203 protein-coding genes, 1 other RNA gene, 5 pseudogenes and 1 riboswitch (1 of these 210 only partly in view) are annotated in these 227031 nt (G+C 61.5%); of the genes and pseudogenes, 89 read left to right on the forward strand and 120 right to left on the reverse strand.

The annotated features are described in order from the left end of the window. Window positions 1-130 (reverse strand): annotated as a pseudogene (locus tag TMS3_RS25100) (multidrug ABC transporter ATP-binding protein); the annotation flags it as partial. A gap of 251 nt (window positions 131-381) precedes the next feature. Here TMS3_RS25100 and TMS3_RS17925 point away from each other — a divergent pair. From TMS3_RS17925 to TMS3_RS17935, 3 genes are all read left to right on the forward strand, one after another. Further along, window positions 382-4971: a DEAD/DEAH box helicase gene (locus TMS3_RS17925; RefSeq protein WP_200929707.1), complete on the forward strand. Its 4590-nt coding sequence runs from the start codon at window positions 382-384 to the stop codon at window positions 4969-4971. Between the two features lie 607 nt (window positions 4972-5578). Beyond that, window positions 5579-6922: a short-chain fatty acid transporter gene (locus TMS3_RS17930; RefSeq protein ID WP_025166670.1), complete on the forward strand. Its 1344-nt coding sequence runs from the start codon at window positions 5579-5581 to the stop codon at window positions 6920-6922. 242 nt (window positions 6923-7164) lie between these two features. Continuing rightward, a complete protein-coding gene (locus TMS3_RS17935) occupies window positions 7165-7518 on the forward strand; it encodes a DUF1428 domain-containing protein (RefSeq protein WP_025166671.1) in 354 nt (117 codons plus the stop codon). 143 nt (window positions 7519-7661) lie between these two features. On the opposite strand, the gene TMS3_RS17940 is transcribed toward TMS3_RS17935, so the two are convergent. Continuing rightward, window positions 7662-8321, reverse strand: a complete 660-nt coding sequence (locus TMS3_RS17940) for a hypothetical protein (RefSeq protein ID WP_025166672.1) — start codon at window positions 8319-8321, stop codon at window positions 7662-7664. A 171-nt stretch (window positions 8322-8492) separates the two neighbouring features. Between TMS3_RS17940 and TMS3_RS17945 the strand changes: the two genes are divergently transcribed. The 3 genes from TMS3_RS17945 (at window position 8493) to TMS3_RS17955 (ending at window position 11472) form a co-directional block, all read left to right on the forward strand. Next, window positions 8493-9404, forward strand: coding sequence for an EamA family transporter (locus TMS3_RS17945; protein WP_025166673.1), 912 nt, complete (start codon window positions 8493-8495; stop codon window positions 9402-9404). Window positions 9405-9548: 144 nt separating this feature from the next. Then, the gene (locus TMS3_RS17950) at window positions 9549-9857 is read left to right on the forward strand and encodes an I78 family peptidase inhibitor (RefSeq protein ID WP_025166674.1); all 309 of its coding nucleotides are present in this window, start codon (window positions 9549-9551) and stop codon (window positions 9855-9857) included. A 76-nt stretch (window positions 9858-9933) separates the two neighbouring features. Further along, window positions 9934-11472 (forward strand): sigma-54-dependent transcriptional regulator, encoded by a 1539-nt coding sequence (locus tag TMS3_RS17955; protein ID WP_025166675.1) that lies wholly within the window; start codon window positions 9934-9936, stop codon window positions 11470-11472. A 4-nt stretch (window positions 11473-11476) separates the two neighbouring features. Here the strand turns inward: TMS3_RS17955 and TMS3_RS17960 are convergent, their stop codons facing one another. The 6 genes from TMS3_RS17960 to TMS3_RS17985 form a co-directional block, all read right to left on the reverse strand. Beyond that, window positions 11477-12247 (reverse strand): crotonase/enoyl-CoA hydratase family protein, encoded by a 771-nt coding sequence (locus tag TMS3_RS17960; protein ID WP_025166676.1) that lies wholly within the window; start codon window positions 12245-12247, stop codon window positions 11477-11479. A 363-nt stretch (window positions 12248-12610) separates the two neighbouring features. Beyond that, window positions 12611-13522 (reverse strand): SDR family oxidoreductase, encoded by a 912-nt coding sequence (locus tag TMS3_RS17965; protein ID WP_025166677.1) that lies wholly within the window; start codon window positions 13520-13522, stop codon window positions 12611-12613. A gap of 135 nt (window positions 13523-13657) precedes the next feature. Next, on the reverse strand, window positions 13658-14539 hold the full coding sequence (locus tag TMS3_RS17970; protein ID WP_025166678.1) for an alpha/beta fold hydrolase: 882 nt from the start codon (window positions 14537-14539) through the stop codon (window positions 13658-13660). Beyond that, window positions 14536-15318, reverse strand: a complete 783-nt coding sequence (locus TMS3_RS17975; RefSeq protein ID WP_025166679.1) for a class II aldolase/adducin family protein — start codon at window positions 15316-15318, stop codon at window positions 14536-14538. The genes TMS3_RS17970 and TMS3_RS17975 overlap by 4 nt, the downstream gene beginning before the upstream one ends. A gap of 159 nt (window positions 15319-15477) precedes the next feature. Further along, window positions 15478-15945, reverse strand: a complete 468-nt coding sequence (locus tag TMS3_RS17980; RefSeq protein WP_025166680.1) for a cupin domain-containing protein — start codon at window positions 15943-15945, stop codon at window positions 15478-15480. Next, on the reverse strand, window positions 15945-16397 hold the full coding sequence (locus TMS3_RS17985; RefSeq protein ID WP_025166681.1) for a flavodoxin: 453 nt from the start codon (window positions 16395-16397) through the stop codon (window positions 15945-15947). Before TMS3_RS17985 ends, TMS3_RS17980 begins: the two co-directional genes overlap by 1 nt. Window positions 16398-16499: 102 nt before the next feature. Between TMS3_RS17985 and TMS3_RS17990 the strand changes: the two genes are divergently transcribed. Together TMS3_RS17990 and TMS3_RS17995 are read left to right on the forward strand one after the other, a co-directional pair. Beyond that, window positions 16500-16949: a PAS sensor domain-containing protein gene (locus tag TMS3_RS17990; protein ID WP_025166682.1), complete on the forward strand. Its 450-nt coding sequence runs from the start codon at window positions 16500-16502 to the stop codon at window positions 16947-16949. Window positions 16950-17015: 66 nt separating this feature from the next. Next, window positions 17016-17624, forward strand: coding sequence for a hypothetical protein (locus tag TMS3_RS17995; protein WP_025166683.1), 609 nt, complete (start codon window positions 17016-17018; stop codon window positions 17622-17624). 49 nt (window positions 17625-17673) lie between these two features. Here the strand turns inward: TMS3_RS17995 and TMS3_RS18000 are convergent, their stop codons facing one another. Further along, window positions 17674-18627 carry a MerR family transcriptional regulator gene (locus tag TMS3_RS18000; RefSeq protein ID WP_025166684.1) on the reverse strand — a complete coding sequence of 318 codons (954 nt, stop codon included), beginning with the start codon at window positions 18625-18627 and terminating at the stop codon, window positions 17674-17676. A 436-nt stretch (window positions 18628-19063) separates the two neighbouring features. On the opposite strand from TMS3_RS18000, the gene folM reads away from it, so the two are divergent. The 5 genes from folM (at window position 19064) to TMS3_RS18025 (ending at window position 21486) form a co-directional block, all read left to right on the forward strand. After that, the gene (gene folM, locus TMS3_RS18005; protein ID WP_025166685.1) at window positions 19064-19774 is read left to right on the forward strand and encodes a dihydromonapterin reductase; all 711 of its coding nucleotides are present in this window, start codon (window positions 19064-19066) and stop codon (window positions 19772-19774) included. 22 nt (window positions 19775-19796) lie between these two features. Next, the gene (gene folE, locus TMS3_RS18010; RefSeq protein ID WP_025166686.1) at window positions 19797-20357 is read left to right on the forward strand and encodes a GTP cyclohydrolase I FolE; all 561 of its coding nucleotides are present in this window, start codon (window positions 19797-19799) and stop codon (window positions 20355-20357) included. 2 nt (window positions 20358-20359) lie between these two features. After that, window positions 20360-20731 (forward strand): dihydroneopterin triphosphate 2'-epimerase, encoded by a 372-nt coding sequence (gene folX, locus TMS3_RS18015; RefSeq protein WP_025166687.1) that lies wholly within the window; start codon window positions 20360-20362, stop codon window positions 20729-20731. A gap of 111 nt (window positions 20732-20842) precedes the next feature. Then, window positions 20843-21148, forward strand: a complete 306-nt coding sequence (locus TMS3_RS18020; protein ID WP_025166688.1) for a DUF1244 domain-containing protein — start codon at window positions 20843-20845, stop codon at window positions 21146-21148. Then, window positions 21145-21486: a HopJ type III effector protein gene (locus TMS3_RS18025; RefSeq protein ID WP_025166689.1), complete on the forward strand. Its 342-nt coding sequence runs from the start codon at window positions 21145-21147 to the stop codon at window positions 21484-21486. Before TMS3_RS18020 ends, TMS3_RS18025 begins: the two co-directional genes overlap by 4 nt. Window positions 21487-21556: 70 nt before the next feature. Here the strand turns inward: TMS3_RS18025 and trxB are convergent, their stop codons facing one another. Both trxB and TMS3_RS18035 read right to left on the reverse strand, forming a co-directional pair. Continuing rightward, a complete protein-coding gene (trxB, locus tag TMS3_RS18030) occupies window positions 21557-22504 on the reverse strand; it encodes a thioredoxin-disulfide reductase (protein WP_025166690.1) in 948 nt (315 codons plus the stop codon). 121 nt (window positions 22505-22625) lie between these two features. Further along, a complete protein-coding gene (locus TMS3_RS18035; RefSeq protein WP_025166691.1) occupies window positions 22626-23225 on the reverse strand; it encodes a peroxiredoxin in 600 nt (199 codons plus the stop codon). A gap of 206 nt (window positions 23226-23431) precedes the next feature. Here TMS3_RS18035 and cysZ point away from each other — a divergent pair, with 206 nt between their 5' ends. From cysZ to TMS3_RS18075, 8 genes are all read left to right on the forward strand, one after another. Continuing rightward, a complete protein-coding gene (cysZ, locus tag TMS3_RS18040; protein WP_025166692.1) occupies window positions 23432-24199 on the forward strand; it encodes a sulfate transporter CysZ in 768 nt (255 codons plus the stop codon). Between the two features lie 471 nt (window positions 24200-24670). Further along, complete coding sequence (locus tag TMS3_RS18045; RefSeq protein WP_025166693.1) at window positions 24671-25441, forward strand: HpcH/HpaI aldolase family protein; 771 nt, start codon at window positions 24671-24673, stop codon at window positions 25439-25441. 18 nt (window positions 25442-25459) lie between these two features. Then, the gene (locus TMS3_RS18050; RefSeq protein WP_025166694.1) at window positions 25460-27541 is read left to right on the forward strand and encodes a TonB-dependent receptor family protein; all 2082 of its coding nucleotides are present in this window, start codon (window positions 25460-25462) and stop codon (window positions 27539-27541) included. 93 nt (window positions 27542-27634) lie between these two features. Continuing rightward, window positions 27635-28852, forward strand: coding sequence for an ATP-grasp domain-containing protein (locus TMS3_RS18055; RefSeq protein ID WP_043301953.1), 1218 nt, complete (start codon window positions 27635-27637; stop codon window positions 28850-28852). Then, the gene (locus TMS3_RS18060) at window positions 28849-30633 is read left to right on the forward strand and encodes an IucA/IucC family protein (protein WP_025166696.1); all 1785 of its coding nucleotides are present in this window, start codon (window positions 28849-28851) and stop codon (window positions 30631-30633) included. The genes TMS3_RS18055 and TMS3_RS18060 overlap by 4 nt, the downstream gene beginning before the upstream one ends. Beyond that, entirely contained in the window at window positions 30618-31772 is a 1155-nt protein-coding gene (locus tag TMS3_RS18065) for an MFS transporter (RefSeq protein WP_025166697.1), read from the forward strand. Before TMS3_RS18060 ends, TMS3_RS18065 begins: the two co-directional genes overlap by 16 nt. Next, complete coding sequence (locus tag TMS3_RS18070; protein WP_025166698.1) at window positions 31769-33571, forward strand: IucA/IucC family protein; 1803 nt, start codon at window positions 31769-31771, stop codon at window positions 33569-33571. Before TMS3_RS18065 ends, TMS3_RS18070 begins: the two co-directional genes overlap by 4 nt. Next, window positions 33568-34755: a type III PLP-dependent enzyme gene (locus tag TMS3_RS18075; RefSeq protein WP_025166699.1), complete on the forward strand. Its 1188-nt coding sequence runs from the start codon at window positions 33568-33570 to the stop codon at window positions 34753-34755. Before TMS3_RS18070 ends, TMS3_RS18075 begins: the two co-directional genes overlap by 4 nt. A 97-nt stretch (window positions 34756-34852) precedes the next feature. On the opposite strand, the gene TMS3_RS18080 is transcribed toward TMS3_RS18075, so the two are convergent. From TMS3_RS18080 to TMS3_RS18095, 4 genes are all read right to left on the reverse strand, one after another. Further along, a complete protein-coding gene (locus TMS3_RS18080; protein ID WP_025166700.1) occupies window positions 34853-35962 on the reverse strand; it encodes an NADH:flavin oxidoreductase in 1110 nt (369 codons plus the stop codon). A gap of 55 nt (window positions 35963-36017) precedes the next feature. Continuing rightward, window positions 36018-36611: a TetR/AcrR family transcriptional regulator gene (locus TMS3_RS18085; RefSeq protein WP_025166701.1), complete on the reverse strand. Its 594-nt coding sequence runs from the start codon at window positions 36609-36611 to the stop codon at window positions 36018-36020. A gap of 145 nt (window positions 36612-36756) precedes the next feature. Then, window positions 36757-37239: a glutathione peroxidase gene (locus tag TMS3_RS18090; protein ID WP_025166702.1), complete on the reverse strand. Its 483-nt coding sequence runs from the start codon at window positions 37237-37239 to the stop codon at window positions 36757-36759. Window positions 37240-37386: 147 nt separating this feature from the next. Next, window positions 37387-37872 carry an FKBP-type peptidyl-prolyl cis-trans isomerase gene (locus TMS3_RS18095; RefSeq protein ID WP_025166703.1) on the reverse strand — a complete coding sequence of 162 codons (486 nt, stop codon included), beginning with the start codon at window positions 37870-37872 and terminating at the stop codon, window positions 37387-37389. Between TMS3_RS18095 and TMS3_RS18100 the strand changes: the two genes are divergently transcribed. The 4 genes from TMS3_RS18100 to TMS3_RS18115 all read left to right on the forward strand — a co-directional run bounded on the left by TMS3_RS18100 (window position 37841) and on the right by TMS3_RS18115 (window position 42716). After that, window positions 37841-38191, forward strand: a complete 351-nt coding sequence (locus TMS3_RS18100; RefSeq protein ID WP_029866492.1) for a DUF3565 domain-containing protein — start codon at window positions 37841-37843, stop codon at window positions 38189-38191. The genes TMS3_RS18095 and TMS3_RS18100 overlap by 32 nt on opposite strands. Then, window positions 38192-39376, forward strand: coding sequence for an acetate kinase (locus TMS3_RS18105; RefSeq protein WP_025166705.1), 1185 nt, complete (start codon window positions 38192-38194; stop codon window positions 39374-39376). It abuts the gene before it with no gap. An 86-nt stretch (window positions 39377-39462) separates the two neighbouring features. Continuing rightward, complete coding sequence (pta, locus tag TMS3_RS18110; RefSeq protein WP_025166706.1) at window positions 39463-41556, forward strand: phosphate acetyltransferase; 2094 nt, start codon at window positions 39463-39465, stop codon at window positions 41554-41556. Window positions 41557-41807: 251 nt separating this feature from the next. After that, window positions 41808-42716 (forward strand): acyltransferase, encoded by a 909-nt coding sequence (locus tag TMS3_RS18115; protein ID WP_025166707.1) that lies wholly within the window; start codon window positions 41808-41810, stop codon window positions 42714-42716. A gap of 17 nt (window positions 42717-42733) precedes the next feature. On the opposite strand, the gene TMS3_RS18120 is transcribed toward TMS3_RS18115, so the two are convergent. From TMS3_RS18120 to TMS3_RS18155, 8 genes are all read right to left on the reverse strand, one after another. After that, window positions 42734-44887 (reverse strand): putative bifunctional diguanylate cyclase/phosphodiesterase, encoded by a 2154-nt coding sequence (locus tag TMS3_RS18120; RefSeq protein WP_025166708.1) that lies wholly within the window; start codon window positions 44885-44887, stop codon window positions 42734-42736. 50 nt (window positions 44888-44937) lie between these two features. Continuing rightward, complete coding sequence (locus TMS3_RS18125) at window positions 44938-48708, reverse strand: CHASE domain-containing protein (protein WP_025166709.1); 3771 nt, start codon at window positions 48706-48708, stop codon at window positions 44938-44940. A gap of 175 nt (window positions 48709-48883) precedes the next feature. Beyond that, entirely contained in the window at window positions 48884-49540 is a 657-nt protein-coding gene (locus tag TMS3_RS18130) for an OmpA family protein (protein WP_025166710.1), read from the reverse strand. Between the two features lie 114 nt (window positions 49541-49654). Continuing rightward, window positions 49655-50302 carry an MBL fold metallo-hydrolase gene (locus TMS3_RS18135; RefSeq protein ID WP_025166711.1) on the reverse strand — a complete coding sequence of 216 codons (648 nt, stop codon included), beginning with the start codon at window positions 50300-50302 and terminating at the stop codon, window positions 49655-49657. A 317-nt stretch (window positions 50303-50619) separates the two neighbouring features. Continuing rightward, the gene (locus tag TMS3_RS18140; RefSeq protein ID WP_025166712.1) at window positions 50620-53361 is read right to left on the reverse strand and encodes a LuxR C-terminal-related transcriptional regulator; all 2742 of its coding nucleotides are present in this window, start codon (window positions 53359-53361) and stop codon (window positions 50620-50622) included. 233 nt (window positions 53362-53594) lie between these two features. Beyond that, window positions 53595-54962 (reverse strand): DUF1329 domain-containing protein, encoded by a 1368-nt coding sequence (locus TMS3_RS18145; protein WP_025166713.1) that lies wholly within the window; start codon window positions 54960-54962, stop codon window positions 53595-53597. Between the two features lie 31 nt (window positions 54963-54993). Then, complete coding sequence (locus TMS3_RS18150) at window positions 54994-56886, reverse strand: DUF1302 domain-containing protein (RefSeq protein ID WP_025166714.1); 1893 nt, start codon at window positions 56884-56886, stop codon at window positions 54994-54996. A 230-nt stretch (window positions 56887-57116) separates the two neighbouring features. Beyond that, window positions 57117-58799 (reverse strand): fatty acid--CoA ligase, encoded by a 1683-nt coding sequence (locus TMS3_RS18155; RefSeq protein ID WP_025166715.1) that lies wholly within the window; start codon window positions 58797-58799, stop codon window positions 57117-57119. Between the two features lie 194 nt (window positions 58800-58993). Between TMS3_RS18155 and TMS3_RS18160 the strand changes: the two genes are divergently transcribed. Further along, the gene (locus TMS3_RS18160; RefSeq protein WP_025166716.1) at window positions 58994-60169 is read left to right on the forward strand and encodes an acetyl-CoA C-acyltransferase; all 1176 of its coding nucleotides are present in this window, start codon (window positions 58994-58996) and stop codon (window positions 60167-60169) included. A 58-nt stretch (window positions 60170-60227) separates the two neighbouring features. Here TMS3_RS18160 and TMS3_RS18165 read toward each other — a convergent pair whose 3' ends face one another. Next, entirely contained in the window at window positions 60228-60857 is a 630-nt protein-coding gene (locus TMS3_RS18165; RefSeq protein ID WP_025166717.1) for a LysE family translocator, read from the reverse strand. A 79-nt stretch (window positions 60858-60936) separates the two neighbouring features. On the opposite strand from TMS3_RS18165, the gene TMS3_RS18170 reads away from it, so the two are divergent. From TMS3_RS18170 to TMS3_RS18185, 4 genes are all read left to right on the forward strand, one after another. Next, the gene (locus TMS3_RS18170; protein WP_025166718.1) at window positions 60937-61902 is read left to right on the forward strand and encodes a 2-hydroxyacid dehydrogenase; all 966 of its coding nucleotides are present in this window, start codon (window positions 60937-60939) and stop codon (window positions 61900-61902) included. A gap of 27 nt (window positions 61903-61929) precedes the next feature. Further along, a complete protein-coding gene (locus tag TMS3_RS18175; RefSeq protein ID WP_025166719.1) occupies window positions 61930-62928 on the forward strand; it encodes a class I SAM-dependent methyltransferase in 999 nt (332 codons plus the stop codon). Between the two features lie 37 nt (window positions 62929-62965). Then, window positions 62966-63132: riboswitch (yybP-ykoY riboswitch) on the forward strand. A gap of 97 nt (window positions 63133-63229) precedes the next feature. After that, entirely contained in the window at window positions 63230-63811 is a 582-nt protein-coding gene (locus tag TMS3_RS18180) for a TMEM165/GDT1 family protein (protein WP_200929718.1), read from the forward strand. A 111-nt stretch (window positions 63812-63922) separates the two neighbouring features. Beyond that, complete coding sequence (locus TMS3_RS18185; RefSeq protein WP_025166721.1) at window positions 63923-64366, forward strand: ketosteroid isomerase-related protein; 444 nt, start codon at window positions 63923-63925, stop codon at window positions 64364-64366. A gap of 15 nt (window positions 64367-64381) precedes the next feature. Here the strand turns inward: TMS3_RS18185 and TMS3_RS18190 are convergent, their stop codons facing one another. Further along, entirely contained in the window at window positions 64382-65371 is a 990-nt protein-coding gene (locus TMS3_RS18190) for an NAD-dependent epimerase/dehydratase family protein (RefSeq protein WP_025166722.1), read from the reverse strand. Between the two features lie 82 nt (window positions 65372-65453). After that, on the reverse strand, window positions 65454-66275 hold the full coding sequence (locus tag TMS3_RS18195) for a M48 family metallopeptidase (RefSeq protein ID WP_025166723.1): 822 nt from the start codon (window positions 66273-66275) through the stop codon (window positions 65454-65456). 1260 nt (window positions 66276-67535) lie between these two features. Between TMS3_RS18195 and TMS3_RS26055 the strand changes: the two are divergent. Both TMS3_RS26055 and TMS3_RS26060 read left to right on the forward strand, forming a co-directional pair. Next, window positions 67536-67739, forward strand: a pseudogene (locus tag TMS3_RS26055) (HAMP domain-containing protein); the annotation flags it as partial. 111 nt (window positions 67740-67850) lie between these two features. Beyond that, window positions 67851-68594, forward strand: a complete 744-nt coding sequence (locus TMS3_RS26060; protein ID WP_407691628.1) for a methyl-accepting chemotaxis protein — start codon at window positions 67851-67853, stop codon at window positions 68592-68594. Window positions 68595-68616: 22 nt separating this feature from the next. On the opposite strand, the gene TMS3_RS18205 is transcribed toward TMS3_RS26060, so the two are convergent. From TMS3_RS18205 to TMS3_RS18215, 3 genes are read right to left on the reverse strand one after another with little or no spacing between them, the layout of a single operon-like run. Continuing rightward, window positions 68617-69234: an SOS response-associated peptidase gene (locus TMS3_RS18205; RefSeq protein ID WP_025166725.1), complete on the reverse strand. Its 618-nt coding sequence runs from the start codon at window positions 69232-69234 to the stop codon at window positions 68617-68619. 36 nt (window positions 69235-69270) lie between these two features. After that, window positions 69271-69531: a putative signal transducing protein gene (locus TMS3_RS18210; RefSeq protein WP_025166726.1), complete on the reverse strand. Its 261-nt coding sequence runs from the start codon at window positions 69529-69531 to the stop codon at window positions 69271-69273. After that, the gene (locus TMS3_RS18215; protein ID WP_025166727.1) at window positions 69531-69713 is read right to left on the reverse strand and encodes a CPXCG motif-containing cysteine-rich protein; all 183 of its coding nucleotides are present in this window, start codon (window positions 69711-69713) and stop codon (window positions 69531-69533) included. Before TMS3_RS18215 ends, TMS3_RS18210 begins: the two co-directional genes overlap by 1 nt. Before the next feature lie 100 nt (window positions 69714-69813). Between TMS3_RS18215 and TMS3_RS18220 the strand changes: the two genes are divergently transcribed. Then, entirely contained in the window at window positions 69814-70980 is a 1167-nt protein-coding gene (locus TMS3_RS18220) for a 1-acyl-sn-glycerol-3-phosphate acyltransferase (protein WP_043301954.1), read from the forward strand. 65 nt (window positions 70981-71045) lie between these two features. Here the strand turns inward: TMS3_RS18220 and TMS3_RS18225 are convergent, their stop codons facing one another. Continuing rightward, window positions 71046-71333, reverse strand: coding sequence for a hypothetical protein (locus TMS3_RS18225; protein WP_025166729.1), 288 nt, complete (start codon window positions 71331-71333; stop codon window positions 71046-71048). A 244-nt stretch (window positions 71334-71577) separates the two neighbouring features. Here TMS3_RS18225 and TMS3_RS18230 point away from each other — a divergent pair, with 244 nt between their 5' ends. After that, on the forward strand, window positions 71578-71784 hold the full coding sequence (locus TMS3_RS18230) for a hypothetical protein (protein ID WP_025166730.1): 207 nt from the start codon (window positions 71578-71580) through the stop codon (window positions 71782-71784). Window positions 71785-71838: 54 nt separating this feature from the next. On the opposite strand, the gene TMS3_RS18235 is transcribed toward TMS3_RS18230, so the two are convergent. Continuing rightward, entirely contained in the window at window positions 71839-72423 is a 585-nt protein-coding gene (locus tag TMS3_RS18235; protein ID WP_025166731.1) for a YajG family lipoprotein, read from the reverse strand. A gap of 1026 nt (window positions 72424-73449) precedes the next feature. On the opposite strand from TMS3_RS18235, the gene mqo reads away from it, so the two are divergent. Then, on the forward strand, window positions 73450-74958 hold the full coding sequence (gene mqo, locus TMS3_RS18240; protein WP_025166732.1) for a malate dehydrogenase (quinone): 1509 nt from the start codon (window positions 73450-73452) through the stop codon (window positions 74956-74958). A gap of 64 nt (window positions 74959-75022) precedes the next feature. On the opposite strand, the gene TMS3_RS18245 is transcribed toward mqo, so the two are convergent. The 3 genes from TMS3_RS18245 to TMS3_RS18255 all read right to left on the reverse strand — a co-directional run bounded on the left by TMS3_RS18245 (window position 75023) and on the right by TMS3_RS18255 (window position 76312). Continuing rightward, window positions 75023-75379, reverse strand: a complete 357-nt coding sequence (locus tag TMS3_RS18245) for a PilZ domain-containing protein (protein WP_025166733.1) — start codon at window positions 75377-75379, stop codon at window positions 75023-75025. 60 nt (window positions 75380-75439) lie between these two features. Further along, window positions 75440-75865: a DUF4124 domain-containing protein gene (locus TMS3_RS18250; RefSeq protein WP_025166734.1), complete on the reverse strand. Its 426-nt coding sequence runs from the start codon at window positions 75863-75865 to the stop codon at window positions 75440-75442. Window positions 75866-75937: 72 nt separating this feature from the next. Next, window positions 75938-76312: a tetratricopeptide repeat protein gene (locus tag TMS3_RS18255; RefSeq protein ID WP_025166735.1), complete on the reverse strand. Its 375-nt coding sequence runs from the start codon at window positions 76310-76312 to the stop codon at window positions 75938-75940. 357 nt (window positions 76313-76669) lie between these two features. Here TMS3_RS18255 and pyk point away from each other — a divergent pair, with 357 nt between their 5' ends. Continuing rightward, window positions 76670-78121: a pyruvate kinase gene (gene pyk, locus TMS3_RS18260; RefSeq protein WP_025166736.1), complete on the forward strand. Its 1452-nt coding sequence runs from the start codon at window positions 76670-76672 to the stop codon at window positions 78119-78121. A 264-nt stretch (window positions 78122-78385) separates the two neighbouring features. Here pyk and TMS3_RS18265 read toward each other — a convergent pair whose 3' ends face one another. Genes TMS3_RS18265 through TMS3_RS18275 form a run of 3 tightly spaced genes read right to left on the reverse strand, consistent with a single transcriptional unit; the run spans window position 78386 to window position 81257 of the window. Further along, window positions 78386-79159: an enoyl-CoA hydratase gene (locus tag TMS3_RS18265; RefSeq protein ID WP_025166737.1), complete on the reverse strand. Its 774-nt coding sequence runs from the start codon at window positions 79157-79159 to the stop codon at window positions 78386-78388. 39 nt (window positions 79160-79198) lie between these two features. Further along, on the reverse strand, window positions 79199-80137 hold the full coding sequence (locus tag TMS3_RS18270) for an iron-sulfur-binding ferredoxin reductase (RefSeq protein WP_025166738.1): 939 nt from the start codon (window positions 80135-80137) through the stop codon (window positions 79199-79201). Then, a complete protein-coding gene (locus tag TMS3_RS18275; RefSeq protein WP_025166739.1) occupies window positions 80130-81257 on the reverse strand; it encodes a GGDEF domain-containing protein in 1128 nt (375 codons plus the stop codon). Before TMS3_RS18275 ends, TMS3_RS18270 begins: the two co-directional genes overlap by 8 nt. A gap of 486 nt (window positions 81258-81743) precedes the next feature. On the opposite strand from TMS3_RS18275, the gene TMS3_RS18280 reads away from it, so the two are divergent. The 3 genes from TMS3_RS18280 (at window position 81744) to TMS3_RS18290 (ending at window position 85951) form a co-directional block, all read left to right on the forward strand. After that, the gene (locus TMS3_RS18280; RefSeq protein WP_025166740.1) at window positions 81744-83267 is read left to right on the forward strand and encodes a fumarate hydratase; all 1524 of its coding nucleotides are present in this window, start codon (window positions 81744-81746) and stop codon (window positions 83265-83267) included. A 322-nt stretch (window positions 83268-83589) separates the two neighbouring features. Then, window positions 83590-84987: a cardiolipin synthase gene (gene cls / locus TMS3_RS18285; RefSeq protein WP_025166741.1), complete on the forward strand. Its 1398-nt coding sequence runs from the start codon at window positions 83590-83592 to the stop codon at window positions 84985-84987. 34 nt (window positions 84988-85021) lie between these two features. Then, entirely contained in the window at window positions 85022-85951 is a 930-nt protein-coding gene (locus tag TMS3_RS18290; RefSeq protein ID WP_025166742.1) for a hypothetical protein, read from the forward strand. Between the two features lie 205 nt (window positions 85952-86156). Here TMS3_RS18290 and TMS3_RS18295 read toward each other — a convergent pair whose 3' ends face one another. From TMS3_RS18295 to TMS3_RS18305, 3 genes are all read right to left on the reverse strand, one after another. Then, window positions 86157-86405, reverse strand: coding sequence for a hypothetical protein (locus tag TMS3_RS18295; RefSeq protein WP_025166743.1), 249 nt, complete (start codon window positions 86403-86405; stop codon window positions 86157-86159). A 209-nt stretch (window positions 86406-86614) separates the two neighbouring features. After that, window positions 86615-87508: a carbon-nitrogen hydrolase family protein gene (locus tag TMS3_RS18300; protein WP_025166744.1), complete on the reverse strand. Its 894-nt coding sequence runs from the start codon at window positions 87506-87508 to the stop codon at window positions 86615-86617. Further along, window positions 87505-88095, reverse strand: a complete 591-nt coding sequence (locus tag TMS3_RS18305) for a GNAT family N-acetyltransferase (RefSeq protein ID WP_025166745.1) — start codon at window positions 88093-88095, stop codon at window positions 87505-87507. Before TMS3_RS18305 ends, TMS3_RS18300 begins: the two co-directional genes overlap by 4 nt. Before the next feature lie 114 nt (window positions 88096-88209). Here TMS3_RS18305 and TMS3_RS18310 point away from each other — a divergent pair, with 114 nt between their 5' ends. From TMS3_RS18310 to TMS3_RS18335, 6 genes are all read left to right on the forward strand, one after another. After that, a complete protein-coding gene (locus TMS3_RS18310; RefSeq protein ID WP_025166746.1) occupies window positions 88210-88608 on the forward strand; it encodes a nuclear transport factor 2 family protein in 399 nt (132 codons plus the stop codon). Window positions 88609-88838: 230 nt separating this feature from the next. After that, a complete protein-coding gene (locus tag TMS3_RS18315; RefSeq protein ID WP_025166747.1) occupies window positions 88839-89528 on the forward strand; it encodes a thermostable hemolysin in 690 nt (229 codons plus the stop codon). Then, window positions 89512-90984, forward strand: coding sequence for an AMP-binding protein (locus TMS3_RS18320; RefSeq protein WP_025166748.1), 1473 nt, complete (start codon window positions 89512-89514; stop codon window positions 90982-90984). The genes TMS3_RS18315 and TMS3_RS18320 overlap by 17 nt, the downstream gene beginning before the upstream one ends. Further along, complete coding sequence (locus TMS3_RS18325) at window positions 90984-91652, forward strand: TenA family transcriptional regulator (protein ID WP_025166749.1); 669 nt, start codon at window positions 90984-90986, stop codon at window positions 91650-91652. Before TMS3_RS18320 ends, TMS3_RS18325 begins: the two co-directional genes overlap by 1 nt. Next, complete coding sequence (locus TMS3_RS18330; RefSeq protein ID WP_025166750.1) at window positions 91649-92443, forward strand: SDR family oxidoreductase; 795 nt, start codon at window positions 91649-91651, stop codon at window positions 92441-92443. The genes TMS3_RS18325 and TMS3_RS18330 overlap by 4 nt, the downstream gene beginning before the upstream one ends. 10 nt (window positions 92444-92453) lie before the next feature. Beyond that, complete coding sequence (locus TMS3_RS18335) at window positions 92454-93125, forward strand: tetratricopeptide repeat protein (RefSeq protein WP_025166751.1); 672 nt, start codon at window positions 92454-92456, stop codon at window positions 93123-93125. A 181-nt stretch (window positions 93126-93306) separates the two neighbouring features. Here the strand turns inward: TMS3_RS18335 and TMS3_RS18340 are convergent, their stop codons facing one another. Continuing rightward, window positions 93307-94941, reverse strand: a complete 1635-nt coding sequence (locus tag TMS3_RS18340; protein ID WP_025166752.1) for a methyl-accepting chemotaxis protein — start codon at window positions 94939-94941, stop codon at window positions 93307-93309. Window positions 94942-95315: 374 nt separating this feature from the next. On the opposite strand from TMS3_RS18340, the gene TMS3_RS18345 reads away from it, so the two are divergent. Together TMS3_RS18345 and TMS3_RS18350 are read left to right on the forward strand one after the other, a co-directional pair. Continuing rightward, a complete protein-coding gene (locus tag TMS3_RS18345; RefSeq protein WP_025166753.1) occupies window positions 95316-95975 on the forward strand; it encodes a response regulator in 660 nt (219 codons plus the stop codon). Continuing rightward, complete coding sequence (locus tag TMS3_RS18350) at window positions 95975-97468, forward strand: sensor histidine kinase (RefSeq protein ID WP_025166754.1); 1494 nt, start codon at window positions 95975-95977, stop codon at window positions 97466-97468. Before TMS3_RS18345 ends, TMS3_RS18350 begins: the two co-directional genes overlap by 1 nt. 270 nt (window positions 97469-97738) lie before the next feature. Here TMS3_RS18350 and TMS3_RS18355 read toward each other — a convergent pair whose 3' ends face one another. The 6 genes from TMS3_RS18355 to TMS3_RS18380 all read right to left on the reverse strand — a co-directional run bounded on the left by TMS3_RS18355 (window position 97739) and on the right by TMS3_RS18380 (window position 105320). After that, window positions 97739-98698: a GGDEF domain-containing protein gene (locus tag TMS3_RS18355; protein ID WP_200929709.1), complete on the reverse strand. Its 960-nt coding sequence runs from the start codon at window positions 98696-98698 to the stop codon at window positions 97739-97741. A 768-nt stretch (window positions 98699-99466) separates the two neighbouring features. After that, complete coding sequence (locus tag TMS3_RS18360) at window positions 99467-100117, reverse strand: GntR family transcriptional regulator (protein WP_025166756.1); 651 nt, start codon at window positions 100115-100117, stop codon at window positions 99467-99469. Beyond that, the gene (locus TMS3_RS18365) at window positions 100102-101241 is read right to left on the reverse strand and encodes a mandelate racemase/muconate lactonizing enzyme family protein (protein WP_025166757.1); all 1140 of its coding nucleotides are present in this window, start codon (window positions 101239-101241) and stop codon (window positions 100102-100104) included. Before TMS3_RS18365 ends, TMS3_RS18360 begins: the two co-directional genes overlap by 16 nt. After that, window positions 101238-102374, reverse strand: a complete 1137-nt coding sequence (locus tag TMS3_RS18370) for a mandelate racemase/muconate lactonizing enzyme family protein (RefSeq protein ID WP_025166758.1) — start codon at window positions 102372-102374, stop codon at window positions 101238-101240. Before TMS3_RS18370 ends, TMS3_RS18365 begins: the two co-directional genes overlap by 4 nt. A gap of 1 nt (window position 102375) precedes the next feature. Further along, a complete protein-coding gene (locus TMS3_RS18375) occupies window positions 102376-103935 on the reverse strand; it encodes a BCCT family transporter (protein ID WP_025166759.1) in 1560 nt (519 codons plus the stop codon). Between the two features lie 53 nt (window positions 103936-103988). Then, a complete protein-coding gene (locus tag TMS3_RS18380) occupies window positions 103989-105320 on the reverse strand; it encodes an FAD-dependent oxidoreductase (protein ID WP_025166760.1) in 1332 nt (443 codons plus the stop codon). Between the two features lie 377 nt (window positions 105321-105697). On the opposite strand from TMS3_RS18380, the pseudogene TMS3_RS25490 reads away from it, so the two are divergent. Next, window positions 105698-105826, forward strand: a pseudogene (locus TMS3_RS25490) (IS5/IS1182 family transposase); the annotation flags it as partial. Window positions 105827-106347: 521 nt separating this feature from the next. Here the strand turns inward: TMS3_RS25490 and TMS3_RS18385 are convergent. Together TMS3_RS18385 and TMS3_RS18390 are read right to left on the reverse strand one after the other, a co-directional pair. After that, window positions 106348-107820 (reverse strand): MFS transporter, encoded by a 1473-nt coding sequence (locus TMS3_RS18385; protein WP_200929710.1) that lies wholly within the window; start codon window positions 107818-107820, stop codon window positions 106348-106350. Beyond that, window positions 107817-108359, reverse strand: coding sequence for a cupin domain-containing protein (locus TMS3_RS18390; protein WP_029866475.1), 543 nt, complete (start codon window positions 108357-108359; stop codon window positions 107817-107819). Before TMS3_RS18390 ends, TMS3_RS18385 begins: the two co-directional genes overlap by 4 nt. A 141-nt stretch (window positions 108360-108500) precedes the next feature. Between TMS3_RS18390 and TMS3_RS18395 the strand changes: the two genes are divergently transcribed. Next, the gene (locus TMS3_RS18395; RefSeq protein WP_025166762.1) at window positions 108501-109397 is read left to right on the forward strand and encodes a LysR family transcriptional regulator; all 897 of its coding nucleotides are present in this window, start codon (window positions 108501-108503) and stop codon (window positions 109395-109397) included. 38 nt (window positions 109398-109435) lie between these two features. Here the strand turns inward: TMS3_RS18395 and TMS3_RS26065 are convergent. The 6 genes and pseudogenes from TMS3_RS26065 to TMS3_RS18420 all read right to left on the reverse strand — a co-directional run. Beyond that, window positions 109436-109593, reverse strand: a pseudogene (locus TMS3_RS26065) (integrase); the annotation flags it as partial. Between the two features lie 122 nt (window positions 109594-109715). Continuing rightward, on the reverse strand, window positions 109716-110414 hold the full coding sequence (locus tag TMS3_RS18400; protein ID WP_025166763.1) for a haloacid dehalogenase type II: 699 nt from the start codon (window positions 110412-110414) through the stop codon (window positions 109716-109718). A 308-nt stretch (window positions 110415-110722) separates the two neighbouring features. After that, entirely contained in the window at window positions 110723-111598 is an 876-nt protein-coding gene (yghU, locus tag TMS3_RS18405) for a glutathione-dependent disulfide-bond oxidoreductase (RefSeq protein ID WP_025166764.1), read from the reverse strand. 131 nt (window positions 111599-111729) lie between these two features. Next, window positions 111730-112383: a DsbA family oxidoreductase gene (locus tag TMS3_RS18410; RefSeq protein WP_025166765.1), complete on the reverse strand. Its 654-nt coding sequence runs from the start codon at window positions 112381-112383 to the stop codon at window positions 111730-111732. A gap of 58 nt (window positions 112384-112441) precedes the next feature. Next, window positions 112442-112648 (reverse strand): hypothetical protein, encoded by a 207-nt coding sequence (locus tag TMS3_RS18415; protein WP_025166766.1) that lies wholly within the window; start codon window positions 112646-112648, stop codon window positions 112442-112444. A gap of 94 nt (window positions 112649-112742) precedes the next feature. Then, complete coding sequence (locus TMS3_RS18420) at window positions 112743-113294, reverse strand: carboxymuconolactone decarboxylase family protein (RefSeq protein ID WP_025166767.1); 552 nt, start codon at window positions 113292-113294, stop codon at window positions 112743-112745. A gap of 140 nt (window positions 113295-113434) precedes the next feature. Here TMS3_RS18420 and TMS3_RS18425 point away from each other — a divergent pair, with 140 nt between their 5' ends. Beyond that, window positions 113435-114037, forward strand: a complete 603-nt coding sequence (locus tag TMS3_RS18425) for a TetR/AcrR family transcriptional regulator (protein WP_025166768.1) — start codon at window positions 113435-113437, stop codon at window positions 114035-114037. Between the two features lie 148 nt (window positions 114038-114185). Here TMS3_RS18425 and TMS3_RS18430 read toward each other — a convergent pair whose 3' ends face one another. From TMS3_RS18430 to TMS3_RS18455, 6 genes are all read right to left on the reverse strand, one after another. Beyond that, a complete protein-coding gene (locus tag TMS3_RS18430) occupies window positions 114186-114494 on the reverse strand; it encodes a ribbon-helix-helix domain-containing protein (protein ID WP_025166769.1) in 309 nt (102 codons plus the stop codon). Window positions 114495-114607: 113 nt separating this feature from the next. Further along, window positions 114608-115189: a DJ-1/PfpI family protein gene (locus TMS3_RS18435; RefSeq protein WP_025166770.1), complete on the reverse strand. Its 582-nt coding sequence runs from the start codon at window positions 115187-115189 to the stop codon at window positions 114608-114610. 181 nt (window positions 115190-115370) lie between these two features. Further along, on the reverse strand, window positions 115371-116528 hold the full coding sequence (locus tag TMS3_RS18440) for a phospholipase D-like domain-containing protein (RefSeq protein WP_025166771.1): 1158 nt from the start codon (window positions 116526-116528) through the stop codon (window positions 115371-115373). A gap of 248 nt (window positions 116529-116776) precedes the next feature. Beyond that, complete coding sequence (locus tag TMS3_RS18445) at window positions 116777-117115, reverse strand: hypothetical protein (RefSeq protein WP_025166772.1); 339 nt, start codon at window positions 117113-117115, stop codon at window positions 116777-116779. Continuing rightward, the gene (locus TMS3_RS18450; protein ID WP_025166773.1) at window positions 117112-118230 is read right to left on the reverse strand and encodes a serine hydrolase domain-containing protein; all 1119 of its coding nucleotides are present in this window, start codon (window positions 118228-118230) and stop codon (window positions 117112-117114) included. Before TMS3_RS18450 ends, TMS3_RS18445 begins: the two co-directional genes overlap by 4 nt. 179 nt (window positions 118231-118409) lie before the next feature. Then, window positions 118410-119300 carry an acyl-CoA dehydrogenase middle domain-containing protein gene (locus tag TMS3_RS18455; protein ID WP_025166774.1) on the reverse strand — a complete coding sequence of 297 codons (891 nt, stop codon included), beginning with the start codon at window positions 119298-119300 and terminating at the stop codon, window positions 118410-118412. Window positions 119301-119450: 150 nt separating this feature from the next. On the opposite strand from TMS3_RS18455, the gene olsB reads away from it, so the two are divergent. The 3 genes from olsB (at window position 119451) to TMS3_RS18470 (ending at window position 124088) form a co-directional block, all read left to right on the forward strand. After that, the gene (olsB, locus tag TMS3_RS18460) at window positions 119451-120209 is read left to right on the forward strand and encodes an L-ornithine N(alpha)-acyltransferase (protein WP_025166775.1); all 759 of its coding nucleotides are present in this window, start codon (window positions 119451-119453) and stop codon (window positions 120207-120209) included. Window positions 120210-120281: 72 nt separating this feature from the next. Further along, complete coding sequence (locus TMS3_RS18465; protein ID WP_025166776.1) at window positions 120282-121052, forward strand: lysophospholipid acyltransferase family protein; 771 nt, start codon at window positions 120282-120284, stop codon at window positions 121050-121052. A 312-nt stretch (window positions 121053-121364) separates the two neighbouring features. Then, window positions 121365-124088, forward strand: a complete 2724-nt coding sequence (locus tag TMS3_RS18470) for a cation-transporting P-type ATPase (protein ID WP_025166777.1) — start codon at window positions 121365-121367, stop codon at window positions 124086-124088. Window positions 124089-124120: 32 nt separating this feature from the next. On the opposite strand, the gene TMS3_RS18475 is transcribed toward TMS3_RS18470, so the two are convergent. After that, window positions 124121-124702, reverse strand: a complete 582-nt coding sequence (locus TMS3_RS18475) for an acyl carrier protein phosphodiesterase (RefSeq protein WP_025166778.1) — start codon at window positions 124700-124702, stop codon at window positions 124121-124123. Between the two features lie 157 nt (window positions 124703-124859). On the opposite strand from TMS3_RS18475, the gene TMS3_RS18480 reads away from it, so the two are divergent. Together TMS3_RS18480 and TMS3_RS18485 are read left to right on the forward strand one after the other, a co-directional pair. After that, a complete protein-coding gene (locus TMS3_RS18480; RefSeq protein WP_025166779.1) occupies window positions 124860-125162 on the forward strand; it encodes an ArsR/SmtB family transcription factor in 303 nt (100 codons plus the stop codon). 75 nt (window positions 125163-125237) lie between these two features. Beyond that, complete coding sequence (locus TMS3_RS18485) at window positions 125238-126287, forward strand: alkene reductase (protein ID WP_025166780.1); 1050 nt, start codon at window positions 125238-125240, stop codon at window positions 126285-126287. Between the two features lie 60 nt (window positions 126288-126347). Here the strand turns inward: TMS3_RS18485 and TMS3_RS18490 are convergent. Together TMS3_RS18490 and TMS3_RS18500 are read right to left on the reverse strand one after the other, a co-directional pair. Further along, a protein-coding gene (locus TMS3_RS18490) for an IS3 family transposase (RefSeq protein WP_200929712.1) occupies window positions 126348-127570 on the reverse strand; the annotation gives its coding sequence in 2 pieces (ribosomal slippage) (window positions 126348-127219 and window positions 127219-127570; 1224 coding nt in all). 107 nt (window positions 127571-127677) lie between these two features. Beyond that, entirely contained in the window at window positions 127678-128529 is an 852-nt protein-coding gene (locus TMS3_RS18500) for an ATPase (protein ID WP_025166782.1), read from the reverse strand. A 236-nt stretch (window positions 128530-128765) separates the two neighbouring features. Here TMS3_RS18500 and TMS3_RS18505 point away from each other — a divergent pair, with 236 nt between their 5' ends. Beyond that, window positions 128766-129080, forward strand: coding sequence for a hypothetical protein (locus tag TMS3_RS18505; RefSeq protein ID WP_025166783.1), 315 nt, complete (start codon window positions 128766-128768; stop codon window positions 129078-129080). Between the two features lie 6 nt (window positions 129081-129086). Here the strand turns inward: TMS3_RS18505 and TMS3_RS18510 are convergent, their stop codons facing one another. Continuing rightward, window positions 129087-130079: an NAD-dependent epimerase/dehydratase family protein gene (locus tag TMS3_RS18510; protein ID WP_025166784.1), complete on the reverse strand. Its 993-nt coding sequence runs from the start codon at window positions 130077-130079 to the stop codon at window positions 129087-129089. 331 nt (window positions 130080-130410) lie between these two features. On the opposite strand from TMS3_RS18510, the gene TMS3_RS18515 reads away from it, so the two are divergent. Next, window positions 130411-131469 carry a saccharopine dehydrogenase family protein gene (locus tag TMS3_RS18515; RefSeq protein WP_025166785.1) on the forward strand — a complete coding sequence of 353 codons (1059 nt, stop codon included), beginning with the start codon at window positions 130411-130413 and terminating at the stop codon, window positions 131467-131469. A gap of 414 nt (window positions 131470-131883) precedes the next feature. Then, the gene (locus TMS3_RS18520; RefSeq protein ID WP_025166786.1) at window positions 131884-133842 is read left to right on the forward strand and encodes a methyl-accepting chemotaxis protein; all 1959 of its coding nucleotides are present in this window, start codon (window positions 131884-131886) and stop codon (window positions 133840-133842) included. Here TMS3_RS18520 and TMS3_RS18525 read toward each other — a convergent pair. Continuing rightward, window positions 133839-134735 (reverse strand): LysR family transcriptional regulator ArgP, encoded by an 897-nt coding sequence (locus TMS3_RS18525; protein ID WP_025166787.1) that lies wholly within the window; start codon window positions 134733-134735, stop codon window positions 133839-133841. The two genes, TMS3_RS18520 and TMS3_RS18525, sit on opposite strands and share 4 nt — an antisense overlap. A gap of 95 nt (window positions 134736-134830) precedes the next feature. Here TMS3_RS18525 and TMS3_RS18530 point away from each other — a divergent pair, with 95 nt between their 5' ends. The 4 genes from TMS3_RS18530 (at window position 134831) to TMS3_RS18545 (ending at window position 139213) form a co-directional block, all read left to right on the forward strand. Further along, window positions 134831-135232: an ACT domain-containing protein gene (locus TMS3_RS18530; RefSeq protein ID WP_025166788.1), complete on the forward strand. Its 402-nt coding sequence runs from the start codon at window positions 134831-134833 to the stop codon at window positions 135230-135232. 5 nt (window positions 135233-135237) lie between these two features. Next, window positions 135238-135849, forward strand: a complete 612-nt coding sequence (locus tag TMS3_RS18535) for a LysE/ArgO family amino acid transporter (protein ID WP_025166789.1) — start codon at window positions 135238-135240, stop codon at window positions 135847-135849. A gap of 189 nt (window positions 135850-136038) precedes the next feature. After that, window positions 136039-136620 (forward strand): superoxide dismutase [Fe], encoded by a 582-nt coding sequence (gene sodB, locus TMS3_RS18540; protein ID WP_025166790.1) that lies wholly within the window; start codon window positions 136039-136041, stop codon window positions 136618-136620. Between the two features lie 529 nt (window positions 136621-137149). Continuing rightward, window positions 137150-139213: a putative bifunctional diguanylate cyclase/phosphodiesterase gene (locus TMS3_RS18545; RefSeq protein ID WP_025166791.1), complete on the forward strand. Its 2064-nt coding sequence runs from the start codon at window positions 137150-137152 to the stop codon at window positions 139211-139213. 112 nt (window positions 139214-139325) lie between these two features. Here the strand turns inward: TMS3_RS18545 and TMS3_RS18550 are convergent, their stop codons facing one another. Both TMS3_RS18550 and TMS3_RS18555 read right to left on the reverse strand, forming a co-directional pair. Next, the gene (locus TMS3_RS18550; protein WP_051394270.1) at window positions 139326-140162 is read right to left on the reverse strand and encodes a GIDE domain-containing protein; all 837 of its coding nucleotides are present in this window, start codon (window positions 140160-140162) and stop codon (window positions 139326-139328) included. Between the two features lie 51 nt (window positions 140163-140213). Continuing rightward, complete coding sequence (locus TMS3_RS18555; RefSeq protein WP_025166792.1) at window positions 140214-140786, reverse strand: LemA family protein; 573 nt, start codon at window positions 140784-140786, stop codon at window positions 140214-140216. A gap of 199 nt (window positions 140787-140985) precedes the next feature. Here TMS3_RS18555 and TMS3_RS18560 point away from each other — a divergent pair, with 199 nt between their 5' ends. The 7 genes from TMS3_RS18560 (at window position 140986) to TMS3_RS18590 (ending at window position 152411) form a co-directional block, all read left to right on the forward strand. After that, on the forward strand, window positions 140986-142320 hold the full coding sequence (locus tag TMS3_RS18560) for an imelysin family protein (RefSeq protein WP_025166793.1): 1335 nt from the start codon (window positions 140986-140988) through the stop codon (window positions 142318-142320). 152 nt (window positions 142321-142472) lie between these two features. Continuing rightward, on the forward strand, window positions 142473-143885 hold the full coding sequence (locus TMS3_RS18565; protein WP_025166794.1) for a di-heme oxidoreductase family protein: 1413 nt from the start codon (window positions 142473-142475) through the stop codon (window positions 143883-143885). 10 nt (window positions 143886-143895) lie between these two features. Continuing rightward, window positions 143896-144957 carry an imelysin family protein gene (locus TMS3_RS18570; protein ID WP_025166795.1) on the forward strand — a complete coding sequence of 354 codons (1062 nt, stop codon included), beginning with the start codon at window positions 143896-143898 and terminating at the stop codon, window positions 144955-144957. A 9-nt stretch (window positions 144958-144966) separates the two neighbouring features. After that, window positions 144967-146061: a DUF1513 domain-containing protein gene (locus TMS3_RS18575; protein ID WP_025166796.1), complete on the forward strand. Its 1095-nt coding sequence runs from the start codon at window positions 144967-144969 to the stop codon at window positions 146059-146061. 179 nt (window positions 146062-146240) lie between these two features. Next, entirely contained in the window at window positions 146241-147869 is a 1629-nt protein-coding gene (locus tag TMS3_RS18580) for a methyl-accepting chemotaxis protein (protein WP_025166797.1), read from the forward strand. A 296-nt stretch (window positions 147870-148165) separates the two neighbouring features. Then, window positions 148166-149329, forward strand: coding sequence for an efflux RND transporter periplasmic adaptor subunit (locus TMS3_RS18585; RefSeq protein WP_025166798.1), 1164 nt, complete (start codon window positions 148166-148168; stop codon window positions 149327-149329). Window positions 149330-149357: 28 nt separating this feature from the next. Beyond that, window positions 149358-152411, forward strand: coding sequence for a multidrug efflux RND transporter permease subunit (locus tag TMS3_RS18590; protein WP_025166799.1), 3054 nt, complete (start codon window positions 149358-149360; stop codon window positions 152409-152411). 60 nt (window positions 152412-152471) lie between these two features. On the opposite strand, the gene TMS3_RS18595 is transcribed toward TMS3_RS18590, so the two are convergent. The 5 genes from TMS3_RS18595 to TMS3_RS18615 all read right to left on the reverse strand — a co-directional run bounded on the left by TMS3_RS18595 (window position 152472) and on the right by TMS3_RS18615 (window position 156826). Beyond that, on the reverse strand, window positions 152472-152696 hold the full coding sequence (locus TMS3_RS18595) for a hypothetical protein (protein WP_025166800.1): 225 nt from the start codon (window positions 152694-152696) through the stop codon (window positions 152472-152474). 600 nt (window positions 152697-153296) lie between these two features. After that, window positions 153297-154943: a chaperonin GroEL gene (gene groL / locus TMS3_RS18600; protein ID WP_025166801.1), complete on the reverse strand. Its 1647-nt coding sequence runs from the start codon at window positions 154941-154943 to the stop codon at window positions 153297-153299. 47 nt (window positions 154944-154990) lie between these two features. Next, window positions 154991-155284 (reverse strand): co-chaperone GroES, encoded by a 294-nt coding sequence (locus TMS3_RS18605; protein WP_010486228.1) that lies wholly within the window; start codon window positions 155282-155284, stop codon window positions 154991-154993. A gap of 297 nt (window positions 155285-155581) precedes the next feature. Then, window positions 155582-156031, reverse strand: coding sequence for an FxsA family protein (locus TMS3_RS18610; protein WP_025166802.1), 450 nt, complete (start codon window positions 156029-156031; stop codon window positions 155582-155584). A gap of 63 nt (window positions 156032-156094) precedes the next feature. Further along, complete coding sequence (locus tag TMS3_RS18615; protein WP_025166803.1) at window positions 156095-156826, reverse strand: HugZ family pyridoxamine 5'-phosphate oxidase; 732 nt, start codon at window positions 156824-156826, stop codon at window positions 156095-156097. A gap of 103 nt (window positions 156827-156929) precedes the next feature. Between TMS3_RS18615 and TMS3_RS18620 the strand changes: the two genes are divergently transcribed. Further along, on the forward strand, window positions 156930-157688 hold the full coding sequence (locus TMS3_RS18620) for an SDR family oxidoreductase (protein WP_025166804.1): 759 nt from the start codon (window positions 156930-156932) through the stop codon (window positions 157686-157688). Between the two features lie 66 nt (window positions 157689-157754). On the opposite strand, the gene TMS3_RS18625 is transcribed toward TMS3_RS18620, so the two are convergent. Beyond that, on the reverse strand, window positions 157755-158759 hold the full coding sequence (locus tag TMS3_RS18625) for a DUF481 domain-containing protein (RefSeq protein ID WP_025166805.1): 1005 nt from the start codon (window positions 158757-158759) through the stop codon (window positions 157755-157757). Window positions 158760-159184: 425 nt separating this feature from the next. Here TMS3_RS18625 and TMS3_RS18630 point away from each other — a divergent pair, with 425 nt between their 5' ends. From TMS3_RS18630 to TMS3_RS18640, 3 genes are all read left to right on the forward strand, one after another. After that, window positions 159185-159562 carry an MGMT family protein gene (locus TMS3_RS18630; protein ID WP_029866478.1) on the forward strand — a complete coding sequence of 126 codons (378 nt, stop codon included), beginning with the start codon at window positions 159185-159187 and terminating at the stop codon, window positions 159560-159562. A gap of 43 nt (window positions 159563-159605) precedes the next feature. After that, complete coding sequence (locus TMS3_RS18635) at window positions 159606-161150, forward strand: AmpG family muropeptide MFS transporter (protein WP_025166807.1); 1545 nt, start codon at window positions 159606-159608, stop codon at window positions 161148-161150. Window positions 161151-161506: 356 nt separating this feature from the next. Beyond that, window positions 161507-162235: a lipopolysaccharide kinase InaA family protein gene (locus TMS3_RS18640; protein WP_025166808.1), complete on the forward strand. Its 729-nt coding sequence runs from the start codon at window positions 161507-161509 to the stop codon at window positions 162233-162235. A gap of 82 nt (window positions 162236-162317) precedes the next feature. Here the strand turns inward: TMS3_RS18640 and TMS3_RS18645 are convergent, their stop codons facing one another. Both TMS3_RS18645 and TMS3_RS18650 read right to left on the reverse strand, forming a co-directional pair. After that, a complete protein-coding gene (locus TMS3_RS18645; RefSeq protein WP_025166809.1) occupies window positions 162318-163145 on the reverse strand; it encodes a mechanosensitive ion channel family protein in 828 nt (275 codons plus the stop codon). 142 nt (window positions 163146-163287) lie between these two features. Further along, entirely contained in the window at window positions 163288-163767 is a 480-nt protein-coding gene (locus TMS3_RS18650; RefSeq protein ID WP_025166810.1) for a YajQ family cyclic di-GMP-binding protein, read from the reverse strand. 91 nt (window positions 163768-163858) lie between these two features. Between TMS3_RS18650 and TMS3_RS18655 the strand changes: the two are divergent. The 4 genes and pseudogenes from TMS3_RS18655 to TMS3_RS18670 all read left to right on the forward strand — a co-directional run. Continuing rightward, a pseudogene (locus TMS3_RS18655) lies at window positions 163859-164885 on the forward strand (response regulator); the annotation flags it as partial. 45 nt (window positions 164886-164930) lie between these two features. Further along, entirely contained in the window at window positions 164931-165842 is a 912-nt protein-coding gene (locus TMS3_RS18660; protein WP_025166812.1) for a putative 2-dehydropantoate 2-reductase, read from the forward strand. A gap of 48 nt (window positions 165843-165890) precedes the next feature. Beyond that, complete coding sequence (locus TMS3_RS18665; RefSeq protein WP_025166813.1) at window positions 165891-167909, forward strand: sensor histidine kinase; 2019 nt, start codon at window positions 165891-165893, stop codon at window positions 167907-167909. Between the two features lie 2 nt (window positions 167910-167911). Next, window positions 167912-168493 (forward strand): cob(I)yrinic acid a,c-diamide adenosyltransferase, encoded by a 582-nt coding sequence (locus tag TMS3_RS18670; RefSeq protein WP_025166814.1) that lies wholly within the window; start codon window positions 167912-167914, stop codon window positions 168491-168493. An 85-nt stretch (window positions 168494-168578) separates the two neighbouring features. Here the strand turns inward: TMS3_RS18670 and TMS3_RS18675 are convergent, their stop codons facing one another. From TMS3_RS18675 to TMS3_RS18700, 6 genes are all read right to left on the reverse strand, one after another. Further along, window positions 168579-169472 (reverse strand): RluA family pseudouridine synthase, encoded by an 894-nt coding sequence (locus TMS3_RS18675; protein WP_025166815.1) that lies wholly within the window; start codon window positions 169470-169472, stop codon window positions 168579-168581. 87 nt (window positions 169473-169559) lie between these two features. Then, window positions 169560-169955 (reverse strand): diacylglycerol kinase, encoded by a 396-nt coding sequence (locus TMS3_RS18680; RefSeq protein ID WP_051394271.1) that lies wholly within the window; start codon window positions 169953-169955, stop codon window positions 169560-169562. Continuing rightward, window positions 169945-170670, reverse strand: a complete 726-nt coding sequence (locus tag TMS3_RS18685; protein WP_025166817.1) for a lipopolysaccharide kinase InaA family protein — start codon at window positions 170668-170670, stop codon at window positions 169945-169947. The genes TMS3_RS18680 and TMS3_RS18685 overlap by 11 nt, the downstream gene beginning before the upstream one ends. 2 nt (window positions 170671-170672) lie before the next feature. Continuing rightward, window positions 170673-171362: a class I SAM-dependent methyltransferase gene (locus TMS3_RS18690; protein WP_025166818.1), complete on the reverse strand. Its 690-nt coding sequence runs from the start codon at window positions 171360-171362 to the stop codon at window positions 170673-170675. Between the two features lie 90 nt (window positions 171363-171452). Further along, the gene (locus tag TMS3_RS18695; protein WP_025166819.1) at window positions 171453-172721 is read right to left on the reverse strand and encodes a sensor histidine kinase; all 1269 of its coding nucleotides are present in this window, start codon (window positions 172719-172721) and stop codon (window positions 171453-171455) included. Next, on the reverse strand, window positions 172711-173394 hold the full coding sequence (locus TMS3_RS18700) for a response regulator transcription factor (RefSeq protein WP_025166820.1): 684 nt from the start codon (window positions 173392-173394) through the stop codon (window positions 172711-172713). The genes TMS3_RS18695 and TMS3_RS18700 overlap by 11 nt, the downstream gene beginning before the upstream one ends. Window positions 173395-173516: 122 nt before the next feature. Here TMS3_RS18700 and TMS3_RS18705 point away from each other — a divergent pair, with 122 nt between their 5' ends. Together TMS3_RS18705 and TMS3_RS18710 are read left to right on the forward strand one after the other, a co-directional pair. Continuing rightward, window positions 173517-175478, forward strand: coding sequence for an LTA synthase family protein (locus TMS3_RS18705; RefSeq protein ID WP_025166821.1), 1962 nt, complete (start codon window positions 173517-173519; stop codon window positions 175476-175478). Window positions 175479-175525: 47 nt separating this feature from the next. Beyond that, window positions 175526-176275: a phosphatase PAP2 family protein gene (locus tag TMS3_RS18710; RefSeq protein WP_025166822.1), complete on the forward strand. Its 750-nt coding sequence runs from the start codon at window positions 175526-175528 to the stop codon at window positions 176273-176275. A gap of 26 nt (window positions 176276-176301) precedes the next feature. On the opposite strand, the gene TMS3_RS18715 is transcribed toward TMS3_RS18710, so the two are convergent. The 6 genes from TMS3_RS18715 to TMS3_RS18740 form a co-directional block, all read right to left on the reverse strand. Then, window positions 176302-177375, reverse strand: a complete 1074-nt coding sequence (locus TMS3_RS18715; protein WP_083491795.1) for an HPP family protein — start codon at window positions 177373-177375, stop codon at window positions 176302-176304. Window positions 177376-177502: 127 nt separating this feature from the next. Further along, window positions 177503-178444 carry a Nudix family hydrolase gene (locus TMS3_RS18720; RefSeq protein ID WP_025166824.1) on the reverse strand — a complete coding sequence of 314 codons (942 nt, stop codon included), beginning with the start codon at window positions 178442-178444 and terminating at the stop codon, window positions 177503-177505. Then, window positions 178441-179073 (reverse strand): glutathione S-transferase family protein, encoded by a 633-nt coding sequence (locus TMS3_RS18725; protein ID WP_025166825.1) that lies wholly within the window; start codon window positions 179071-179073, stop codon window positions 178441-178443. Before TMS3_RS18725 ends, TMS3_RS18720 begins: the two co-directional genes overlap by 4 nt. Window positions 179074-179209: 136 nt before the next feature. Beyond that, entirely contained in the window at window positions 179210-180427 is a 1218-nt protein-coding gene (gene argJ / locus TMS3_RS18730; protein ID WP_025166826.1) for a bifunctional glutamate N-acetyltransferase/amino-acid acetyltransferase ArgJ, read from the reverse strand. 167 nt (window positions 180428-180594) lie between these two features. Continuing rightward, on the reverse strand, window positions 180595-183330 hold the full coding sequence (secA, locus tag TMS3_RS18735; protein ID WP_025166827.1) for a preprotein translocase subunit SecA: 2736 nt from the start codon (window positions 183328-183330) through the stop codon (window positions 180595-180597). A 119-nt stretch (window positions 183331-183449) separates the two neighbouring features. Continuing rightward, window positions 183450-184376 carry a M23 family metallopeptidase gene (locus tag TMS3_RS18740; protein ID WP_025166828.1) on the reverse strand — a complete coding sequence of 309 codons (927 nt, stop codon included), beginning with the start codon at window positions 184374-184376 and terminating at the stop codon, window positions 183450-183452. Between the two features lie 81 nt (window positions 184377-184457). Between TMS3_RS18740 and TMS3_RS18745 the strand changes: the two genes are divergently transcribed. Continuing rightward, window positions 184458-184913, forward strand: a complete 456-nt coding sequence (locus tag TMS3_RS18745) for a DUF721 domain-containing protein (protein ID WP_025166829.1) — start codon at window positions 184458-184460, stop codon at window positions 184911-184913. 93 nt (window positions 184914-185006) lie between these two features. Here TMS3_RS18745 and lpxC read toward each other — a convergent pair whose 3' ends face one another. The 18 genes from lpxC to rsmI form a co-directional block, all read right to left on the reverse strand. Further along, a complete protein-coding gene (gene lpxC / locus TMS3_RS18750) occupies window positions 185007-185918 on the reverse strand; it encodes a UDP-3-O-acyl-N-acetylglucosamine deacetylase (RefSeq protein ID WP_025166830.1) in 912 nt (303 codons plus the stop codon). A 111-nt stretch (window positions 185919-186029) separates the two neighbouring features. After that, entirely contained in the window at window positions 186030-187223 is a 1194-nt protein-coding gene (gene ftsZ / locus TMS3_RS18755) for a cell division protein FtsZ (protein WP_025166831.1), read from the reverse strand. 53 nt (window positions 187224-187276) lie between these two features. Beyond that, the gene (gene ftsA, locus TMS3_RS18760; RefSeq protein ID WP_025166832.1) at window positions 187277-188524 is read right to left on the reverse strand and encodes a cell division protein FtsA; all 1248 of its coding nucleotides are present in this window, start codon (window positions 188522-188524) and stop codon (window positions 187277-187279) included. A 20-nt stretch (window positions 188525-188544) separates the two neighbouring features. Further along, a complete protein-coding gene (locus tag TMS3_RS18765) occupies window positions 188545-189402 on the reverse strand; it encodes a cell division protein FtsQ/DivIB (RefSeq protein ID WP_025166833.1) in 858 nt (285 codons plus the stop codon). A gap of 3 nt (window positions 189403-189405) precedes the next feature. Further along, complete coding sequence (locus tag TMS3_RS18770) at window positions 189406-190356, reverse strand: D-alanine--D-alanine ligase (protein ID WP_025166834.1); 951 nt, start codon at window positions 190354-190356, stop codon at window positions 189406-189408. Next, window positions 190353-191762 carry a UDP-N-acetylmuramate--L-alanine ligase gene (gene murC / locus TMS3_RS18775; RefSeq protein ID WP_235576668.1) on the reverse strand — a complete coding sequence of 470 codons (1410 nt, stop codon included), beginning with the start codon at window positions 191760-191762 and terminating at the stop codon, window positions 190353-190355. Before murC ends, TMS3_RS18770 begins: the two co-directional genes overlap by 4 nt. Window positions 191763-191790: 28 nt before the next feature. Further along, entirely contained in the window at window positions 191791-192861 is a 1071-nt protein-coding gene (murG, locus tag TMS3_RS18780; RefSeq protein ID WP_025166836.1) for an undecaprenyldiphospho-muramoylpentapeptide beta-N-acetylglucosaminyltransferase, read from the reverse strand. Beyond that, on the reverse strand, window positions 192851-194077 hold the full coding sequence (gene ftsW, locus TMS3_RS18785) for a putative lipid II flippase FtsW (RefSeq protein WP_025166837.1): 1227 nt from the start codon (window positions 194075-194077) through the stop codon (window positions 192851-192853). The genes murG and ftsW overlap by 11 nt, the downstream gene beginning before the upstream one ends. After that, the gene (gene murD / locus TMS3_RS18790) at window positions 194077-195423 is read right to left on the reverse strand and encodes a UDP-N-acetylmuramoyl-L-alanine--D-glutamate ligase (protein WP_025166838.1); all 1347 of its coding nucleotides are present in this window, start codon (window positions 195421-195423) and stop codon (window positions 194077-194079) included. The genes ftsW and murD overlap by 1 nt, the downstream gene beginning before the upstream one ends. Window positions 195424-195430: 7 nt before the next feature. Beyond that, window positions 195431-196513: a phospho-N-acetylmuramoyl-pentapeptide-transferase gene (gene mraY, locus TMS3_RS18795; protein ID WP_025166839.1), complete on the reverse strand. Its 1083-nt coding sequence runs from the start codon at window positions 196511-196513 to the stop codon at window positions 195431-195433. Continuing rightward, complete coding sequence (locus tag TMS3_RS18800) at window positions 196514-197893, reverse strand: UDP-N-acetylmuramoyl-tripeptide--D-alanyl-D-alanine ligase (RefSeq protein WP_025166840.1); 1380 nt, start codon at window positions 197891-197893, stop codon at window positions 196514-196516. Then, the gene (locus TMS3_RS18805) at window positions 197886-199349 is read right to left on the reverse strand and encodes a UDP-N-acetylmuramoyl-L-alanyl-D-glutamate--2,6-diaminopimelate ligase (RefSeq protein ID WP_025166841.1); all 1464 of its coding nucleotides are present in this window, start codon (window positions 199347-199349) and stop codon (window positions 197886-197888) included. Before TMS3_RS18805 ends, TMS3_RS18800 begins: the two co-directional genes overlap by 8 nt. Continuing rightward, entirely contained in the window at window positions 199349-201079 is a 1731-nt protein-coding gene (locus TMS3_RS18810) for a peptidoglycan D,D-transpeptidase FtsI family protein (protein WP_025166842.1), read from the reverse strand. Before TMS3_RS18810 ends, TMS3_RS18805 begins: the two co-directional genes overlap by 1 nt. Beyond that, window positions 201079-201372: a cell division protein FtsL gene (gene ftsL, locus TMS3_RS18815; protein WP_025166843.1), complete on the reverse strand. Its 294-nt coding sequence runs from the start codon at window positions 201370-201372 to the stop codon at window positions 201079-201081. Before ftsL ends, TMS3_RS18810 begins: the two co-directional genes overlap by 1 nt. Next, window positions 201369-202310 (reverse strand): 16S rRNA (cytosine(1402)-N(4))-methyltransferase RsmH, encoded by a 942-nt coding sequence (gene rsmH, locus TMS3_RS18820; protein WP_200929714.1) that lies wholly within the window; start codon window positions 202308-202310, stop codon window positions 201369-201371. Before rsmH ends, ftsL begins: the two co-directional genes overlap by 4 nt. 2 nt (window positions 202311-202312) lie before the next feature. Continuing rightward, window positions 202313-202768 (reverse strand): division/cell wall cluster transcriptional repressor MraZ, encoded by a 456-nt coding sequence (gene mraZ, locus TMS3_RS18825; protein ID WP_025166845.1) that lies wholly within the window; start codon window positions 202766-202768, stop codon window positions 202313-202315. A gap of 309 nt (window positions 202769-203077) precedes the next feature. Then, window positions 203078-203436, reverse strand: an RNA gene (rnpB, locus tag TMS3_RS19470) — RNase P RNA component class A. Window positions 203437-203476: 40 nt separating this feature from the next. Further along, window positions 203477-204382, reverse strand: a complete 906-nt coding sequence (gene rsmI / locus TMS3_RS18830; protein WP_029866481.1) for a 16S rRNA (cytidine(1402)-2'-O)-methyltransferase — start codon at window positions 204380-204382, stop codon at window positions 203477-203479. A gap of 90 nt (window positions 204383-204472) precedes the next feature. Between rsmI and TMS3_RS18835 the strand changes: the two genes are divergently transcribed. From TMS3_RS18835 to TMS3_RS18850, 4 genes are read left to right on the forward strand one after another with little or no spacing between them, the layout of a single operon-like run. Further along, window positions 204473-206284, forward strand: coding sequence for a penicillin-binding protein activator (locus tag TMS3_RS18835; protein WP_025166847.1), 1812 nt, complete (start codon window positions 204473-204475; stop codon window positions 206282-206284). After that, window positions 206284-206655: a YraN family protein gene (locus TMS3_RS18840; protein ID WP_200929720.1), complete on the forward strand. Its 372-nt coding sequence runs from the start codon at window positions 206284-206286 to the stop codon at window positions 206653-206655. The genes TMS3_RS18835 and TMS3_RS18840 overlap by 1 nt, the downstream gene beginning before the upstream one ends. A gap of 30 nt (window positions 206656-206685) precedes the next feature. Next, complete coding sequence (locus tag TMS3_RS18845) at window positions 206686-207279, forward strand: phosphoheptose isomerase (protein ID WP_025166849.1); 594 nt, start codon at window positions 206686-206688, stop codon at window positions 207277-207279. After that, window positions 207276-207809, forward strand: a complete 534-nt coding sequence (locus tag TMS3_RS18850; RefSeq protein WP_025166850.1) for a BON domain-containing protein — start codon at window positions 207276-207278, stop codon at window positions 207807-207809. Before TMS3_RS18845 ends, TMS3_RS18850 begins: the two co-directional genes overlap by 4 nt. A 51-nt stretch (window positions 207810-207860) precedes the next feature. Here the strand turns inward: TMS3_RS18850 and TMS3_RS18855 are convergent, their stop codons facing one another. The 7 genes from TMS3_RS18855 to rplM form a co-directional block, all read right to left on the reverse strand. After that, a complete protein-coding gene (locus TMS3_RS18855) occupies window positions 207861-208274 on the reverse strand; it encodes a ClpXP protease specificity-enhancing factor (protein ID WP_025166851.1) in 414 nt (137 codons plus the stop codon). Window positions 208275-208291: 17 nt separating this feature from the next. Continuing rightward, on the reverse strand, window positions 208292-208909 hold the full coding sequence (locus tag TMS3_RS18860; protein WP_025166852.1) for a glutathione S-transferase N-terminal domain-containing protein: 618 nt from the start codon (window positions 208907-208909) through the stop codon (window positions 208292-208294). 90 nt (window positions 208910-208999) lie between these two features. Beyond that, on the reverse strand, window positions 209000-209779 hold the full coding sequence (locus tag TMS3_RS18865; RefSeq protein WP_025166853.1) for a cytochrome c1: 780 nt from the start codon (window positions 209777-209779) through the stop codon (window positions 209000-209002). After that, window positions 209779-210990: a cytochrome b gene (locus tag TMS3_RS18870; protein WP_025166854.1), complete on the reverse strand. Its 1212-nt coding sequence runs from the start codon at window positions 210988-210990 to the stop codon at window positions 209779-209781. The genes TMS3_RS18865 and TMS3_RS18870 overlap by 1 nt, the downstream gene beginning before the upstream one ends. Beyond that, window positions 210990-211583 carry a ubiquinol-cytochrome c reductase iron-sulfur subunit gene (gene petA, locus TMS3_RS18875; RefSeq protein ID WP_025166855.1) on the reverse strand — a complete coding sequence of 198 codons (594 nt, stop codon included), beginning with the start codon at window positions 211581-211583 and terminating at the stop codon, window positions 210990-210992. The genes TMS3_RS18870 and petA overlap by 1 nt, the downstream gene beginning before the upstream one ends. 254 nt (window positions 211584-211837) lie before the next feature. After that, window positions 211838-212230: a 30S ribosomal protein S9 gene (gene rpsI / locus TMS3_RS18880; protein ID WP_025166856.1), complete on the reverse strand. Its 393-nt coding sequence runs from the start codon at window positions 212228-212230 to the stop codon at window positions 211838-211840. A gap of 14 nt (window positions 212231-212244) precedes the next feature. Further along, window positions 212245-212673 carry a 50S ribosomal protein L13 gene (gene rplM, locus TMS3_RS18885; protein WP_025166857.1) on the reverse strand — a complete coding sequence of 143 codons (429 nt, stop codon included), beginning with the start codon at window positions 212671-212673 and terminating at the stop codon, window positions 212245-212247. A 247-nt stretch (window positions 212674-212920) separates the two neighbouring features. Between rplM and TMS3_RS18890 the strand changes: the two genes are divergently transcribed. After that, window positions 212921-213958 carry an NADP(H)-dependent aldo-keto reductase gene (locus tag TMS3_RS18890; protein WP_025166858.1) on the forward strand — a complete coding sequence of 346 codons (1038 nt, stop codon included), beginning with the start codon at window positions 212921-212923 and terminating at the stop codon, window positions 213956-213958. 84 nt (window positions 213959-214042) lie between these two features. Here TMS3_RS18890 and TMS3_RS18895 read toward each other — a convergent pair whose 3' ends face one another. Then, window positions 214043-215179 carry an acyl-CoA dehydrogenase family protein gene (locus TMS3_RS18895; protein ID WP_025166859.1) on the reverse strand — a complete coding sequence of 379 codons (1137 nt, stop codon included), beginning with the start codon at window positions 215177-215179 and terminating at the stop codon, window positions 214043-214045. 295 nt (window positions 215180-215474) lie between these two features. Between TMS3_RS18895 and TMS3_RS18900 the strand changes: the two genes are divergently transcribed. Then, window positions 215475-216380: a GlxA family transcriptional regulator gene (locus TMS3_RS18900; RefSeq protein ID WP_200929721.1), complete on the forward strand. Its 906-nt coding sequence runs from the start codon at window positions 215475-215477 to the stop codon at window positions 216378-216380. Between the two features lie 52 nt (window positions 216381-216432). Here the strand turns inward: TMS3_RS18900 and zapE are convergent, their stop codons facing one another. The 3 genes from zapE to TMS3_RS18915 all read right to left on the reverse strand — a co-directional run bounded on the left by zapE (window position 216433) and on the right by TMS3_RS18915 (window position 219698). Next, window positions 216433-217527, reverse strand: coding sequence for a cell division protein ZapE (gene zapE / locus TMS3_RS18905; protein WP_025166861.1), 1095 nt, complete (start codon window positions 217525-217527; stop codon window positions 216433-216435). A 128-nt stretch (window positions 217528-217655) separates the two neighbouring features. Then, entirely contained in the window at window positions 217656-219023 is a 1368-nt protein-coding gene (locus TMS3_RS18910) for a tryptophan--tRNA ligase (RefSeq protein WP_025166862.1), read from the reverse strand. A 45-nt stretch (window positions 219024-219068) separates the two neighbouring features. Then, entirely contained in the window at window positions 219069-219698 is a 630-nt protein-coding gene (locus TMS3_RS18915) for an alpha/beta hydrolase (protein ID WP_025166863.1), read from the reverse strand. Window positions 219699-219838: 140 nt separating this feature from the next. Here TMS3_RS18915 and TMS3_RS18920 point away from each other — a divergent pair, with 140 nt between their 5' ends. Beyond that, window positions 219839-220279 carry a YhcB family protein gene (locus TMS3_RS18920; protein ID WP_025166864.1) on the forward strand — a complete coding sequence of 147 codons (441 nt, stop codon included), beginning with the start codon at window positions 219839-219841 and terminating at the stop codon, window positions 220277-220279. Window positions 220280-220599: 320 nt separating this feature from the next. Here TMS3_RS18920 and cysN read toward each other — a convergent pair whose 3' ends face one another. The 3 genes from cysN to TMS3_RS18935 all read right to left on the reverse strand — a co-directional run bounded on the left by cysN (window position 220600) and on the right by TMS3_RS18935 (window position 224374). Continuing rightward, window positions 220600-222501: a sulfate adenylyltransferase subunit CysN gene (cysN, locus tag TMS3_RS18925; protein WP_025166865.1), complete on the reverse strand. Its 1902-nt coding sequence runs from the start codon at window positions 222499-222501 to the stop codon at window positions 220600-220602. A gap of 1 nt (window position 222502) precedes the next feature. Further along, window positions 222503-223420: a sulfate adenylyltransferase subunit CysD gene (gene cysD / locus TMS3_RS18930; RefSeq protein ID WP_025166866.1), complete on the reverse strand. Its 918-nt coding sequence runs from the start codon at window positions 223418-223420 to the stop codon at window positions 222503-222505. Window positions 223421-223615: 195 nt separating this feature from the next. Then, window positions 223616-224374 carry a Nif3-like dinuclear metal center hexameric protein gene (locus TMS3_RS18935; RefSeq protein ID WP_025166867.1) on the reverse strand — a complete coding sequence of 253 codons (759 nt, stop codon included), beginning with the start codon at window positions 224372-224374 and terminating at the stop codon, window positions 223616-223618. 109 nt (window positions 224375-224483) lie between these two features. On the opposite strand from TMS3_RS18935, the gene algW reads away from it, so the two are divergent. Continuing rightward, window positions 224484-225626, forward strand: a complete 1143-nt coding sequence (gene algW / locus TMS3_RS18940) for a Do family serine endopeptidase AlgW (RefSeq protein ID WP_025166868.1) — start codon at window positions 224484-224486, stop codon at window positions 225624-225626. A 42-nt stretch (window positions 225627-225668) separates the two neighbouring features. After that, window positions 225669-227031, forward strand: partial view of a TonB-dependent siderophore receptor gene (locus TMS3_RS18945; protein WP_083491791.1) — the 5' portion only. 764 nt of this gene lie beyond the right edge of the window; only the first 1363 of its 2127 coding nucleotides appear in the window; the start codon lies at window positions 225669-225671; the stop codon falls past the right edge of the window.

Genomic DNA, 227031 nt, shown 5'->3' on the forward strand with positions numbered 1-227031 from the left:
TGCCGGCGCCGTTGGGGCCGAGCAAGGCGAATATCTCACCCTTGCGGATATCCAGGTTGATGGTTTTCAGTGCCGGGTGGCCGGATGCGTAGGTCTTGCTCAGTTGCTGGATCGAGATCACCGGTTGCACGGGATGGCCTTGCCTGAAAAAGAGAAAGGCAGAGTGTATGTAACTTGGGGTGGGGTGAGGCAAGCGCGGCGGCGATTGATTGCATCGGCTGGCGGGCCGAAATGGAAACGGGGCAGTCAGGCTACCTGGGTGTTTGCTGGGTTTCGCTGCGCTCTACGCCAGCCTACGGCGCGTTATTGGCGGCTGGCCGACCATCCGCAACTGCGCCCTGAGCCTTTATTTAGCGACTGCAGGCTAGCATGATGGACGCCATGAAGCCGACGTCCCTTTCAGCCCAGCCCGAGGCCGTGTTGCAGGCGTTCCATCCGGCGGTCGCGGCCTGGTTTCGCAGCGTGTTCGAGGTGCCGACGGCGGCTCAGGTCGGCGCCTGGCCGGCGATTCGGGCTGGCCGCTCGACCCTGGTGGCCGCGCCCACCGGCTCGGGCAAGACCCTCACGGCCTTCCTCGCCGCCATCGACGAGCTGGTGCGTGAAGGCCTGAGCCAGGGCGGCACGCTGCCTGAGCGCTGCAGCGTGGTGTACGTCTCGCCGCTCAAGGCGCTGTCCAACGACATCCGCCTCAACCTCGAGGAACCGCTGGCCGGGATTCGCGCCGAACTGCAGCGCCAGGGCCTGGCCGACGTGCAGATTCGCACGGCGGTGCGCACCGGCGACACCAGCCCGAGCGAGCGCGCGGCGATGCGCAAATGCCCGCCGCACATCCTCGTTACCACCCCGGAATCGCTCTACGTACTGCTCGGTTCAGACTCCGGCCGGGCGATGCTGGCCGGCTGTCGCAGCCTGATCGTCGACGAGATCCATGCCATCGCCGGGAGCAAACGCGGCAGCCACCTGATGCTCAGCCTCGAACGGCTGGAGGCCTTGTGCCGCCGGCCGCTGCTGCGCATCGGCCTGTCCGCCACGCAGAAGCCGCTGCAGGCGGTGGCCCGCTTCCTGCTCGGCAGTCAGGCGCCGCTGCCGCCGGACGACCCCGAGGTCGTACAAACGGAGCTGACGCTGTTGCCCGAGCCCGCAGCCGAGCCACCAAGGCCGCCCAGTGACTGCGTGATCGTCGACATCGGCTACAGCCGCGCCCGCGACCTGGCCATCGAGGTGCCGCCCGTGCAGTTGGAAGCGGTGATGAGCCACGAGGTGTGGGAAAAAGTCTACGACCGCTTGGCCGAACTGGCCGGGCAGCACCGCACCACCCTGCTGTTCGTCAACACCCGGCGCCTGGCCGAGCGCGCCTGCCGCCACCTGGCCGAGCGCCTGGGCAACCATGCGGTCGCCGCCCACCACGGCAGCCTGGCCAAGGAGCTGCGCCTGGACGCCGAGCAGAGCCTCAAGCGCGGCGAACTGCGGGTGCTGGTGGCCACCGCCTCGCTGGAGCTGGGCATCGACATCGGCGAGGTCGAGCTGGTCTGCCAGATCGGTTCGCCGCGCAGCATTGCCGCCCTGCTGCAACGGGTCGGCCGCTCCGGCCACAGCGTCGGTGGCACGCCCAAGGGCCGCTTGTTTCCGCAGTCGCGCGACGAGCTGATCGAGTGCACCGCGCTGCTCGACTGCGTACACCGCGGCGAACTGGATGCCCTGGTCATTCCCCAGGCGCCGCTGGACGTGCTGGCCCAGCAGATAGTCGCCGAGGTGGCCTGCCGCGAGTGGCGCGAGGATGACCTCTATCAACTGCTGACCCGCGCCGCACCCTATGTCGGCCTGCCACGCGCCACTTTTGACGCCCTGCTGAAGATGCTCGCCGAGGGTTACAGCGGCCGCCGTGGCGTGCGCGCCGCCTACCTGCATCGCGACGCGGTCAATCGTCGCCTGCGCGGTCGCCGCGCCGCCCGCCTGACCGCCCTCACCAGCGGCGGCACCATTCCCGACACGGGGGATTACAGCGTGCTGCTGGAACCCCAGGGCCTGCAGATCGGCACGCTGAACGAGGACTTCGCCATCGAGAGCATGGCCGGCGATATCTTCCAGCTCGGCAACCAGTCCTACCGTATCCTGCGGGTCGAGCCAGGCAAGGTGCGGGTCGAGGATGCCCAGGGCCTGCCGCCGAGCATTCCGTTCTGGCTGGGCGAGGCGCCGGGGCGCAGCGACGAGCTATCGGCCAGCGTGGCGCGGCTGCGCGAAGCGGTGGAGCGGCTGTTGGCGGGTGAGCGGCCAGATGATCCTGAGCCGGCCAGTGCGGCAATCGCGGCCAAGGCCGCTCCCACAGGAGAGAGGAGCGCCGCGGCTTGTGGAAGCGGCCTTGGCCGCGAAGAGGCTACCGGCAAGAGCGGGGAGGACCGCCTGCATGCCGCCACGACCTGGCTGATGCAGTCCATCGGCCTGGGCGAGTCGGCGGCGCAGCAGATAGTCGAGTACCTGGCGCGGGCGCGGCAGTCTCTGGGCGGTCTGCCGACCCAGCGGCGACTGGTGATGGAACGCTTCTTCGACGAATCCGGCGGTATGCAGTTGATCATCCACTCGCCGTTCGGCAGCCGCCTCAACCGCGCCTGGGGCCTGGCGTTGCGCAAGCGCTTCTGCCGTAGCTTCAACTTCGAGCTGCAGGCCGCCGCCACCGAGGACGCGCTGATCCTCTCGCTGTCCACCAGCCACAGCTTTCCGCTGGACGAGGTGTGGCGCTACCTGCACAGCAACAGCGCCGAGCACCTGCTGATCCAGGCGGTGCTGGATGCGCCGTTGTTCGCCGTGCGCTGGCGCTGGAACGCTGGCGTCGCCCTGGCCCTGCCGCGCTTTGCCGGCGGGCGCAAGGTGGCACCGCAGCTGCAACGCATGCGCAGCGAAGACCTGCTGGCCACGGTGTTCCCCGACCAAGTGGCGTGCCAGGAGAACCTGGTCGGCGAGCGCGAGATTCCCGACCACCCACTGGTGGCGCAGACCCTCGACGACTGTCTGCACCAGGCCATGGACTGCGAGGCCTGGCTGACCCTGCTGCGGCGCATGGAGGCCGGCGACGTCGAGCTGATCGCCCGCGACCTGCCGGCGCCCTCGGCGCTTGCAGCGGAAATCCTCAGCGCCCGGCCCTACAGTTTCCTCGACGACGCGCCGCTGGAGGAGCGCCGCACCCAGGCGGTGCAGAATCGCCGCTGGAGCGACCCGGAGTCGGCCGACGACCTCGGCGCGCTGGATCTCGACGCCATCCCGGCGGTGGCCGCAGAGGCCTGGGCCGCAGTGCGCGATGCCGATGAGATGCACGAAGCCTTGCTGAGCCTGGGCTGCATCACCCAGGCCGAGGCGCAGGCCAATGCCGGCTGGCCGGCCTGGTTGGCACAACTGGGCAAAGCCAGGCGCGCGAGCTGCCTGCAACTGGCGGGGCAACCTGCGCTGTGGCTGGCGGCCGAGCGCCTGACGCAACTGTTGCCGCTCTACCCTCAGGCCGAGCTGAAGCCGCCGATCCAGGCGCTGCAGGGCTTCGACCAGGTCTGGAACGAGGAGGCCGCCCGGGTCGAGTTGCTACGGGCGCGGCTCAGCGGCTTCGGCCCATTACCAGTGCCGCGTATCGCCGCCGCGCTGCAGCAGGACGAGGCGGCGGTGAGCCTCGCCCTGCTCAGCCTGGAGCAGGAGGGCTATGTGCTGCGCGGACGCTTTACCCCAGGGGGATCGGAGCAGGCGGGCAGTAGGCAAGAGGAATGGTGCGAACGCCACCTGCTGGCGCGCATCCACCGCTACACGGTGGGGCGCCTGCGCCGCGAGATCGAGCCGGTGGCATGCGCCGACTTCATGCGTTTTCTGTTCGACTGGCAACGCGTGGCGCCGGCCAACCGGGTGCGCGGCGCCGAAGCCCTGGCCGGCGTGCTCGGCCAGCTGGAAGGTTTTCAGGCCGCGGCCGCGGCCTGGGAGAGCGAACTGCTGCCGAGCCGGGTGGCCGACTACGGGATCAACTGGCTGGACGATCTGTGTCGCTCCGGGCGCCTGGTCTGGTGCCGCCTGGCCGGGCGCAGCCGCTCGGCCGGCGGCCCGCTGCGCAGCACGCCAATCGTCCTGCTGCCGCGCAAGAGCCTGGGCCTGTGGCGCGCCTGCCTGGTCGATACGCCGCCCGCCGAGTTGTCCGCCAAAGCCGAGCGCCTGCGCCAGGTCCTGACCAGCCAGGGCGCGTTGTTCTTCGACGAGTTGCAGGACGAGGCGCACCTGCTGCGCAGCGAGCTGGAAGACAGCCTGGGCGAGCTGGTCAGCCTCGGCCTGGCCAACGCCGACAGCTTCGCCGGGCTGCGCTCGCTGTTGCTGCCGGCGGCCAAGCGCAGCCAACAGCAGCGGCGCTCGCGGCGGGCGCTTGCCAACATGCAGGACGCCGGACGCTGGGCGCTGCTGCGGGCGCCCAGCGAGGCACAGACTACCGGGAACAGCATCAGTGCCGAAGCCCTGGAGCATGTGGCGCGTACCCTGCTGCGGCGCTACGGCGTGGTCTGCTGGCGCCTGCTGGCACGCGAGGCCGACTGGCTACCGCCGTGGCGCGAGCTGTTGCGGGTCTATCACCGCCTCGAGGCGCGTGGCGAAATCCGTGGCGGACGCTTCGTCGCCGGGGTAGCCGGCGAACAGTTCGCCCTGCCGGAAGCGCTCGGCCTGTTGCGCGAGGTGCGCAAGCGTCCAGCCGACGGCAGCCTGGTCAGCCTGTCCGGTTGCGACCCGCTGAACCTGATCGGTACCCTGCTGCCCGGTAACAAGGTGCCTGCGCTGAGCGGCAATCGCCTGCTGTACCGCGACGGCGTGCCGGTGGCGACCCTGGTCGCGGGCAAAACCACCCTGCTGCAAGAGGTCGATGCCTTCACCGCGGGCGAATGGCAGGCTGCGCTGATCCGCCAGACGGGCCTGCCGGCAGTACCGGGCCATGGCCCGCATCGCGTCGGAACGCAGCCCTGAGCCTGTTCGGGTGTCCCGCTAGTGCGCTATCGCTATCGTGGATGGCGTGAGGCAGGCAAGCGCAGCAGCCTTGTAGATACCGTCTTGCCCCTCAGCGGGCAAGACGGTATCTATGACTCCGATGGATAGTTCAAATAGGTCACGCTAGCTGCCCGCTCGAGCGAGGCAACGAGCATGACCAGACGCCCCACTCATTGCTGAACTGCAGGCCAGCCGGCGCGAACGGGGCCGAGAGCGGGTTGACTCGTCACAGGATGGGAAGGCTGGAGGCGAAAGGCGAGGCACCTCCCTTCACCCATGGCTGAGTACCGGCGACATGGACGTGTTGAGGTTAGACCTTAGTCAAATGGTCACGCGCAGGCCCATCTGTTATGTACGTGCAATAAACGCCAATTTATTTGCTTTGCAAATTAATACCGCAAGAAAACAAACTAAAAATATCAACTAGCCCACGCGACACTTCGGTGCTGCGTTTGCCCGGCCTGACGCTGGCCGCTTGCACTGCGCAGCACATACCTCCTGGGAATAACCAATTGTCAGCGTTCGGATGCGCGCTTCACCGAACGCGTAATGCCCACAAGGCCCATAACAATAACCGGAGTTATCGATGTTCAATAAAGTGATAGGCCTCAGCGTGGCCCTGGTGCAACGCTACCTCCCCTCGCCCTTCGTCTTTTCCGCCATCTTGACCCTGATTGTGCTGGTGGCGGGGATGACCTCCACCCAACAAACATTGCCGGCCATGGTGCAACACTGGAGCAGCGGTTTCTGGTCGTTGCTGGCCTTCGCCATGCAGATGAGCCTGATCTTCGTGACCGGCCATGCGCTGGCCAGCGCCCCCATCGTCAACCGCCAGCTGGATCGCCTGGCTGGCCTGGCGCGCACGCCGGGGCAGGCCGTGGTGCTGGTGACCCTGGTCGCGCTGCTGGGCTGTTGGATCAACTGGGGTTTCGGCCTGGTGATCGGTGCGGTGTTTGCCCGCGCCCTGGCGCGCAAGGTCGCGGGGGTGGACTACCCACTGCTGGTGGCCTCGGCGTATTCCGGTTTTCTCATCTGGCACGGCGGCCTGTCGGGTTCGATTCCTTTGTCGATGGCAACCGGTGGCCCCGATCTGGCCCGCATCACGGCCGGGGTCCTGACTGAACCCGTGGGTGTCGCGCAAACTCTGCTCACGCCGCTGAATCTGGTGATCATCGGCTTGCTGGTAATCGGCTTGCCGCTGCTCAACTGGGCCATGCACCCGCGCAGCAATGCCAAGGTGGCCGATCCGGCTCGCCTGGTCGAGACCGACGCGGAATTGCCGCAACGCACGACCCCCGCCCAACGCCTGGATGACAGCCGCATCCTCGGCCTTGCCCTGGTGGCAATCGCCGGCGTTTACCTGTTCAGCCACTTCAGCAGCAAAGGCTTTGTCCTGGGCCTGGATGTGGTCATCGCCATGTTCCTGTTCTGCGGCCTGCTGCTGCATGGCACGCCAGAGCGCTACATGCGCTCCGTGGAAACCAGCGTGCGCGGGATCGGCGGGATCGTGCTGCTGTTCCCCTTCTACGCCGGCATCATGGGCATGATGATGGGCGTCAACGCCGACGGGGTATCGCTCGGCCGGCAGATCACCGAGCAGTTCATTGCCTGGGCGTCGGCCGACACCCTGCCGGTGCTGGCCTTCCTCAGCGCCGGCGTGGTCAACGTCTTCGTGCCCTCGGGTGGCGGCCAATGGGCCGTGCAAGGCCCCATCATGCTGCCCGCCGCCCAGGCGCTGGGCGTCTCGCCAGCGGTGACGGCCATGGCCATTGCCTGGGGGGATGCCTGGACCAACATGATCCAGCCCTTCTGGGCGCTGCCCCTGCTCGGCATCGTCGGCCTGGGCGCGCGGGACATCATGGGCTACTGCCTGATCACCCTGCTGTATTCCGGCGTGGTGATCTCGGGCGCCTTCTACCTGCTGGCCTGACCCCAGGTCGCGTTTGCGGCCTCAGCCAAGCAAAGCCCCGGACCTGGTCCGGGGCTTTTTGTTTTGGGGGTGAGTGTCGGCGACGCGGGAACTACCACTGGTCGACACGGACCTCGCGTGTCGTTGGGCGTGTCGATCTGCTGCCGGGTGGGTCGACTACTAGGTAGATCGGCATGCCCCGCTGGCGCACCGATCCCGCGCACGTGACTGCGCCCTCCCTCAATCCGAGCAGGAGATCGAACATGACCTATGTTGATGGCTTCGTCGTCGCCGTCCCCACTGCCAACCGCGAACTCTACCGGCGGCATGCGCAATCGGCCGCGGCGGTGTTCAAAGAGTACGGTGCGCTGAGCGTCGTCGAGTGCTGGGGCGATGACGTGCCCGAAGGCAAAGTCACCTCATTCCCGATGGCGGTGCAGCGCAAGGACGACGAGACGGTGGTGTTTTCCTGGGTGACCTGGCCGTCCCGACAGACGCGCGACGCGGGCATGCAGAAGGTCATGGCCGACCCTCGCCTGCAGCCGGACAGCAACCCCATGCCGTTCGATGGTCAACGCCTGATTTACGGCGGCTTTGAGGTGATAGTGGACGCCTGAGCTCCGCCGCGGCCGCAGTCATTCATGGGCCGTATCCCTTCACTGACCGCCAGCAGGCGGCTGAGGTCGTTCGTCTGCGACCGCCAGCAAAAAGCTGGCGGAGCGGACTGACGCCCTCAGCCGTCGCTTCGCCGCTGGCCGCGTCAATCCGCGGCAAAACAGTACAGCAGCCCCGCGCCGCCCGTGCCGGCCAGCGCCTCGCCACTGCACCCCCCCGAGGGATGCGAGGAGTTCCATGAGCGTGACGGCGCATCATCGCGCAGGCCCATGCGGTCGTGGTGACCGACCTGCGCCGCGCCCTCGCCGCTGCTGGTCCAGTTGCTGCACGTAAGGTCGGTACCCGCGGCGAACGCCGTGCCGTCCGCCTTGGAGCCGGTGAGGATGTCGTGCATATTCGGCGAGTCGCCACGTCCCTTGATCGGGTTGCCGCGCTCATCCAGTGCCGTGGCCTTGGTCAGCTGGTTGTCGCCGTGCAACTGCGCGACCGTCTGGGCAATGACCTCGCCCTTGGCGTTTTGCCAAGGTCCTGGACCGATGCGATCACCGGCGTTGACCGCCTTCTCTCCTTCAGTGGCGGTGGTGCTGAGGTAAGCACGCCAGGTGTGTTGACCAGCGCCGGCGGCAGCGGCCAACGCCTGGCAGTACTGGTCGGCACCGGCTAGCCCGCCCAGATCGGCGCCCTTGCCCATACTTTGGCTGGTGACGAAGAAGGTCATATCGGCTTGCTCGGCCTGGCTGGCGAAACTGCAGGCTACTGCCAACAAGGCCGCCGATAGGGCAAGTGTGCGAGTCATCCTGTGCATGTACGTGTCTCCTGCGCAGTCGGCTCCCCCGAACCGACAAGTGGTTAACAGGCTGAAGCCTAGATGAGCTCAATTGACGATGCCCACAAAGCGCGCCACCATCCGTCGCCCCATGCTGGCGGCCTATGCCCCTGCAGAGGGTCAATTCTGCCCAGGAAGTGCCCGCGTTTTATGTCCGCCCCTACGCCGTTTCCCCGTCCCATCGCCGTATTGATGCTGGCCGCTCTCGCCTGCATCCTCGCCGGCAACCATATCGCCGCGCGTATCGCCTTCGACAACGATTCAGGCGTGCTGCTGGCGGTACTCTGCCGTTCCGGGGTGACCCTGCTGGCGCTCGTGGCCTTGGTTCTGTGGCAACGGCAAGCCCTGCGCCTGCCACCCGGAACCTGGCGCTGGCAGTTGCTGCTGGGGTTGTTACTGGCCGTGCAAAGCCTCTGCCTGTATTCGGCGGTGGCGCGAATTCCAGTGGCCCTGGCGTTGCTGGTGGCGAATATCTTCCCGATTCTGCTGGCCCTGCTCACCTGGGCGCTCGGCGGCTCACCGCCGACCAGACGTACGGCTCTGCTGATGGCCCTGATCCTCTTCGGCCTGTTGTTCGCCCTCGACGTGCCGGCACGCCTCAGCGGCCGCGAACATATCGGCAGCGGCTGGCTACTGGGTATCGGCCTGGCATTTACGGCAGCCTGTGCTTTCGCCAGTGCGCTGTGGGTGACCGAACACAAGCTGTCCAGCCTGCGCGGTTCGCTGCGCAGCATGCTGACCATGCTGGTGGTTTTCGCCGCGACGCTGGCGGCAGGCAGCGCCGAGCTGATCCCGGGCGGGTTCCAATCGCCCTCGAACGCCACCGGCTGGATCGCCCTGGGCGTGCTAGCCCTGCTGTACTGCACCGGTTTCTCTCTGCTGTTCATCTGTATGCCGCGACTGGACATGGGGCGAAATACGCCAGTGATGAATATCGAGCCCGTGGCGACCCTGCTGCTGGGCTGGCTGATCCTAGGACAAATGCTCAACCAGACGCAGATCATTGGCGGCGCCATAGTGGTCAGCGGTATTGTGCTGCTGACGTACCGTCGACATGCTTGAGCTGCACGGGCTTAAGCGTCCCTTGAACCTGTACGTCTAATAGTCACTGGAGGCGGAACACCCGCCCGGCACTGCAGTCGGATAGACACCCCAAATCACCCCGCGCGCCTGCCAGCCCAGGCGCATCGACTCGAGGATCACTCCATGCGTTGCACAATCATTTCCAGCAGCCTCGTCTTGCTCGCCATCCTGGCCGGCTGCAGTTCGGTCGACAGCCCCGATACCGCCGCCAATCCTGTCAACCCGAGCGGCAAGTGCAACGCCGATGCGGTGCAAAGCTACCTCGGACAGACCGCCACCCCCGGCCTGGTCAAGCAGATCCGCCAACAGGCCGGAGCGCGGACCGCTCGCGTACTGAGACCCAGCGATGCCATGACCCTGGACTACAACTCTCGCCGCCTGAACATCGATACCGACGAGGCCGAGGTCATCGATCGCATTACCTGTGGCTGAACACTCGCCCTCGGTTAACTAAGCCACGCAGACCGGGCATACTGCAGCCCCCAGCTAACCACCGCCAGTTGCCCGCATGCGCATCCATGTCACCTTTATCGACCGCGTTGGTATCACCCAGGAAGTGCTGGCCCTGCTCGGCGGGCGCAATCTCAACCTGGATGCGGTGGAAATGCTGCCGCCTAACGTCTACATCGACGCGCCGACCCTGAGCACTGCGGTGCTCGACGAGCTGCGCGAAGCCCTGTTCAAGGTGCGCGGTGTGCAGGCGGTGACCATCGTCGACATCCTCCCCGGCCAGCGCCGCCGCTTGCAGCTCGATGCCCTGCTGGCGGCGATGGCCGACCCGGTGCTGGCGGTGGATGCTGCGGGGCGCGTGCTACTGGCCAATCCGGCGCTGGTGGCCCTGTGTGAGCAGGAGCCGGATGGCCAATCGCTCGGCGAGCTATTCGCCAACCCGGAGCTGCAAAACGCCCTGCTGGAACAGCATTTCCGTCTGCCGCTGCGCGAAGTCACCTTGAATGGCCAGGCCCTGCTGCTGGAAGCCACGCCGATCAGTGAAACCGTCGACAGCGGCCAGCGCCGCCTCGCCGGCGCCTTGCTGACCCTGTATGAGCCGAGCCGTATCGGCGCTCGGCTGGCGGCCCTGCACCACGACCATGCCGAGGGCTTCGATTCGCTGCTCGGTGACTCGGCGCCGATCCGTACCCTCAAGACCCGCGCGCTGCGTGTCGCCTCCCTCGATGCACCACTGTTGATTCGCGGCGAGACCGGCACCGGCAAGGAGCTGGTGGCACGTGGCTGTCACGCCATCAGCGCCCGTAGCAATGCCTCGTTTCTGGCGCTGAACTGCGCGGCACTGCCGGAGAACCTCGCCGAAAGCGAACTGTTCGGTTATGCCCCGGGGGCCTTCACCGGCGCCCAGCGGGGTGGCAAGCCGGGGCTACTGGAGCTGGCCAACCATGGCACGGTGTTTCTCGATGAAATCGGCGAGATGTCACCGTATCTGCAGGCCAAGCTGCTGCGCTTTCTCAACGACGGCAGCTTCCGCCGGGTCGGCGGCGAGCGTGAGGTGAAAGTCGATGTGCGTATCCTCAGCGCCACCCACCGCGACCTGGAGCAGATGGTCAGCACCGGCGAGTTTCGCGAAGACCTGTTCTACCGCCTGAATGTGCTCAACCTGGAAGTGCCGCCGTTGCGCGAACGCGGCCAGGACATCCTGCTGCTGGCCCGACACTTCATGCAGCATGCCTGCAAGCAGATTCAACGCCTGCCCTGCCGCTTGACGCCGGACACCTACCCGGCGCTGCTCGGCAACCGCTGGCCGGGCAACGTGCGTCAACTGCAAAACGTGATCTTTCGCGCTGCGGCGATCTGCGAGAGCAACCTGGTGCAGATCGACGATCTGGATATCGCCGGCACAGCCATGGCGCCTGCTCAGCTCGAAGGTGACATCGGCAGCCTGGAAACGGCAGTGGCCGACTTCGAGAAGGCCTTGTTGGAGAAGCTCTATCCCAGCCACCCGTCCAGCCGGCAACTGGCCGCGCGGCTGCATGCCTCGCACAGCGCGATCGCCATGCGTCTGCGCAAGTACGGCATTCCCAGAAAAATCTGAAGCGTTACTGGAACCTGCCGTGGCGACCCGCGCCGGCCTTGAAGCGCTGCGCACCAGAGCGGGTTTCGCCGCTCTCGATCACCGCCAGACCGCCGCGAAACTCGCTGGCGATCGCCTCGGCAAACGGCAAATCCCACTGCGCATAGGCGCTGGCCCGATCGGCCAGCATGCAACGCTGCGGAAAGCCGGCAATCTCCCGGGCCAACTGTTGCGCGGCGGCCAGCGTCGAACCGGCCGCCACCACTCGATTGACCAGGCCCATGGCCAGCGCTTCGGCGGCCAACACCGGGCGGCCGGTGAGGATCAGGTCCAGCGCCCGGCCCTGGCCGATAATCCGCGGCAAGCGCACCGTACCGCCGTCGATCAGTGGCACGCCGAAGCGCCGGCAAAACACCCCGAGTACCGCGTCATCGGCCATCACCCGCAGATCGGCGAGCAACGCCAGCTCCAGACCACCGGCCACCGCATGGCCTTCGATGGCGGCGATCAGCGGCTTGCTCAATTGCATGCGACTCGGCCCCATTGGCCCATCACCGTCGAGCTCCAGGCGATTGACGCGCGCGCTCCCTTCGGCCACCGCGCCGAGGTCGGCACCGGCGCAAAAAGTACCGCCGGCGCCGGTCAGTACCGCCACCAGCGCCTGCTCGTCGACCTCGAACGCACGCAACGCAGCGGTCAGGGCATCGGCGGTCGGTCGGTCCACAGCATTGCGCTGCTGCGGCCGACCGATGGTCAGGGTGGTAATCGGACCGTTTTTCTCGACGAGAACACTCATGACGCACGCTCCATTAATAGACGACGAAACGGCTGACGCTCGAGCGTCGCCCGGCTCTAACCCGGTGACTGGCGGATCCGGCCGCCGGCAGATGCTCTGGACTTTATCCAGATAACAACACTGAGATAACAACTTTTCGCGGCCAAGGCCGCGCCCACAACAGCCCAGTTCAATACCGTAGCCCGGATGCAATCCGGAAACGGAGAGTCTGGCCCCAGCAAATGCCCCGGATTTCATCCGGGCTACGCCTTCGTTTAGCACGGCCCTGAAGCGCCAAAGGCCGGCAATGAGCCGGCCTTTACCTTAATTGCCTATCGCGAGGAAATCAGCGCGCTGGCCGATTTCCCCGTCAGGCTGGCGGGTTTACAGGGCGAATTTCTGCAGATTGGCCATCATCTCTTTCAGCGCCTCGACGTTATCCGCCGGGTGTGCCGCGCCGTCGAAGTCGCAGATCTGCTGCCAGTGGGCCGCCACATCTTCCGGGCTGAAACCGGCACGCGGGTCGAAACCGGCGCCCAGGCTGCGCTCCCAGCGCACCTTGCCGATCCAGCCGCCACCGACTTCGAACAAGCCGGAGGTGTCCTCACAGGCCTGACTGGCCAGATAGACTACCAGCGGGCTGACCAGCTCGGGCTTGAGCTGCTCGAACACCTGCGGCGGAATCAGCCCTTCGGTCATCCGCGTGCCGCCAGTGGGGGCGATGGCATTGACCAGGATGTTGTTCTTGCGCCCTTCGATGGCCAGGGTACGGGTCAGGCCATACAGGCCGAGCTTGGCCATGCCGTAGTTGGACTGGCCGAAGTTGCCGTAGATGCCCGAAGTCGACGCAGTGAAGATCACCCGGCCATAGCCCTGCTCGCGCATGTGCGGCCAGGCGGCGCGGGTGACCTTGTAAGCGCCCTCGACGTGCACCTTGTAGACCAGATCCCAGTCGGCGTCTTCCATCTTATGGAAGGTCTTGTCGCGCAAGATGCCGGCGTTATTCACCACCACGTCGATGCGACCGAAGGTATCCAGGGCGTGCTGGACGATCTTCTCGCCATCGGTCACCGAATCATGGTTGGCCACCGCGGTGCCGCCGGCGGCGCGGATTTCTTCGACCACCTTGTCCGCCGCCGAGCTATTGGCGCCTTCGCCATGAGTGCTGCCGCCGAGGTCGTTGACCACCACCTTGGCACCGTGTTTGGCGAACAGCAGCGCGTGGGTGCGCCCCAAGCCGCCACCGGCCCCCGTAACGATCACGACCTGGTCTTGAAAACGGATGGTTTCACTCATGGGATCGACTCCTCGGCAGATGGACAATACACCGAGTGTCCTGCAGACCAGCGCCGGTCACAATCAACACGCCCGCCGCTGAATGGTGCTCGATAAGACAGCAGGATGACGACGTCCAACTATCATCGGCGCTGCTTATAAGGCTTGGCGAAACGCCAGGTAATGTTCCAGCACCAATTCAGGCGCCTCGGTCTGCGGGTAGTGGCCGATGCCGTCCAGCAGCACGCTGTCCGGCTGAGGGATCAGCTCACGGTAGCGCGCCAGCATGTGCGCGCCGGAGATCGGATCGACCGCGCCATCGATCAATCGCAACGGCACCCCGCCACGCTGCATGGCCTTGACCCAGCGCTCACGCTGCACGCGGCGCTCCGGCATATAACGGATCAGCAGGTGCATGACCCCCGGCCCATCGTTGTGCGCGATCAGGCTCCAGAAGTCATCCAGCTCCGCGGCACAGGGCTGGGTCTGCGGGCCGAATATCCGGGCGAAATTGGCCGCCAGCGTCTTGCGCGAGAACAGTCGGCCGAGCAACGCACCGACTGGGCTGAGCAGGAGCTTCTGCACCAGCACCGGGTGATGGGTTTCCGGGAACAGGCCGCCATTGAGAAACACGCAACTGGCGAGCTGCAACCGGCCTTCATGGTGCCGCGCCAGCAGTTCCTGGGCCACGCTGTCGCCGTAATCGTGGGCCAGCAGATGCACCGGTCCCTCGATGCCCAGGCGCTGCAGCAGCGCCTGCTGCAGGTCGGCCTGTTCCAACAGGCTGTAGGCGTGCCCGCGCGGCTTGGCCGAGTCGCCGAAACCGAGCATGTCGCAGGCGATCAGCCGGTAGCGCTGGCTCAGCGGCCGCCACAGGTAATGCCAGTCCCAGCTGGCGGTGGGGAATCCGTGGATCAGCAGCAAAGGCTCGGCGCTGGCCTCGCCCGCCGTCCAATAGCGCATGGCATGGCCGCGAAACTCGAAGGGCAGGCCTTCGCCGCGCCAATCCGCCAGGGCAATGCCGGGCAGTGCAGTCATTGGGCATAGCCCGGCATCTGCTGGTCGAGCTTGCGCAGCAGCGCCGGCCAGGGCAGCGCGCCGCCCATGCCCTGCGGGCTTTTCATCACCCCTGCGACCATCGCCTTGGCGCCATCGAGAATCTGCTGAGGAATATGGATCAACTCGGCGCCGCCACTCTGCGCCATCACCTGGATTTCGCAGGCGCGCTGCAAGGTGAACATCATCAGGAAGGCATCGGCGATGCTGCCGGCCGCGGTCAGCAGGCCGTGGTTGGGCAGAATCATAAAGTTCTTGTCGCCCAGATCCTGCTGCAAGCGGCCCTTCTCGTCATGGTTCAGCGCCACCCCCTCGTAGCCGTGATAGGCCAGGCTGGCGAGGACGAACAGCGACTGCTGCGACAACGGCAGCAGGCCCTGTTTCTGTGCCGACACGGCAATGCCGGCGGCGGTGTGGATATGCAGCACGCAGGCGACATCGTGGCGCACCTCATGCACCGCGCTGTGGATGGTGTAACCAGCCGGATTGATCTCGAAGGGGCTGTCCATCAGCTTGTTGCCGGCCAGGTCGATCTTCACCAGGCTGGAGGCGGTGATCTCATGGAACATCAGGCCGAAAGGGTTGATCAGAAACTCTTCGCTGCCCGGCACCTTGGCCGAGATGTGGGTGAAGATCAGGTCATCCCAACCGTACAGCGCGATCAGCCGGTAACAGGCGGCCAGGTCGACACGGGTCTGCCATTCGGCGGCGGACACCTGCTCCTTGAGGTTAACGGTGGGCAGAACGTGGGCGGCAGTCATGGCGTACACCTCGGCAGTGAGTGTGAAGAACATGCCTAGGAGTCTAGCGAGGGCCGCGATAAAGGTGAGTTGCCCTGGCAGCCAGCTTAGTGACTGTGCGAGTCAAACGCAGCTTCAGCCCTGACTCCCCGGGTTACGCCCCGGCCTGCGCAGCGATAATCAAAACAGCTCGGGATACTGCTCGCGCAGCTGTGGCCAATCGCGCTGGGCCTCGAGGTCTTCGCTGAGCATGCGAAAACCGGCGAAATCGAAGCCCGGGGCCACTGTGCAGCCGACCAGGGTGAAATCGCCCAGGCTACGCGCCGCCTGCCAGGCATGAGCCGGCACCGCGCGTTGCGGCAACTGCTCGGCATCGACCGGGCCGAGTCGTTGCGCGCGCAGCGTCGTGGGAGATTCGGCGATCAACAACTGCAGCGGCGCACCTTCATGGAAATGCCACAACTCATCGGCATCCACCCGGTGCCAGCGACTGACCACGCCGGCCGGCAACAGAAACAGAATGGCCGTGGAGCACAGTCGCCCGCTGGGCAAGCGCTGCGCCGACTCGAACACCCGGCGGTAATAGCCGCCCTCGGGGTGCGGCTGCAGCTGCAGCAGCTCGATCAGTTGCTTGGCGCGCGGATGCATCAGACGTTCAGCTCCGCCATGAACTCGGCCAGCCAGGGTTCTGCATCGGTTTCCGGAGTGACGCTCTCGCTGGCGTCCAGGCGCAGCATCGCCAGCACCTCGTGCACGCCCAGTTCGGCGTACAGTTCGCGCACCAGCTCGCCGCCGCCGCAATAGGTGTCACCATAACTGGCATCGCCCAAAGCAATCACTCCACCCGGCAAACCGTTCCAGGCCGGCAAGTGGTCTCGAATGGCAAAATACAGCGGCTGCAGGTTGTCCGGCAGCTCGCCCATGCCGGTGGTCGCGGTGACCACAAGAAAGGCCTGGGGGGCGAAGGCCTGCACATCCGCCAACGTGGCACGCGGGTTGTGCCAGGCCTCGAAACCGGCGTCCTTCAACAGATGCTCGGCATGCCGGGCGACTTCTTCGGCAGTGCCGTAAACCGAGCCAGAGAGGATGGCGACTTTCATAAACAACTCCGCAACAGATAGAAATCGCCGGGCATTATGCCGCAAGTACGCAGGCGTACCGGATGTTTTAGAATGCGCCAACCTGGACTGGGAAATCGCCTCATGATCAATGCCAAACTGCTGCAACTGGTGATCGACGCCTCGAACGACGGCATAGTGGTGGCCGAACAGGAAGGCGATGACAACATCCTGATCTACGCCAACGCTGCCTTCGAGGAGCTCACCGGCTACACCCGTGACGAGATTCTCTACCAGGACTGCCGTTTCCTGCAGGCAGATGATCACGACCAGCCCGGGCTGGCTGTTATTCGCCAGGCGGTGAAGAATCATCAGCCGTGCCGCCAGATCATCCGCAACTACCGCAAGGATGGCAGCGCATTCTGGAATGAGCTGTCGATCACCCCGGTGTTCAACGAGGGCGATCAACTGACCTATTTCATTGGCATCCAGAAAGACGTCACCGAGCAGGTGCAGGCTCAGGAGCGGGTCCGACAGCTGGAGACCGAGCTGGCGACCCTGCAGGCGGAACTGGCCGCGTTAAAAAGCCTGTAAGCGCTGCAACAAATACCACATTTCGCAGTCTTAAGAGTTCAAGCCGCCTTTGTGTAGAACTCGACCATGCAAGACCAGCCATTACTCACCCAGGCGGAACTGGATTTTATCCAGCGCCTACAGGATCAGCCTGTAGCCAAGACACGCAAGGCCAAGTCCAGCCTACAAGTCGATGCGAGCGGGCAACTCAAGGCGTTGCTCGCCCTCTGCGCATCCCATGAACAGCTGACCATCGAGGCGCACTTCGCCAACCAGCGCATGACCTTCACCCCGCAGTTGATCGAAGACGAGGATCACCAGCAACATCTGGATCTCGGCACGCCGCAGATTTTCGATGAGGGCCCGATTAGCCGCCCCTGGCGGTTGCCGCTGACCCCACCCGTGGTCCTGCGCCAACGCAACACCAAACCGAGTGACCTGTGGGTGCATGAGCTATCGATGAGCGGGCTGCTGATCGAACTTCGCGCGAAACGTACGCCACCCGAGCACTTCAGCTTGATTCTGCCGTTAGCCGAACAGAAGCCGATCGCCATTCAGGGCAGTTTCGTGCGCAAGACCATTCGGGGTTTGCTGGTGTACCGACTCGACCCACTCGACCAACGTGGCAGCGCACGTTTACGTCAGTTCATCTATCAACAGCACCGCAGCCTCTACCCTGAGGCGCATCCGGCTTAACCAGCCACGACCAAGACCTCGATCGTGTCGTGGCGTGGCACTGCGTGATTCAGGTATCCAGATGACCCGCCAGAAACTGCCGCAAGCGACGCTGCATCAAACGGCCCTCATTGCCCAGGCTGGCTATCGGCGAGCCGCTCAAACTGTCTTCGGCCAACTCGGCGCCCTTCCCCGCCAGCGCCAGCGGGCAATCCAGGGCCAAAGCCAAACGCGCCAATACGCGCGGTAAGTCGTCACTCGGCGGTTGATTAGAAAACAACACCAACGCCTGCGGCTGCATCCTCTCGCAGATCAGCGACAACTCCTGCAGCGGTTGGCCCAGGCCCAATACGCCGATGACGATATCCACACTACTCAGCAGCAACCCTGCGACCAGCAACTCCAGCTCGCGGCAATGGCCAGGTAAGGCGACCAGCAACACCTGCTCCTCGCTCTGATTACGCAGGTTCTGCAAACGCTGTAAGGCACGTGCACGCAAGAAGGTATCGAAGAACAGCCATTCACTGATCTGGCCAAACTCGCCTTGGCGCAGCAACAGTTCCTGCCAGAGCGGCATCAGGATCTCTTGAAACACCACCGGCAACGGATAGCTGGAAAACACCTGCCCGTATAATCGCTCCAGTTGCAAGGCGTCAAAGCCGCTGACCGCCCGGCGCAATTGCGCCTGCCACTCAAGCCACTCATCGCCGGCAGCCGCTTGATAGAGCTGTGTATTAGCGTCCTCGCCAGCGACGCTCTTTGCGAGAATTTTGGCAACCTTGCTGACCGCCACACCGCGCTCGATCCACCCCTGGATACTGCGCACCGACTCGATGTCGGCCTGCGAATACAATCGATGGCCACTCTCGGTCCGGGTTGGCTGAATCAACCCGTAACGCCGCTCCCAGGCCCGCAACGTCACTGGATTGACACCGGTCACACGGCAAACCTCGCGTATGGGAAACAACTCCTCCTGTTTCAGGGCACTCGAAACCGGGGACGCAGCACCTACCAGATCGGACATGGGAAGAGGTATCACAATGAACAGGTTGCCGGCATTGTAACCCAGCCATTGGCGGCAAACGTTGGACGCAATCTGTACACAGGCGGAGTTGCCGTGGCGACGCAACGATGGAGCGTCATCGCTCGTAGACTGCCAACGCACCAAGACACGGAAACAGGCTCAGGCGAAGAGCCGCTCAAATACCGATACAACACAACACAGAATGCACAATTTACTATCAGTTTAATCATGATTTTCGCTTCACTAGAAAGCCCATACAGCTCAATGAAATAGATCGAATTGCGCCTGCGACTGCAATACCCCTGCGGCGCTCATGGTTGTACAACAGCAGTGGCTGATATAACTTTGCAACAGGCTCAGTCGGCGCAATGTCTTACTGGTCAGGTATCCCGGCATTGCGTCGCTGAGCCTCCCTTTTAATCGGTCTGAGTCGAGCATGAGCGCTAGTGCAGCCCCTATTTTGATCACTGGTGCCAGTCAACGCGTGGGCCTGTACTGCGCCGAACGCCTGCTCGACGACGGTCACGCGCTGATCGTGACCTACCGCCGCGAGCGCCCTGGCCTGTCACGCCTGCGCGAACGCGGCGTACTGACCTTGCCGGCCGACTTTTCCAGTGAAGCCAGCATCCTCGCCTTTATCGAGCGGCTGAAAAGCCACACCGACAGCCTGCGCGCGATCATCCACAACGCCTCCGACTGGCTGAGTGAAACGCCCGGCCAGGAGGCCGCCGCCTTTGCCCAGCTGTTCAACGTGCACATGCTCGCGCCGTACCTGATCAACCTGCACTGCGCCGAGTTGCTGCGCCAGTCGACGCCCGCCGATATCATCCATATCAGCGATGATGTGGCCCGCAAAGGCAGCGCCAATCGCCCGGCCTACTGCGCCAGCAAGGCCGGCCTGGACAGCCTGACCCTGTCATTCGCCGCCAAGCTGGCGCCGCAGATCAAAGTCAACGGCATCGCCCCGGCGCTGCTCATGTTCAACCCCGAGGATGACGCTGCCTACCGCGCCAAGGCCCTGAAAAAATCCGTACTGGGCATAGAGCCGGGCCCGCAGGTGATCTACCAGAGCCTGCGCTATCTGCTGGATAACCCTTACGTCACCGGCACCACCCTTACCGTCAACGGCGGCCGCCACCTCAAGTGAGGGGTGCGGCGAGGACCCATCGATGAACCACCTTCTGTCCAATCACTACCGTGAGATCCTCATCGGTGTAGGTGAAGACCCCGAGCGTGAAGGCCTGCTGGACACGCCCAAGCGTGCAGCCAAGGCCATGCAGTACCTGTGTCATGGATACCAGAGCAGCCTGGAAGAAGTAGTCAACGGCGCGCTGTTCGCCTCCGATAACGACGAGATGGTGATGGTCAAGGACGTCGAGTTGTACTCGCTGTGCGAGCACCACCTGCTGCCCTTCATCGGCAAGGCGCATGTCGCCTACATCCCCACCGGCAAGGTGCTGGGCCTGTCGAAGATCGCACGGATCGTCGACATGTATGCCCGGCGCCTGCAGATTCAGGAGAACCTGACCCGGCAGATCGCCGATGCCATTCAGCAGGTAACCAGCGCCGCCGGCGTGGCTGTGGTGATCGAGGCCCAACACATGTGCATGATGATGCGCGGGGTGGAGAAGCAGAACTCGCTGATGAGCACCTCGGTGATGCTCGGGGCGTTTCGCGAGTCGAGCAACACCCGCCAAGAATTTCTGCAACTGATCGGACGGAGTAAGTAACTATGCCGCGACTGGAACCTGGCATGGCGCGCATTCGCGTCAAGGATCTGCGCTTGCGCACCTATATCGGCATCAAGGAAGAAGAGATCAACAACAAGCAGGACGTGCTGATCAACCTGACCATTCTCTACCCGGCGGTCGAGGCGGTGCGCGATAACGACATCGACCACGCCCTGAATTACCGCACCATCACCAAGGCGATCATCCAGCATGTCGAAGGCAACCGTTTCGCCCTGCTCGAACGCCTGACCCAGGAAATTCTCGACCTGGTGATGACCCATGCGACCGTGCGTTACGCCGAAGTGGAAGTCGACAAGCCGCACGCGCTGCGCTTTGCCGAATCGGTATCCATCACCCTCGCGGGACACCGCTAGGCGATAGCCGCAGCTCGGCCCAGTGCGCGCCGACACCGGGCCATTGCCCTCAGGCAAGCAGGCTCTTATCATCGCCGGCATCCCTGCCCTGCCGCCCTAGAGAGCATCGCCATGACCGAGCAAGAACGTCTCGAACTCGAAGCTGCCGCCTTCCGCAGCCTGGTCCAACACCTGCGCAGTCGTCCCGACGTGCAGAACATCGACATGATGAACCTCGCCGGTTTCTGTCGGAACTGCCTGTCCAAGTGGTACAAGGCGGCCGCCGACGACGCCGGCCTCGAGGTAACGCCCGACCAGGCCCGCGAAGAGGTTTACGGCATGCCCTACAGCGAGTGGAAGAAAAAATACCAGCAAGAAGCCAGTGCCGAGCAGCAGGCTGCTTTCAACAAGCAAAACGCCGACGGCAAGAAGGCATGAGTGCCCTCAGCGACTTTCGCGCGCGCTTGCACAGCGAACAGTTCATCTTTGCCGAGACCCTGGCATTTATTGCCGAGCACTATGACTACCAGCCCAGCGCCTTCAGCAATGGCGCGGTGGACAACGCCTCCGGACAAAACGAGGGCTCTTGCAAGACCCTGAGCCTGGCGCTGCTCGAAGGCCTGAGCCTGGAAGAGACCCTGCAATGCTTCGGCGAACACTACCGCAGCGTGCTGGCCACCCCGGACGGCAGTGACCACGGCAATATCCGCGCCCTGATGGCCACCGGCCTGGCAGGCGTGCGCTTCGAGCAACCCGCACTGAAGCGTAAAGCCTGAAGTAGCTGCTTAAGCTGCACACAAATAGCCCCGCACAAAGCGGGGCTTTTTGTTGTTGCTGCCTCAGCGCTTACTGACCGTCGAGGTAGCGCTCGACATCCAGCGCCGCCATGCAGCCGGCGCCGGCCGAAGTGATCGCCTGACGGTACACGTGGTCGGCCACATCGCCCGCGGCAAACACGCCCGCAACGCTGGTGGCGGTGGCATTGCCGTCGCGGCTGCCACTGACCTGCATATAGCCATCTTTCAAGGCCAGCTGGCCCTCGAACAGCGAAGTGTTCGGCGTATGGCCGATGGCGACGAACAGGCCATCGACTTTCAGCTCATCGCTGCTGCCGTCGTTGTTCTTGACCCGCACCCCGGTCACGCCCATGTTGTCGCCCAGCACCTCATCGACCTCGGCATTCAGCTTGAGTACGATCTTGCCTTCGGCGACGCGCGCCTGCAGTTTGTCCTGCAGGATTTTCTCGGCGCGAAAGGTCTCGCGGCGATGCACCAGGGTCACCTTGCTGGCGATGTTGGCCAGGTACAGCGCCTCTTCCACGGCCGTGTTGCCACCGCCGACTACCGCCACTTCGCGATTGCGGTAGAAGAAACCGTCGCAGGTGGCGCAGGCCGATACGCCTTTACCCATGAACGCCTCTTCGCTCGGCAGACCGAGATAACGGGCGCTGGCGCCCGTGGCGATGATCAACGCATCGCAGCTGTAGGTCGCGCTGTCACCCACCAGGGTGAAGGGCTTGCCAGCCAGGTCCACGGCATTGATGTGATCGAAGACGATCTCGGTCTCGAAGCGTTCCGCGTGCTCCTGCATGCGCTGCATCAGTGCCGGGCCGGTCAGGCCATGCACGTCGCCGGGCCAGTTGTCGACCTCGGTGGTGGTGGTCAACTGGCCACCGGCCTGCATGCCGGTGATCAACAGCGGCTTCAAGTTGGCGCGCGCCGCGTAGACCGCCGCGCTGTAACCGGCCGGGCCGGAACCGAGGATGATCACGCGGGCATGACGTGTTGCTGACATAACTGACTCCTACCGGCCGGTTCACCGGCGCGAATAAAAAGGGGCAATCCAAGCACTATGGGGAAGGCTTTGTATGCGGAGGCCCCGAAAGCGGTTGAACGAACTCGAACGGTGGCTGTTTTTACAGGGTTTTGGCGTTCTCGGCCAGGTACGCAGCAACGCCATCGGCAGTTGCCTGCATACCTTTCTGGCCCTTGCGCCAGCCGGCCGGACAGACTTCACCGTGTTCTTCGGTGAACTGCAGGGCTTCGACCAGGCGGATGACCTCATCCACTTCACGGCCCAACGGCAGGTTGTTGACCACCTGATGCTGGACCACGCCGCTCTTGTCGATCAGGAAGGTGGCACGCAACGCCACGCCATCTTCGTGTTCGATGCCATAGGCACGGGTGATCTCATGCTTGACGTCGGCGACCATGGTGAACTCGACTTCGCCGATGCCACCCTGCTCTACCGGGGTGTTGCGCCAGGCGTAATGGGTGAACTGCGAATCGATGGAGACGCCGACCACTTCCACACCCAGCTCGCGGAATTTGTCCATACGATTGCTGTGCGCGATGATTTCCGAGGGGCAGACGAAGGTGAAGTCCAACGGCCAGAAGAACAGCACCACGTACTTGCCACGCAGTTCGGCGAGGTTGAAGTCGTCGACGATGGAACCGTCAGCCAATACCGCGGCCGAGGTGAAGTCCGGGGCCTGTTTGTTGACCAATACGCTCATAAAAACTCCTGATAGGACTGTCAGTGACAAGGTGAGGAAAGTGCTGCGAAGGCTACTCAGGCTGCGTCGATTAAGGAAATATCAATTGCTAATTCAATGAATAGACAACACCTATAGCTGCACAGCAGCACTGAAACATCACGGACTTTCCCCTGCCCGACAAAGTCGGTAAGGTCGGCGCGACTTTATATCTGGCGGAGACCTCCATGCCTGCTCCCGTACTGTCCGGCCCGCAATACCTCAGCGAAGGCCTGAAACTGGTGCTGAGCCCCGGTTTACGGCTGTTCGTGCTGTTGCCCCTGACGATCAACCTGATCCTCTTCGTCGCCCTGGTCGGTTTCGCCGTGCAGCAGTTCGGCGGCTGGGTCGACACCTTCATGCCCAGCCTGCCGAATTGGTTGAGCTTTCTCGAATACGTCCTCTGGCCACTGTTCGTGGTGCTGGTGCTGCTGATGGTGTTCTTCACCTTCACCATGCTGGCCAATATCATCGCCGCACCATTCAACGGCTTTCTCGCCGAGAAGGTCGAGGTGGTGGTGCGTGGCGAAGACAACTTCCCGGCATTCAGCTGGGCCGAACTGCTGGCCATGGTGCCGCGCACCCTGGGCCGCGAAGCACGCAAGCTGCTGTACTTCCTGCCGCGCGCCATCGGCCTGCTGATTCTCACCTTCATCCCGGTGGTCAACCTGATCGCCGCGCCGCTGTGGTTGCTGTTCGGCGTGTGGATGATGGCCATCCAGTACATCGACTACCCGGCGGACAACAACAAGATGAGCTGGCAGGACATGCTCGCCTGGCTGCGCGAGAAGCGCTGGCAGAGCCTGGGCTTCGGCGGCATCACCTACGCCGCCCTGCTGGTACCGGGGCTGAACATCCTGATGATGCCGGCGGCGGTGGCCGGTGCCACCCTGTTCTGGGTGCGAGAGCGCGGCGAACAAGCCATCGCCCGACAGCCTGGACAAGCCGTCCGTTAACACCGCATCAAGCGCTTTGCTCAGCCAACTGATACATAAAGCGGGTACACAAGGCGCTTATTGCACAGCCCTTAGGGCATAACGCTTCGAGAGTCACGCAGCCTGCCACCCGAACGAAGCACGGCGCTCCCGTGACTATCGCTTGCAGCCGAGTCGCGTATGGCCTGCCTGCCGGCAAGCTCTGATGCCGTTTGCCGGCCCTGCTACTTCTCCCCATCAACGGTGCACCTTTCGCTGTTCTAGGCAGCCCCTCTGTGGCGAGAGCATCGCCCGCATACCGGGGGGAGCCTGAAGACTGACTGCCCCGAATTAACCTCTTTCACCTCCATTACCCGTCACCCATTTCCCCGTCTTAACCTGTCGCCCCCTCAAGTCCAAGGCCTACCGCCCCAGTGGTTGGGATAAACACGTTTACATAATCAAACGATAACCATTATCATTAGCAAACTCACTCAGATTACGGACCCACTCATGCTCCGCCTCTCCCCCGTCTTCGCCCGCCTGGAACGTGATGAAGAGGTCTATGGCTTGCTCAACTCCCTACCCTCGCCGCTGCTCTGCGAGATGATCGGGTTTGCCGGCTATCACTTCGTGATTCTGGATATGGAGCACCTGCTGCGCGGCGGCGATGAGCTGATGCATTGCCTGCGCGCCTGCGAAACTGCCGGTGTCTCGCCCTGGGTACGAGTGCCGGAAGTCGACGAGAAACTGATCGGCCGGCTGCTCGATGCCGGCGCCGAAGCCATCGTCTTGCCGCGCGTGGAAAGCGCCGCCGAGGTCGCCCGGGCGATTGCCGCGGCGCAATTCCCACCGCTGGGCCGGCGCGGCATCAGCGGCGGTCGCAGCACCGGCTTCGGCACGTTGTCCCTGCCCCAGTACATCGAACTGAGCAATCGCCAGCCGCGCATCGTGCCGATGATCGAAAGTGCCGCCGGACTCGAGGCGCTGCCGGAGATTCTCGCCCTGCCAGGGGTCGCCATGCTCCTCGAAGGCGCCCTGGATCTCGCCCTCGACCTGCAGCTCGGCCCCGATCCGCTGCACCCGCACGTCTGGCAAGCCCTGCAACACATGGCCGCCAGCTGCGCGCGCAGTCAGGTGCCCTTCTGTGCCAACCCACGTACTCCGGAGCAGCACAGCTACTGGCGCAGCCAAGGCATCCGCAGCTTTCTCGCCGGTGAAGACCGCGGCCTGCTGCACAACGCCCTGAAAACGCGCCTGCAAACCCTACAAACCCATACCTGAGACCTGAAGAAGTCCCCTATGACCACTAACCGCTTACTGACGCTACCCCTCAGCCTGTTGACGCTGGCCATCGCCCACTCCGCCATTGCCGAAGAACGCGCGCAGCAAACCACCCTTGCGCCCATGGTGATCAAGGGCGACGTGCTGGGCACGGCCAGCGACGCCGAAGTGCGCAGCTATCCCGGCAGTCGCAGCGTGGTCAGCGCAGAGGACCTGAACAAAGCCAGCGTACGCGGCCTCGACGATGCCCTGCAGCGGGTACCGGGGGTCAAGGTGTTCGATGAAACCGGCACCGGCGCCCTGCCGCAGATATCCGTGCGTGGCCTTTATGAGAGCCGCAGCGGCCGGGTCCAGCCGCTCTCCGATGGCATTCCCTTGTCCCTCGCGCCTTATGGCCAGACCAGCCTGTCGCTGTTTCCGCAAACCCTGGCCACGGTCGAGCGCATCGACATAGTGCGTGGCGGCGCCGCGGTGCAGTACGGGCCGAACAACGTCGGTGGGGTGATCAACTTCATCAGCAAGCCAATTCCGCAGCAGTGGCAAACCACCCTGCAGGAACGCGCGACTTTCGCCCCGGGTGGCCGCAGCCTGTGGGACAGCTATATCGGCACCGGCGGCTACCTGACCGACAACTTCGGCCTGCAACTGGACCTCAACACCGTGACCGGCGAATACGGTCGCGAACACTCCGACAGCGAGGTGCAGAACTATCGCCTGCGCGGTCAATGGGACATCGACGACGAACGCAGCCTGAGCTTCGGCGTACAACGCTACAAGGCCGACCTGGATCTGGCCGGCGCCCTCAGCGTGGCCGACTACAAGGACGACCCGCGTCAGTCGACCCGCGACCTCGACCGTTTCGAGGGTGACACCGACCGGGTCTGGGGCACCTACAATCAGTACCTCGGCGCCATCGGCCCGTTCGACGCAGTGGAGTTCAGCTGGACCAACTTTGCCCATAACAGCTACCGCAATTTCATCATCGGCCTGCCCTTCACCCCGGACGCCACCCCGGACACTCTGCAAGACGCACCGCGTGACTTCCGCGTGTGGGGCAGCGAACCACGCCTGAGCATGAGCATCGATGGCGACAGCGTCAGCCAGACCTGGCTGCTCGGTGCCCGCCTGGTCAAGGAAGACGTCGACTTCAAGGTCAACCGGCAGAACCTGGCCACGGGCGCGCACAGCGTGATTCGCGACTGGACCTTCGACGACGAGGCCAAGGCCGCCTACCTAAGCAACGAACTCAAGCTGCTCGACGGCCGCCTGACCATCACCCCCGGGGTGCGTTACGAGCATGCACGCATGGAGTACACCGACGGCGTCAGCGGAATCGAACGCGAAACGATCGCCGAGGAGTGGTTGCCCGGCCTGAGCCTGGGCTATCAGCTCACAGATACCTGGTTCGCCTATGCCAACGCGCAGAAATCCCTGCGTGCGCCGCAGATCACCTCGATCGTCAAAGACGGCGACGTCGCCGCCGAGCTGGCCTGGAACTACGAGACGGGCGTGCGCTACACCCCCTGGCAGGGCCTGCGCGTCGACCTCGGCCTGTACCGCATCGATTTCGAGGATCAGATCGAATACAACCGCAGCAACGACCGTTTTGAAAACCTCGGCAGCACCCGTCACCAGGGCATCGAGAGCGAAATCTTCTGGACCCCGGCGGCGCTGCCCGAGCTCGACCTGCACGCCAGCTACGCCTACCTCGACAGTGAGCAACGCGCCGGCGCCTTCAAGGGCAATGAAGTGCCCTTCGCCTCCAGTCACCAGGTCGGTGTCGATGGTCGCTACCGCTTCGCCGATGCCTGGACCTACACCCTGGACGGCCTCTACGTCAGCAGCGCCTACACCGACGCCGCCAACACCCACGCGGAGAACGCCACCGCCTCGATCGGCGAGCTGCCTGCCTATTGGGTGTGGAACACCGCTCTGGAGCGCGAGTTCAAGCTCGACGACGGCAGCCTGCTGACCGCCTCCGCCGGGGTCAGCAACCTGTTCGATCGCCAGTACTACTTCCGCGGCATCGACACTAGCCCCTGGGGTCGTCAGGCCGCGCCCGGTCGCACCCTGACCCTAGGCGTCAACTACAGCTTCTGATCCGCACCACCCGCACCTAACCCACTGCCCTCTCCCGCTCCCGGTCGCTATTCACGACTCGGGCGGGAGGCGGCTGCCTCCTGGAGACTCGCCATGCAGCACAACAGCGCTCAACAACGGCCCATCGTGATCCTCAGCCATATCGTCCACCCGGCCATCACCGAGGGCTTCCTGCCCGCCGCGCTTAAGCGCGGGCAGCCCCTGCTGCTGATCACCGATCATGCCCAGGAACACCGCCGCCAGCTCGCCGCCGACGACTTCCCGGCTGCCGGTCTGGAGATCCTCGAGTGCGACGTGTTCAACCCGCTGGCGGTGATCGAGCTGGTCAACGCCCAGGGCCTGCGCCCGGCCGCGGTGTTCTGCAACAGCGATCATTTGCAGACCGCCACCGCTCTGGTGGCGGAGGCCTTCGGCTGTCCCGGCAAGGACTGGCAGCTGTGCTACGCGGCGAAGAACAAGGCGCTGATGCGCGAACGTCTGCAGCGCCTCGGCCTGCCCGGCCCCTGGTATCAGGTGCTGACGCCCGGCGCCGCGCTGCCGGCAGATGCGCCGTTCCCGCTGGTGGCCAAGCCCCGCGAAGGGGTCGCCAGCCTGGACGTACGCCTGTGTCACAACGCCAGCGAGCTGGCCGAGTTCTGCGCGCAGTTCTGGCAGCAACAGCCTAATCGCGCCTTGCTGCTGGAGGGCTACCTCGAAGGGCCGCTGTTCACCCTGGAAACCCTCGGCGACGGTCACAGCCTGCAGGCCCTCGGCGGTTTCGACGTCAGCCTGTCGCCACCACCGCACTTCATCGAACTGGCGGCGCGCTGGAATGGCCCGCTGAGCCAGGCCAACCGCGCCGCTGCTCTGGCCCAGGTCGCCGCCTTCGGCATCAACTTCGGCATCTGCCACAGCGAATTCATCCTCACCGCCGAAGGCCCGGTACTGGTCGAGATCAACTACCGCAGCATCGGCGATGGTCGTGAGTTTCTCCTCGAGCGCCTGCTGCCCCAGGGCTGGTTCGAGCGCATCCTCGCCGTGCACCTGGGCGAGCCGTTGCCCGCTCTCAACGTCGGCAGCGCTACGGCCCTGGTGCACTACCTGCTCGCCCGCGAGTCGGGCCGTCTGCAACGCGCCCCGACCAGCTTCCAGCACGAGCAACCCGGCTACTGGTGCGACTACCGCGCGCTGCGCCAGGCCGGCGAGGATATCCGCCTGAGCCACTCGAACAAGGACTACCTGGGCATCCTGCGCCTGATCGCCCCGGACGCCGCCAGTCTGGATGCACGCTTGCGCGACACCCTCGGCGAACTGAACGGGGAGCTGGCATGAGCCCGCACAGCGCCGCGGCCGTGATCGGCCAACGGATCATCGACTGCTGCCTGCGCGAGGACATTCGCGGCCTGGTCAACCGCGGCCTGGTGCACGCGCTGCCGACCGAGTTGGCCGCTCACTGGCCAGCACCCGCGAGCGCGCACTGGCTGCGCATCGAACACCTGGGTGGCGGCGAGCTGTGGCTGCCGGTGCGCCACGGCGCCCCCTTGCAACGCTGGAGCGCCCTCGGCGATACCTGGCTGCGGGTGGATCAGGGCCAGATCATGCTGGAGCAGGGTTACCCCGCCTGGCTGGCGCACCTGAGCAACGACCTCGACCCGGAAAGCCTGACGCTGTTCGCCGCTTACCGCGCCGAAGCCGACTGTGCGGTGGAGCATCGCACGCTCTGCCGTGCGGCCTACCGGCAACACGCCGGCGCACTCGCGGGTGTGCTCGACGAGCCCGACTGGGGCCGGCGCCTGCTCGGCATTGATCGCCTGGCCAGCTACCTCGATCACCCCTTCTACCCGACCGCCCGCGCCAAGAGCGGCTTCGATGCCGCCGCATTGCAGGCTTACGCGCCTGAGTTCGCCCCACGCTTGCGCCTCAACTGGCTCGCCGTGCCGCAGTCGGCGCTGAGCCTGACCAGCCCGCCGCCAGCGCTGTGGCCGAGCTTCATCGAGGTCGGCCTGGACGACGCGCTGGCGGCCAGCCACGCGCTGCTGCCGGTGCACCCGCTGACCTGGGCCGAGCTGGACCTGCACGGCCTGCCAGACGGCGCGCTCAAGGCGCCGCTAAGCGCCCTGGAAGTGCAGCCGACCCTCTCGGTGCGCACCCTGGCGTGCGTCGAGCAGCCGCAGTTGCATATCAAACTACCGCTGTTGGTCTGCACCCTGGGCGCGCGCAACCTGCGCCTGATCAAGCCCAGCACCCTGTACGACGGTCACTGGTTCCAAACCTGCCTGCTGGCCCTCGCCGCGCGCGACCCACAACTCGGCCTGCGCTACGTGCATGTGGACGAACAGCATGGTGGGCATGCCGCAGAGCAGCGCCATCTGGCGTATATCGTGCGACGTTATCCAGGCGAACTGGAGCAGACCACCCTGGTGCCGGTGGCCGCCCTGGCCAGCCCGCAGGCGGACGGTCGGCTGTTTATCCAGCAGTTGCTCGAGCGCTTCTACGGCGGCGACCTGCAGCGCTGGCTGGAGGATTATCTGGAGCTGCTGCTGCAGGTGCACCTGCGTCTGTGGCTGGGCTACGGCATCGCCCTGGAAGCCAACCAGCAGAACGCCATACTGATCTTCGAGGCAGGTCAGCCGCTGCGCCTGCTGATGAAGGACAACGACGCCGCGCGGCTGTGGCCCGAGCGCTTCGCCGCGGCTTGCCCGGACCTGGCCCAGAGTCCCGCGGCGTTGCGCGATGCGCGCATCCGCGTCGACGGCTTCCGCGCGCTGGCGGAGATGTTCTGCACCATCACCCTGCAACTGAATATCGTCGCGCCCCTGGAAGCCATCGCCAACGCCGGCCTTGGCCAACGCGCGCGGCTGTACGCCAGCCTGCGCGAGAGCCTGCACGATTGCCTCGAGCAGTTGCAACGAGAAGGCCTGCCTGTAGACGAAGCCCGGCGCTTTCTGCTGGACAGCCCCAACCTGCCGGTGAAATACCTGCTGAGCGCCGGCAGCCTGTTCAGCAAGGAACATTTGAGCCAGGAGCAGTCCGCCGTCCAGGACATCAACAAGTTCTACGGCTACAGCGCGGCGAACTTCCTCCTGGAGGGCGCGCCATGCAGCGTCGACTGATTGCCAGCGTGCTGCTCGGCCACTACCTGTCGGCCTTCACCGCCCTGGGCATTCCGCTGTTCCTGCCGCGCATCCTCGCCGACCTGGCGCCGGACGCGCCGGGCTGGAGCATCGGCGTGCTGTTTATCCTGCCGACCCTGTGCACCGCCCTGGCGGCGCCCGTCTGGGGCTATCTGGCGGACCGCCACGGCTGTCGCCTGTCGTTGCTGCGCGCCCATGCCGGGCTGTTCGGCGGCTTCTTGCTGGCCGGGTTCAGCAACGACCTGACGCTGTTCGTGCTGGCGCTGATCATCCAGGGCACCTTCGGTGGCGCCATGGCCGCGTCCAATGCCTACCTGGCGACCCAACTGCAGGATGCCAGCCTGTCGCGCGCGCTGAACTGGACCCAGTACTCAGCGCGCCTGGCAATGATCAGCGGACCGATCCTGCTGGGTCTGCTCACCGCCCAAGGCTTGGGTCTTGAGCTGTACCACTACCTGGCCTGGCTGCCCTTACTGGCCTTCGCCCTGATCCTGCCGTTGCCGGCCGACCCAGCGCGTGCCAAGCCGAGTGCTGCCAGCACTGCCAGCCCAGCCGCGCGCCTCGGCCAGCTGCCGCCAGACCTGTTGCGCCTGCTCGCGGTGCAGTTCCTGTTTTGCTTCGCCATGGTGGTGACCTTTCCCTACTTCGTGCCCTACGGCGAGGCGCTGGGGATCGGCAACGACGCCTTGATCGGCCTGCTCTACAGCCTGCCGCACCTGGTCTACCTGTTCGCCTTGCCCTGGGCCCAGCGTCAGGCCAACAACCCGTTGCTGCTCGGCCTGTTGTTGCTGGCCCTGAGCAACGCCCTGCAGTTTTTCATCGGCCAGCCCGAACCGCTGTTCGCCCTGCGCCTGCTCAGTGGCGCCGGCATGTTGCTCGGTTTCGTCGGCCTGCACCGCTGCCTTAGCCAGCGCAGCCGTCAGGGCGGCGCCGGACGGCTGTTCGGCTGGTACGACGCCAGCGGTAAATGGGCCGGCAGCGCCGCCGGCCTCACGGCCGGTCTGGTCAGCCAGTGGTGTGGCATCGCTTCCCCCTTCCTCGTCGCCTGTGTGGCCGCATTCGCGGCGCTGCTGTTGGCGCGTTCCTTAGTCGCTTGTCCACAGGAGCTTCCAGCATGACCCTCGCCCTAACCCCCTTGTCGCTACGTGACCTGGCGCTGGACGGCGACGCCCAGCGTCACGCCATCGAGAACCTGCTCAACTGTTATCTGCGCGAATACGCCCTGCCGCGCGGCGAAGCCGACCTCGATTGCCAGGGTCTCGACCTGCCCATGAGCCTGCGCCAACACGGCGCCCGACGCATCGGCATCCGTCTGGCCCAGGGCGCGCGCTTGCTGCTGCTGGCCGACCGTACCAGCGTGCTCGGTCGCTGCCGTTTCATCAGCGCGCCGTACCTGAAACGTCCGGGCCAGGGCTGGCATCCCTTGCACCTGGCCGAGCTGGCGCGTCTGCTGCTCGCCCCACTGAACGGCCCGGAGCTCCATGGCGAACTGCTGCAGCAGATCGACAACAGCCTGCAGATCACCCGCACCTTCCTGCGCCACGCCCATGCCGCCAACCAGCTACCGACCGCAAACCGGGCGCAAACCGACAGCCATGAGCGAACTGATAGCCTGCTGGCCTCCGAACAGCACCAGATCTGGGGGCATGCCCTGCATCCGACGCCAAAGAGCCGCGACGGCGTCTCGCCGCAAGACCTGCTGGCTTGTTCGCCGGAAGTCGGCGCGCTGTTCCCGCTGCACTGGTTTCGTGTCGATCCGGCACTGATCCGCTACCAGGGCGAGGACCCGCGCGCGACACTGCGCCAGCTCTGCGGGCGCGACGACCTCTACCCCTGTCACCCCTGGGAAGTGCAACGGGTACTGGCCGACCCCCTGGTACGCCGCGCCCAGCAGCTGGGCTTGCTGGAGCATCTGGGCACGCAAGGACTGGCGCTGTATCCCACCTCCTCGGTGCGCACCCTCTATCACCCCGAACTGGCGCATTTCCTCAAGTTCTCGGTGCATGTGCGCCTGACCAACTGCGTGCGCAAGAACGCCTGGTTCGAGCTGGACAGCGCGGTGGCCCTGACGCGCCTGCTGACGCCGCTGATCAGCGAACTGGCCCAGGTGCAGCCGGGCTTCGAACTGATGCCGGAGCCGGCCGCCAGCACCCTTGACCTGAGTGCGCTGGGCAGCCTGGAACAGGCCCGCGAAGTCACCGAGTGCTTCGGTATTCTCTATCGGCAGAACCTCGATGCGAGCTGCCGCCAACGCTATCAGCCGCGGGTGGCGATGGCCCTGTTCACCTGGGACCTGCACGGCCAGAGCGTCTGTCAGGCCCTGGTCGAGCAGTGCGCAACGCGGCTCGAGCTCGACTACGCCACGGCAGCCCTGCGCTGGCTCGACGGCTATGCCGAACAACTGCTCGGCGGCGTGCTGTATTGCCTGTTCCGTAAAGGCGTGGTGTTGGAGCCACATCTGCAGAACACCCTGCTCGGTTTCGACGAGCACGGCCTGCCCTGCCGGGTATGGATCCGCGATCTGGAGGGCACCAAGCTGGTGCCCCAGCACTGGCCTGCGGCGCAACTCGAACACCTTGCCGAGCGCACCCGCGCGTCGCTCTATTACGCCCCCGAGCAAGCCTGGAAGCGGGTGGCCTACTGCACCCTGGTGAACAACCTGGGCGAGGCGATCTTTCACCTTGCCGCCGGCGAGAGTGGATTGGAGCAGCGCCTGTGGCGGCAGATCGGTGAACTACTGGAAAGCCAACGTCAGTGCCTCGACGACCCACCCTTCCTGCGCGAGCTGTGCGCCGGCGCGCCGCTGCCGAGCAAGGAGAACTTCATGACCCGCCTGCTGATGCGCGCCGACCGCGAGGCCGGCTACACCGCCCTGCCCAACCCGCTCACCTATCAGCGCGCGGAGGTGCGCCCATGAGCCTGCCAGCGCGAGTCAAGCGGGCCATCGATGAACTGCGAACACAGCGGCAGGAACCGCTGTGCGCCTACCTCTATGACCTCGAAGCCCTGGGCCAGCATGTGCGGCAGATGCGTGCGCTGCTGCCGGGCAACTGCGAGCTGTTCTACGCCGCCAAGGCCAACCCGGAAGCAGCGATTCTGCAGACCCTGGCACCGCTGGTGGACGGCTTCGAGGCGGCTTCGGGCGGCGAGCTGCGCTGGCTGTACCAACAGTGCCCGCAGCAGCCACTGATCTTCGGCGGCCCCGGCAAGCTCGACAGCGAACTGGCGGCGGCCATGGACTGCCGGGTCGCGGCCTTTCATGTCGAGAGCCTCAACGAACTGCGCCGCCTGGCACGCATCGCCGAGTCCAGCGGGCGGCCGGCCCCGGTGCTGTTGCGCTTGAACCTGAAGCTGGCCGAGGCACCCGACAGCCGCCTGGTAATGGGCGGCAAGCCTACGCCGTTCGGCCTCGACGAAGAGGCTCTGGAACAGGCCTTGCTCCTGCTGCGCGACGAGCCCTGGCTGCAGTTGCAGGGCCTGCACTTCCACCTGCTGTCCCACCAACTGGACGTGGCTGCACACCTGAAGCTGATGCGCGGCTACTTCCGCACCTTCCACCGACTCTGCGCCGAACACCAGCTCGAGCTACCGCTGCTGAATGTCGGCGGCGGCATGGGCATCGACTACCGCAACCCGCAGCACTCGTTCGACTGGCCGCGCTTCTGCCAGGGTTTGCACAGGCTGATCGTCGAAGAAGGCATGGGTGATATACGCATCCGCTTCGAGATCGGCCGCTTCATCAGCGCCGCCTGCGGCTACTACCTGATGGAGGTGCTGGACATCAAACGCAACCACGGTGAGTACTTCGCCATCGGCCGTGGCGGCACCCATCACTTCCGCACGCCCGCGGCCCAGGGGCATGACCATCCGTTCGTGATAGTGCGCACAGAGCAGCCGGCAGAAGTGCACGATCAACCCGTCACCCTGGTCGGCCAGCTCTGCACACCCAAGGACGTGCTGGCCCGCCAGCAGCCGGTGGCGGCCCTGGCGGTCGGCGACCTGCTGGTGTTCCCCCTGGCAGGCGCCTACGCCTGGAATATCTCGCACCGGGACTTTCTCATGCACGAACCGCCGCAGATGCTGTTCCTCTCACCTGAGTAGCGCGGCTGCCGGCGCTTTTCTCCAGGCGAAAAAAAGCCCCGATGTGCCGGGGCTCGAGGAAAGGTGCGCGGTTGTGCCGCGCACCGGGGAAGCTGGGTCAGGCCAGACTCATCAGTGCCTGACGGCTGAACGGCAGGATGTCGCCTTCGCGGCCTTCGCGCACCTTGAGAGCCCAATCCGGGTCGACCAGCAAGGCGCGGCCCACGGCCACCAGGTCGAACTCCTGCTTGTTCAGGCGCTCCAGCAGATTCTCCAGGCTGGCCGGCTCGGCGACCTTGTCGGTGTTGACCATGAACTGCAGGAACTCGCCGTCCAGGCCGACGCTGCCGACGGTGATGGTCGGCTTGCCGGTCAGTTTGCGCGTCCAGCCGGCCAGGTTCAGTTCGGAGCCGTCGAATTCCGGCTCCCAGAAGCGTCGGGTCGAGCAATGGAAGATGTCCACGCCAGCATCGCTCAGCGGCTTGAGGAAGGCCTCGAGGGCTTCCGGGGTTTCCACCAGGCGTGCGCTGTAATCCTGCTGCTTCCACTGCGAGAAGCGGAAGATGATCGGGAAGTCCGGGCCGACCGCGGCGCGCACCGCCTGAATCAGCTCGATGGCGAAACGCGAGCGCTGGGCCAGGTCACCGCCGTACTCGTCGGTGCGCTGGTTGCTACCGGCCCAGAAGAACTGGTCGACCAGGTAGCCATGGGCGCCGTGAATCTCCACCCCGTCCATGCCGATGCGCTGGGCATCCTTGGCGGCCTGGGCGAAGGCGGCGATGACTTCCCGAATGTCGTCCTGGGTCATGCCGTGGACCACGACCTTGCCGTCCTTGAGCTTCTGGCTCGGGCCATAGCCAGGTACCTCGGCCTCCGGCTCGGTGCCGAGCTTGCGTACGTTGCCCACGTGCCACAGTTGCGGAACAATCTTGCCGCCTTCGGCGTGCACCGCCTCGACCACTTTCTGCCAGCCGGCCAAAGCGTCTTCACCGTAGAAACGCGGCACGTTGGGATAACCATTGGAGGCCTTGTGGCCGACCGTGGTGCCTTCACTGACGATCAGGCCGACACCGGCCGCAGCGCGGCGACGGTAGTACTCGATGACCTTGCTGTTGGGCACGCCACCGGGCGAGAAGGAACGGGTCATCGGCGCCATCACCACGCGGGTCGGCAGCTCCAGCGAACCAAGGTTGAACGGTTGAAACAAGGCTTGTACCGGGGCGTTCATCTTCTCTCCTCTAGCCGCTCGGGGAGCGGCTCTTTGGTTGATTGGCTCTCAGAAATCAGGCGCGCAACAACAGCTGCAAGCGCTGCAGGAAGTCATCCAGTACGCGGGTATTACTCGACACCTTCAGGCGGGTCAGCGCGCCTTGCCAAGCGCTGGCGATGAAGCTCGCCAGGTTGTTGCAGTCCTCTTCGGCAGACAACTCGCCGGCGGCCTGCGCCTGCTCCAGGCAGTGCTGAAGGATGTCCGCCGAGCGCTGCAGGATGGCATCGACCTGAGCACCGATGAGCGGTGACAGCTCAGCCATCTCGAAACTCAGGCTGCCGATAAAGCAGTGATATTCGCGTTTTTCCTGACGGGCGAAATGCTCCACCAGCTCCGCGTAATAACCGAGAATGCGCTCGCGCGGCGTCAACGCCGGGTTACTGAGCGCCTCGGCATAGCGCTGCAAGCGTGGTCCATAGACCGCTTGCAAGGCCTGCTGGGCAAAGTCTTCCTTGCTGGCGAAGTAGTGGTAGAAGGAGCCCTTGGGCACGCCGGCGGCCTGAACGATTTCCTGCACCCCGGCGCCGTGATAACCGCGTCGGGTCATCACCTCGGCGCCTTTGGCGAGGATCAGTTCACGCTTGTCGAGTCGTAGGCGGCTATTCATGCCGGCAAGAATATGACCGGTCGTCTAGCCCAGCCCAGCACTATTGATCGAGGTGATTAAGGCTCAGAAGGCTGGCGCTATGCGGGTAAGCCTGAAAAAAGCGCAGCCGGGGGCGCTGCATGCCCCCAACTTCAAGTGGAGGGGATCAACTCAAGGCTTTTTCGATGGCCTGAATCAGGGCCGGATCATCCGGTGCGGTGCGGGGCGAAAAGCGCGCCAGCACCCGGCCGTCCTGACCGACCAGAAATTTCTCGAAGTTCCAGGTGATGTCGCCTGGGAACTCCGCCCCTTCGCCGGCCAGCAGGCGATACAACGGATGACGTTCAGGGCCGTTGACTTCCAGCTTGCTGCCCAAGGGAAAGCTCACGCCGTAGTTCAGACTGCAAAACTCGCGGATGGCCTCCTCGCTGTCCGGTTCCTGGCCGGCAAACTGGTTGCACGGCAAGCCCAGCACGCTGAAACCTTGTGCCCGGTATTGCTGGTAGAGTTTTTCCAGCCCGGCATATTGCGGCGTCAAACCACACTGTGAGGCGACGTTGACCACCAACAGCACCTGCCCCTTGAAAGGCGCCAGCGGCAGCTCTTGGCCATCCAACCCACGCAGATTCAGGTCGTGAAAGGCACTCATGACTAACTCCTTGAGAATGCAGCAAATTTCACCCAGAGGACAAAAAAGGCGCCTGCCAAGGCGCCTTTCTCTTAACTCAGCTTAGCAGCCGGCAGAACAGTTGAGACGACCATAAGTCGTTTTCGACGCCGACCGGCAGGCTGGTTATCAGTGCTGATGGCCACCTTCGCCATGCACGTGACCATGCGCGACTTCTTCGTCGCTGGCATCACGCACTTCGACGACCTTGACCTTGAAGTTCAGGCGCTGACCGGCCAGCGGATGGTTACCGTCGACGATCACATCGTCGCCTTCCAGCTCGCGGATAGTGACGATCTGCATGCTGCCGTCCGGGCCGGAGGCGTGGAACTGCATGCCCACTTCCAGCTCGTCGACGCCTTCGAACATCGAACGATTGAGGGTCGCGACCAGCTCGGCGCTGTACTCGCCATAGGCATCGGCAGGCTCGACGGAGACGTCCAGCTCATCGCCAGCCTGCTTGCCAACCAGGGCGCTTTCCAGGCCGCCGATGATGTTGCCGGCGCCGTGCAGGTATACCAGCGGGGCGCCGCCAGCAGAACTGTCGATCACCTCACCGGCATCGTTGGTCAGGGTATAGTCGATGGAGACGGCCTTATTGGCGGCGATCAGCATGGGGCGAGACCTTTTGCAAAAGAAAGAAGAACGAGCAAGTCTAACCAAGGCAACGCCCGAAAGCGACCCGAGCGCAGACAGACGGCTGAATAGCACCTGCGTGCGCCTGCTTGATCTTCGTCAGGACGAAGACGGTCATTGGGTGGCAGTCTTGTCCTGTGGTCATACGCAACACCTGCGTCACCAGCCGCCCTGGCAGAGTCGTGCCTGGGTGCTTGACCCACAGCAACGCAGTCAACACCTGGGCCAGCCCTTTAGCTGTGGCTGGTGTAGCGCCGAGGCTGTGGCGTCCCTGAGCGAAACAGACAAGGAAGGGTAAATGCCGTCACGCAATATCCTGGTAATCAACTGCGGCAGTTCGTCGATCAAATTTGCCCTGGTCAACGAAGACCAGGCGCAATTCACCCTCAGCGGGCTGGCCGAACGCCTAGGCAGCCACGATGCGGTGCTGCACTGGCAACGTGGCGGCGAGCAGGACAGCCTGATAATCCCCTATGGCCTTCACCGCGCCGCGCTCGCCCAGTTGCTGCCGCTGGCGCAAGATGCGGCGGGGGGCAAGCTGCACGGTATCGGTCACCGAGTGGTGCATGGCGGCGAGCGTTTCACCAATGCCAGCCGCCTGGACGAAGCCGCCCTACAGGCCATTCGCGCCACTGTCCCTTTGGCGCCGCTGCACAACCCGGCCAACCTGCTGGGCATAGAGGCGGCGACGAACCTGTTTCCCAACGCCCCCCATGTTGCGGTGTTCGATACGGCCTTCCATCAGACCCTACCCGCGCATGCGTTCCGCTATGCACTACCGGAGTCGCTGTATCAGGAGCATGGCGTGCGCCGCTATGGCTTCCACGGCACCAGCCATCGTTTCGTCAGCCAACGCGCCGCAGAAATGGCCGAGCTTCCGATAGATAACAGCAGCTGGCTGGTGGCCCACCTCGGCAACGGCTGCTCGACCTGCGCCATCGTCAACGGCCAGAGTCGTGACACCAGCATGGGCCTGACGCCGCTGGAAGGCCTGGTGATGGGCACCCGCAGTGGCGACGTCGACCCCAACCTGCACGGTCACCTGACTCGCACCCTGGGCTGGAGCCTGGAGCAGATCGACCACATGCTCAATCAGGACAGTGGCCTGCTCGGTTTGTCCGGGCTGTCCAACGACATGCGCAGCCTGGAGCAAGCCCGCGATCAGGGCCATGCCGGCGCATCCCTGGCCATTGAGGTGTTCTGCTACCGCCTGGCAAAATCGCTCGCGGCCATGAGCTGCGCACTGCCGCAGCTGGACGGGCTGATTTTCACCGGCGGTATCGGCGAGAATTCAGCGCTGATTCGCAGCAAGACCGTGGCGCACCTCAAGCTGCTCAACCTGGAGCTGGACAAACAGGCCAACGCGCGCACAATTCGCGGAGCCAGCGGACCCATTCAGGCTCACGACCACCCTCGGGTACTGGTGGTGCCGACCAACGAGGAACGGCAGATCGCTCTGGATACCCTGGCGCTGCTTAACTGATTCAAGCGCCAAAGCCCATCCGCATCAGTCCGGCAGAATAACTGCCACCCCACTCGCCATACTGTCGCCCTCAGCTAGGAAGTCGCATGCATACGTTCTTTATCGCCCCCACCGGATTCGGCGTCGGCCTGACCTCTACCAGCCTGGGCTTGGTCGGCGCTTTGGAGCGGGCCGGACTCAAGGTCGGTTTTTTCAAGCCCATCGCCCAACCCCATCCGGGCGACGAAGGTCCGGAACGCTCCAGCGAATTGATCGCCCGTACCCATGGCCTGGACTCACCCAAACCGCTGAGCCTGGTACATGTCGAACAGATGCTCGGCGATGGCCAACTGGATGACCTGCTCGAAGAAATCATCAGCCTGTATCAACAGGCTGCAGCCGATAAGGATGTGGTCATAGTCGAAGGCATGGTGCCGACCCGGCACACCAGTTATGCGGCGCGGGTCAACCTGCACCTGGCCAAGAGTCTGGACGCCGAAGTGATTCTGGTCTCGGCCCCCGAGCAGGAAAGCCTCAACGAACTGTCCGACCGGGTAGAGATCCTGGCCCAGCTGTTTGGCGGGCCGAAGGACCCGAAACTACTGGGTGTGATCCTCAACAAGGTGCGCAACGAAGGGGGACTTGAGGCCTTCGCCAAGCGCCTGCACGAATTGTCACCGTTGCTCAAGACCGACGACTTCCGCCTGCTCGGCTGCATCCCCTGGCAGGAGGAGTTGAACGCCCCGCGCACCCGCGATATCGCCGACCTGCTCGATGCCCGGGTACTCAACGCCGGCGACTACGAGCAACGTCGGGTGCTGAAAATCGTGCTTTGTGCGCGCGCCGTGGCCAATACCGTGCAATTGCTCAAGCCCGGTACGCTGGTGGTGACACCGGGCGATCGTGACGACATCATCCTCGCCGTGAGCCTGGCCGCAATGAACGGCATGCCCCTGGCAGGCCTGCTGCTGTGCAGCGACTTCGCCCCCGATCCACGAATCATGGAGCTGTGCCGTGGCGCACTGCACAGCGGCCTGCCGGTGCTGACCGTGAGCACTGGCTCCTACGACACCGCAACCAATCTCAGCCAGCTGAACAAGGAGATTCCACTGGATGACAAGGAGCGTGCGGAAAAGGTCGCCGACTTCGTCGCCAGCCATATCGACCACGACTGGTTGCGCGCACGCTGCGGTACCCCAAACGAACCGCACCTGTCCCCGGCGGCGTTCCGCTACCAACTGGTGCAACGGGCCAAGGCCGCAAACAAACGTATCGTCCTCCCGGAAGGCAGCGAGCCGCGCACCGTGCAGGCTGCTGCCCTCTGCCAGGCGCGTGGTATTGCCCGCTGCGTGTTACTGGCCAAGCCGGAAGACGTGCAGGCGGTGGCCCAGGCTCACGGCATCGAACTGCCGGCGGGACTGGAGATTCTCGATCCCGACTTGATCCGCGAGCGCTATGTCGAACCGATGGTGCAACTGCGCAAAGGCAAGGGTCTGAATGCGCCGATGGCCGCCGCGCAACTGGACGACACGGTAGTCCTGGGCACCATGATGCTGGCCCTGGACGAGGTCGACGGCCTGGTCTCCGGCGCCATCCACACCACCGCTAACACGATTCGCCCGGCCCTGCAGCTGATCAAGACCGCACCCGGCTACAAACTGGTGTCATCGGTGTTCTTCATGCTGCTACCGGATCAGGTGGTGGTCTACGGCGATTGCGCAGTCAACCCGGACCCGAATGCCGAGGAGCTGGCAGAAATTGCCGTGCAAAGCGCGGCCTCGGCCAGCGCCTTCGGCATCCCTCCACGGGTGGCGATGCTCAGTTACTCCACCGGCGACTCGAGCAGCGGCGACGACGTGGACAAAGTTCGCGAGGCCACTCGTTTGGCCAAGCAAAGCCACCCGGATCTATTGCTCGACGGCCCCTTGCAATACGACGCTGCGGCGATCACCAGCGTCGCGCGCCAGAAAGCCCCGAACAGCTCGGTAGCCGGCCAGGCCACGGTCTTCATATTTCCCGATCTGAATACTGGCAACACCACCTATAAAGCGGTGCAACGCAGTGCCGACTGCGTCAGCGTCGGCCCTATGCTGCAGGGGCTGCGCAAACCGGTGAACGACCTCTCGCGGGGTGCCTTGGTCGATGACATCGTCTATACGATCGCCCTGACGGCGATTCAGGCGGCGAATTTAGCTGAATAATCCCGCTGATTACCCGCCGAGCATGTTGTGACAGCCAGACTGACAAAAGACTAGAGACACCTTAGCCGCATGGGTTCCAGCAACGGCAAAGGCGCTATTGTGGCTCATGCCGTGTTTCTTCAGCGGGCTTTGCAGTTCTGTTGGCAATCGTTAACATCGGCCCCTACCCAGCCCGCTGCCAAGCAAAAATGCGGGTATTTCCTCCGATCCGAGGCGATCTTGTCGTCTCTTTGCCGAAGGCGTCCGCCCCAATGCTGTCCTTCCTACCTGGCCCTGTACGGGGCACCCTTGCGGCCCTGTTGCTCTTCGCAAATACCCTGATCTGGTGCTGGTTTCTGTTTATCGCCGCACTGGTCAAGCTGTGCTTACCGTTCAAGCCGGTGCGCAAAGTCTGTAACCAGGTACTCAACTGGGTGGCGGAAGCCTGGATCACCTGCAACAGTGGCTGGATGTGGCTGACGCAAAAAACCCAATGGGACCTGCGCGGACGCGAGCAACTCAAGTATGACGGCTGGTACCTGGTGACCAGCAATCATCAGAGCTGGGTCGACATCCTCGCGTTGCAGCACACGCTGAACCGGCGCATGCCGTTTTTCAAGTTCTTCCTCAAGCAGGAGTTAATCTGGGTACCGGTGATTGGCCTGTGCTGGTGGGCGCTGGATTTCCCTTTCATGAAGCGTTACTCAAAAGCCTATCTGGCCAAACATCCAGAGAAGAAGGGACAGGACACTTTGACCACTCGCAAGGCCTGCGAAAAATTCCGCGATGTGCCGGTAGCCGTGTTCAACTTCCTCGAAGGCACTCGATTCACCCAGGCCAAGCATGATCAGCAGAACTCGCCTTTTCGCTACCTGCTCAAGCCCAAAGCCGGCGGCATTGCCTTCGTCCTGGATGCCATGGGCAGCCAGCTCAAGTCCATGGTTAACATCACCATCCACTATCCAGCAGGCAGCCCGAGCTTTTGGGCCTTTCTCTGCGGTGATGTACCCAAGGTGGTGATCCGTTATCAGCTCCAGGACATCCCCCAGGATTTCCTCGGCAAGGATTACCACAACGACGAGGCATACCGCCTGGCGTTCCAGCAATGGATCAATCAGCTCTGGCAAGAAAAGGACGCCACCCTGGCGGAGTTGCATCGGCAATATTCCGCGCGCCCGTAGCTCAACCAGCCCTCCGCTTATGCCTCGGGTGGCTGGCTGAACGGCAGCGGCAACGCTGACCAATCCAATAGTTCGGGAAATTGCTGCGCTTGCGCGGCCGGCAAACCCGGCGCGACCAGGAAGCCCTGCATGATCGCGCACTGGTGGGCAACCAGCCAATCGCGCTGGGCCATGGTCTCGACCCCTTCGGCGATCACCTCCAGCCCCAGATTCCGGCCCAGGTCGATGATGGTGCTGACTACGGCCGCATCACGCGGAGAGTCGAGCATATTGGCAATAAACAAGCGGTCGATCTTCAGCGTGTCCAGCTCGAAATGACGCAGGTAGGCCAAGGATGAATAGCCGGTGCCGAAGTCGTCGATGGCGACCTTCACACCCAGCATGCGCAACTGTCGCAGCTGCTCTTGAGTGGCCTCGACATCCTGCATCAGCGCGCTTTCGGTGACCTCGACCTCCAGTTGCGCCGGGTCCAGGTGAAGTTCCTGTAACACCCTACGCAAGTCATCGACCAACTGCGGCATGCCGAACTGCACGGGGCTGACATTCAGACTGAGCACCAGGTCATCGGCAAAGTGCGAGGTCATGCTGCTGCGTTGCTGGATCCCCTGACGGAAGATCCAACCACCCAGACGGTTGATCAGGCGGGTTTCCTCCAGCAACGGAATGAACACGCTGGGCCCAACCGTACCGGCGACCGGATGTTCCCAGCGTAGCAATCCCTCGAAGCCGCGCAACCGTCCGCTGTCGAGATACACCTGCGGCTGATACACCAAGCGAAAATCATCGTGCTCGATCGCCGTGCGCAAGCCCTCCTCGAGCATCAGCCGGGAACGCGCCCGTCCATTCATTGCCGGTAGAAAAAACCGGTATTGTTGGCGTCCCGCACGTTTGGCCTCATACATGGCCATGTCCGCGGCCCGCAATAATCCGTCGACTGTCTGCCCACACTCGGGAAAGCAGGCGATACCAACACTGGCACCGAGAGTGAAGTCGATCCCGTCCAGGCTATGCCGCACCGAAACCTGTTCGATCAACTTCTCCGCTACTCGCGCCGCGTCTTCGGGGTGCCCCAGCCCGTCGATTAACACGGTAAATTCATCGCCGCCCATGCGCGCCAGCGTGTCGTAGGGCCGCAGGCTGAGTTTCAATTGCTCACCGACCCGGCGCAGCACTTGATCGCCCGCGTCATGACCGAGCGAGTCGTTGATGCGCTTGAAACCGTCCAGATCGAGGTAGAGCACCGCCATGCAGCGACCACTGCGTTTGCTACGTGAGAGTGCCGACTCCATGGCCAGGTAAAAGCCACGCCGGTTGATCAACCCGGTCAAGGCATCGGTGACCGCCAATGATTCCAGTTGGTTATGCAGGTTGCGCACGACCGACATGTCCAGAGCGATGATCACCATGGCCTTCTGCAGTCGTGGTAAAGGTGAGCAGGACAAGGCTACCGGCACACTGTCCCCAGTGCGTGGGCGGAGGCTGGCGTCGTGCAAGCGATAGGTTTCCTGACGTCGCCAGGCCTGGTAGAACTCCGACTCGCCCCAGGCACAAGCGACCTCTGGAGTCAGTAGCCAGGACAACATGGCAGTACCTTCCAGGTCGCTCACAGAGCAATTCAGCATCTGCGCCATCGCAGGGTTGGCAAAACTGATCAGGCCCGTTTCGCCGACCACTACGATGCCCTCAGCGGCATTATCCAGTACCGAGGCATTGAAGGCCCGCGCGCCATCCAACTGCTGGGTCAACTGCAAAAGATCGCTGCGATGACGCTCATGGTCGAGCAGGGAGTAAATCTTCTGACGCAAAACCTGTGGCTCGAAGGGCTTCAGCATGAAGTCCACCGCGCCGGTAGCATAGCCCTCGAGCACAGCATCCTGGGTCTGAGAGATGGCCGACACAAAGATTATCGGCGTGAAACGAGTGCGTGGGTTACCCCGCATCAACCGCGCTACCTCGAAGCCATCCATGTGCGGCATCTGCACATCCAGGAGCACCAATCCAACATTTTCCTCCAGCAAGCATTGCAAGGCGGCCTCACCGGAGCTGACACAACGCAACTGCCAATCTCCCTCGTCAAGCAACGCCTCCATCGCCACGAGATTTTCCTGACGATCATCCACAACGAGCAGAACCTGAGAACTTCGGACCGCTTTAATCTGCGCCTGAGCCATGTACAACTCCTTTGCTCATGAATAACCTTTGCCTACATGAACTCAGCCAGTCAGGGCCGTTCCTCAAGTATTGCAGTGGCGCCGGACGCGCTAAACGGCATCTCGCTGCTACTTAGCCAGCGCAGCAGCGTGCCAAGCAACTCATCACGACTGATCGGCTTGGCCAGATAATCATCGGCGCCGGCAGCGATACATTTGTCGCGATCACCCTTCATCGCATGGGCCGTCAGGGCGATGATCGGGATGTTGCAGTGATGTTCCTGCTTAAGCAGCCGAGTCGCTGTATAGCCGTCCATATTAGGCATGGCCATGTCCATCAAAATCAGGTCGAAAGGCTCTTGCGGGTAACGCTCGATGGCTTCCAGCCCATCCTTGGCCGCAGTGCTCTTGACCCCCATTTCATCGAGCAATGCCGTCAGAGCATAGACATTGCGCACATCGTCATCTACCAACAACACTCGCAGGCCCGTCAGTGGTTGGCTAAGCGGCTGCGTCAATATGTTCCGCTCGGGATCGCTCACGCTGTCGAGGAAGCCCTGCACGGCGAGGTCCAGCTCCTGCATATCCTCACCATGTTTGCGCACCACTACGGCGGAGTATCGTCTGAGCCGCTGCAGAGCCTGTTGGGTCACATCCACACCGGTATTGATCACCACCCGAGTACCATTCAGCGGACGCTGGCGGTCAAGGCTATCCAGCAGTTCGAAGCCATCCTGATCAGGCAGATCGAGATCGATTACCAGAGCCGAGAACTGCCCGGCAGCATAAGCTTTACGCGCCCCCTCGCCGGTGCTGCTGATGGTCACGGCAAACCCTAATTGCTGCAGATGCTCACGGTAATGCTCACGCTCGACCTCGACGTCCTCCACCAGCAGCAGAGTCTGGGCCACAGGCTGGTTGCTGCCCTGCAGTTCGACGAAGACCTGCTCAAGGTCGCTACGGTCGATGGGTTTAACCAGATAATGAGTACCGTCATCATTCCAGCCGACCGGTTGTGGCACACAGGAAATGATGTGCACCGGAGTACTGCGGTGACTGGCCTGGCCACGCAAACGGCGAAACAGCTGCCAGCCACTGATATCAGGAAGCAGGATATCCAGGATCACTGCGCTGAAAGATTCCTCTTCCAGCAGTTTGAGCGCTTGCAAACCCGTGCGGCAGTGCACGCTGGTGAGGCCATGGGCATGCGCCGCCTCGATGATCACCGTTGCAAAGTTGCGGTCATCTTCGACGATTAACACCGCTGGCCCCACGCCGCTTCGTTGCGGCGGCTCAGCATTTTCAGCACCCGCGACCAGAGGCTCTACTCGCACCGGCAGACGCAAGGTGAAGCAGGAGCCTTGCCCAGGCGCGCTTTGCAGACTGACCTCACCGCCCATGGCCAGCACCAACTGCCGGGTGATCGCCAAGCCCAGCCCGGTGCCACCAAAACGCCGGCTGGTGGAGCCGTCGATCTGCTGAAACGCCTGGAATATCTGTTCATGCTGCTCGGCGGCGATGCCGATACCGGTATCGCTCACGCTGAAGAGCAGTTGCACGCACGAGTCATCACCACCGTTTGGCTCGCACGCGACCATCAGGTTCACTTCGCCCTGCTCGGTGAACTTAAACGCATTGGACAACAGGTTACGCAGGATCTGCTGCAGTCTTGCACGGTCTGTATGCACCACCCGCGGCACCTCGACCTGCAGCTCGGAATGCAGGCGCAATCCCTTGAGTTCCGCCATAGGCCGCATACTGGCATCCAGTTCTACCAGCAGTTCCTGAAGACTCAGCGGTTCCTGCTTGAGTTCGATGCGCCCGGACTCGACTTTGGCCAAATCGAGGATGCTGTTGATCAACTGCAGCAGGTCGCTGCCAGCACGATGGACAATATCTGCGTGCTTGACCTGCTTCTCCGTGAGGGTGGCGCCGCTGTTCAGACGCAGCTGATCGCTGAGGATCAGGATGCTGTTGAGCGGGGTGCGCAGTTCATGGGACATGTTGGCCAGAAACTCGGACTTGTAACGGTTGGCCAGGGTCAACTGCTCAGCCTGGTCGCGCAGGCGTTGCTCTGCCGCCTTGCGTTCGCTGATGTCGATAATCACCGCCTGTACCAGCGCTTGCTCGCCACTGCGGATTGGCGAAAGCCCAACCTCCAGGGGAATCCGGTGGCCATCACGGTGCTGGCCGAACAGATCGCGGTTGCTGCCCATGCGCCGCGGTTCGGGGTTCTCCTGATAGCCGCGGCGCAACCCCATATGAACCTCACTCAACTCCTCAGGCAACAGCTTTTCCACCGATTGGCCCAGAAGCTCCTGGCGCGTGAAGCCAAACATCTGCTCAGTCTGCTGGTTGACCATGGCAATCTGCCCAGCCTGGTCAATCAAGACAATCGAGTGGGGTGAGGCCTCGACCACTAGGCGGAAACGCTCTTCGGCACTTTTTCGTGCTCTCAAATCAATCAGGTTGAGTACGTAATTGGCCCCCCTCGAATCGGCCAGTAGGCTCAGACTCAACGTCACTGGCACACTGACTCCACTGTCACTGCGCGCCTCATAATCATTGTCCATCAGCAGGCTATCGCCCTCCTTGGCCAGCTCGCCGAGGTTATCCAGCTTTGGTAGGAAGCGCCGTACTCGCTCACCCACCAGGGCTTCGGCTGGGCACTCAAGCAACTCTGCGGCGCTGCGGTTGGCCATCTCGATGCGTCCATCGGCATTGCATAGCAAAGTCGCAACCGGCAGTTGCTCGATCAGCAGGCGGAAACGTTCTTCGCGTTCGCGCAACTGACGGGTGGCCAACCGACTGGTATCCAGCTCGCGCTCGCGCAGGTAAAGGTAACCGCCGATCAATAGCGCCAACAAACCGCTGGCAATCAGCCCCATCCACAAACTGAAGGTTCTGTTTCGGCTGCCCAAGGTAGATTCGTAAACGGCGGTGCTGCCCACCTCCAGCACCCAGGTTCGTCCGAATAGTGGCAACTCCAGGGTCTGCCGCAGACGCGGTGGCAACGCGGCGGCCGGCCGATCGGCGCTCAGTAGTACGGTGTCCGGGGCGGACAGGTCCTTGATCGCGATATCGAACAGACGGCTCTGCGGCCCCAGGATCCCCGCCATCAAGTCATGGCTGCGAAACGCCCCATAGACGAAGCCAAGCAATGCCTCACGCCGCTCGTCTGCGCTGTTCAACGGCAGACCCGACTGGAACACCGGCAGGTACAACATCACCCCGCCCTGCACATCCGCGTCGGTTTCCTGCTTGAGGGTGAGCGGTGCAGTCAAGGCCGCGGCACCACTACTCAAGGCTTGTTCAATCGCTGTCCGGCGCACGGACTCGCTGAACATGTCATAGCCCAGGGCGCGCCGATTGCGCCAGTCGAGCGGACTGATGTAATCAATCAGCACGTACTCATCACGCGGCCCCGAAGGGAACACACTGTAGTCGCTACGTTGGGCAGACTGGACGCCAGCCAGAAAATCGGCAAGCTGCTCCTGTTTCAGGTAGCGCGACCACCCCAGCGCCTGCATGCCAGGATAGCGATCATGCAACTGCAGCTGATCGACCGCCCGATTCCACTCTTGATACGAGACACTCTCGCTGCCGAGCAGTAGACCGGACATTCCCCGCAACACCATTTCATAGGCACGCATGCGGGTAATCACCCGCTGTCCGACATCTTGCGCCTCGAGCTGAAATCGTTGCTGAACATCCTCTTGATTGCGGGTTTCGAAGCTCTGCCACAGCCAGACGCTGAGTGCGCCGAACCCCAACAATAGCGTCAGGGTGACCCCGAGAGGCAGCCAATTTTTCTGGGAAATAGCGCTAGATCTGTCGTCCATGGGCTTTCCAAGTCATCCATAACGGGCAGCCACATAGCTGCCTCTCCCGAAGGCAAACACAGCCCTCGAAAGCATAATAGTCAGGAATTGGATGACCGGCCTAGTGCCAGCACAGATTTCACAGCTAGCGACCCAACAAACCACAGCGCAACAGGCTTGTTGGGTCGAAAATGGCTTACTGCGGCCGCAAGTTGATCTCGACGCGGCGATTTTGCGCGCGGCCAGCCTCGCTGGCGTTGCTGGCGATCGGCTGGCTCGGGCCTGCACCGTAGGACGAAATCCGCTGCGCCGGTACGCCGTTGCTGGTCAGGTACGACGCGACGCTTTGTGCACGACGGTTCGACAGATTTTGATTGAGCTCCATTGAGCCAGTGCTGTCGGTGTGGCCAACAATGTCGATACCGTTCTTGTCGAACTCCTTGAACACTGTGACCAGGGAGTTCAGGGTCGGATAGAAACCACTGGAGATATCGGACGAGTTACTGGCGAAGGTGATGTTACCCGGCATGATCAGCTTCAGATCATCGCCATTGCGCTGCACCTGTACGCCAGTACCTTGCAAGGTCTGGCGCAGCTTGGCCTCCTGGGTATCGACGTAGTAGCCATACCCACCGCCCGCAGCGCCACCCACTGCCGCACCAATCAGCGCACCTTTGGCGCGATCCTTCTTGCTTGAGGTAGCTGCACCGATAACGGCCCCCGTCACCGCACCAACTCCGCCGTAGATCCCCGCTTTGCCCGCTTCACGCTCGCCGGTGTAGGGATTGTTGGTGCAACCCGCTAGAAGAGTAAGACCGGCCGCTGCAAAAGCCAAATTACGCAATTTATTCATGAATACTTCCCTTGTTTTCTTCGTATTGAGACAGATTTCCGCCAAGGCCTTCGAGCGTTAAGTCTGGGCTTAAGTTCCCCTGTAGTCAGGCCACAAGCTGCGAAATAGGCATGCTCAGGCTCGCACGAAAGGGTTTTCGCGCATTTCCTCACCCAGACTGGTATCCGCCCCATGCCCAGTGACCACCGTGGCATCCTCATCCAGGCAGTACAAGCGTTGCTTGATCGAGCGTTCGATAGTGGCTTGATCACCACCCCACAAATCGGTCCGCCCGATTCCGCGACGAAACAAGGTGTCACCGGCGATCAGCAGCTTAGCCTGAGGAAACCAGAAGCTCATCGAACCAGGCGTGTGCCCCGGCGTATGCAGCGCCACGCCGCAGCCACAATCCAACGCCTGATCGTCGGCCAACCATTGATCAGGAGCCGGCACCGGAGTGTAGGGCACGCCAAACATGCGGCACTGCATTTCCAGGTTGTCCCAGAGGAATTGATCCTCCTTGTGCAGATGTAGAGTCGCGCCGGTCAACTCCTTCATCTGCCCGGAGGCAAGAAAGTGGTCGAGATGGGCATGCGTATGAATGATGCTGACGACGCGCAAGCCGAGGGCCTCAAGGCGCGCCATGATCACCTCGGGATTTCCACCTGGGTCGACCACCATGGCCTTTTTAGTCACGGGGTCGCCGATGATCGTGCAGTTGCACTGCAAAGGCCCGACGGGGAAGGTTTCGCGGATCAGCTCAGGTGAAGCGGCGGTGCTCATCGGTTATTCCTCGGTGCGATAATCGCTGGTTAGCTTACCTGTCCACTTCGTCAGTGCGCGATCTCATTCAAGGGGGATGAGTGGCCGTAATGTGAGGAAACACAGCGCCAAGCGGAGTCAGCAACTTCCTGAATTGCTCGTACCGTTAAGTGGCGAGGCGTGTGCATTGTCTGGTTGGTATCGCCCAAATCAGCCTGGAGGCCGAGAAGGCTGAATTACTCCCCCGTGCAGGCGTGATTCAATGCGATGTGGTGCCTAGCAGGTACTGCCTAAAGCCAGAGTCAAGGCCGGGATTTCCCTGGCCAACGACGGTCGATTCAACTCAGCAACCCCAAGTCCTTGGCTCGCGCTACCGCTTGCGTGCGGCGCCCGACACCCAGCTTACTGTTGATATGCCGAGCGTGGGTTTTCACTGTATGCAGGGAGATAAACAAGTGGTCGCTGACTTCCTGGTTAGAACACCCCTGGGCGATCAACTGCAACACCGCCATCTCCCGCGAACTCAACGCCTCGACCGGGGCACTATGGCTCAGGCTCGGCGACTCGCTCACAGGCCCAGGCAGCACCGCGAGCAAGGCTTCGCGCAGCGGACACTCGGGCCGCAGCAACAGTTGCTCGCGCACCCAGTCAGGCTGATGTTCGAGTAACTCTTCGAATGGCAGCAAACCACCGCCAGCGGCTGCTTGCAGGCTGCTGCCCAACTGCTGCTGCGCCTCACGTTCGCGTCCATTCACCCGTAGCAACAAGGTCAACTGAACCTGGGCAACCACTCCCAACAACTGCCCGCCAGTGGTTTGTGCACGCAGGCTGAGCGCGCGCAAACGACGCTCGGCTTCCGGCAGTTGCCCCTGAATGCGCTCCAATGCAGCGCGTTGCAACTCGATATGCAGCGGTAATTGCGGATGAAATTCCGGCGCCGCAGCAGCCTGCTCGCCGTTGTAAGTCTCGGCCAGGCGTGCCAGCCAGGCGTCTGCCAGTTCGACTTGCCCCTGCATCAGCCACAAGTCGCATTTAACCAGGGTGATGATCGCCAAATAGTAGACCGGCGGCACATCCCAGATATGCATCAGCCGTTCGGCTTCGGCCAGCTGGGCGAAAGCCTCGGCGACTCGCCCACTGCGCCCCTCCAGGCTGGCCAAGACCCCGTAGCCAATCAGCAGGCTGATATCGCGACAAGCACGTGCCTCGGCGATCCCGGCGCGCAAACACACGCGGGCATTCTCAGGCTGCAGGCGCAGCGTCAGCAGAACCCCCTCATACAGGGTCAAGCGCGCCCGCATCGCGTAGTATCGTTGCGGTGGCAACCCACGCAGTCGATCCAGTCCCTGGCGGACCTCATCAAGGGCACGCAAGACCTCACCACGTGCCTGCAACGTACGCGCACGGTCGTAATGCGCCAAGGCCTCAAACAACGGATTCCCAACCCGCTGTGCCAACTCCAAGGCCTCTCGATTGAGGCCCCGCGCGCGCCAGAGGTCACCCTGCACGATGGCCAGGTTCGCCAGGGTCGACAGGCACATCAAGCGTTGGCCATAACGCTCCAGCGGCAGCCCAGCCAACGCTTCAGCACAGTATTGCTGCGCACGCTGGCTCTCCCCGCGACCACGGGCAATCACTCCGCTCACGGCCAACCACTGGGCCAAGAGGGATTGCTGCTGGAGAGCCGAGGGCGCAGGCAGGAAACGGCCCAACTGAGCAGCCAACTCCTCCGCCGCATCCAACTGACAAGCCAACGCCAACGCCCAGCTATACAGCACCACCAGTCGCGGCGTGCTGGCCAGCAGACTGTCCGGCAAGTCCATCTTCCAGCGCAGCAACATGGCGACATTCTGTTCAGCCAGCAACTGTTCCTCGGACAAATTCTGCACCAGATTAGCGGCTACATCCGGCTGACCGGCCAGCAGTGCTTGTTCGATGGCTTCATCCAGCAAGCCTTGGGCGTTGAACCAGCGGCAGGCCCTGAGGTGCAAACTGGCGGACGGTAACTCCAGGCCCGGTGCGGATCGCGCACGCAGCAAATCGGAAAACAAGTGATGGTAGCGGAACCATTGTCCCTGTTCATCGAGCGGGACCAGAAACACCTGGTGCGCCTGCAAGTGAGCGAGAATCGCCGCACTGTCGTGAGCCTCACGTAGCGCATCGCATAGCTCGGCACAAAAGCGCTCCTGGCAGGCGGTCTCATAGAGGAACGCCTGCACCTCTGCCGGCTGACACTCGATCACTTCCTCCAGCAGGTAGTCGCGGATCAGGCCTTCGGCGCCATGCGGTGCATGCGCAAAGCCTTCGGCCCCTCCCGTCTCGGCGGCCGTCAGTAACCACAAACGCAGGCCGGCCACCCAGCCCTCACTGCGTTGCAGCAGGCTGGTCAAGATTTCCGAGGACAACTGCGTGCCCTGGCTCAGCAACAGCTCGCGGGTTTCCTCTGTAGTCAGCCGCAGGTCTTGCTCATGCAGCTCCAACAACTGTCGCGACAGTCGCAGACGTGCCAGGTGCCAGTCTGGACGCTGACGACTGGTCACCAGTAACAGCAAACCGTCTGGCAAGTGATTGAGAAAAAACTGTAAGCAGCGATCCAGTACCGCACCCTGAGCCAGGTGGTAATCGTCGAGCACCAACAACACGGGTTTAGCGGGATCGAGTCGCAGCGCCAGCTCATCGAGCAGACCATCCAGCCACTCTTCGAAAGCGAAAGGCTGATGTCGTTGACGCAACTTCAGCAGGCCAAATGCTTCGGCGCCCAGCCCCGGAAAACACCGCCGCAAACCATTCAACAAGCGCTCCAGAAAACGCCCTGGATCATTGTCGCGAACGCTCAACCCAAGCCACAGGCTCCGCCACTCGTCCGGCAAGCTTTCACAGAACTCGATCGCCAAGGAGCTCTTGCCAAAACCTGCCGGCGCACTCAGCAGCAGCAAACGCCCAGACAAACCAACCGCCAGCTGCTCGCATAAACGCGGTCGTCGCACGTAACCGCTCGGTAGTGGCGGACGAAAAAAGCGCACATCGGTCAGCGGCGCTGTAGGAGCAGAAAAACCATGTAGAAGGGACAGTTCAGTCATCACCCGGATTCTTGGAAGAGTTAGCCAGCAGGGTGTACGAATGAACCGCAGCCTAGCCCCTTAGGCTCGGCATTTGAAGCCCCCGAGGCAGCGCCTTAACAATTCGTTGCAATCACCAAGGACACACTTGCTGCTCTGCCAGAGTTGCTGTGCACGCATAGCCCCACCACCACTCAAATCGCAGACAATAAAAAGCCGGCCCGAAGGCCGGCTTGTATGCACTGAGTGCGAAGTTAGCGCACGCCAGCCTGACGCAGAGCCGCCGGAGTGTAGTCCGAAGAAGCGGCCTTATAGGTGAAATCGTAGGCTTGCTTCTCTTCGTTCTTCATACCCAGTGCCAGATAACGACCGGACAACAGGTCATACAGCGTTTCCACGGTATACCAAGGTACTTTCTTGTCGTAGTAGTACTGAGCATGCGCTTCAGCCACGCGCCACAGCGTACCGCGACCATCGTAGTGATCGACCTCGGCAGCTTGCCAAGTATCCTCATCGAGGTAGAAGTCACGCTTGGCATAGATGTGACGCTCGCCGGACTTCAGGGTTCCGGTCACGTGCCATACCCGGTGCAGCTCGTAACGGGTCAGGTCCTGGTTGATATGGCCGGCCTTGATCACCTCGTCATACTTCAGCTTCGGCGAGTCCAGCTTGTAGGCGTTGTAAGGGATGTAGATCTCCTTCTTGCCATTGAGCTTCCACTCGTAGCGGTCCGGCGAGCCGTTGTACAGGTCGAAGTTGTCAGAGGTACGTAGACCATCGGCCGCAGTACCCGGACCGTCATAGGACACCTGCGGGGCACGGCGCACACGGCGCTGACCGGCGTTGTACAGCCAGGCCAGGCGTGGCTCCTTCACCTGGTTCAGGGTTTCATGCACCAGCAATACGTTACCGGCCAGACGCGACGGCGCGGTGACGCGTTGCTTGAAGTAGAACAGTACGTTGCTTTCCTTGCCCGGCTCGAAGTCGGTCAGGTTGGCGCGGAAGGTGAACTCGTCCTGGAAGTACACCATGCTGTAAGAGCCATTGGCCTGCGGAGTGGCCTGGGTCACCAGGCGCCGTACGCTGCCGCCGCGATAGCGGGTAATGTGGTTCCAGATCGCTTCCAGACCATCCTTAGGAATCGGGAACGGGTTGGCTTGGTCGAAGTTCTGCAGACCGTTGCCACCCTCTACCAGCTTGGTGTTGACCGCGTTGTTCTTGGTCGCGGCCAGGACATTATCCGGCAGAGTGGCCGAACGATGGGTTGGATATACCGGGATCTTGTAGCTGTCCGGATAGCGCTTGAACATCGCCTGCTGACCGGGGGTCAACTTGTCCTTGTACTGATCCATGTTCTGCGCGGTGATGGTGAACAGTGGCTGCTCATTGGCGAACGGGTCCGCCAGGAACCCCGCGCCATCGACGGCGCCTGCGTTGGTCGGCAGGCCGCCGGTCCAGGCCGGGATAGAGCCATCGGCATTACCCGCCATCTCGGCGCCGACTGGCGTCAGGGTAGTTCCCAGCTTGGCAGCTTCATCTGGCGATACTGCCGCCATGACACTGCAAGCCAGCAGTGACAGGGTCAGGGCGCCGGTTTGCAACAGACTCTTTGTTGTTTTCATGGACATAGTCTTCCTCAAAATTCCTGGCCGCTTAGAAGTTCATACCGAAGCTGAGTGCAACGAAGTCGCGGTCGATCGACGTGTTGTACTTGCCACCGAAGAAATCGGTGTAGGACAGGCCAGCGGTGTAGGTGTTCTGGTATTCGGCATCAAGGCCGAGGCTGACAGCTTTGGCGCCTTCATTGAACAAGCCGTTCGGGCCATAGCCATCAACGTCATGCGACCAGGAAACACTAGGACGCAGGTTGATACCGGCAATGGCGCTGTTGTAGTCCCAGATGGCACGGGCACGGTAGCCCCAGGAAGTGCTGGTGACGAAGCCGTCATCTTCGCAGTACTTCGATTGGTTCTCTCTGCTGGCAGTGCCTAGAGTAGAGCCGTTGAGCGTACTGCAAGTATTGATAAAGGCGTTTGGACCAACTTGGGTAGCAGGCAACGGACCAGGACCATATACCGGGTCACGGCCATAACGCAGGTCACGCGAGTTCTCCAAGCCGCCCACATGAACAACCCCAACCTCACCAACCAGAGTCAGGCGGTCAGCCCCCATGACACGGTCAAAGAAGTGGGTAAAGGTGGTCTGGAACTGGGTGATTTCTTTACGGCGATAACCGTTAACTTCGTCACCGGGCTGAGCATCAATTAAGGAAGCATTACCGAACAGACCACCCAGCGGCCCCACACCGGCAAACAGGATATCGGTGGTATTCAACAGCACCGGAGCGTTGGGACGGTAGCTGACCTCACCACTCCACGCGGTGCCAGTAGGCAATGTGGTGGAGAAACTCAACCCGTACAGGCGGATATCTTCAGGGTACTCAAGGAAGTAGCTCGAGTTGCCTGCAACAACCAGCGGCGCGGCGGCGCCCAACGCTCCGGCAACGCCATAAACATCAGCGGCTGGCCCTGCAGCACTGAACGCAGGGGTACGGCTGTGATAGTTCATGAAGTAAGCGCCGAACTCAGTATCCAACTCCTCCGAGAAGTAACGGAACGCCGAGCCCCACTGACCGCTGTCACGCGCATCTCGATCACCCGTACGACGAACCAAGACACCTTCACTATTCTGATCAATCACTAAGTCTGGGCGACCAAACAAACCGACAAGAGCAGCATTAGTGCCTGCCCCGGCAGCCGGATTATTGCTCAAGACCCGCAGATTGTCGGTGCAACCATCGGCGATGATGTCCGGCTGAGCAAAGAAGGTGCCGCAGTTGTCGACAACGGTCTGATCCCACTCCAGCTGATAGAAAAACTCAGCCGACAAATTATCGGTCAGGCTCTGCGACACATAGAACATATTGACCGGGATCAGGCCTTCCTTGATCTCCGCGCCAGGACGACGGAATGCCGAAACATCGACCGGGTTGATTTCATTGATGCTGTTACGGATGAAGGTACTCTCACCCCAGCTCACCACCTGCTTGCCTAGGCGCACGGAACCTGGCTGACCGGCGATGTCATAGTTGTGATAGACGAAGGCATCGAGCAGTTGTGCACCTGAAGCTTGTGCGCCCTCTTTGCGATTGTGATCGTCGATATCCTTGAACAGACGGCTCTCGTCTTTCAGTTCGAAGTCATACCAGTACTTGCCGCGCACGAACACACCGGTATCACCGTACTTCAGTTCGAGGTCATGAATACCCTTGAAAATCTTCGAGAAGGTCTCGCCCTTCTTGAAGTTCTGGCGACTGTCATCGGTGGTCTGCGACAGGCCATCGCCGCCGTTATTGCTACCGATCAGGTCTGGATCCGCCCCGCGCACTGACCAGCTAGCCCCTACGGACAGCGATGAGTCGAACTGACCTTCGATCTCGCCGATATTGAAGGTCACGCCGAACGCCGGAGCGGCGAGAGTGGATGCGAGGCTGACGGCCAGTGGCAGTTTCGCCAGGCGCCAGAACGATTGGTTTCTTGTAGTCATCGACGCTACTCCATGTGCTTTTTTGTTATGTGATGGTGCGGACTATAACCAGCGGGTGGTACTGCTTGATCCCTCGAAAGTGTGATTTGCAGCCCCAGGCACTCTGGCTCACCGGTTTCGGCGGACTAGTCCGATCCGTGACAAGCCAAGAATGGCTGGAAAGCAGCAATTAGCAAGCCAAACGCTTGTTTGACTGAGTAGTCACTTTCGTGAGGTGCTACTGCCGGGGTCTACAGCGTAGATAGAAACGCACTGCCAGCCGCTTGCCACTGGGCGATATCCACGCGAATACGTTTCTTATCCAGCTTGCCGACACTGGTCTTGGGAATTTCCGTAACAAGGGCGATCTGCGTGGGGATGGCCCACTTATTGATGTGACCCTGTTCGACGTAAGGTTTGAGATGCTCCTTGAGCCCCTTGGCATCCAACGTCTGATCAGCATGTAGAACCAACAAAGCAAATGGCCGCTCACCCCACTGCGGATCAACCACGCCCACCACAGCCACTTCGCGCACGGCCGGATGCCGGCTGATCAAGTCCTCGAGCTCCAGCGACGAAATCCACTCGCCGCCGGTCTTGATCACGTCCTTGATGCGGTCGCGAATGTCGATAAATCCCATGCCATCGATGGTGGCCACGTCGCCGGTATGCATCCAGCCATGCGCCCAGAGCTCTTGGCCTTTTTCCGGTTCGCGGAAATAGCCCTGCGTCAGCCAGGGCGCTCGTAACACCAGCTCGCCTTGCGCCTCGCCATTCGCCGGAAGAATCTTGCCGTCGGCATCCATGATCGCCGCCTCGACCAGCGGCACCGGCACACCGGCCTTGATGCGGTAGGTGATGCGTTCATCCTCGCTACCGGCAAGCAGTTCCTCGTTGATGTAGGCACAGGAAATCAGTGGACAGGTTTCCGACATGCCGTAAGCCGCGGTCAGCTGAATGCCGCGCGCTTTGGCGGTGTCGTATAGCGTGCGATTCAGCGCACTGCCGCCGATGATCATCTTCATGCCGCCGAAATCACGACCTTGCGCACTTGGTGTATTCATCAGCATTTGCAGAATGGTCGGCACACAGTGGGAGAACGTGACCTTTTCCTGCTCGATAAGCTGCACCAACAGCTCCGGTTCGTAACGCCCCGGGTACACCTGCTTGATCCCCAACAGGGTCGCGACATAAGGCACACCCCAGGCATGCACGTGGAACATGGGGGTGATCGGCATATACACGTCGTCGCTGCCGAGCAGGCGGATGCTATCCAGGCTCCCCATAGTGGTGGCCATGGACAGGGTGTGCAGCACCAGTTGCCGATGGGTGAAGTAGACACCCTTGGGGTTACCCGTGGTGCCTGTGGTGTAGAAGGTGGTAGCCACCGAATTCTCATCGAAGTCGGCAAAGTCATAGTGTGGGCTAGCCGCTGCCAGCAGTTGCTCATACTCACCAACCAACGCGGGCAAATCCGCGCCCTTCTTCTCCTCATCGGTCAGCAGCAGGGTTTTCTCGACCGTGGTCAGTTGGCTGGCGATGCCGTTATACAGCGGCACGAACTCGCTGTTGACCAGCACGAACTTATCTTCGGCATGGTTCATGGTGTAGAGAATCTGCTCGGGTGACAGGCGGATATTGATGGTGTGCAACACCGCGCCGAGCATGGGAATGGCGAACATGCATTCGAGGTAACGGTGACTGTCCCAGTCCATCACCGCCACGGTGTCGCCCGCCTTGACGCCCGCAGCAGAGAGTACGTTGGCCAATCGCGCCACCCGCTCATTGAAGGTCGCATAGCTGTAGCGCACACGGTCGCGGTAGACGATTTCACGGGTTTTTTCGTAGCGCCCGCCAGACAGCAGCAAGCTCTTGATCAGCAAGGGATATGGGTGGGCGCTGGCCGTGGGCGGGATAATTCGAGTTGGCAACATAAGGGCACCTGTCTGCTGAAATATTGTTTTCCGATGACAACGACTCTAGAGCGCCTGACTGGTCTACAAATCAGTCAAAAGAATGATTTCCAGCGTGACTCTTTAGCCACCTTAAGTCACACGGTAGAATCTGGTGGGTCAGCTGGTCGTGATCAACCATAGATTGAGTCAGAACACTTATAGAGGTAACTGCAATGTCCGATATCGTCATCGTCAGTGGCGCCCGCACCCCGATGGGTGGTTTTCAAGGCAGCCTGGCCAGCGTACCGGCTGTCGAACTGGGCGCTGCCGCCATCCGCGAAGCAGTCAGCCGCGCAGGTATTCAAGGCGCCGAAGTACAGGAAGTCATCATGGGCTGTGTACTGCCTGCCGGCCTCAAGCAAGGCCCGGCGCGCCAGGCGGCATTGAACGCCGGCCTGCCCAGCGCGACCGGCTGCACCACGATCAACAAGCTCTGTGGTTCGGGGATGAAGGCGGTAATGCTGGCTCACGATCTGCTCAAGGCCGGGACTAACTCGATAATGGTCGCCGGCGGCATGGAAAGCATGTCCAACGCCCCCTACATCATCGAAAAAGCCCGCACGGGCCTGCGCATGGGGCACGGCGAAATCAAAGACCACATGTTCCTCGACGGCCTTGAGGATGCCCGTAGCGGCCGTCTGATGGGCTCATTCGCCCAGGACACCGCGGACCACTATGGCATCACCCGCGAAGCCATGGATGCCTATGCCATCGAGTCGCTGAAGCGAGCCCAAGCGGCCATCGCCGCTGGGTCGCTGGCTGCCGAGATCGTTCCGCTCACTATCACCACCCGCAAAGGCGAGGTGCTGGTAAAGGACGACGAGCAGCCGCTGAACGCGAATCTGGAGAAGATCCCCAGTCTGAAACCGGCGTTCCGCAAAGACGGCAGCATCACCGCCGCCAATGCCAGTTCGATCTCCGATGGTGCCTCCGCACTGGTTCTGATGACTGCCGAAGAGGCCAGCAAGCGCGGCCTCAAAGCACTGGCCAAGGTCGTCGGCCATGCCACTCAGAGCCAGGACCCGAGCGAGTTCACCCTCGCCCCGGTTGGCGCCATCAGCAACCTGCTGCAGAAAACCGGCTGGAACAAAAATCAGGTCGACCTGTTCGAAATCAACGAGGCCTTTGCCATGGTCACCATGCTGGCCATGCGCGAACACAACCTCGACCATGCCAAGGTCAACATCTATGGCGGCGCCTGCGCCCAGGGCCACCCCGTCGGCTCGACCGGCTCACGGATCATCCTCACCCTGATCAACGCCCTGCAGAACACCGGGGGCAAACGCGGCATTGCTGCGTTGTGCATCGGCGGCGGAGAAGCCACCGCAGTGGCTATCGAGCTGCTTTAACACTCAGCAAGACTAAAAACCCCCGCCAAGTGCGGGGGTTTTCATTAACGGCGCATGCTCAGCGCAATTCGCTGAATGCCAGCTTGATACCCAGCGCGACCAGCACCCCGCCCATCAGTCGGTCGAACCAGTGGCCGAGCCGGGCAAAGCCGGCGCGCACCCGCTGCTGACTGAACAACAATGCCACCAGACAAAACCACAGCGCCGTAGCCAACGCCAGATACACCCCGTAACCGGCCTGCACCATCAAAGGGGTGTGTGGATCGATCACCACAGTGAACAGTGACAGGAAAAACAGGGTCGCCTTGGGATTCAAACCATTGGTGACAAAGCCGGTGACAAAGGCGGCGCGCGGCGAGCGTGTCCCCTTCGCCAGGCTCAGCTCGGCGCTCGCAGGATCAGCCGGTTTGGCACGCAATGCGCGGATACCGATATACAACAGGTAAGCGGCGGCCAGCCACTTCAGCGCATTGAACAGCACGATAGATTGCGACACGATCAGCCCAATACCGAGCAGCGAATACGCCACATGCACGAAGATGCCGACGCCAACGCCCAGCGCGGTAAACATGCCGGCACGCCGGCCGAAGCCCACACTTTCGCGCACCACGATGGCGAAATCCGGACCGGGGCTGGCCACTGCTAGCAAATGAATCAACGCAACAGTAAAAAACTCTGTCCAGTACACGGGGCCTCCGTGGCATAAAGTGGGTCTGGTAGGCTCGCAACCATACGCCCTCCCCACCCGGCAATGAAAGGTACAGCTGATGAGCAATAGTAGCCTTGCGGTATTTCTCGACCACAGCTCACTCGATCTGGGCGACCTCGACCTGACGCCGCTCAAGCAGTGCTTTGCCGAACTGCGCCTGCATGGACAAAGCACTCCCGGGCAGGTCATAGAACGCCTGCAGGGCGCCCATGTTGCGATCAGCAACAAGGTGCCACTAGATGCCGAGACCTTTGCCGCCTGCCCGGAGCTGAAACTGGTCCTGGTTGCCGCCACCGGTACCAATAATATCGACCTCGCCGGCGCCCGCGAACATGGCGTGACTGTCTGCAATTGCCAGGGCTACGGCACCCCGTCGGTGGCGCAGCACACCCTGATGCTGCTGCTCGCCCTGGCTACCCGCCTGCCCGACTATCAGACTGCCGTGCGCGCCGGGCGCTGGCAGCAGGCGCAACAATTCTGCCTGCTGGACTTCCCCATCGTCGAACTGGAAGGCAAGACCCTCGGCCTGCTGGGTCATGGCGAGCTGGGTGGCGCGGTGGCCACCCTGGCCGAGGCTTTCGGCATGCGCGTGCTACTCGGTCAGTTGCCGGGACGCCAGCCGCGCCCGGACCGCGTGCCACTGGACGAGCTGTTACCGCAGGTCGATGCCCTGACTCTGCATTGCCCGTTGAACGACGCCACCCGGGATCTGATTGGCGAGGATGAGCTGAACCTGATGAAACCCGGCGCCTTCCTGATCAACACCGCACGCGGTGGTCTGGTCAACGAACAGGCCCTGGCCGCCGCGCTGCGCCGTGGCCATTTGGGCGGCGCAGCCACCGACGTGCTGACCCAGGAACCGCCGAAAAGCGGTAATCCCTTGCTGGCCAACGATATCCCACGACTGATTGTCACCCCGCACAGCGCCTGGGGCAGCCGCGAGGCGCGGCAACGGATCGTCGGCCAACTGCTGGAGAACGCCCAGGCGTTCTTCAGCGGTGCACCGCGCCGTGTAGTCGGCTAAGCTGCGCGCCTTTTTCGAGGAGCATTCATGGACCCGCGAAGCGAAGTACTGCTGCGCCAGGCCGAACTGTTCGCTGGCCCGCTGTTGCTGGCCGGTCTACCGGCCGACGATCTGCTCGGGCACCTGCCTAACGCCCATGGCTGGAGCTGGCACGCCGGCGATCAGGTCGCGCTGGCCAGTCGTTTTTCCGGGCGCAGTCACTTTGGCGTCACTCCGCCCAACGTGGAGTTCGACGCGGCGGTGCTGTTCCTGCCGAAATCCCGGGAGCTTACCGATTACCTGCTGAGCGCCCTGGCCGCACAACTGGACGGCCGCGAGCTGTTTCTGGTCGGCGAAAAACGTGCCGGTATCGAGCGCGCGGCCAAGCAACTGTCCGCGTTCGGCCGCACAGGCAAACTCGATAGTGCGAGGCACTGCCAGCTTTGGCAGGCACGGGTGGAACAGGCGCCGCCAACACCTGACCTAGAGGCTCTGGCCCAGCGCTACTCGCTGGAGCTGGGCGATGGCCCACTGACCATCGTCAGCCTGCCAGGTGTCTTCAGCCATGGTCGTCTGGATAGCGGCAGCGCCCTGCTCCTGGAGCACCTGGATAACTTGCCAAGCGGGCACCTGTTGGATTTTGGCTGCGGTGCCGGAGTGCTCGGCGCGGTGCTCAAGCGTCGCTACCCGGATAGCCAGGTCACCCTTCTGGATGTCGATGCCTTCGCCGCGGCCAGCAGTCGCCTGACCCTGGCCGCCAATGACTTGCGAGCCGAGGTGATCAGTGGCGACGGGATTGCCGCCGCCCCCACGGAGCTGAGCGCCATTCTGAGTAACCCGCCGTTCCACCAGGGCGTGCACACCCACTATCAGGCCACGGAAAACCTGTTGCGCCAGGCGACCGAGCACCTGCAGCGCAACGGCCAATTACGCTTGGTCGCCAACAGTTTCCTGAAATACCCGCCGCTGATCGAACAGCACCTCGGCCCCTGCCAGACCCTGGCCGAAGCCAAGGGTTTCCGCATCTACCAGGCGAACAAAGGCTAAGCGCAGGCTTGCTCAAGCCAGTGCGCTTGGGCAGAATGCGCCCGTCCTAGGGGAGTAGTCTCCCGCGAGCGCCAGTCGCTCGCCCGGCACGCGTCAACATACTTGATCAACCGATCATGGCGCGTGCGACCCAAGGCCCGCTTAGCCGGGCTGCAGATGTGCTGCCAACGCCAGCCGTGGTTAGCAATAATCTGCACAGGGTTTGACCAGACCTATGACACGCACACCTCACCCGGGGCGGGAAGGTCGTACGTGTCATCTGTCATGGCCATATCGACCCGCCCCGTTAGGAAGCCTGATGCTGGAATCCCTGTTCGTCCCCACCCTGATCGTTGCGCTGGCCGAAATCGGCGACAAGACCCAACTGCTTGCCCTGCTGCTGGCCGCGCGCTTTCGTAGGCCCTGGCCGATCATCGGCGGCATTGTGGTGGCCACCCTGGCCAACCACTTCGTCGCCGCAGCTGCCGGTAACTGGGTGGCCAGCTTATTTTCTCCCGCCACGCTCAGCTGGATGCTCACCGCCAGTTTCGTCGCGGTGGCGCTGTGGACCCTGATTCCCGACCAGTTGGACGACGATGAAAACACCAGGCTCAAGCGCTATGGTCCATTCCTCACCACCCTGGTCGCCTTCTTCATTGCCGAGATGGGCGACAAGACCCAGGTCGCCACAGTGGTGTTGGCCGCGCAGTACCCACACCTGCTCTGGGTAGTGATCGGTACCACACTGGGCATGCTGATCGCCAACGTACCGGTGGTGTTGGCGGGAAATTTCGCCGCCGAGCGCCTACCCCTGACCCTGATTCGTCGCCTGGCGGCCAGCGCTTTCGCCGCCTTGGCGCTGTATGCGGGCTACCAGGCCTTGAAATTAAGCGGGCTTGCTTGACGACCAAAGCGACCACATAGATCGACTCTTAGACCCATGTGATAAGAGCGAAACTGCTGATAAAGTGCGCAAGCTTTTGCTCATTTTTCAGCAGTCATGGAAAGAACCTTTATGTCATTGGATGATCGCAAAAAACTGGTGCGCCAGCACATTGACCTGTCATGGAACAAGGGTCGTTTGGCGTTGGTGGAACAACTGCACAGCAAGGACTTTCTCTACAAGAGCTCATTTATCGGTCGACCGCTGAACAGCGCTGCCTTCGCCCTGATGGTGCAGGACATCCGCGACGCCATGCCGGACCTCGAGGTGGTGATCGAGGATTGCATCGCCGAAGGCAACAAAGTGGTCACCTGGAGCACCCTGATCGGCACCATCGAGAAGCCCGCCCTGGGTTATCCGCCAAGCGACAAGGTGATGAGCATTTCGGCGATGGCCTTCTGGACGCTGACCCCGCGCAACGAGATTCAGGAGCTCTGCACCATGTTCGACATGGAAAGCTTTCGCGCCCAGCTTGGCCTGGAGACCCGTCGGTTCGCGGAAATAGCCCTTCCGTAGGCGGGCAACGAACTTCTACCTGCCGATATAGCCATTCTCGCGAAACCACTGGATCGTCCGCGCCAATGTGACATCCAGTGATTGCTCGGCCACAAACCCCAACTCCTGGCGCGCTTTGCTGCCGTCGAGGAACTGCCCACCAGCCATCACCGCAATCGCCGTGTCGTCCAGCAGCGGCAAGCGTCCGCTCAAGCGATAACGCAAGCGCCCCACTAGCGCCGCGCCCTTGGCCAGACTCAAGGGTATAGGCTTAGGTGCACCAACACCCAACTGCGCGGCGATTCGCGCGGTCAACTCGGCCAACTGGATATTTTCGCCGGTGAGCAGATAACGCTCGCCAGCGCGGCCCTTCAGCAACGCCAGCAGCAATCCGCGCCCCGCTTCTGCGGCGTCTATCCAGTTACGCGGCCCCGGCACATAACGGCGCATCGCACCGCTGGCGATAGCAGTAACCAGCCGTCCTGTGCTGGGGCCGACATCGAACTCGCCCAGGGTCATCCCAGGAATCCCAATCACCACCGGTAGGCCATTGCGGGCCTGCTCCCGCGCCTGCTCATCCAGCGCCCATTTGCACAACAGGTAAGGATTGCGCCAGCGCGGCATGCCCTCGTAGAACAAGCCTTCGTGTCCCGGCAAGCCCTGCGGATGACGCGGTAAAGCGATCGCCGCACCGACATAGAGAATGCGCGGCACCTCGGCGGCCAGACAGGCGGCATAGAAGTGATTGGTCTGATCCAGCGCACTGGCTACCTCTTCCTGCCAACGCCGTGGCCGGGTCGGGTAATGGCCTGCGCAGAAAATCACCCCATCGATGCCCCGTAACGCTCGGCTGAGTCCGGCTTGGTCGAACAACCCTGTGGCGTGGCTCTCGGCGTCGAGATAGCCGAGCCGTTCGATACGCGAGGAGGGTCGATGGATCAACAGCAACTGGTGGCCCGCCGCCTTGATAGCGCGGGCCGCATGGTGGCCAAGCAAGCCGGTAGCACCGAGCACGGCAATCTTCACAGCGACTCCTTGCGCGAAAAAAGCAAAACGCCCAACCCTCGGCTGCAAACTCGAGCGCTGGGCGGTTCGTGAAGCGGCGCTATCAGCGCGAGGCTTTAGCCTGTTCGTAAAGCGGCATGACTTTCGGGATAGTCGCCTGCAAGGAAGCGATCCGACTGCTCGACGAAGGGTGCGTGCTCATGAACTCCGGCGGAGCGCCCTCACTGGCCTGGGCCATCTTCTGCCACAGGCTGACTGCCGCATTCGGGTTGTAGCCGGCGCGAGCGGCCAGTTCCAGGCCAATCACATCGGCCTCGTTCTCGTTGCCACGGCTGTTCGGCAGGGTCATGCCGTACTCTACGGCGGCATCGGCCAGCCCCAGAGTATCCTCACCCAGTCCCAGCAAGGCGCCGGCACCCTGTTTAGCCAGACCGACACCGTAGGCCTTGGACATCGCTTCGCGGCTATGCTCGCGCAGCGCGTGGGCGATTTCATGGCCCATCACCGCGGCGATCTCATCATCGCTCAGTTTCAGTTTCTCGATCAGGCCACTGTAGAAAATGATCTTGCCGCCTGGGCCGCAGTTGGCGTTCAACTCGGGGCTATCGATCAGGTTGACCTCCCACTGCCACTGCGCGGCGTCGGGACGAAACAGCGGCGCTTGCTTGATCAGGCGATCGGCAATGTTGCGTAGACGCTTGGCATTGGTGCTGGTCTTATCCAGCTTGCCCTTGCTCGAGGCCTCACCCAGCGTCTGCTGGTAGGACTGCGCGTACATCTGATTGACTTCCTGGGTCGACAGCATGCTGAACATATACTGCTTGCGCTCCACGCCCACAGTACCGCCGCTGGTGGTGTTCACGGCCTGACAGCCGGCCAGCAGCAGGGCCGCAGTCAGTCCACATAGGTATAAAGGCTTGGCCATGATGCTTCTCCACAGATTAGAGCCCGCTATGCTACGGCCGCGCGGGAATGACCGGCAACCGCGTCGCATCTAGACAGACACCGGGCGCACGCATTTCGCACAATACTTTCAGTTTTTTTCTGCGCTGCCGACTTGGGACAAGCGCTTCCCCGTGAGCTTGGAGTCTCCATGAAATTCAGATCCATTCAGTTTTCTGTGGCAGCACTGGCTGGTGCCAGCGTACTAGCCGTAGTCGCGGCACTGGTACTCTATGCCCTGTTTGCCGGAGCCCGCACCCAGGAACTGGTTCAACAGCGCACCCAGGCGCAGCTCGAACAGGTCATCGAGCAACGCCTGACGGCCTTGGCCGATGCCCAGGTGCTGCAGATACAGCGTGAGCTGGAACTACCCTTGCAGGTGACCGCCGACTTGGCGCGGGTCAACGCCCTGGTTGGCATGCAAGCTGCCGACGGCGGGCGCCTGCTGTCGCTGAGCCGCGAAGAGCTGTTCAATCTGGTCCGCGAAACCACCGCGCAGAATCCCAAGCTGCTCGGCAGTTACCTGGGTTGGGAACCCAACGCCTTCGATGGCAACGACCGTTTCTATACCAGCGACCTGGCCGGCGGCAACGACTCGACCGGGCGCTTCACGCCCTGGTGGTTCCGCAACGCCGATGGCAGCCTGGCGCTGGACGTCATCGGCTTCATGGAGAGCGACAAGCTGCTGCCCACCGGCGTGCGCGAAGGCGAGTACTACCTGTGCCCGAAGGAACGCAAGCGTCCCTGCGCCATCGATCCGGCGCCCTACGACGTCGGCGGCAAGATGGTCATGCTGGCCTCCTTCACCACGCCCATTCTGGTCGACGGTCAGTTCCGCGGGATCGCCGGCGCCGACCTGTCGGTAAACTTCATTCAGGATCTGCTGCTCGCCGCCGACCAAAAGCTCTATGACGGTGCTGGCGAACTGACGCTGATTGCCCACAACGGTCGCCTGGTGGCCTCGACCCAGGCACCGGACAAGCTCGGTGAACCGGCCAGCGAGCTGTTCGATGCCGACGCCATGGCCAAGCTGCAAGGCCTGCAGCCGGGCCAGAGCCGTTATGACGTGCAGCTCATGGATGATCCCGCCGCCAGCCACATTCAGCTGCTACAGAGCTTCGCCATCGGCAACACCGATGCGCGCTGGACCCTGATGCTGCGACTGCCGCTGAACACGGTGATGGCCGAGCTGCATGCGATGCAGAACGACCTGGGCCAGCAACGCGACACCGACACCCTCGGCATGGCCCTCGTCGGGTTGCTGATTGCCGGCATCGGCCTGCTGGTGGTGTGGTTCGTCGGTCACGGCATTGCACGGCCGCTCAAGCAGATGGTCAGCATGCTCGACGATATCGCCCAGGGCGAAGGCGACCTGACCCGCCGACTCAACAGCGATCGCAGCGATGAACTCGGCGCTATCGCCACCGGTTTCAATACCTTTCTCAGCAAACTGCAGGCGATGATCAGCCAGGTTGTTATCTCGGTGCAGCAGGTCAGTGACTCATCCGGGCACACCGCCGACATTGCCATCCGCACCAATCAGGGCGTACAGAAGCAGATGGCGGAAATCGACCAGGTGGCCACCGCCGTGCACGAGATGACCGCCACGGCCCAGGATGTTGCGCGCAACGCCACCCACGCTGCCGAAGCCGCCAACCATGCCGACCAGGCAGCCAATCAGGGCAAGACCATTGTCAACAACAGCGCTCACTCCATTACCGCCCTTGCCGGCGAAATTGGCCGAGCGGTGAGCGTGGTGCAGACCCTGGCCAAGGACAGCGAGAACATCAACGCCATCCTGGTGGCTATCCGCGGCATCGCCGAACAGACCAACCTACTTGCGCTCAACGCGGCCATCGAGGCGGCACGGGCTGGGGAACAGGGCCGCGGATTTGCCGTGGTGGCCGATGAGGTGCGCAATCTGGCGCAAAAAACCCAGCAGGCCACAGAAGAAATTCAGAGCATGATCCAGCAATTGCAACACGGCACCCGTGAAGTAGTGAAGGTCATGGAAGAGAGCCAGAGCAAGACCGATGACAGCGTCAAGCAGGCCGCCCAAGCCGCCCAGGCGCTAGAGGAAATCACCCAGGCCGTTTCGGTGATCAATGATATGAACACCCAAATCGCCAGTGCCGCCGAAGAGCAAAGCGCAGTGGCCGAGGACATCAATCGCAACGTCACCAACATCGGCCAGGTGGCCAACGAGGTGGCCGGTGGCGCCGACGAAGCCAGTCGAGCCAGTGCCGAACTGACCCAGCTCGCCGAGCAGCAGCGGCGGCTGATCAACCAGTTCAAAGTCTAGACGCGGCGGCAGGCGCCCGTCATCAGGCAGGCGTCAGGCACTCCGGGCCATCCAGTGCGGGGTCGTTGACCAGGTTGGCCAGCACCCGCTCACGTAAGACCGGTTGCGGTCTGGCCAACAACGCCCGCAGCTCGTCCAACGGCGTATCCGCTGCCAACCAGGCGTCCTGCCCGGCGCCATCGAGAATCAACGGGCGCCGCTGGTTAGCCGCGGCCTGAGTCACCACCGCCGCGCTGAGGTACACCTGCCCGCCCACGGGATAGGCTTCCCACAGCGCGGCAAAATACAGCGGAGAAGCCTCGGTCGTCAGCCAATAGGGGCGTTTGCGCGTCGTGCCGCGCCACTCGTAGAAGCCGTTGGCCGGCAATAGGCCGCGGCGCAGGCGAAAGGCTTCGCGGAACATCGGTTGCTCGGCCAGGGTTTCCGCCCGAGCCTGGGCCGGGGTCTTCGACAGATCGGTCAGCCACGCCGGGGTCAGGCCCCAGCGCACGCGCGCGAGCTGACGCTCGCCGTCGAGATTACGCTGCAGCAGCACCTGGGCATGCGGTGCGATGCTCCAGTGCGGTTGCTGGTCCGCAGGAAAACCGGGCAGCGCCGCGAATGCGGGTGTCCAACGGAACAGGGCATAACGTCCACACATGACAAACTCGATAGCAGGTTGGCGGTACACCGCGGATCAACAGATAAGTACGCCTTGGGTATCTTCGGGCTCGTCACTGGGCAGCGGCTGTGCGGCATTGTACGCGGCGATCAACTGCTGCGCGCGCTCGGCCTGAAGATCATCGACCATCACCCCAAGCAAGCCGCAGATCGGCAGCTCACCGATGCCGCCCACCAGATGTCGGCCACTCAAATGGGCCTCGATGCCCTCGCTGGCCAGCATCGTCAGCAACAACTCGCCTTCCATCAAGTCCTGCGGCTCATAGATACGCTGCATCAGTCGTTCTCCCCGCGCACATCCAGCGTCCACTCGACCCCATCGGTGCGCAAATCGAAGATGATCGGCCGGCAGCACACCGGGCAATCCTCGATGTACTGCTGGTCTCCTGCAGACAGGTCGAGTAGCGCCTCGACCGGTTCGCCGCAGTAGGGACATTGATATGCCTGAGTTTCCAGCATCGCGGCCTCCATGTGACTTGCGCGTATAATCGCCGGTCTATTGCTGGCCCCGCACGCGGGGCGCGCACTTTTATCTGCAGCCAACCACCAACAAGAGAACATGATGGGCGAATTCGATGCCATCCGACCTTATGCCGACGCCGAAGTCCCCGCCGTTCTGAATCGCCTGCTGACAGACGACGCGTTTCTCGACATTCTCACCCACTTTCGCTTTCCCCGCTTGGCGGGGTCACTGGGCTGGCTGCTTAAACCACTTATAGCCTATCGGCTGCGCCTGGAGTTCCGTGGTGTCGCTTCGGTGGCGGCGCTGCAGGACAAAGTCGAGTGCTACGTCGACCAGACGATCGAGCGCGCCACCGATGGGGTCACCTACTCGGGCGTCGAACACCTTAAGGCAGGCAGCGCCTATCTGTTTCTCGCCAACCACCGTGACATCGTCATGGACCCGGCCTTCGTCAATTACGCGGTATACCACGCCGGCCTGCCGACACCGCGCATCGCCATTGGCGACAACCTGCTGCAAAAGCCCTTCGTCAGTGACCTGATGCGCCTGAACAAGAGCTTTATCGTGCACCGCTCGCTCAGCGGCCGGCGCGAGAAGCTCGCCGCTTACCAGCTGCTCTCGGCCTACATCAACCACTCGATCCGTAACGACCGCGAATCGATCTGGATCGCCCAGGCCGAAGGGCGGGCCAAGGACGGCGACGATCGCACCGATTCGGCGATCCTCAAGATGTTCCACATGAGTCGTAAAAACGAGGCCTTCGCCGAGGTGATCCGCGAGCTGAACCTGACCCCGGTGTCGATCAGCTATGAATACGACCCCTGCGATCACGCCAAGGCGCGTGAACTGTTTACCCGCGCCAGCACCGGCAGCTACGCCAAAGCCCCAGGCGAAGATGACCAGAGCATCGCCCTCGGCATCACCGGCTACAAAGGCCGCGTGCATGTGCACTTCGGTGAACCGGTGAGCGCTGGCCTGGAGGACAGCAAGCAGCTGGCCCTGGAGATGGACAAGCATATACTCAGCGGTTATCGGCTATTTCCGGCGCATTACCTGGCCTACGCGATGTGGGCCGAGCGTGACCCTGCACTGAACGTGCCCAGCGCGGCACAGCTGTTCCCCGCCGAGGAGCTGGCCGCTGCCGAGACTGAATGGCAAAAGCGCTTGAACGGCTGTCCGGCCGAGCAGCAGCCTTACCTGGTGCTGCAATATGCCACCCCGGTGCGTAACCAATACCGGGTCAAGGCGGGCTTACCGCTCTAAGCCATGTTTGCAGACTAAAACGGCAGCCCCTGAGCTGCCGTTTTTTATTGCGCCATCAGCCCGACTCAGAGTCGAGTGCTGCCCCAGGACAGTACAAGCGCCAGACCCAAACAGGCGTAACCGAAGCGATAGAAGAAACGGTTGAGACGCTGCCTCGACTCGTCGAGTAGCGACCCATCGATGGCCACCTCATCCATCTCTCCATCGGCAATCAGCCTCGCCACTGCGCGCTGTTGACGGAGTCGGGTAGCCAGCAGCAGCCAGCTTCCCGCCACGCTAAAAAACAGGGCCAAACCGTTCACCCACCCAGCCGGGTGAGCCAGGTACAACGACCAAAGAGCCTGTAGCGACATCTATGACCTCCGCTTCAGCTGACAACGCGCCTGACGCGCCGCGCTCGAATCCAAACATGCGCCAAGCCAGGCCTGGCACTGCAAATACGGTCGCGGAGTCTACCGAAGCCACCCTGCTTATGCGGCTGATTTCCGACGAATGTCAGGGTTACCGCGAATGGCTCTAAGCCCGTCACCAAACCGTCAAATCCAAGCGCCACAGTAGAACTCCCAATACCTCGACCCCCTGTCAATGGAGGCTGCCATGCTGCTCAATGTGTCAGTTGCACCCGAATATTTGAACGACTCTCTGCCAGATGTTGAACACTTGATCGACGGCCTGGCCTTCAACGTACATGACCACCACTGGCTGGTGTATTGCGCCCTCGGCGGCCATGAACACTATGACCTACCGGATCTCGATCTGCGCAGCGGTCTCAGTCTGCCGGAGCTCTACGCCGAAGCGGCCTGACAGACGCCCACAAAAAAGCCCGGCATCGACCGGGCTTCTTTGCAGGCGTAACGCTTACTGGCTGAGCATCTGACCGATGGTCGGATCCTTGAACGCACGAGTCAGCGCATCACTCAATACATCGCTAACCAGCTTGGTATTGGTTTCCTGGTTCGGCGCCATGCCGAACCGCTGGTTCAACGAAGCGCCGTAGCGGCCACTGTAGCGACGCGTGCTGTTTTGCACATCGGCACGAATGGTTGCCTTGATATCGGACTCGGTGACGTACAGCCCTTCTTTCGGCGACTGGTACTTCAGCTCGGCCAGAGTCAGGGTCAACTGTGGGGCGTTGTAGGCATTCGCCGTCGGGGTGAAGCCGAGCAGGCGTACCGCCGCTTCGGCTTGAGCCTGCAGCTTGGGCAGGATGTTCTGGCCACTGACGCTGATCGCGCTGGTTTCCGGGTACAAGCCACCGCGCGTGCCGAGTACGGGCGACGGCCGACCGTCGACCACGCGCACCACCACAGGCTGGCCCTGGCCAACCGCAATCAGCGGGCTATTGATCTTGGGTTGCGGGCTGAGTTGTTGCGGGCTGTGGGCACAACCGACCAGGGTCAGGCTGGCGACAGCAAGCAGACCAAACAACAGGCGATGCAGCATGCTCATCTCTCCATGGGGAACGCGAAGGTGGTCAGCAGTATAACCAGCGGCACCATGCGCTAACAGCAGTGCATTGATGACTCAATGCCCAAAGGCCTGAGCGGCCACTTCAATCAGCCAACTTAGGCACCTGCGCGCCCCAGCTACTTAGGGCCTGTCCTTTACCATCAGCCGCGTCGAGTCAGCGTTGCACCTTCTATCATCCCCTGAGTTATGCGAACCACATCGACGGTCCAAGCGTATTGAGCACTCACTACAGGTGCTCGTCATCGGCCTGTCATGTCGATCAGGCATAAGACTTTAGTCTGCATCGACTGGAGTCTTTGGCCATGCTCTCACTACGTTCACTGCTCACCCCTCGTCGCCGTCTACGCAATTTCGCCTTGCTGGATGCCCAGGGTGTATGCCGAGCCTTCCATCAGTCAGCCCAGGCGCCACTAGGCGTGGGCTGGATCGAGGTCAGCGAACAGCGGCTTGCCTGGTTACACCGACCACTGCCCAGCAGCGCCAGAATCGCCCCAGTCGTCACGTACTCAGCCGCTGGCAAAGCGTTGGCGGCCTGACCGACGGAAGAAGAAAAGTCACGCCAGGCAATCAATTTTTGCACTTTCGCCTTATAATCGCGCCCCGATTATAAGGACGCCTCCTGATCGGGCCCCGCTGTTTCGCTGATGCACTAGCCATCGGTCACGCCCCAGAGAGTCGCCCACTTCGTGCTGCCCACCCGGCCAGCCGCCTTCGCCCATCACGCAGAACCGCTGCAGCAATGCATTGGCGATGTTGCACGAATGGAAAGGCAGGCCTGCGCAGTCGAACTTTTGAGGTTCACGGCTCCAAAAGAGCGTGAAAAAACGGTTTTAACAACTTCACAAGAGTGTGGCGAAAATGAACGATCTTGCGGCTGGCATACGCTGCCTTACCCTTCCTCCCTTTGCCCAGGACATCTCGGCGAGCGCTGAATAGACGTGAATCCACGCTTAGAACCTCAGCCGTCGACTGGCTACTGCATTTTTTGGAGAAGTGGTAATGGCGCAGAATGATTACGAAACGGTAGATGTGGTGCTGGTTGGCGCCGGCATCATGAGCGCGACCCTGGCCGTGCTGATGAAAGAACTAGACCCCAACCTGAAACTGGAAGTCGTCGAGCTGATGGCATCCGGGGCAATCGAAAGCTCCTACCCCTGGAATAATGCGGGCACCGGACACGCCGGCTTGTGTGAGCTGAACTACACGCCAGAAGCAAAAGATGGGTCTATCGATATCAAAAAATCGGTCACCATCAACACCCAATTCGAAGAGTCGAAGCAGTTCTGGGCTTACTTGCTGGGAAAAGGCGCCTTCGCTTCACCCAAGTCTTTTATCAGCCCAGTCCCGCACCTGAGCTTCGTTCGCGGCCATGAAGGCATTGCCTTCCTCAAGAAGCGCTTCGCGGCGCTCACCCAGCACCATGCCTTCGCCGCGATGGAATACACCGAAGACCGCGCCACCATGGCTGAATGGATGCCGCTGATGATGCCGGGCCGCGACCCGAACGAGCCGGTCGCTGCCACCCGTGTGCTGGACGGCACGGACGTCAACTTTGGCGCCCTGACCACACAACTGCTGGACTACTTGCGCAATCAGCCGAATGCCAAGGTCAAGTGCAGCCAGAAGGTCGTTGGCCTCAAGCGCAACGACCAAGGCTGGCGCGTCAGCATCAAGGACCAGCAAAGCGGCGGTAACCGCGAAATTCAGGCAAAGTTCGTGTTTCTCGGTGCCGGCGGCGGCGCGCTGCCACTGCTGCAAATGTCCGGAATTCCCGAAGGCAAAGGCTACGGCGGCTTCCCGGTCAGTGGTCAGTGGCTACGCTGCGACAACCCGGAAGTGGTCAAGCGTCACCAGGCCAAGGTCTACAGCCAGGCCGAAGTCGGCTCACCGCCCATGTCGGTCCCGCACCTCGATACCCGCGTGGTCGACGGCAAGAAATCCCTGCTGTTCGGACCTTACGCCGGCTTCTCGACCAAGTTTTTGCGCCACGGCTCGTTGCTCGATCTACCGCTGTCGGTTCGTCCCAATAACATCGGCCCGATGCTGGCGGTAGCCCGTGACAACTTCGACCTGACTCGCTACCTGATCAAGGAAGTGATGCAGTCCGAGGAAAAGCGCCTGAACACCCTGCGCAACTTCTATCCGGAACTGAAAGCAGAAGACTGGCGCTTGGAAATGGCCGGCCAGCGCGTGCAGATCATCAAAAAAGACCCCAAGCACGGTGGCATCCTGCAGTTCGGCACCGAACTGGTGGCTGCTCACGACGGCTCGATTGCCGCCCTGCTGGGCGCCTCGCCAGGCGCCTCGGTGACGGTCTCGATCATGCTCGACCTGCTGCGTCGCTGCTTCCCTGAGCAGACTAAGTCCGCACAGTGGAGCCGCAAACTGGATGAAATATTCCCCGCCATGGGTGATGTGCTCGCCGCTGACGCCGAACGCTACCGTGAGGTACAGACGCGCTCGGATACCCTGCTGCAATTGCGGGAGAATGAGCCGGCAATGGCCTGAGTGATTGGTCGCAGCGCATAAAAAAACCGCCCTTCCGGGCGGTTTTTTTATGCATCCAACCCCGTCAGGCGGATGCGCTCAGCGGGTGGAAGCTGAAGTAATGGCGCAATGAGTCGACCATCTCGACATACTCGGCCGACGGCGCAACCAAGGCGAAGCCGGAGTCGAAACTGCCGGGGGTGACATCCTCGCGAGACCATTGGCAGGTGGCGGAAAAATCTATCAGGCGTGGCGCATTCTGCCCCGGCACCTTCAAGCGCATCTCAAAGCGAGCACCGACCAACATCGGTAATTGACTGATCAGCATCAAGCCGTCCAGCGACATGTTGCCGATATAGCCCATCGGCCTGTCGGTGATGCGATTGAACACCTTCAAGTAGTAGGGCAGTTGGTGACGTTCGATTCGGCGCTGAGTATGCATAATGGCAAATCGCTATAGATGACCGTCGAGTATGACCGCACCATCGCACTTCAACCAGTTTCAGGAGCAGCCTTCTGATAGTTGGTCACGCAGCCGTCGACGCGCCGCGTCCAACTCTTCATCACTGTAGTAGCTGCGTTCGCCATTCGCTTCGGAACGAAAATAACGGCGCCCTTCCGGCATCCGCGCGAGCGCGTTGCGCAGCTCATTACATTTCTGAGCCCGTGTATGTTGCCGCTCAGCAGACTCGGCCGAAGCCTGCGCCTGCTCTTGTCGGCGCGCCTCATAGAAGCGTGCGCTACGCGCCTGGCGCTCGCGAGTGGCGGCGTCGCGCTCGACCACCTGTGGCTTGACCTCAACCTGTTCGGCCCCTGCTCCAGTTGGACGCTGACCGAAATGCACCTGGCCATTGGCATCGACCCAGCGATAAATATCCGCTACCGCCAACCCCGACAGCAGCAACAGACAACTTAACCACAACCGCATGCGTTTCCTCCCTGAATAGAACCCAAGCGTAGTCTTCAGCCGACAGCCCGCCAGCGCTCCTATTATCAGCGGTCACAGCGCCGTAGCGGAGCTGTTGACCGGGCCTGCAGGGTTGTAATGACCAAGCTGGCGCAAGGTTTCCAGGCGGGCGCGGGCGCGGAATCCATACTCGCTGGCCGGGTAACGATTGATGATGAACTGATAGGTCTGCGCGGCGTCGACGTACAGGTTCTGACGCTCCAGACACAGGCCACGCAACAAGGAAATCTCCGGCTGCAGGTAGCTGCGCGAACGACTCTTGCGTTCGGCCTGGGACAACTCGAGCATCACCTGCTCGCACTGCCCCTCATCGTAGGCTCGGTAGGCACTATTCAAATGGTGGTCGAGCGACCAGCGGGTACAGCCTACGGCGCTCAGCGCCAGGGTCAAAATCAACAGGGTTCGCATGGGTCTCTCCTCCAATCACCACTGTATCGACTGGCGCCTGAAAATCTACAGAAGAGTAAACATGCCAGCCACGGATTGGCAGGACACCAGACTCGGCTCGACTCACTGGGCTCGCGTAACCAACGCTCAACGCCGCACTCTTATGTGCGCAAAGGGCACGGCTAAGGATGACGCTGCGCTGAATCTTTTCCGCCTGCGTGCAACCCGCGACCGACACGCAGGCCAAATGCCTGGCGGTTATCGCGAGCAAGGCACCGCTCACCGGTAAAGCACCAAGGATTAGGTAGTGCAGAGGAACAATGACTACAGGTTGACTGCATAGTAGCCTCGCCGTCAGTCCAACTCAGGAGCCTGCGCATGACCTTCCGCCGCACCAAGATCGTCGCCACCCTCGGCCCATCCAGCAACTCACCCGAAGTTCTCGAACAACTGATTATCGCGGGTCTGGATGTGGCCCGCCTGAACTTTTCCCATGGCTCGCCGGATGAACACAAGGCCCGCGCCAAACTGGTTCGCGAACTGGCCGCCAAGCATGGCCGGCACGTCGCCCTGCTCGGCGACCTGCAAGGACCGAAGATTCGTATCGCCAAATTCGCCCACAAGCGTATTGAGCTGAAAGTCGGCGACCGCTTCACCTTCTCCACCAGCCACCCACTGAACGCAGGCACCCAGGACATCGTCGGCATCGACTACCCGGACCTGGTGAAAGACTGTGGCGTCGGTGACGAACTGCTGCTCGACGATGGCCGTGTGGTCATGCGCGTGGACAGCGCCAGCGCCGATGCCTTGCACTGCTCGGTACTGATCGGCGGCCCGCTGTCCGACCACAAGGGTATAAATCGTCGGGGCGGCGGTCTGACCGCGCCGGCGCTGACTGAAAAAGACAAGGTCGATATCAAGCTGGCCGCCGAGATGGAACTGGACTACCTCGCGGTGTCCTTCCCACGTGACGCCGAGGACATGCACTACGCTCGCCGCTTGCGTGACGAGGCCGGCGGTACGGCCTGGTTGGTCGCCAAGATCGAACGGGCCGAAGCCGTGGCCGACGACGAGACCCTCGATGGCCTGATCCGCGCCAGTGATGCGGTGATGGTGGCGCGCGGCGACCTCGGTGTGGAAATCGGCGACGCCGAGCTGTGCGGTATTCAGAAGAAGATCATTCTGCACGCACGCCGCCACAACAAGGCGGTGATCACCGCAACGCAGATGATGGAGTCGATGATCCAGAATCCAATGCCTACCCGCGCCGAAGTCTCCGACGTGGCCAACGCCGTGCTCGACTACACCGATGCGGTGATGCTCTCGGCGGAAAGCGCCGCCGGTGCCTACCCACTCGAGGCGGTGCAGGCGATGGCGCGGATCTGCATCGGCGCCGAAAAGCACCCGACCAGCAAAGCCTCCAGCCACCGCATGGGGACGACCTTCGAACGCTGTGACGAAAGTATTGCCCTGGCGGCCATGTACACCGCCAACCACTTCCCGGGCGTCAAAGCGATCATCGCCCTGACCGAAAGTGGTTACACGCCCTTGATCATGTCGCGGATTCGCTCTTCCGTGCCGATCTACGCCTTCTCCCCGCACCGTGCCACCCAGGCCCGCGCGGCCATGTTCCGTGGGGTCTACACCGTGCCGTTCGATCCGGCGGCCCTGCCTCCGGAACAAGTCAGCCAGGCTGCGGTGGACGAACTGCTCAAGCGGGGCGTGGTGCAGCCAGGCGACTGGGTGATTCTGACCAAGGGCGACAGCTACCACACCATCGGTGGCACCAACGGCATGAAGATCCTGCATGTCGGTGAAGCACTGGTGTAAATAGCAGACCGGCAGCACTTAAGCCGAGCACAGTGCCAGCGTCTACTGCAAAGCTGTAGGCGCCTGCTTGCTGGTGATGCTTGTTGACTGGCACCGGATCGCCAGCAAGCTGGCTCCTACAACATGGCTTCAATCGAGACGTAGCCCGGATGCAATCCGGGAGCAGTTGGGGGCTTACCGATGTTCCCGGATTGCATCCGGGCTACAGGAAAAAGGCCGCTCACTCGAGCGGCCTTTCTTTATCCATGTACTGTGCATTGGCGCTCAGGCGAATTTGGAGAAATCCGCCGGGCGGCGCTGCATAAAGGCGCTCAAGGCCTCGATGGCTTCCGGCGAGCGCAGGCGCTGACCGAATAGCACGCCCTCCTCCTCGATCACCCGGCGCAATTCTTCACGCCCCGGCGCGCGCAGCAAACGCTTGCTATCGGCCACCGCAGACGGCGCCAGTTGCTGGAAACGCAAGGCCATCTCGCGCGCCTTGGCCAAGGTCTCGGCACCGTTGGCCAACGCCTGGTTGGCAATACCCCAGGCCACCGCCTGCTCACCCCGGAACGACTCACCGAGCAACAACAGCTCGGCTGCCTTGGCCTGCCCAAGCAAGCGCGGCAAGATCAGACTGGAACCGAACTCCGGACACAGTCCCAGGCTGACGAAGGGCATTTTCAACACGGCGTCGCGACTGACATAGACCAGATCACAATGCAGCAACAGGGTGGTGCCGATGCCCACTGCCGGACCGCTGACGGCGGCAACCACTGGCTTGCTGAATTCGAACAGCGTGCGCATGAACTGAAACACCGGACTGTCCTGGCTCGTAGGCGGGGCCTGGAGGAAGTCGGCGACATCGTTACCGCTGGTGAAACACGCGTCCCCCCCGGTTATCAGCAGCGCGCGAACGCTCGGGTCGGCGTCGGCCTGCTGCAGCACTTCGGTCATGCTGCTGTACATCGCGCGGGTCAGGGCATTCTTCTTGTCCAAACGGTTCAGACGCAGGGTCAACAGTCCCTCTTCACGCTCAACCAGTACATGCTCGCTCATCAACTCGTCCTCAAGGTACGCCGCCCACTGACACCTTGATTAGGCGTGCGGCAGAAACAGGTCGGCAAACACTTGGTTACGCGGCAAGCCAGCCAGATACAGGCGCCGCGCAAAAGTTTCGACACTGCTGGGGTGGCCGCAGAGTAAAGCGAGGGTTTGCCGGGAAGCAAGGCGTAGTTCGGCCAAAGCCGCTGGCAACTCGGCCGCACTGAGCAGCTCAATCTGAACGTGGGGATGATCGGCCGCCAACGCCATCAGCGTATCAGCCAGGTAGTGTTCGGCCCGATCATGGGCCAGGTGAATAACCCGAATTGAACCTTGGTGATCTTGCCGCAGCGCCTCACGCAGCACCCCATAGAGTGGCGCCAAGCCCGTACCTGCGGCTAATAGCCAGAGCGGTCGCGCCTGCCAATCAGGATCATAATGCAGTGCACCACCGCGCAACTCACCGAGGCGCAAACGCTCACCAGGGCTGAACGCCCGCGCCTCATCACTGAACGCGCCCTGTTCGCGACAATCCAGATGGAACTCCAGCCAAGGATCTTCTCCGGGCAGACTGGCCAACGAATAAGGTCGCGCCACGCCATTCGGCGACCACAACACCAGATGCTGACCGGCGCTATAGCGCAACGGCTGTTCCGGGATCAGGCGCAGTCGCAGCACGTTGGCACTGAGCCAGTCCGTCGCCTCGACCCGAGCGGGTCGACCATCACGCACCGGGTCGAAGACCTCGACCTGCAAATCATCGACCATTCGACACTGGCAGGCCAGGCGCCAGCCCTGGTCCCGGAGCAGTCCACTGAGCGCCTCTGGCTTGGCATCCAACGGCTCACCGTGTACGCAACGGACCAGACAGGCATGGCAACTGCCTGCGCGGCAACTATAGGGCACGCCAACGCCGCCGCGATGCAGGGCATCCAGTAAGTTACTCATGGGCTCGACGGCTAGCCTTAGCTCACCTACCGAGAGTTCAGGCATCGGCATTCGCCCAGGTCGCAGCACAACGGTTACGCCCGCTGCGCTTGGCTTGGTAGAGTGCCTGGTCGGCGCGGTGCAGCGCCTCATCCAGATCATCGTGCATATTCAGTAACGTCATTCCGACCGACAAACTCAGATTATCCACCTTAACGCCCAGCGGTTCAGCCCGGTTAAACGCTTCACGCAAACGTTCGCAGCACGCGGTGAACTGATCCTCGTCGGTATTGGGCAGTAACAGCACGAATTCCTCGCCACCGTAGCGGGCGATGATGTCGCCATCGCGCATGCAGGCCCGCGCTACACCGGCGAATGTCTGCAGCACGCGATCACCTGCGGCATGCCCATGAGCATCGTTGACCCGTTTGAAATGATCCAGGTCGATCAGCGCCAATCCATGTCGCCGCCCCGCGCGGAGACTGTCTAGCTCATGACTGGCCAGACGCAAAAAATGCCGGCGATTGAACAGCCCGGTCAACTCGTCAGTCGCCGCCAGGTCTTCAAGTTGGCGCATCATCCCGCGCAAGGTGTCCTGATGCGCCTGCAAGGCAAAGCGTCGTTGGCGCATGCGCTGACGCATGCTTTGTACATAACTGGCGAACAGGCTCAACCAGAGCAGCACGGCGGCCAGGGCACTCACTTGCAAGATTCGCAGACCCGAATCACTCGACGGGAATAAATAGGCTTCGTAGAGATTGAGCCCGGCAAATCCGAAGAACGCGAATACCGCGCAGCGCACGAAGACTTTGGGCGGAAGCTGGAACACGCCAAACAACAGAATCAGCATGTAGACCACCAGCATGCTGCCGCGCCCTTCCGCGAACATGGCCAACAGCGCCGTCAGCCAGGTCAGGGCCACTAGCACTTGCGGCTCGGTAAGGCTCGGGTCGCTAAAACGCAGATTTTGTCCAGTAAAGAACAAGCCCCAGAACACCAACTGGCTGAGTGTCGCCAACGCGATGAACAACAACCCAGTCAATATGCTGACGTGGAGCAGATCAGCCAGCATCGCCACACCGCATAGCAGTGCAGTCAAGGCGTAAGTCGCCACAGCCATGCCGAAACGCTTCAGCAACAGGCTTTGCAATGTTCGCTTAGTGGCCCGCTGGCGACGTAGGCTCATGGGCTCCTTCCCATACTGGCATCTAGCCGCCACTCTACCTCTGTGATCACAAAATGCCTAGCGAGATAACAGGCCGTTTGACACTTTGCCAGCAACCCCTGAACCAGGTGCAACGCAGCGGATTCTCTGGCAGAGAAGGCACACGAAGGCTTGCGCGAGAGTGAGCGATAAATCGACTGAGCGACCGAGTTTATGCGCGCCAAGTGACCGTTTTATTTACCTAGTTCAGATCTTCAGTGATGCAGGAAGCTGCGCACGCCACTGTGATTTTAGTCATGCGGCCGTTTGTATGAGCTGAGGCGTGAAGGTGGCACTGAGGCTTAAAATAGCCTGTTAAGTAGGGCGATCAGCGGCCAAGGTCGACCGTTGGCGGGTGTCGGCGCTGCTTACTGCGCGCTATACTGCGGCGCCTTTTTTACTGTAACAGCGCGCCGGATTGTGCTCCGACGCCCCTCGCAGTTCCTGCCCGATAAAGGAGCGCCCAGCATGACCGTGATCAAGCAAGACGACCTGATCCAGAGCGTCGCCGACGCCCTGCAGTTCATCTCCTATTACCATCCCGTGGATTTCATCCAGGCCATGCATGAGGCCTACCTCAAGGAAGAATCCCCGGCCGCGCGCGACGCCATGGCGCAGATCCTGATCAACTCGCGCATGTGCGCCACCGGCCACCGCCCGATCTGCCAAGACACCGGCATCGTCACCGTCTTCGTTCGCGTCGGTATGGACGTGCGCTGGGACGGCGCGAGCATGAGCGTCGACGACATGATCAACGAGGGTGTGCGCCGCGCCTACAACCTGCCGGAAAATGTCCTGCGCGCCTCGATCCTGGCCGACCCGGCCGGCGCTCGCAAGAACACCAAGGACAACACCCCGGCGGTGATCCACTACTCCATCGTGCCCGGTGACAAGGTCGAGGTGGACGTCGCGGCCAAGGGCGGCGGCTCCGAGAACAAGTCGAAGATGGCCATGCTCAACCCCTCCGACTCCATCGTCGACTGGGTGCTGAAAACCGTACCGACCATGGGCGCCGGCTGGTGCCCACCGGGCATGCTCGGCATCGGCATCGGCGGCACCGCCGAGAAAGCCGCAGTGATGGCCAAGGAAGTATTGATGGACTCCATCGACATCCACGAGCTCAAGGCGCGCGGCCCGCAGAATCGCATCGAAGAACTACGTCTGGAGCTGTTCGACAAGGTCAACCAGCTGGGCATCGGTGCCCAGGGTTTGGGCGGTCTGACCACGGTGCTCGACGTGAAGATCATGGACTACCCGACCCACGCCGCCTCCCTGCCGGTGTGCATGATCCCCAACTGCGCCGCCACCCGCCACGCCCACTTCGTGCTGGACGGCAACGGTCCGGCCGAGCTGGAAGCACCCTCGCTGGACGCCTACCCGGAAATCGTCTGGGAAGCTGGCCCGTCAGCTCGCCGTGTCAACCTCGACACCCTGACCCCTGAAGACGTGCAGAGCTGGAAGCCGGGCGAAACCGTGTTGCTCAACGGCAAGATGCTCACCGGCCGCGACGCCGCGCACAAGCGCATGGTCGAGATGCTCAACAAGGGCGAGCAGTTGCCGGTTGACCTCAAGGGCCGCTTTATCTATTACGTCGGTCCAGTCGATCCGGTCGGTGACGAAGTGGTCGGCCCAGCCGGTCCAACCACAGCCACGCGGATGGACAAGTTCACCCGACAAATCCTCGAAAGCACTGGCCTACTGGGCATGATTGGCAAATCCGAGCGCGGCCCGATCGCCATTGAGGCGATCAAGGACAACAAGGCCGTGTACCTGATGGCCGTCGGCGGCGCCGCTTACCTGGTGGCCCAGGCCATCAAGAAGTCCAAGGTGCTGGCCTTCGAGGAAATGGGCATGGAGGCCATCTACGAGTTCGAGGTCAAGGACATGCCGGTGACCGTAGCGGTCGACACCAAAGGCGAGTCGGTGCATACCACCGGTCCGGCGATCTGGAACAAGAAGATCGCCGAAAGCCTGGCCGTTGAAGTGAAGTAAGCGCTGCATCGCAGCACCCAAGAAGCCCGGCCCAGTGCCGGGCTTCTGCGTTTATGGCCGTGCGCGATAGCCATCCACAACCTCATCACCAGGTTGCACTCTGAGCAGGTGAGCCTGACCCATGCTGGACCTCGGCCCCGTACAGAGCCTGCACCTCAGGGATCGTTCGCTATACTGCCTGGGTTACTCGCCGAAGCGCTGCCAACTGCGAGTGTGGTGCGGAGTTACCGTCAACACTGAGCACACAGAGGGACAGTCATCGACTGAGCGCTGGCTGCCAGTCAACCTCGGCTCGATTCCCTCCAGCTCCGGAGGCTGCCGAATGAGCTTGCCCAATTTGCTGAGCCTAGCGCGCGCCCTGGCAATGCTGTGTCTGACATTGTTCGCCAGCGCCTGCAACTCGTTACCGACTATCGTGCCCGACATGGTGCCCAGCAAGGGCGAACCGGTGCAGCTTGATGGCACGCACGGGCCGCTCTCAGCCGAGCGCAGCAAAGCCATCCTCGACCGACTCTCTGCCGGTGGTGACGAGACCAACATTTTCGATCTGCATCTGGCGGTCGAAGAAGCGATCGTCGGCAGCCCTCTGAGCGCAGGCAACAAGGTCGAGCTGCTGCAGGACGGCCCCAACACCTATAAGGCGATGCTAGCCGCCATAACCGCAGCGACAGACCATATCAACATGGAAACCTTCATCCTCGAAGACGATGAGATTGGGCAACGCTTCGCGGCGGAGCTGATCGTAAAACAGCAGGAAGGCGTGCAGGTCAACCTGATGTACGACAGCGTGGGCACCCTCGGCACACCCAAGGCTTTTTTCAAGGAGCTCGCCGATGGCGGGGTCGATCTGCTGGAGTTCAACCCGGTCAATCCGGTGACTGCCAAGGCCGGCTGGGAGGTGAACCAGCGCGATCATCGCAAGTTGCTGATCGTCGACGGGCGCATTGCCTTCCTCGGTGGCGTCAACATCAGCAGCGTCTATTCGGGTGGGTCGCTCAGCCAGAGCAGCAAGGTACGCCCCGGCGGCGAACTGCCCTGGCGCGATACCCACCTGCAAGTTGAAGGCCCCGTGGTGGCCGAACTGCAACAACTGTTTATCGACACCTGGATCCAGCAGAAGGGCGAACCACTCATCCCACGTAATTACCTGCCCCTGCTGGAGCCGAAAGGTAACGAAGTGGTGCGTGCCATCGGCAGCTCGCCGGAAGAACCTTACAGCCTGATCTACGCCACACTGATCTCCGCACTGCGTAGCGCGCAGAGCGAAATCTGGTTGACTAACGCCTACTTCGTCCCCGACCCACAACTGCTAACCACTCTTAAGGAAGCCGTGGCGCGAGGTGTCGATGTGCGACTGGTGCTGCCCAGCAGCACCGATTCGTGGCTGGTATTCCACGCCAGCCGGTCCAACTTCAGCGAACTACTGGAAGCAGGAGTCAAACTGTACGAACGCCGCGGCGCATTGCTGCATGTAAAAACCGCCGTGATCGACGGAGTGTGGTCCACGGTCGGCTCGACCAATCTCGACTGGCGCAGCTTCCTGCATAACTACGAGGTCAACGCCGTGGTGCTCGGCAACGACTTCGGCGAACAGATGCGGGCCGCATTCAAGGCCGACCAGGCCAACTCGAGTGAGATCACCTTGGAACAATGGCGACGCCGCTCAATCCTGATGAGAGCCAAGGAGTTGATCGCGCAGCTATGGGAATACTGGTTGTGACACGCGCACAGCATAAGCAGCAGATACCACCAAGATGAAAGTCGCTGCGGTGTGTCTCAGTGGTTTTCCCAGGTGGCTGCGGGTAACCCTGCTCTGCACGCTGGCTGCCCTGCCGCAGCTCCAAACGCAGGCACAGGCTCAGGACGCGGCAACACTGAGGTCGCACTACACTCGCTTACGCGAACAATTGACCCACAACCAGTTCCAGCGTCCGCTCTACCTTGAGTCGGACGAGGCCTCTGGCGAGCTCAGCGGCAATATCTATGCACTGCTCGAGCAACCCTATGCCGAGGTCGGCCCGGCACTCCAGGGCACTGACCACTGGTGCGACATTCTGATCCTGCACTTGAACGTGAAGAGCTGCCGTACCTCCACAGCCAAGGCCGACGACAGACTGAGCCTCAGCATCGGCCGCAAGTCCGACCAGCCACTGGACGAGGCCTACCCGGTCGAGTTCCGCTATGAGCGGGTGACCGCCAGTCCCGACTACCTGCAACTGATGCTCAAGGCCGCCGAGGGACCACTAGGCACCAGCCACTACCGCATAGCGCTGGAAGTGGTGGCGCTGGATAACGAACGCAGTTTCCTTCACCTGTCGTACGCATACGCTTACGGCATGGCCGCCAACGTGGCGATGCAGGGCTACCTGGCGACGATCGGGCGCAACAAGGTGGGATTCAGCGTCGTCGACCACACGGACGACGGCCAGCCCATCTATATAGGCGGCATGCGTGGGGTAGTCGAACGCAACACCATGCGTTATTTCCTGGCGATCGAGGCTTACCTGGGCGCGCTGACGACAGCGCCGCAGGAACGACTCGAAAAACGCCTGAATGACTGGTTTACCGGCATCGAACGCTATCCGCGCCAACTGCACGAACTCGAGCGCGACGAATACCTCGACATGAAGCACAAGGAAATTCAGCGCCAGCAGGCACTGGAGTCTGCCGACCAGCCGAATTGAGTTGCGCGGGCACTCCGGTGCCCCCAGCGGCCCTTGAACTGGCAACGCCTCAGCCAATCTCCGAACAACCCGCGCGGCACTTGCCCGTACAGGACGCAGCCATGCTCTCAGGCACAGAGCGAAACCGTCAGCTCAGGCACTCTCTCGGCCAATCAGAAGCAGGCCACCTTCATAGTGGACCGTTCCCAGCCATGCACCGCGCACGCTAGAAGAGCGTATTGCCCTGATCGAGGCTCTGGTCCACCAGCCATTTACCGTGGGCGATGGAAGAGCGCTGCGCACTCTCCAGCTCGGCCAGGAATGCATATTGGATGGGCAGTGCTATGCGCTTGGTGGTGCGGCCGTCGGGCGTGGTGATATGGCAGCCACCCGCCCAGGGAGTGGGAATGCCTGGATGTTCCACTACGTCCGCAGTGATGGTGTAATCGCGGTGAACACATTCTTTCATGCTCATGAGATCAACCTCTCTGTTGAACTAGCTTGATCAGGCCTGTTTGCCGATGACTCGATCAACACTGACCTGATGGTTCGACACCGGTATTGCAACTGCCTAGCTGCACCGGAGCATCGTGTTTACGCTGTTTTTTCACGATATAGCACATATCCAGCCCCTTGCCGTCGTAACCGACGAAGGACACCCCGGCCTGGCCAGTGGCCGTGTGTTCAATCCGCTCGACGAATCGCCAAGCGGCCCGCGGCAAACTGCACCGGCCAGTCACGCCGAGTGAACACCTGCCCCTGTTCACGCAGACCGCGCACTTGCTGCAGATCCAGCTCGCAGATTAGCCACTGGCTAGTGGTGGGACTGAGTTCGGCGCTTTCGCCGAGTATGCCGTTGGCCGGCATGCCGTAATCCGGGGGCACGTAGAGCCCGGCGCGGCCGATATTCTCATCCAGCGCCGGCGACCAGGGCGCCAGGCCGACGGTAGGCGCCTGCAGCACGGCGATCTGGTTCTCCAGGGCGCGAGCCTGAGCGCCGATGCGCACCCGATGAAAACCCGCCTCGGTGTCGGTGCAACTGGGCGCCAGAATCAGGTCGACGCCGGCCTCGGCCAAGCTATTGGCCAACATGGGGAATTCGTTGTCGTAGCAGATCAGGATGCCCAGCTTGCCCAGCGCCGTATCGAATACCCGCAGGCCGCTACCGGGCTCGATGTGCCAGTACTCACGCTCGAAGCGGGTCATGATCAATTTGTCCTGGCTACCCAGATTGCCCTCGGGGCCGAACAGCCAGGCGCGGTTGCGGTAACGACCGTCACCGTCCAGCACCGGCAGCGAACCGGGTTGCAGATAGACGCCCAGGCGCTTGGCCAGCCCTTCACAGAGCTCGCGCCAGGCGGGTAGCAACGGCTGGATACCGGCGATGGAGCCCTGCAGGTCACCGCGCTGCTCGGCCGGCAGCTGCCCGCTGAGTACCAGCCCGGCGTACTCCGGCAACAGCAGCAGTTGCGCGCCTTGCTGCGCGGCCTCTTCGCACAGCTTCGTCAGGTGACGCGCGTAAGCGTCCCAGGTTTCCAGCAGGTCGATGTGATACTGACAGGCGGCGAGTTTGATCACCGGCGAAGCTCCTTGATCCAGAACGACATGGGTTTGGCCGACTCTGCGCTGTCGTCGAGGTCCTGCCAGACGAACTCGGTACGCAGCTCGGGATGATGCTGGTAACCGCGCTTGCTCCAGAAGGCATTCAGCGGCTGATAGGCAGCCGGACGACGCAGATGCTCCTGTGGGCGTTCGACCGCACAGAAGGCGCACCAGTCGAAACGTTCGAGCCTTTGCGCGTACGCTTCACGCTCGCTAAAAAAGCGCACGCCGAGGCCCTGGCCACGGTAAGCGGGCAGCAGCACCGACTCACCGAAATAGAAGATCCGCTGAGGATTCCAGCCACCCTCGACGAAGGGCCGTTTGCATGCATCGGTCTCATCGGCCAACGGCAGACCGGTGGAAGCGCCGACCACCCTGCCCTGCTCCAGCGCCAGAACGAACAGGCTGTCGCGCGACTGCGCGTAGGTGCTTAGGTACTCGGCTTCATAGTCGAGCGAGCCCTCATAGAGGTAGGGAAACTCGCGGAACACGGCGATGCGCAGGCGCGCCAGGTCGTCGATATAGGGGGCGATGGCCGAACCATGCAGCAGGTGGATATCCATAGGGTGGGTCGTTCGGTCGTAGGCAAATGGCGCTGGCGACTAAGCCGGCACGAAAGGGAAAACCTAACATGCCACCCTTCCCTCGATTAACCCAGGTACGACAGGAGCTTTCGCATGACCGCAACCGAACTGGTCGAAGCCTACTACGCCGCGTTCAATGCCGGCGATATGCCCGCCTTCCTCGAACTGCTCAGCGATGACGTGGTGCACGACATCAACCAGGGCGAGCGTCAGGTGGGCAAGGCCACCTTCGCCGCCTTCATGGACAAGATGAACCGCTGCTACCGCGAACGCCTCAGCGATATCCAGGTCATGCAGAACGCCGACGGCAGCCGCGCCGCCGCCGAGTTCGTGGTGCACGGCGAATACCTGGCAGACGACGAAGGCCTGCCGCCGGCCCAGGGCCAGACCTATGTGCTGCCGGCCGGCGCCTTCTTCGAGATTCGTGAGGGCAAGGTCGCGCGAATCAGCAACTACTACAACCTCAACGACTGGATCGCCCAGGTCGGCTGAACCGGGCCTCAACACAACCCGGAGAGCGGCTGCCCCCGCCCGCTCTCGCGCCTTGGCCTCAGTCATCGCGGCCAAGGCCGCTGCCACCCAGTTAGCGCAGCCTAGGCCAGCAAGACGCCAGCCATCAGCCTTCATTTCCGCGCAAATGCGCCGCCCCACTGGCGCGCTTAAGCCTGCGTTAAGACTCGCAGGCGACACTCACACCCAAGCTCACAAACGAGGTTCCGCCAATGGACCTGCCTTGGGTGTTGCATGACCACGCCGTGGCGCAGATTGGCCACGAGCAGCCACTCAGCCTGTATCTTGCGCAAGCGGACAACCCGCGCCGCGCGTGCTACCAGGCCTTTATCCAGCAACGCTTCGCCGCGCACCATGGCGCCCGCGTACGGCACTTCATGCCCTGCCTGCTGGGTCTGGAGGACGCCAGCGGCCAGTTGCTCGGCGTGGTCGGTTTGCGCAGCGCCGGCCATGCTCCGCTGTTTCTCGAACGCTACCTTAGCCAGTCGATTGAAACGCTGATCGCCGCCCAACATCCACGCCACACGCCACGCCGTGGGCAAATCGTCGAAGTCGGTAACCTGGCGGCCGGCAACCCCGGCACGGCGCGCTTGCTGATTGTCGCCCTGACCGACCTGCTGGTGGCCTTGGGCTTTCGCTGGGTGACCTTCACCGGCCCCCCCGGCCTGCTCAACAGCTTTCGCCGCCTGGGCCTGACGCCCTTGCCCCTGGCCCCGGCCACCCCGCAGAGCATGGGCGACGAGCTGGCCGACTGGGGCCGCTATTACGACCAGCTGCCACAGGTGATGGCCGGCGACATCTATGCCGGACACCAGCGCCTGCTGCATGTCGGCGCCTACCCGCGACTCGGCCACCGCCCCTTGTACAGCCAGGAGGGCCTGCCCGATGTGGCCTGCCGCTGAAGCCCTGTTCCACCACCTGAGTCAGCAGGGCGAGCGGATCGCCCTGAGCGACGGCAACCGCCAGCTGAGCTACAGGCAACTGCTGGATGAACTGCAGCAACGCAGCGAGCTACTGCAACGGAGCGGCGCCCAGCGCATCGTCCTGGCCCTGGATAACGGCATCGACTGGGTACTCTGGGACCTGGCCGTGCTCAAGGCCGGCCTGGTCTGCGTACCGTTGCCAGGGTTCTTTTCCCCGGCGCAACAACGCCATGTGCTAGACAGCGCCAGCGTCGACTGCCTGATCACGCATAACGCCACCGGCTATGACCAGCAGGGCTTCGTCGAGTCAACCGACGGCCTGCTGCAACGCCCGCTCGATCAGCTCGTGGCCCTGCCCGCCGGCACCTGCAAGATCACCTACACCTCGGGCACCACCGGGCAGCCGAAAGGCGTGTGCCTGGACGCGCAGACTCAACTACGGGTCGCCGAAAGCCTGTATCGGGCCAGCGCCTCCTGCCGAATAGAACACCATCTGTGTGTGTTGCCGCTGGCCACCCTGCTGGAGAACATCGCCGGGGTCTACGCCCCGCTGCTGGCTGGCGCGCGCATCGAGTTGCGAGCCATGGCGCAGATCGGCCTGCAGGGCGCCAGCCAGTTCGACCTGCCGCGGTTTCTCGACACGCTGAACAGCGTTCAGCCGCACAGCCTGATTCTCCTTCCACAACTGCTACTGGCGCTGGTCGGTGCCGCCGAACAGGGCCTGCTGCTGCCGACCTCGCTGCGTTTCATTGCCGTCGGCGGCGGCCGCGTAGCGCCGCAGTTGCTGCAGCGGGCCGAGGCCATGGGGCTGCCGGTGTACGAAGGCTACGGCCTGTCCGAATGCGCCTCGGTAGTGTGCCTGAACACTCCGCAACAACGGCGTATCGGCACGGTCGGCCTCCCGCTCGAGCACCTCGAGGTGCGCCTGGGCGCCGATCAGGAGGTGCAAGTCAGAGGCCCGCGCATGCTCGGCTACCTGGGTGAACCCGCGCGCGAGGATGAGTGGCTGGGTACTGGCGACCTGGGGCATTTCGTCGACGGTTTTCTGGTTTTGCACGGGCGCAAGAAACACCAGTTCATCACCGCCTTCGGCCGTAACGTCAACCCGGAATGGGTCGAGGCCGAACTGGTCCAGCAATTGCCCATCGCCCAAGCCTGGCTGCACGGCGAGGCGCTGCCGGCCAACGTCGCGGTGCTGGTGCCGCGCCATGCCGGCATCAGCGACCAACAACTGGCCGAGGCTGTCGCCCGGGTCAACCAGACGCTGCCGGACTACGCCCAGGTGCACCACTGGCTGCGCGCCGAGCAGCCGTTCAGCGCCGCCAACCAACTCGCCACCGCCAACGGCCGACTGCGTCGCGCGGCCCTCTGCCAACGCTACCAAACCGCCATCGACGCGCTGATGGTCGACGAGTCCAGCTACGGAGACGCCTGATGAACTTCTATGAGTCCCTGCTCGAACAGACCCGCAGCGAGCGCGAATACCTGATTAGCGCGCCGATCATTCAGCAGGCCATGGCCGGCACGGTCAGCCTCGACAGCTATGTGGCCTTTCTCCGCGAGGCCTACCACCACGTCAAACACACGGTGCCGCTGCTGATGGCCTGTGGCGCGCGCCTGCCGGAGCGCCTGGAGTGGCTCCGCGAGGCGATCGCCGAGTACATCGAGGAGGAATACGGTCACCAGGAGTGGGTACTCAACGACATCCGTGCCTGCGGCGGCAACCCCGATGTGGTGCGTGGCAGCCTGCCCAAACTGGCCACCGAGCTGATGGTCAGCTACGTCTATGACCGCATTGCCCGGCATAACCCGGTGAGCTTCTTCGGCATGGTCACCGTGCTGGAAGGCACCAGCATCGCTCTGGCCACCCAGGTCGCTGGGATCATCCAGGACAAGTTGCAACTGCCCGCCACAGCCTTCAGCTACCTGAGTTCTCACGGCAGCCTCGATCTGGAGCACATCGAATTGCTCAAGCGGCTGATGGATCGCCTGGACAACGCCGACGACCAGGCCGCCGTGGTGCACTCCGCCAAGGTGGTCTACCGCCTGTATGGCGATATGTTCCGCAGCCTGCCGCTGGCTAGTGCGGAGTGCTTGCCATGAAACTGGCAGACTGCCGGGCACTGCTCACCGGCGCCAGCGGCGGCATCGGCCAAGCGCTGGTCGAGCAACTGGTCGCTGGCGGCGCGCACCTGCTGCTGGTAGGCCGCCAGCCGGGCGCGCTGGACAGTCTGGCGCTGCGCTTCCCCGAACAGATCGAGGTGTTCCAGGCCGACCTCTGCGAGCGTAGCGGACGCACCGCAGTGGTCGCCGCCGCGCAACGCTTCGGCGGCCTGAATACCCTGATCAATGCCGCCGGCGTCAATCGCTTCAGCCTGCTCGAGCAGCACGACGAAGAGGACATCGCCGATCTGATCGGGCTCAACGTCACCGCCACCCTGCAACTGACCCACCGCCTGCTGCCGTTGCTGCGCCAACAAGAGCGGGCGTTGGTGGTCAACTTCGGTTCGACCTTTGGCTCTATCGGCTACCCGGGGTTTGCCGCGTACTGCGCCAGCAAGTTCGCCCTGCGCGGTTTCTCAGAAGCCCTGCGCCGCGAGCTGGCCGACAGCCAAATCAAAGTCCTGTACTTCGCCCCGCGCGCCACTCGCACGGCGATGAACGCGGCCAATGTGGTGGCAATGAATGACGAGCTCAAGGTGAGCATGGACGACCCGCACAGCGTCGCCACGCAGCTGCTCGCGGCAATTCGCCGGGAACGCGAGGAGGCCTATCTGGGCTGGCCGGAAAAACTCTTCGTGCGCCTCAACACTTTGCTGCCGCGCGTGGTCGATCAGGCGTTGCGCAAGCAATTGCCGGTGATCCAGCGCTTCGCCCGCGACAAACACCCCTAGGAGATCGCTCATGAAACCTGTCCGCGGCGCCCTGTGCGCCCTGCTCTGCCTCGCCAGCCTGCCGGCCTTCGCCCTCAGCGAACAGAGCCAGCAACAGTTGCAGCAGCTGCAAAACCGCTGGGCACACATCAACTACCAGCTGCCGGCCAAGCAGCGCGAGGCCGCGTTCGCCAGCCTCAGCACTGATGCGCAACAGCTGCTCGACACTGAGCCCAAGGCCGCCGAACTGCTGATCTGGCGCGGCATCATCCTCAGCACCTATGCCGGCGCCAAGGGCGGACTCGGCGCCCTTGACCTGGTCAAGCAGGCCAAGACCAGCCTGGAGCAGGCCCTGCAACTGGACGCCAAGGCCCTCGACGGCTCGGCCTACACCAGCCTCGGCAGCCTCTACTACCAGGTGCCCGGCTGGCCGATCGGTTTCGGCGACGACGGCAAGGCCGAAGCGCTGCTCAAGCAAGCCCTGGCCCTCAACCCCAACGGTATCGACCCGAACTACTTCTATGGCGACTTCCTGCTGCGCGAGAAGCGCTATGCCGAGGCCAAGGCGGCCCTGGAGAAAGCCCAGCAGGCCCCCGATCGTCCAGGCCGGGCGCTGGCCGACCAGGGCCGCCGCCTGGAGATCAAGGCGCTGTTGGAAAAGCTCGACGGCAAGCTGCCTCGGGTGAGCAGCACCGAGCGATGAAGACCATACGAAACTGAGGGTCTTAGCCAATTGTCGCAAGTATTAAGCGGCCGATGCCGCTCAGGGACCAGCGCTGGTCTCAACCTGCCTATCAGGCGATTCTCGTTCGGGCGCCGCTGTTGCGCCCTGCATCCGATCAAACCCGGGCTAGCAGGCACTGCCACTAGCCCAGCCGCTCCACTCAGGTGGTGAACTGATTGACCAGCTCATTCAGCCGCGTGGAGGCACGAGCCAATTCAATACTGGTTTGGTTAACCTGGGCGACATTGGTCGCCGCTTCAAGGGCCAGTTCATTTGCCTCAGCAGCCTGCTTGCCAATATCTTCCGAAACCGTTCGCTGCTCCTCGGTGGCAGTGGCGATTTTCATGTTCATGCCGTTCATACTCTCGATGGACACACCAATTTCGGTTAACGCCTGGCCAGCTTGGCCCGCCTGCTCAACGCACTGCTGCACTTCCTGCAAAGTACGGTTGATCGCAGCGACCGTTTGATTGGTTTCCGCTTGCAGCCCCTCGATGGTTGAGGCGATCTCCTGAGTCGACTCTGCCGTACGTTGCGCCAGTGTACGAACCTCATCCGCCACCACTGCGAAGCCCCGGCCCTGCTCGCCCGCACGGGCTGCCTCAATAGCCGCATTCAAAGCCAGTAAGTTAGTCTGCTCGGCAACCCCGCCAATAACCTCCAGGACCTTACCAATTGCCTCACTTTGCAGTTTGACACTGGCAACGGCCTGAGACGCCTTTGACATCTCACCAGACAAATTGTGGATAGTGGCAATAGTGCTATCCACGACCTGCCGCCCATTGGTTGATTGCGTATCCGCTACATTGGCGGCATCCGAGGCATCGGTAGCGCTTCGGGCAATTTCAGCCACGGTAAAGGTCATTTCTTGCGCCGCAGTGGCAATCTGAGTTAAGCGATCACCTGACGCATTGGTTTGCTCTGAAGCTGTATTGGCAATATCACCGAGCAAGGTTGACGTTTGATTGAGCTGTTGTGACGTCTGCTTAATCTGCTGGACTAACTCTGCAATACTGCGGGTCATCCTGAAATAGGAATGGGCAACCAAGGCGATTTCATCCTGGCCGGTAATCACATTGGTGCGGGTCAGGTCTTTTGTCGTTTCGATGTCCTCAATATCTTGTTGCAAACGCAACAAACGACCGGCCAAAACCTTATTGCTAACCTGAAACAGCCCCAGCGAAATTATAAAAGCAACAATGGCCGTTATAACCATTTCAGAGATCGCACTATCGTAAACATTCGCACTCTGCTGATGGCGCCCGGCAGCCCCCTCGACATTGGCCGTCAGAATATCGGTCATACCAGTGATCAGCTCTTTATAAACCGGGTAGTAAGCGTTTCGTGATAACTGGTCGGCCTCCTGATCCTGATTATTTTTACTGAGCTCGATAACTTTTCTGTTGATTTTTTTTAAAGAAGCCCAGTCCTCCAACAATGCATCGAAAAGCTCGGCCTCACGCCCTGGATCGAGAGTTTCTCGAAACAACGCGACATAATGGTCCATCTCCGCAATGTTTTCGCTATTCCCCTCTTCAGCTTCTCGCATGGCAGCATCATCGGGAGAAATAATATGCTGTTTCTGCCAGAGATAGACTTCGGTTGAAGCATGTCGCGCCGACGTTAGATTGATAATGCCTGCCACGTAATTTTCATACATCGCATCGCTGCCACTCTTGACCACACGCAGGTTAAGAAAACCCAAAGCGCTCAGCCCGGCAATCAACACCAAGTACACCAGGGTAAATATCAGCAACTGCTTTTTAATTGACAGGCTGGTCAAGAAATTCGTCATACCACAGTCCTATTTTTAGATTTAAGTTCCACTCTAGACGAAATGTTTCTAGCTCGCATCCCCAACTTCCGCACAAGACACTAGCCAAAGGTCGTACTTATTAGGGTTAAAGCCAAATGTTAAAGACAACACTTCTTATTTATCATGAATAGATATAATGAAGTGCTTACCCTCTCAAGTAGCCAATCGACGCTTTACGCACATGCCTAACTTGAGTCCATCCCCCAGACTCATACCCGCCACCTAATTGCAGCCCTGCGAGCCCCGCCCCTGATGACTCAGCAGAACATTTAACTTGGCTGAACCAGATCATGCCCCCGCTGGACTAATCGCCTCCCTAAGGTCTTGAATAAGTAAAAACAGGGAATCTCACTATGCGCATTCTGCTGGTCGAAGATGACAAGGCCCTCGGTGAAGGCATCCGCACGGCCCTCAAGCCTGAGGGCTATACCGTCGACTGGGTGCAGGATGGCTGCAGCGCGCTGCACGCCCTCAGCCACGAGAGCTTCGAGCTGGCGGTACTCGATCTTGGCCTGCCACGCATGGACGGTCTGCAGGTGCTCAAGCGCCTGCGCGCCGCCGCCAACCCGGTGCCGGTATTGGTGCTGACCGCCCGCGACTCCACCACCGACCGTATCACCGGCCTGGATGCCGGCGCCGATGATTACCTGATAAAACCCTTCGATGTGGCCGAGCTCAAGGCCCGCCTGCGAGCCTTGCTACGGCGCAGCTTCAACCGTCCACAACCAGTGCTGGAATACCGGGGCATCAGCCTCGACCTGGTCGGCCAGGCGGTGAGTTTCCAGGGGCAGATCGTCAACCTGCAGCGCAAGGAGTTTCTCTTGCTGCATGAGTTGCTCGCCCAGCCGGGCCGGGTAATGACCCGTGACAAGCTGCAACAAGCGCTCTACGGCTGGGACGAAGAAGTGGAAAGCAATGCCCTGGAAGTGCACGTGCATCACCTGCGCAAGAAGTTCTTCCCGGAATTGATCCGCACAGTACGCGGCGTCGGTTATCTGGTGGATAAAGCCTGATGCGCTCGATCCGTGCGCGCACCCTGCTGCTGGTACTCGGTTTGCTGACCCTGTCGCTGGGCCTGATCGCCTACAAGAGCTACCGCGATGCCCAGCACGAGATCGAGGAGTTGTTCGACGCCCAACTGGCGCAAACGGCGCGCCTGCTGGCCGGCGTTGTCGCTCGTGACATGCCACCTGCGGCTCGCCAGAGGTTGCAAAAGGCCCTCGACCAAGCGGTGCAGGCGCAACACAAAAGCGCTGACAACACGCTGTTCAGCGGTCACCCCTACGAAAGCAAGCTGGCCTTCCAGGTACTCGATGAGCAGGGTCAGGTTCTCCTGCAATCGGCCAGCGCCCCGAGCGGCGTGCTCGAGCAGATGGTCAACGACCTGATGCAGGCGGATAACGGCAGCCCGGTGCTGCTGCCGGGCGAACCTCTGGCCAACATTGCCGGGCACCTGGTCGGCTACCATCGGGTGACCCTGGATCAGTACCACTGGCGGCTATTCATTCTGCGCGACGTACTGGATGGCCACTGGATCCTGGTCGGTGAGCGGGAGGATGTACGCGGTGAACTGGTGACGAAAATCACCCTGCGCAGCCTGTTACCCGACCTGTTTGGTCTGCCCCTGCTCGCCCTGCTGATATGGCTGGCGATCGGTTGGGGCCTGCAGCCTCTGCAGCGCATGGCGATGCTGATCAGGGCGCGCAGCCCTGACAACCTGGCGCCGCTGTTGCTGGCGCCGCTGCCGAGCGAACTGGAACCGATCAGCGCGTCGCTCAATCGCCTGCTGCTGCAAGTCAATCAGTTGCTCGACCAGGAGAAGCGCTTTATCGCCGATGCCGCCCATGAATTGCGCACCCCGCTGGCGGTGCTGCGCATCCATGCACAGAATGCTCTGGACGCCGCCGAACCGGGTGACCGCGACGAGGCGCTACGCCAGCTGGGGATCGGTGTCGAACGCGCGACTCGGGTGATTGCCCAGCTACTGACATTGGCCCGCCTGGACCCCAGCGTGGTGCAACTGGCCATGGCCGAGCTGGACCTGCTCGGGTTTATCCGCAACGAACTGGCCGAGCTCACCCCACTGGCCCTCGAGCGTGATCAGGAGCTGACCTTCGAAGCCGTTGAGCCGGCCGACTACCAGCTGCTCGGCGATGCTCCCAGCCTGGGCACCCTGCTGCAAAATCTGATCGGCAACGCCGTGCAATACACCCCAGCAGGCGGGCAGATTCAGGTGATAGTAGAAGCCCAGGCCGATGCCCTGCTGCTGCGCGTGCAGGACAGTGGCCCCGGCGTCGCGGCCAGTCAGCGCGAGAAACTCTTCGAACGTTTCTATCGCCAGGGCGAAGGCCAGGGCGCCGGTTTGGGTCTGTCGATCGTGCGCCGGGTGGTCGAACTGCACCGCGGCAGCATCCACCTGGCTGAGTCACCGCTGGGCGGGCTGGAGGTTTGCGTAAGCCTGCCCCGCCGCCTGGAAAACAGCATGCGCGACATGCTGCAGCATTGATCAACCAGCCTGGCTGGACATCGGCCAGTTGCTGGATTGGGTTGCGGGGACGATCGAACAGTATTGGTCAGATAGGGAGTGGGGACAGACAAAGCACGCAACAGATAATGTCCCGAACTCTAGCCCGGCGGCGTCATGCAGTGGCCTGTAAGCCCTGACTTGGTCTGGTCACCGAAGTCGGCCGTCAGGTGCACGAGATGTATGGTCTCAGCGAGATCGAGTCCGGCGCCTCGGTTGCCTTCACTCTGGCCAAAAACAGTATGCACACGATTAAGGCAGCGCCATTTCTACTCGGTTACGTCCAGCGGACTTGCCCTCGTAGAGCGCATGATCGGCCCGCGCAATGGCGTTGCTGAGCACCTCTTCAGCACGATATAGCGTGATGCCGATGGACAGAGTCACGCTGACTTTATTGCCATCATTGTCAATTACCAACGCCTGGATCGCCTTGCGTATGCGTTCTGCGCTTGCAGCAGCCTGATCAAGATCGGTTTCCGGCAACACCGCAAGAAACTCTTCACCGCCCCAGCGGCCAATAAAATCCTGTTCGCGCATTGAGCTTTTGAGTGAATGGCTCACAGCATTGAGCACCCGGTCACCAATATCGTGACCGTACTGATCATTGATCTGCTTGAAGTGATCTATATCCATCAACATTAGGGTGAGGTTGCTGGGGTGTCGATGGTGCCGCGCCATCTCCTTCTCGATCAGCGCAATCATGTGCCGGCGATTGAACAGGCCGGTCAACGAGTCTGTCGTTGCCATTCGCGCCAGACTCTTGTGCGCGCGGGTTACCGTGATCACATAGAACAGCGCAAGATAGCTGAACATGCTGAATACCACGGTCAGGTTGAAAATATGCACACCCAACAGGGCAGTGGATGAAATGGGTTGCAGAGGCTCGATGTACCACATGAGTACATCCAGCCCCACATAGTAGACCCACAGGCAAGCGGCGAGTATCCAGGCGCTGCGGGCGCGCATGGTCACGAACAGGGCCGGAATGAACATTAGCAAAAAATAGTGGAAGCCACTTTCCCAGCCAACCAGCACCGTTCCCAGCCCTGCGTGCACCAGCACTTCAGTGCGGATCAGCAGGATCGCAAGCCGATTGCGCCGCTGCTTGAACGCGCGATAGGCGTAGACATACATGGCCACGCTGATCACGTTAATCCAGGCCAGAATGGGTGAGCCCAGAATGAGAAAAATAAAGAAAAAGGCGACATCCACGCTACCCGCCAACTGGCAGCAGCGCATGGAAAGCTGCCAAAACTGAGGACGAGCGTCGCTCTTGTGAAGATTTTCTGAGTGCATCCCTGGCATCGAACCTTTTACCTCAAATTCCGGTTATGAGTTCCGGTTTTTATTTAGGTTTACTGCCCGATAACCGGCAGCTGAGGGAACATGAAGTGTAGTTTGATTCGCCTCGGTTTTTCTAGGCAGTGCCGAGCGTCAGTGATGGGCCGATTCTGTTGAAAAAGTCGGCCTTGGTTGCCACGACGTAAAAGTTGGCACCTGAGATTGAAACCGTAAAAATCGGCAGCGGTTTGGGCGGGCTCAGATTTTACGTAGCGACGCACAGAAAAGGGGTTTTCATCGGTCACTATTGGGACAGTTCGGGAAAAGCGACCTTTCAACAGAGTCGGCCGCTAGTGGCTGGTCGTGACGGGGCGCAGTCGGCCCAGGCTGGGTGAAAACGTTTTAGAGCAGGTTTGACAATCAGAACCGGAACGAGAACCGCGATCCTACGAAAATTTAAGGCCTGCTGATTAACCCAGTGCTGGGAGATTTTACCTAACAACGCAGACCTCAAACCGGTGCATGCGTTTTCACACAGCCTGGATCCGACGCAGCCGGTCAGAAATGGTAAGAACCGGCCAAGAGCTTTCGCTCAAAACGGGCTGAAACTACTGGATAAACCCACTAGCTGGATTTAACGCTGACCTGCGACCAACAACTCCTAACTATTTTTCAACTTGTTTTTGGATAGGCCACTGATCATTTAAAGTGGTCTAGATGTGCTTTGGTAAACTCATGTAGGTAGTGCATGAGCTCGGCAGAAGCACCTACGGCTACGTCTTTGTCCTGATTGACCAAGGCTTGCATCTGTTTGATGTAGAGCTGAGTGCAGTAGGCTTGATCTTCGCTCGTCGCGTAATAACACCAAAAGCGACGGGAAAGGCCCTGAGTCGTTTTGATAGTAGAGAGAATGAATTCGTTCTTTGAAGAGCGCGCCAAAATGTGGTGCATGCGCCGTAACAATGCCATGAAACCTTTACGGTCATCGCTCGCCAGGCCTTGAAGCAGCTGGATCACCTCTAGGATGGGCGGCTTGTCCTCCTCAACAAGACGCTCGACTGCTTTCTCGATACACAGCCGCTCGATCAGCACCCGTGGCTCCAGCAACTTCAACATGGTGAGCGGATTGAGCTCAGGGATCACCACACCAGCGCGCGACAGACGCACGAGATTCTCGTTTGCAAGCTTCATCAGCGCTTCGCGAACGGGAGTGCGACCCAGTCCTAGATACTCGCTAATCTCGGTTTCAGTCATGACCGAACCCGGGGCAATCTGGCAATCGACTATCGCCGCCTCAAGTTCGTCATGGGCAATTTCAGCTTTGCTTCGTTTATCTACGTTGTTCTGCATGCGTTGACCAAGTCCCAGTTGAGCTCAAGTCCGAGACCGTGTGCCCCGTCCTCGAGCGTGATCATACCCTGCTCATCTAGGCGAAGTGGGTTGACCACCAGCTGCCGGCGAAGAATCGATGGACTGGTCGAATACTCCAGTGGCTCGACCCGTGGCTGTGCACAGAGAAACTGGGCGTTTACCGCAATGGTCAGGTCGGTATTGTAGGCGTGGGGCACGATTCGCTTGCCCTTGGGCGCGAGCAGATCACGCAGTTTCATGACCTCACTGACGCCGCCGAACATGGTGATATCCGGCTGGGCGATGTCGAACGCGTCAGCCGCTAAGTAGGGTTGAAACTCCTTGCAGGTGGTGAAGCCCAGATCGCCGACTCCCACCGGGATTGCCGTCGAGGACCGCAGCCGACGATGGTCCTGCAGGTTGTCTGCATCGAAGGGGGCTTCGATCCACTTGAAGTCCAGCGCCTGCAGGGTGTCGAGGAAAGGCTCGAGCTGCTCGAAACGGGTGAATTCCATGGCCACATCCAGCATCAACTCGATCTCGGCGCCGACAAATTCGCGCAGGCTGTGAAGATTCCCGATGGCCTTCTCCACGTCCTTCCACCAGGGTTCTACGCATATTTTGATGCGCTTGAAACCCTGCTCCAAACAGGCGCTGACTTGCTGCTGAAACAGCTCCTGCTCTGCCTGCATCGGGTAGATGGTGGCGTACGCTGGTAGGTGTTTGTGCTTCATCCCCCCGAAATAGCTGTGTAAGGGCCGCTTTTCGGAGCGGGCAAACAGATCCCACAAGGCAATATCGAGAGCGCTGATGGCATGGATGGCCACACCGTAGCGGCCATGCCAGTTGGTACTCTGGTACATCTTGTTCCACAAGCGGACCGGGTCATCCAGCACTTCACCGACCAGCACACTGGCCAGCCCCGAAGACAGGTAATTGTAGGGTCGAGACTCAACCAGCGCCTTGATCACCTGCGGTGGAGAGTCCGTTTCGCCGATACCGTACAGACCGTTGTCCCCGCGAACCACGATCAGGGCATTCTGGTAGCTACCCTCAAAGCGGACGAATTCCGCTTGCGGGTCCTGCAGACAGATGACCTCGACGCTCTCGACCCTCACGCTCATCGCCCACCATCCAGGCTGAACTTTCGCCTCTGGTAGATGAAAGGCTCCAACACGTCCCAATCCAACTCAACGCCTAGCCCGGGCAAACCGGTAGGGTGAATGAAGCCCTGCTCGTCGGGGCGAAAGACCTGCTTGGCGCCAATTTCATATTTCTCGTAGGGCGCGGCCTGTTCGAAATATTCGCAGTTGTCATAGGCCAGCATCAGGTGCAGGTTGGCCGCCTGGGTCAGGGTGTAGCCCCAGGACTGCAACTCGGCCTTCAGACCCTGGGCGCGGGTCACGCCCATTACCTGGGTGGCGCCAGTGTAGCCACCGATGCTGGTGACATCGAAGCGGCTGCGGTCCCAGCAATGGCTCTGCAAACCGTGCTTGATCAACTGCAGGTTAGGCAGCGAGTTGCCGCCACTGATCACGTCCAGATCCAGGGCCGCGGCGAGCTTCTTATAGCCATCCAGATCCGAGTCGGGCAGAGGCTCCTCAAAGAACTCCCACTGGTAGCGGTCGAGCAGGCGCCCCATCTGCAGGGCTTCCTGGAAACCGTAGTTGGCGTCGATATCCAGGCTCCAGCCGATCTCCCGACCAGCGAATTCCTCGTGCAGTGCATGGACCAGGGCCGTGTCCTCGGCGAAGACGCAGCGTGGATGAATCTTGATGGCGTTGAAGCCCTGGCCCAGCATCCGATGGCAGTAGGTGATGTAGTCATCGACCGTGGCCATGACCGGGCTGGAGGCATAGGCCCGTATCTTGTGCTTGGCGGCGCCGAGCATCTGGTAGATGGGCAGGTTCAGCGCCTTGGCCTTGGCGTCGTGCAGGGCGATGTCGAACAGCGACATCGACAGGTGCTTGAGCGGCACGTACTTGCCGGTCATGGCCTTGGCTATCTGCGGTGCCTCGTACAACCCCCTGCCCAACAGGAATGGCGCCATCAGCGCCAGGCTGTGAAAGGCCGTCTGGTCAAATTCGTGCTCGGTATAGGTGGTCAGACCTGCGATACCCTGCAAGCCATCATCGAAGGTCAGGCGCGCCACGATCATTGCTTCGTACATGGGCCCTAGGTGAGAAGACCAGCTGATCTTCTCGCCGTCAGGGCCTATCGCGAAGATTTCGATGTTTTTCACAATAGGCTGAGTCATTTTAGGCGTGGTCTTCTTTGATGAACTTAATGGTAGTGATCATCATCAGCACCATGATGATCATCAGCGGCAACCCGATGATCACCGAGGTCGTCTGCATGGTCTTCAAGCCGCCGAGGAACAGCAGCGCCAAGGGCAGGACCGCGATGGCGAAGCACCAGAATAAGCGGTTGGAGCGTTGCGGCTCTTGTCCCTCACCCAGTGTTTTGGTAGTCGCACAGGCCATCACATAGGCGGCGGAGTCGAAGGTAGTAGCCAGCATGACGATCCCGGATACAGCAACCGCCAATAGCACCAGCCCACTCAGAGGCAGGGTCTTGAACATCTCGAGAATCGCCGGAGCGACGCCGTTGGCGTTCACCAGCTCGGACAGCGCCAGGGTTTCGGTCATTTGCAAATTGATGCCATAGCCGCCCAACACAATGTAGAACAGCGCACAGCCCAGGGTGCCGTAGGACAGCATGCCGACAATCACCTCACGGATGGTACGACCGCGGGAAATGCGGGTAACGAACATGCCCATGAACGGCGCATAGGCCACCCACCAGGCCCAGTAGAACACCGTCCATGCTTGCGGAAAGCCGCTCTGGTCGACGCTGTCGATCCAGGTGCTCATATGGATGTAGTTCTCAACCATATAACCGACTGAGTCCATACCCAGGCCCAGGATGAACTTGGTCGGGCCGACGAGCAGGACATAGACCACGATCGCTAGCGTCACCACGGTAGCGAAAGTGCTCAGGCGCTTGATGCCCTTGGTCAATCCCAGGCCGCTACTGACGGTAAAGACCGCGGTGCAGGTGAGGATGATTGCCATATCCAGGTAAATGCTACTGCTGATCCCTATCACTTCTGCCAGGGCCCCGCCGATCATCGGTGTGCCCAGCCCCAGCGAGGTGGCGGACGCACCCAGCACGCCGAGAATGAACAAGTAATTGATGACTGTGCCAACTGGGCCATCGACCAGACCGCCCAGTGCACCGCGGCAAGCCTCGCTGATCTTGTAGATATGCTTCTGGCGCACGTAGTAGATATACGACATGGCAATGGTTGGGACGCAATAGATGGCCCAGGCAGTAGGCCCCCAATGGAAGATGCCGTAGGCCTGGCCCACGGTGTACATTTCCTTGCTCTTGGCCTCTATGCCGAACGGGGTCCAGGCGAAATGATAGCCCCACTCCGTACCCGCCCAGAGCATCAGGCCGGAGGCAATGCCGGCGAGAAACACCATGGTGCCCCAACCGAATTTGGTGAATTCCGGGGCAGCATCTTTGTCGGCGCTCAGCTTGATTTCGCCATAGCGGGAGCAAGCCAAAGCGACCATAAAGATCAGTGAAGTGAGACCTACGCCGAGATAGACGACGTCAAAGGTGTGAGTCACCCACTTGAACAGCGCGTCGATTACGGTTGCGCTGTCCTCCGGGAAAACCACAAGAGGAATCGCCGCAGCAAAGATGATCAGCAAGCTGACGACCTGCATTTGCCGGTTGGTTTCGATGGGCCTGGCGATACGTTCGACCACACCTTCCTCGATTGGAATATCCACTGCTTTTATATTCACTTGAGCACCTCTTGTTGTTGTAATTGCCACAGGTTGATTGAGCAACCAGCCAGTTAATTGGCTTGTTGCATCAGATAGGCCATATGTCCGCCTTCGATGACCTGGAAAGTCAGGTCTTCCTTGATCGCCAGCTCAGCCGCCAGGGCGGCCGCACGGCCATACTCAAAGCACTGCGCGGTGACCCGGCAGCTGGCCAGCGCCTCGTGTTCGCTGCTCAGGCAGCGACCCGCGACAATGATGTTTTTGCCGACCTTGGGCACCAGGGTGTGAAACGGCACTTCGTAATAGTCCTCGACCAGCCACTCGGTCTTCGGCTTGGCGCCGTAGTGCAGCTCGATCGGCCAGGAGGTCTTGACGATGGCGTCACTGAACTTGCGCTTGTTGACCACATCATCATTGGTCAGGCGCGCCACGCCATCGATGGAGCGGGTCTGGCGCACGCCCACTTCAGTGGCGTAGTCGATGAAGTAGCTGTCTTCGCAACCGGGCACATTGGCCTTCATGAAGTCGAAGAAAGCCTTGGCCTGGTAGATGGAAAACTGCTCCGCCTCGGTGTGGTCGACCGGGTCTGTAACGTCCAGAGCACGCTTGTCGAAACCGGTGATCTTGGTGGCATTGACCAGCAGCTCACCTGGGTTCACGGTGGGAAATAACCAGACCTTCTTGCGCAGCAATTCATCCTGGGCTTCCAGCATGCTTACCACCTTGGGTGGCGAGATGGTGTCCTGGCCCCAGTACGCCAAGTACTTCTGCAGGTTAACGTTGCCTACCTTGAACATCATGGTGGGGTTCTGGATGACTCCGTTATTCCCTTTTGTGGTCTTCAGCCCCATCTTGTAGACCACATCCGCATCGCCGCTGGCGTCGATGACCTTCTTGGCATAGACCGCGGTGAACCCAGAGCTGGTGTGCAACACCATGCCTTTGAGCTCCTCCTCCTCGGCGATCACATCGATCATCTGGGTGTGGTAGAGCACGGTGACCCTGGCCGCCCGCAACATGTCGGTCGCGACTTTCTTGTATTTGGCGCAGTCATGGGTGGCGACCCAGGTCTTGCCGTAGATCTGCGGCTCGGTCAGGCCGCCCTCGCGGTACAGCGCATCGCGAAAGCGTTCGGCGAAACCGAAGATGATCTGTTCGGGCGTTGCTTTATGTGGGTCCTGGACCGTCATGTACAGGCCGCAGATGGTGCCGGACAGGCCCGCCACGGCAGCTCCACCGCAGAACCCCAGGCGCTCTATGAGCAGCACGCTGAGCCCGCGCTCGCCAGCGGTGACAGCTGCGGCAATGCCCGCAGGGCCGCCGCCCACTACCACTACGTCAAAGTGACCAAAGCTGTGCAGGTCGGCCTTGAATCCCGCGGGCAGATTTCTCGTGTAGGTCATCTCAACGCTCACTTGTTAAGGAATATCTAGAATATATCTTTCATATATTCAATGAAACGCCCTTCCCCTAACCTTGTCAATGACCGTTGATCCACCTGACCTCTAGCGCAATCGAAGTGCCATGCGATTGCCCTACCGCTTTCCAGGCGCAGATCGCCGGTACTTCCTGGACTGCACCTCGACGGCAGGGTCCTTTCGCTTAATTGGACGCAGGCGTACGTGTAGGAGATATAAGGCGCCGAGGTTTCGACCAGTCTGGTTTACCTGGCAAGCTATCGGGGGCTGTCACACTCAACCCAGATAATCTGCAATCGGCACTGAGAACAGCGACATACGAAACACGGCTGACGCGACAACTACCTTGCAAAACGCTGTGCCAGCTCGGCTATGTGAATGTGCGCTTCCGTGGCCTGGCCAGGAACACGGCGCAACTGATGATGTTCGCGCTGTCAAACCCGTGTATGGCATGCCGGTATTTACTGACAAACGTAGGAGGGGTGCGCCTGGAATGCAGGGAATTGCCGCTGCGAAAGCTTGCGGCGACTAAACACCAAGATGTGAGCGGGTGACCTGATCGTTTCAGGCCAATTCGCCGCTTTCAAAATCGACGAAGAATGAGGTGTTTCATAAGTACATGGCTAGTTGAGCCCCTACCTGGAGGAGACAACTTTGCTGTTTTCACACAACCCGGGGCAGAAGTAGACCACTACAATTCGAAACCAGCAGTTACCGACCCAAGGTTTCCAGTGACAACTGGTAGAAACCGGCCAGCCCCTCCATTCGTAATCGGCCGCAGTCGACCCAGGCTGGGTGAAAACGTTTTAGAGCGAGTTTGACCGTCATGATCGCAATCAAAATCGCGTTCCCACGCAAAGTACAGGTCTGCTGAACAACCAAACGCTGACAGATTTTACCTAGCAACGCAGACCTCAAAACGACGCATGTGTTTTCACACAGCCAGCACCCACTGCAAACTTTGCTCGCTCTAGAGTAAGAACAAGGTTGGGCTATCAAACTCTGATTAGAGTCATGCCACTCGCCTACTTTGCAGCGTGCTCACCAAGGCTGCTAGAAAGGTCAAAACGGCTCCAAGAGCAAGCCCGATCTGAGGTGCTGCTTCGGCCGTGCTCAGGGTAAAGAGCAGGGTCATGATTACTGCACCAGCGGTCTGTCCGAGCAACCGGGCGGTGCCCTGCATGCCACCGGCAGCGCCACTCCGCTCAAGGGGTGCAGAAAGGAACATGTTGCGATTGTTAGCCACATTGAAGAGGCTGAAGCCAAGACCACACAGCATGGTGAACGGTACGAGCAGAAGGGGGATGCCTTTCAGTTGCCACAGTGCGGCGGCTCCTAACCCAGTCGCAAGAAACAAACCGCCTACGAAGCAAAGCCAGGCTGTCGACCATTGGTCTGCAAGGCGCCCGGCGAACGGCGCTGCAAGCGCAACGGTCAAGGGCCATGGAATCATGTAGAGGCCGGCCATTAGCGCTTCCTGCCCAAGGCTGTGTTGTAAGTAAAAAGGCAGCGCCACCATGCCCGCTGTCTGCCCAGCAAAACAAAACACCGATGCGAGCACTGAGAAGCTGAAGGAATTGGATCGGAGCAAGTCGAGCGGGATCAAAGGTGCTTTCTTTGGCATTTCCCGCTTCACCAGCACAGCCAGTTGTATGCCTGATGCAGCAAGTAGAGCTGCAGCTATTGCCGGCCTATCAATACAGAGTTCTATGGCAACAATTAGCGTTGCAAAAGCTCCGGCATTCAACATCACACTCAATAAATCAATTCGATTAGCCGTGCCCTGACTATCTGGCAGCGCACGCGTGGTGAGTAGTACGAATGCCCCTAGAGGAAGGTGAACAGCAAACAACCAAGGCCAGCTTGTTGTTGATAGGATCACCGCGCCGAGCGCAGGACCGGCAGCAGACGAAAGTGCCACAGCAAGGGCATTCCAGCCGATAGCAGCACCGAGTAGCTGAGAGGGTACAACGCTGCGAAGCAGCGCAATGCCGAGGGCCATGACAGCCGCGCCCCCAAGGCCTTGAATGAGACGAGCCGCAATAAGCCAAGGCAGGGACGGCGCCAATGAGCACAACAAGGTTGCCCCCGTGAACAGCATGACCCCCAGGGTGAATACCCTGCGGTAGCCCAAGCTTTCTCCGAGCGCTGCGCAGGGCAGCAGGGCCATCAACAGGGCTGCCTGGTAAGCGGTGATAATCCAGACGGACATCGCTGGTGCCACATGCAGCGAACCGGCGATTGTTGGTAGTGCGACGTTGGCGATGGCGGTGTTCAGCACTACCAGCACCATTGCTGCCAGCACGCAGGCAATAGCCAGCGCACGCCCTGGTTCAGGCATCATCGATGGTGCATTTTTATCATGCACAGAAGACGGTTTGTCCTTGCTGTTATCGCCTTGGCTGGGTGATGCCGGTTCACGGGTCAAGCATGCCAAGCCTGGCGGCAAAGGGCACTGCATGGTTTTAACCTCGGGGATGTTCACTGCTCAGACTCGATGGTCCAGATGCCATCCCGCCATACATACCTGGTCAACATGCGTGCTTCCTTATCCTCCTTCTTCAAATCTCGTTCCGTGAAGCGGAATAACAGTGCGGGCCCTGAAACGCAGCGCGTATCGTGTATGTCACCCGGCAGATACACCTGAGCCTGTCCGGGGCGGAGCACCGAGGAACCCCGTTTCACCAGTTTCACGCTTCCGTCCGCGTCCTCAATCCGGGCGTAGGTACCCATTTCGATTTCCCCTTGCTGAATCGCATAGATAACCCAGCCTCGGCCGTGATCATGGGGTGGCCTGTAGAGCCCTTCAGTCTCGGTGTGTGCCAACAGTACAAACCCATTGACTGGATCCCTGTGCAATTCCTTTTGCGCCAACTGTTCCAGATGCAGTGTCGCCAACCACTCCTCCGAGATCGGTGCCTGCAAGAGCGCCTCCAGTTGCTGCTTACAGTCTGCAACCAGTTCAGAACTGAGCGGCCCCCAAATTGATCTGATGGCTTCAACCGACTTTTCTAACGAGTTCATGATGATGTCCTTCCAGTTCGGCGCGGATGCACCGCTAGCCCAAACTGTATGCAACGCATAAACATGGCGGAAGACGCACCATTTGCACTTTATTCATGCGCCTGACGCTATGTCAGGCTCAGGCTGAGCTAACATCGAGTCATGCCAAACCCAGACTTCAACTTGCTCATCACTCTTGATGCGGTGCTCGCAGAAGGGAGTGTTGCCCGCGCAGCTAAACGCTTGCGGTTAAGCCCTTCGGCAATGAGCCGGGCACTTGCGCGGCTGCGCGAAACAACTGGTGATCCTCTTTTAGTCAGAGCCGGACGAGGCCTAGTCCCCACTCCAAGAGCCATCGAGTTGCGTGAACGGGTCAGTCAGCTCGTGCGCGATGGGCGGGAAATCTTGCGCCCCGTAGAAACCCTAAACCTTAAAAACCTGGTCAGGACTTTTACCCTAAGAACCAGCGAAGGCTTTGTGGAATGCTTTGGACCAGAGCTGATCGCGCGCATCGGGGAACAGGCCCCCGGAGTAAGGCTGTGCTTTTTGCAGAAACCAGACAAAGACAGCCAGTCACTTCGCGATGGGGTTGTTGATCTGGAAACCGGCGTTATAGAAGCGTCGACAGCTCCGGAACTAAGGGTGCAAGCGTTGTTCAGGGACAGTTATGTGGGTGTGGTGCGCTTAGGACATCCACTGAGCCAAGAGGAAATCACGCCATCGAGTTATGCCGCCGGCAAGCATATCTTCGTCTCGCGTGCGGGGCTTGATAAAGGCCCCATTGATGACGCGCTGCTGGCTCTTGGATTGGAGCGAAAGATCGCCACCATTGTCGGAGGTTTTTCGACCGCCTTGGGTTTGGCTCGAGGGTCCGACCTGATAGCCAGCGTGCCTGAGCGCCATACCGCAAACTTGCGGCAGGGGATGTTCAGCTTCCCACTTCCGGTCCGTACTGCGGAGTTCACCGTTTCACTCCTTTGGCATCCACGATTAAGTGCCGACCCAGCTCATCGGTGGCTGCGAAATCTGGTTATGGAAATCTGCGCAAAAACTCACTGAATGAGAAAAGCTCAATAGCTGCAGGTGACGCACTTAGAGCAGGCTCGCAGCTTGCTGTCGATGACCAAGTCGAATAGAGCAAGATCTCGGGTTTCCCTGCGATCTGGAGCCTTATCGCTCGATGGGAACGACACTTTCGACAAACCTCTGTACCGTTTCCAGGGCTTGCGCTGGGGGTAGTCCGTGCAGTAAGCAAACTGACACTCGATCACCCGCAGTGGGTGCCCGGTTCTGGCCCTTACTGTCGCCTTGGCCATCCAGGATGCGTCACAAAGTTCCAATTCGTTGGTTGCCAACATTATTCAGCAGGACACACGATCACGGCCTGCCCCAACGCTGAATGATCTGCTTGGTCAGGCCGCCTAACTCCGCCGCGACCAGGTCTGGCATGGGCATCTCTGCTACCGGTAGCAATGCGTTGTGCGGTCGGGTCAGCAGTGCGCCATGGCAACCCGCAGCTTGCGCCCCAGCCGTATCCCAAAGATGACAAGCGACCAGGAGTAAGTCCGCCATCTCGACATTCAACTCCCTGGCCACGAGTTGGTAGGTTTCCGGGGCTGGTTTGAATTTACCAACCGCCTCGACACTGAAGCTGCGTTCAAAGAACTCAGCTAACCCGGCACGCTCGAGTGCCGAAGGCGATGAGCCGCTGGCCGAGTTGCTCAGTGTCACCAGCCGAAAGCCCGCATCACGCAAGCTGTTGAGCGCCGGCAGTACATCCGGGTGCGCGGGCATAGTGCTCATCCGCTCCTGCAGTTCATCAATATCGCTAGCCTCGAGCGCGGTGTCATGGATAGACGCGAGCATGCGCAGAGTGCCCACGCCCAGTTCGCCAAATGGGCTGTAGCGCCCGCTCAGGGTCATGGTTTGCGAATAGAGAATCAGCTGCGCGAACCACTCGCGCAAAACGGCTCGATCACCAAATACACGCTCGAACAGCGGTTCGAGCGTGGTGATATCGAGCAGGGTTTCGTTCACGTCGAAGACGATGATCGGAGCGAATCTGTGCTCTGTCATGAAGAACCTCTTTTTCGTGATGCTGCACGCTCCTGCGCACACGCTGTTTTCGTTGGCGGAGCCCTAACGAACTAGGTATCGGCCTGGGCAAATACCCGCAAAAAGTCTTCCGGCTCAGGACGCATACGATAGTTCTCGGTGAGATCCGCATACATCAGCACGTCGCTGGCCTCACTGTGTCGCTGTCATAGCCTAGTGCCTCGCGGCCAGCTGGGATGCCGTTGCTGGCTTTAATAGCCAAGCGTTCCGCCATCCGCCCATCTCGGTCGGCTAGGCAAAACGCTGAGCAAGGTCCTGCGTGCTATTTCTCAAGCGACGCCAACAGGGGCCAGCTTGTCTTGAGTTTTCAGGTCGAAGTCCGAGGCGTCATGTCGTTCGCGCAGCTGCTCTGACGGCTCGCCCCATGTGCGGTTTACCTTGCGGCCTCGCTGAACGGCGGGACGCTCAAGGATCTCTTCGGCCCAGCGGCGCAGATTCTTGTAGCTTTCGACCTGCAGAAACTCGCCCGCGCCATAGGCCTGGCCCAGCACCAGGTTGCCGTACCAGGGCCAGGTGGCAATGTCGGCGATGGAGTATTCGTTTCCACCCAGATAGCGGTGCTCGGCCAACTCGCGGTCAAGCACGTCCATCTGGCGCTTCACCTCCATAGTGAAGCGGTTGATCGGGTATTCGAATTTTTCCGGCGCGTAGTCGTAGAAATGACCGAACCCACCGCCCAGATAGGGGGCCGAGCCCTGCAGCCAGAACAGCCAGTTGATGACCTCAGTGCGCGCCGCGGCCTCCTTGGGCAGGTAGTGTCCGAACTTCTCCGCCAGATAGAGCAGAATCGCGCCGCTTTCAAACACACGGCTGCCAGTTGCGCTATCGAATAGTGCAGGGATTTTCGAGTTTGGATTGACGTCGACAAAGCCCGACGAGAACTGCTGCCCTTCGCCAATCTGGATCAGGTGGGCGTCATATTCGGCCCCGGCTTCGCCCAGCGCCAAGAGCTCCTCAAGCATGATGGTGATCTTCTGGCCATTGGGCGTGCCCAGCGAATAAAGCTGTAGAGGATGCTCCCCACGCGGCAGAGTGGCCTCGTGTGTGGGCCCGGCAATGGGGCGGTTAGTCTTGGCCCATTCCCCGCCATTTTCGGCGTCCCAGGTCCAGACTCTGGGTGGTTCGTAATTGTTCGTGTCAGACATGATCCTGATCTCTCTTTCATGATTGGGGCAGGCCCGAGACTGGAGCGCTGTTGTGTTTGGCACAACCATTTGGCCTGGGTGTGGTCGCTCGTCCTTACCCTCCGCTGTCGCGCAACATTTTGCGGGCTTGCTCAATCCGGCATCTCGGCCAATTGCTGCAAGATACGCGTGTAGTTCTCGACCCCTTGCGCACCGGTTACAAGGTGACGACGGTTGAAGATCATCGCCGGCACACCGCTAATGCCCTGGTTAATCCAGGTGTTTTCGGCAGTACGCACCTCTGCGGCAAAACGCTGATCCTCAAGAACAGCCAAGGCTGCGGCCCGGTCCAGCCCGACTTCTGCAGCCACATCCGCCAGCACACTGTCATCAGACAGGTTCCGCCGGTTGGTGAAGTGAGCCGTAAAGAGGGCCTGCTTCAAGTCGTGCATGCGCCCTTGCTGATCGGCCCAATGCAGAAGCTGATGCAGGTTGAAGGTGTTGTGCATGCGCATGTCGTCGGCAAAGCGGAATTCGAACCCAACGTCTGCGCCGACCTCGGTCATCCTGACCCGGCTGTCCTCCGATTGCTCCTTGCTAGTGCCGTATTTCTCGGCCACGTGGTCGCGCAGGTTCTGGCCTTCTGCCGGCATGTCGGGGTTCAGTTCGAACGGATGCCAATGAATTTCATGCGCCGTGCCGGTCGCCTCCAGTGCCTGTGCCAGCTGCCGGTAGCCGATGATGCACCAGGGGCATACCACATCAGACACGATGTCGATCCGCAGTTTGTTTGGGTGGGTGGTCATTGCGGCCTCCTTGGATTGAATGTGATGGGCCGCCCGGCAGCCGATATCTTGGTGCGTGTCACCCTGCGACAAGCGGTTTGCGCTCGTCGGTGACTCGCGCCAGAGCGCGTTTGTTATGCCGGTGCAGAACCATGATGAGCAAAACCAGCAGCATAGCGATGATCGTCACGACCGGCGGTTTCGACTGGAAGGGTTCATCTACCAGAGCTTGCTCCAGGTGTCTGGTCCGGTTCGACTTCAGCGTCTGGGTGACGCCCAGAACCACTGGTTCTGCTGAGAAGGTCTACATGCGCAGCGGCGATGCAGCCTTGACCTCTGCATAGACGGTGGCTCCAGACACTGCGTCGCCGTTAGAGGGATTACTTCTTAGTCCAGGCAAACTGCTTGAAAGCTTCGTCGATAGGCGTTTGGGCAATGTGGTTGGTGTAGTTGCTCATGACTTTTTGGCTAAGGCCCAAGATGACTTCCAAGACGTTTTGCTGGCTATAACCGGCTGCATAGAAGTCTTGCACTTGCTTTGGCTCGAGCTCGCCACGCTGGCGCACCATGGCCAGAGTAAAGTCGCGCAACGCCTCAAGCTTAGCGGTGGGCAGCGGCGTCTCATCGCGCAGCGCATTGCTCACTTCGTCCGAGACTTTCATCGACTTGGCGATACCCGTGTGCGCGGGCACGCAGTAATGGCAGGCGTGCTCAACGTTGATCGTTTGCCACACCACGGTTTTTTCATCGGCGCTGAAGCTGCTGTTCACAAACAGACCATGCAGCACCTGATAGCCTTCGAGCAAACCGGGGGCTTCTGCCATCACCGCATGCAAACCTGGAATCATGCCAAAGGCTTTCTGCGACTTCTCCAACAGGAGCTTTGCGGCTTCGGGTGCGCTGTTCTGGTCATGCAGAGTGAAAGTGCTCATTGAGAGGCATCCTTTTTTGAGTGATCATTCAAATACGAGTTCAATCCTAATTGCAGCCTGGGGTGCAGTCAAGCTAATATTGAGCGATCACTCAAGCTCATTCCGGCCGCTTTCACCAAGGCCTTATCCGAGAGACAACGATGCCCCGCACTGCTCGCTTTGATCGCCAAGTCGCCCTGGATAGAGCGGTTGAACTGTTCTGGTCGAGAGGCTATTACGCTTCTTCGATGAAGCATATTGAAGCGGCTCTGGATATGCGTCCCGGCAGCCTCTATGCCACCTTCGGCAGCAAAAGTGGGCTATTTGCCGAGGCGCTGGAGGCTTACGCCGCCCGTGCCGGTGATGGCTTTCGTCAGATAATCGAAGGATCACCGGGCGTTGTAGAAGGGTTGAAGCGCTACCTGCGCTCATTTGCCCGGCCCTGTAGCGGCTACGCGCAAGCGCCTGCGCAGGCGTGCATGCTGATTAAGACCTTGCTTGAGGTGAATGCCGAGGACGCCGCATTGCGGACTCAGGTCGATGCAATGCTCGCAACCATCGAACAGGGACTCTGTGAGGTGCTTGAGCAGGCCAAGGCAATGGGGGAATTGCGTGCCGATGTTGAGTGCCCGCGGCTGGCCCGCTTGCTGCAAACGCAGATCATCGGGTTACGGGCGTTTGCCGAACGCAATGTGCCTGCTGATCAGATTGCAGCGCTTGCCGACGACATGGCCGACATGCTCGATGCCTACCGAACTGGCTGAATCGGTCCTGAATACTTAGACGCAGTTGCTACGTCCGCTTCCGGGCCAGGCTGTATAAAAACGTCCGTTGAAACTAACGGTTGGCGTGGCTACGCGAAATCTATGGAGTCTGACCGGGTTGGCAACGCCGGTATAGATCATCAAACGATCAGGGCATGGCACGCCCCGGCACCAGACTCAACTCACTGACCCTGTCGCGCCGCTGGCTGAGAAAACGCGTGCAGCTGACGCGCAGAAAGGAAGCAAAGTTGACCACCTCGCCGCGGTAATCCATCACTTCCTCATGCAATTTGCTGATCAACTGATTGGTGGTCATGCCATCGGTCTCGGCAATCTCGCGCAGGATGTCCCAGAACTGGTTTTCCAGACGCAGGGTGGTGACCACGCCGCGAATCCGCAGCGAGCGCGAGCGTGACTCGTAAAGGATCGGATCGGCTTTGACGTAGAGTTCGCACATGAACCATGGCCTCTCAAGTTGGACACTGTGGCAGCGGCCTTGGCCGCGATTAGCTGCTTGATTGTCGCTTAATCGGCCGCCTTGCGAACGCTGCCACAGTCAACACGCCACGCTTACAGGCTGATCTTTGTGCCCAGCAGCGTCAGGAAGCCGGCCAACCAGATGGGATGCGCCGGCCAGGCCGGAGCGGTGACCAGATTGCCCTGGATATGCGCGTGATCCACAGCGATGTCCACATACTCGCCACCGGCCAGCCGCACTTCCGGTGCGCAGGCCGGGTAAGCGCTGCACTCGCGGCCCTCGAGCACGCCGGCCGCCGCCAACAACTGGGCACCGTGGCACACTGCGGCAATCGGTTTATCGGCCTTGGCGAAGGCTCTGACCAGCTCCAGCACCTGATCATTCAAGCGCAGGTATTCCGGGGCACGGCCGCCGGGAATCAGCAGGCCCTGGTAATGATCGGCCCTGACCTTGGCAAAGTCGTAGTTCAGCACGAAGTTGTGCCCAGGCTTTTCGCTGTAGGTCTGGTCGCCCTCGAAGTCATGGATGGCGGTGCGCACGCTTTGCCCGGCGACTTTGTCCGGACAGACCGCATGCACGACATGGCCGACCATCTGCAGGGCCTGGAACGGCACCATCACTTCATAATCTTCGACGTAGTCGCCGACCAGCATCAAAATGTTCTTCGCAGTCATGGAGGTCTCCTGGCAGGGTAAGGACGCGATGAGTATCTGCCGTCTTTTCGGTAGACAGGTAATAGCCTAGAACTACGTCAGGGAAATGCGTGGCCGCTACGGCCAGTTGCTTAAGCCAAGTTCGGTCGAATGAATTGCCGGGCGCCGCCGCACGCGCAACGCCGGCAGGCTGTGCAGTGGTTCAGTGGCGGCGATCGAGCAGGTTCACCACCACACGATCCAACCAGCCCCACACCCGCTGCTGGGCGCGTCGCCACCAAGGACGCGCGCGCCACTGTTGCAGGCTGACTTCATCGCTGTCGGCGAAATCTTCCTGAAAGCTGGCCACTACCGCCGCGGTCAGCTGCGGGTCGAGCGCCTCCAGGTTAGCGTCCAGGTTGAAGCGCAGGTTCCAATGATCGAAGTTGCACGAACCGACGCTGACCCAGTCGTCTACCAGCACCATTTTCAAATGCAGCAGACGGGGCCGGTATTCGAAAATCTGCACCCCGGCCTTGAGCAGCTTCGGGTAATAGCGCTCGCCGGCGAAGCGCACCGGTGGATTGTCTGTATGCCGGCCGCTCAACAGCAAACGCACCTCGACTCCACGGGCAGCGGCTTTGCGCAGTGCCCGGCGAACCTTCCAGGTCGGCAGAAAATACGGCGTAGCCAGCCAGATGCGCAGCTTCGCCCCGCGTAGTGCGCGTATCAGTGATTGCAGAATGTCGCGGTGCTGTTGGGCGTTGGCATAGGCCACCCGACCCAGCCCCTGCCCCACAGGTGGCGGCACCGGCAGGTGCTTGAGCCCCGGCGCGGGTTCAGGACGCCAGGCAAAGCGCGCCTGACAGGCCTGCCATTGGCGCTCGAACAACTGTTGCCAGTCAGCCACCAGTGGCCCGCTGATTTCCACCATGAGTTCATGCCAGGCGCTGTAGACCTGACCCGGTATCCAGAAGCCGTCGGTGGCACCGGTACCACCGACGAACGCCACCCGGCCGTCGACCAGCAACAGCTTGCGATGGTCGCGGTACAGGTTGCGCAGCCCACGGCGCCAGCGTAGCGGGTTGTACCACCGCAGCTGTACACCGGCCGCCAGCAGACGCTGCCGATCGCGCGGGTGCAGCGCCTGGCAGCCATAGTCATCGAACAGACAGCGCACCGTGACACCGCGTTGCGCCGCAGCGCAGAGCGCCTGCAACACGGCATCGGCACAGACGCCGCTTTCGACCAGATAGAGTTCCAGCTCGACCTGCTGCTGCGCGACATCAATCGCCGCGATCATGCGCGGGAAGAACCTCGAGCCATTGCGCAATAAAGCAAAGTGATTGCCGCTACGCCAAGGAAAGATCGCCTTCGACATCAGCGCGCAACAAACGCCGGCGAGGCGCCGACTGGCAACGCCGCGCAAGTAGCCAGAAACAGGGCATAAGGCCGATGCATAAGTCCTCGTGGGGCGATATCCATTCAGCCGCCACGATAGCCGCCTGAGCGATCCTTGCAAACCCTGGCCCGCACAGCGCTACTCACGCAGCGGTGATGGCCAGACCCCGGATGATTCACCCGCTGCGTAGAAGCGTCGCGCAGGAACACGAAACTCACGGGGCGCCCTCAAGACTCGGGTAACCGCTGCGTTTGCGGCAGCAACTGACAGCCCTGGCGCGGGCTCAGCCATTGCGCCGTCTGGCTACTGCCCAGGCCACGCGCGGTAACCCGCTTATGCGCCGGCTCATCGAAAAAGCCACTGAGCGGCAGGTATTGCTCGACGTATGCCGTGCAGTACTCGGCCGGGTTGTTCGTCACGTAGCGGCAGGAGCAGTACTCCTTGGCCGAGTAGCCCCCGATGATCCCCGGAAACGCTTGCAGGTGGCTGCGGTTCTGCCAGGCCAGGGCGGCCAGCACGAGCATGCCCAGCAGCGCGAGAGAGGTGAACGGACGACGACGGATCATGGCTGCACCTGTGTGGCAAAGGCGGCTTGTACCAGCTTGAGCAGCTGGTTGTGTTGGTAACTGCCGTCGCGATCATCGGCGTAGCGCACCACCACCAGCTTCTCGCTGGGCAGCACATACAGGGCTTGGCCCCAATGACCGAGGGCGGCGAAGGTGTCGGCCGGCGCATCCGCCCAGGGCTTGGCCTGGCCTGCCACGGCGACGTTCAGCCACCAGTGCCCGCCCGGTACCGCGTCGCCCGGTTTGCCAGCCTGCGGCAGGTAATTTGCGAACGCCGTGCGGTTGAATTCGACCCAGGCCTGGGGCAGCAATTGCCGCTCACCCCACCGGCCATCGCGCTGCATCAGCAATCCGACCCGCGCCAGATCACGGGCGGTCATATAGACGTAGGACGAGCCGACGAAGGTGCCGCTGGCATCGGTTTCCCATACGGCCGAGGTGATGCCGAGCGGCTCGAACAGCGCACTCCAGGGATAACTCGGGTAGGCCGCGGCGCCGACCATGCCTTTCAACGCGGCAGACAGAACATTGCTGTCACCGCTGGAATAGCGAAACCGCGCGCCCGGTTCGGCATCGGCCGAGTGCTCCGCGGCAAAAGCCGCCATATCGCTGCGGCCACGGGTGTAGAGCATGGCCACCACCGACGACTTAAGCGGTGCGTATTCGTAATCTTCCTGCCAGTCCAGCCCCGAGGCCCAATTGAGCAGGTGGCCGACTTTGACCCCCGGGTGTGCGGCGAATGCCGGGTAATACTGGGCCACCGGCGCATCGAGCCGGAAGCGCCCCTGGCCGTAGGCCACGCCGAGGGTGGTGGCGAGCAGGCTCTTGCTCACAGACCAGGTCAGGTGAGCCGTCTCGGCCGTAGTCGGCCTGGCATAGCGCTCGTAGATCACTTGACCGTCGCGGATCACCAGCAAGGCATCGGTGCGCACGCCCGTGCGGCTGGCATCGTCACGCGCGGGGAAGGCGTAGGCTTCCAACGTGGCGAGTGCGGCGCTCTGCGTGACAGGTACCTGCGACCACTGCTGCGCGGGCCAGTTTTCCGCCTGAGCCATGGCGCAACCCAGCGCCAAACCAAGCGCCAGACTCAGCCGACGCATAACGGGAATGGACATAAAAACGCCTCTAGCCGTGGAAAGTGCCGCACCCTAGCACGCCGCCCATGACGTTCAACAGCGGCGCACACCTCAGCTGTTTCAGCGTGTGCGGATAACCTCGGGTTGGCATCACGTGGGCAGGGCGCCTACTGATCTGGATCAACCCCGCACAGAAGCTACAGATAGACGCAAACCTGCTAGGGCGTCAGCCCCAGCGTCGCGTCGGCTTTGGCCAAGCGCTTGTTGCGCGCCACGCCGCCAATCGACAACAGCCCTTTGTCCCGCCGCCAGAGCGCCGCCCAAACCTCCGGCCCGCTATCGAGCGCCGCGTCCAACTCGCTGTTCAGCGCCGTGAACTGGGCGAACAGCCCGGCCAGCAGCACATGGGTCTCGGGGCCGCTGGCGCTCAGCCGACTGACCTCTGCGCAGCCCGCCAGTAGGCCGAGCAGGCGCAGTTGCAGCGCTTGGGGCCAGGCGAATTCCTGGCCCAGCGCCGATAACCAGGCGCTGAGCGCAGTCAGCACGTGCAGGTCTTCGATGCTGCGGAACGGTTTCACGTAGTCATCCCAGCCATCACCAGCCAGACGCTCGCAGTGGGCATCGGCCAGGTGCAGGCGGGCATGACCGATATCCGGCATCAGGGGTAATGCCGGCAACGTCTCGATACGCACGCCTGGCGCACCGGCGCGCACCACGCCCAGCGCCAAGCGCGGCGCCTGCTCGACGGCCTCTTCGCGGGCTGCCACCAGCAACCAGTCGGCAGCTTCGGCGGCGGTGACATAGTCCTTGTGCCCGCTCAGCGTCAGGCCACTCAGGCGGGTACTCATGTCCGCCGGGCGCACGCTCTTGTTTTCGGTCACGCACAGCGCGCCCAGCGACCAGGGCGCCGATGGCCAGAGCACGCGCAAGGCGCCCTGATACCCGGCGAGAAACGCCAGCCCCGGGGTCGCCGCCAGGCGCCCGCCGAGCAAGGCCAGCTCGAACGGCGGCGGGCTGCCCAGACGCTCGAGCAACATCGCATACCACTCATCCAGGCTGGCAGCGACGGGCAGGCGGTCGCGGGTTTGCAGCAGGCGATGCCAGGGCATAGCAGATTCCTCAACTGATTTTTGTGTGAGCCGCTGTCATACAAGTATCACCAAATCTTCACAGTCGTGACACCGGGTCTACCTAGCCTGAGCTTGCCCAACAAGATCGACCGGCCGCAAGGCAAAACGCCGGCAAACGGAGATTAAGGTATGACCCAGATCACCCTCACCCGCGCCAGCAAAGTCGCTCCACGTCGCCTGCAAGCCGAGCGCCTGGTTGGCCCCGAGGCTTTGCGTGAAGCCCAGGCGCTGCGTTACCGCGTGTTCAGCGCCGAATTCGACGCCAGGCTTAAAGGTGCCGAGCTCGGTCTGGATGTGGATGACTACGACATTCATTGCGGACACATCGGCGTACGCGACCTGAACAGCGGTGAACTGGTCGCCACCACCCGTTTGCTCGACCATCAGGCCGCCGCCGGCCTGGGTCGCTTCTACAGCGAAGAAGAATTCAGCCTGCATGGCCTGGCGCACCTCGAAGGCCCGGTGCTGGAGATTGGCCGAACCTGTGTCGATCCCGCCTACCGCAACGGCGCCACCATCGCAGTACTGTGGGGCGAGCTGGCCGAAGTGCTAAACCAGGGCAGCTACCGCTACCTGATGGGCTGCGCCAGCATCCCCATGCAGGACGGCGGCATCCAGGCCCAGGCGATCATGCAGCGCCTGCGGGAGCGCTACCTGTGCACCGAACACCTGCGCGCCGAACCGAAATGCCCTCTGCCCGCCCTAGACCTGCCGGGTAACGTGATCGCCGAGATGCCGCCCCTGCTCAAGGCCTACATGCGCCTGGGCGCGAAGATCTGCGGCGAGCCGTGCTGGGACCCGGACTTCCAGGTCGCCGACGTGTTCATCCTGCTCAAGCGCGATGAACTCTGCCCGCGCTACGCTCGCCACTTCAAGGCGGCAGTCTGATCCTGGTTGCATGCAGCGCCGGCACTGTGTAAACAGTGCCGGCATTTGTGCCCGTCCGATTGGGAATGCTCGATGAAAACCCTGCGTCTGTACCTGCGCCTACTGCGCCTGTTGGCCGTGATCGGCCTGGGCACCCTGCTGGCCGGTACGGTGAGCCTGCTGGAAAAACTCCTGCGGCATGAGTTACTGGCCCTGCGTCAACGCATCAGCCGCTGGTTTCTCGCCCGCCTCGCCGCCGCCCTGCCGTTTCGCCTCAGGGTACGCGGCGAGCTGCCACAGACGCCGATGCTGTGGCTCAGCAACCATGTGTCCTGGACCGATATTCCGCTGCTCGGCATGCTCACCCCGCTGTCGTTTCTGTCGAAAGCCGAGGTGCGTCGCTGGCCCGTGGCCGGCTGGCTGGCGCAGCAGGCCGGCACCCTGTTTATCCAGCGCGGCGCAGGCGACAGCGGCCTGCTCAACCAGCAACTGGGCCATCACTTGCAGCAAGGTCGGCACCTGTTGATCTTCCCCGAAGGCACTACCACCGATGGCCAGGCCCTGCGCACCTTCCACGGCCGTTTGCTGAGCAGCGCGATTGACAGCGGGGTGGCCGTGCAGCCGGTGGCGATTCGTTACCTGCGTGACGGTGAGCCGTGCAGGGTCGCGCCCTTCATCGGCGACGATGACATGCTCTCGCACCTGCTGCGCCTGCTCGCCAGCGAGGTGGCCGAGGTGCAGATCCAACTGCTACCACCGATCGCCAGCGCCGCGCTGAATCGCAACGCATTGGCACGGCGCGCCCAAGCTGCGGTCGCCAGCGCACTCTACGGGGACGCCACACCGCTCGACCAGGCGGCGTGAATCAGGCCAGCGCTCGGCGACTGTTCCGCTAGGCCCGCGGCTGCGCTTGCTCATCGAGCGGAGCCAGCACCCACTGAACCTGCTCGACGACGCATGCCAGCGGCGAGGTCCAGTCCCCCCAGCCTGTCGCTGAAGCAGATGCGCCGCGCGTGGGAAAGCTCAGGCCCCAGCAGCTTGATCATCGCCCTCGTCTCGCCGCCTGTTCCATGCCAAGCATTGAACCGCAGGCAAGCCTCCTGACGTTGATGCAGGTCAGGCCGCGCACGGTGGATCGCGCTACTGTAGCAACACCAGAATGCTGGAGGCGCTTGTATGGACCCGCGACACGCGGCCCCTGCGGAGACGGCATGGCACGCGCTCGAAGCGCAGCAGGCCATCGAGCTGCTGCACAGCAAGCACGGCGGCCTCGACGAACCAGAAGCCGCCGCCCGCCTGCAACAGTACGGCGCCAACCGCCTGCCCCCTGCCAAAAATCGCAGCCCGCTGCGGCGTCTGCTGCAGCAATTTCACAACGTGCTGCTGTACATGATGCTCGCCGCGTCCGGGGTCACCGCCCTGCTCGAGCACTGGGTGGATACCGGAGTCATTCTCGCGGTGGTGCTGATCAATGCACTGATCGGCTTCATTCAGGAAGGCAAGGCGGAGCATGCCCTGGAAGCAATCCGCGATTTGCTGTCGTTACACGCCATGGTGCTGCGTGATGGCGAGCGCCGGGAAATACCGGCCGAACAGCTGGTGCCCGGCGATCTCGTCATGCTCGCGTCTGGCGATAAGGTCCCGGCCGACCTGCGCCTGCTCAGGGTGAAGAACTTCAACGTCGAGGAAGCGGCGCTGACCGGCGAATCGCTGCCGGTGGAAAAAACCATCGCCCACAGCACAGTCGATGCGCTACTCGGCGACCGCCGCTGCATGGCCTATTCCGGCACGCTGGTGAGCAGCGGTCAGGCCCTCGGGCTGGTGGTGGCCACCGGCAGCGCCACCGAACTGGGACACATCGGCAGCCTGCTGCAACGGGTGCAGACGCTGTCCACCCCGCTGCTACGGCAGATTGGTGGTTTCAGCCGCTGGTTGACCTTGGCCCTGTTGATATTCGCCCTCGTCACCTTCGCCCTCGGCACACTCTGGCGCGGCCAGGATGCCGGCGAGATGTTCATGCTGGTGGTGGCACTGACCGTCGCGGCGATTCCCGAGGGCCTACCGGCAATCATGACGGTGATCCTCGCCCTCGGCGTGCAACGCATGGCCCGACAGAATGCCATCGTGCGCCGCCTGCCTGCGGTGGAAACCCTCGGTTCGGTGACCCTGATCTGCTCGGACAAGACCGGCACCCTGACGCGCAACGAAATGACCGTGCAACGGCTGATCAGCGCGCAGCGAATCGTCGATGTCGGCGGCGTCGGCTACGCCCCCGAGGGCGGCTTTCATGTAGATGGCAGCGCCGTGGCAGCGGATCAAGCCTTGCTGGAGGTCGGCCGTGCGGCCCTGTTGTGCAACGACGCGCGCCTGCAGCAGGACGCCGACGGCCACTGGCTGTTGCACGGCGACCCGACCGAAGGCGCGCTGTGCACCCTGGCCCTGAAGTGCGGTCTCGATCCGTTGGCCGAACAGACGAAGTTGCCGCGCAGCGACGCCATTCCCTTCGAGTCGGAGCATCGCTTCATGGCCACCCTGCACCACGACCATCGTGGTCACGGGGTGATCTACCTCAAGGGTGCGCCCGAGCGATTGCTGGAGATGTGCAGCCGGCAACGCGGCGCAGCCGGTGACCAGCCACTGAACCCGGACTTCTGGCGGCGTCAGGCCACTGACCTGGCCGCCCACGGCCTGCGCCTACTGGCCATCGCCACACGCACGGCCGATGCCGAGCAACGCAGCCTGAGCTTCGCCGACGTCGAGCACGGTTTCACCCTGCTGGCCCTGTTCGGCATCATCGATCCGCCACGCGAAGAGGCCATCACGGCAGTGGCCGAGTGCCGGCGCGCCGGAATCACGGTGAAGATGATCACCGGCGACCACGTCGAAACTGCACGCGCCATAGGGGCGCAATTGGGTATCGGCATCGATCGGCCGGCCCTGACTGGCGCCGAAATCGAGCTGCTCGACGAACGCCGAATGCGCGAGGTCCTGCCGAACGTCGAAGTCTTCGCCCGTGCCAGCCCGGAACACAAGCTGCGTCTGGTGCAGGCCATGCAGGCCAGCGGCGAGGTGGTGGCGATGACCGGCGACGGGGTCAACGATGCGCCGGCGCTCAAGCGTGCGGATGTCGGCGTGGCCATGGGCCGCAAGGGCACCGAGGCGGCCAAGGAAGCAGCGGAGGTGGTACTCACCGACGACAATTTCGCCACCATCGCCGGGGCCGTGCGCGAAGGACGAGCGATCTACGACAACCTGAAGAAATTCATCCTGTTCGTGCTGCCGACCAATGGCGGCGAGGCCTTGATCGTAATCGCCGCCATCCTGTTCCAGCTGACCCTGCCGTTGACCCCGGCGCAGGTACTGTGGATCAACATGGTCACCTCCATCACCCTCGGCCTGGCGCTGGCTTTCGAACCCTCCGAGCAAGGGCTGATGAGCCGCCCGCCGCGCGCCCCGGGCGAAGCGCTGCTCTCAGGCTTTTTCATCTGGCGCGTGCTGCTGGTCTCGCTGCTGATGATGGCCGCCGCCCTCGGCCTGTTCCTCTGGGAGTTGCAGCGCGGCACCCCGCTGGAAAGCGCGCGGACCATGGCAGTCAATACCGTGGTGATGTGCGAGATGTTCTACCTGTTCAGCAGCCGCCATATCTTCGCCTCGGTCCTCAGTCGCGAGGGCTTGCTGGGTAATCCCATGGTGTTGCTGGCCATCGCCGCCTGTTTCGCGCTGCAACTGCTGTACACCTATGCGCCACCACTGCAGCAGCTATTTGGCTCCACCGCGCTGGCGGCGTACGAGTGGCTGCGGGTGCTGCTGGCTGGAGTGTTGTTGTTCAGCGTGGCAGAACTGGAGAAGGCGCTGATCCGCCGTTTCCGCTTGCACCCTCAAGCCGTGGACCGGCATTAGGATAGACGTCTTGCGTGCGTCCCCCCTACCTCTTAGGCCACCTGCTGCGTCTGCCGCACGAACTCGATCAACTCGGGATAGAACGCGCGAAAATCCTCGCTCAGCGGCTCATACAGGTTCTCCAACTCGATCAGGCTGCCCTCCAGCAGGCCAGGCCGCGACAGACGCCGGCCCATGCCATTGATCACCTGCTCCAGCACGGCGAAATCGCGGTAGCTGCCCAGCCAGTCCTGAGCGGCCATGCGCGGTGCAATCAGAGCCAGGCGCTCAGGCAGCTCCGGCTCGGCGGCCAGCACCCGATAGACCCGCCCGGTGAACTGCGGCAATGGCTCGGTCGCGTAATCCGCCCAGTGCAGCGCCAGGCAATGGTCGAAAAACAGGTCCAGCAGGATTCCCGAGCAGCGCCGCCGCTCGGCGGGAAAACGCGCACGGGCCTGGGCCTGCAGCGGATGGCTGTCGGTAAAGGCATCGATGCGCCGGTGCAGGCGGATCGCCGCCTCGATGTCCGCCGGCCACTGTCCGGCCAGGCGGCCTTTGACGAAGTCGCCATAAAGGCTGCCGAGCAGTTGCGCCGGCGCGTCGCCGCCGAGGTGTAAGTGCGCGAGGTAGTTCATCTGGTGAGCTTACCCCGTCGGCACGGATTGGGCAGTGGCTTTTATCAGCCCCGTCGATGAGCACTATCGGCGCAAACGAACGGTATATCGTCAAGGCCCGATATAGAGTTCGCTGCATCGCGATATAGCGCTACAGCACCCCCTTGGAACTCTGAAGATGCCCATCGATATCGATGAAGTAATCAAAGCCCTGGCCCACCCGGTGCGCCGCGACATCCTGCACTGGCTGAAAGATCCGCAGGCCTACTTCGCCGATCAGGAGAGCCCGCTGGAGCTTGGCGTGTGCGCCGGCAAGATCGACCAGCGCACCGGCCTGGCTCAGTCGACGGTCTCCGCCCACCTGGCCACCTTGCAACGCGCCGGACTGGTGAGCAGCAAGAAGGTCGGCCAGTGGCACTTTTTCAAACGCAACGAAGACTGCATCCAGGCCTTCCTGCGTCATATCAGCCACGAACTGTAACCCGCGGCGGATCTAGCTTCCGCCAGCCCAACCCGAACCCGCACGTACCCCCATACCCTGACTGAGGATCATCCGATGCCTACTCTCTTCGACCCGATCACCATAGGCGAACTGCAACTCGCCAACCGCATCATCATGGCGCCCCTGACCCGCACCCGTGCCGACGCAGGCCGCGTGCCCAACGCCTTGATGGCCGAGTATTACGTGCAGCGCGCCTCGGCCGGGCTGATCATCAGTGAAGCCACCGCGGTCACGCCGATGGGCGTCGGCTACCCGGACACGCCGGGCATCTGGTCGGCCGATCAGGTACGCGGCTGGAGCAATATCACCAAGGCGGTGCATGGTCACGGCGGCAAGATCGTCCTGCAGCTGTGGCACGTCGGCCGTATCTCCGACCCTAGCCACCTAGACGGAGAAACACCGGTGGCGCCCAGTGCCATCGCCGCCAAGGGCCACGTCAGCCTGCTGCGACCGCTGCGCGACCATCCTGTGCCGCGCGCCCTGGAGACCGAGGAAATCGCCGATATCGTCGAGGCCTATCGCATCGGCGCGGAGAACGCCAAGGCCGCCGGTTTCGACGGTGTGGAAATCCACGGCGCCAACGGCTACCTGCTCGACCAGTTCCTCCAGGACAGCACCAATAAGCGCACCGACCGCTATGGCGGCTCCCTGGAAAATCGTGCGCGCCTGCTGCTGGAAGTCACCGATGCGGCGATCTCCGTATGGGGGGCCGGCCGGGTCGGCGTGCATCTGGCGCCGCGCGCCGACTCCCATGACATGGGCGATTCCAACCGCGCCGAAACTTTCACCTATGTCGCCAGTGAGCTGGGCAAGCGCGGCATCGCCTTCATCTGCGCCCGCGAGAAGGAGGCCGACGACAGCCTGTCGCCCAGCCTCAAACAAGCCTTCGGCGGCGTATTCATCGCCAACGAACGCTTCACCAAGGACCAGGCCAACGCCTGGCTGGCTGACGGCAAGGCCGATGCCGTGGCCTTCGGCATCCCCTTCATCGCCAACCCCGACCTGCCGGAGCGTCTGGCCGAGGATGCGCCGCTGAACGAGCCGCAACCGGAAACCTTCTACGGCTCAGGCCCCGTGGGTTATATCGACTACCCGCGTTTATAAGCGCAGACGCCACTGCTCTAACGTGTCTAGTCCTGAAATAGGTTTACACCTGTTTCACTCTCAAAACGCCCGGTGCACCGCATCGGGCGTTTTGTATTTCAAGGCCAGATGTGGCCGCTCTTCGTTATAAATAGCCACCGATTCGCCCACCATCTTCCGAGCCTCTGCCAGGTCTTTTGGCCGACGCAGCAGGAATTCCATCTTCAAAATACCGTTCACTCGCTCGGCCATCGCGTTTTGGTAACAGTCGTACCCGTCGGTCATTGAACAGGTAATGCCATGCTTGATGTGCAACTGCTGATAAAGGTCTGAGCAGTACTGGGCGCCGCGGTCAGAATGATGGATCAGAGGTTGGTCTGTTTCTCTCTCGCTGACAGCGCTCTTCAGAGCCTTGAGCACCGACTCCGTGTGCAACGTCTCATGCACGTGATGCCCTACGATTTTGCGTGAGAAGGCATCGGTCACCAGGCTTAGGTACGCTACATTTTCCTGGGTCGGCAGGTAGGTTATGTCGGCGACCCAAACTTGTTCAGGGCCCGTAGCAACAACCTGTGCTGGGCCGTCTTTTAGCAGATTGGGATGGCGTCGGAAGCGATGATGGCTGTGGGTGGTTTTGTGATAAGCACGTTTGCGTGGCACCAGTTCACGCGCCTCTCGCAGGATTGTGAACAACCGATCTCGCCCGACTTGCAGCGATGTTCTAGCTTCAATATGCAGTAAATGGTGCAGCTTGCGCGTTCCTAGCCGGGGCTGGCGGCGACGCTTTTCCAAGACAAAATCCAGCACGCCTTGATCGTGTTGGGCGCGGGCCTCGTATGCCCGGATTCGCTTGTAATAAGCCTGGCGCGAAATTTCCATAAACAGGCAAGCCCTAGTGATGCTCAGGCCTTCGATTTGCCCTTGCGAGAGGACTTGCCGGGTCGCTTTTTTACGATAGAAACGCCGTAGTCGTTTTTCAGAACGTTCACGACAGCTTCAAAAAATTGAGCCTTCTGGTTGCTCATCGTGAGCTGTTCTTCAAGCTCCTTGATCCGCTGTTCAGGCGTCAGTGGTGTGGATGGCTTGTGCACGGCGCGGGTTCTCTGAACTCGAATGGATGCGCCTTGGCTCCAGTCCTGTCGACCATGTTTGCGTAACCAAACCAGCACTGTCGACCTACCCTGGATGCCATAGCGGGTTTGAGCGTCTTTATAACTCAACTCGCCTTTTTCAACTTGATCTACAACCGCCAATTTAAAAGCCAAGGTGTAATCGCGCTGACTGCGCCTTTTCCCCGAATCCATTGCGCCCTCCTGAAAATAGGTCAGAAGGTGTAAACCTTATTCAGGACGGGACAACGCACAGAAAAAAGCCCGCTCACTGAGAGCGGGCTTTTTCATCGGTGCCGGCCTCAGCGGGCGTCGATCTGCTGCTGCAGGTTCTGCACCTGCCCTTGCAGGGTGCTGATGTAGCGGCTCATCTGGGCGCGGAAGGCATCGAACTCGGCGGTGTTGTTTTTCGCCGCCGGGCGGTTCTCCAGGTCGCTTTTCAGTACCAGCAGGTCCTGTTCCAGGCGCCCGATGGCCTGGTTCGGATTGCCGATTTTCTTCAAGGCCTCCACCTCGCCACTCAGACTCTTGAGTTGTCCTTCGAGCTTGCTCACGCCGGCTTGCGCGGACTTCAGCGAGGCCTGCTCGCTTTTCAACGCCGTCTGCGCGCTGCTCAGGTTTTTCAATTGGCCATCGAACTGGCTGGTCGCCCCCTGCTGAGTCTTCAGCTCGGCCGCCAGTTGCTCGATCGACTTGCCTTGAGCGCCCTGCTGGCTAACGACGTTCTGCTGCTGCTTGCTCAGCTCGGCCAGCTTGTTCTCCAATTGCTTGACCTGCAGCTTGAGCGCTTCGCTGCCGCTGGTGACCGTGGACTCGGTGGCGACGACTTTGCCGGATATATCCTGGATGCGCCCGGCGGCCTCCTCGCTGATGCGGCCGAAACTCTCCTGGGTGGCAACCAGTTGCAGTTGCATCAGGTTGAGTTGCTGATAGCTCCACCAACTCAAACCGCCGAGGGCAATGGTCAGCGCGCCGACCAACGCCCACAGGGGCCCGGTGCTGGCGGTTTTGGCTGGTACCGTCGCAGCGCCATGACCATAGGCTGGAGTGCGCACAGTCGGCTCATGGTGATCCGCATCGAGATCATCGCGATCACGCGCGTCTGTGGTCAGGCTGGGCACATGATCGAGTTCGTCGTGGGCATCGTTACGCATGGATAAACCTTCAAGAAAAAGCTGAGGGAGCTAAATGCCGCGCAGTATAACGGTTCGCGCGCCGCGCTTCAGCGTCGCGCCAAGCCAGTGCAATACGCACTGATGAAGGGCGCCACATAGGCCCATTGATCCGCTACAGGCCGCACAGTTCCAGCCTGGGCAAACTGGTACAGGCTTTGCAATTCCCCACCTAGAGCGCCCTCACGGGGCCTCACGTCAACAACAAGGGATGGCCCATGGAACTGAACAAAGCGCTTCTGGATTGCATGCAGGCCCTACGCCGTCGCCTGCGCGACGAACTGGCGGTAGACATCCGTCTGAGTCAGCACGATGCGATCAACACGATGCTCAGCGCCTGTCTCACTTCCTCCGATGAGGAAACCCGACAATTGGGGCAGCGCCTCGCCCAGCTCAGTGACAATCCGTTCAACCGCGCAGCCGGTGCTCCTACTCCTGCGGAGCGACCGATCACCCCGCTCGCCGATCCGACAAAACTCACGCCGACATCTGGCTCGGTACGCATCTATCGGGGGCAGCGGGTCTACCTCTGACTGCAATCAGCTGGGGTGATGGGCTTTCCACCACTGGCAGAACTCATCCAGCGCCGTCCACACGCTGACCTGTGGCTGATAGTCCAGATACTGCTGAGCCAGGCTGATATCCAACGAGAAGTCCTTGGCCATCGCCGCCACGCCGAGACGAAACAGGGTCGGCTCCGGGCGACCAGGCAACAGCTTGCAGACCCCTTCATTGAGCGCCGCTGCTGCATAAGCCAGGGCGAATGGGCGGTGCCGGGTCACCGGCGGCACGTCCATTTGCCGCAACATGTAGTTGATCACATCCCACGGCGGTACCGGCGCACCATTGCTGATGTTGTACGCCTTGCCAAGTGCCGGCCCGGCGGCCAGCAAAGCGCTGAACAGGGCGTCGTTGAGATTCTGCACACTGGTGAAGTCGACCTTGTTCAGGCCGTTGCCGATGATCGACAGGTGGCCCTTGCGCTGCATGTTGATCATCCGCGGAAAGATACTGGTGTCACCTGCCCCGATAACGGAGCGCGGCCGCAAGACCAGCACTTCCAGGCCAAACTCCTGGGCGCCGAACACTTGCTGCTCGGCCAGGTACTTGGTCTTGCCATAGTGATCGAAGAAATGCTTGGGCACTTGCTCTTCCTTGATCGCCACATGCGCTTTGCCATCGAAATAGATCGATGGCGAGGACAGGTGAACCAGCCGCTTTACCTGCTGCTTCAGGCAGCCGTCGACCACGTTCTCGGTCACCGTGACATTGCCCTGGTGAAAATGCTCATAGCTGCCCCAGAAGCCCACGGCCCCGGCGCAATGCACCACTACCTCGACGCCCTGGCAGAGTCGCTGCACCAGCTCCGGGTCGGCCAAGTCACCCTGGATAAACTCGGCGCCGCGCTTGACCAGATGTTCCACACCCTCGGCACGCCGTCCGTTGACCCGCACATCCAGGCCTTGCTCCAGGGCGAAGCGGGCGAAACGTCCGCCGATGAACCCACTTGCACCGGTTACCAGAATCTTCATTGCCACCCCCAGTTGGCTTCAGCCGTTAGCAGGCCGTTGAAAAATGTAGCGAGCGAAGGCTAGGCAAGGCGAAATCGGCCGAAAAAGCGCAGTTTACGTGGTGTAAATGAGCATTTTGAGGCCGCTTTCAACGCCGCATAGCCGAGCGCAGTAGTTTTTCAACGACCTGCTTGCGCACTCTAGCAGTGCCGGCAGTGGGTCGCTGTGTCGTTGCACGCCAGAACAGCGACCGGGCAATCCACTTGACCAGCTCCCCGATGGACCAGATCCCCTAATGCCTTTAGCGACTACGCTGTTATCCAGTGCAATCCCACCCTGACAGGAGTCCACTATGGCCACGCACAACTGGATGATCTACGGCGCCAACGGTTACACCGGCCACCTGCTGGCCGCCGAGGCGCAGCGCCAGGGCCTGACACCAATATTGGCCGGGCGCAATCCGGCGGCGGTGCATGCACTGGGGAGCCTGCTGGGCCTGGAGTGCCGGGTCTTCGACCTTCAGCAGCACGAGCGGGCATGTGAGGCGCTGGCCGATGTCGCGGTGCTCGCCCACTGCGCCGGGCCCTTCTCCAGCACCAGCGCGCCGATGCTCGACGCCTGCCTGGCCAGCGCCTGCCACTACCTCGACATTACCGGGGAGATCGCAGTGTTCGAGGCCGCGCATGCCCGTGACTCACAGGCCCGCCTACAGGGCGTGGTGGTCTGCCCCGGCGCCGGTTTCGACGTAATCCCCAGCGATTGCCTGGCCGCCTGCCTGCACCAGGCGCTGCCGGATGCCAGCCACCTGGCATTGGGCTTCGACAGCGCCAGCAGCTTGTCGCCGGGCACAGCGAAAACCTCAGTGGAAGGTCTCCAGTTCGGCGGCAAGGTGCGCCGCGCCGGAATCATCACCGACGTGCCGCTGGGCTACCAGCGCCGCTCGATCAACTTCGGCCGTGGCGAGAAGTCCGCAGTGAGCATTCCCTGGGGCGACGTCGCGACGGCGTACTACTCCACCGGCATCGGCAACATCGAGGTCTATCTTCCCGCGCCCCCAGCACTGACTATCGGCATGCGCCTGCTCGATCCGCTACGTCCGCTGCTGGGCCGACCCCGCGTACAACAAGGCCTCAAACGCCTGCTCGGCAAGCGCGTGCGGGGTCCCGATCAGGCCAGCCGCGAACGTCAGCGCACCTGGCTGTGGGGCGAGGTGCACAACGCCGCCGGCGAGCACAAGACGGCGCGCCTGCAGACCGCCAACGGCTACGACGTGACCGTACACGGCACGCTCATGGCGGTGCGCCACCTGCTCGCTTACAGCGGCCGGGGCGGCTACTTCACCCCCTCGCAACTGCTCGGCGAACGCTGCGTGGAGCAGTTGCCCGGTTCGGGAAAAATTGTGATCACCTAGTAGCCTGTCGGACTTCACGCTGCCCTCAGCTCCGAGAACTCGCACCCGTAAGTCTCAACCGACAAGGCGCCTGTTTGAGGGGGAACGGCAACGCCCCCACAGTGAGCAACTCGGGCTCGCAACAACAGCGCTCACGTCCCCTCCGCCGCCATGCGAGTTGCGCAGCGCTGCACAGCCGAGCGCCAAGTTTGCCCTGCCTCTCTCACGAGTCCTCCCCTGACTTCGTCCCGTCGCACCTAGGCATATTCGCGGTGCCTGCGGCGCGTTCGCTGTCGCGTCTGAATGACACGCCCAGACCGATACCCTGCCAAATCGATCAGTATTTTTTACAATCGTTAATTTAATTGCACGAATATTGCAGGATTTCAAACACCCATAGCGATCTGTCACCCTTCTACCCACGGAGCCTTATCCATGTCGTTACGCCTGAAGCTCGCGCTGAGCTACCTGATTATTGGTCTGCTTCCGGTCCTGGCCATGGCTTTCACCGTGTACCACCAGGCCAGTCAGGCCCTGCAGGAGCAGACGCTGAATGCCCTGGAAGCCGTAGCGAATATCAAACAACAACAATTGCAGGACAACTGGCAATCCCGGCGTAATCAGCTCAATACGCTGGCCAGCAACCTCGGCGCCAGTTATCTCGGTTTGGACAGCCAGGCGCTGATCAGCGCCGCCAACTATGACCGGGCGATCTTCGAGAACTTCATTGAAACCTTCGGCTACCGCGAGCTGAAGTTGATCTCCCGCGAAGGCAAGGTGGTATTCAGCGTATTGCGCGGTGATGACTACCAGCAGAACCTCAACGACAGCCGCTGGCGCGAAACGCCCATGGCCCGCCTGGTCCTCCCCGGCCTGGCCAGCCAGCAGGCGCAGATCGGCGACCTAGCGGTCAACCCTCAGACCGGCGAGCCGAGCCAGTTCCTGGTGGCGCCGGTGCTCAGCGAGGGCGAGCTGCAGGCTTTGCTGATGCTGGAGTTACCCATTGCCCCACTGAACAGCGTGATGCAAACCCGCCAGGGTCTCGGCGAGGCGGGTGAAACCTACCTGGTCGGTGCCGACGGCCTGCTGCGTTCCGACTCGGTGCGCTTCACCGAACAGCAGGTCCTGCGCGGCGAGCGACAGGCTTCGCCACTGCTTGGCCAGGCCATCAGCCTGGCGCTGCAAGGCCAGCAGGGCCGCCTGAGCGAACCGGGGCTCGATGGCCTGCCCGCGCTCAAGGCCTTTGTCCCGCTGCAGGTCGGCGCGCAACGCTGGGCATTGATCGCCGAGATGGATCAAGCCCAGGCATTTGCCCCGGTACGCGAACTGATGTGGCAGGTGCTCCTGCTGGGTCTGGCGACCATCGCGGCAGTGCTGTTGGCCACCTGGCTGATCAGCCGCAGCGTGATGCGCCCGCTGGGCGGCGAACCGAGCAGTATGGCCGCCCTGGCGCGACGTCTGGCAGCCGGTGAGCTGCATATAACCAGCGGGGAGCAGAACCACAGCGGTTTGATGCAGGCCTTGCATGAGATGGCCGCCGCCTGGCGCGAGGTAATCGAACGCCTACGCCAAGCCAGCCAGGCGGTGGGTGATGCCAGCGGTGACATTCTCGGCGCCGCCGGACGCACCAGCAGCAGCCTCGATCAGCAGCAGGAAGCACTGGAAATGGTGGTCAGCGCGGTCGACCAGATGGCCGCAACAGTGCAGGAGATCGCCGCCAGTGCCAGCCAGAGCGCCGATGGCAGCGCCGCCGCCCGCGAGGCCTTCACCACCATGCAGGCCACCCTGCAACGCATGATCGGCCGCCAGGATCAACTCCTCGGCGGCTTGCGCCAGGCCGACCACGTGGTACAGGCGCTGGCCGGCGACAGCCAGCAGATCGGCTCGGTGCTGGAGGTAATCCGTGGCATCGCCGAACAGACCAACCTGCTCGCCCTCAACGCCGCCATCGAGGCCGCACGCGCCGGCGAACAGGGCCGCGGCTTTGCCGTGGTCGCCGACGAAGTGCGCAACCTGGCCATGCGCACCCGCACCGCCACCGAAGAGATCGTGCAGATCATCGGCGCGCTCGGCGACTCCTCCAGCGAGGCACTGACCAGCATGCAGGGTTCCACCGAGCAGGCCCGCGCCCTGGAAGACGAAACCCAAGCGGTGCTCGGCTCCCTGAACCACCTCGACGACTCGCTGCAGAGTGTGCATGCCCTGGCGTTCCAGATTGCTGCCGCCGCCGAGGAGCAAGCCTCGACCACCCAGGAGGTCAATCAGCACATGCATCGCCTGCACGCCATGACCGGAGAGAACCGGCAGACCGCCGCGCACACCCGCGACTGTGGCGAACACTTGCAGAAGGTAGCGGGAAGCCAGGAGCAATTGGTGGCGCATTTCCAGCTTTAGCCGTCGGGCGCAACCAGCCAGACGCGCGCTGCGCGCTGCAGATGACCGGTGAGGGTGGCCAGTAACTCACCGCCGCTGCGCCAGTGATGCCAGTACAGCGGTACGTCCAGCGGACGCTCGGGGATTATTTCGACTAACGCGCCGCTGGCCAGCTCTTGCTCGACCTGCAGCTCGGGCACCAGCCCCCAGCCAAAGCCCGCGCAGGCCAGGCGCACGAACCCCTCCGAAGACGGACACAGGTGGTGGGCGAAACCGCCTGGTACGCCCAGTCCGGTCAGGTAGCGATGCTGCAACAGATCGTCCGGGCCGAAGACAATCGCCGGAACCCGGGCCAGTTGCTGCGCCTCGACCCCGCGGGGGAAATGCCGAGCGATGAACGCCGGACTGGCCAGGGCGCGGTAACGCATAGCCCCCAGCGCCAGTGACCGCGCCCCTGCGACCGGGCGCTCGGCGGCACATACGCAAGCCGCCACTTCGCCCGCGCGCATGCGCTTGAGGCCGACGTCCTGATCCTCCACCACCAGATCCAGCAACACACCATGGTTGGCGCAAAAATCGCCCACCGCCTGTGCCCACCAGGTGGCCAGGCTATCGGCATTCAGCGCGATGCGCAGACGTTCGGGCAGCCCTCCTTCGTCCAGTGCCGGCACCTGCCCCTGCAGGTCGCGCTCCAATAGTCGTACCTGCTGCACATGGTTGAGCAGGCGCCGGCCGACGTCAGTCGGTACCGGGGGCGTCACCCGCACCAATACCGGCTGGCCGACCCGGGCCTCGAGCAGCTTGATCCGCTGCGACACGGCCGACTGCGACAACCCCAGCACCTGGGCGGCCCGCTCGAATCCGGCCTGCTCCACCACTGCGGCCAGGGCCGCCAACAACTTGTAGTCGAACAAATCAGTTTTCCTAATGATAGATCAGCATGATTTGTTTCTCTTATACAGCCACGCACAGCAGACTGGCTACCTCCCCACCACTCAAGGACATCCTCATGACCGGCGAGACTTCGCTCCCCACGCTACTGCGGAGCATGAGCCCAACCCTGAACGACGGCGACTACGTGTTCTGCTGCCTGGCAGATGCCACGCCACCGGCGGACCTGCAAGCGCTCGGCAGTTTCCGCGAGCGCGAGGGCCTGAGCCTGATCCTGCCGCGCCAGCAGGCCGAGCGGCTGGGCCTGGCATTCGACTATATCGCCGCCTGGATCACCCTCGAGGTGCACTCGGCGCTCAATGCGGTCGGCCTCACCGCCGCGGTGGCCAGCGCCCTGGCCGACCATGGCATCAGCTGCAACGTGATAGCCGGCTACCACCACGATCACCTGTTCGTCGCTAAAGCCGATGGCCAACGCGCCGTGGCAGTGCTGCAACAACTGGCCAAGCAGGCGGAGTGACAAGCATGTGGCAGAGCTATTTGAACGGACTGCTGATCGCCGCCGGCCTGATCATTGCCTTGGGCGCACAGAACGCTTTTGTCCTGGCACAGAGTTTGCGCCGAGAACATCACCTGCCGGTGGCGGTGCTCTGCGTGATATGCGATGCATTATTGGTCACCGCCGGGGTCTTTGGCCTGGCCAGTCTGTTGGCGCAGAACCCGACGCTGCTGGCCATTGCCCGTTGGGGCGGTGCGGCCTTTTTACTGTGGTTGGGCGTTCAGGCACTGCGTCGAGCGCTGCACCCGCAGGCCTTAAGCCTGGCCAGCCAAACCGGCCCGCGTTCACGCCGTGCGGTTCTGATGACGGCGCTGGCGGTGACGCTGCTGAACCCCCATGTGTACCTCGACACCGTACTGCTGATCGGCTCCCTCGGCGCGCAACAGGCGGCGCCCGGTGCCTACGCGCTGGGGGCGGCCAGTGCGTCGCTGATCTGGTTCTTCAGCCTGGCGCTCGGTGCCGCCTGGCTCGCGCCCTGGCTGGCGCGCCCGGCGACCTGGCGCCTGATCGATCTGGCGGTGGCCTTGATGATGTTTGCCGTAGCCGGGCAATTGCTGAGCAATCCCCCAGGCGCTTGAGCCTGCGCAGAGCTGCGTGCGAAAAGGCCCTGGCACCGGCTTTTCCACACAGTTGCTGCGTGGTTATGGCGCAGACCCGGTGCTATGATCTCGGGTCTGCGGCGCAAGGAGGATAAACTCCCGCCGCTAGTCTGGCCGCCCGTGATCGGCCTCGCGCTCAACGCACCTGCCCTGATTAGGAGATAAACCATGGCTTTCGAATTGCCGCCGCTGCCGTATGAGAAAAACGCCCTCGAGCCGCACATTTCCGCCGAGACCCTGGACTACCACCACGGCAAGCACCACAACACTTACGTGGTGAACCTGAACAACCTGGTGCCCGGTACCGAGTTCGAAGGCAAAACCCTGGAAGAAATCATCAAGACTTCCTCGGGCGGCGTCTTCAACAACGCGGCACAGATCTGGAATCACACCTTCTACTGGAACTGCCTGAGCCCGAACGGCGGCGGTCAGCCGCCTGGCGCCCTGGCCGATGCGATCAACGCGGCCTTCGGTTCCTTCGACAAGTTCAAGGAAGAGTTCAGCAAGACCTCCATCGGCACCTTCGGCTCCGGCTGGGGCTGGCTGGTGAAGAAAGCCGACGGTTCCCTGGCCCTGGCCAGCACCATCGGCGCGGGCTGCCCGCTGACCAGCGGTGACACTCCGTTGCTGACCTGCGACGTGTGGGAACACGCCTACTACATCGATTACCGCAATGCCCGTCCGAAGTACGTCGAGGCATTCTGGAACCTGGTCAACTGGGACTTCGTAGCCAAGAACTACGCAGCCTAAGACCTCCGATGCAAGTACGAAAAACCCGGCTTAGGCCGGGTTTTTCGCTATTGGCAGGTGCTGCGCCACTCGGCGCCCCGGGTGCGACCTGCTCAAGCGGCCGCTGGCCGTAATGAAAAAACCACTCAGCCAGGGACGCCTCATCGTCCTGATACAACCGCCCCTGCAACCACACTGACCAGAGCCCATTCATGAGCATCGACGCCAGCAACAGCTGCGGTTAGCTGAGTCGCGAACTGCGCAAGCTAACGCCCCCTGCATCCGTCGAGCGCAGTCGAGCGCGACCCTCGTCACTCGACAGGCTACCGCAAGGCCCTGTATCAAATGCTAAAGTGCCGAACGGTACTCAAGTCCGCGCCACGTTGCACCGACACACTGATACAAGGTCAACGCCAGCCGACACCCGCACTATTGCAGTGCAGCCGGTCGGCGAGAGCCCGATTGAAATAATGGCCCTTTGACGGCAACCGCGAGTTTGCTAATACTCACACCCGTCTGATGCCTCAGGTATCGAACAAGGAATCGTCACTTGAAGCTGGAACTCAAGCACAGCCTGTCCCTAAAACTACTGCGTGTCGTATTGCTCTCCGCCCTGGTCGTGGGCGTGGTATTGAGCTGTGCGCAAATTGTCTTCGACGTCTACAAGACCCGTCAGGCCGTGGACAACGATGCCAAACGCATTCTCGGCATGTTCCGTGACCCCTCGACCCAGGCGGTGTACAGCCTGGATCGTGAAATGGGCATGCAGGTCATCGAAGGTTTGTTCCAGCACGAGTCCGTGCGGGTAGCCGCCATCGGCCATCCCAACGAGCCGATGCTCGCGGAGAAATCGCGCAACCCGGTGCAACTGCCCACCCGCTGGCTGACCGACCCGATCCTCGGCCAGGAACAGCACTACACCACTAAATTGGTCGGCCGTGGCCCCTACAGCGAGTATTACGGCGACCTCAGCATCACCCTCGACACCGCCCCCTACGGCGAGGACTTCGTCACCAGCTCGGTGATCATCTTCATCTCCGGCGTGCTCCGCGCTCTGGCCATGGGCCTGGTGCTCTACCTGGTCTACCACTGGCTGCTGACCAAACCGCTGGCGAAAATCATCGAACACCTGAGCACCATCAACCCGGACCGGCCCAGCGAACACAAGTTGCCGATGCTCAAAGGCAACGAGAAGAACGAGCTCGGTCTATGGATCAATACCGCCAACCAGCTACTCTCCTCCATTGAGCGCAACACCCACCTGCGCCGTGAGGCGGAAAACAGCCTGCAGCGCCTGGCCCAGTACGACTTTCTCACCGGCCTGCCGAACCGCCAGCAACTGCAGCAGCAACTCGATCAGATCCTGGAGGACGGCAGTCGCCTGCAGCGACGGGTCGCGGTGCTCTGCGTGGGCCTGGACGACTTCAAGGGGGTCAACGAACAGTTCAGCTACCAGACCGGGGACCAGCTGCTGCTAGCCCTGTCTGACCGCCTGCGCAGCCACAGCGGCCGTCTTGGCGCCCTGGCGCGATTAGGCGGCGACCAGTTTGCCCTGATCCAGGCCAACATCGAGCAACCCTACGAGGCCGCGGAACTGGCCCAGAGCGTGCTGGACGACCTGGAAACACCGTTCATGCTCGATGGCCAGGAAGTGCAGCTACGCGCCACCATCGGCATCACCCTGTTCCCGGAAGATGGCGACAGCACCGAGAAGTTGCTGCAGAAAGCCGAACAGACCATGACCCTGGCCAAGAACCGCTCGCGCAACCGCTACCAGTTCTATATCGCCAGCGTCGACAGCGAAATGCGCCGGCGCCGGGAGTTGGAGAAGGATCTGCGCGAAGCCCTGACCCAGAATCAGCTGTACCTGGTCTATCAACCACAAGTCAGTTACCGCGATCATCGGGTAGTCGGCGTCGAGGCGCTGTTACGCTGGCAGCACCCACAGCATGGCCTGGTCCCGCCGGACCTATTCATTCCGTTGGCCGAGCAGAACGGCAGCATCATCGCCATCGGCGAGTGGATTCTCGACCAGGCCTGCCGCCAATTGCGCGAGTGGCTCGACCAGGGCTTCACTGGCATGCGCATGGCCATCAACCTGTCGACCGTGCAATTGCACCACGCCGAACTCCCGCGCGTGGTCAACAACCTGATGCAAGCCTATCGCCTACCGCCGCGTAGCCTCGAGCTGGAAGTCACCGAAACCGGCCTGATGGAAGACATCAGCACCGCCACCCAGCACCTGCTCAGCCTGCGGCGCTCCGGCGCGCTGATCGCCATCGACGACTTCGGCACCGGTTACTCCTCGTTGAGTTACCTGAAGAGCCTGCCGCTGGACAAGATCAAGATCGACAAGAGCTTCGTCCAGGACCTGCTGGAGGACGATGACGACGCCACCATCGTGCGTGCCATCATCCAGCTCGGTAAGAACCTGGGCATGCAGGTGATCGCCGAGGGCGTGGAAACGGTCGAGCAAGAGACCTACATCATTGCCCAGGGCTGCCACGAAGGTCAGGGCTATTTCTACAGCAAACCGCTGCCAGCCCGCGAACTGACCCTATACCTCAAACAGGCCCGACGCCTCAGCATCGAAACCAACTCCGCCATGTTGTAACGGCCAATACAGAACAGCCCGCTACTCGGCGGGCTGTTGATTTTCGCAGACCCGGCCACCCCACTTGCGCGTCGCAGGCCAGCACAGCCCTAGCGCTTGGTCGCCTGTTACTTCACCCCAGCAACCAGGCCGCAGCCAAGGCCCCAGCCAGACATAGCACGGCACCGCCGGCAGCCTGCCAATAGAACTGCCGCGCCAACTCATCCTCCCCCGCGCACGAGAGGATAAAGGGCGCGGCTTCGCGCGGTTGGCCCAGCTGATGCTGCGCAGGCCGCTGGCTCTGTTGACGGTGGCGATCTTCAGCCTCAAGTTGCGCGGCCAGACGCACACGACCCCATTCCTGCTGGTCGAGCTGACCATTGTTATCGCTGTCGAAGCGCTGCAGCAAACCGGCGAAATCACCCTTCCACTCGCGGATCACCGCACCCTGCGCCGTGCTCAGGTCTAGCCCCTGGCGGCCACCGCCGCTGCTGCGAAAATCGCCAATGGCATACAGTGGCTGCCCGGCATGCAGACGTTCCTCGGTGTAGCGATAACGCTTGCCACTGCCCAGCAACCCCAGCCAGCCGCTACTCGCCGGCCCGCGTGGATGGCGCAGGTGGCCCTGCCACACCTCGCGCGTAGAGGGGCGCACTTCGGCACCGCGCGGGTTGATCAAACAATGACCGGTGCCATCGTCCAGCAGCAGCCAACTCTCGCAACTACCACTTTCCAGGGCCCGCCAGCTGCGTTTCTTGTCATCGTCCTGGTACTCCTCGATCTTGAAACGCCACCACAGGCAGGGTTTTCCGCTCAGCGGCGCGACGATCACGCTGCCCGGCTGCGACTGCAACACGCCGTAGAACTCGGCATAGCCCTGGGCCGCCGAGCGGATTTTCGAGGTCGGTGTATCCAGCAAGCGCCGTGCCTGAGCCAAACGTCGCAGGCACCACCAGCCACCGCCAACCATTGCGCCGACGCTGAGCGCCAGACCGATCAGCAACCCTTCGATCGCCACGGCTCAGCCGAACAGGGCTTTGAGGTCGACGTCGGCCTTTTCCGCCTCGCTGAACTCCAGCAACTGCGCCGGTTTGAAGCTAAAGGCCCGAGCCAGCAACACATCGGGAAACTGCTCGATGCGCACGTTATTGAGGTTGACCGCCTCGTTGTACAGCTCGCGGCGGTCGGCGATGCCATATTCCAATCCACTGATGCGCTGCTGCAGGTGCTGGAAACTGTCGTTGGCTTTCAACTGTGGGTAATTCTCGGCCAGCGCGAACAGCTGCCCGAGACCAGCACGCAGGCCGCTTTCGGCCTGGCCGAGGGCGCCGATATCGCTCTTCTCACGGGCACTGGACACGGCCTGACGCGCGGCGATCACCCGTTCCAGGGTGGTGCGTTCATGCAGCATGTACTGCTTGCAGGTCTCGACCAGTTTGGGCAGCTCTTCGTGCCGCTGCTTGAGCAACACATCGATATTGGCCCACGCTTTGCTCACGCCATGCTTCAAGCGCACCAGGCCGTTGTAGAGGATCACCGCGTAGGCGGCGGCGAGAATCAGAACCACGAGAACGGCGACACTGGTCAGGCTCATGCAGGTTTCTCCATCACGACTGCAGGGTTGAGAGGCGGCATTCTAGTGGCAGCAGGCCATCCAAGCCGAGAAATTGCGCACGCTCCACCCAGCAATTCCATCACGGCCCTTTACACATAATGCAAATCTTTCGCATTATGGTAGCGTTTTACAGGTACTGCCGAGTGCCTCTCTCACTTACCTCGCAAAGGATTTCGTCATGATTCGTATGCCCCTGGCCTCCGCCAGCCTGCTGGCTATCGCCATTTCTCTCGCCGGTTGCGGCGAAGAAAAGACCGCCGCCACCCAGACCACGGCGTCCGTCGCCACTACCGCCAGCGCCCCGGCAGCCTCTGCGAGCCAATTCGACGAAACCGCCGCCAGCGCAGTAGTCACCCATTACGCCGACCTCGCCCTGGCGGTGTTCAGCGACGCGGCCAGCACTGGCAAAACCCTGCAAAGCGCCATCGACGCGCTGCTCGCGCAGCCTAATGACGACACCCTGAAAGCCGCTCGCGAAGCCTGGCTGGCGGCTCGCGCACCCTATATGCAGAGCGAAGTGTTCCGTTTCGGCAACGCCGTGGTGGATGACTGGGAAGGCCAACTGAATGCCTGGCCACTGGATGAAGGCTTGATCGACTACGTTGCGAGCGATTACCAGCATGCCCTGGGCAACCCCGGCGCCAGCGCCAATATCATCGCCAACAGCGAGATCCAGGTGGGTGAAGACACCCTCGACGTGAGCACTATCACCCCCGAGACCCTGGCCAGCCTGAACGAACTGGGTGGCTCCGAAGCCAACGTCGCCACCGGCTACCACGCCATCGAGTTCCTGCTCTGGGGCCAGGATCTGAACGGCAGCAACCCAGGTGCAGGCGAGCGTCCGGCAACTGACTTCGTCGTCGGCGAGGGTGCCACCGGCGGCCACAACGAGCGCCGCCGCGCCTACCTGAAGGCCGCCGTTGACCTGCTGGTCACCGATCTGGACGAGATGGTTGGCCAGTGGCAGCCCGGCGTAGCCGACAACTACCGCGCCAGCCTGGAAGCCGACTCGGCGGCAAACGGCCTGCGCAAGATGCTCTTCGGCATGGGCAGCCTGTCCCTCGGCGAGCTTGCGGGCGAGCGCATGAAGGTGGCTCTGGAAGCCAACTCCACCGAAGACGAGCAGGACTGCTTCAGCGACAACACCCACAACTCGCATTTCTACGACGCCAAAGGCGTACGCAACGTCTACCTGGGCGAGTACCGCAAGGTCGACGGCAGCACGCTGAAAGGCCCAAGCCTGTCTTCGCTGGTGGCCAAGGCGGACGCCCAGGCCGACGCGACCTTGCAAGCCGACCTGCAAGCCACCGAAGGCACGCTGCAAGCCATGGTCGACAGCGCCAACAGTGGTCAGCATTTCGATCAATTGATCGCGGCTGACAACAGCGCCGGCCAGCAGATCGTCCGCAACGCCATCGCCGCGCTGGTCAAGCAGACCGGTGCCATCGAGCAAGTTGCCGGTAAGCTGGGCATCGGTGACCTCAACCCGGACACCGCCGACCACCAGTTCTAAGCAACCCTCGCCTAACGCCGATGCCTGTCTGGGCATCGGCTTTTTTATGCCTGCGACCTTTTGCCATATCGCTAACGCAAATCCGTCTTATTTAAATTCAGCCAAACTGATAAGCTTGCTCGCCTCGAAATTGCTGTCGCGGATATTTGTCGATGCTTGCGCTGTCTCGTCGCCTGCTGCCCCTTCTGGCCTTGGCCCTGGCTGCCTGTGACCAGGCGCCGCGCTTCACCCAGGCCGAACCAGGCGAAGCCCTTTCCGCCGGTAGCGCCACGGTATTCAAGCGCGACCACAACGCCTTCTCGCTGCCCTCGGCAAATCTCTCTCCGCTGCGCCGTCTGGACTTCAGCGTCGGTAACAGCTTCTTCCGCAACCCCTGGGTTATCGCCCCCTCGACCACCATCGCACGCGACGGCCTGGGCCCTCTGTTCAACACCAATGCCTGCCAGAACTGTCATATCAAGGACGGTCGCGGCCACCCGCCTGGCCCGGGCGCGCTCAGCGCCGCCTCCATGCTGGTACGCCTGTCGGTGCCGGCCACAGTCGAGCACACCGAAACGCTGCAACGTCTCGGCGTGGTTCCCGAACCGAATTACGGCGGTCAGTTGCAGGACATGGCCAACCCTGGCGTTCCCCCCGAAGGCAAGGTGCGCATCAGCTACAGCCCGCTCGCCGTGCACTTCGCCGACGGCAGCCAGGTCGAGCTGCGCCAGCCGACGCTGCAAATCAGCCAGTTAGGCTACGGCCCCATGCACCCGCAGACCTTATTCTCCGCGCGGGTCGCCCCGCCGATGATCGGCCTCGGCCTGCTCGAAGCCATTCCCGAAAGCGCACTGTTGGCTCATGCCGACCCGGACGACGCCGACGAGGATGGTATTTCCGGACGGCCCAATCGGGTCTGGGACGATGTGCGGGAAAAGACCGTACTCGGGCGCTTCGGCTGGAAGGCGGGACAACCCAACCTGAACCAGCAGAACGCGCACGCCTTTGCCGGTGACATGGGTTTGACCAGCAGCCTGATGGCAAGCGATGACTGCACGGCATGGCAAACCGCATGTCGTAAGGCGGTCAACGGCGGCGAACCCGAAGTCAGCCAAGAGCTGCTCGCCAGCGTGCTGTTCTACACCCGTAACCTGGCCGTGCCGGCCCGCCGCGATGTCGACTCGGCGCAGGTCCTGAATGGCAAGGGCCTGTTCCACCAGGCCGGCTGCCAGAAATGCCATGCACCTAGCTTCACCACCGCCGCCGAGGCAGCCGAACCCGAACTGGCCAAGCAATTGATCCGCCCCTACAGCGACCTGCTGCTGCACGACATGGGCGAGGGCCTGGCCGATAATCGCGAAGAGTTCCTGGCCAGCGGCCGCGAGTGGCGTACCCCACCGCTGTGGGGCATCGGTCTGACCGAGGCGGTCAACGGTCATACCCAGTTCCTGCATGACGGCCGCGCGCGTAATCTGCTGGAGGCCATTCTCTGGCACGGCGGCGAAGCCGAAGCGGCCAAGCAACAGGTCCTCACCTTCACTGCCGAAGAGCGCAGCGCGCTCTTGGCGTTCTTGAACTCGCTGTAAGGAGCCACGCATGATTCGTTCGCCACTTACCCTCGCCCTGCTGGGCCTGGCGCTCAGCGCCTGTACCCCCACCGACCCGCAGCAGCAAATCAGCACAGCCCTGACCGATGGCGTGCTGCTGCCGGCTTACAGCACCTGGGTTGAGGCCGACCGGCAATTGGCCGCCAGCGGTCAGGCCTTCTGTGCCGGCGAGCAAACAGTGGCCGAAGCACGTCAGGCCTTCGTCACCGCGCAAAGTGCCTGGTCCGCACTGCAACCCCTGCTCATCGGCCCTCTGGCTGAGGGCAACCGCGCCTGGCAGGTGCAGTTCTGGCCGGACAAGAAAAACCTGGTGGCGCGTCAGGTCGAAGGCCTGATCAAGAGCAAGCCACAGCTGAGCCCGGCCGACCTGGATAAATCCAGCGTGGTCGTCCAAGGTCTGACCGCCTATGAATACGTGCTGTTCGATCCGGCCATCGACCTCGGCGAAACCGCGCAGAAAACCCGTTACTGCCCGCTGATCGTGGCCATCGGTCAGCACCAGCAAGCGCTGGCGAGCGACATCCTCAGCCAGTGGCAGGCCGCAGACGGCATGGCCGCCCAGCTGAAAAACTTCCCGAACACCCGCTTCGCCGACGCCCCGGAAGCCGTGGCTGAGTTGCTGCGCACGCAGGTCAACGCCCTCGATGGTCTGAAAAAGAAACTCGGCACCCCACTCGGCCGGCAGACCAAGGGCACACCACAGCCTTACCAGGCCGAAGCCTGGCGCAGCAACGCCAGCCTGGCCAATCTGGCCGCCAGCCTGGCCAGCGCCGAACGGATCTGGCTCGGCGCCGAACAAGATGGCATCCAGAGCCTGCTGACTCAGGAACAGAGCGAGCTGGGACAGCGCATCGACGCCGCCTACACCGACACGCGCCAGCGCCTCGCGGCCCTGCAACGGCCATTGAGCGAGCTGCTTGGCGATGACAACGGACGAGCCGAGCTGAATGCGTTGTACGACAGCCTGGGCACCCTGCATCGCCTGCATGAGGCCGAGCTGGCAAAAAGTCTCGGCATCCAGCTGGGCTTCAACTCCCACGATGGTGACTAGCGCGTGACCATGAAGCGTAGAGCCTTTATCGGCCTTGCGGCCGCGACGCTAGCCGCCAGCGCCTTGGGTGGCTGGACACTGGCCCAGCATGGCCAGCAGCCGCTGCTCCTGTCCGCGCGCAACGACGCTGCCGGTAAGCACTATGTAGTAGGGTTCCGCCTGGACGGCAGCCAGGTCTTCGCTACCCGGGTCGACGAGCGCTGCCACGATGTGGTGGCGCACCCGAGCCTGTCGCTGGCGCTGTTCGTCGGCCGCCGGCCCAGTACCCAGAGCTATCTGATCGACACCCGCGATGGCCGCCTGCTGCAAACCCTGCACTCACCGCCCCAGCGGCACTTCTACGGCCACGCGGTATTCCACGCCAGCGGCGATTGGCTGTACGCCACCGAAAACGATACCTCCGACCCCGGTCGTGGGGTGATTGGCGTCTATCGCCTGGAGGGCCAGCGGCTGCGACGCGACGCTGAGTTGTCGAGCCACGGCCTCGGCCCCCACCAACTGCTGTGGCTGCCCGATGGCGAAACCCTGGTGGTGGCCAACGGCGGTATCCGCACTGAGGCCGACAGCCGGGTGGAAATGAACCTCGACAGCATGGAATCCAGCCTGGTCCTGCTCAAGCGTGACGGCACACTGCTCAGCAAAGAGCAGCTAGCCGAACCCATGAACAGCGTGCGCCACCTCGCGGTCGCCAGCGACGGCACGGTTGTCAGCGGCCAGCAATACATGGGTGAAGCCGGCGACACGGTACCCCTGCTGGCCATCAAGCGCCCCGGACAAGCTTTTCAGCCCTTCCCCCTGGCCGAGGCGCAACGCCTGGCGATGCACCAGTACACCGCCAGCGTGGCGATCCACAGCGAGCTTCGCCTGCTGGCACTGACCGCGCCGCGCGGCAACCGGGTGTTCATCTGGGACCTGGACAGTGCCGAGCTACGCATGGACGCCGCGCTACCCGACTGCGCCGGCGTCGGCGCGATAGCCGAGGGCTTCGTGGTCAGCTCCGGCATTGGCCGCTGTCGCCGCTATGATTGCCGCGGCGAGCGCATTCTGACCCAGCCGTTGCAGCTGCCGGCAGGCCTGTGGGACAACCATCTGCGCCTCGCCTAATCAGTCTTTTCAACAACTTACGTGCAACAAGAGCAAACCTACGCTCAAGAACAGGGGCGCGGCGCCGACATCTTGCCTAACAGTACCCCGCGCCGCGTTCGCCTCACACGGAAGTCATAACGCCTCGATAACCTGACGGCTCGGGTACTGACTTCCTTCGGCACGATGAGGCATAGACCATGTTAAAAAGCTCACTACGCGCACAGATTCTCACCCTGCTGGGCAGCAGCCTGCTGCTGGTTCTGTTGGTCGCGCTGGCCAGCTTCAGTTTTCTCTCCAATGGCATCGACTCGTACCGCGGACTGGTCAACGGTACATTGCACGCGTCACGACTGGTGGACAGTGCCAACGTCGAATTCAAAACCCAGGTCCAGGAATGGAAGAACGTCCTGTTGCGCGGCAAGAATCCGGCTGACCTGGATAAGTACTGGGGGCGTTTCCAGGCTCAGGAAAGCACGGTTCAGGCTGTGCTGGGGCAACTGATCGCGGTCGCCGAGAGCCAACAGATTGTCGGACTGAAAAGCCAGGTCGAGCAACTGCGCAACGAGCACCAGAGCATGGGCCGTGCCTATCGCCAGGGCTACGACGCCTTTGTCGCGGCGGGCGCCGACCCGACCGCTGGCGATGCAGCGGTCAAAGGCATCGACCGGGCGGCCAGCGAACAGATGAGCGCATTGGTGCAACAGCTCGGCGAACAAGGCCTGACACAGTCGGCGACGATCAGCGCCGCGGCCGACCGCACACTGCAAATCGGTTTTGCGGTGATGCTGCTGTCCAGCCTGGCCGTGGGACTGTTCAGCCTATGGCTGATCAACCGCAGCCTGATCAATCCGATCCGCGAGCTGATCAAGCACATTACCCAGCTGAGCCGCGGCAACTTCGGCCAACAGGTCGATACCAGCCGTCAAGACGAGCTCGGTCACCTGGCGGTTGCCGCCAATACCTTGCGCGACTTTCTCGCCGATACCTTCACCCGCTTGCAGCGCAGCACAGCTAATCTGGACAGCGCCAGCGGCGACCTGAACACCATTGCCACCCTGATGGCGCAAGGCACCCGCGAGCAATTCTCGCGCACCGACCAAGTGGCCACGGCAATGAACCAGATGTCCGCCACCGCCCAGGAAGTCGCGCGTCACGCCGCCGAAGCAGCCGGCGCGGCAGACGACGCCGACCGCTCCTCACAGCAAGGCGGGCAGGTCATGCAGTCGACCATCAGTTCTATCACTGCTATGCGCGGTGAGATTGCCAACACCGCCGAGGTGATCCGCCGCCTGGAAACGGACAGCGGGCGCATCGGCAAGGTACTCGAAGTGATCCGCGGCATTGCCGACCAGACCAATCTGCTGGCCCTCAACGCCGCCATCGAGGCCGCACGCGCCGGCGAAGCCGGCCGTGGTTTCGCCGTGGTCGCCGATGAAGTGCGTACCCTGGCCCAGCGCACCGCCGAGTCCACTGCCGAGATTCACCAGATCATCGACACGGTGCAGACCGGCGCGGTAAATGCCGTGCGCGCCATCGAAAGCGGCCAGAGCCGCAGTGATGAGGGCGTCGAGCAGGTGACCGAGGCCGGAGTCATGCTGCAGCGCATAACCCAAGCAGTGGAGGCGATTCGCGACATGAATCGGCAGATCGCCACGGCTGCCGAAGAGCAGACCTCGGTAGCCGAAGACATTTCGCGCAACCTCACCGAAATCACCGCAATCGCCACCACCAACCAGGAAAATGTCCAGCGTACCGAAGTCGCCAGCCAGAACCTCAACGAACTGTCCAGCCAACTCAGCGAAGTCACCCGACGTCTGAGCGCGTAACCCCCGCCACTGCCCCCGCTCACGGGGGCAGTATCCCTGCGTCTCCAGCGCCGCCTGTACCCGCCTCCCTCACGCTTATCTGCGCGCACGCCCCCCCCTCCTGTCACTCGCCTCGAACCTGCGACGAAGCGCCGGCATGCAGACTCAAGGCCACTGGCTGACCAGGCATTTCAGCAGCAAAATAGTGCTCGGAAATTTCTCGATAAAGCGCCGTTTTGACTTGTTTCGGCCAGGGTACTAAGGTGCTTTCCTTGCCTATTCCCAGGCCCCCATTTGTCTTGCCAAGGAACCGGAATATGTTGCTCCGCCGCATGCTGATCATGCTGGGCGTCGTAGCCCTCGTGGTGCTCGCCCTCGCCGCCTATAAAGGCTGGTCCATTTACCAACAGGTCCAACAGTTCTCGCAGCCGCAACCGGCTATCAGCGTGGCCGCAGATCAGGCCGTGGAACGTCCGTGGCAGAGCCGCTTGCCGGCCATCGGCACACTCAAAGCCTTCCAGGGCATTGACCTGACCGTGGAAGTCGGTGGCATTGTCCGCGAAGTATTGTTCAACTCTGGCGAAAAGGTCGCACGCGACCAGCCGCTGCTGCAGATGGACAGCGAGGTCGAGCGGGCCATCCTGGCGACCTCAGAAGCCGAAAGAGGCCTGGCCCGTGTCGAGTTCGAACGCGGACGCAGCCTGGTCAGCCGGCAGAACATTTCCAAGAGCGCCTTCGACAGCCTCTCCGCCGAGTTGCAAAAGGCCAACGCCAGCGTCGCCCAGCTGCAAGCGCAACTGGCGAAGAAACGCATCCTCGCACCCTTCGCCGGCACCATCGGCATCCGCCAGGTGGACCTCGGCGACTACCTGTCGCCCGGCACTCCCATCGCCACCCTGCAGGACCTGTCCAGGCTCTACGTCGACTTTTTCCTGCCCGAGCAGGTCGTGCCGCAACTGACCGTCGGCGAGCATGTGCGCTTCAGCGTCACGGCCTACCCGGGCGAAGTGTTCGAGGGACAGATTGCCGCGATCAATCCCAAGGTCGAAGAGACTACGCGCAACGTCCAGGTACGCGCCCAGCTGGATAATCCCGACGACAAACTGCTACCGGGCATGTTCGCCAACCTGGAGGTCCTCCTGCCGGGTGAGAGCAGTCGGGTCGTGGTGCCGGAAACCGCTATCACCTACACCCTCTACGGCAACTCGGTTTACGTAATAGGGGAGAAAACAGACCCGGACGGCCAGGAGGGCAAAGATCAGCAGGGACAAGCCCAACTCGTCGTGGAACGTCGCTTCGTCGAAACCGGTGAACGCCGTGAGGGGCAAGTGGTGATCCTCAAGGGCTTGCAGGCCGGCGAGCGGGTAGTCACCGCCGGCCAGCTCAAGCTGGATAACGGCGCCCACGTCACTCTCGCCGAAGCCCCGGTCAATACAGCCAATACAGCCAATACAGCCAGCCAGCCCAGTGTCGCGCAATAAGCCGACACGGGCGTAAAGGAACTTACCTATGGCTTTTACCGATCCCTTCATCCGCCGGCCGGTGCTGGCGACCGTGGTCAGCCTGCTGATCATCCTGCTTGGCCTGCAGGCCTTCAGCAAACTGACCATCCGCCAATACCCGCAGCTGGAAAACGCCCTGATCACGGTGACCACCGCCTACCCCGGGGCCAACGCCGAAACCATTCAGGGCTACATCACCCAGCCACTGCAGCAGAGCCTGGCCAGTGCCGACGGCATCGATTACATGACCTCGGTCAGTCGGCAGAACGTGTCGATCATCTCCATCTACGCGCGCATCGGCGCCGACAGCGACCGTTTGTTCACCGAACTGCTGGCCAAGGCCAACGAGGTGAAGAACCAGCTGCCGCAGGATGCCGAAGACCCGGTGCTGTCCAAGGAGGCCGCCGACGCCTCGGCGCTGATGTACATCAGCTTCTACAGCGAGCAGCTGTCCAATCCGCAGATCACCGACTACCTGTCGCGGGTCATTCAGCCCAAGCTGGCCACTCTGCCCGGCATGGCCGAGGCGGAAATTCTCGGCAATCAGGTGTTCGCCATGCGTCTGTGGCTCGACCCGGTGAAGCTGGCGGCCTATGGCGTCACCGCCAGTGACGTCAACGACGCCGTGCGCGAGTACAACTTCCTCGCCGCCGCCGGCGAAGTGAAGGGCGAATATGTGGTCACCAGCATCAACGCCGAAACCGACCTGAAATCCGCCGAAGCCTTCGCCGCCATCCCGCTGAAAACCGTCGGTGACAGCCGGGTACTGATTCGCGACGTGGCACGGGTGGAGATGGGCGCGGAGAACTACGACTCGGTCAGTTCGTTCGATGGCATTCCTTCGGTGTATATCGGCGTTAAGGGCACGCCGGGCGCCAACCCGCTGGACGTGATCAAGGAAGTACGCAGGCTCATGCCGGAGCTGGAAGCCCAGCTGCCGCCCAATCTCAAGGTCTCCATCGCCTACGACGCCACGCTGTTTATCCAGGCCTCGATCGACGAGGTGGTGAAGACCCTGTTCGAGGCAGTGCTGATCGTTATCGTAGTGGTGTTCCTGTTCCTCGGCGCGCTGCGCTCGGTGCTGATTCCGGTGATCACTATTCCGCTGTCGATGATCGGCGTGTTGTTCTTCATGCAGCTGATGGGCTACTCGATCAATCTGCTGACCTTGCTGGCCATGGTACTGGCCATCGGTCTGGTGGTGGACGACGCCATCGTCGTGGTGGAGAACATCCACCGGCATATCGAAGAAGGCAAGACGCCGTTCGATGCCGCCATCGAAGGCGCACGCGAGATCGCCGTGCCGGTGGTGTCGATGACCATCACCCTGGCCGCGGTCTACGCGCCGATCGGCTTCCTCGAAGGCCTCACCGGCGCGCTGTTCAAGGAGTTCGCCCTGACCCTGGCCGGCGCCGTGATCATCTCCGGTATCGTCGCCCTGACGCTGTCGCCGATGATGTGTGCCAAGCTGCTGCGCCACGACGAGAACCCCTCAGGACTGGCGCACCGCCTCGACCTGATCTTCGATAAACTCAAGCGCCGCTACCAGCGCGCCCTGCACGGCACCCTGGAGACGCGCCCGGTGGTCGTGGTGTTCGCCCTCATCGTCATGGCGCTGATTCCCGTGCTGCTCAACTTCACCCAGAGTGAACTGGCGCCAGAGGAAGACCAGGGGATCATCTTCATGATGGCCAGCGCCCCACAACCGACCAACATCGAGTACCTGAACAAGTACACCGATGAGTTCGTGGCGATCTTCAAGGAGTTCCCCGAGTACTACTCGTCGTTCCAGATCAACGGTTTCAACGGCGTGCAGTCGGGTATTGGCGGCTTCCTGCTGTCACCGTGGAACGACCGCGAACGCACCCAGATGGAACTGCTCCCCGAGGTGCAGGGGCGCCTGGCGCAGATACCCGGCCTGCAGATCTTCGGCTTCAATCTGCCCTCCCTGCCCGGCACCGGCCAGGGCCTGCCCTTCCAGTTCGTGATCAACACGCCCAACGACTACGAGTCGCTGTTGCAGGTGACGGAGAAGATCAAGCAGCGCGCACTGGAGTCGGGCAAATTCGCCTTCCTCGACATCGACCTGGCCTTCGACAAGCCGGAAGTGGTGGTCGAGATCGATAGGCAGAAAGCCGCGCAGATGGACGTGTCGATGCAGGACCTCGGCTCGACTCTGGCCAGCCTGCTCGGCGAGGGCGAGATCAACCGCTTCACCATCGAAGGCCGCAGCTACAAGGTAATCGCCCAGGTCGAACGTGCCTACCGTGACAACCCGGGCTGGCTCGGCAGTTATTACGTGAAGAGCAAGAGCGGCGAGATGCTGCCCCTGTCGACCCTGATCACGGTCAGCGACCGCGCCCGACCGACTCAGCTGAACCAGTTCCAGCAGCTCAACTCGGCAATCATCCAGGGCGTGCCGATTGTCAGCATGGGCGAAGCCATTGACACCCTGCAGCAGATCGCCGTCGAGGAAGCGCCACAGGGCTATGCCTTCGACTACGCCGGCGCCGCGCGCCAGTTCGTGCAGGAAGGCAGCGCGCTGTACCTGACCTTCGGTCTGGCGTTGGCGCTGATCTTCCTGGTGCTGGCCGCGCAGTTCGAGAGCTTCCGCGATCCGCTGGTGATTCTGGTGACCGTGCCGCTGTCGATCTGTGGCGCGCTGATCCCGTTGTTCCTCGGCCTGTCCAGCATGAACATCTACACCCAGGTCGGGCTGGTCACACTGATCGGCCTGATCACCAAGCATGGGATTCTGATCGTCGAGTTCGCCAATCAACTGCGCCGCGAGAAAGGCTTGTCGCGCCGCGCCGCCGTCGAGGAGGCCGCGTCGATTCGCCTGCGCCCGGTGCTGATGACCACCGCCGCCATGGTCTTCGGCATGGTCCCGTTGATTCTCGCTAGCGGTGCCGGTGCGGTCAGTCGCTTCGACATTGGCCTGGTGATCGCCACCGGCATGTCGGTGGGTACCCTGTTCACCCTGTTCGTCTTGCCGTGCGTGTACAGCTTGTTGGCCAAGCCCGATCCGCAACCGACTGGGCAACTTGCCGCCGAACACTGAGCCGCCACCATGAAAAAGCCCCGCAACTCAGCGGGGCTTTTTTTGGCCTGGGTACTCACCTCAGCCCTGAGGCCCCATGCCCTGGGACAGACCGAACATGAACAACAACAGGTCCTGGTCCGGCCGTAACTGCGGGGCCAACTGCGCCTGTGGCGGCAGCGGGCAGTAGCCGAGGCCGTTGTGGGTCAAAACCTCCACGCCGGGCTCTTGCCAGGCGGCCACCGCGAGCGAGGCAACGCCGAGCGCTGCGACAAGAAACAAACTTCGTGCGATTTCTAGCTTCATTACTGCAACCTCTTGATAGCGCTGCCAAACGCTGTTTGCTAACCCTAGATCACTGAGTACCACAGCGTCGATTTCAGCGACGAACGGCAACGCCTACAGCTGATTCGTCGACTACTCGGCCAGCAGCCGTGTTGTGCACGCTCACCGAGTGCTCGCGAATGCCAGCAGGCTTGGAACAACACCGCACTCAAATAGTTCCGCCGACTCCCCCACAGACATGCCATGGCGTATCGGCGCACCAGATAGCGGCGCCGCAGTAACACCCAACAGTCAACCATGTACCCGGTTAGGTCGTCGCCTTACCGCAGCACGGAGCAGACCCTGGCCAGCAGAATGTCGCCGTAAATAAGCCAGCAAACCCCTAGCCCTCAGCGGATATCCACGTGCCAGAACGCCTATCAGTGAAACCAATAGCCCGACGAGCGGACGCTGACGCAACTCAAATCAGCCCAACTACGTGCAACAACCCGATAACGCTGAAATAGTTAAGCAAGTGGCGTACCCGACTTCCCACATACAACCCCGGACACAAAGAGCGGACATAAAAAAACCCCGCGGCAAGCGCGGGGTTTTTTAGTACAGCTCAGGGAGCCGGGTGGCTTACATCATACCGCCCATACCGCCCATGCCGCCCATGCCACCCATATCAGGCATGGCTGGCGCTTTGTCATCAGCCACTTCGGCGATCATCGCTTCGGTGGTGATCATCAGGCTGGCGATGGAAGCTGCTGCCTGCAGAGCCGAACGGGTCACTTTGGCCGGATCGAGAATACCCATCTCGATCATGTCGCCGTAGACGCCAGTTGCAGCGTTGTAGCCATAGTTGCCCGAACCTTGCTTGACCTTGTCAACCACGACGCTCGGCTCATCGCCAGCGTTGGCGACGATCTGGCGCATCGGCGCCTCTACAGCGCGGCGCAGCAGAGCAATACCGACGTCCTGGTCGTCATTCTCGCCCTTCAGGCCTTCGATGGCTTGCAGAGCACGTACCAGGGCAACACCGCCGCCAGGTACAACGCCTTCTTCGACGGCAGCACGGGTGGCGTGCAGGGCGTCTTCAACGCGGGCTTTCTTCTCTTTCATTTCGACTTCGGTGCCAGCACCGACCTTGATCACGGCAACACCGCCAGCCAGTTTGGCCAGACGCTCTTGCAGCTTCTCTTTGTCGTAATCCGAAGAGGTGTCTTCGATCTGCTTACGGATCTGCAGAACGCGCGATTCGATATCGGCGTGAACACCAGCACCGTCGATGACGGTGGTATTTTCCTTGCTCAGGATCACACGCTTGGCGTTACCCAGGTGCTCCAAAGTCGCGCTTTCCAGGCTCAGGCCGATTTCTTCGGAAATCACGGTACCGCCGGTCAGAACGGCGATGTCCTGCAGCATGGCCTTACGGCGATCACCGAAGCCGGGTGCCTTGACGGCAGCGACTTTGACGATGCCACGCATGTTGTTCACCACCAGAGTCGCCAGGGCTTCGCCCTCGACGTCTTCGGCGACGATCAGCAGCGGACGGCCAGCTTTGGCGACAGCTTCCAGCACCGGCAGCATTTCGCGGATGTTGGAGATCTTCTTGTCGACCAGCAGGATCAGCGGGCTTTCCAGCTCGGCGACCATGGTGTCCGGCTTGTTGATGAAGTACGGGGACAGGTAGCCACGGTCGAACTGCATGCCTTCAACAACCGACAGCTCGTTTTCCAGGCCCGAACCTTCTTCAACGGTGATCACGCCTTCTTTACCGACTTTTTCCATGGCTTCGGCAATGATGTCGCCGATGGAGCTGTCGGAGTTGGCGGAGATGGTGCCGACCTGAGCGATGGCCTTGGTGTCAGCGCATGGCTTGGACAGGGCCTTGATCTCTTTGACGATGGCGATGGTCGCCTTGTCGATGCCGCGCTTCAGGTCCATCGGGTTCATGCCGGCAGCGACGGCTTTCAGGCCTTCGTTGACGATCGACTGCGCCAGAACGGTAGCGGTGGTGGTGCCGTCGCCAGCGTCGTCGTTGGCACGCGAAGCAACGTCTTTAACCAGCTGAGCGCCCATGTTCTCGAAGCGATCTTTCAGCTCGATTTCTTTGGCAACGGAAACGCCGTCCTTGGTGATGGTCGGAGCGCCGTAGCTCTTCTCGATGATCACGTTGCGGCCTTTCGGGCCGAGGGTCGCTTTTACCGCGTCGGCCAGGACGTTTACACCGGCCAGCATTTTCTTACGGGCGGAGTCGCCGAATTTGACTTCTTTAGCAGCCATGGAATTTGATCCTCAATTCTTTACGGTTAAACGGAAATTCGCGGGAATCAGGCTTCGACGACAGCGAGAATTTCGCTTTCGCCCATCACCAGCAGGTCTTCGCCGTCAACCTTGACGGTGTTGCTGCCGGAGTAAGGGCCGAATACCACTTTGTCACCGACCTTGACGGCCAGCGCACGGACTTCGCCGTTGTCCAGCACGCGACCGGTGCCCACAGCGACGATTTCGCCCTGATTCGGCTTTTCGGCAGCGGAACCCGGCAGCACGATGCCGCCTGCGGTTTTGGTTTCTTCTTCGCTGCGACGGATCACGACGCGGTCATGCAGAGGACGAAGCTTCATTGTCGATCTCTCCCAATAGGTTGGTTACATCGGCTGGTGTCTTCACCAGCGGGTTAGCAAAATCCGGCAGTGCCGGTTGCGCTGTGCCAGGCACAACGCTGAAGTCTGTTCTGTCGAATCCGACAGAAAACCTTGCGGTGACCGCTACATAAGGGCGCACAAGGGGATTTCAAGGGTAAAGGGTGATTTTTTTTAGCCGCGTTAGCCCCCGTTCCTGGTGCAGTGGCGGCCGCCACCAGGCGCGCAGACACAACGGGGCAACACACCGAAGTCGAACGGGGCTCAAGCAAGTTGCGGCTAGTCGCGACGCTCGTATTCACCTTCCAGTACATTCGGCCGGGTCTGACCTGAGCGTGCGGCCAGATCATCGGCAAAGGCCCGCTGGCGCATGGCCTGTTCCTGGGCGCGCTGGCGCACCTTGCTAACCAACAAGCGGCGGGTGAAGGGAATCAGACAGAGCACACCGAAGATGTCGCTGATAAAGCCCGGCAACAACAACAAGCCTCCGCCGATTGCGATAAACAGGCCCTCGATCACTTCTTGCTCGGGCAGCTCGCCACGGGCCAGCTTCTCCCGGGCGCGCCAAGCGGTGGCCACGCCCGCAATCCGCAGTAACACGCTGCCGAGAATTGCCGTACCTATCACCAGCAGCAGAGTGGGCAGCACGCCAATCGCACTGCCAACCTTGATCAGCAATGCCAGTTCGATGACCGGGAACAGCAGAAACAACAACAGGAAAACACGCATCAAAACATCCTTCGCGGAAGAAAGGCTTCCAATAAGAGTGAGATAGGGTGCATTGCGCTTAATTCAAGGCGCAACACCGCCGCTGGTCGGCCAAGTCTCTGCGCGAGCCAGCTGCACCAAGGCTTGGCGCACCTCGCCAGGACTGTTACAGAATGTTGGAAAGGCCAGCCAGTGCAGGCCCTGACCGATACGCAGGTGAAACCCTTCGTGGTCTATGCCCGCCAGTTGCGCTGGCAGGTGCGTCGGCAGGCCGGCCAACGCGACGTAATGCGCGATGGCACTGACGTGGTCAGCGTTCATATGCTCGAGCATGGCCACTTCCGGCTCGCCGGCAAACTCATTGGCCAGCGCCACCTGATCGAGCCAGTGAATCGCGCCGAACCCACCGATATAGCGCCAACGTACCGGCTCCAGCCGCCAGAAATCGAAATCATGGGCACGATGGTAGTTTTGCGACTCGGGAAAATAGCGGTAATAGCGCGCGGCCGCCGCTTCGATAGCGGCCTCGTCACACAACTGTCGCGCTTCGGCGAGCAGAGTGAGGCGGCCGACCGCCTGCACATCCGCGGCCCCACGCTCACCAACCAGCAGTGAGCATTTACTGTCCAGCTTGAGATTATGGGTGTGTTGGGCGATACGGCTGATCAGGATCAGCGGCCAGCCCTGAGCATCCAGGCAGTAAGGCACCACCGATCCGAAAGGAAAGCCCGGCATGGCTTTCGAGTGGGTGGAGAGCACTCCACGGTATTCCTTGAGTAGCAATTCTCGGGCATGCTTGCCGGCTTTCACGCTCACCTTATGACTCCTCGCAAAGAATCCGTCATAAACGGACAGGCGCCTAGAATAGCGATTTCAGCTCGCCAGCGGGGCAATACGAACCACATTGAGGGGCTACGCGATGCATCTGCAAGACAAAGTCATCATCATCACCGGCGGCTGTCAGGGCCTGGGTCGCGCCATGGGCGAATACCTGGCGGGCAAAGGCGTCAAACTGGCACTGGTCGACCTGAACCAGGACAAACTCGACGAAGCCGTGGCCGCCTGTCAGGCCCTTGGCGCCGAGGCCCGCGCCTACCTGTGCAACGTCGCCAATGAAGAGCAGGTGACCCACACCATCGCCCAGATCGCCGAGGATTTCGGCGCCATCAATGGCCTGGTGAACAACGCCGGCATTTTGCGCGATGGTCTGACCATCAAGGTGAAGGATGGCGAGATAAACAAGATGAGCCTGGCCCAGTGGCAGGCGGTAATCGACGTCAACCTGACCGGCGTATTCCTCTGCACCCGCGAAGTGGCGGCGAAGATGATCGAGCTGAAGAATGAAGGCGCGATCGTCAACATCTCCTCGATCTCCCGCGCCGGCAACATGGGCCAGGCCAACTACTCCGCGGCCAAGGCCGGCGTCGCCGCCGACACCGTAGTCTGGGCCAAAGAGCTGGCCCGTTACGGCATCCGCGTCGCTGGCGTAGCGCCGGGCTTCATCGAGACCGAGATGACGCTCAGCATGAAGCCTGAAGCCCTGGAGAAGATGACCGCCGGCATTCCTCTGCGGCGCATGGGCAAACCGGCCGAGATCGCCCATTCGGTGGCCTATATCCTGGAAAACGACTACTACACGGGTCGCATCCTCGAGCTGGACGGTGGCCTGCGCCTGTAGGCACGCCACTGACCCAGAAAAAAGCCCTGCATATGCAGGGCTTTTTTCTGGGTGCAAACCGACCGATTACCAGCCCACGCCAAAGCCCAGGCTGTAGTGGGTTTCGTCCAGATCGCCTTCGGAGCCACTGACCAGGTCTTTCTCGGCTTTCATATGCAACGAAGCCCAGTCAGTGACCTTGTAGCGCAGACCCACTTCGGCTTCCAGGGTGTAGTCAGCGACATTGGCCAGTGGTTTACCGACCTCACCACTGCTGAACATTTCGAAGCTTTTGCCCACCAGGTAGCGGTTGTAATCCCACTTCATGCTCACGGCGTAGAAGTTGCTCTTATCGCCATTGGCAAATTGGTAGTCGGTGCGGTTGAGCAGACCGGCCAGGGAGAAGGCCCCCAGTTCGTTGTCCCAGAACTGATAGCCCGGACCAGTACCCAGGGTGCGCTGACGCGCCAGATCCTCGACCCTGTCGCGCTCATACTCGGCACGCCCCTGCCAAAACCAATGCTCATCGAGAAAGCGGTCGAGGGCGTACTCGGCATTCCAGTTATCCGTGGCCACTACGCCGTCCTGATACTCACGGTCGTAGCCAACCTCGGCGTTGTGCCGCCACAAGCCATGACGTGCCTTGGTCTTCAGGTCAATGTCGTAGTCATCGGTATCCCGTTCGGCCCGCTTGTAATCCAGCGCGGCGTCGAGATTGCCCTTCCAGGTAAAGTCCTCGACCAGCGGCTTGGGCTTCATGATCTGCTGGATGCTGGCCAGCTCGATGGTCCGCGGCGCCCCGCCGTTAGCCAGGATCACCTTGCCCGACTCGGCGGGCTGCAGAGACTTGGCCACTTCGCCCGTGACCGCGCTCTCCTTGATCAGCAACTGGCGGTCACTTTCCAAGGTGGCGATCTGGTTCCAATCCAAGGGAATTGAGCCACCGTATTCAGTCTGCAACAGCAGCTTGCCGCCATCGAAGAATTTGATCTTGCCCGTCAGGCGATCACCGTTTTTCAACCAGACGGTATCAGCCAGGAGCGGGGTGGCGGCCATTGACAGGGCCAGGCACAGCAAGGTTCTGGAAAACATAAAGGGTCGACAACTGCTCAAAATGGGCGAAAGGCCGAGCATTATCTGCAAGCCCGGCACTAGAGCAAGCATTGACCGACAGAGTGCGGGTAAGTTCACGACACGGGGCCAGCGCCGGGCTATTCAAGTGGCAGCCGAAGCCCAGTTCTTTATGCCGTTGGTCGCGTTGACGATTCGCAGTATCGCTGCCCGACTGCCGCCGACTGATCGCCGGGCTCCTGGCTTCCCCCTGTCCGCACTACCGCAGGGACTTGTCGGAACTCAAGGGACCGATATCCTTGGAGCCGATCAGTTTCAGGCCAGCACGCCGTCGCCCTGCAATAATAGCGCGCCCCTGGACGATCCCCGTAAGCCGTGCAGGCAGTGTCCGCCCATACTGGCAAGGCGACTCGCATGACAGCGATAACAGCAGAGTACGCAGCAACATGATCCATGGACCCCACGCAGAGCTGACAAAGGCCGCCCAGCAAGCCAATGAGCCCCAGACGGCGCGGCGCGAGGCCCTGTATATCGCACTCGCGCAGGTGCCGGTTGGCAAGGTGGTCAGCTACGGGCAACTCGCCGAATTGGCCGGTCTGGGTCGGGCGGCACGCTGGGTCGGCCGTACCCTCAGCCAGTTGCCGCAGGACACGACCCTGCCCTGGCACCGGGTAATCGCAGCAAGCGGACACCTGAGCCTGCCGGCCGGCAGTGTCGCCGGCGCCGAACAACGCGCGCGCCTACGGGCAGAGGGGCTGTTGATCGACAAAGAGCGGGTGGATATCCGCCGACATGGCTGGCGCCCGATGGAGCACAGCGGTTAGAGTGCGGCCTTTGTTCCGTAATCCGCAGGCAGATACCCGCTCAATGCCCCGTAAAAGCTGGCGCGATGCCATCGCCGCCTACTCCAGTCCTGCCACCCTGGCTCTCCTGATACTCGGGTTCGCTGCAGGCCTGCCCTATATGCTGGTGTTCTCGACGCTCTCGGTTTGGTTGCGTGAGGCGGGGGTAGCACGCGAGACCATCGGCTTCGCCAGCCTGATTGGCCTGGCCTATGCCTTTAAGTGGGTCTGGTCGCCCCTGCTCGACCAATGGCGCCTGCCCCTGCTCGGCAAGCTCGGCCGTCGACGCTCCTGGCTGGTGTTGGCACAGGTACTGATTGCCATCGGTCTGATCGGCATGGCGCTGTGCGATCCACAAACCCATCTGACCTGGCTGATCGCCCTGGCGGTATTGGTGGCTTTTGCCTCGGCTACCCAGGACATCGCCGTCGACGCCTATCGCCTGGAAATCGTCGAGGAGACCCGCCAGGCGGCACTGGCTGCCAGCTACATGGCCGGTTATCGCATCGCGGCCCTGTTGGCCACTGCCGGTGCGCTGTATTTCGCCGAGGGGTTCGGCTCCACCGTGCAGCTCTATCAACACAGCGCCTGGGCCGGCACTTACCTGCTGTTCGCCCTGCTGATGCTGCCAGGCCTGCTGACCAGCCTGTGGATGCGCGAACCGCCGGTGCCCCTGCAAACCCAGCTGGCCGCAGCTCGCTACGGTTTCAGTCATCAGATCGTTTCGGTGTTGGTGCTGATCGTTCTTCTGGTCTCGGTACCGGCGATGTTCACCCAGCTGTACTACACAGATTTCGCCAGCCTGGTGCGCGGCGAAGCCAGTCTGCTTGACCTGTTGCTGGAGGATCGCGCCTTCCTGCGCGCCCTGCTCTACACCATTCTCACCAGCCTGTGCCTGTCCACCATGGGCCGACGCGGCTTGGCGCCGGTATTGACCCCGGTCAACGACTTCATCCTGCGCTACCGCTGGCAAGCTCTGCTGCTGCTGGGCCTGATCGCCACCTACCGCATGTCGGACACGGTGATGGGGGTAATGGCCAACGTGTTCTATATCGACCAAGGCTTCACCAAGGACCAGATCGCCAGCGTCAGCAAGCTGTTCGGCTTGGTCATGACCCTGCTCGGCGCCGGGATCGGCGGTCTATTGATTGTGCGCTTCGGCATCTTGCCGATTCTGTTCATTGGCGGCGTGGCCTCGGCGGCGACCAACCTGTTGTTCCTCATGCTGGCAGGCATGGGTGCGGACTTGCAGATGCTGATCCTCACCATCAGCGCCGATAACTTCAGTGCCGGCCTGGCCACAGCAGCGTTCGTCGCCTACCTGTCGAGCCTGACCAACCTCAAGTTCTCCGCGACCCAATATGCCCTGCTCAGCTCGATCATGCTTCTGCTACCGCGACTGATCGGCGGCTATTCCGGGGTCATGGTGGAAAAGCTCGGTTACGCCCAGTTCTTCCTCATCACCGCCCTGCTGGGGGTTCCGACCTTGGTGCTGATCGCCTTGCAATGGAAGCGCGAAGGTCCGCAGACCAATGGTTCGACCTCGGCAACACCGCCTGAGCAGGCGTAACCCCCACCGGCAACCACTCCTGCCTGAACGACTAGCCGCCCACTCGCCTGGGCAGGCGGTTCACGCCTGAACGCACACGCCTGCCGAGTGCGCCCCTTCTTGGCTTTCGCCTAACTGCCAGTCACGGGTCGGCTTGTCCCCCCATGGATTTACCCCAGAGCCCCCAGTAGCTCGGAATTGAATCAGCGCTGGGCGATTCGCAGGGCTTCATCATGGCGCCAGAGGGTGCCCCGCGCGGCGCAAGATGGTAAGTTTTGTTATCTGGGTATCGGCGCAGGCCTCTCCCGCGAAGAAAAGTCGCTGAGACCAGCGACAGTCGACTCGACAAAATAATAACTATTAACGCGAGGTGAGCCATGAAGGCAGACACTCATGCAGCCGGCACGTATGACCGAGGCACGTTCGACCGCGCCGCGCTCAATGCCTGGTGGCAGCTGCAAGGTGAGTGGGTTGAGGAACCCAACGTGAGACGCGATGGCAGCAGCGGCGTACAACGCATTCACGACAAACAGGGCCGCCTGCTGTACGCCAAGCGTCAGGTTGGCCACCTGTACCGCAGCCTGCGGCATCCCCTCGGCAGCCCGACCGTACTGCGCGAACGTGCCGCCTTGCTCGGTGCACGCAAAGCCGGCGTAAACGTCCCTGAGATCGTTTATTGCGCAGCCGAACAGGGTCCGGATGGTTGGCGTGGACTACTGATCACCGCCGCCCTGGACGGCTTTCAAGCGCTTGACGAATGGTATGCCCAGGGCGGTCGCGAACGCCACGGCGAGCAACTGCATAAGCGCCTGCTGCAAGAAATCGCGACCAATCTGGCACGCCTGCACCTGGCGCGCTGGCAGCACGGCTGCCTGTACGACAAGCACATATTCGTACGGATCACTGGAGCCGGCGAGGCGGCGCAGGTGGACGTGGCGCTGCTCGACCTGGAAAAATGCCGTCGACGCTTGACTCGCACCCAGGCCGCCTTGCACGACCTACGACAACTAAAACGCCATTCGGCGTGGAACGAGGCGGACTGGCAGCGCCTGATCGATGCCTATCAGGCCACCTTCGGTAGCGCTATTAAAGGGCTACCAGCCTGAACCCACGGTGTCTCAGGCTTGACCTCCTGCAGATGCAGCTAAGCACCATAACCAACGCTTAGCTGCACTTTTGCGCTGGGCCTCAGCTCGCCTGCATCAGATGCACCACTCGCTGTGGGAATGGAATGCCGATGCCGGCTTCGTCCAGACGCTCCTTGACCAACTCGGTGAACTCGAACGTCACCGGCCAGAAATCTGCGGTTGCCACCCAGATACGCAGTGACAGATCGACCGAGCTGTCGCCCAAACCGACCACGTACACCACCGGCGCCGGATCCTTGAGTACGCGCGGATCTTCGGCGATCTTCAGCAATACTTCACGCGCCTTCTTGATATCGCTGGAGTAGTCGATACCGACCTTGATTTCCGCACGACGCTTGGGCTCAGTCGAATAGTTGGTTATATGGTCGTTGGACAGATTGCCATTGGGCACGATCACCACTTTATTGTCCGCGGTCTTCAGCGTGGTATGAAAAATATGGATGCTGTCGACAGTGCCCGACACGCCCTGCGCCTCGATCCAGTCGCCAGCGCGAAACGGGCGGAACATGATGATCAGCACCCCTCCGGCAAAGTTCGCCAGACTGCCTTGCAACGCCAAGCCAATCGCCAGGCCGGCAGCACCGATAACGGCAATAAAAGAGGTAGTCTCCACGCCGATCATCGACGTCACGCTGACCAGCAGCAGCACCTTGAGGGCAATGCTGGCCAGGCTGCTGATGAAACTGTGCAGGGCGCGGTCAACATTGCGCGCGTCCAGCAGTGTGCGAACTTTGCGAGTCAGGACATTGATCAACCACCAGCCGACCAGCAAGGTGAGCAGGGCCAGCGTCAACTTGCCACTGTAGTTCAACACCACAGGTAGCCAGGTCTCGGACATCTTCTCCAGTTGTTCGATATTCATTTCCATCTGCCGCTCCTTTTCAACGCTTTTCAGCCAACATGCGTTTTCCAACGCATAAAACGCAACCGCCATGGCAAGCCATGGCGGTCAAACTGCTATCACACCCGCTGCGACGCCAATCCGCCGCCTGAGTTCAATATTTCGCGGATCAATCGCGGAAATTGTTGTACTGCAACGGCATATCGAATTCCTTGGCCCGCAGGGCGGCGATCGCTTCTTGCAGGTCATCGCGTTTCTTGCCGGTAATACGCACCTGCTCGCCCTGAATCGCAGCTTGAACCTTGAGCTTGCAGTTCTTGATATGGGCGACAATTTTCTTCGCCAGTTCCTTGTCGATGCCCTCACGAAAGGTCACTTCCTGCTTGATCACCTTACCGGAGGCGTAGGCATCTTTGGTTTCCATGCACTGGCTATCAATCTTGCGCTTGATCAAGTTACTGCGCAGGATTTCGAGCATCTGCTCAAGCATGAAGTCTGCTTCGGCGGTCAAGGTAACGGTCAGGTCCTTGTGCTCCAGGCTGCACTTGCCGCGCAGGTCAAAACGCCGCTCCAGCTCCTTGACGGCATTGTCCATTGCATTGGTGAATTCATGCTTGTCCAGCTCGGACACCACGTCGAACGAGGGCATGGGCTTCCTCCTGATAGACGGCGCAACCCAAGTCACAGATGGGACGCGCCAGGCTTGTTGATGGTTAAAATGCGCGGTCATTATATAACCGTCGCGACAGACACTGCCCGGGCATGTTCCGGCCCCTTTATTTATGCCCAGCGAGCCTGCCTATGCCACACCCTCATCTCAGCATCCTGGTGGTTGACGACGCCAAGTTCTCCAGCGCGATGATCGGCCGGGCCTTGAGTCAAGCCGGCTATCAGGATCTGCGTTTCGCCGACAGCGCCGCAGAAGCCCTCAAACTACTCGAACAGCGCCCCGCCAGCGTACTGCTGGCGGATTGGCTGATGCCGGAGATGGATGGCCTGGAACTGACCGGCCGGGTGCGTCAGCAGGATGAGATGACCGACCACTACACCTACGTCATGCTGTTAACCGGCAAGGAAGGCGAACGAGTCATGGCCGAAGCCTTCGACCGCGGCGTCGATGACTTCATCAGCAAGGCGGCCATGCACGAACAGTTGGTGCCACGGGTGTATGCCGCCGACCGACTGTGCAACACCTTGCAGCGCCTGCTTCATGAAAACCACCTATTGACCGAAAACATCGCCAGTCTGGAGCAACGCAACCTGGTCGACCCTCTGACCGGCCTGGGCAACCTGCGCTACCTGCAGCAGAAATTGCTCGATAGCCTGCGTCAGGTCGAATCACGCGGCGGCGCCCTGTGTTACCTGTTGATCGGCTTACAGAATGCCGGCGAGCTCCGCCAGAGACATGGCGATAGTTTTTATAATGAGTTGTTGCATGGAGTGGCCCGGCGCCTACAGCAACTGGTGCGACCGCTGGACGTGCTGGTGCGTCTCGACGACAACCACTTCGCCCTGATCACCCTGCTCGAAGACCTGCACGAATGCTCGCCCAGCAGCTTCAAGCGCCTGCACGAGGGGCTGAACCTCAAGGCGTTCAAAACCAGTGAAGGCTTCATCAATCTCAAGGCCGGTATCAGCCTGGTTGGTCTCGACGCCAAAGCCCTGCCCATCGACCCGGAAAGACTGATCAGCCATGCCGCCAAGCTGCTACCCGAGTCTTATGTCAGCGAGCGGGTCACAGCCATGCGTCTGCCGCTGCCGAAATAAATCGCAACCAGGACACGTCATGCGAATAAATCAAAGCGCGTTGCAATGAGCTGGCACATTCTCGGTGCCGGTAGCCTGGGCAGCCTGTGGGCCGTCCGCCTGGCCCGCTGTGGCCTGCCGGTACAACTGATCCTGCGCGACCAGAGCCGCCTCGAGGCGTATCAACGCGCCGGCGGTTTGACCCTGGTCGAGCAGGGCCGCCCCCAGTTGCACCCAATCGCCGCGCAAACGGCCAACGACCCCGAGCCAATTCAGCGCCTGCTGGTGGCCTGTAAAGCCTATGACGCCGAAGCGGCCGTTGCCCGCCTGGCGCCACGCCTGGCCGCGAATGCCGAGCTGATCCTCCTGCAAAACGGCCTGGGCAGCCAGGCCGCGGTGGCCGCCCAAGCTCCTCAGGCTCGCTGCATCCTCGCCAGCAGCACCGAAGGTGCGTTCCGTGAAGATGACTTTCGCGTGGTGTTCGCCGGCCATGGCCACACCTGGCTCGGCGACCCACTCGACCTCAGCCCTCCCGGGTGGCTGAACGAACTCGAACGCAGTGGCATCGTGCACGACTGGAGCCTGGATATCCTCAGCCGGCTGTGGCGCAAGCTGGCCCTGAACTGCGCAATCAACCCATTGACCGTGCTGTACGACTGCCGCAATGGCGGCCTGAGCGAGCACCCAGCCGAAATCACCACGCTCTGCGCCGAACTGGGCGAACTGCTTGAAACCTGTGGTCAACCCGCCGCCGCCACGGATCTGCATGACGAGGTGCTGCGCGTAATCCAGGCCACCGCGGCGAACTACTCCTCGATGCTTCAGGATGTGCGGCAAGGCCGCCGCACCGAGATCGCCTACCTGCTCGGTCATGCCTGCGCCGCGGCCCAACGGCATAACCTGGCCGTACCACATCTGCGTGCGCTGCATACGCGCCTGGTCCAGCACCTGAACGCGCATGGATTGCCCAGCCAATAAGCCGCGCGTTACCCTGCTCGCACTTTCGCCATAGCGACGTACCCGCCCATGCTTCTGCGTCAGCGCCTCGAAAACCTGCCCGTCGGTCGCAAGCTGCTGGCCGCTCTACTGGTCCTGCTGATGGCGGTACTGCTGGTCGCCAACCTGGCGTTCATCAGCGCGGCCTACTGGATTTCCCAAGAGAGCATGGCGCCACAAGCCTTGCACACCCTCGGCCGACTGATCGCCAGCCCGCCCCTGAGCCAAGAGGCGCTGAGCTCGGCGAGCGCTGCCGAAGGCCTGCTCAAACGTCTGGATGATTACGCACCGCTGCGCGCGGCGGTGATCTACGACAGCGACGGCGCCAGCCTGGCGCAGCTGCAGCGCGGCGAGGAGCTGCTCCTACCGCTGCGCGTCGAGCAACTGGACTCCTGGCGCTACAGCGAATTCCGCACCAACCTGCTGGTCGAACTGCCGCAGCACGGCAATCGCCCCGGGCACTTGCTGTTGGTCGCCTCGGGCGAGCTGCCTGGCGCCTTTTACACCGGCACCCTGACTGCCAGCGGAGCGATCCTGTTCGTCAGCATCCTGCTGTGGTTTGCCGTGGCGCGACAAATCCGCCGCCTGGTGACCAAGCCGATCCGCAGGCTGGAAGAATTGTCGCGTCAGGTCACCCGCGAGGAGAACTATGCCTTGCGCGCCGGTCGCGGTAATCAGGACGAGATTGGCAGCCTGGCCGACGCATTCAACACCATGCTGATGCGCATCGAGGCGCGCGAGCAGCAACTCAAGCGCGCCCGCGACGACGCCCAGGAGGCATTCGACCAAGCGCATAACCTGGCCGAGGAGACCCGTCATTCCAACCGCAAGCTGGAACTGGAAGTCCAGGTGCGCAGCAAGATCGAGAAGAAGCTCACAGGGTTCCAGAACTACCTCAACAGCATCATCGACTCCATGCCCTCGGCGCTGATTGCCCTCGACGAGCAACTCTACGTGACGCAATGGAACCAGGCCGCCAGCGCCCTCTCCGGCACCCGCCTGGACGAAGCGCTGAACCAGCCGGTATTTCTCGCCTTCCCACCACTGAAAGCCTTTCTCGCGCAACTCAAACACAGTGTCGAACAGCACAAGGTCGAGGAAGTCGAACGGGTGACCTGGAGCAAGGGCGAAGAGTCGCGCCACTATGCGCTGACCTTCTACCCCTTGATGGGCGGCACCGGGCGCGGCGTGGTGATCCGCATCGACGACATCACCCAGCGCCTGAGCCTGGAAGAAATGATGGTGCAGTCGGAGAAGATGCTCTCGGTCGGCGGCCTCGCCGCCGGCATGGCCCACGAGATCAACAACCCGCTCGGCGCCATCTTGCATAACGTGCAGAACATTCGCCGTCGCCTGTCGCCGGAACTGGCGAAGAACCAGCAACACGCCGAGCAGATCGGCGTCAGCCTGGATGCCATCGACCATTACCTGCACGCCCGCGAAGTGCCCCGCCTGCTCGACGGAATCCAGCAGGCCGGCACTCGCGCGGCGAAGATCGTCAGCCACATGCTCAGTTTCAGTCGCCTGAGCAACCGGCAGCTGGCACCCTGCGAACTGCCTGCGCTGATCGATCAGGCGCTGGAAATCGCCAGTAATGACTTCGACCTGACGGAAAGTTTCGACTTCAAGAGCCTGGTCATCCAGCGCGAATTCGACCCTGCGCTCGGCCCCGTCCCGGGTATTGCCAACGAACTGGAGCAGGTACTGCTCAACCTGCTGAAAAACGCCGCCCAGGCGATTCACCAGCGCGACGACGAGAGCCTGCCTGGGCAGATAACCCTGCGCACCAAGCTGGCGCCCCCCTGGGTGGAGGTGCAGGTGGAAGACAACGGGATCGGCATGCCCGAGTCGGTGCGCAAGCGCATCTTCGAGCCCTTCTTCACTACCAAGGAAGTCGGCCAGGGCACCGGGCTGGGTCTGTCGGTCTCCTACTTCATCATCACCAACAACCACAAAGGGCAAATGGAAGTGCAGTCCAAACCGGGCCAGGGTACGTGCTTCACCCTGCGCCTGCCGCTGCCTGCCGCCCCCACACATTCAGGGCTGTAAATATGGGTTATCGACTGTCGAAGATTTACACACGCACCGGCGACAAGGGTGAAACCGGCTTGGCCGACGGTAGGCGGGTCAGCAAGGATCACCCGCGAGTAGAGGCCATGGGCGAAGTCGACACGCTGAACAGCCAGCTCGGCCTGCTCCTGGCCGAGCTGGCCGAACAGGCACTCCAGCAGCCCGCGCTGAACGAAATAAGCGAGGTGCTCGCGCCCTGTCAGCATCGTCTGTTCGACCTCGGCGGCGAGCTGGCGATGCCGGACTACCAGGCGCTGCACGAGGATGAAGTCGAACGTCTGGAGGCGGCGATCGACCGCTGGAACGAAGAGCTCGGCCCGCTGGAGAACTTCATCCTGCCCGGCGGCTCCCGCCTGATTGCCCAGGCCCACGTGTGCCGTAGCCTGGCCCGTGGGGCAGAACGGCGCTGCCAGCAACTGAATGCCGAGGAGCCTATCCGCGCCGTCGGGCTGGCCTACGTCAACCGGTTATCCGACCTGCTGTTCGTCGCCGCACGCCTGATCGCCCGCCGCCAGCAGATCGCCGAAGTGCTCTGGCAGGCGGCGCCAAAACAACCGGATTAACCTGCTGGCGATGCTCTTGGATGAGTCGCCAGCAAGCTAGCACTGATGCACACGGAAATTCGCCGCCCCGCGCCGCTCTAAACACTCAGAGCAGGCTCAGGCGACTCTCGAAGCGCCGCTGCTCACCACTCAGCGGGTCGATAAATGCCAGCCCCTGTGCCAACAGTTTGAGCGGCCGGGTGTAATCGTCCACGGCGTCCGCCGCCTCGCTGACTTCTGGATAGAAAGGATCGTTGCAGATCGGCGCACCCAGTGCGGCCAGATGCACCCGTAATTGGTGCTTCTTGCCGGTGACCGGGTACAGCGCATAGCGCCACAGTTCACCGCGTTGCTCGATCACCTCGATGCGGGTTTCCGTGTTCGCCGCACCGGCGGCCTCCTGCATGCGGAAGAACGGTTCGCCGGCGACCAGCCGCGTGGCCCGCAGCAGCGGGAACTCCAGACCTGGCAGAGCCAGCGCCAGCGCCTCATAGCGCTTGACCATCTGCCGTTCACGGAACAGCGCCTGATACTGGCCGCGGCTCTGCGGGTTGGTCGAGAACAGCACCAGGCCGGCGGTATGCCGGTCGATGCGGTGCAGCGGCACCAGATCGGCATTGCCCAAGCGCTTGACCAGACGTGCCTGCAGAGTCTGCTCGACGTATTCGCCGGCCGGCATCACTGGCAAGAAATGTGGCTTGTCAGCCACCAGCAGATGCTCGTCGACATGCAGTATCGACTCATGGAAGGGAATGACGGTTTCCGCCGGGACCTCTCGAAAGTAGTGCACGCGCAGCCCGACTCGATAGGCATGCTGTGGACCAATCGGCGCGCCGGCGGCATCCAGCACCTTGCCATCCGTCATGCGCTGCAGCCACACCTCGCGACCGATCGCCGAAAAGTGCGCCGCCAGGCAATCGAGCACAGTCACCCAATTGCCTGACGGCAGGTGCAGGGTGCTCGGGCGCATATTGGACGGGGAACGGGCCTGCACAGACATGGCAACACTCAATGGACACGGCGAGCGTCCATTAGGCCGCAGCCACACAGCTGTCGTCAAAGGCACGCCTCGGCCCGACCCGCGCCACTAAAGCAGAATCACCGCCCAGACCAGACCAATCAGCAGCAAGGCGACGAGCTGTGCAGCGCTGCCCTGATCCTTTGCCTGTTTCGACAGCGGGTGCAGCGCCAGAGAAATACGATCTACCGTGGCTTCGATCGCCGAGTTGAGCAACTCGACGATCAAGGCCAGCAGGCAGACGGCGATCAACAACGCGCGTTCGGCTCTGCCGACATCCAGGCTGAACGCCAGTGGAATCAGCAGCGCGTTCAACGCCACCAGCTGACGAAAGGCCGCCTCGCCGCGAAATGCGGCCTGCAGGCCAGCCCATGAATAACCGGCGGCATTGAGAATACGTCGCCAGCCGGTTTTACCTTTTAGCGCATTACCCACTGGCGGCACGCTCAGCGGTTCAGATTTCATCATGGGAATACGGCTCCACGGCCCGAATGAAACAGTTGTACGAGTTAATCAGCAACTGCCAGTCACCCTCCGGCATGGCCCCTTTGTGACGGTAAAGCTGCTGTAAGTCGCGCCGCGATGCCGTGACGCTGAGCAGCCGACGGCGGCTCTTCTCCAGGTCGAGCAACGCCACTTCGGCCCAGTCGCCGTCTGCCGTCTGGTGGCGCTTGATGAAGATGTGTTTGGGATACAGACAGCCATGCTGCCAGGCGGCCCGGTGCAGGCGGCTGAGCATGATCGACAGCTGTTGCAACATGTTCCGATTGAGTTCACCGCCATCGCGCTGCGGCTCGCCGCTGGCATACCAGTCATCCAGGCTGACGAAACCCTCCAGGGCTTCGCTGACCAATAGTGCCCGCCATTGTCCGGCGTCCTTCTGCGCCTCGCAGTAAACCAGGCGCGGCACGTGGATACCGAGCTTGCTCAGGGCCTGCATCGCCTGCTGCTCACGCAACACCGTGGGTCGCCCAAGGGGATGGCGCCAGGAGCGATAGAGATGCCCGGTCTGGCGCTTGATATACAACAGCTTGTGGTTTTTATCGCGCACCCTCTGCACGCCGCTCTCGCCACCCCGGCGTTGATTAGGCGCCTCGACCCACTCGCCGCGGATCTGCCACCAGCGCTCGAACGCTGTCGGGCTGTGTTCGCTATGTCTTACCGCGATCAGGCCGGCCATGTTCAGCAGCTCTTGCGCAGCACATAGACTCGCCACATGGCATAACCCGGCAAAAAGTCATGATGGCTGAGAATATCGAAACCCACCTGCTTGAACTCCGCCTCGACGACATCCTTGGCAATCACGAAACGGTTCTGGTTCTCCGAGGCACGCCCCTCGGCGGCCCGCCGCGTCTCCAAGCGCCGACGCTTCCAGGCCTTGTAGTTACCATCGACCCACAAGGACACGATCAGCGTATCGCGGGTCACCCGGTGAAACTCGCGCAGCATGGCCAGGCGGTGCTCGGGGTCGGCGATATGGTGCAGCAGACGCATGCAAAAGATGCTATCGACCGCATTTTCCGTCAGGTCGATGGCGAACGCCGAAGTCTGGAAAGTCTTCACTCGGGCGACAACATCCTCAGGCTGCCCGGCCATGGCAATGGCCAGCATGTCGCGAGAATTGTCCGCTGCGAGGATCACCCGGTTCGGCTGCTCGGCCAGCAGTGACCAGAAGCGCCCGGCACCGGAGGGCAGATCAAGCACCAGGTTAGGCTCGCCTGCTCGCTTCAGGGCCCGGCGGGCAAGTTGCACATCCCGCCAATGGGACAGGCGCCGCGCCAGACCGTCCTGATGCTTATGCAAGTACTGCTGAGCATGCTCGCGGTCATACTTGCCCGAAAACTCAAGTTCAATGGACTTGTTGAGTGACATGACAACCTGCTCCGATAAGGGATCTATGGCTGTCAGACTATCGCCGAGCCCATAAAGCCCTCGTCAAAAGCATGTGAAGAAAACGTGAAGTCAGCCCTGTAAATTCACCTCGAAGCGGCTGCCCTGTGGTGGCAGATCGCTTACCCGTACTGCCCAGCCCTGGTGAGTGCAGATACGCTTGACCAGGGACAGGCCCAAGCCCAGCCCCTCACCACGCGCCTCGGGGCCCCGTACGAAGGGCTGGAACATCTGCTCGTGCTGATCCAGGGGAATGCCGACCCCACTGTCCTCCACACGAAAGCCGCCTGTGTCGAGGATCAGCCGTACGCCCCCCTGCTCGGTGTAATGCAGGGCATTACGCAGCAAGTTGGACATGACCGTGCGTAGAAACGTCAGGTTGTACTGCGCGCTATCGACGCCCTGTGCGATCAGCTGAAACTGCAAGCCTTTCTCCTCAATCAACGGCGCCCAGCGCTTGCTCTGCTCGTCCGCCACCTCGGCCAAAGAGGCACTGCCGCCCTGTCTCGACTCCTCCGGTTTGGCCCGTGCCAGCATCAGAAAGGTCTGCACCAGTTCACTCATTTCCTCCGCCGCACGGCTGATGCGCTGTACCTGCTCGCGCTGCCGCGGGCTCAAGCCCTGCGCCTCCACCAACAGCTCGCAGGAGCTGGCAATAATCATCAGCGGGGTACGCAACTCGTGGCTGACGTCACTGGTGAACAGCCGCTCACGCTCAAGGGTTTGCCGGAGCTGCCCCAGGGTGCTGTCGAAGGCGGCCGCCAGGTGGCCGACTTCATCATCCGGATAATCCGGCGCCAGGGCCGGCGCCAGGGCATGCAACTGGTCGCGATGACGCACCTGATTGGCCAGCCGGATCACCGGCGCCATAACCCGTCGCGCCAGCAACCAACCGAGCCCCCAGGCCGCGACCACACTCAACAAGAAGCCAGCCAGCACAACATCGAACAGCACCTGCTCACGCGCTTCGAACTCATTCTGCTCTTGCACCAGCATAAACACCTGACCGTTCTGGGTGCGTTTGAAGGCGTAGTACGCCTGATCGCCCTCGACCACCTCGGAAAAACCGTTTCTGACCTGGGCAAACTGCTGCGGCACCGCATATTCGGCCAAGTGCGAGGCGAAGAAACGGGTACTGGAATCCACCCTGGGACGCTGACCGCGGTGCAGGTCCTCCTGGATCACGATGTTCAACTCGCGATCCAGCTCCTGAGAGACCAGGTGCTCCTCAACGAAATGCACACTGGCCACGATACTCAGGGACAACCCCCCACTGACGACCAGGGTCATCAGCACGAAGGCGATAACGATGCGGCGCAGCAGCGGCTGCTTAGAGGCCATTTACAGTCTCCGCCAGGCGATAACCGATACCGTGCACGGTATGCAGCAGCGGCTTGGCGAACGGCTTATCGAGCACCTGGCGCAGTTGGTGGATGTGGCTACGCAGGCTGTCGCTATCCGGGCAGTCGTCCCCCCACAGCGCTTCTTCCAGCGCTTCGCGGCGGACTACAGCGGGGCTTTTCTGCATCAGCACTGCGAGCAGCTTGAGTCCCAAGGGGTTGAGCTTGAGCGCCTGGCCGGCGCGACTGATATGCAGAGTATCGAGGTCATAGACCAACTCGCCCACCTGAAGCTGGCGCTTGCGACTGCCCTGGCTGCGCCGCAGGATAGCCTCGATGCGCGCCACCAACTCGGACAAGGCGAACGGCTTGAGCAAGTAATCGTCGGCCCCGGCGTTCAGCCCTTGCAGACGATCATCCAGCGCATCGCGAGCGGTCAGCATGATGATCGGCGTATCGCGCCGGGCATCCTCGCGCAACCGCTTGCACAGCTGATAACCATCCATGCCCGGCAGCATGATGTCCAGCACGATCAAGTCGTAGTGCTCGGTGGCCGCCAGATGTAAACCGCTCAGACCATCCTGCGCACAATCGACGCTATAGCCCTTCAGAGCCAGATAATCGAGGACATTGGCCAGGATGTCCCGGTTGTCTTCCACCACAAGAATACGCATGTTCGGCTGCCCCTTCAGGCTACGGTTGGCTGCAACTTTGACGTTTTTTTCACGCTGTTTTTACGCACGGCTCACGCGCACAGCAACAGACTGCGGCGCACTCATCCAAGCCGGATCATACGATGCCGCCGTTCCACTTTGCTCAGCTTCGCTACCTTTCGCTGTTTTTTCTAGCCTGGCTGGCAGCATTCTGCATGACTCGCACGGGTTTGGTACTCGGGCATCTGGCGACTTTCGGCGCCAGTGGCCATGAGCTTATCCAGGCTTATGCCATTGGCCTGCTGTATGACCTGAGTTTTCTTCTCTTCGCCACATTGCCGCTGGCCCTGTACCTGCTGTGCTGTCCGCGTCGCCTGTGGCAGCAGCGCTGGCATCGCGCTGCGCTGCACATGCTGCTGGGCCTCAGCCTGTTCGTCATGCTGAGCACTGCGGTGGCAGAGTGGATGTTCTGGGATGAATTTGCTGCGCGCTTCAACTTTATCGCCGTCGACTACCTGCTGTACTGCGATGAAGTGCTCGACGACATGCTCGAATCCTATTCGACCTACCCGCTGCTGGCGGCCTTGGCCGTGATTGCGGTCATCGGCGCGGTACTGCTGCGCAACGCCACCGCCGCCGCTTTGCGTGCACCGCTGCTGGGGTGGCGCGGCAGAGTCTTGACGCTGACCAGCCTGGCCCTGCTGGCCGGGCTGAGCAGTGCACTACTGGGTCAGGGCGCACTTCGCACAGCGAACAACAGTACCTACTTGCGTGAGCTGGCAAGCAACGGCCCTTACCAATTCTTCGCTGCCTTGCGCAACAACGAACTGGACTACCCGCAGTTCTACAGCACCCTGCCTAAGACCCAGGTGGCGAAACAGCTACGCGCCGAACTGAACGAAGCCAACGCGCACTTCATCGGTAACCAGCCACTGGATATTCGCCGGGTCATCGACAATCCGGGGCCAGCGCAGCGCCATAACGTGATTCTGGTAACCGTTGAAAGCCTTAGCACCAATTATCTGGGCAGTTTCGGCGATACCCGCCAGCTCACTCCGAACCTCGACCGCTTGCGTCAACAGAGCCTGTTCTTCAACAACTGCTACGCCACCGGTAGCCGTACCGACCGGGGACTGGAAGCCATCAGCCTGTCGATCCCGCCAACCCCCGGTCGCGCCATCGTCAAGCGCATCAACCGCGAAAGCGGATTCGCCAGCCTCGGCCAACAGTTTCAGGCTCAGGGTTACGACAGCGTCTTTGTCTACGCTGGACGTGGCTACCTCGACAACCTGAACACCTTCTTCGGCGGCAATGGTTACCGTGTGTTCGACCTGAGTAGTGTCGACAAACACGACGTTGAGTTCGAGAACGCGTGGGGCATGAGCGATGAGGACCTCTACCGGCAGACGCTGAAGCTGGCCGACGCCGACCATGCCGCCGGCAAACCCTTCTTCATGCACCTGATGACCACATCCAACCAGCGCCCCTATACCTATCCGGACGGGCGCATCGACATTGCCTCAGGCCAGGGGCGCGCAGGCGCGGTGAAATACACCGACTACGCCATCGGCCAGTTCCTGCAGCAGGCACGACAGCAGCCCTGGTTCAGCAACACCCTGTTCATCTTCGTCGCCGACCACAGCGCGGGCAGCGCGGGCACACAGGACTTGTCCGTGGCCAATTACCATATTCCGTTGTTTATCTACGCGCCTGGACTCATTAACCCGCGCGAATTCGCCGGGCTGACCAGCCAGATCGACCTGGCCCCAACGCTGCTGGGGTTACTCAATTTCGATTATGTCTCGACCTTTTTCGGCCGAAACGTACTGCGCGAGCAAGCCGCACCCGAACGCGTACTGATCGGCAACCAGCAACACCTCGGGCTCTTCGACGGCCATGACCTGGCGATACTCAGCCCACGCAAGACGACCCGGCGCCACGACAATGCACTCGGTATCAGCCATGAACTGAGCGTGTCGACCAGCGACCCGCTGATTGATCGCGACATTGCCTACTACCAGAGCGCCAGCTACGGCTTCAGTAACGGCCTGCTCGGCTGGCAGGCAGCCAACTCGCTGACCGCTTCTGCTCTCGAACATCACTAACCATTTTGCGCCGATACATCGACGGACTTAGCCAAAGGAACAACACCATGCTCGCCAACTCGCCAACCGCCTCGCGGCCGCTCAACTTCTATCTGGGCTTCGGCATTCCGCTAGCCGTGATGCTATTGCTACTACTGGCAGACCCTACGACCCTGGATTTCACCATCGCCAACTGGGCCTATGACCAGCAGAGCGGCTTTATCGGCCGGCATAGTGCGTTTCTCGAAGACATCCTGCATGACCGCGCCAAGCAGGCGGTGATCGGCATTGGCCTGCTGGCCATCATCGGGTTCGCCCTGAGCCTGCTGAGCAAGAAACTCCACCACTGGCGCCGCCCCTTCGGTTATCTGGTACTGGCAATGGGCCTGACCACCAGTATCGTCACGCCCCTGAAGGCCCTCACCGGGGTGCACTGCCCATGGAGTCTCAGCCAGTTTGGCGGCGAGGAGACCTACACGCCACTGCTCAGCGCGCGCGCACCCACCGCCAAGCCTGGGCGCTGCTGGCCGGGTGGCCATGCCGCCGCAGGCTTCTCGCTGTTCGCGCTGTTCTTCGTGCTGCGTGATCGGCGCCCGCGCACAGCCAAGGCGGCACTCTGGTTCGCGCTGGCGTTGGGCACCACCTTTTCCATAGGACGCATGCTGCAAGGCGCGCACTTTTTCTCCCACAACCTGTGGACCGCCCTATTTTGCTGGGTGATCTCCCTGGGCGCCTATCGACTGGTGCTCTATCGCACCACGCAAAGCGCCCGTGACACTCTCAGCGCACTGCCCACAACAGAGGGCGCAACAGGCTAAGCCAAGGACCCGCTGCGCTGCCCGGATCAAACCACCTGCGCAGCGACTCTACCCGGGTGGGTCTCCAGGGACACCCGGAACAGTGCAGCCACCAGATCCGTCTGGGTGACGATGCCCAACAGCACGCCATGCCCATCCAATACCGGCACTTTATGCACGCTGCCATCGGATAGCAGCTGTATCAGGTAGGTAATGGGCCAGTCCGGGGAACAGCTAGGCACCTTTCGCTGCATCACTTGCCCGACCTGTACCTGCTCAGCCTCAGGCCCAACCTGCATCACGTCATGCAGATAGAGCATGCCTTGCAGGATGCGCTGCGGATTGACCACCGGCATGCCGCTCAGCCTGTGAGCATGCATCTGTTTCAGGGCAGCGCCGACAGTGGCGTCCGGGGCCAGGCTCAGCACATCCTTGGACATGATGTCGACACACCGCGTCTCACCGAAACGCCGTCGATAAGCCCGCTCCTCGGTTTGCCGCAAAATCTCTTCCAGGTCGTCACGGGCGATGTCCAGCAGCTCGCCGCGCGCATTGAGTACCGCATCCAGGTCCTCGGGGGTAAAGCCCAGGCGGTCACGCGGGATAGGGTCAGCGGTCTTATGCACGTTGCCATGTTCAACCGGACGATGCGGGTAGCGGCGTCTGAGTACGTTATTGAACAACAGGGCAATCAGCAGCAACGCCAGGACATTCAGTGCGACCGGGTACAACACGAAGTGATACCCGAGCCGAGTCACCTCTTCGCCGCCCAATACGGCGGTCAGGGCGATGGCTCCACCTGGAGGGTGCAGGCAACGCAGGGCAAACATCGCGGCAATCGCTAAGGCACCCGCAGCGGCAGCCGCCAGCCCGGAGGGCCCCAGCCACTTGGCGCAGCTCACCCCCACCAAGGCGGCGAGCAAACTGCCACCGACCGCCGACCATGGCTGTGCCAGCGGACTGGAAGGCACGGCAAACAGCAAAACGGCGGAAGCGCCCATCGGCGCGACCAGCCAGAGATGAGCGCCACCTAAGGCCTGGCGACAAAACCAGGCGGTGAACAGCAAGCCGAGGAAGGCCCCGACACAACTCAAGCCCTGTTCGCCTCGACTGATATTCATTGGGGCCGGCCAGAAGCCCTGCAACCACCCCTTGAAGCTATTCACCGCTCACGCCCGCCTGTCTTCGCACCGTTTTAGGGCGAGCAATATACCTTCCCCAAGCTCATAGCGGTCAAGTCACGACCCTCTAGTCCGGCCAGAACGCCCGAATCCCCGCCACCCCCTGCGCACCCACCTGCCAAGCTCGCTCAAGCTCAGCCGGGCCCACGCCGCCGAGCAAATACACTGGCTGGTTGAAACCCTGCAGCAATTCAGCTGTTGCTGCCCAGCCAAGTGGTTGCGCCTGCGGGTGAGTGGCTGTCGCCTGCACAGGCGACAGGGTGACGAAGTCCACCCCCAGCTGTGCCGCCAGCGCCAGTTCTTCAGCCGAATGACAAGACGCTGCCAGCCAGCGCTCGGGCGCTAACGGCCGTCCGCTAGCAGCCAACTCGCGTAGCTGTTGGGCCGTCAGGTGCCAGCCGGCAGCGGGAAAGTCGCTCAACCATTCTAACGGCCCCTTGAGCATCAGCTGCGCACGTCCGGCGCACAGTCCTACAGCATCCAGCGCCAGGTCGCGGTATTGCGGGTCGAACATCGCCGGGGCGCGCAACTGCAGCAGAGCGATGTCGCTGTCCAGCGCGCGCTGGATACCACGCAGTAATTCGGCCGCCCCTAGCCCATCCGGGGTGATCAGGTAGCGCTCGGGCAAGCGCGCGGCGGCAATTATGGGGCGATTGGCGGCCGGAAACTCATAGTCGCCCAACTGCCGCGGATTGACCCAGGCCAGCGGTTGCCCTTCTGCGCCATGCGCCTGGCCAGCGAACGCCGAGACCTCCCAGACGTCCAGCAGCACCTGCTTGTCCGGGTAGTCGTGACGCACCTGGATCAACGGCCGCGCCGCTGTCGGATGAATGCCCAGCTCTTCCTGCAGCTCCCGAGCCAGGGCCGCCTCAATCGCCTCACCACTTTCCACCTTGCCGCCGGGAAACTCCCAGAGGCCGCCCTGATGGCTAGCATCCGCCCGCTTGGCGATCAGGATGCGTCCGTCCGCCCTGCGAATCACCGCCGCAGCCACATGCACGCGTTTCATCCCAGCTGTTCCTTGAGAGCCATCTGATACCAGCGCTGAAACGCCGGCCATTGGTAGACGGTAGCCACATAGGCCGCCGCGACCTCGGGTAAATCGACCTGATAACTGCGCAACCGCGCAGCCACCGGCGCAAAGTAGGCGTCCGCCAGGCTGGCATGGCCGAACAAAAACGGGCCGTCCTGGCCGAAGCGCTCACGGCAATCGGTCCACAGCGCGCAGACTCGCTGAATATCGGCCTGGGCGTCGTCCGGCACTTCGGCCAGCACCTCATCGCGCTTGAGGTCCATCGGCATATGCGTACGCAAACCGACGAAGCCGCTGTGCATTTCCGCACATACGCTACGGGCCAGCGCACGAGCGTATTGCCCGCGCGGCCAGAGGTGAGCTTCGGGAAAGCGTTCAGCGAGGTATTCTCCGATCGCCAGGGAGTCCCACACCGGCCCCTCCTCGGTTATCAGTAACGGCACCTTGCCGGTCGGGGAGTACTCACGGATACGCGCCTGGGTGTCCGGGCGATTGAGCGCAATCACCTGTTCCGTATAAGGTGCACCGCTCAACTCCAAGGCCAAGGCCGCACGCAGCGACCAGGAGGAATAGCGCTTGTTGCCGACGATCAGGTTCAGGGTCATGGGGTCGCTCCGTGCGTTAACCAGTGAGGACAGGTCAGTCGACGGTAAGAGGCGACTCCCCGAATAGCAAATTCCCGTTATTCATGGGGCCATGAACAACGGGAATAGCGACAGCGTTACAGCACTTGCACCCCACTCAGGTGCGGTATTCGGCGTTGATCTTCACATACTCGTGGGACAGGTCGGTGGTCCAGATGGTTTCGCTGCAGCTGCCACGTCCCAGTTCGATACGGATGGTGATTTCCGCTTCGGCCATCACCGCCGACCCCTGCTCCTCGGTGTAGCTGGCCGCACGGCAGCCGTGACTGGCGATGCATACCTCGCCGAGGAACACATCGATCTTGCTCACGTCCAGTTGCGCCACCCCGGCACGCCCAACCGCCGCGAGAATCCGCCCCCAGTTCGGGTCGGAGGCAAACAGCGCGGTCTTGATCAGCGGCGAATGGGCCACGGCATAGCCGACGTCCAGGCACTCCTGATGAGTCGCCCCACCATTGACCTGCACCGTGACGAACTTGGTCGCGCCCTCGCCGTCGCGCACGATGGCCTGGGCCACCTCCATGCACACCTCGAACACCGCCTGCTTGAGTGCGGCGAACAAAGCCCCGCTGGCCTGGGTGATTTCCGGCAACGCCGCCTTCCCGGTGGCGATCAGCATGCAGCAGTCATTGGTCGAGGTGTCGCCGTCGATGGTGATGCGATTGAACGATTTGTTTGCCGCATCGCGCAGCAGGTCGCGCAACACACCTTGAGCGACCTTGGCGTCGGTGGCGATATACCCGAGCATGGTTGCCATGTTCGGCTTGATCATCCCCGCGCCCTTGCTGATGCCGGTGACGGTCACCGTGACGCCGTCATGCACGAACTGACGGCTAGCGCCCTTGGGCAAGGTGTCGGTGGTCATGATACCCACTGCTGCCTCGGCCCAATGGTTCTCCGCCAGGTCGTCCAGTGCGGCCTGCAAAGCACCTTCGATCTTCTCCACCGGTAACGGCTCACCGATCACCCCGGTGGAAAACGGCAGCACGGCGCTTTCCTCGACGCCCGCCAGTTGTGCCAGCGTGGCGCAAGTGCGGGCGGCATGCTGCAAGCCAGGCTCGCCGGTACCGGCATTGGCGTTGCCAGTGTTGGTCAACAGATAACGCACGGGGCCCTGGACGCGCTTCTTGGCCAGAATCACCGGGGCCGCGCAGAAGGCGTTGAGGGTAAACACACCGGCGACGCTGGAGCCCTCGGCGCAGCGCATCACCACCACATCCTTGCGCCCTGGGCGCTTGATGCCAGCCGAAGCGATGCCCAGTTCAAAACCTGGAACCGGGTGCAGGGTAGACAGCGGGCCAAGACCAACAGCCATAGAGAACGCTCCTTGAAATAATAAAGCGCCGTAGCGCCGGTTATGCGCACATTGGATAGTAAAACGGATGGTAAAACGCCGCGAGCGGCCAAACCGTTCGCGGCGTCATCTGGGCAGGGTCAAGCATAGCCAAACCCCATGCCCGTATTACTGTACGGCTCGCCCAATCAGCTGATTTGACCGTGGCAATGCTTGTACTTCTTGCCGGAACCACAGGGGCAAGGCTCGTTGCGACCCGTCTTCTGCTCGCTGCGCACCGGCGTCGCGGCGACCGCCACATCACCCTCTTCGGCGGAGTCGGCAGGCTGATCCAGCGCCGAGGTCTCGGCGTGCTGGAACTGCATGCGTTGCGCCATCGCCTCGGCTTCCTGGCGCAGACGCGCCTCCTCCTCAATCGGGTCTTCGCGGCGTACCTGAACGTGGGACAGTACGCGGATGGTGTCACGCTTGATCGAGTTGAGCAGCTCCTGGAACAGGGCGAAGGACTCGCGCTTGTATTCCTGCTTGGGGTTCTTCTGCGCATACCCACGCAGGTGAATGCCGTGACGCAGGTGATCCATGGTCGACAGATGATCCTTCCACAGGTCGTCTAGCACGCGCAGGAGAATCTGCTTCTCGAAGGTGCGCAAGGCTTCGGCGCTGGCCAGGTCTTCCTTCTCGTTGTAGGCCACGATCAGCTCTTGCAGAATCCGCTCGCGCAAGGTTTCTTCATAAAGCTTGTGGTCATCGTCGAGCCACTGCTGGATCGGCAGTTTCAGGCTGAAGCTGCTGAACAGCGCGGCTTCCAGACCGGCAATATCCCACTGCTCGGGCAAGGACTGCGGCGCGATGTGTTCGTTGATGGTGCCGTCCAGCACCTCCTGACGGAAGTCGACGATGGTTTCGCCAATATCGTCAGCCGCCAGCAAGGTGTTGCGCATGTGGTAGATCACCTTGCGCTGCTCGTTGGCCACGTCGTCGAATTCGAGCAGTTGCTTACGCATGTCGAAGTTACGCCCTTCGACCTTACGCTGGGCCTTCTCGATGGCGTTGGTCACCATACGGTGCTCGATCGCTTCGCCCGCTTGCATGCCCAGGGCCTTCATGAAGTTCTTCACCCGGTCGGAGGCGAAGATGCGCATCAGGCTGTCTTCCAGCGACAGATAGAAACGGCTGGAGCCCGGGTCGCCCTGGCGACCGGAACGGCCGCGCAGCTGGTTATCAATACGCCGCGACTCATGCCGCTCGGAGGCGATCACGTGCAGGCCGCCGGCCTCGATCACCTGCTGGTGACGCTTCTGCCAGTCGGCCTTGACCTGAGCGACCTGCTCATCGGTAGGGTTTTCCAACGCCGCCACTTCGACTTCCCAGTTACCGCCCAGGAGGATGTCGGTACCGCGACCGGCCATGTTGGTAGCGATGGTCAGCGCGCCTGGGCGACCGGCCTGGGCAATGATCTCGGCTTCTTTTTCGTGGAACTTGGCGTTGAGCACCTTGTGCTCGATACCTTCTTTTTCCAACAGCCGCGAGACATATTCGGAGGTTTCGATCGTTGCCGTACCGACCAGGATAGGCCGGCCCTGGGCCTGGCACTCCTTGATGTCGGTGACGATCGCGGCGTACTTCTCTTCCTGGGTCAGGTAGACAAGGTCGTTGAAATCCTTACGCGCCAGTGGCCGGTTGGTCGGAATGACCATTACCGCCAGACCGTAGATCTGGTGGAATTCGAAGGCTTCGGTGTCGGCGGTGCCGGTCATGCCCGACAGCTTGTTATACAGGCGGAAGTAGTTCTGGAAGGTAGTCGAGGCCAGCGTCTGACTCTCGGCCTGGATATTCAGACCCTCTTTGGCTTCGATCGCCTGGTGCAGGCCTTCCGAAAGACGCCGTCCCGGCATGGTCCGACCAGTGTGTTCGTCGACCAGGATGACCTGATCGTTCTGCACGATGTATTCGACGTTGCGCTGGAACAGCTTGTGCGCACGCAGACCGGCATACACGTGGGTCAGCAGCCCCAGGTTGTGCGCGGAGTACAGGCTCTCGCCCTCGGCCAGCAGGCCAACCTGAGTCAGCAGTTCTTCGATGAACTGGTGGCCCGCCTCATTCAGCTCGACCTGGCGGGTCTTCTCATCGACCGAGTAGTGGCCTTCCTGAGTGACCACACCTTCCTCTTCCTCGATGTGCTGCTTGAGGCGAGGAATCAGCTTGTTGATCTCGATATACAGCTTGGAGCTGTCTTCGGCCTGGCCGGAGATAATCAGCGGTGTACGCGCCTCATCGATGAGGATCGAGTCGACTTCGTCGATCACCGCAAAATTCAGCTCACGCTGGAACTTGTCCTCCAGACTGAAGGCCATGTTGTCGCGCAGGTAATCGAAGCCGAATTCGTTGTTGGTGCCGTAGGTAATGTCAGCGGCATAGGCCGCGCGCTTCTCTTCCGGCGGCATGAAAGGCGTGACGATACCGACCGACAGACCGAGAAACTCATACAGTGGACGCATCCAGTTGGCATCGCGACGGGCCAGGTAGTCGTTGACCGTCACCACATGCACGCCCTTGCCGGACAGCGCATTGAGATAAACCGCCAGAGTCGCCACCAGGGTTTTACCTTCACCGGTGCGCATCTCGGCAATCATGCCTTCATGCAAGGTAGTGCCGCCGATCAGCTGAACATCAAAGTGACGCATGCCCAGCACACGCTTACCCGCTTCCCGAGCCACGGCAAAGGCTTCCGGCAGCAGCGCGTCGAGGGTTTCACCTTTGCCCAGGCGGGTCTTGAATTCGTCAGTTTTGGCGCGCAGTTGCTCATCCGAGAGCGCAAGCATCTGCTCCTCGAAGGCATTGACGGCCTGAACCGTCTTGAGCATGCGCTTGACTTCACGCTCGTTCTTGCTTCCAAAGAGTTTTTTCAACAAAGGCGCAAACATATCGACAGGATCTTCCCACGCGTATGGATGGAGGGCGGCCCCGTGAGTCGCCCATGCAGCCCTCATGGCTGCGTGCGAAGGGGGCATTCTACCCGGAAACGAGGATGAAGAAAGCGGCGTTATTCGACGCCACTAACGCGTGCGATGTAGCTCGAGGGGTTGACTACGCGGCCATTCTGGGTAACTTCAAAGTGCACATGGTAACCGGTAGAACGCCCGGTACTGCCCACCTTGGCAATGGTTTGACCACGCTGAACCAGGTCGCCGACCTGCACCAGGTTGCTCTGATTATGCGCATACAGCGTGACATAACCATCTGCATGGCTGACCTCCACCGTATTACCGTAACCGGAACGACGCCCCGAGGCGGTCACTACACCTGCAGCCACAGCTACCACCGGGCTGCCAGCCTTGGCAGCGAAATCCACGCCTTTATGCATACTCAAACGACCCCGCAAAGGATCGGTACGCCGACCGAACGGTGAAGATACATAGCCCTGCAAAACCGGGCGGCCCGCCAAGTATTCGGCTTCATTGAGACGGCGTTCGGCCAGCAAGTCCTCCAGCACCTCGAGCTGTTGCTCACGGCTATCCACTCGCAGCGCCAACTCATCCAGACTGCTGATAAATGATGGCGGGGAATAGACGGCAGCGTCGAGCGGCTCTTCCAGGCCGCCCTGCCCCACATTCAAGGAAAAATCGAACTCGCTGGAATCCAGCTCGGCCAGCTCGGTCAGACGCTCGCCCAGTGCATCCAGGCGAGTCAGGCGCGCCTGCAACTCGGCGACATGCACGCCGAAGGCATCCAGCTGACGCTGTGCATCGTTGCGTGCCGCTCCGACCTCTGCGCGCTGCTGATCCAGCGCCAGGGTAAGCTGCGCATTGTCCTTATCGCTGAGCGATGGCGGCGCCCACCAGGCGCCAAACGCAGCCCCCGTCGCCAGCGTCACGCCGACCAGCATGACCAGCAACAGCAACAACCAACGTAAATCCAGGCTGAGTGAACGTGCGGCGCCGTGACGCCGACTGAGTAAAATGATGTGCATGGCTTCCCCTTTACGGTGGAACCCAAGTTGGCGGCAGGGTTTCTGCTACCATGGCGGTTCCACAATTTCAGGCGTCCTGCCATGACGTTTCGTCCCTTGCCGGCCCGAGCACCCGCTGCGCTGCTGCGCGAAGCGAAGCCCTTGAAAGCGTTATTCAATCAGGCGCAACGCCTCGATCACCTGCAACGCTTAGTGGAAAGCCAGCTGCAACCTGCGGCCCGCGAACACTGCCATGTCGCGTTCTGGCGTGAGGGCTGCCTGCTTCTTATCGTTACCGATGGCCACTGGGCCACCCGCTTACGCTATCAACAGCGGCGCCTGCTCAAACAACTGCAGGCGCTCGAAGAGTTCGCGACCTTAGCGAAAATCCTCTTCAAGGTGCAACCACCGGCCGCCGAAAGGCGTGCAGTCGGTCGCACTATTAGCTTGTCCAGCAGCGCTGCCGAGAACATCCAGGCGACCGCCGAGGGCGTTCGCGACCCTAAATTGCGTGCCGCGCTGGAGCGCCTGGCCAAGCACGGAAACCCCAGCGAGTAAGCCGCAACCTGCACTTTTGCGCGATCAAGACACATCCCCAAAAAAAGAGGCCACCCCAAGGTGGCCTCGAATCAGAAAGGAAGAGAGTCTTGGCTACACGGCCGCAGCCGGGCGCATATAGGAAATGGGTGCAGTCTTGGCGTCGTCGAAGGTGACCATTTCCCAGGCATCCGTCTGCTCGATCAAGGTGCGCAGCAGAAGGTTGTTCAGTGCATGTCCGGACTTGAAGCCACGGAACTCACCAATCAAGCTATTCCCTAGCAGGTAGAGGTCACCAATGGCATCGAGAATCTTGTGTTTGACGAACTCGTCCTCATAACGCAGGCCGTCTTCGTTCAATACACGGTACTCATCCACCACAATAGCGTTGTCTACGCTGCCGCCGAGCGCCAGGTTCTGTGAACGGAGGAACTCGATGTCACGCATGAAACCGAAGGTACGCGCCCGGCTGACCTCCTTGACGAAAGAGGTGCTGGAAAAATCTACACTGGCCGACTGGGTGCGATTGCGGAAAACCGGATGATCGAAATCGATCTCGAAACTCACCTTGAATCCCTCGAAAGGCACGAAGGTGGCGCGCTTGTCGCCTTCTTCAACCGTGACTTCGCGGATGATGCGGATGAACTTCTTATGGGCTTCCTGCTCTTGCAAACCAGCAGATTGAATCAGGAATACAAAAGGACCGGCACTGCCATCCATGATCGGTACTTCGGACGCGGAGAGCTCGACGTAGGCGTTATCGATACCCAGGCCAGCCATGGCCGAAAGCAGGTGCTCTACCGTATCCACCTTGACGTCACCATTGACCAAGGTGGTCGACATGGTGGTTTCACCGACATTGCTCGCCCGCGCGGGAATTTCCACCACGGGATCTAGGTCGGTACGACGGAACACGATACCGGTGTCCACGGGTGCCGGCTTCAGGGTCAGGTATACCTTCTCCCCGGAATGCAGGCCAACGCCAGTGGCGCGGATAATGTTCTTCAGGGTGCGTTGTCTGATCATGGCTTGGCCGCTATAGCGCTAGTTGCGAATTGTTTTCAACAATGGCCGGCGATAATAGCAGAACCGGCCCTTGCTGAACACCAATCGAACCAATGCCCCTGATACACTCCATCAATCAGCCTGCCGACGCAGGAACGCTGGGATGTCCAGATAATCCAGGTCATCGTGCGCATTCAGCTTGGCCGCAGTAGCTGCACCGGAATGGCTCTGGCGCTGTACGGTAGGCCGTTCGTAGTCCTTGTAGTTGACACTCTGCTCGCTGCGCGAAGGCGTTGCCGGAGCCGCCGGGGTCGACGAAGTGGCCGCGACTTGCATGGTGTTATCGACTACTTTTACCGGCTTTTCAATGCGCGCGCCCAGACCAGTGGCAACCACGGTCACGTGCAACTCTTCACGCATATCCGGATCGATCACGGTACCCACTTTGACTGTGGCGTGCTCGGAGGCGAACTGCTCGATGATGCTACCCACGTCGGAGTACTCACCCAGGGACAGGTCAGGACCGGCGGTGATGTTCACCAGGATGCCACGCGCCCCTTGCAGGTTGACGTCTTCCAGCAACGGGTTGCGGATTGCCGCTTCGGTCGCTTCACGGGCACGATTCGGACCGCTGGCGCAGCCGGTACCCATCATCGCCATACCCATTTCGCTCATCACGGTTTTCACGTCGGCGAAGTCGACGTTGATCATCCCTGGACGCTTGATGATATCGGAGATACCACGTACGGCACCGGCCAGTACATCGTCGGCCTTGGCGAAAGCCGACAGCAGGCTGGCGTCTTTGCCGAGGATAGTCAGCAGCTTTTCGTTAGGGATGGTGATCAACGAATCGACGCTTTCCGACAGTGCACGAATGCCCTCGTCGGCGATCTGCATGCGCTTACGGCCTTCGAAAGGGAACGGACGGGTCACCACAGCAACGGTGAGAATGCCCATTTCCTTGGCTACTTCGGCGATCACCGGCGCGGCACCGGTACCGGTACCACCACCCATGCCCGTGGTGATGAAGACCATATCGCAGCCCTGCAAGACTTCGGCGATACGCTCACGATCCTCCAGAGCAGCCTGACGGCCGACTTCCGGGTTGGCACCAGCACCCAGCCCCTTGGTCACGCCTGGGCCGAGTTGCAGGACGGTGCGCGCACCGATGTTTTTCAGTGCCTGGGCATCGGTATTGGCGCAGATGAATTCGACGCCTTCGATGTTGCTGGACGCCATGTGATTAACGGCGTTACCGCCACCACCACCGACACCTATGACCTTGATAACCGCGCTAAGCGGGACGCTGTCTACGAGTTCGAACATTTTCCCTCTCCTTCCTTTCTAGTTGTAACGCCTACTGCACACGCCGTTTAACATCAGAAATTGCCCTGTACCCAGCGTTTCAGGCGCTCGAATACAGGTGTAACGGGTTCATCGCTGTAACTGCCAATACCAGACATGGAGACGCCGTCGGCCTGCTTTTGCAGCCCGTATAGCAACAGGCCCACACCTGTGGAATAGATCGGGTTGCGCACCACATCGGCCAGCCCCTTGACGCTGTGGGGGACACCGAGACGCACCGGCATGTGAAAGATTTCCTCGGCCAGTTCGACGGCCCCTTCCATCTTCGCAGTACCGCCGGTGAGCACGATCCCGGCCGGGATCAGATCCTCATAGCCACTGCGCCGCAGCTCAGCCTGAATCAGGGTGAAGAGTTCGTCGTAGCGCGGCTCGACCACTTCGGCCAGCGATTGCCGGGACAGGTCACGCGGCGGACGATCGCCGACGCTGGGCACCTTGATGGTCTCGCCGGCACCGGCCAGCTTGGCCAGGGCGCAGGCGTAGCGAATCTTGATTTCTTCGGCATACTGGGTCGGCGTACGCAGCGCCATGGCGATGTCGTTGGTGACCTGATCGCCGGCAATCGGAATCACCGCGGTGTGACGAATCGCGCCCTCGGTAAAGATGCAGATGTCGGTGGTGCCGCCACCGATGTCGACCAGGCACACACCCAGCTCTTTCTCATCGTCGGTGAGCACCGCGTAAGCCGAAGCAAGCTGCTCGAGAATGATATCGTCGATCTCCAGGCCGCAACGACGCACGCACTTCTCGACGTTCTGCGCCGCGTTCACCGCGCAGGTCACCACATGCACCTTGGCTTCGAGACGCACGCCGGACATGCCCAGCGGCTCGCGCACGCCTTCCTGGTTATCGATCACGTAATCCTGCGGCAGGGTGTGCAAGACCCGCTGATCCGCCGGAATAGCCACCGCCTGGGCGGCATCCAGTACGCGCTCCAGGTCGGCCGAACTGACTTCGCGATCACGAATGGCGACGATGCCGTGAGAGTTCAGGCTGCGGATGTGGTTGCCCGCCAAGCCGACAAAAGCCGAGTGAATCCGGCAGCCGGCCATCAGCTGTGCCTCTTCTACCGCGCGCTGAATCGATTGCACAGTGGATTCGATATTGACCACCACGCCCTTCTTCAGGCCGCGCGACGGATGGGTACCGATGCCAACGATTTCCAACTGGCCATCGGCCGTCACCTCGCCAACCAGCGCCACCACCTTGGAGGTGCCGATGTCGAGGCCGACGATCATCTTGCCGCTCTGCACGTTTGCCATGTCTCTCGCCTTCTCCTGATTCACTGCACGACAGCGGTGTCAGCCGCCGTGGGCGCAACCGGCTCGCGCCACGCCACGGCCAGGCCATTGGCGTAACGCAGATCGATCCGCGCGATATTCGTGTTCTGCGCTTTCAGTGCCTTGTCGTAAATGGCGATGAAGCGACGCATTTTTTCCACCAGATGATCGCGCCCCAACAACAGCTCGATGCCCTGAGCGGTAGAGAGGAACCAGCTCCCCCGCTCGCGCAATTCCAGGCGCGCCACGGAGAACCCCAACGGCCGGAGCATCTGGCTCAGTACCTGGTATTGCTGCATTACCTGCTGCTGTGCGCGTTTTGGGCCATACAACTGCGGCAGGTGTTCGTAATTAGCCAGCTCTCGCGGCGCGAACGCCTGGCCCTGGTTATTCAGTAGCGCCTCATCCCCCCAGCGGGCGATCGGCAGCTGCTCCTCCAGATGCACCAGCACCTGATCGGGCCATACCCGACGTACATTGGCCGTGGCGATCCAGGGCATTTGTTCCAGTTCACTGCGCATGCCTTGCAAATCGACACTGAAAAAGCTCGCCGTAACGAAAGGCGCAATACGCTCTTGTACAGCCTGCTGGCTGATGTAACTAAGATCGCCTTCGACGCTGATCTTGGCGATTGGCCGGTCGGCGTAAGGCAACAGGCGCTGCGCCAACTCATAAGCACCCATGCCTAGCACCACCAACAGCACTGGCCAGGTGATGCGCTTTAGCAGGTCGAAACTCGGCCTGGGCAAGCGCACGCCGATCGTCTCCTTGGCCACCATGCGACTGGCGCCGCGCGGCACAGGCTTGCCGCGCAACGGCGTGCGCGCAGAACCTGGCTGATGACGAAGGATGGCGCCCATGGCTTAACCCCGAGCCTCAAGGCTGTCGGCGAGGATCGCCAACACCAGCTGTTGAAAGTCCAGACCGGCAGCCGCAGCGGCCATCGGCACCAGACTGTGATCGGTCATACCTGGCACGGTGTTGACCTCCAGCAACCAGAATTGCCCCTGGTCATCCTGCATTACATCGACGCGCGCCCAACCCTGACTGCCCACGGCCTCACAGGCGCGCGCGGACAGGGTCTTCAGCTCCTGTTCCTTGGCAGCGTCGAGACCGCACGGAATGCGGTACTGGGTGTCATTGGCCAGGTACTTGGCGTCGTAGTCGTAGAAACTGTGCGGCGTGCCCAGGGCAATCGGCGGCAGCACCTGGCCACGCAGGGTGGCGATGGTGAACTCGGGACCGTGAATCCATTGTTCGACCAACACCTGCGCGTCGTACTGACTGGCGTCTTGCCAGGCGGCGATCAACGCCTCGACATCGGCCACCTTGGCCATGCCGATGCTCGAACCTTCATGCGCGGGTTTGACGATCAACGGGAAACCCAGCTCAGTCGCAGCGGCACGACAATCCTCGGCACTGGCCAATACCGCATGACGCGGTGTCGGCAGCCCCAGACTTTGCCAGACCTGCTTGGTGCGCAATTTGTCCATGGCCAGGGCAGACGCCAGAATGCCGCTGCCGGTATAGGGAATACCGGCGCACTCGAGCAGCCCTTGCATACTGCCATCTTCACCGCCGCGACCATGCAGGACGATAAAGGCACGGTCGATCTTCTCGTTGAGCAGGCGCTGCAGGAAGTCATTGCCGACATCGATACCGAAGGCATCCACGCCTGCGCCTTGCAGGGCTTTGAGCACGGCATTGCCGGACTTCAGCGAGACCTCGCGCTCGGCGCTCTTGCCGCCGAACAGCACCGCCACGCGTCCGAAGGCCGTGACCGGAAACTGGGATTGCAAACTATCGGCACTCATTTCGACTCACCTTTGCCCGCGGCGAATAAAGGGCTCTGCAACAACTGCGGCGCAAGGCCACCAATATCTCCGGCGCCCTGGCAGAGCAGGATGTCGCCGGCACGCAGCAGCGGCTTGATCAGCGGTGCCAGTTCGACACCACGCTCGATGTAAATCGGGTCGAGCTGACCACGCTGACGAATGCTGTGGCACAGCTGTCGGCTGTCCGCCCCGGGAATCGGCTCTTCGCCGGCCGGATAGACTTCCATCAACAGCAGCACATTGGTTTCACCCAGCACCTGGACGAAGTCGTCGTACAGGTCGCGAGTACGACTGAAACGATGTGGCTGGTACACCATCACCAGGCGCCGCTCCGGCCAACCGCCACGCACGGCCTTGATCACCGCGGCTACTTCACGCGGGTGATGACCGTAGTCGTCGACCAGCATCACGCTGCCGCCGTCCACCGGCAGCTCGCCGTACACCTGAAAGCGCCGACCGACGCCCTGGAAGCCCGAGAGCCCCTGAACAATGGCTTCATCGCTGATGCCTTCGTCGGTGGCGATGGCGATGGTCGCCAGGGCGTTCAGCACGTTGTGGTTGCCCGGCATATTGACCGACACATCGAGCGGCTCGCGGTCGCGACGCAACACGGTGAAATGGGTCACCATGCCCTGCTGGCGCACATTGATCGCCCGCACATCCGCGCCTTCATCAAAACCGTACGTCATGATCGGGCGCGCTACCTGCGGCAGAATCTCGCGCACCACCGGATCGTCCACGCAGACCACGGCCAGGCCGTAAAACGGCAGGTTATGCAGGAACTCGACGAAGGTTTTCTTCAACCGGTTGAAGTCCCCCTCGTAGGTGCTCATGTGGTCCATGTCGATATTGGTGACGACCGCGACCATGGGCTGCAGGTGCAGGAAACTGGCGTCGCTCTCGTCGGCCTCGGCAATCAGATAGCGGCTGGTGCCGAGCTGTGCGTTGGTGCCGGCAGCATTCAGACGACCGCCAATCACGAAGGTCGGGTCCAGGCCACCAGCGGCGAAAACCGAGGCCAGCAGACTGGTGGTGGTGGTCTTGCCGTGAGTACCGGCGACCGCGACGCCGTGGCGGTAACGCATCAGCTCGGCGAGCATCTCGGCCCGCGGCACTACGGGCACGCGCCGTTCAAGGGCGCTCGCCACTTCAGGATTGGAGGTGTTGACCGCACTGGAAACCACCAATACGTCGGCATTTTCCGCGTTCTCGGCACGGTGACCGATAAAAATCTCTGCACCGAACTTCTGCAAGCGCTCGGTCACCGCCGAGCCCTTGAGGTCGGAGCCGGACACCTGGTAGCCGAGATTCAGCAGCACCTCGGCGATACCGCACATACCGGCGCCGCCGATACCGACGAAGTGGATGCGACGAATCCGGCGCATTTCCGGCTGCGGGAATGCTTTCTGGTTCTCAACCACGGGCCACCTCCAGGCAAATCTCGACCACATTGCGGGTGGCATCGGGCCTGGCCAGACGTCGCGCTGTGCTAGCCATTTGGTTCAATCGTTCGGAGTGCATCAAAACCTCGGTCAACTGTGTGGCCAGCGTGGCGGCGTCAGTGGTGCCTTGCGGCAGAAGGACAGCGGCGCCCTCTCTGGCGAGATAGCCGGCGTTTTGCGTCTGGTGATCGTCGATCGCGTGGGGCAGCGGCACCAGGAAGGATGGCAGCCCGGCGGCGGCCAGTTCGCTGACGGTCAAGGCGCCGGCGCGGCACACCACCAGATCGGCCCAGGCATAGGCGCGCGCCATATCCTTGATAAAAGGCGCGACCTGCGCTTCGACGCCCGCCGCGCGATAACGTTCGCCAGTAATTGCGTCGTGCTGCTTGCCCGCCTGATGGAACACCTCGGGGCGCAATTCGGCCGCCACTCCAGCCAAGGCTTCTGGCAGCAATTTATTCAGCGGTTCGGCCCCCAGGCTACCGCCCAGCACCAACAGCCGCGGGCGGCGATTGAGCAACGATTCACGCGGGGTTTCCAGAAACAGCTCCTCGCGTACCGGGTTACCGGTAGTACGGCGTTTAGCCGAAGCGCGGAAGGTATTCGGGAAGGCCTCGCAGACGCGACTGGCAAACGGCACCAGGCTGCGATTGGCGGTACCGGCCACGGCGTTCTGCTCGTGGATGATCAACGGCGCGCCGGACAGTTTGGCGGCCAAGCCGCCGGGACCGGTGACATACCCGCCCATGCCGAGCACGCAGACTGGCTGCAGCTCACGCACGACTTTGCGTGCCTGGAACAGCGCCTTGAGCAGCTGGAAAGGCGCTTTGAGCAAAGACAACTTACCCTTACCGCGCAGCCCGCTGACGTTGATCAGGTGCAGCGGCAGACCGGCGGCCGGCACCAGTTCGTTTTCGATGCCCCGCGGCGTCCCCAGCCAATGTACACGGTAGCCGCGCGCCTGGAACTCGCGAGCACAGGCCAGCGCCGGGAACACGTGGCCACCGGTGCCGCCGGCCATGATCAGCACATTACCGGGCATGCTTCACCTCCACGGCATCATGCCCCTCAAGGAAATCCGACTCTTTGAAGTCTGCTTCCTCGCTGCCCAGCTCGGTGCGTCGCTCCCACTCGATACGCAGCAGCAGCGCCAGGCTGACGCAGCAGATCACCAGGGAACTGCCACCATAGCTGAGGAACGGCAGGGTCAAGCCCTTGGTCGGCAGCAGGCCGACGTTTACCCCAATATTGATCAGCACCTGGCCAATCCACAGAAAAGCCAAGCCGTAGGCGACATAAGCGGAGAACAACTGTTTGGCCTTCTCCGCCCATAGGCCGATGTACAGGGCGCGCACGCTGACGAAGACGAACAGAGCGACGGTGGCTAGTGCCCCGACCATGCCCAGTTCTTCGGCGAGCACGGCGAAGACGAAGTCGGTATGCGCTTCCGGTAGATAGAACTGCTTCTGCACGCTGTTACCCAGACCTACCCCGAACCATTCGCCGCGACCGAAGGCGATCAACGCCTGACTCAGCTGATAGCCGGCGCCGAACTGGTCAGCCCAGGGGTCGACGAAATTGGTCAGGCGTTGCATGCGGTAGGACTGCCCCGTCATCACCAGGGCACCGGCGGCCAATACGCCGGCGGCCAGCGGGATGAAGCGCCACAGGTTGACCCCGCCGAGGAACAGCATGGCGATCGAAGCGCCAACCAGCACCACGGTCGCGCCGAAGTCCGGCTCGGCCAACAGCAGGCCGGCAATGGGCGCGAGCACCGCCAGAGGCTTGAGAAAGCCGATCAGTCTCTCGCGCACCTCGGTTTGCCGGCGCACCAGGTAGCCCGCCAAGAACAACACGGTGAACAGCTTGGCCAGTTCGGAAGGCTGCACGTTGAACATGCCGAAGCCGATCCAGCGATTCGCACCATTGACCTCACGACCGATCCCCGGCAGCAGCACCATGATCAGCAGAGCTACGGCCATGAGCAGCAGGGTTCCACCGAAACGCTGCCAGAACGCCATCGGCACCAGCAGGGTCACCACGCCGGCAGACAGCCCCAGCACCAGGTAAATAAGATGACGGAGCATGTGGTAGAGCGGATTGCCAGTCAGTGCCGCGGCGACTTCCGTCGATGCCGAGGTGATCATCACCAGCCCAAGCCCCAGCAGAGCCAGGCAGCCAGCCAGCAACGGGAAGTCGAGATCGATACCGCGACGGGTATGCAGGGGTGACGGGGCGGCGAGCAGGCGGGCAAGCATCAGTTCAGACCCTCCACGGCAAGGGCGAACAGGCGACCACGCTCTTCAAAATTCTTGAACATGTCGAGGCTGGCGCAAGCCGGCGACAGCAGCACGGCATCGCCCGTCTGCGCCAGTTCAGCACAACGCTGCACGGCCTCCTGCAGACTGCTCACCCGGACTATTGGCGCGGCACCATCAAGCACCGCCGCCAAACGCTCGGCATCACGGCCCAGCAACACCACGGCGCGGCAAAATTTGCCCACCGGCCCGCGCAGTGCCGAGAAATCCGCGCCCTTGCCATCACCACCGGCAATCAGCACCAGCTTGCCGGCGATATCCGCCCCAAGCCCGTCGATGGCGGCCAGAGCGGCGCCGACATTGGTCGCCTTGGAGTCGTCGTAGTAGCTCACGCCATGACGCTCGCCGACCCATTGGCAGCGGTGCGGCAGGCCGGCGAATGTTTTCAGGGTCGCCAGCATCGGCGCGAACGGCAGGCCTGCCGCATGCCCCAGCGCCAGGGCCGCGAGGGCGTTGGACTGGTTATGGGCGCCGCGAATTTTCAGCTCGCGCACCGGCAACAGCGCATCGAACTGGAAGGCCAGGCATTTCTCGCCGTGCTCCTCGAGCAGGCCGAAGCGCTTGAAGTCCGGCTTGCCCAGGCCAAAGTTCCAGCACGGTAGCTGATCGGCAACCAGCGGCCGCGACAAGGCGTCATCGCGGTTCACCACCACTTGCTTGGCGCCACGGAAGATCCGGTGCTTGGCCAGGTGATAGGCCGGCAGCCCGCTGTAGCGATCCATGTGGTCTTCGCTGATGTTCAGGCAGGTCGCCACTTCGGCATTCAGCAGATCGGTGGTTTCCAGCTGGAAGCTGGACAGCTCCAGCACGTACAACTCGACGTCATCGGCTAGCAAGTCGAGTGCCGGCGTACCCAGGTTGCCACCCACGGCGACTTTCTTGCCGGCCGCTGCAGCCATCTCTCCAACCAGGGTGGTGACCGTACTTTTCGCGTTAGAGCCGGTGATGGCGATGATCGGCGCCTTGGCATAACGGGCGAACAGATCGATATCGCCCGACAGTTTGACGCCCCGTCTGGCGGCTTCCTGCAGTGCCGGTGTAGCGACCGCCAAACCGGGACTGATCAACAACTCGCTGGCCCGGCAGAGGAATTCCACGTCCAGTTCGCCGCAACGCACTTCCACCTGCGGGAACTGTTCGCGCAGGGCGCTCAACTCCGGCGGGTTCGCTCGCGTATCGGCCACGGCAAAGCGCATACCCTGGCGCGCCAGAAAGCGCACCAGGGACATGCCGCTCTTGCCGAGGCCGACAACGATGCGGAAGTGGTCAGAAGCGATCAGGCTCATACAGTCCTCAGCGCAGTTTAAGAGTGGCTAAACCGACCAGCACCAGGATCACCGTGATGATCCAGAAGCGCACGATCACCCGCGGCTCCGGCCAGCCTTTAAGCTCGAAATGGTGATGAATCGGCGCCATGCGGAACACCCGCTTGCCGGTCAACTTGAAGGATGCGACCTGGATGATCACCGACAGGGTTTCCATCACGAACACCCCGCCCATGATGAACAGCACCACTTCCTGACGGACGATCACCGCGATGGTGCCCAGTGCCGCGCCCAGCGCCAGCGCTCCGACGTCGCCCATGAAGACTTGCGCCGGGTAGGTGTTGAACCAGAGAAAACCGAGACCGGCCCCCACCAGCGCGGCGCAGAACACGATCAGCTCACCGGCGCCCGGCAAATAGGGGATCAGCAGGTAATCGGCGAAATTCACGTTACCCGACAGGTAGCAGAAGATCCCCAGCGCGCCGCCGACCATCACGGTCGGCAGGATGGCCAGACCATCCAGACCATCGGTCAGGTTCACCGCATTGCTCGAGCCGACGATGACGAAGTAGGTCAGCACCACGAATCCCGCGCCCAGTGGAATACTCACGTCCTTGAGCAGCGGCAGGATCAGGGTGGTCTCCAGCGGGCTCTGTGCGGTCATATAAAGGAAGAGCGCCGCTCCCAGGCCGAACACCGACTGCCAAAAATACTTCCAGCGGCTTGGCAGGCCGCGTGAATCCTTCTCGATCACTTTGCGGTAGTCATCGACCCAGCCAATGGCACCGAACAACAGGGTGACGGCCAGCACCACCCATACATAGCGGTTGCTCAAGTCGGCCCAGAGCAGCGTGCTGATGGCGATGGCCGATAGAATCAGTGCACCGCCCATGGTCGGCGTGCCCTTCTTCGACAGGTGCGACTGCGGGCCGTCGTTGCGCACCGACTGGCCAATCTGGCGGACTTGCAAGGTACGGATCATCCACGGCCCCAGCCACAGCGATAACGCCAGCGCCGTCAATACGCCGAGGATGCCGCGCAGTGTCAGGTACTGGAACACGGCGAAACCCTTGTGGAACTGTTGCAGGTACTCCGCCAGCAGCAGCAGCATTTAGTGACTCTCCCCGGATATGCCACACAGCGCCGCGACGACTTTTTCCATCGCTGCGCTGCGTGAACCTTTAATTAGAATGGTGGTATCGCCCTGCTCAGCGCGAAGCGCTTCGATCAGGCTGGCTTGTTCGGCGAAGTGCCGGCCATTTACTGCAAATTCTTCGACCGCATAAGTCATCAACGGACCAACCGCGTAAAGCGCATCGACTTTACCCTGCGCATAACGCCCAACATCACGATGGCCTTGCTCGGCCCACGCCCCCAACTCGCCCATATCGCCGAGCACCAGAACGGTGCGACCGGAAAAGCCGGCGAGTATATCAATGGCCGCGCAAATCGAGGCGGGGTTGGCGTTGTAGCTGTCATCGATGACTCGCACGCCATTCGTCGCCAGCTGCGCTACACCGCGACCTTTGACTGGTTGCAGGTTTTCCAGCCCGGTCTTGATATCGACCAACGGCACTGCCAGGGCATGTGCTGCGGCGGCTGCCGCCACGGCATTGGCGACGTTGTGCTGGCCCAGAAGGTTGAGCTGAATACGCGCCTGACCTTCGGCGCAATGCAGGCTGAAGGCCAAACAACCGCGTGCATCGCACGCTAGATCGAGGGCATGGAAATCTGCGTCGGGATTGCTCAGGGCAAAGCTCAACACTTGCCGCCCCTTGGCGCGCAGCTTCCAGGTGAGGAACGCCGGGTCATCCAGGTTCAGCACTGCGACACCGTCGGCTGTCAGGCCTTCGAGAATCTCACCTTTGGCCTCGACGATTTTTTCCGGGCCGCCAAACTCGCCAACGTGCGCCGTGCCGGCATTGGTAATGATTGCCACATCGGGCCGAGTCAGCCCTACTGTGTAACGGATTTCACCAACTCGCGAGGCGCCCAGTTCGATCACCGCAGCGCGGTGCGCAGGCGCCAGCTCCAGCAGCGTCAGGGGTGCGCCAAGGTCATTATTCAAATTGCCACGGGTCGCCAATACCTCGCCGCCCTGCCCGACGCATGCCGCACGCAGAATACTGGCGAGCATTTCCTTGACCGTCGTCTTGCCGCTGGAGCCGGTAACTGCCGCCAATGGTCCGCCATAGGCCTGACGATTCAGCGCCGCCAGCTGACCGAGCGCCCGGCGGGTATCACCGACCAGCAACTGCGGCAGCGGGGCATTCGCCACTTCACGCTCGACCAGGGCGGCCACCGCGCCTTGGGCGGCAACATCGGCCAGGTAATCGTGACCATCGAAACGCGGGCCGCTCAGGGCGACAAACAACTGTCCCGGTTTAATCGCTCGACTGTCGGTACTGACCGCATCGAAGCTGCAATCCTCGCCAAACAGACGGCCATTCAGCGGCAGTGCCACTTCGCTCAAACGCAAGGCCTTAAGCATGCCCGACCTCCCATGCCACTAAGGCTTTACCAGCTTCGTCGAGATCGGAGAAGGGCTGACGCTCGCCGTTGATTTCCTGATAATCCTCGTGCCCCTTACCGGCCAACACCAAGACATCGTCCGCCTCTGCCTCGCCGATCAGCTGGGCAATTGCCTGGCCCCGGCCATGCATGAAGCGCACACGTTCCGGTGCACTGAACCCCGCGCGGATATCGCTGAAAATCTGTTCCGGCGCCTCGCTGCGCGGATTGTCATCGGTCACCAGCACGCCATCGGCCAAACGCTCAACCACCGCAGCCATCAACGGACGCTTGCCGCGATCACGGTCGCCGCCACAGCCGAACAGGCACAACAAGCGCCCCTGAACGTGTGGGCGCAGAGCCTGCAGAACTTGCTCCAGGGCATCTGGGGTGTGCGCGTAGTCGACCACCACCAGCGGCTGCTTGATCCCGCCCAAGCGCTGCATGCGTCCGACAGGCCCCTGCAGACGCGGCAACACCTTGAGAATTTCATCGAGTGGATAATCCATTCCGAGCAACGCACCGACCACGGCCAGCAGATTGCTCAGGTTGAAGCGCCCGAGCAAGGAACTACGCAGACTGCCTTCACCGCGCGGAGTGACCAGTCTGGCGCGCACGCCCTGATCGTCGAACTGGGCCTCACGGCAATACAGATAAGCACTGGAGTCTTCCAGGCTATAGCTGATCAGACGCGACTCCAGCTGATCCTCGGCCAACTTGCGCCCGGCGGCATCATCTATATTCAGTACCCGGCAGCGCAGACCTGGGCGCCGGAACAGCATGAACTTGGCTTCGGCGTAAGCTTCCATCGAACCGTGATAGTCCAGATGGTCGCGCGACAGGTTGGTAAACACCGCCACATCGAACGCCAGCGCCGCAACCCGGCCCTGATGCAGTCCGTGCGAAGAGACCTCCATAGCCACCGCGCGGGCGCCGGCCTTTTTCAAATCGGCCAGCGTCGCCTGTACGCCGATCGGGTCCGGCGTGGTGTGACGGCCGAGCGCCAGGGCGTTATAAAAGCCGTTACCCAAGGTGCCGACGATGCCGCAGCGCTGACCGAGCAGGTCCAGGGCCTGGGCCAGCAGCTGGCTAACGCTGGTTTTACCGTTGGTGCCGGTGATGCCCACCAGATGCAGCCCACGACTCGGCTCACCATAAAAACGCCCGGCGATCGCCGACAACTGCCCGGCCAGGCCCTTGATCGCCACCAGTTCGGCGCTGCCACGGACAATAGTCGGCGCCCCGTCGGCCTCATAGGCCACTGCAGCAGCCCCGCGCGCGATTGCATCGGCGATATGCAGGCGACCATCCTGCTGGCCGCCCGGCACGGCGAGGAACAGATCGCCGGGACGCACTTTACGGCTATCCAGAGTCAGCTCACGGATCAGCCCGGCGCTGGCAGCTTCAGGCAATAATTGATTGAGAGGCATGGGCATCAGATACGCCCTCCTTTGTCTGCGTTCACCGCCGTCACCTGCGACTCGACGGGTGGCGGCAAGTTGTCTGGCGCGATGTTCATCAGACGCAGCGCCCCGGCCATCACCTTGCCAAACACCGGGGCCGACACCAGGCCGCCGTAGTAGCCACTCTTGCTCGGCTCGTCGATCACTACGGCAATCGCAATACGTGGGTTAGCCGCTGGCGCGAAACCGGCGAACAGCGAACGGTAGGCGTTTTCTCGGTAACCCTTGCTGCCCACGCTCACCTTGCGCGCCGTCCCGCTCTTGCCGGCAACGTGGTAACCCGGCACCTGGGCGCGGAACACACCACCAGGCGCTTCGATCACCTGCTGCAGCATGCCTTGCAGGGTCTGGGCGACATCTTCTGGAATCACTTGCACACCCTCGTCCAGCCGATCCACCCGGGTCAGCGATAACGGCACCATGCGCCCACTGTTACCCAGGACGGAATAGGCGTGCGCGAGCTGGACTGCAGTCACTGACAGGCCGTAGCCATAGGACAGGGTCGCGGTTTCCGCCTGATGCCAGTTGCGATGGTTGGGCAGGTTGCCGACCCGCTCGCCGGGGAACCCCAGCCCGGTATCCTGCCCCAGACCGACCTGCTGCATGACGGCATAGATCGCCTCGCCACCAATATCGAAGGCGATCTTGCTCATGCCGACGTTGCTCGACTTGATCAGGATGTCGGTGAGGCTCAGCGGACCATTGGCGCGTGAGACGTCGCGAATGGTATAGCGGCCAATGCGCAACGAACCCGGATAGACATCGACCGTGTCGCTCGGCTTCCAGCGGCCGCTTTGCAGCGCAGCACTCATCGAGAAGGGCTTCATGGTCGAGCCAGGTTCGAACACGTCGATCAATGCCCGATTACGCATGGCCGCCGGCTGCAGATTGCGGCGATTGTTTGGGTTGTAAGTCGGCTGGTTGACCATGGCCAGCACTTCGCCGCTCTTCACATCAACCATCACCAGGCTTCCGGCCTTGGCGCCAAATTCGATCAACGCATTGCGCAACTCGCGATGCGCCAGGTACTGCAGACGCAGGTCGACAGACAACGCCAAGGCCTTGCCAGGCTTGGCATTCTGCGCGACCTGAACATCCTTGATCAGGCTGCCTCGGCGGTCCTTGAGCACTTGACGCTTGCCTGGCACACCAGCCAGCCACTCATCGAATGCCAACTCCATGCCCTCGCGACCACGATCGTCGATATCGGTAAAACCGATCACGTGGGCGGCCACTTCACCCGCCGGGTAGAAGCGCCGGAACTCTTCGATGGCGTAGACGCCCGGCACCTTCAGGTCGAGCACCTGCTGACCCTTTTCAGGCGTCAGGCCACGCACCAGGTACATGAACTCGCGCTCGCGATTTTGCTCCAAACGCGCCGCCAGAACCTTGGCATCCTGGCCCAGGGCTTTGGCTAACGTGCCCAATTGCTCGCGAGCCTTGTACAGTTCCTTGCCATTGGCCCACAACGTAGTCACCGGGGTGCTCACGGCCAACGGTTCGCCATTGCGATCGGTGATCAGGCCACGGTGCGCGGGAATAGGAATATGTCGCACGCTGCGCGCATCGCCGTGAGCCTGCAGGAAGTCCCGATCGATCACCTGCAAGTCGACGATACGCCAGGCAATCGCCCCGACCATCAATGCCAGAAGTAACAGCACCAAGCGGAACCGCCAGGGATAGAGAGCGCCTTCGAGCTTGATCATGGCGCCACCATGCGCACTTCGGCGGCGTCGGGAATACGCATGCTCAGCTGTTCGCGGGCCAAGGCTTCGATACGATTATGTGCCGTCCAGGTGCTCTGCTCGAGAATCAGGCGCCCCCACTCGGCCTGCGCCTTGTCGCGGACACTTAGCTCGGCATACAGACCGTTAAGCAACTGGCGATTCCAGTGGGCACTATAAGAAACCGCCAGGGCCGAACCGAGCACGATAAGAAACAGCACCAGCATCAGCAGGCTGCCGCGCGGGATAGGCGAGGCAAATACCGCGCTCATCGCACTTTCTCCGCCACACGCATCACCGCACTGCGCGAACGTGGATTGGCCTTCAATTCGGCTTCCGAAGCAAACTGCGGCTTGCCGATCAGCTTCAGACGAGGCTGAAACGCTTCTGGAATGATGGGCAGATCACGCGGCAACTTATCCGCTTCACCCTTGGCATGCTTGCGCATGAAGAGCTTGACGATACGATCCTCCAGCGAATGAAAACTGATCACCACCAGCCGCCCACCAACCTCAAGTGCCTCCAGCGCGGCGTCGAGGCCATGCTCCAGATCGCCCAATTCGTTATTGATATAAATACGCAAACCCTGAAAAGCACGAGTCGCAGGATTCTTGCCTTTCTCCCACGCAGGGTTGGCAACCGTAAGCACTTGAGCCAAGTCGGCGGTGCGCTCAAACGGTCGTTCGGCACGACGCTGCACCACGGCGCGCGCCATGCGCTTGGCGAACCGCTCCTCACCGTACTCTTTGAAAACCCGGGCGATCTCTTCTTCACTGGCGCTGGCAATCCACTGCGCAGCACTGACGCCACGGCTCGGGTCCATGCGCATATCCAGAGGACCGTCGTTGAGAAAACTGAAACCACGCTCGGCATCGTCCAGCTGCGGCGATGAGACCCCCAGATCGAGGAGAATCCCACTCACCTTGCCGGCCAGGCCACGGACAGCGGTTTCTTGATCAAGTTCCGCAAAACTACGCTGCACAACGACAAAGCGGCCGTCTTCGGCCGCTAGCGCATTCCCCGTCGCAATCGCCAGGGGATCTTTATCGAACCCCAATAAATGGCCGTCTGGCCCCAGCCTTTCAAGAATCAGCCGACTGTGCCCACCCCGCCCGAAGGTACCATCCAGATAGCAGCCATCCGCCCGCACGCAAAGCCCATCGACGGCTTCATCGAGCAACACAGTTATATGGCGAAAGCTATTAGTCATAGTCACAGGATCAGGTCACGTAAGTCGTCGGACAAAGCACCCGGCTGCTTGATGGCGGCCAAATCGGCATCGGCCACCGCATTCCAGGTGTCTTCATCCCACAGTTGAAATTTGTTGAGTTGACCAACCAGCATCGCGCGTTTATCCAGCTTGGCGTACTCGCGCAAACGCGGCGGCACCAGAAAACGACCGCTGGCATCCAGCTCCAGGTCGACGGCATTGCCGATCAGCAATCGCTGCAAGCGGCGGTTTTCCTCACGAAAGGACGCCAGCTCACGTAACTTGCTCTCGATCAGCTCCCACTCGGCCAGTGGATAGACACAAAGACAGGGGTCGATAGCGTCGATGGTAACGATGAGCTGACCCGCACAACGCGACACGAGCTCGTCCCGATACCGACTTGGCATCGCGAGTCGCCCTTTGGCGTCGAGACTGATGGCGTTAGCTCCACGAAACACGACTGCGCTTCCCCTTGAATTAGCTATCCATGCCCTAAAAAACCCACTTCATGCCACTTTTTACCACCTGCGCACACTATAGGAACGCGCACACCCCACCGTCAAGGCGCGCCACAGGGGAAAAACCCTTATAGAACGGCGATTTAGCAAGCTAAGGCGGGGTAAAAACGCAGGATGACGAGAAGCGCACCAGCTAAAATTCAGGCACAACAGCAGCCTGAACTTCAGACTTAAAGTGATTTATTAAGAGTAAGATTTTTTCGGTCTTAAAAAGGCGGGATTAAAGGTGAAGCGAAGGGCAGAAAAAAGGTGGAGAGTCGATCTGTAAGCCGGGTTCTGTCGAGGACAGTCATTCCTCTACGACGTACATCACTGCACGCCTTTAGCAACCTACCCGGTTCCAGCGCGGGCCACGCCAATGGAACCCTATTTGGTCTTGCTCCGAGTGGGGTTTGCCTAGCCACGGACTGTTACCAGCCGTGCGGTGCGCTCTTACCGCACCTTTTCACCCTTACCGGCGCCGAAACGCTTAGGCGGTTATTTTCTGCGGCACTTTCCGTAGGCTCACGCCCCCCAGGCGTTACCTGGCACTCTGCCCTATGGAGCCCGGACTTTCCTCCCCCACATTTCGCAGAACGAAACGCGGCAGCGACTGTCCGATCGACTCTCCGCCGCCAAGGGTAGCGACACCGGCCCTAGAGAACAAGCTCAAACGCTCTTCTGCTGCTGCAAAGCCACTTGATAGAGCAGATTCTTGCGCACTCCAGTGATCTCTGCCGCCAAGGCCGCCGCACGCTTGAGCGGCATTTCCTCAAGCAGCAGATTAAGCACGCGCAGCGCCTCAACACTCACCGCCGCCTCACCCTCAGGTGCCTGCCAACCGGCAACCAACACCACGCACTCGCCACGCTGCTGATTGCTATCGCCGGCCACCCATGCGCACAACTCCGCCAATGGCGAGCCCTTCAGCGTCTCGAAGGCCTTGGTCAGCTCACGCGCGAGCACTGCCGGACGCTCACCCCCGAAGACCTCCCGCATATCCTCCAGCGACTCGAGAATACGATGCGGCGCCTCGTAGAAAATCAGCGTGCGCGACTCTTCTTTTACCTGCTCCAGGCGGGCGCGTCGCGCCGCCGTCTTGGCCGGCAGAAAACCCTCGAAAATAAACCGATCGGATGGCAAACCTGCGGCCGACAAGGCTGCGATCAAGGCACAGGCACCCGGCACCGGCACCACGGTGATTCCCGCCGCACGCGCCTGACGCACCAGATGATAGCCAGGGTCGGAAATCAACGGCGTGCCCGCATCGGAAATCAGCGCCAGGTCGTCGCCAGCCTGCAGCCGCGCGAGAAAGCGCCCCCCCTGATCACGCTCGTTGTGCTCATGACACGCCACCAGCGGCGTCGATATGCCGAAATGCTGCATCAGGCGCGCGGAATGACGCGTATCCTCAGCCGCAATCACTGCCACTTCATTGAGAACCTTGAGCGCCCGGGCACTCAGATCTTCCAGATTACCAATAGGTGTAGCGACCACAAAAAGGCGGCCCAGGGCGAGTAAAGGCGCAGCGGGAGCAGTCACAGCACAAGCCTCTTCATTCACGAAAGCGCGCATTGTAGCCCGTTTCACACCATCGACATCGCGTCGCCGCCCGCGCTTGGTTACAATTCGACGTTCATTTGATCAAGTATCAGGAACGCTTACATGATCGCCTGCCTGCGCCTCCTCTCCACCCTCTGCCTTGTCGGCCTGCTCGCCGCCTGCGCCAACTCGCCATCTTCCTCTCTCGGCGAACTGCCGCGTACCCCTCAAGCCAGCGTCGAGCAACTGCTGCAACAGGCCGGAGATAGCCAGTCCGAACAAGCGACCTTGCTACGCTTGTCAGCCGCCGACCTGGCCTACCAGCAGAAAAACCTGGGGCGCGCCATTCAGATTCTCGAGCAGGTGCAACTGGACCAGCTGAAACCCGCCCAACAGGTATATGCCAGCACCTTGAGCGCAGAACTGGCACTGGCCCGCAACAAACCCAAAGCCGCCTTGCGCGCCCTTAGCCATCCCAGCCTGGAGCGCCTGGGCGAGCTGCCCATTGAGCAGCAAATCCGCACTCAGCTGGCCCGCGCTCAAGCCCTGCAAGAAGACGGACAACCTCTCGCTGCCGCCCGCGAGCGAGTGTTCATCGCCCCCCTGCTCACAGCCGCGGCAGCCAAGCGCAACCACGAAACCATCTGGACACTGGTCAGCAGCCTGCCGCCCGAGACGCCACATACCGAGAACGATGCAGACCTGGCCGGCTGGCTGAGCCTGGCGCGCGCCTCACAGACCGCAGGCACGCTAAAGCAACAGCAAGCCGCCATCGACGGCTGGCGCATGCAACACCCCGAACACCCAGCCGCACGGCAATTACCGCAAGCACTGGACGAACTCCTGGCCCTTTCCAGCCAGCCTCTGAGCGAAATAGCCCTGCTGCTGCCGCAGGAAGGCCAACTTGCCTCAGTCGCACGCGCTCTGCGGGACGGCTTTCTTGCCGCGCACTACCAAGCACAACAGGCCGGGCAGAACCCACCGAACATTCAACTGTACGACAGCTCGCGCCTCAGCTCGCTGGACGACTTCTACCGCCAGGCCCAAGCAGCAGGCGTGCAACTGGTCATCGGCCCACTGGAAAAACCACTGGTCAAACAACTCAGTGATCGCGAACAGCTACCGATCACCACACTGGCACTGAACTACAGCGATGCCGGCCAGGAGGGTCCCGCCCAGCTGTTCCAGTTCGGCTTGGCCGCCGAAGATGAAGCCCGTGAAGTGGCTCGCCGCGCCTGGGCCGACGGCATGCGTCGCGCAGTTGCCCTGGTACCACGCGGGGAATGGGGCGATCGTGTGCTCGCCGCCTTCCGCCAGAGCTGGCAGGCCGCTGGCGGCACACTGATCGCCGCAGAACACATCGCCGAACCCGTTGAACTGGCGCAACAGATCGCCAACCTGTTCCAATTGCGCGAAAGTGAAGCCCGCGCCAAGAGCCTGCAAAGCACACTGGGCACAGGCGTCGATGCGCAACCGGCACGACGCCAGGACGTCGACTTCATTTTCCTCGCGAGCACCCCGCAACAAGCCCAACAAATAAAACCCACCCTGGCCTTCCAGTACGCCGGTGACGTGCCGGTCTACGCGACCTCGCACCTGTTCACCGGCAATCACAGCCAGGCCCAGTACAAAGACCTCAACGGCATTCGTTTTTGCGAAACGCCTTGGCTACTAGGGGTTAACGACCCGCTACGGCAACAAGCCGACAGCCAATGGCCTCAAGCCGGGGGCAGTCTTGGCCGACTCTACGCCATGGGCGCCGACGCCTATCGCCTGGCACCACGCCTCGACCAGCTCAAGGCACTGCCCGGCACCCAGATCAACGGACTGTCCGGCAAGCTGAGCCTGAACCCTGCGCAACGCATCGAACGCCAGCTGCCATGGGCCGAGTTCCGCGACGGCCAAGTGCAGCGCCTGCCCGACACCCCCATTTGATCGATCACAGCAGCAGCCAAAGCAGCGGCAAGGCGGCGGAGACCCTCGCCCGCCAGCACCTGGAGCAACAGGGACTGCGCCTATTGGCGCAGAACTGGCACTGTCGCCGCGGCGAGCTCGATCTGGTCATGCTCGACACGGATACAGTAGTATTCGTCGAGGTACGCTACCGGCGGCACGCCGCCTGGGGTGGCGCCATTGAGAGCGTTGACGCGCGCAAGCGTGAAAAGCTGACGATAGCCGCAATGCACTTCCTGCAACAGGAATCGCGCTGGGCCAAGCACCCATGCCGCTTTGACGTGATTGCCATCAACAGCAAAGGTAACTCTGCTCCGCAACTGAACTGGATTCAAAACGCCTTTGATACCTGAGCAGACACAACACTGAAGGTTATATCTCCAATGGAAATGCAAGCCCGTATTCGCCAGCTGTTCCAAGCCAGCATTGAAACCAAGCAACAGGCCATGGAAGTGCTCGTGCCATTCATCGCACAGGGCAGCCAAGCCATGGTTCAGGCACTGCTCAGCGAAGGCAAGATCCTCACCTGCGGTAACGGCGGCTCAGCCGGCGACGCTCAGCATTTCTCCTCTGAACTGCTCAACCGTTTCGAACGTGAACGCCCCAGCCTTCCAGCCATCGCCCTGACTACCGACAGCTCAACCATCACCTCGATCGCCAACGACTACAGCTACAACGAGATATTTTCCAAACAGATTCGCGCCCTCGGCCAACCGGGTGACGTACTCCTGGCCATCTCCACCAGCGGCAACTCGGCCAACGTGATCCAGGCCATCCAAGCAGCCCATGACCGCGAAATGACCGTGGTTGCCCTGACCGGTCGCGATGGCGGCGGCATGGCCTCCCTGCTACTTCCCGAAGATGTCGAGATACGCGTGCCCTCGAAAGTCACCGCACGCATCCAGGAAGTCCACCTACTGGCGATCCATTGCTTGTGCGACCTGATCGACAGCCAACTATTTGGGAGTGAAGAATGACCCGCACGCCACTGATACTTGCCACTCTTGCACTCAGCCTGCTTCTTTCCGGCTGTGGCAGCCGCAGCATTGGCAACAAGATCGATGACCAGTTCATCGACCCTGAAGTCAGCGCTAATATTTCGCGAGCGCATGCCGACCTGACCAGCCCCTCCTCGCATATCGTGGTCACCAGCTATAACGGCGTCGTACTGCTCGCAGGGCAAACCCCACGCAGTGAACTCAAAGCCGCCGCCGAACAAGCCGCACGCAAGGTACAGGGCGTCAGAAAGGTGCATAACGAGCTGCAGGTCCTGCAGCCGACCTCGGTTCTCGCGCGCAGCAACGACTCCCTGCTAACCACCAAGGTCAAGGCGCAAATGCTCGCCGACAGCAGCGTGCCGGGATCACGCATCAAGGTAGTCACAGAGAACGGAATCGTTTACTTGCTCGGCCTGGTTACACATCTGGAAGCCAATCACGCTACCAGCCTGGTGCAGAGCGTCTCTGGCGTGCAGAAAATCGTCAAACTGTTCCAGTACACCGATTGAACCCAGCCAGCAGCACATACAAAAAAGGCGACCCGAGGGTCGCCTTTTTGTTTACTTAACCACTTTCAGACTGGGCCGGCCACTCGGTCGCGGCGGCTCGCCATCTGGCGGACCTTGATCACCCGGACCTTCGTCCTCCTCGTCATCCGGCACCGGCGGCTCCAAGTCAAAGACCATGCCTTGACCGTTCTCCCGCGCATAGATCGCCAGCACCGCCGCAGCCGGAACATACAGGCTGTGCGCCACACCACCAAAACGCCCCTCGAAGCTCACCGCCTCGTTATCCATGTGCAGATGACGCACCGCACCTGGCGATACGTTAAGGACTATCTGCCCATCACTGGCGAAGCCTGGTGGCACCTGCACCCCTGCAAACTCAGCATTGACCAACAGGTGCGGAGTGCAATCGTTATCGACGATCCACTCATACAGAGCCCGAACCAGATAGGGACGACTAGAGTTCATCAAGGCCTCCTATGGCGTTAACGCATATCTCGTTCAACGGTGGACAGACTGATTTGAAAGGCCTCGCGAGCAAACTGACGCTCCATATAATCAAGCAGCGGCTTAGCCGGCTTCGGCAGCTCAATACCCAACACCGGCAGACGCCAGAGAATTGGCAACAAGCAACAATCTACCAGACTCAACTCCTCACTGAGGAAGAACGGCTTGTCGACGAACAGCGGCGAAACCCCCGTCAGACTCTCACGCAACTCCTTGCGGGCCTGTACGCGCGCAGGCTCCTTGCTTCGCGAATCCAGAATCAGATCCACCAAAGCACACCAATCTCGTTGAATGCGATGAATCAGCAAGCGACTGTTAGCTCGCGCTACCGGGTACACCGGCAACAGTGGCGGATGCGGGTAGCGCTCATCCAGATACTCCATCACCACAGTCGATTCATACAACGCCAAATCACGATCAACCAGGGTAGGCAGACTGGCGTAAGGATTGACTTCCAGCAGACTCGGCGGGCAACGGCCCGGCTCCACACTGATGATTTCGGCGCTGACACCCTTCTCGGCGAGCACGATACGTACACGGTGGGAATAGTGGTCAGCGGGGTCGGAGTAACAGGCCAACCGATTGGTCACGCCCATGGCGGTCCTCCTCGCTTATTTAGGTTATGTGAAGCAGAAAAACCTGCGCGCCCATAGGGGCGCGCAGGTCAACAAAGGAGAAGCAACAGTTTAGTGCACGTCCTTCCAGTATTCGCGCTTGAGCAGGTAAGCAAATACGAAGAAGAAAGCCAGATACAGCAGAACGTAGGTGCCTATACGCTGACTTTTCAGCGCCACCGGGTTAGCCGAGTAGGCCAGGAAAGTCACTAGATTCTTGATTTTCTCGTCGAACGCCTCTTCACTCAGCGCACCGGTTTTCGGCTCGATAGTCAACTGATCGCAACCCTCGTGGGTAATCGGCGTACCGGTCAACGGGTCGAACTGTTTCTTACCATCCTCAACAACCTGTACCTGCTTGCAACCAATGTACTGACGACCCTGCAGCCCAACCAGCACGTTCGGCATGCCGACGTTGGGGAACACCTTGTTATTAGCCCCCAACGGACGGGTCGGGTCTTCATAGAAGGTTCGCAGATAGGTATACAACCAATCGGTACCTCGCACGCGAGCAACCAGCGTCAGATCCGGTGGCGCTGCGCCAAACCAGGCCTTGGCATCGTCAGGGCGCATACCGATCTTCATGTGGTCACCAATCTTGGCGCCGCTGAAAACCAGATTATCAAGCATCAACTCGTGCGGAATACCCAGATCATCGGCAACCCGCTCGTAGCGCTGGAACTTCGCACCATGACAACCCATGCAGTAGTTGGCGAAAGTTCTCGCGCCATCCTGCATGGCAGCCTTATCGGTCAAGTCGATGTCTACTTTGTCCAGCTCATAGCTGCCAGCGGCACCCAGAGCCAAGGCGGGCATAGCAGCGATAACCAGTGCAGCAAATAGCTTCTTCATCAGCCCGTCACCCTTTCCGGAACCGGTTTAGTCTTCTCCATCCTGGTGTAGAACGGCATCAGGATGAAGTAGGCGAAATACAGCGCGGTGCAGACCTGCGACAACAGGGTGCGGCCCGGTGTCGGAGCCAACACGCCCAACACACCAAGGATCACGAAGGACACGCAGAACAGCAACAACCAGATCTTGCTCATCCAGCCCTTGTAACGCATCGACTTGACCGGACTGCGGTCCAGCCAGGGCAATACGAACAGCACAGCAATAGCGGCGCCCATGGCGATGACACCGAGCAGCTTGTCCGGCACCGCGCGGAGAATCGCGTAGAACGGAGTGAAGTACCACACCGGCGCAATGTGCTCAGGGGTCTTGAACGGGTTGGCCTGCTCGAAGTTCGGCTTCTCCAGGAAGTAGCCACCCATTTCAGGGAAGAAGAACACGATGAAGCAGAAAATGAACAGGAACACTACGACGCCGACGAGATCCTTGACGCTGTAGTACGGGTGGAACGCGATACCGTCTAGCGGTATACCGTTCTCATCTTTCTTCTTCTTGATGTCGACGCCATCCGGGTTGTTTGAACCAACCTCGTGCAGCGCCAGAATGTGCAGCACTACCAGACCGAGAATCACGATCGGCAGCGCAACTACATGCAGTGCAAAGAAGCGATTGAGGGTGATCCCGGAGATCAGGTAGTCCCCCCGAATCCACTGAGTCAGGTCGTCGCCGATCACCGGAATGGCACCGAACAGCGAGATGATCACCTGGGCCCCCCAGTAGGACATCTGCCCCCACGGCAACAGATAGCCCATGAAGGCCTCCGCCATCAGCAGCAGGTAGATCAGCATGCCGAAGATCCACACCAGCTCACGCGGCTTCTGGTAAGAGCCATAGAGCAGGCCGCGGAACATGTGCAGGTACACCACGACAAAAAACGCCGAGGCGCCAGTGGAGTGCAGGTAACGCAAGATCCAGCCGTGCTCCACATCACGCATGATGTACTCGACCGAAGCAAACGCCTCTTCGGCCGAGGGCGTGAAGCTCATGGTCAGCCAGACGCCGGTGACGATCTGGTTAACCAGCACCAAGAGTGCTAAGGAGCCAAAAAAGTAGAAGAAATTGAAGTTCTTCGGTGCGTAATACTTGCTCAGATGGTCTTCCCACATCTTGGTCGCGGGGAAGCGTGCATCCACCCATTCCATGAACTTACTCATCAAGCTTGCTCCTGATCCTGACCGATGATGATCACATCGTCCGACTCGTACATGTGCGGCGGCACCGGCAGGTTCAGGGGCGCAGGCTGGGCCTTATAAACGCGACCAGCGAGGTCATAACGCGAACCATGGCACGGGCAGAAGTATCCACCAACCCACTCAGCACCCAAATCGGCTGGAGCCACTTCCGGACGGAACGCTGGCGAGCAACCCAGATGGGTACAGATACCGACTAAAAGCAGGACTTCCGGCTTGATCGAACGGGTTTTCGGGTCGACATAAGTCGGCTGAACCGACGCCTGGGAGTCAACATCCGCTAACTGGGGCTCGAGTTTGGTCAAGTTACCGAGAATTTCTTCGGTACGGCGCACGATGAACACCGGCTGCCCCCGCCACTCAGCAACCATCTGCTGGCCCGGCTCGACCTTACTGACGTTCACCTTCACCGCTGCACCGGCAGCCTTGGCTTTGGCACTCGGGAACCATGACCCCACGAACGGGACCGCGGCCCCCACCGCTCCTGCAGCACCCACCACGGAGGTGGCCGCCACCAAGAAGCGCCGCCGGCCTGCATTCACGCCGTCATTGCTCATTCAGTCGTCTCCCATCAACTTTGCGGCCTGTTATTCAGGCCTCTACTAATTAAATTTCGGGTCACGCAAAAAATTCGCCAAATGGTAAAGAAAAGCCCCTTACCTGACAAGGTAATTACCCCACCCAAAGCGGCTCAACACCTTGCCAGACGCGGCATCTAAGGCTGCGGCATGTTGTCACAGACCAGGTGATCGCGCATAAAAAACGCCCAGCTCCGGAAGGAAACTGGGCGTTTTTGAACGCAGAAAGCGAATTAACGCTTGGAGTACTGCGGACGCTTACGCGCTTTACGCAGACCAACCTTCTTACGCTCGACTTCACGCGCATCACGAGTCACGAAGCCTGCTTTACGCAGAGCCGGACGCAGCGATTCGTCGTAGTCCATCAGGGCACGAGTGATACCGTGGCGAATTGCGCCAGCCTGACCACTCACACCACCACCGAGAACGGTAACGTAGATGTCGAACTTCTCGGTCATCTCGGTCAATTCAAGCGGCTGGCGAACTACCATGCGGGCAGTTTCGCGACCGAAGAACGTATCCAGAGTGCGATTATTGATGGAGATTTTGCCAGTACCAGCACGCAGAAAAACGCGAGCGGTTGCAGTCTTGCGACGGCCAGTGCCGTAATTTTGAGTCGCCGACATAATGAACTATTCCGTTAAAACTTCAGTTCTTGGGGCTGCTGAGCAGTATGAGGGTGTGCAGTGCCCGCATAGACTTTCAGCTTACGATACATGTCGCGACCCAGCGGGTTCTTAGGCAGCATGCCCTTGACCGCGGTCTCGATCACGCGCTCAGGAGCTTTGGCGATCAGCTTTTCAAAGTTGATCGACTTGATCCCGCCCGGAAAACCGGAGTGTGAGTAGTAGATCTTGTCGGTGGTCTTAGCACCGGTAACGCGGATCTGCTCAGCATTGATCACGACGATGTAATCACCGGTATCAACGTGCGGAGTGTACTCCGGCTTGTGCTTGCCACGCAGACGGCTCGCAATCTCGGTGGCCAGACGACCCAGGGTCTGACCAGCAGCGTCGACGACGAACCAGTCGCGCTTAACTGTTTCCGGTTTAGCAGTAAAAGTCTTCATTCTTTATAGCCTCAGGGGCCGCCCTGATAAATTAGACGGCGGATCTTACTGAATAGTGCGTACTTTGACAAGTCAAAGGCAGCCGGATACAGACGCTATCGGGGGCTCGGGTCAGCGCGTCCGTCACACGGCAAGATTCTTCGGCAGGCGGCGCATCACTTCCACTGCAGAAAGAGGTGCGCAATTATGCCGATTGCGAAAATAATTTCAAGCTGCTTGTATGAATGCTTTGCCGAAGGAAAACCCAATGGACTATCGCCAACTAGGTCGAACCGACCTCAATGTCAGCGCCCTGTGCCTCGGCACCATGACCTGGGGCGAACAGAACAGCGAGTCGGAAGCGCACACCCAGATCAGTCGCGCCAAAACTCATGGCATCAATTTCATCGACACCGCCGAAATTTACCCGGTGCCGCCTCGCGCCGAAACTTACGGCATGACCGAGCAGATCATCGGCAATTACTTCAAGCAATGCGGCGATCGCGCCGACTGGATTCTGGCCAGCAAAGTTGCCGGCCCAGGCAATGGCATCGATTACATTAGAGATGGCCAACTCAAGCATGACTACAAGCACATAACCGCGGCCCTCGACGCCAGCCTGCAGCGCCTGCGGACCGACTGGATAGACCTCTATCAACTGCACTGGCCAGAGCGTCCGACCAACTTCTTCGGCCAACTCGGCTACCAACACCAGGACAGCGAGTTCACGCCACTGGAAGAAACCCTGGAGGCACTCGACGAACAGGTCAAAGCCGGCAAGATTCGTCATATCGGCCTATCCAACGACACGCCCTGGGGCACCATGAAGCTCCTGCAACTGGCAGAAAGTCGTGGCTGGCCACGTGCGGTATCGATCCAGAATCCATACAACCTGCTCAATCGCAGCTTTGAAGTCGGCTTGGCGGAAATCGCCATCCGAGAAAACTGCGGACTCCTGGCGTATTCCCCCATGGCCTTCGGCATGCTCTCCGGCAAATACGAGAACGACGCGCGCCCGCCCAACGCACGACTCAGCCTGTTCAGCCGCTTCTCCCGCTACACCAACCCCCAATCCGTAACCACCTGCTCGCGCTATGTAGCCCTGGCTCGCGAACACGACTTGAATCCGGCACAGATGGCCCTGGCCTTTGTCACCGCCCAGCCGTTCGTGACCAGCAACATCATCGGCGCGACGACCCTGGAGCAACTTGATGAAAATCTGGCCAGCAGCGAGCTAAAGCTTAGCGATGACGTATTGGCCGGCATCGAGGCGATTCACAAGTCACAACCCAACCCCGCCCCCTAAGAACCCCAGGTGTTCGTTCAGCCATGAAAAAGCCCGGCATCTGCTATATCGGGCTTCCCATACTCGAGCGAAATACGCTCGCACCTATAAGGAGCGCGCAATAATCTCCTTCATGATTTCATTGGTCCCTGCGTAGATGCGCTGTACACGGGCGTCAGCCCAGGCGCGCGCAACCGGGTACTCCCACATGAAGCCGTAGCCTCCGTGCAACTGCACGCACTCATCCAGCACCTTGCACTGCAGGTCAGTGCCCCAGTACTTGAGCATGGCCGCAGTCGGCACATCCAATTTGCCTTGCAGGTGCAACTCCAGACAGCGATCGACAAACACCCTGCCTACCTGAATCTCCGTGGCCATCTCAGCCAGCTTGAAGCGGGTGTTCTGGAAGTCGGCAATAGCCTTACCGAACGCCTTACGCTCTCGGGTGTAGTCCAAGGTCCACTGCAGTGCAGCCTCGGCCGAGGCTAGCGCACCGACACCGACAGTCAGGCGCTCCTGCGGCAACTCCTGCATCAGGTAAGCGAAGCCCATACCAGCCTGCCCGAGCAGGTTCTCCTTGGGCACGCGCACGTCCTGAAAGAACAACTCGGAGGTGTCCTGAGCCTTCATCCCGACCTTTTCCAGGCGCTTGCCTTTGGAGAAACCCGGAGAGTCGGCCTCAACCAGAAACAGGCTGGTGCCCTTGGCGCCGGCCTTCGGATCAGTCTTGGCGACGACGATCACCAGGTCGGCCAGATAGCCATTGGTAATGAAGGTCTTCGAGCCGTTAATCACGTACTCGTCGCCATCCAGCACTGCCGTGGTTTTCACACCCTGCAAGTCGGATCCCGCGCCCGGTTCGGTCATGGCGATAGCCGTGACCATTTCGCCCGAGACCAGCTTGGGCAGGTACTTATGCTTCAGGGCCTCGGACCCATAATGCAGGATGTAGGGCGCAACAATATCGGAGTGCAAGGAGAAACCAATCCCGGTCAACCCTAAGCGCCCCACCTCCTCGATCACCACGGTGCTGTAGAGAAAATCCGCGGCCATACCGCCATATTCTTCGGGAATGTGCGAACAGAGCATCCCGGCCTCGCCCGCCTTGTTCCACAGCTTACGGTCGATATGGCCATCCTTCTCCCACTGCTGATGAAAGGGCACGGCCTCCTGCTCGAGAAACTTGCGCACACTGTCGCGAAATAGCTCATGGTCGGAACTGAAAATAGTTCTTGGAATCATGCTGGCACCTAAGAAAGCGGTCTGAGACCTGCGTTGGCAAGCCACGACTCTATGGCAGTAGAACCCTCCATCACACTGGACACATACGCCAAAAAATAAGACGATCCAGCCGTATCGTGACCACTTTACCCCTAAGAAGCCTCAAGCCACCTCAGAGGCAATAAGGTTCAGCCCTTAACCCATAAGAACAATAACGATGACTATTGCGCAGCCCACACCACTCAAACGCGTCAGCATTCTCGCCACCGAAGGTGTATTCGCCTCGACCCTGATGCAGGCTAAAGACTTCTTTCACATGGCCAGCCTGCGCTACGGTAAGCAACAGGGTCTCGGCCTGACGCCGACCTTCGACATTCGCCTGGTCAGCCCGGACGGACAGGCAGCGCGCAGTTTCAGCGGTGTATTGATGCCGGTTGATGGCCCCCTGGATCACGCCGACCTGATCATCCTCCCCGCCTTTTGGGACGACTTCGACGCACTCTGCCAACGCCACCCACAGGTACTCAGCTGGCTCAAAGAACGCCACGCATCCGGCAGCGTGATCTGTGGCGAAGCCACTGGCGTGTTCTGGATGGCGCAGGCCGGGTTACTCGATGGCAAGGAAGCGACCACCTACTGGCGCTTCTTCAACGAATTCACCGAACGCTTCCCCAAAGTGCTGCTAAATCAGGAAAAACACCTCTCCGATGCCGACAATCTGTACTGTGCCGGCGGCGTTACCTCGGCTTGCGACCTGTATATCTACCTGATCGAACGCTTTTGCGGCGCCAGCGTGGCGCAAGGCGTGGCCCGCGATATCCTCTATGAGGTGCAGCGCAGCTACACCCCTGGACGTATCGGATTTGGCGGACAGAAGCTGCACCACGACCTGATCATCCTGCAGATCCAACAATGGCTGGAAGATCACTTCGCCGACAAGTTCCGCTTCGAGGACGTCGCCCGCGAACACGGCATGAGCATCCGCAACTTTATGCGGCGCTTTCAAGCGGCTACCGGCGACAAGCCCCTGCACTACCTGCAGCGGTTACGCATCGAAACCGCCAAGGGTTTACTCAGCGCCACTCGCAAGAGCATCAAGACCATCAGCTACGAAGTCGGCTATGACGATGCCAGCTTCTTCGCCCGCCTGTTCCGACAGCACACCGAACTGTCACCCAACCAGTACCGCCGCCAGTTTCACCACCAGGACAGCCCCGCCTGATTGCACCCAACAAAAAGGCCGCCCATCGGCAGCCTTTTCAGTGAATCGCGGATCAGGGTTTGTGCGCCCGTGAGAGAAACTCATGGGACTGCATTTCCAGCAGCCGACTCAAGGTACGCTGGAACTCGAAGGTCAGGCGGCCACCGGTGTAGAGGTCTTTCAGCTCCACTTCGGCGGAAATAATCAGCTTGACGTTGCGGTCGTAGAACTCATCCACCAGATTGATAAAACGACGCGCCATGTCTTCCTTGGCCACGCTCATCTGCTCGACATTGGAAATCAGTACGGCGTGGAAAATCTTGCCAAGCTCGATGTAGTCGTTCTGACTGCGCGGGCCATCGCACAGTTCGCGAAACTCAAACCAGGCCACGTCATCACCGACTTTGCGCGCGGTAATCGCCCGATTCTCGATCATCAACGGCTCATCCACCTGCACCGAGCAATGCTCGGGCAACAGGCTGGTGAAGCTCTTCTGCAGGCTTTCTTCGGCCGCCGCATCCAGCGGCCAGTGGAACAACTCGGCCTGCTCCAGGGCGCGCAGGCGGTAGTCGACGCCGCTGTCGACGTTGACGATCTCGGTGTGCTGCTTCAGCAGGGCGATGGCCGGGAGAAAGCGCGCACGCTGCAAACCATCCTTGTACAGACCGTCCGGCACTATGTTGGACGTTGCTACCAGAGTGACACCGTTCTTGAACAGCTCCTCCAGCAGCATGGCGAGAATCATCGCATCGGTAATGTCGGAGACAAAAAATTCGTCGAAGCAAATCACCCGTGCCTCATCGGCAAAACGCCGACCGATGATCGTAAGCGGATTCTTCTCGCCCTTGAGCGTGCGCATTTCCTCATGCACCCGCTTCATGAAGCGATGGAAGTGCGTGCGCATCTTCTGCTCGAACGGCAGGGCATCGAAGAAGGTATCGACCAGATAGGTCTTGCCACGCCCGACACCGCCCCAGAAGTACAGGCCTTTTACCGGCCCCTGGGGTTTCTTGCCAAAGAGCTTGCCGAGCAACCCGGTCTTGCTCTGCCCATCAGCCACCAGCTCGTCGTACAGACGCTGCAGATGGCGCACTGCAGTTTCCTGAGCAGCGTCATGGAAGAAGTCAGGGCGTTCGAGGTCGGCCTGATAGCGCTCTAGCGGTGTCATATTCGTTAGCCAGGCAAGTAAAAACGGGGCCGACACTTTAGCGACGCCCCCGTGAATTGGCAATCTGTCGCCAGCGTTAACTGTGGCGAATTCTGCCGCCCTTTCGGCCTAGAGGCTCGACTATCGCCCTACCCCTGGGCTCCCGCCAACCCGGCGATGATATCGCGCAGACGCAACATGGCGGCGTCCAGCTCTTCCGGATCGGCATAGGGCGGGCTATCGGCCAGACACTCGCCATCCAGCCAGAGGGTGAATTGATCGCCCTCGTCCTCACGCAATTCCAGGGCATCGGCGCCCTGGGCGATCAGTCGCTGGCTGACGACGCCGACCGCCTTGGGGTCGCTGAAGGGGCGCGAGAGCAACAGCTGCTCGCCGTCGGCAGCCAGGAAGCGGAAGCGGAAGCTGCCATCGGGCTCGCGAAAACTGACAAAGCGCGCGCTCTTGGCCGCCTTTTTCTTGCCCTCGCCAGCTACCTTGACTTGTTCGCGGAAGGAGCGCAGGCCGACCGCCTCGCGCAGCTCACCGAGGAACGGGGTGGCAATCCTGCGCGCCTTGGCCGCACCAGCCAGGAGAATATCCTCGAGCTCGGCCGGCCGCCCAATCAGGGCCTGATAGCGCTCGCGCGCCTCGCCCAGCTCGGCATCGAGCAACTCGAACAGGCGCTGTTTGGCCTCGCCCCAGGCCAGACCGGCCAACAGGTCGGCCCGAAACTCGGCCTGCTGCACAGGAGTGGCAAAAGCCTGATAAAGGGTGAACAGGTGCGAGCTGTCCGGGTCCTTCGCTTCGCCCGGCAACCTGGAATCGGTGACGATGCGAGCGATCGCCTCCTTCAGCTGTTTGGCGCTGCCAAACAGCGGGATGGTGTTGTCGTAGCTCTTCGACATCTTGCGCCCGTCGAGCCCTGGCAGGGTCGCCACCTCCTCCTCGATCACCGCTTCAGGCAGGGTGAACAGCTCATTGCCCTGACCAAACAGATGATTGAAACGCTGCGCAATGTCGCGGGCCATCTCCACGTGCTGGATCTGATCCCGGCCGACCGGCACCTTGTGCGCGTTGAACATCAGGATGTCCGCCGCCATCAGCACCGGATAGCTGAACAGACCCATGGTCACGCCGGCATCCGGGTCTTCACCGGCTTCGACGTTCTTATCCACCGAAGCTTTGTAGGCATGGGCGCGATTGAGCAAGCCCTTGCCGGCTACGCAAGTGAGCAACCAGCACAACTCGGGAATTTCCGGGATGTCGGATTGCCGGTAGAAAGTCGCCCTGTTGACATCCAGGCCGCAAGCCAGCCAGGTTGCGGCAATTTCCAGGCGCGAGCGCTGGATGCGCACAGGATCATCGCACTTGATCAGCGCATGGTAGTCGGCGAGAAAGTAGAAGGACTCCACCTTGGCGTCGCGACTGGCGACGATGGCCGGGCGAATCGCGCCCGCATAGTTGCCGAGATGCGGCGTGCCGGTGGTGGTGATGCCGGTAAGAATACGAGTGGTCATGGCGTTCGCTTGTCAGGTTAGGCGCTGGTCGGCTGCAACCGGGAATCAAAGGCGCGGCAAAACCAAGGCCTTCAAGTCGGTCAACTTGCCGTGAAAAAAGTGCCCACATTCTGCCACTTTCAGCAGCTCATGGGGACGCTCCTGCGCCGCCGACCAGTCATAAACCACCTGCGGGCTGATCACCTCATCGTCTTCCGGCTGGATCAGGGTCAGCGGACACCGTTGCGGCAGCGGCGTGTCTGCTGTCAGCCGCGTGACCGCCGGGGCGACCATAAACAACTGGACCAATTCAACACCCTGGTTTTCCAGGCGCCCGCCCAGGCTGGCAGCGACAAAGCCACCAAAGGAGAAACCCATCAGGGTCAATGGCAAGTGCGGGTACTGGGTGCGCAACCAGCAGGCTACGGCCTCGGCATCATCGACCTCGCCGCTTGCCATGTCATGGGTACCGGCACTGGCGCCAACACCACGGTAATTGAAACGCAATGTGGCCAGACCGGCATCGCGCGCGGTGCGCTGCAGGGTTGAAACAACTTTGTTGAGCATGCTGCCGCCCTGCACCGGATTGGGGTGGCAGATCAGCGCAACGCCCCGCGCATCGGGCACTTCGAGAAACAGGGCTTCCAACTGGCCACAAGGACCATCGATCAATGTGGGGGTTTCGCGGTTGAGCAACAATGAACTCCGTGACCCCGAACTGGGTCGACTCGTCTAGCTGACAGCCTGCGCCAGACTGATTTTGGCATTGCATTGCGGTATACAGCGCAGGTTCCAGCCGTTAACGTAAAGCAAAGCCGCTTAGAGAGGAAGGACTCGTGGAACAGACGCTCACAGCCTGGTTGCTACCGGCCCTCACCCTGGTCGCCGGTGTCGCCATCGGCTTCCTGATCGCCCGCCTTGCGCCCAATGCAGCCCCCGGCCGCACACAGCGCCAATTGGACGACATGCAGGCCCGTTTCGACGCTTACCAGAGCGAGGTGGTAACCCATTTCAACACCACCGCCAATCTGGTGAAGAAACTCACCCAGAACTACCAGGATGTGCAGGAGCACTTATCCGAAGGCGCCAATCGCTTAGCGCTTGACGAACTGACGCGGCAACGCTTGCTCGCCGCCTTGCATGCCGACGAAGGCAGCGTAAAACGCGAACGCATAAGCACACCGAAGAACGATGAAATGCCCAAGGACTATGCCCCTAAAAGCGCCGATGTACCGGGTATGCTCGACGAAAACTACGGCTTGAAGAGCAAGCGTTGAGTGAACTGATCGGCTAGCGGGCCGTTGGAAAATGTAGCGAGTAAAGGCTAGGCAAGGCGAAACCGGCCGAAAAAGCACAGTTTACATGTCGACGGCCTGCTAGCCGTTGCGACAGCAGCTAGCTACTGTCCAGCCAACAAAAAGCCCCGCNNGCGGGGCTTTTTGTTGGCTGGCGATCCATGGCACCGCTTGAGTAGCCGTCATGAGTGCCGACCGAGTTAACTGAAACCGGCAAGGAATACACTTTAGCTGACTAAATATGCATTCCGAGCCGGCTTTCAATACCCAATGACCAAGCGCCACTGGCTGGACAAACGCGCTTAGATCGCGCCGCGCTGACGCAGCAATGCCAGGACCTGCTTGACGCCTTCTTCCACCGAAACACTCTGGGTATCGATCAACAGATCGGCATCCAGCGGCACGTCATAGGGAAAGGACTCGCCGGGAATATTGTCGCCAGCAGCCGCATACAAGCCTTGCGGATCACGCGCGCGACACTCTTGCGGCGATGCCTGCACATACACGGTAATCAGGCGCTCAGCACCGATCAGCGTCTTGGCCTGCTCGCGACCCTCGGCATCCGGCGCGACGAATGCTGCCAGAGTCAACAAGCCTGCCTCGTTGAACTGACGCGCAACATGCGCAGCACGCTGCCAGTTCTCGCTACGCCCGGCACGGTCTTGCGGCAACCCCTTATTCAGGTCATGGCGCAGGTTCTGACCATCCAGCACATAGACCGCACGTCCCATATCGAACAACTTGCGTTCTACGGCATAGGCCAGGGTGCTCTTGCCGGCACCGGACAGGCCGCTGAACAACACGGTCGCCGGTTGCTGTCCCAGACGCGATGCGCGCTCTTCGGTGGTCACATGAGCCAGCTTGCCATGGTGACCGCTGACATTTTGCGCACCCACCGGATCAGCGATGATCATGCCTGCGCCAACAGTGCCATTGGTCAGCCGATCCACAACGATAAAGGCACCGGTGGTGCGGTTATGCTCATAGCCGTCGAGCGCAATTGGCGCGTCGAGCGCGAGCTTGACCCTGCCAATTTCATTCAGTTGCAAGCTGCTCGCCGACCCCTGTTCCAGGGTGTTCACATCGACCTTGTGGCTGATGCTGGCGATGGAGCCCGGCACATAGCTGGTGGCGCGCTTGATGTCGTACTTCTTGCCCGGCAGCATCGGCTCTTCGGCCATCCACACCAGCATGGCCTCGAAGCTGTCGACCACCTGCGGACGGTTGTCGGCATGCACCAGCATGTCGCCACGCGAGACGTCGATTTCGTCTTCCAGGGTCAGGGTGACCGCCTGACCGGGACCGGCATGCTCCAACTCACCATCGAAGGTGACGATGGATTTGATCTTGCTACCCTTACCTGACGGCAGCACCACGACTTCGTCGCCCTTGCGCACGATGCCGCTGGCCAGAGTACCGGCGAAGCCGCGGAAGTTCAGGTTCGGACGATTGACGTACTGCACCGGGAAGCGCAGATCGTCGAAATTGCGATCACCGGCCACTTCCACGGTTTCCAGAATTTCCATCAGCGACTGGCCGTCATACCAAGGCGAACGCTCGCTCTTGTTGACCACGTTGTCGCCCTTCAGCGCCGACATGGGCACGAAGTGCAAGGAACTTGGTTGCAGTGCGATACCTTCGGCGAATTTCAGGTAATCGGCCTTGATCTGCTCGAATACGCCCTGATCGAAGTCCTTGAGGTCCATCTTATTGATGGCCACGACTATGTGCTTGATGCCCAGCAGCGAGGTGATAAAGCTGTGGCGCTTGGTCTGGGTCTGCACGCCGTAACGCGCATCCACCAGGATGATCGCCAGGTCGCAGGTGGAGGCACCGGTCGCCATATTACGGGTGTACTGCTCATGACCGGGGGTGTCGGCGATGATGAATTTGCGCTTGGCGGTGCTGAAATAACGGTAGGCCACATCGATGGTGATGCCCTGCTCGCGCTCGGCCTGCAGGCCATCGACCAGCAGCGCCAGGTCGACTTCTTCACCTGTGGTGCCGGACTTCTTCGAGTCACGGGTAATGGCTTCCAGATGGTCTTCGTAGATCATCTTGGAGTCGTGCAGCAGGCGCCCGATCAGGGTGCTCTTGCCATCGTCGACGTTGCCGCAGGTAAGGAAGCGCAACAGCTCCTTGCGTTCGTGCTGGGCCAGGTAGGCGAGGATGTCCTCGCTGATCAGTTCGGATTGGTGCGACATCTTAAAAATACCCCTGACGTTTTTTCTCTTCCATCGAGCCGGTTGCGTCGTGATCGATGACTCGCCCCTGGCGCTCGGACGTACGGGTCAGGAGCATTTCCTGAATGATGTCAGTCAAGGTAGTGGCAGTGGACTCGACCGCGCCGGTCAGCGGGTAGCAGCCGAGGGTGCGGAAACGCACCATCTTCTTGGTGATGCGCGCCTTCTCTTCATCCGTCAGGTGCTCGAGGATGCGATCGTCGTCGATCATGATCAGGGTGCCGTTCTTCTCGATCACCTCGCGCTCGGCGGCGAAATACAACGGCACGATCGGGATCTGCTCTAGATAGATGTACTGCCAGATGTCTAGTTCGGTCCAGTTAGACAGCGGGAACACGCGGATCGACTCGCCCTTCTTGACCTTGCCGTTGTACACATTCCACAGCTCGGGGCGCTGATTCTTCGGGTCCCAGCGGTGCTTGCTGTCGCGGAAGGAGTACACGCGCTCCTTGGCACGGGACTTTTCTTCGTCGCGCCGGGCGCCACCGAAGGCGGCGTCGAAGCCGTATTTGTCCAGCGCCTGCTTGAGACCCTCGGTCTTCATCACGTCGGTGTGCTTGGCACTGCCGTAGGTGAAGGGGTTCATGTCCTGCGCCACGCCATCCGGGTTGATGTGGGTGATCAGGTCCAGGCCATACTCATTGACCATCTTCTCGCGGAAGCTGTACATCTCTTGGAACTTCCAGCGAGTATCGACATGCATGACCGGGAACGGCAGCTTGCCGGGGAAGAACGCCTTGCGTGCCAAATGCAGCATCACGGCGGAATCTTTACCGATGGAATAGAGCATCACCGGGTTGTCGAATTCGGCGGCCACTTCACGAATGATGTGGATACTTTCCGCCTCCAGCTGTTTCAGGTGGGTCAATTTATCGAGCATGGCTACTCACGGATTGCTTTCTATTAGGGCCGGGGGCCGTGGACGTGAGCGCACTCTAGCACAGCGTCATCGTCTATTCAGGGCGCTGGTTAGATCGAAAAAATCTAGCTTTATACCCGGCGTTTCTGCCGGACCTGCACCTTAAAACCGGCGATAAAGCTGCAAGCAAGGTTGGCCGCAGCGCTTAACCGCCAGTTAAATCGGATTGGCGCAATCGATAAACAAATGCTCGATGGCAAAGCGCCGCGCCAGGTAATCGCCCAGCGCCTGCACGCCATAACGCTCAGTCGCATGATGACCTGCTGCGATAAAACTGATGCCGTTTTCCCGCGCGCTATGAAAGGTCTGCTCGGACGCTTCGCCGGTCAAGTACAGATCGACACCCGCGACTATGGCTTGGTCGATATAGCCCTGGCCGCCACCAGTACACCAGCCGATCCGCCGAATCATCTGCGGGCCTTCGACCAGCAACGGCTCGCGCCCGAGCACTTCCTGCACACGCAGGGCAAAGTCACGCGGACTCACTGGCTCGCTCAGTGAGCCGACCAGACCAACGGTACGCGGATTTTCGGGCTCCAGCGGGCCTTCGATGGTGATACCCAGCCGGTGAGCCAACTGCACGTTATTACCGACTTCTGGATGCACATCGAGCGGCAGGTGATAGGCCAGCAGACTGATATCGTTTAGCAACAGGGTCTTCAGGCGGCGCTGCTTCATGCCCGTGACACAGGGGTTTTCACCCTTCCAGAAATAACCATGATGCACCAGCAGAACATCTGCCTCGGCCTCCAGGGCTGCATCGAGCAGCGCCTGGCTGGCCGTAACGCCGCTGACGATGCGCCGCACCTGGGGTCGCCCCTCGACCTGCAAACCGTTTGGGCAGTAGTCGCTGATGCGCTCTGCATTCAAGTAACGCTGCGCTTCTTCTACTAAAGTACTCAGGGCAATGGCCATGTAGATTCCTCAACTCTGTGGCAAGCCGCTGCTTTATTGGCACTCGGCCCTCTATAATGGCGCACCTTAAGGGGCCCACCTGGCCCTCGCAACCCTCAGGATTCCATAGATGCTCAAGGCCCTGCGCTTTCTCGGCTGGCCCCTGCTGGCCGGCTTACTGCTGGCTCTGCTGATCATTCAGCGCTACCCCCAATGGGTAGGTCTGCCGCAACAGGACGTGCAAATACGTCAGGCGCCCAGCAATAAGCGCAATCAACAAGGTCCAGTATCCTACGCCGACGCGGTGAGCCTCGCCTCACCGGCGGTGGTCAACCTTTACACCACCAAACTCGTCAATAAATCCAACCATCCGCTATTCGAAGACCCGCAGTTCCGCCGTTTCTTTGGCGACAACCTGCCCAAACAACGGCGCATGGAGTCCAGCCTCGGCTCCGCGGTGCTGATGAGTCCGAAAGGCTACCTGTTGACCAACAATCACGTGACCGTGGGCGCCGACCAGATCGTCGTGGCCTTGAGGGACGGTCGTGAAACCTTGGCCCGGGTAATCGGCAGCGACCCGGAAACCGACCTGGCGGTCCTGAAAATCGACCTCGAGGAACTGCCCTCAATCACCCTGGGGCGCTCGGACAATATCAAGATCGGCGACGTCACCCTGGCCATCGGCAACCCCTTCGGCGTCGGCCAGACCGTGACCATGGGCATCATCAGCGCGACTGGGCGCAACCAGTTGGGCCTCAATACCTACGAAGACTTTATCCAGACCGATGCGGCGATCAACCCCGGTAACTCTGGCGGCGCGCTGGTCGATGCCCTCGGCAACCTGGTGGGCATCAATACCGCGATTTTCTCCAAGTCCGGCGGGTCGCAGGGCATCGGCTTCGCGATTCCGGTGAAACTGGCGCTGGAAGTAATGCAGGCGATCATCGAGCACGGCCAGGTGATTCGTGGCTGGCTGGGCATCGAAGTGCAACCCTTGACCCCGGAACTGGCCGAGTCATTCGGTTTGGCGGGCCGCCCTGGCATCGTCGTCGCCGGGATTTATCGCGACGGGCCGGCGCAGCGCGCAGGCCTGCAGCCGGGCGACCTGATCCTCAGCATCGACGGCGAAGCCGCCAGCGACGGCCGCCGCTCGATGAACCAAGTCGCCCGCACCAAGCCCGGCGATAAAATACACATTGAAGTCATTCGCAATGCCGAGCTGATGCGACTAACCGCCGAAGTCGGCGTGCGCCCTCCGGCAAACGGCAACTAATCCCTCAGGCAATCACCTTAACGATAACTTCTCTCGATTTTAATGTTATGTTATTACATTAACTCGCTCGAGAGGATTTCCGTCTTGCGCCCAGCCCTTGCACTCGCTACCAGCCTGCTTGCCCCCGGCGCGCTGGCCGACACCCCAGTCCAGCTCACCGACAGCGTCATCACCGCTCCAACTGAGGTCGCCGATGGCCCGGTACAGGGTTACCGCGCCACCCGTTCCAGCAGTGCGACCAAAACCGACACGCCGCTCAGTGAAATCCCCCAAGCCATCAGTGTGGTGCCCGCCGCCGTGCTGGAAGACCTCGGCAGCAGCGATGTCGAGCGCGCCCTGGACTTTGCCGGCGGAATAGCCAAGCAGAACGACTTCGGCGGCCTGACCCTCTACGAATACAGCGTGCGCGGCTTCACCACCTCGGAGTTCTACAAGGACGGTTTCAGCGCCAACCGTGGCTACCCGAGCACCCCGGACGCGGCCAATATCGAACGCATCGAGGTGCTCAAGGGCCCTGCCGCCAGCCTCTATGGCCGCGGCGACCCCGGCGGCACCGTCAACATCATCACCAAGAAACCCCAGGCCGGCACCTTCGCTCGTCTGCAAACCAGTGCCGGCAGCTGGAACCGCTACCGCTCCAGCCTGGACCTCAACAGCCCGCTGGATGACCAGGGCGACCTGCTGGCGCGTCTTAACCTGGCCGTCGAAGACAACAACAGCTTCCGGGAGCACATGACCAGCGAGCGCCTGTTCGCCGCGCCGTCGCTCAGCTGGCAGCTCAGCCCCGATACCCGTGTGCTGTGGGAGGCCGAGCTGGTGCGCCATCGTTCGGTATTCGACCGCGGCATAGTCGCGCCGAACAACCGACTGGGCAGCGTGTCGCGCTCGACCTTTCTCGGCGAGCCGAGCGACGGCACTATCGATAACGACAACAACCTTATTCAGGCCAGCCTCGAGCATGCCCTCAACGACAGCTGGCAGCTGCGCCTGGCCAGCCATTTCAAGGAAGGCGAACTGGCCGGAAATGCCTCGGAAAACCAGGCCCTGGCGGGCGATGGACGCACCCTGACGCGGCGCTTTCGCGAGCGCGAAACCACCTGGCACGACAGCATCACCCAGCTGGAACTGCGCGGAGACGTACAGTTCGTCGGCTTGCAGCACCAGCTGCTGATCGGCAGCGAATACGAGGACTACCGCAAGAACGAGCGGGTCACCGAAGTGCGCCCGCGCAGCGCCATCGATATCTACGACCCGATCTATGGCCGCCCGCGCCCCACTGGCGCACGCTCCGGTAGCGACAATCACGAGCAGGTGGAGAGCCATGCGCTCAACCTGCAGGACCAGGTTGTCTTTACCGAGCGCCTGCGCGGCCTGATCGGCGTTCGTTTCGAGCACTTCGACCAGT

The organism is Pseudomonas taeanensis MS-3 (genome assembly GCF_000498575.2).
Taxonomy (GTDB): domain Bacteria; phylum Pseudomonadota; class Gammaproteobacteria; order Pseudomonadales; family Pseudomonadaceae; genus Aquipseudomonas; species Aquipseudomonas taeanensis.

What these genes read in the sequence shown, in the direction of transcription:
- TMS3_RS18630 (WP_029866478.1), top strand. Translation starts at nt 159,185, where the DNA reads ATGATCCATGGACCCCACGCAGAGCTGACAAAGGCCGCCCAGCAAGCC.
- TMS3_RS18205 (WP_025166725.1), bottom strand. Translation starts at nt 69,234, where the DNA reads ATGTGTGGACGTTATGCCCTGTTCCGTTGGACACCCGCATTCGCGGCG.
- argJ (WP_025166826.1), bottom strand. Translation starts at nt 180,427, where the DNA reads ATGGCTGTTGGTCTTGGCCCGCTGTCTACCCTGCACCCGGTTCCAGGT.
- TMS3_RS18060 (WP_025166696.1), top strand. Translation starts at nt 28,849, where the DNA reads ATGAGCCCGCACAGCGCCGCGGCCGTGATCGGCCAACGGATCATCGAC.
- TMS3_RS17980 (WP_025166680.1), bottom strand. Translation starts at nt 15,945, where the DNA reads ATGCATCCGCGCGCCAAGCAACTGATCGAGCTGCTGCAGCTGCAGCCG.
- TMS3_RS18910 (WP_025166862.1), bottom strand. Translation starts at nt 219,023, where the DNA reads ATGACCACTCGTATTCTTACCGGCATCACCACCACCGGCACGCCGCAT.
- cysN (WP_025166865.1), bottom strand. Translation starts at nt 222,501, where the DNA reads ATGTCGCACCAATCCGAACTGATCAGCGAGGACATCCTCGCCTACCTG.
- TMS3_RS18330 (WP_025166750.1), top strand. Translation starts at nt 91,649, where the DNA reads ATGAAACTGGCAGACTGCCGGGCACTGCTCACCGGCGCCAGCGGCGGC.
- TMS3_RS18340 (WP_025166752.1), bottom strand. Translation starts at nt 94,941, where the DNA reads ATGACGAATTTCTTGACCAGCCTGTCAATTAAAAAGCAGTTGCTGATA.
- TMS3_RS18265 (WP_025166737.1), bottom strand. Translation starts at nt 79,159, where the DNA reads ATGAGCGAGCATGTACTGGTTGAGCGTGAAGAGGGACTGTTGACCCTG.
- TMS3_RS18800 (WP_025166840.1), bottom strand. Translation starts at nt 197,893, where the DNA reads ATGCTTAAGGCCTTGCGTTTGAGCGAAGTGGCACTGCCGCTGAATGGC.
- TMS3_RS18515 (WP_025166785.1), top strand. Translation starts at nt 130,411, where the DNA reads ATGGCCACGCACAACTGGATGATCTACGGCGCCAACGGTTACACCGGC.
- TMS3_RS18020 (WP_025166688.1), top strand. Translation starts at nt 20,843, where the DNA reads ATGACCGAGCAAGAACGTCTCGAACTCGAAGCTGCCGCCTTCCGCAGC.
- TMS3_RS17975 (WP_025166679.1), bottom strand. Translation starts at nt 15,318, where the DNA reads ATGACTGCCGCCCACGTTCTGCCCACCGTTAACCTCAAGGAGCAGGTG.
- cysD (WP_025166866.1), bottom strand. Translation starts at nt 223,420, where the DNA reads ATGCTCGATAAATTGACCCACCTGAAACAGCTGGAGGCGGAAAGTATC.
- TMS3_RS18390 (WP_029866475.1), bottom strand. Translation starts at nt 108,359, where the DNA reads ATGAACTCGTTAGAAAAGTCGGTTGAAGCCATCAGATCAATTTGGGGG.
- TMS3_RS17955 (WP_025166675.1), top strand. Translation starts at nt 9,934, where the DNA reads ATGCGCATCCATGTCACCTTTATCGACCGCGTTGGTATCACCCAGGAA.
- TMS3_RS18605 (WP_010486228.1), bottom strand. Translation starts at nt 155,284, where the DNA reads ATGAAGCTTCGTCCTCTGCATGACCGCGTCGTGATCCGTCGCAGCGAA.
- murG (WP_025166836.1), bottom strand. Translation starts at nt 192,861, where the DNA reads ATGCCCGGTAATGTGCTGATCATGGCCGGCGGCACCGGTGGCCACGTG.
- TMS3_RS18395 (WP_025166762.1), top strand. Translation starts at nt 108,501, where the DNA reads ATGCCAAACCCAGACTTCAACTTGCTCATCACTCTTGATGCGGTGCTC.
- TMS3_RS18590 (WP_025166799.1), top strand. Translation starts at nt 149,358, where the DNA reads ATGGCTTTTACCGATCCCTTCATCCGCCGGCCGGTGCTGGCGACCGTG.
- TMS3_RS18140 (WP_025166712.1), bottom strand. Translation starts at nt 53,361, where the DNA reads ATGACTGAACTGTCCCTTCTACATGGTTTTTCTGCTCCTACAGCGCCG.
- TMS3_RS18125 (WP_025166709.1), bottom strand. Translation starts at nt 48,708, where the DNA reads ATGGACGACAGATCTAGCGCTATTTCCCAGAAAAATTGGCTGCCTCTC.
- TMS3_RS18120 (WP_025166708.1), bottom strand. Translation starts at nt 44,887, where the DNA reads ATGGCTCAGGCGCAGATTAAAGCGGTCCGAAGTTCTCAGGTTCTGCTC.
- TMS3_RS18430 (WP_025166769.1), bottom strand. Translation starts at nt 114,494, where the DNA reads ATGTGCGAACTCTACGTCAAAGCCGATCCGATCCTTTACGAGTCACGC.
- rsmH (WP_200929714.1), bottom strand. Translation starts at nt 202,310, where the DNA reads ATGACTAATAGCTTTCGCCATATAACTGTGTTGCTCGATGAAGCCGTC.
- TMS3_RS18570 (WP_025166795.1), top strand. Translation starts at nt 143,896, where the DNA reads ATGATTCGTTCGCCACTTACCCTCGCCCTGCTGGGCCTGGCGCTCAGC.
- TMS3_RS18365 (WP_025166757.1), bottom strand. Translation starts at nt 101,241, where the DNA reads ATGAGCGTGAGGGTCGAGAGCGTCGAGGTCATCTGTCTGCAGGACCCG.
- sodB (WP_025166790.1), top strand. Translation starts at nt 136,039, where the DNA reads ATGGCTTTCGAATTGCCGCCGCTGCCGTATGAGAAAAACGCCCTCGAG.
- TMS3_RS18155 (WP_025166715.1), bottom strand. Translation starts at nt 58,799, where the DNA reads ATGTTGCCAACTCGAATTATCCCGCCCACGGCCAGCGCCCACCCATAT.
- TMS3_RS26060 (WP_407691628.1), top strand. Translation starts at nt 67,851, where the DNA reads ATGGCGGAAATCGACCAGGTGGCCACCGCCGTGCACGAGATGACCGCC.
- groL (WP_025166801.1), bottom strand. Translation starts at nt 154,943, where the DNA reads ATGGCTGCTAAAGAAGTCAAATTCGGCGACTCCGCCCGTAAGAAAATG.
- TMS3_RS18500 (WP_025166782.1), bottom strand. Translation starts at nt 128,529, where the DNA reads ATGCGTAACGATGCCCACGACGAACTCGATCATGTGCCCAGCCTGACC.
- TMS3_RS18410 (WP_025166765.1), bottom strand. Translation starts at nt 112,383, where the DNA reads ATGACCACCCACCCAAACAAACTGCGGATCGACATCGTGTCTGATGTG.
- TMS3_RS18280 (WP_025166740.1), top strand. Translation starts at nt 81,744, where the DNA reads ATGACCGTGATCAAGCAAGACGACCTGATCCAGAGCGTCGCCGACGCC.
- zapE (WP_025166861.1), bottom strand. Translation starts at nt 217,527, where the DNA reads ATGACACCGCTAGAGCGCTATCAGGCCGACCTCGAACGCCCTGACTTC.
- TMS3_RS18370 (WP_025166758.1), bottom strand. Translation starts at nt 102,374, where the DNA reads ATGACTCAGCCTATTGTGAAAAACATCGAAATCTTCGCGATAGGCCCT.
- TMS3_RS18055 (WP_043301953.1), top strand. Translation starts at nt 27,635, where the DNA reads ATGCAGCACAACAGCGCTCAACAACGGCCCATCGTGATCCTCAGCCAT.
- TMS3_RS18210 (WP_025166726.1), bottom strand. Translation starts at nt 69,531, where the DNA reads ATGCAGCGTATCTATGAGCCGCAGGACTTGATGGAAGGCGAGTTGTTG.
- TMS3_RS18425 (WP_025166768.1), top strand. Translation starts at nt 113,435, where the DNA reads ATGCCCCGCACTGCTCGCTTTGATCGCCAAGTCGCCCTGGATAGAGCG.
- TMS3_RS18535 (WP_025166789.1), top strand. Translation starts at nt 135,238, where the DNA reads ATGTGGCAGAGCTATTTGAACGGACTGCTGATCGCCGCCGGCCTGATC.
- olsB (WP_025166775.1), top strand. Translation starts at nt 119,451, where the DNA reads ATGACCCAGATCACCCTCACCCGCGCCAGCAAAGTCGCTCCACGTCGC.
- rplM (WP_025166857.1), bottom strand. Translation starts at nt 212,673, where the DNA reads ATGAAGACTTTTACTGCTAAACCGGAAACAGTTAAGCGCGACTGGTTC.
- TMS3_RS18860 (WP_025166852.1), bottom strand. Translation starts at nt 208,909, where the DNA reads ATGGGCGTGACCAATCGGTTGGCCTGTTACTCCGACCCCGCTGACCAC.
- TMS3_RS18220 (WP_043301954.1), top strand. Translation starts at nt 69,814, where the DNA reads ATGATGGGCGAATTCGATGCCATCCGACCTTATGCCGACGCCGAAGTC.
- TMS3_RS17925 (WP_200929707.1), top strand. Translation starts at nt 382, where the DNA reads ATGAAGCCGACGTCCCTTTCAGCCCAGCCCGAGGCCGTGTTGCAGGCG.
- TMS3_RS18660 (WP_025166812.1), top strand. Translation starts at nt 164,931, where the DNA reads ATGAGCTGGCACATTCTCGGTGCCGGTAGCCTGGGCAGCCTGTGGGCC.
- TMS3_RS18895 (WP_025166859.1), bottom strand. Translation starts at nt 215,179, where the DNA reads ATGATTCCAAGAACTATTTTCAGTTCCGACCATGAGCTATTTCGCGAC.
- TMS3_RS18245 (WP_025166733.1), bottom strand. Translation starts at nt 75,379, where the DNA reads ATGCATACTCAGCGCCGAATCGAACGTCACCAACTGCCCTACTACTTG.
- TMS3_RS18530 (WP_025166788.1), top strand. Translation starts at nt 134,831, where the DNA reads ATGACCGGCGAGACTTCGCTCCCCACGCTACTGCGGAGCATGAGCCCA.
- TMS3_RS18620 (WP_025166804.1), top strand. Translation starts at nt 156,930, where the DNA reads ATGCATCTGCAAGACAAAGTCATCATCATCACCGGCGGCTGTCAGGGC.
- TMS3_RS18835 (WP_025166847.1), top strand. Translation starts at nt 204,473, where the DNA reads ATGATCGCCTGCCTGCGCCTCCTCTCCACCCTCTGCCTTGTCGGCCTG.
- TMS3_RS18935 (WP_025166867.1), bottom strand. Translation starts at nt 224,374, where the DNA reads ATGGCCATTGCCCTGAGTACTTTAGTAGAAGAAGCGCAGCGTTACTTG.
- cysZ (WP_025166692.1), top strand. Translation starts at nt 23,432, where the DNA reads ATGCCTGCTCCCGTACTGTCCGGCCCGCAATACCTCAGCGAAGGCCTG.
- TMS3_RS18025 (WP_025166689.1), top strand. Translation starts at nt 21,145, where the DNA reads ATGAGTGCCCTCAGCGACTTTCGCGCGCGCTTGCACAGCGAACAGTTC.
- TMS3_RS18855 (WP_025166851.1), bottom strand. Translation starts at nt 208,274, where the DNA reads ATGAACTCTAGTCGTCCCTATCTGGTTCGGGCTCTGTATGAGTGGATC.
- TMS3_RS18150 (WP_025166714.1), bottom strand. Translation starts at nt 56,886, where the DNA reads ATGACTACAAGAAACCAATCGTTCTGGCGCCTGGCGAAACTGCCACTG.
- TMS3_RS18135 (WP_025166711.1), bottom strand. Translation starts at nt 50,302, where the DNA reads ATGAGCACCGCCGCTTCACCTGAGCTGATCCGCGAAACCTTCCCCGTC.
- TMS3_RS18720 (WP_025166824.1), bottom strand. Translation starts at nt 178,444, where the DNA reads ATGAAACGCGTGCATGTGGCTGCGGCGGTGATTCGCAGGGCGGACGGA.
- TMS3_RS18765 (WP_025166833.1), bottom strand. Translation starts at nt 189,402, where the DNA reads ATGGGCGCCATCCTTCGTCATCAGCCAGGTTCTGCGCGCACGCCGTTG.
- TMS3_RS18445 (WP_025166772.1), bottom strand. Translation starts at nt 117,115, where the DNA reads ATGATCCGTCGTCGTCCGTTCACCTCTCTCGCGCTGCTGGGCATGCTC.
- rpsI (WP_025166856.1), bottom strand. Translation starts at nt 212,230, where the DNA reads ATGTCGGCGACTCAAAATTACGGCACTGGCCGTCGCAAGACTGCAACC.
- TMS3_RS18770 (WP_025166834.1), bottom strand. Translation starts at nt 190,356, where the DNA reads ATGAGTGCCGATAGTTTGCAATCCCAGTTTCCGGTCACGGCCTTCGGA.
- TMS3_RS18000 (WP_025166684.1), bottom strand. Translation starts at nt 18,627, where the DNA reads ATGTCCGATCTGGTAGGTGCTGCGTCCCCGGTTTCGAGTGCCCTGAAA.
- lpxC (WP_025166830.1), bottom strand. Translation starts at nt 185,918, where the DNA reads ATGATCAGACAACGCACCCTGAAGAACATTATCCGCGCCACTGGCGTT.
- TMS3_RS18130 (WP_025166710.1), bottom strand. Translation starts at nt 49,540, where the DNA reads ATGAATAAATTGCGTAATTTGGCTTTTGCAGCGGCCGGTCTTACTCTT.
- TMS3_RS18595 (WP_025166800.1), bottom strand. Translation starts at nt 152,696, where the DNA reads ATGAAGCTAGAAATCGCACGAAGTTTGTTTCTTGTCGCAGCGCTCGGC.
- TMS3_RS18845 (WP_025166849.1), top strand. Translation starts at nt 206,686, where the DNA reads ATGGAAATGCAAGCCCGTATTCGCCAGCTGTTCCAAGCCAGCATTGAA.
- TMS3_RS18070 (WP_025166698.1), top strand. Translation starts at nt 31,769, where the DNA reads ATGACCCTCGCCCTAACCCCCTTGTCGCTACGTGACCTGGCGCTGGAC.
- TMS3_RS18510 (WP_025166784.1), bottom strand. Translation starts at nt 130,079, where the DNA reads ATGAAGATTCTGGTAACCGGTGCAAGTGGGTTCATCGGCGGACGTTTC.
- TMS3_RS18450 (WP_025166773.1), bottom strand. Translation starts at nt 118,230, where the DNA reads ATGTCCATTCCCGTTATGCGTCGGCTGAGTCTGGCGCTTGGTTTGGCG.
- TMS3_RS18890 (WP_025166858.1), top strand. Translation starts at nt 212,921, where the DNA reads ATGGACTATCGCCAACTAGGTCGAACCGACCTCAATGTCAGCGCCCTG.
- TMS3_RS17995 (WP_025166683.1), top strand. Translation starts at nt 17,016, where the DNA reads ATGCAAGACCAGCCATTACTCACCCAGGCGGAACTGGATTTTATCCAG.
- mraY (WP_025166839.1), bottom strand. Translation starts at nt 196,513, where the DNA reads ATGCTGCTGCTGCTGGCGGAGTACCTGCAACAGTTCCACAAGGGTTTC.
- TMS3_RS18560 (WP_025166793.1), top strand. Translation starts at nt 140,986, where the DNA reads ATGATTCGTATGCCCCTGGCCTCCGCCAGCCTGCTGGCTATCGCCATT.
- rsmI (WP_029866481.1), bottom strand. Translation starts at nt 204,382, where the DNA reads ATGCGCGCTTTCGTGAATGAAGAGGCTTGTGCTGTGACTGCTCCCGCT.
- TMS3_RS18475 (WP_025166778.1), bottom strand. Translation starts at nt 124,702, where the DNA reads ATGAACTACCTCGCGCACTTACACCTCGGCGGCGACGCGCCGGCGCAA.
- folE (WP_025166686.1), top strand. Translation starts at nt 19,797, where the DNA reads ATGAACCACCTTCTGTCCAATCACTACCGTGAGATCCTCATCGGTGTA.
- TMS3_RS18160 (WP_025166716.1), top strand. Translation starts at nt 58,994, where the DNA reads ATGTCCGATATCGTCATCGTCAGTGGCGCCCGCACCCCGATGGGTGGT.
- TMS3_RS18100 (WP_029866492.1), top strand. Translation starts at nt 37,841, where the DNA reads ATGGAGACGGCCTTATTGGCGGCGATCAGCATGGGGCGAGACCTTTTG.
- TMS3_RS18485 (WP_025166780.1), top strand. Translation starts at nt 125,238, where the DNA reads ATGCCTACTCTCTTCGACCCGATCACCATAGGCGAACTGCAACTCGCC.
- TMS3_RS18565 (WP_025166794.1), top strand. Translation starts at nt 142,473, where the DNA reads ATGCTTGCGCTGTCTCGTCGCCTGCTGCCCCTTCTGGCCTTGGCCCTG.
- TMS3_RS18035 (WP_025166691.1), bottom strand. Translation starts at nt 23,225, where the DNA reads ATGAGCGTATTGGTCAACAAACAGGCCCCGGACTTCACCTCGGCCGCG.
- TMS3_RS18440 (WP_025166771.1), bottom strand. Translation starts at nt 116,528, where the DNA reads ATGTCGAAGGCGATCTTTCCTTGGCGTAGCGGCAATCACTTTGCTTTA.
- TMS3_RS18230 (WP_025166730.1), top strand. Translation starts at nt 71,578, where the DNA reads ATGCTGCTCAATGTGTCAGTTGCACCCGAATATTTGAACGACTCTCTG.
- TMS3_RS18315 (WP_025166747.1), top strand. Translation starts at nt 88,839, where the DNA reads ATGGACCTGCCTTGGGTGTTGCATGACCACGCCGTGGCGCAGATTGGC.
- murC (WP_235576668.1), bottom strand. Translation starts at nt 191,762, where the DNA reads ATGCGCCGGATTCGTCGCATCCACTTCGTCGGTATCGGCGGCGCCGGT.
- TMS3_RS18470 (WP_025166777.1), top strand. Translation starts at nt 121,365, where the DNA reads ATGGACCCGCGACACGCGGCCCCTGCGGAGACGGCATGGCACGCGCTC.
- TMS3_RS18295 (WP_025166743.1), bottom strand. Translation starts at nt 86,405, where the DNA reads ATGAGCATGAAAGAATGTGTTCACCGCGATTACACCATCACTGCGGAC.
- TMS3_RS18305 (WP_025166745.1), bottom strand. Translation starts at nt 88,095, where the DNA reads ATGGATATCCACCTGCTGCATGGTTCGGCCATCGCCCCCTATATCGAC.
- TMS3_RS17990 (WP_025166682.1), top strand. Translation starts at nt 16,500, where the DNA reads ATGATCAATGCCAAACTGCTGCAACTGGTGATCGACGCCTCGAACGAC.
- TMS3_RS18090 (WP_025166702.1), bottom strand. Translation starts at nt 37,239, where the DNA reads ATGAGTGCCTTTCACGACCTGAATCTGCGTGGGTTGGATGGCCAAGAG.
- TMS3_RS18700 (WP_025166820.1), bottom strand. Translation starts at nt 173,394, where the DNA reads ATGCGTATTCTTGTGGTGGAAGACAACCGGGACATCCTGGCCAATGTC.
- petA (WP_025166855.1), bottom strand. Translation starts at nt 211,583, where the DNA reads ATGAGCAATGACGGCGTGAATGCAGGCCGGCGGCGCTTCTTGGTGGCG.
- TMS3_RS18850 (WP_025166850.1), top strand. Translation starts at nt 207,276, where the DNA reads ATGACCCGCACGCCACTGATACTTGCCACTCTTGCACTCAGCCTGCTT.
- secA (WP_025166827.1), bottom strand. Translation starts at nt 183,330, where the DNA reads ATGTTTGCGCCTTTGTTGAAAAAACTCTTTGGAAGCAAGAACGAGCGT.
- yghU (WP_025166764.1), bottom strand. Translation starts at nt 111,598, where the DNA reads ATGTCTGACACGAACAATTACGAACCACCCAGAGTCTGGACCTGGGAC.
- TMS3_RS18115 (WP_025166707.1), top strand. Translation starts at nt 41,808, where the DNA reads ATGCTGTCCTTCCTACCTGGCCCTGTACGGGGCACCCTTGCGGCCCTG.
- TMS3_RS18275 (WP_025166739.1), bottom strand. Translation starts at nt 81,257, where the DNA reads ATGAGCCTACGTCGCCAGCGGGCCACTAAGCGAACATTGCAAAGCCTG.
- TMS3_RS18435 (WP_025166770.1), bottom strand. Translation starts at nt 115,189, where the DNA reads ATGACTGCGAAGAACATTTTGATGCTGGTCGGCGACTACGTCGAAGAT.
- trxB (WP_025166690.1), bottom strand. Translation starts at nt 22,504, where the DNA reads ATGTCAGCAACACGTCATGCCCGCGTGATCATCCTCGGTTCCGGCCCG.
- TMS3_RS17965 (WP_025166677.1), bottom strand. Translation starts at nt 13,522, where the DNA reads ATGAGTGAAACCATCCGTTTTCAAGACCAGGTCGTGATCGTTACGGGG.
- TMS3_RS18695 (WP_025166819.1), bottom strand. Translation starts at nt 172,721, where the DNA reads ATGGCCTCTAAGCAGCCGCTGCTGCGCCGCATCGTTATCGCCTTCGTG.
- TMS3_RS18310 (WP_025166746.1), top strand. Translation starts at nt 88,210, where the DNA reads ATGACCGCAACCGAACTGGTCGAAGCCTACTACGCCGCGTTCAATGCC.
- TMS3_RS18710 (WP_025166822.1), top strand. Translation starts at nt 175,526, where the DNA reads ATGCTCGCCAACTCGCCAACCGCCTCGCGGCCGCTCAACTTCTATCTG.
- TMS3_RS18335 (WP_025166751.1), top strand. Translation starts at nt 92,454, where the DNA reads ATGAAACCTGTCCGCGGCGCCCTGTGCGCCCTGCTCTGCCTCGCCAGC.
- TMS3_RS18665 (WP_025166813.1), top strand. Translation starts at nt 165,891, where the DNA reads ATGCTTCTGCGTCAGCGCCTCGAAAACCTGCCCGTCGGTCGCAAGCTG.
- TMS3_RS18045 (WP_025166693.1), top strand. Translation starts at nt 24,671, where the DNA reads ATGCTCCGCCTCTCCCCCGTCTTCGCCCGCCTGGAACGTGATGAAGAG.
- TMS3_RS18085 (WP_025166701.1), bottom strand. Translation starts at nt 36,611, where the DNA reads ATGAATAGCCGCCTACGACTCGACAAGCGTGAACTGATCCTCGCCAAA.
- TMS3_RS18215 (WP_025166727.1), bottom strand. Translation starts at nt 69,713, where the DNA reads ATGCTGGAAACTCAGGCATATCAATGTCCCTACTGCGGCGAACCGGTC.
- TMS3_RS17945 (WP_025166673.1), top strand. Translation starts at nt 8,493, where the DNA reads ATGTCCGCCCCTACGCCGTTTCCCCGTCCCATCGCCGTATTGATGCTG.
- TMS3_RS18170 (WP_025166718.1), top strand. Translation starts at nt 60,937, where the DNA reads ATGAGCAATAGTAGCCTTGCGGTATTTCTCGACCACAGCTCACTCGAT.
- TMS3_RS18225 (WP_025166729.1), bottom strand. Translation starts at nt 71,333, where the DNA reads ATGTCGCTACAGGCTCTTTGGTCGTTGTACCTGGCTCACCCGGCTGGG.
- TMS3_RS18550 (WP_051394270.1), bottom strand. Translation starts at nt 140,162, where the DNA reads ATGGTTGGCGGTGGCTGGTGGTGCCTGCGACGTTTGGCTCAGGCACGG.
- TMS3_RS18805 (WP_025166841.1), bottom strand. Translation starts at nt 199,349, where the DNA reads ATGCCCATGCCTCTCAATCAATTATTGCCTGAAGCTGCCAGCGCCGGG.
- TMS3_RS18675 (WP_025166815.1), bottom strand. Translation starts at nt 169,472, where the DNA reads ATGTCTGTGCAGGCCCGTTCCCCGTCCAATATGCGCCCGAGCACCCTG.
- TMS3_RS18175 (WP_025166719.1), top strand. Translation starts at nt 61,930, where the DNA reads ATGGACCCGCGAAGCGAAGTACTGCTGCGCCAGGCCGAACTGTTCGCT.
- TMS3_RS18290 (WP_025166742.1), top strand. Translation starts at nt 85,022, where the DNA reads ATGAAAGTCGCTGCGGTGTGTCTCAGTGGTTTTCCCAGGTGGCTGCGG.
- TMS3_RS18580 (WP_025166797.1), top strand. Translation starts at nt 146,241, where the DNA reads ATGTTAAAAAGCTCACTACGCGCACAGATTCTCACCCTGCTGGGCAGC.
- TMS3_RS17960 (WP_025166676.1), bottom strand. Translation starts at nt 12,247, where the DNA reads ATGAGTGTTCTCGTCGAGAAAAACGGTCCGATTACCACCCTGACCATC.
- murD (WP_025166838.1), bottom strand. Translation starts at nt 195,423, where the DNA reads ATGAGCCTGATCGCTTCTGACCACTTCCGCATCGTTGTCGGCCTCGGC.
- TMS3_RS18075 (WP_025166699.1), top strand. Translation starts at nt 33,568, where the DNA reads ATGAGCCTGCCAGCGCGAGTCAAGCGGGCCATCGATGAACTGCGAACA.
- TMS3_RS18555 (WP_025166792.1), bottom strand. Translation starts at nt 140,786, where the DNA reads ATGAGCCTGACCAGTGTCGCCGTTCTCGTGGTTCTGATTCTCGCCGCC.
- ftsW (WP_025166837.1), bottom strand. Translation starts at nt 194,077, where the DNA reads ATGCTTGCCCGCCTGCTCGCCGCCCCGTCACCCCTGCATACCCGTCGC.
- TMS3_RS18740 (WP_025166828.1), bottom strand. Translation starts at nt 184,376, where the DNA reads ATGCACATCATTTTACTCAGTCGGCGTCACGGCGCCGCACGTTCACTC.
- TMS3_RS17985 (WP_025166681.1), bottom strand. Translation starts at nt 16,397, where the DNA reads ATGAAAGTCGCCATCCTCTCTGGCTCGGTTTACGGCACTGCCGAAGAA.
- TMS3_RS18195 (WP_025166723.1), bottom strand. Translation starts at nt 66,275, where the DNA reads ATGGCCAAGCCTTTATACCTATGTGGACTGACTGCGGCCCTGCTGCTG.
- TMS3_RS17950 (WP_025166674.1), top strand. Translation starts at nt 9,549, where the DNA reads ATGCGTTGCACAATCATTTCCAGCAGCCTCGTCTTGCTCGCCATCCTG.
- TMS3_RS18065 (WP_025166697.1), top strand. Translation starts at nt 30,618, where the DNA reads ATGCAGCGTCGACTGATTGCCAGCGTGCTGCTCGGCCACTACCTGTCG.
- TMS3_RS18705 (WP_025166821.1), top strand. Translation starts at nt 173,517, where the DNA reads ATGCCGCCGTTCCACTTTGCTCAGCTTCGCTACCTTTCGCTGTTTTTT.
- TMS3_RS18455 (WP_025166774.1), bottom strand. Translation starts at nt 119,300, where the DNA reads ATGCCCTGGCATCGCCTGCTGCAAACCCGCGACCGCCTGCCCGTCGCT.
- TMS3_RS18745 (WP_025166829.1), top strand. Translation starts at nt 184,458, where the DNA reads ATGACGTTTCGTCCCTTGCCGGCCCGAGCACCCGCTGCGCTGCTGCGC.
- TMS3_RS18680 (WP_051394271.1), bottom strand. Translation starts at nt 169,955, where the DNA reads ATGAAATCTGAACCGCTGAGCGTGCCGCCAGTGGGTAATGCGCTAAAA.
- TMS3_RS18320 (WP_025166748.1), top strand. Translation starts at nt 89,512, where the DNA reads ATGTGGCCTGCCGCTGAAGCCCTGTTCCACCACCTGAGTCAGCAGGGC.
- TMS3_RS18235 (WP_025166731.1), bottom strand. Translation starts at nt 72,423, where the DNA reads ATGCTGCATCGCCTGTTGTTTGGTCTGCTTGCTGTCGCCAGCCTGACC.
- TMS3_RS18350 (WP_025166754.1), top strand. Translation starts at nt 95,975, where the DNA reads ATGCGCTCGATCCGTGCGCGCACCCTGCTGCTGGTACTCGGTTTGCTG.
- TMS3_RS18505 (WP_025166783.1), top strand. Translation starts at nt 128,766, where the DNA reads ATGGAACTGAACAAAGCGCTTCTGGATTGCATGCAGGCCCTACGCCGT.
- TMS3_RS18420 (WP_025166767.1), bottom strand. Translation starts at nt 113,294, where the DNA reads ATGAGCACTTTCACTCTGCATGACCAGAACAGCGCACCCGAAGCCGCA.
- TMS3_RS18900 (WP_200929721.1), top strand. Translation starts at nt 215,475, where the DNA reads ATGGCCAGCCTGCGCTACGGTAAGCAACAGGGTCTCGGCCTGACGCCG.
- TMS3_RS18670 (WP_025166814.1), top strand. Translation starts at nt 167,912, where the DNA reads ATGGGTTATCGACTGTCGAAGATTTACACACGCACCGGCGACAAGGGT.
- pyk (WP_025166736.1), top strand. Translation starts at nt 76,670, where the DNA reads ATGACCTTCCGCCGCACCAAGATCGTCGCCACCCTCGGCCCATCCAGC.
- algW (WP_025166868.1), top strand. Translation starts at nt 224,484, where the DNA reads ATGCTCAAGGCCCTGCGCTTTCTCGGCTGGCCCCTGCTGGCCGGCTTA.
- TMS3_RS18715 (WP_083491795.1), bottom strand. Translation starts at nt 177,375, where the DNA reads ATGAATATCAGTCGAGGCGAACAGGGCTTGAGTTGTGTCGGGGCCTTC.
- TMS3_RS18870 (WP_025166854.1), bottom strand. Translation starts at nt 210,990, where the DNA reads ATGAGTAAGTTCATGGAATGGGTGGATGCACGCTTCCCCGCGACCAAG.
- TMS3_RS17970 (WP_025166678.1), bottom strand. Translation starts at nt 14,539, where the DNA reads ATGACTGCACTGCCCGGCATTGCCCTGGCGGATTGGCGCGGCGAAGGC.
- cls (WP_025166741.1), top strand. Translation starts at nt 83,590, where the DNA reads ATGAGCTTGCCCAATTTGCTGAGCCTAGCGCGCGCCCTGGCAATGCTG.
- TMS3_RS18650 (WP_025166810.1), bottom strand. Translation starts at nt 163,767, where the DNA reads ATGCCCTCGTTCGACGTGGTGTCCGAGCTGGACAAGCATGAATTCACC.
- TMS3_RS18325 (WP_025166749.1), top strand. Translation starts at nt 90,984, where the DNA reads ATGAACTTCTATGAGTCCCTGCTCGAACAGACCCGCAGCGAGCGCGAA.
- TMS3_RS18095 (WP_025166703.1), bottom strand. Translation starts at nt 37,872, where the DNA reads ATGCTGATCGCCGCCAATAAGGCCGTCTCCATCGACTATACCCTGACC.
- TMS3_RS18635 (WP_025166807.1), top strand. Translation starts at nt 159,606, where the DNA reads ATGCCCCGTAAAAGCTGGCGCGATGCCATCGCCGCCTACTCCAGTCCT.
- ftsZ (WP_025166831.1), bottom strand. Translation starts at nt 187,223, where the DNA reads ATGTTCGAACTCGTAGACAGCGTCCCGCTTAGCGCGGTTATCAAGGTC.
- TMS3_RS18585 (WP_025166798.1), top strand. Translation starts at nt 148,166, where the DNA reads ATGTTGCTCCGCCGCATGCTGATCATGCTGGGCGTCGTAGCCCTCGTG.
- folM (WP_025166685.1), top strand. Translation starts at nt 19,064, where the DNA reads ATGAGCGCTAGTGCAGCCCCTATTTTGATCACTGGTGCCAGTCAACGC.
- TMS3_RS18685 (WP_025166817.1), bottom strand. Translation starts at nt 170,670, where the DNA reads ATGGCCGGCCTGATCGCGGTAAGACATAGCGAACACAGCCCGACAGCG.
- TMS3_RS18520 (WP_025166786.1), top strand. Translation starts at nt 131,884, where the DNA reads ATGTCGTTACGCCTGAAGCTCGCGCTGAGCTACCTGATTATTGGTCTG.
- TMS3_RS18725 (WP_025166825.1), bottom strand. Translation starts at nt 179,073, where the DNA reads ATGACCCTGAACCTGATCGTCGGCAACAAGCGCTATTCCTCCTGGTCG.
- TMS3_RS18480 (WP_025166779.1), top strand. Translation starts at nt 124,860, where the DNA reads ATGCCCATCGATATCGATGAAGTAATCAAAGCCCTGGCCCACCCGGTG.
- TMS3_RS18270 (WP_025166738.1), bottom strand. Translation starts at nt 80,137, where the DNA reads ATGCCTGAACTCTCGGTAGGTGAGCTAAGGCTAGCCGTCGAGCCCATG.
- mqo (WP_025166732.1), top strand. Translation starts at nt 73,450, where the DNA reads ATGGCGCAGAATGATTACGAAACGGTAGATGTGGTGCTGGTTGGCGCC.
- TMS3_RS18250 (WP_025166734.1), bottom strand. Translation starts at nt 75,865, where the DNA reads ATGCGGTTGTGGTTAAGTTGTCTGTTGCTGCTGTCGGGGTTGGCGGTA.
- TMS3_RS17940 (WP_025166672.1), bottom strand. Translation starts at nt 8,321, where the DNA reads ATGCACAGGATGACTCGCACACTTGCCCTATCGGCGGCCTTGTTGGCA.
- TMS3_RS18105 (WP_025166705.1), top strand. Translation starts at nt 38,192, where the DNA reads ATGCCGTCACGCAATATCCTGGTAATCAACTGCGGCAGTTCGTCGATC.
- ftsL (WP_025166843.1), bottom strand. Translation starts at nt 201,372, where the DNA reads ATGAGCGCGGTATTTGCCTCGCCTATCCCGCGCGGCAGCCTGCTGATG.
- TMS3_RS18465 (WP_025166776.1), top strand. Translation starts at nt 120,282, where the DNA reads ATGAAAACCCTGCGTCTGTACCTGCGCCTACTGCGCCTGTTGGCCGTG.
- pta (WP_025166706.1), top strand. Translation starts at nt 39,463, where the DNA reads ATGCATACGTTCTTTATCGCCCCCACCGGATTCGGCGTCGGCCTGACC.
- TMS3_RS18865 (WP_025166853.1), bottom strand. Translation starts at nt 209,779, where the DNA reads ATGAAGAAGCTATTTGCTGCACTGGTTATCGCTGCTATGCCCGCCTTG.
- TMS3_RS18380 (WP_025166760.1), bottom strand. Translation starts at nt 105,320, where the DNA reads ATGACCTACACGAGAAATCTGCCCGCGGGATTCAAGGCCGACCTGCAC.
- TMS3_RS18610 (WP_025166802.1), bottom strand. Translation starts at nt 156,031, where the DNA reads ATGCGTGTTTTCCTGTTGTTGTTTCTGCTGTTCCCGGTCATCGAACTG.
- TMS3_RS18400 (WP_025166763.1), bottom strand. Translation starts at nt 110,414, where the DNA reads ATGACAGAGCACAGATTCGCTCCGATCATCGTCTTCGACGTGAACGAA.
- TMS3_RS18640 (WP_025166808.1), top strand. Translation starts at nt 161,507, where the DNA reads ATGAAGGCAGACACTCATGCAGCCGGCACGTATGACCGAGGCACGTTC.
- TMS3_RS17930 (WP_025166670.1), top strand. Translation starts at nt 5,579, where the DNA reads ATGTTCAATAAAGTGATAGGCCTCAGCGTGGCCCTGGTGCAACGCTAC.
- TMS3_RS18360 (WP_025166756.1), bottom strand. Translation starts at nt 100,117, where the DNA reads ATGCAGAACAACGTAGATAAACGAAGCAAAGCTGAAATTGCCCATGAC.
- TMS3_RS17935 (WP_025166671.1), top strand. Translation starts at nt 7,165, where the DNA reads ATGACCTATGTTGATGGCTTCGTCGTCGCCGTCCCCACTGCCAACCGC.
- TMS3_RS18185 (WP_025166721.1), top strand. Translation starts at nt 63,923, where the DNA reads ATGTCATTGGATGATCGCAAAAAACTGGTGCGCCAGCACATTGACCTG.
- TMS3_RS18575 (WP_025166796.1), top strand. Translation starts at nt 144,967, where the DNA reads ATGAAGCGTAGAGCCTTTATCGGCCTTGCGGCCGCGACGCTAGCCGCC.
- TMS3_RS18050 (WP_025166694.1), top strand. Translation starts at nt 25,460, where the DNA reads ATGACCACTAACCGCTTACTGACGCTACCCCTCAGCCTGTTGACGCTG.
- TMS3_RS18080 (WP_025166700.1), bottom strand. Translation starts at nt 35,962, where the DNA reads ATGAACGCCCCGGTACAAGCCTTGTTTCAACCGTTCAACCTTGGTTCG.
- folX (WP_025166687.1), top strand. Translation starts at nt 20,360, where the DNA reads ATGCCGCGACTGGAACCTGGCATGGCGCGCATTCGCGTCAAGGATCTG.
- TMS3_RS18645 (WP_025166809.1), bottom strand. Translation starts at nt 163,145, where the DNA reads ATGGAAATGAATATCGAACAACTGGAGAAGATGTCCGAGACCTGGCTA.
- TMS3_RS18625 (WP_025166805.1), bottom strand. Translation starts at nt 158,759, where the DNA reads ATGTTTTCCAGAACCTTGCTGTGCCTGGCCCTGTCAATGGCCGCCACC.
- TMS3_RS18690 (WP_025166818.1), bottom strand. Translation starts at nt 171,362, where the DNA reads ATGTCACTCAACAAGTCCATTGAACTTGAGTTTTCGGGCAAGTATGAC.
- ftsA (WP_025166832.1), bottom strand. Translation starts at nt 188,524, where the DNA reads ATGGCAAACGTGCAGAGCGGCAAGATGATCGTCGGCCTCGACATCGGC.
- TMS3_RS18255 (WP_025166735.1), bottom strand. Translation starts at nt 76,312, where the DNA reads ATGCGAACCCTGTTGATTTTGACCCTGGCGCTGAGCGCCGTAGGCTGT.
- TMS3_RS18145 (WP_025166713.1), bottom strand. Translation starts at nt 54,962, where the DNA reads ATGAAAACAACAAAGAGTCTGTTGCAAACCGGCGCCCTGACCCTGTCA.
- TMS3_RS18345 (WP_025166753.1), top strand. Translation starts at nt 95,316, where the DNA reads ATGCGCATTCTGCTGGTCGAAGATGACAAGGCCCTCGGTGAAGGCATC.